The sequence below is a fragment of the Streptomyces sp. NPDC041796 genome, from assembly GCF_055590785.1.
This window is the reverse complement of record NZ_JBVJAH010000005.1, coordinates 1-226,979: the sequence shown is the minus strand read 5'-3', so window position 1 is coordinate 226,979 and position 226,979 is coordinate 1. Positions and strand designations below refer to the sequence as shown.

The following is a 226,979-nucleotide window of genomic DNA, read 5'->3' as shown; positions in this document are numbered from 1 at the left end:
CGCGGTCGAGCGGGCGAAGCCGTGCAGTTGGAGGGCGGGCAGGCCGCGCCGGGTGAGTTCGTCGCACACGGCGTGGAAGACGGTGTCGCGCCGGTGCGCCACGTCCGCCGCGTTGCCCTTGCCGGCCTCGCGGTGGGCACCGGCGACGACGAGCACTCCGCCCGGGGTGCCCCGCAGGACGGCGGCGCCCAGCCGTTCGGTGTCCTCGTCGGCCACGGGATGCGGGACCTGCACCGACCAGCCGGCCCGCTGTGCGAGGTCGACGTACACCCGGCCCCAGCCGCGCGGGGCGGGGCCGTCCTCGGCGCGGTCGGCGATCTCGGCGTACCGCCGTCCGGTGGCGCTGTCGGTCACGGTGCGCAGCTGGAGGTCGACCTCCGAGAGGCGCCGCGCGGCCGCGTCGCGGCGTCCGTCCAGGAGCAGCCCGACCCCTTCGGCGACGGTGCGCCGCTCGGCGCGGGTGGGCGGCCGGTAGCCGCCGTCCTCGTCGAGGCGGAGGGCGAAGTCGGCGATGCGGCGCTCCAGGTCGACCGCGCCCCCGGCGCGCTCCGTGGGCACGCCGTCGCGCGGGTCCGGTCCGTCGGCGGAGTCGTCCGGCGAGGTGGTGACGTTCAGCACAAGGATCACGAGTGAGGCGAGAAGTACCACGGCTGTTGCTGCAATTGTTACCAACTTCGTCCGGTTCGCCTTCATAGTTGTACGAAGATATCCAGGTGATGACGCGCCCCCACCATCGCCGGTCACTGTTGGCCGGTACTGCCCTCGCCCTTCTCCTGAGCACCGCCGGATGCGGGCTCCTCGGGTCGTCGGACGAGAAGCCGGCGGGGGACGGACCGTCGTTCACCGTCGCCGCGGCCGGTGACATCCTCATCCACCCGCAGCTCACCGAGCAGGCCCGCAAGGACGCCAAGGTGACGGGCAAGGGGGTCGCGGGGATCGATTTCGACCCGACGTTCGCCGGGATCGAGCCGGTCATCAGCAAGGCCGATCTGGGCATCTGCCACTTCGAGCCGGTGGTGGGCGAGCCCGAGGGACCCTTCCAGAGCTATCCGACCTTCCTCGTCCCGCCCCAGATCACCACGGCCATCAAGAACGCCGGGTACGACAGCTGCTCCTCGGCCTCCAACCACACCCTCGACCACGGGGCCGCCGGAGTCACCCGTACGCTCGACGCCCTCGACAAGGCGGGCCTGAAGCACACCGGCTCGGCGCGCAGCGCCGCGGAGGCCGCGAAGCCGCTCATCATGGACGTGAAGGGCGTCAAGGTGGCGCAGATCTCCTTCGCTTTCGGCTTCAACGGCTTCGAGCTGCCCAAGGACAAGCCCTGGCTCGCCAACCGGACCGAGTTCGCGGCGATCGCCGCGGCCGAGAAGGCGGCGCGGAAGGCCGGTGCCGACGTGGTGATCCTCAGCATCCACTGGGGGCGTGAGAACTGGCCGAATCCCAGCCGCTCCCAGATCCAGTTGGGCCGTAGGATCGCCGAGGAGACGGGGATCGACCTGGTCCTGGGCCACCACGCGCACGTCGTACAGCCGATGGAGAAGGTGGACGGCACGTGGATCGCGTACGGGCTCGGCAACCAGATCGCCCGTCATGACGTGCCGACCGGCCTGACGGAGGAGGGGGTCATCGGCTGGTTCGAGTTCAGCAAGCGCGGCGGGGCGTGGCACGTCGAGGCCCGGTACGTGCCGACCTTCGTGGACATCCCGCCGGACCCGGACGAGTCGGGCAAGCTCCCCGAAGGCGCGGTGAAGGACCACCGTCTGCTGGATGTGGCCGCCGCACTGCGCGACGGCTCCGGCGTCAGTGAGCAGCAGCGCGCCCGCTACCGGCTCGCGTTCGAACGCACCCAGGGCACGATGCTGAACCGCGGTGCGGCGAAGGACGGGCTGAGACCCCTGCACCCCCTGCCCGAGTAACGGATCACACTTTCTCCAGCCCGTACAACCATTTCCCACACATCCGGGTCTGGACCTTCCGGGGTCGCACTCCTGTGCGCTTCCCCCTGCCCGTACGCCCCGGCGGCGATCCCCCGCCCGGGTCCCCAGAGAGGAGCTCGACCCTTGGCCGCTTCGCGCCCACAGCGACGGCACAAGGCCCGCCGAAGAGCTGACATGTCGCTCTTGGGAGGCATACGCCCCCCTATAGCGGTTCTGTCGGTTCTGCTCCTCGCCCTGGCGGGCGTCACGGCCCTGGCTCTCGGCCGCGTGGACCAAGGCCGGGTGCCCGAGGCCGTGCTGACGTCCCAGCAGCACTTCGCCGAGGACGGCGCCATCGCGCTGCGGGCCGCGATCGACGAGAGCGTCACCGACCTGAACAGGTCCGCCACGCTCTTCAGCGCCGCTGCCCCGGTGCCCGCCGACGCCGTCCTGGACAAGCTCGGCAACGTGTACCAGAAGTGGCTGGGCACCTCCGTCATCGAGATCAAGTCGGGCCGGCTCCTCGCCGCCCGTGGCGAGCACCTGCCCCTCACCGCCATCGACCGCACCAAACTCGCCGACGAGAACGGTCTCGCGCCCCGCATGGTGCGGCTCCAGAACGGCGAGACGCGGCTGCTGTCCCTGGCCCTGCTCACCTGGAAGGGCGAGCCGCAGAAGCTGCTGGTCGCGTCGAGCGCTCTGAAGTTCCCGGGCATCAGCCTGGGCGGGTTCCGGGCGATCGCCGTGATCGACCAGGAGGGGCACCTCCTCAGCCAGGACGGCATTCCGGAGCCCGAGCAGGTCCTCACCGACCTCCAGCGCGCGGAGGTCGCCGAGTCCACCAAGCAGATGAAGGCGTTCGCGACGTCCGCGGCCGTGAAGTCCCGGCAGAACCCGCAGCAGAGCAAGGAGCCCGGTTCCGGCGGCTTCGGGGGGGTCAGCGGCAGCCTGGTCGGTGACCGCTACCTGGGTGACCGCTCCATCGCCGGATACGCCACCCTCGCAGGCCCCCAGCCGGGCGAGACGACCGTGGCCACCGGCCTCGGGCTCACCGTCGTCGCCATGGTCAAGGTCGCCGAACCCCCGGCCGTGACCGGAAGCCCCGTCTTCGGCCTGGCCGCCGCGGGTGCGCTGCTGGTCATCGGCGGGCTCGCCGTCGCCGTCCTCATCGGTACCGTGCAGCGCCCGCTGCTCCGGCTGTTCCTGGAGAGCCGCCGTCTCACCCGCGGCGACCTCACCCGGCCCGTGGCCGTGCCCCCGTACGGCGAGTCGGCACGGATCGGCCTCGCGCTGGAGCGGCTGCGCCGCCAGCTCCTGGGCGACGGTGAGGACGGCACCGGCGACGGCCTCGCCGGCGGGCCGGCCGGCCGGGCCGCCGGCCGCCTCCCGTCAGTGCCCCGCCGCCGCCGGGTCGGCGCCCGCGCCCTCCTCGCCGTCTGCGGCGTCCTGCTCCTCGTCTGGTGCGCGCCGCTCCTGCTGCTGCTCAACCGGGCGGGCGACGGCGTCGTCGTACCGCAGCAGATCGTCAACGACCAGCGCGAGCGCACCGACACCCTCAGCGACCGGGTGCGCCGTGCCCTCAACGAAGGCCACGCCGACCTGGTGTCCGTCGCCTCCCTCATCGGCGACCGCACCGCCGAGGACCAGATGACCACCGTCCTCGAACACACCATGGCCGAACACCGGCGGTACGCGTCGCTGTACGTGCTCGGCGCCGACGGCAAGGTCCTCGCCCGGGCCGGCGGCGACCCGCGGAACCCCGGCTCCAAGGGGCCCTCCGCCCCCCAGGTCCGGGTCCTGGACGGCGGCAAGGAGCCGGTGATCACCGGTACCGCCGAGATCCCCGGCCGGGACGGCGCGGCCGTGGTCGGGGAGTTCCGCATCGACTTCCTCAACTCGCTGCTCAAGCGCCCCGGCCTCGGTGAGGTCCGCGTGGTGGACGAGAAGCGCCGGGTCATCGGCGGCAACACCGGCTACCGCGCCTTCCAGGAGCTGCCGAACGACCGGCTCGACACCCTCGCCACAGGCACCAGCCAGAAGGTCGGCATGAGTCCGCGCGCCAGCGGTGTCCTCTACCGGGCCGGTGACGGCATCCAGATCGCGGCCGCCGCACCGTTCGTCGGCGGCGGCGCGGTCAAGGACCTCGGCTGGACCGTCGTGAGCTGGCAGCCCGCCTCCGGGCTCGCCATCCCCGAGTACAGCCTCCAGAACCGCACGGTCCTCGCGGGGCTCCTCGGCGCCACCGCGGCCGCCGCCTGCCTGGGCTGGCTGCACATCGTCGTCGTACGGCCGCTGCGCGCCCTGGCCGGCCAGGCCGAGGCGCTCGCGGACGGGGACCGCCGCACCGTCGTCTACCCGCGCCACCACGACGAGGTCGGGGCCGTCGCCCGCTCCCTGGAGCTGATCCGTCAGCAACTCCACGAGAAGCGCAGGCGTGACGGCACACCCAAGACCCTCGCCGGAAGGAACTGACCGAACCGTGCTCTTCCTCTACACGGTCCTGGTGGTGTGCGCCGCCGTCCTGCTGGTCGCCGGAATCGTCGAACAGCGGCGGCACTTCACCAACCTCGACCACATCCCCACCCGCGTGCTGGTCAACGGCATCCGCGGCAAGTCCTCCATCACCCGGCTGTGCGCGGGCGCGCTGCGCGGCGGCGGGCTGACGACCGTGGCCAAGACCACCGGTACGGCCGCGCGGTTCATCCACCCCGACGCCACGGAGGAGCCGGTCTACCGCAAGTTCGGCATCGCCAACGTCGTGGAACAGATCGGCATCGTGCGCCGTGCGGCGGCCTACCACCCGGACGCGCTCGTCATCGAGTGCATGGCCGTGATGCCGGCGCTCCAGGAGATCAACCAGTCCAAGCTGATCCGGTCCACGATCGGCGTGCTGTGCAACGTCCGCGAGGACCACCTCGCCGAGATGGGCCCCACCCTCGACGACGTGGCGCGCTCGCTGTGCCGCTCCATGCCGGAGGGCGGCATCTGCGTCACCGCCGAGAAGGACCGTTTCCACATCCTCCAGGAGGAGGCGGACGCGCGTGACTGCCGGCTCGTGTACGCCGATCCCGAGTCCGTCACCGACGAGGAGCTGCGCGGCTTCAGCTGGTTCACCTTCAAGGAGAACGTGGCCATCGCCCTGTGCGTCGCCGAGCTGCTGGGCGTGGACCGCGCCACCGCCCTCCAGGGCATGTACGACGCCCCACCGGACCCGGGTGTCCTCTCCGTCGAGCGGTACGTCACCGAGGACGGCAAGAAGCTCCGCTTCGCCAACGTCTTCGCGGCCAACGACCCCGAGTCGACGCTGATGAACATCAACCAGCTCCTCGACCTGGGTGCGATCCACCGGCCGCTGAACGTCGTCATCAACTGCCGGCCCGACCGTGTCGAGCGCAACGGGCAGATGGGCGAGATCATCCCGGAGCTCGACCCGGACCAGGTCTTCGTGATCGGTCACCCGGCCAAGAGCGCCATCGACGCGATCCCGGTGGAGTTCCGCTCACGCGCGGTCGACCTCGGCGGTGACCGGCGCGATCCGGAGGAGTTCATGGCGCAGCTCCTCGGCCGGCTGGGCCCGGACACGTCGCTGGTCGCCATCGGCAACATCCACGGCCAGGGGGAGGTCCTGCTGGAGCACCTCGCGGAGCTCCCGCCGGACGAGTCCGCCGACGACCCCGCCCCGGCGCAGCGTTCCACCGCCCCGGCGGACCCCGCCGAGACGATGCAGCTGTACGTCCCCCGTATCGACCCGTATCAGCAGTACCCGGAGGCGTACGAGGCCCGGTACGCCCCGCACGCCGTCCAGCGCCCCCTGCCGTCGCCGGCACCGCCCCACGCCGGTCACGCGGCGGCCGGACCCGCCGCGCCGCGCGGTCCGTTCGAGCCGCGCACGGCCCCCGCGGCCCCCGCCGACGACCTCCAGCAGTGGCACAACCCAGGAGAGCAGCACCGTTGATCCCCTCCGTCCTCACGCCCGAGATCGCCGCGGTCGGCATCGCGCTGGGCCTGCTCTTCTCTCTGGTCTGCTACCTCACGACGAACCTCTCACCGGGCGGCATGATCACCCCCGGCTGGCTGGCGCTGACCCTCGTGGAGGACCTCCAGCGCGCGGCGATGGTCGTCGGGGTCACCGTCCTCACGTACGTCTGCACCCTGCTGATGCAGCGCTTCGTGATCCTCTACGGCAAGCGGCTGTTCGCCGCCGTCGTCCTCACGGGTGTCATCCTCCAGGCCACGGTGATGATCGTGCTCTCGCTGGAGTTCCCGCTGATGTACAGCAACCAGACCCTGGGCTTCATCGTCCCCGGCCTGATCGCCTACCAGCTGGTCCGCCAGCCCAAGGGCCCCACGATCCTCGCCACCGGATCGGTGACCCTCATGGCCTATGTCGTCCTCACCGCCGGGATCCTTCTCGGCGTCATGCCGTCCGCCTGACGGTCCGCCTGACCAACGGAGCCCAGTGATGCCCCCGAAGAAGAAACGCCCCGTCCTGCACGCCGTGACCGTGCTCGCCCTGCTGGCCGGCAGCGCCTACCTGACCGTGGAGCTCCGCAAGGAGGAGCAGGCGAAGGCTCCCGCCGTGCAGGCCGTCACCGACACTCCCCTCCTGGAGTCCAGCAGCGGGCAGATGAGCGGGACGCAGAAGTGGGAGCGGCTCGGGAACCCGGATCGTTCGGTGCTGCGCGGCCAGGACGGACAGGTCCTCGCGACGTTCACCGACGGCGCCCGTACCGCCACGCTCAAGGGCCCCAGCCGTACCTTCACCGAGCCGGCCAGCACCAAGTCACGGGTGGTGACGGAGGACTGGGTACGGCTGATGCCGGAGCCGTGGCGCAAGGGCGCCGAGAAGGAGAAGTGGTTCAAGGACTGGTTCAAGCAGTACTACGGCAGCGAGGAGGACGACGTCTTCGCGTTCGCCTTCCAGTACGTCGAGGGCGCGCCGGTCAAGAAGGACGACGAGGGCATCCCGTACGCGGGCGACGCCCACTTCGGGCCGCTCAACCCGAACGGCAGCCAGGGCAACGACCTGCGCGAAGAGCTGTCCGACTTCTACGACTACCTCGGCATCCCGTACACCTTCCGCGACGGCACCACGATCCGTCCGGAGGACCGGCGGGCCCGTTCCGTGGACTGCTCCGGCTTCCTGCGGCTGGTGTGGGGCTACCGTGCCCGCTACCCGCTGAAGTCGTCCGACGCGAAGGGCGACGGCCTGCCGCGTACCGCGAACGGCATGGCCCGCTCCCGCCTCGGCACGGACGTCCTGCGGCTCAAGGGCGTCGGCGCGGCGGACCGTCCCACGTCGATCGACGTGCTCCAGCCGGGCGACCTGGTCTTCTTCAAGCTGGACCAGCGCACCGGCCAGCGCCTGGACCACGCGGGCATCTACCTGGGCGTCGACACGGACGGCCACCGGATCTTCATCTCCAGCCGGGAAGAGGTCAACGGCCCCACCATCGGCGACAAGGGCGGTACCTCCCGGCTCGACGGCAACGGCTACTACGCGAGCGCGCTGCGCAGCGCGAAGCGCCTGTAAGGGCGTCGACGGATACGCCGAAGGGCCGTACGGGACCGCTCCCGTACGGCCCTTCCCCGTCGGTGTCTCCGCTCAGCTCGCGCCCAGGTGCGTCGGCGCGAACATCCTCAGCAGGGCGGGCAGTACGACGACGGAGGGCCCGGGCCGGGCCAGGGAGTCGGCGAGGTCCTCCCGGAGGGTGTCCGGTGTCGTCAGGACGGCCGGGACGCCGAACGACCCGGCGAGCGCGACGAAGTCGGGGCGGACCAGCTCGGTGCCGGTGGCCTCGCCGAAGGCGTCGGTCATGTACTCGCGGAGGATGCCGTAGCCGCCGTCGTCGACGATCAGCCAGGTGACGTCCAGCCCGTACTGCTTAGCCGTGGCGAGCTCGGCGATCGAGTACATCGCGCCGCCGTCGCCGGAGACGGCGAGCACCGGCCGTGTGGGGTCGGCGGCGGCCGCGCCGAGCGCCGCCGGGAAGCCGTAGCCCAGGCCGCCGGCGCCCTGGGCGGAGTGCATGGTGTTGGGGCGGCGGGCGTCGAACGCGGACCAGGCCCAGTAGGCGAGGATCGTCATGTCCCAGAAGCTGGGCGCGTCGTCGGGGAGGGCGTCGCGTACGGCGTCGAGGACCCGCCGCTCCAGGGTGAGGTCCTGGGCGTCGATCCGTTCCCGGACCTTCGCCAGGACCGTGCGGACGCGGTCGGCGGCGGTGTCGTCCGTACGCGGCGGGACCGTCTCCAGCAGGGCGGAGAGGGCGAGCCGCGCGTCGGCGTGGATCCCGAGGGCGGGGTGGTTGGACTCCAGCTTGCCGAGGTCGGCCTCGATCTGGATCACCCGGCCGCGCGGGGCGAAGGTGTGGTAGTTCGAGGACAGTTCGCCGAGCCCGGAGCCGACGACGAGGAGGACGTCGGCGTCCTCCAGGAAGTCGGTGGTGTGGCGGTCCTCCAGCCACGACTGGAGGGACAGCGGGTGCTTCCAGGGGAAGGCGCCCTTGCCGCCGAAGGTGGTCACCACCGGCGCCTGGATCCGCTCGGCCAGGGCCCGGAGCTTGCCGGAGGCGTCGGAGCGTACGACTCCGCCGCCCGCGATGATCGCCGGCCGTTCGGCGTTCGCCAGCAGGTGCGCGGCGAGCGCGGTCAGCTCCGGGCGGGGCGGGAGGTCCTCCGGGGTGGCGTCCATGGCGGTGACCACGGGCAGGATCGTCCCGGCCGACAGGACGTCCGCGGGGATCTCCACCCACACCGGGCCGTGGGGCGCGGTCAGCGCGGACTCCCAGGCGGCGGCGATCGCGGACGGGATCTGCGACGGGGTGCGCACGGTGTGCACGGACTTGACGATGTCGCGGAACGAGGCCTGCTGGTCGCGCAGTTCGTGCAGGTGGCCGCGGCGCCCGCCGCCCAGCCCGGCGGCCGGGACCTGGCTGCCGATGGCGAGCACCGGCGCGCTGGCCGCGGCCGCCTCCTGGAGCGCGGCCAGCGACATCAGGGCGCCGGGGCCCGTGGACAGCAGGAGTGGGGCGGCCTCGCCGGTGACCCTGCCGTACGCGTCGGCGGCGAAACCCGCGTTGTTCTCGACGCGCAGGCCCACGTACCGGAGCTTGGAGCGGCGCAGCGCGTCGAACATGCCGAGCGCGTGCTGGCCGGGCAGCCCGAAGACCGTGGTGGCCCCCAGCCCGGCCAGCGTCTCGACGACGAGGTCCCCGCCGGTGCGGCCGGCCGGCGGATCGAGCGCCGCCTCGGTCTGCGCGGCGGTGGGCCGCAGCACGAGGTCGTGGTCGTGGGTCACTGTTCTCCTTGGGGCTCGGTTCTCCTCCGGGGCGCCTGTTGGCGATGCCGACGGTCGATCATGCTCGGTTCCTCGTTCCTCGGAACCTGCGCGTGCTCTCCGTTTCGGCATCACCGCGCCCCTTCGGCTCACTCGCCGTTCCGTTCCGGGAGCGGGCCCCGTGGTCCACGGCCCGGGGCCCGCCACCCGGCGGGAGAGCCTACTTCGCCTGGTGCTCCGCGCCCTTGGCGCGGCCCGCGGCGATCTGGCGGGACATGATCGTCGTCAGCTCGTACGCCGTGTGGGACGCGGCGACCGAGGTGATCTCGGCGTGGTCGTACGCCGGGGCGACCTCGACGACGTCGGCGGAGACCAGGTTGCAGGAGGCGAGGCCGCGCAGGATCTCCAGCAGTTCGCGGGAGGTCATGCCGCCCGCCTCGGGGGTGCCGGTGCCCGGGGCGTGGGCCGGGTCGAGGCAGTCGATGTCGATGGAGATGTACAGCGGGCGGTCGCCGATGCGCTGGCGCAGCTGGTCGGCCACCTCGTCGGCGCCGCGCCGGTAGACGTCGGCGGAGGTGACGATGCCGAAGCCCATCTTCTCGTCGTCGGTCAGGTCCTGCTTGCCGTACAGCGGGCCGCGCGTGCCGACGTGGGAGAGGGCCTCGGTGTCGAGGATGCCTTCCTCGACGGCGCGGCGGAACGGGGTGCCGTGGGTGTACTCGGCGCCGAAGTAGGTGTCCCAGGTGTCGAGGTGGGCGTCGAAGTGGAGCAGGGCGACCGGGCCGTGCTTCTTGGCGACGGAGCGCAGCAGAGGCAGGGCGATGGTGTGGTCGCCGCCCAGCGTCATCAGGCGGGCGCCGGTGCCGAGGAGGTCGTCGGCGGCGGCCTCGACCGTCTCCACGGCCTCATTGATGTTGAACGGGTTCACGGCGATGTCGCCGCCGTCCGCGACCTGGGCGAGCGCGAAGGGTGAGGCGTCCTGCGCCGGGTTGTAGGGGCGCAGGAGGCGGGACGCCTCGCGGATGGCGTTGCCGCCGAAACGGGCGCCGGGGCGGTAGGAGACGCCCGAGTCGAAGGGCACACCGACGACGGCGACGTCGGCGGTGCCGACCTCGTCGAGGCGCGGCAGGCGCGCGAACGTCGCGGGGCCGGCGTACCGCGGGACGCGGGACGAGTCGATGGGGCCGCGCGGCGTCTCGTGGGTGCTCATGATCGGTTGGCCTTCTTTCGGTCGTCACGTACTGCTGTGTGCCGGTGTGTACTGCTTCGAGTGTGCATGGCCGGCCGGGACGACAGTAGGTGGCCGGACGACGGCGCAGAAGTGTACGTTTCCTCCATTGTCCGGGCTTCGAATGGAGGAAGCGTCCATGACGGAAGCCGTCGCCGGGCCGGTGCCCGCCCCGCCGGCGCCGCCGGTCCCGCTGAGCGCGCTGCTCTCCCGGGAGGACCTCGGCCTGCGGCTGCTGGCCGGGCCGGGTGAGACCGACATCCACTGGGTGCACACCTCCGAGATGGCCGACCCGTTCCCGTACCTGCTGGGCGGCGAGCTGCTGATGACGGCGGGCGTGCAGCTTCCGGACCCCGAGCGGTACGTCGCACGGGTCGTCGCGGCGGGCGCGGCGGCGCTGGGCTTCGGGGTGACCCCGGTGTACGACACGGTGCCGGAGGGGCTGGTCGCGGCCTGCGCGCGGCACGGGCTGCCGCTGCTGGAGGTGCCGCCGAGGACCCCGTTCGCGGCGGTGGGGCGCGCGGTGTGGCGGCTCATGGCGGAGGCCCGCCACCGGGAGCTGCGCCGGGTGACGGAGGCCCAGCAGTCGCTGGCCACCGCCGCGGCACGCCCCGACCCGGTGCCGGCCGTGCTGCGCGCGCTGGCGTCCCGGCTGGCGGGGCGGGCCGCGCTGTACGCGCCGGACGGCTCCGAGTACGCGGCGGCCGGCCGGGCGCTGGAGCCCGGGACGGCGGCGGCCCTCGCGCGCCTGGCCCGGGTGCCGCACGCGGGCTCGCGCCCCGCCTCGGCGGCCGACACCGTGGCCGGCACGCACCTCGCCGCGTACGCCCTCGGGGGCGGCCCCGGTCTCACGCTGGGCCTCGCCTCGGAGCGCCGGGAGGCGGGCGACCACACGATCGCGGGCGTGGCGGTGGTCCTCCTGTCGCTGCTCACCGCCCCGCACCAGGGCGCCGACGAGGCCACGCGCTCCACCGCCCTGGTACGGCTCCTGCTGGGCGCCGCCCCCGCCGACGTCGCCCCGCTGCTCGGCGACGCGCCGTGGACGGTGGTGCACGCGCACGGCGAGGGCGTCCCGCCGCCGCTGGGCACGCCGCTGATGGAGGTGCGGGAGGGCACCGTACGGGCGCTGCTGCCCGCCGGCCGCGACGTCGCCCCGCACCCGGGCTGGACGCTCGGGGTCAGCGCCCCGGCGGACCCTTCGGAGCTGGGTGCCGCCGACCTCCAGGCGGCCCGCGCCCTCGGCCGCGCCCGGGCGGCGCACCTGCCGCTCGCCCGGCACCGCTCCGGCGGGATCGGCGCCCTGCTGGACCCGGAGGAGGCGGCCGTCTACGCCCGCACGCTCCTCGCCCCGCTGCCGGAGCCCCTGCGGGAGACCTTGCGCGCCTGGCTGTCCCTGCACGGGAACTGGGACCGTACGGCGACCGCGCTGGACGTGCACCGGAACACGGTCCGGCAGCGGATCGCGCGGTGCGCGGCGCTGCTCTCCATGGACCTGGACGAGGCCGAGGTCCGGATGGAGCTGTGGTTCGCGCTGCGGTGGTTGTGACGCGAACGACCCTGGACAGGCTCGGTGACTGCCCGGTAACTTATCCTGAGCAAGCGCTTAGCCATACCTTACCCAGCGACACCACGAGGAGGCGTCCGTGCGCCGTACCGTTTTCAACGAGGACCACGAGGCGTTCCGGGAGACCATCCGCGCCTTCATCGAGGCCGAGGTCGTCCCCGTCTACGACGAGTGGTTCGCGGCGGGCCAGGCGCCGCGCGACTTCTACTACAAGCTCGGTGAGCTGGGCGTCTTCGGCATCAACGTGCCCGAGGAGTTCGGCGGCGCGGGCCTGGACACCCACAAGTTCGAGGCCGTCCTGTACGAGGAGACCTCGCGCGCGGGCGTGAACTTCGGCGGCTCCGGCGTGCACGTGCTGCTCGCCCTGCCGTACATCAAGATGCTCGCCACCGACGAGCAGAAGAAGCGCTACCTGCCGAACTTCGTCTCCGGTGAGGAGATGTGGGCGCTGGCGATGACCGAGCCGGGCACCGGCTCCGACGTCGCGGGCATGAAGACCACCGCCAAGCTCTCCGAGGACGGCACGCACTACGTCCTCAACGGCGCCAAGACCTTCATCACCGGTGGTGTGCACGCCGACCGTGTGATCGTCTGCGCCCGCACCTCGGCCCCCTCCGCCGAGGACCGCCGCTTCGGCATCTCGCTGTTCGCGGTGGACACCAAGTCCGAGGGCTACTCCATCGGCCGCAAGCTGGACAAGCTCGGCCTGCGCACCTCCGACACCGCCGAGCTGGCGTTCGTCGACGTCAAGGTGCCGGTCGAGGACCTGCTCGGCGAGGAGGGCAAGGGCTTCTACTACCTCGGCCACAACCTGGCCTCCGAGCGCTGGGGCATCGCCTTCGGCGCCTACGCCCAGGCCAAGGCCGCCATCCGCTTCGCCCAGCAGTACGTCACGGACCGCACGGTCTTCGGCAAGCCGGTCGCGCACTTCCAGAACACCAAGTTCGAGCTGGCCGCCTGCCAGGCCGAGGTCGACGCCGCCGAGGCCGTCGCCGACCGCGCCCTGGAGGCCCTGGACGCGGGTGAGCTGACCCCGGCCGAGGCCGCCAGCGCCAAGCTCTTCTGCACCGAGGTCGCCCACCGCGTCATCGACCGCTGCCTCCAGCTGCACGGCGGCTACGGCTACATGAACGAGTACCCGATCGCCCGCCTGTACGCGGACAACCGCGTCAACCGCATCTACGGCGGCACCAGCGAGATCATGAAGACGATCATCGCCAAGTCGATGGGTCTGTAGTCCCTGTGGCCGAAAGCCCCCAGCCGCTCGATGAACTGCTCGATCTGCTCGACCTGGAGCGGATCGAGCAGGACATCTTCCGGGGCCGGTCCCGCTCGGCGATCGTCCCGCGCGTCTTCGGCGGGCAGGTCGCCGCGCAGGCCCTGGTGGCGGCCGGCCGGACCGTCCCGGAGGACCGGCTCGCGCACTCCCTGCACGCGTACTTCCTGCGCCCCGGGGACCCGGGCGCGCCGATCGTCTACACCGTGGACCGGATCCGCGACGGCTTCTCGTTCACCACGCGCCGGGTCGTCGCCGTCCAGCACGGCCTGCCGATCTTCCACCTGTCGGCTTCGTTCCAGACGTACGAGGAGGGCCTGGAGCACCAGGCCGGCATGCCGCCCGCCCCGGCGCCCGAGACGCTCCCCACGGCCGCCGAGCTGCTGCCCCGGTACGCGGACCGGTTCGTCCACCCCGACACGGTGGACCGCCTCCTGGAGGCCCGGGCGGCGGTCGACCTGCGGTACGTCGAGGAGCCCCCGTACGGCACGGCGGGCGTGCGCCGCGAGCCGCGCTCCCAGGTGTGGTTCCGCACCAACGGCAAGCTCGCCGACGATCCGCTGCTGCACGTGTGCCTGGCGACGTACGTCTCCGACATGACGCTGCTCGACTCGGTGCTCCTCGCCCACGGGCGCGGCGGCTGGGCGGTCGGCGACGTGGTCGGCGCGTCACTGGACCACGCCATGTGGTTCCACCGTCCCTTCCGGGCGGACGAGTGGCTCCTGTACGACCAGGAGTCCCCGTCGGCCTCGGGCGGCCGGGGGCTGGGCCAGGCGCGGATCTACACCCAGGACGGCCGGCTGGCGATCTCCGTCATCCAGGAGGGCGTGGTGCGGGTCCCCCGGGGGTGATTTCCTTGGCGCCATGGAAACGCTGACAGGGGGAACGGCCCTGGCCCTGGCGGGAGTTCTGCTGGGCACGCTGGGCACGCTCATAGGCCAGCACCTGTCGACCCGGGTCGAGAGCCGGCGCCACCAGTGGGAGCGGTCCGCCACCGAACGCGCGGAGCGCAAGACGGCCATCATGGATTTCCTGGGCTCGGCGCAGCGGATCGAGCTGGTGCTCGACAGCAGGAACCTCGGCCTGTCGGACGCGTGCAGCGGCGACGAGGAGGCGCTGCACGAGCTGTGGCTGGCGACGAAGGCCGTGGAGCTGGTCTGCTCGTACGAGACGGCCGGGGCCGCGCGGGACTACGCCAGGGCGCTGCACGCGCGCGTGCGGGGCGGCACGGCGGCCGCGGCGCTCCCGGCCAAGCGGGAGCGGCGGCACGCCTTCATGGACGCCGCCCGGGACGAGCTGAGCGGCCCCCCGCGCGGGGCGAAGGCCCGCTGAGCCGCTCACATCGCCACCCGGGTCAGAGCAGCCCGGCCGCGTCCAGCAGGTACTCCGTCATCGGCTCGTAGAAGCGCGGGTCGATGACGTGGTCGTCCAGCGGCACCGTGACCTGCATGGTGCCCTCCGCCTCGCCGATGAACAGGGCGGGGTCGTTGCAGTCGGCGTAACCGACGGAGTCGATGCCCCGCTGGCCGGCGCGGCCCGCCCAGCCGTGGTCCGCCACCACGAGGTCCGGCTGCACCTCCAGGTGGTCCAGGATGGCGTTCATCGGCTCCGGCGAGTGTGTGTGCCACAGGCTGGCGCCGCGCTCGAAGACCGCCACGTCCGCGAACTGGACGACGTACCCCTCGTCCGCGACGAGCCCGCCCGGGATCCGGACGATGTCGCACCCCGCGGCCCGAAGGGCGGCCGCGGTTCTGCTGTGCACGTCCAGCAGCGCGCCGGGGTGCCCGGTCGCGAACAGCACCCGCTGCCTCCCGGCCGCCGCCTTCCGCAGCCGGGCGGCCATCCGGTCCAGGGCGTCGACGGTCAGCTCCGGGTCGATGGTGTCCTGTCCGGCGCGGTGCGCCGGGTCGTCGATCACCCCGCACCGCTCGGCCATCACGGCGAGCACGTCCTGCTCGTCGGTCCACCGGTCCCCCAGCTCCAGGCCGAGCCAGTAGTGGCGGTCGCCGTTCGCCAGTTTGCGGTAGTGGGAGAGGTTGTTGTCGCGGGGCGTGGCGACGTCTCCGGCGATACGGGTACGGACGAGGTGCTCGACGAGGGCGGCACGGCTGGGTATCGGCATGGCCCCATTGTGCCGCCCCTGCACGGGGCGTGGCGGTGTCATTCCGCCCCGTGGACGTGTCGCGCCTCAGCCCGCCAGCGACCCGAACGCCCCGTGGGCCAGTCGGCGCAGCAGGGCCTCCATGGCCGTGCGGCCGAGCAGGCCGATGTGCGGGGTCGAGTTGAGCAGGCCGAACACGGCGTGGACGGTGGCCCGCGCCTCCGCCTCCGGGGGCGCCGGGTACAGCTCGCGCACCACCGAGACCCACAGCTCGAGGTACTGCCGCTGGAGCTGCCGCACCCTCTTTCGGTCGCTCTCCCGGAGGCGGTCCAGCTCGCGGTCGTGCAGGGTGATCAGGGGGCGGTCGTCGAGCGCGAAGTCGATGTGCCCGTCGATGAGCGAGCCGAGCAGCGCCTCGGGGTCGCCCGCCGCCTCCTGTACGCGTCGCCGGCCGCCGTCGAGGAGCCGCTCGCTGATGCCGACCAGCAGTTCGGCGAGCATGGCGTCCTTGCCGGGGAAGTGCCGGTAGAGGCCCGGGCCGCTGATGCCGACCGCGGCTCCTATCTCGTCGACGCCTACGCCGTGGAAGCCGCGCTCGGCGAAGAGGCGGGCGGCCTCCTTGAGGATCTGTTCGCGGCGCGTCGGGGCGTCGGTCCTGGTGCTCATGGGATTGATTCTAGACAAGGCGGTTAGCGGTCGTTAACCTGATGGACACACGTTAACGGTCATTAACTGGGGGCAAGATGCAGCAGGCGCCCGTGCTGACCAGCACGGCAGATCCGGCCTCCGCCGCCTGGCAGGCCAATGAGGCGGCGCACCACGAGCTGGCCGACGGGCTGCGCGCCCGGCTGGCCGCCGCCCGGCTGGGCGGCGGTGAGAAGGCCCGCGCCCGGCACACCGCGCGCGGCAAGCTGCTGCCGCGCGACCGTGTGGACACCCTTCTGGACCCCGGCTCCCCGTTCCTGGAGCTCGCCCCCCTGGCGGCCGAGGGCATGTACGAGGGGCAGGCCCCGGCCGCGGGAGTGATCGCCGGTATCGGCAGGGTCTCCGGCCGGGAGGTCGTCGTCGTGGCGAACGACGCGACGGTCAAGGGCGGCACGTACTACCCGATGACGGTCAAGAAGCACCTCCGCGCCCAGGAGGTGGCCCTGGAGAACCGCCTCCCCTGCGTCTACCTGGTGGACTCGGGCGGCGCCTTCCTGCCCAAGCAGGACGAGGTCTTCCCCGACCGGGAGCACTTCGGGCGGATCTTCTACAACCAGGCCCGTATGTCGGGCGCCGGCATCCCGCAGATCGCCGCGGTGCTGGGGTCCTGCACGGCGGGCGGCGCCTACGTGCCCGCGATGAGCGACGAGGCCGTGATCGTCCGGAACCAGGGCACGATCTTCCTGGGCGGCCCGCCGCTGGTGAAGGCCGCGACCGGGGAGGTCGTCACGGCCGAGGAGCTGGGCGGCGGCGAGGTCCACTCCCGTACGTCCGGGGTCACCGACCACCTCGCGGAGGACGACGCGCACGCGCTGCGGATCGTGCGGAACATCGTCTCGACGCTCCCCGCCCGGGGCCCGCTGCCCTGGTCCGTGGAGCCCTCCGAGGAGCCCAAGGTCGACCCGGCGGGACTGTACGGCGCGGTGCCGGTCGACTCGCGCACGCCGTACGACGCGCGGGAGATCATCGCGCGGATCGTGGACGGATCGCGGTTCCAGGAGTTCAAGTCCGAGTTCGGGCAGACGCTGGTCACCGGCTTCGCCCGGATCCACGGCCACCCGGTCGGGATCGTCGCCAACAACGGCATCCTGTTCGCCGAGTCCGCCCAGAAGGGCGCCCACTTCATCGAGCTGTGCGACCAGCGCGGCATCCCGCTGCTGTTCCTCCAGAACATCTCCGGCTTCATGGTCGGCCGGGACTACGAGGCGGGCGGCATCGCCAAGCACGGCGCCAAGATGGTCACCGCCGTCGCCTGCACGCGCGTGCCGAAACTGACGGTCGTCGTCGGCGGTTCGTACGGCGCGGGCAACTACTCGATGTGCGGCCGGGCCTACAGCCCCCGCTTCCTGTGGATGTGGCCCAACGCCAAGATTTCCGTCATGGGCGGCGAGCAGGCCGCCTCCGTCCTCGCCACCGTCAAGCGCGACCAGATCGAGGCGCGCGGCGAGTCCTGGTCCGCCGACGAGGAAGAGGCGTTCAAGGACCCGATCCGCGCGCAGTACGAGCAGCAGGGGAACGCGTACTACGCCACGGCCCGGCTCTGGGACGACGGCGTGATCGACCCGCTGGAGACCCGCCAGGTGCTGGGTCTGGCCCTGACCGCCTGCGCCAACGCCCCGCTGGGAGACCCCCAGTTCGGCGTCTTCCGGATGTGAGGGACTGATGTTCACGACTGTTCTTGTCGCCAACCGGGGCGAGATCGCGGTCCGCGTCATCCGTACGCTGCGGGCCCTCGGCATCCGCTCGGTCGCCGTCTTCAGCGACGCGGACGCCGACGCCCGGCACGTACGGGAGGCGGACACGGCGGTACGGATCGGGCCGCCGCCCGCCACCGAGAGCTATCTGCGGGTGGACCGGCTGCTGGAGGCGGCGGAGCGGACCGGCGCGCAGGCCGTCCACCCCGGGTACGGCTTCCTGGCGGAGAACGCCGCCTTCGCGCAGGCCTGCGAGGACGCCGGCCTGGTCTTCATCGGACCGCCGGCCTCCGCGATCGCCCTCATGGGCGACAAGATCCGCGCCAAGGAGACCGTGAAGGCCGCCGGTGTGCCGGTCGTGCCCGGCTCCTCGGGCAGCGGGCTGAGCGACGAGGAACTGGCCGCCGCCGCGCGGGAGATCGGCATGCCGGTGCTGCTCAAGCCCTCGGCGGGCGGCGGCGGCAAGGGCATGCGCCTCACCCGGGTCGAGTCGGCCCTGCTGGACGAGATCGCCGCGGCGCGGCGCGAGGCGCGGGCGTCGTTCGGTGACGACACGCTGCTGGTGGAGCGGTGGATCGACCGGCCCCGGCACATCGAGATCCAGGTCCTGGCGGACGGACACGGCAATGTCGTCCACCTCGGCGAGCGCGAGTGCTCCCTCCAGCGCCGCCACCAGAAGATCATCGAGGAGGCCCCTTCCGTCCTGCTGGACGAGAAGACCCGCGCGGCGATGGGCGAGGCGGCCGTGCAGGCGGCCCGCTCGTGCGGCTACCGGGGCGCGGGGACGGTGGAGTTCATCGTCCCGGGCGGCGACCCTTCCGCGTACTACTTCATGGAGATGAACACCCGGCTCCAGGTCGAGCACCCGGTGACCGAGCTGATCACGGGCGTGGACCTGGTGGAGTGGCAGCTGCGGGTGGCCGCCGGGGAGCCCCTCGGGTTCGCCCAGGACGACATCACGCTCACCGGCCATTCCATCGAGGCCCGCATCTGCGCCGAGGACCCCTCCCGGGGCTTCCTCCCCTCGGGCGGCACGGTGCTGGCGCTCAACGAGCCGCGGGGCGACGGGGTGCGCACCGACTCGGGCCTGAGCGAGGGCACCGAGGTCTCCAGCCTGTACGACCCGATGCTCGCCAAGGTCATCGTGCACGGCCCGGACCGCCCGACCGCGCTGCGCAAGCTCCGGGCGGCCCTGGCCGACACGGTCACGCTCGGCGTCCCGACGAACGCCGGGTTCCTGCGCCGCCTCCTCGCCCACCCGGACGTCGTCTCGGGCGACCTGGACACCGGCCTGGTGGAGCGGGACGTGGACGGGCTCGTTCCCGAGGGCGTCCCCGAGGAGGTGTACGAGGCCGCGGCGGCGGTACGGGAGGCCCGGCTCGGGCCCCGGCCGGACGCGACCGGCTGGACGGACCCGTTCTCGGTGCCCAGCGGGTGGCGGCTCGGCGGCGACAGCGTGCCGGTGACCCACTGGCTGCGCGTCCCGGGCCACGAACCGGTCACCCACCGGACCCGGGGCCACGCGCGTGTGACCGACGACCGGGTCACGGTCACCCTGGACGGCCTCACCCACACCTTCCACCGTGCCGGGACGTGGCTCGGCCGGGACGGGGACAGCTGGAGCGTGCTGGACCACGACCCCGTGGAGGCGTCGCTCGGCCGGAGCGCGCACGCCGGGGCCGATTCGCTCACCGCGCCCATGCCCGGGACGGTCACCGTCGTGAAGGTGGCCGTCGGGGACGAGGTGACGGCCGGGCAGGGGCTGGTCGTCGTCGAGGCCATGAAGATGGAGCACGTCATCTCCGCCCCGCACGACGGCACCGTCGCGGAGCTGGACGTCACGCCCGGCACCACCGTCGCCATGGACCAGGTGCTGGCCGTGGTGATTCCCAAGGAGGAGGTGGAGGCATGACCACAGGGCTTCCCATGACCGTCCCCGAGGACGGCCTGCCCGCGCGCGTGCGGATCCACGAGGTCGGGGCGCGTGACGGCCTGCAGAACGAGCAGGGCGTCGTCCCGACCGAGGTGAAGGCCGAGTTCGTCCGGCGCCTGGCGGGGGCGGGGCTGACCACGATCGAGGCGACCAGCTTCGTGCACCCCAAGTGGGTGCCCCAACTCGCCGACGCCGAAGCGCTCTTCCCGCTCGTCCGGGACCTGGAGGGCGTACGCCTGCCGGTCCTCGTGCCGAACGAGCGGGGGCTGGACCGGGCGCTCGCCCTCGGTGCGCGCGAGGTGGCCGTGTTCGCCAGTGCCACCGAGTCGTTCGCCAAGGCCAACCTCAACCGCACGGTCGACGAGGCGCTCGCCATGTTCGCCCCGGTCGTCACCCGCGCCATCGAGCACGGCCTGACCGTGCGCGGCTATCTGTCCATGTGCTTCGGCGACCCCTGGGAAGGACCAGTCCCGGTCGACCAGGTCGTCGCCGTCTGCCGGCGCCTGAGGGACATGGGCTGCGACGAGCTGAGCCTCGGCGACACCATCGGCGTGGCCACCCCCGGCCACGTACGGCACCTGCTCACCGCGCTGAACGAGGCGGGCGTCGAGACGGACACGCTGGCCGTGCACTTCCACGACACCTACGGCCAGGCACTCGCCAACACCCTCACCGCGCTCCGGCACGGCGTCACCACCGTCGACGCCTCCGCCGGAGGCCTCGGCGGCTGCCCGTACGCCAAGTCCGCCACCGGGAACCTCGCCACCGAAGACCTCGTGTGGATGCTCCACGGCCTCGGCATCGACACCGGGGTCGACCTCGGCCGGCTCACCGCCACGAGCGTGTGGCTGGCCGGACAACTGGGCCGTCCCAGCCCGTCCCGCACCGTCCGCGCCCTCGGCGGCGCGGCCTCCCACAAGGAGTCCTGAGTCATGTCCCTGGACCACCGGCTCTCCCCGGAGCACGAGGAACTGCGCCGCACCGTGGAGGAGTTCGCCCACGAGGTCGTCGCCCCGAAGATCGGCGACTTCTACGAGCGCCACGAGTTCCCGTACGAGATCGTCCGCGAGATGGGGCAGATGGGCCTGTTCGGGCTGCCCTTCCCGGAGGAGTACGGCGGTATGGGCGGCGACTACCTCGCGCTCGGCATCGCCCTGGAGGAGCTGGCCCGGGTGGACTCGTCCGTGGCCATCACCCTGGAGGCGGGCGTCTCGCTCGGCGCGATGCCGGTCTACCGCTTCGGCACCGAGGAGCAGAAGCGGCAGTGGCTGCCGCGCATGTGCAGCGGCGAGATCCTGGGCGCGTTCGGCCTGACGGAGCCGGGCGCGGGCTCGGACGCGGGCGGCACCCGCACCACCGCCGTACGCGACGGTGACGAGTGGGTCATCAACGGCTCCAAGTGCTTCATCACCAACTCGGGTACGGACATCACGGGCCTGGTCACGGTCACCGCCGTCACCGGCCGCACCCCCGAGGGCAAGCCGCTGATCTCCTCGATCATCGTCCCCTCCGGCACCCCCGGCTTCACGGTCGCGGCGCCCTACTCGAAGGTCGGCTGGAACGCGTCGGACACCCGGGAGCTGTCCTTCTCCGACGTCCGCGTCCCGGTGTCGAACCTGCTGGGCGAGGAGGGCCGCGGGTACGCCCAGTTCCTGCGCATCCTCGACGAGGGCCGTATCGCCATCTCGGCGCTCGCGACGGGCCTGGCGCAGGGGTGTGTGGACGAGTCGGTGAAGTACGCCAAGGAGCGGCACGCGTTCGGGCGGCCCATCGGTGACAACCAGGCCATCCAGTTCAAGATCGCCGACATGGAGATGCGGGCGCACATGGCCCGGATCGGCTGGCGTGACGCGGCGTCCCGGCTGGTGAGCGGGGAGCCGTTCAAGAAGGAGGCCGCGCTGGCGAAGCTGTACTCGTCGACGGTCGCCGTCGACAACGCCCGTGAGGCCACCCAGATCCACGGCGGCTACGGCTTCATGAACGAGTATCCGGTGGCCCGTATGTGGCGGGACTCCAAGATCCTGGAGATCGGCGAGGGCACCAGCGAGGTCCAGCGCATGCTGATCGCACGGGAGTTGGGTCTGTCGGCCTGACCGTCGGCTACGCGGCGGCCGCCACCCTCCCCCGGTGGCGGCCGCGGCGCGTCCGGCCCGGCGGCGCCCCCGTGTCGCATCGCACAGGGGGGCACCCCCTGGACAAGGCGTGAGGTTAGGCTAACCTACCTTCGAACTTGCCCAGTGGCCGAATGCGGCCGTACGAAAGCGACTCCGCCATGCCCAGCAACGCCCGAGCCACCCACCTCACCCGTCGCGGCCTGCTCGCCGCGGGCGGCGCCCTCGGGCTCGGCGCCGCGCTCGTCGCTTGTGGCGGAGGCAAAGACGACAAGGGCTCTTCCAAGGCCGCCGAGAAGTCCGGCCCGTGGAAGTTCACCGACGACCGCAACAAGGCCGTCGAGCTGAAGACCACGCCCAAGAACATCGTCGCCTTCATCGGGACCGCCGCCGCTCTGCACGACTACGGCATCGAGGTCAAGGGCGTTTTCGGCCCGACGACCGTCAAGGACCCGAAGACCGGCAAGGACAAGCCGGACATCCAGGCCGGTGACCTCGACGTCACCAAGGTGAAGAACCTCGGTAACGTCTGGGGCACCTTCAACATCGAGGAGTACCTGAAGCTCGAGCCCGAGCTGCTGGTCTCGGCGATGTGGGACAAGGACGTCCTGTGGTACCTGCCGCCGCAGTCGCACGACAAGATCGTCAAGCTGGCGCCGACCGTCGCCCTGTGGGCCGCCAACACCACGATGCCGAAGGCCCTGCAGCGCCACGCCGAGCTGGCCGAGTCGCTCGGCGCGGACCTGAAGGCCAAGAAGACCGTCGATGCCAAGGCCCGCTTCGAGAAGGCCGCCGCCACCCTGCGCGCCGCCGCGAAGGCCCGGCCCGAGATCCGCGTCATGATCGGCTCGGCCAGCGCGGAGCTGTTCTACGTCTCGCTCGCCAAGATGTCCGCGGACACCGCGTACTTCGAGGAGCTGGGCGTGAAGTTCGTGAAGCCGAAGGTGAACGCCCAGGGCTACTTCGAGGAGCTCAGCTGGGAGAACCTCGACAAGTACCCGGCCGACATCATCATGATGGACAACCGCAGCCAGGCCATCCAGCCCGCGGACCTGAAGTCCAAGCCGACCTGGGCCCAGCTTCCGGCCGTGAAGGCCGGTCAGGTCGTCCCGCGCTTCACCGAGCCGATCTACTCGTACGACAAGTGCGCCGTCCTCCTGGAGGACCTCGCCAAGGCGATCGAGAACGCCAAGAAGGTGGCCTGAGCCGCATGTTCGGATTCTTCTCCCTCAAGGTGGCGCGGACGCGCCGGCTCGGCCCGTCGCTGGTCCGCGTCACCTTCACCGGGGTGTCCGACGAGGAACTGAAGGGTTTCGCCGCCGGGGGCCGCGACCAGAGCCTGTCGCTCTTCCTGCCGCACCCCGGCCAGCCCGAGCCGGTCATGCCGCCGGTGGTCGACGGGGACCTGTACGGCGCGCTCGGCGCGTGGCGGGCCATGCCCGACGACGTGCGGGCGGTGATGCGCTCGTACACCGTGCGCGAGCAGCGCCGCACCGACGACGGGACGACCGAGGTCGACATCGACTTCGCCCTCCACGAGGACGGCGGTCCGGCGTGCCGCTGGGCCGCACAGGCCTCGGAGGGGGACCGGGTGGTCGTCCTCGGCCCGACGGTCGCCGACAACACCGGTGTGCGCTTCCGGTTGCCGGAGGACGCGGACGAGGTGCTGATCTGGGGCGACGAGACGGCGCTGCCCGCCGCCTCGTCGATCCTGGAGTGGCTGCCGGCCGGGACCCGGGCGCAGGTGTGGCTGGAAGTGCCGTACGCGGCCGACCGGCTGGAGCTGGAGACCGAGGCCGACGCCACCATCACCTGGCTGGTCCGGGAGGAGGGCGCGCCCGCCGCCGTCGACGCCGTACGCGCCGCCGAGCTGTCCGGCACCGCTCCCTACGCCTGGATCGCGGGCGAGTCCGGCTCGGTCAAGGCGCTGCGCCGCCACCTCGTCAACGAGCGCGGGATCGACCGCCGGCGCGTGACGTTCGTCGGCTACTGGCGCAAGGGCCTGAGCGAGGACGCCCTGCGCGAGGTGCCGGACGCCACCGAGGACGAGTCCTAGCCCGGCTCACCGACCGCACGCCGACGCCCCGGGGCCTCCGCCCCGGGGCGCACCCACGTCCCGCCCGGCGCCACCGCTCCCCTCGGCCCGGAAAGCACCCGGATTCCGCACCCCCGCACCCCCACACCCCGCGCTCCGGGGCACCCGGGCCCTGCCCCCCCTCCGCGCCGGGGCGCCCGGGCCCCGCCCCCACCCCCGCGCCGGGGCGCCCATGCCCCGCCCCGCGCCCCCATCCCCCGGCCCTCCGGGGAGGCCCGCCGTTCCGCCCGTAACGGGCGGGATTCCAGGGCTCGGTGAGACCTCCGATTCGGTTTCACGTTCAAATTAGGTTAGGCTAACCTTACTTCCACGCGGCTCCTCAGCCCCTCCTGTCCCTGAGGGCCGATCAAGTCCCGTACCCGGGAGGACCTTGCATGCGCTCGCACCTGCTCAATGACGCAACCGCCGAGCAGTACCGGCGTTCCGTCACCGAAGGAGTCGAGCGGGTGGCGAACCGGCTCGCCTCCACCCGGCAGCCGTTCACCGGCGTCACCCCCGACGAACTGGCTCCCGTCATCGCCGGCGTCGACCTCGACAAGCCGCTCGGCGACTCCTCGGCCGCCCTCGACGAGCTGGAGCAGGTCTACCTCCGCGACGCCGTCTACTTCCACCACCCGCGCTACCTGGGCCACCTCAACTGCCCGGTCGTCATCCCGGCGGTGCTCGGCGAAGCGGTCCTCTCGGCCGTCAACTCCTCCCTCGACACCTGGGACCAGAGCGTCGGCGGCACGCTCATCGAGCGCAAACTGATCGACTGGACCACCGGCCGCTGCGGCCTCGGCCCCGCCGCCGACGGTGTCTTCACCAGCGGCGGTACGCAGTCCAACCTCCAGGCGCTGCTGCTGGCCCGCGAGGAGTCCAAGACGGACGACCTGGCGAAACTGCGCATCTTCACCTCCGAGTGCAGCCACTTCAGCGTCCAGAAGTCGGCCAAACTCCTCGGCCTCTCCCCCAAGGCCGTCATCGCGATCCCCACCGACCGCGACAAGCGCATGCAGTCCGTCGCCCTCGCCGCCGAGCTGGAGCTGTGCGCCGCCCAGGGCCTGACGCCCATGGCGATCGTCGCGACCGCCGGCACCACCGACTTCGGCTCCATCGACCCGCTGCCCGAGATCGCCGAGCTGGCCGGCCAGTACGGCGCCTGGATGCACGTCGACGCGGCCTACGGCTGCGGGCTGCTCGCCTCGCCCACCCGCCGCCACCTCCTCGACGGCATCGAGCGCGCCGACTCGGTCACGGTCGACTACCACAAGTCGTTCTTCCAGCCGGTCAGCTCCTCCGCCGTCCTGGTCAGGGACGGGGCGACGCTGCGCCACGCCACGTACCACGCGGAGTACCTCAACCCGCGCCGCACCGTGGAGGAGCGCATCCCCAACCAGGTCGACAAGTCGCTCCAGACCACCCGCCGCTTCGACGCCCTCAAGCTGTGGATGACCCTGCGCGTCATGGGCGCCGACGGTGTCGGACAGCTCTTCGACGAGGTGTGCGACCTGGCCGCCGCCGGCTGGGACGTGCTCGCCGCCGACCCGCGCTACGACGTGGTCGTCGAGCCGTCGCTGTCCACCCTCGTCTTCCGTTACATCCCGGCCGCCGTCACCTCGCCCGCCGAGATCGACCGCGCCAACCTCTACGCCCGCAAGGCGCTGTTCGCGTCGGGCGAGGCCGTCGTCGCCGGTACGAAGGTCGACGGCCGCCAGTACCTCAAGTTCACCCTGCTCAATCCCGAGACGACCGTGCACGACATCACCGCCGTCCTCGACCTGATCGCCGGCCACGCCGAGCAGTACCTTGGAGAAAACCTTGTCCACGCCTCGTGACATCCACGATTTCGTCGGTATCGGACTGGGTCCGTTCAACCTCGGCCTCGCCTGCCTGACCGAGCCGATCGACGAGCTCAACGGCGTCTTCCTCGAATCGAAGCCGGGCTTCGAGTGGCACTCCGGCATGTTCCTCGAAGGCGCCCACCTCCAGACGCCGTTCATGTCGGACCTCGTCACCCTGGCCGACCCGACCTCGCCGTACTCCTTCCTCCAGTACCTCAAGGAGAACGGCCGGCTGTACTCCTTCTACATCCGCGAGAACTTCTATCCGCTGCGGACGGAGTACAACGACTACTGCCGCTGGGCCGCGTCCAAGCTGAGCAGCATCCGCTTCTCGACCACGGTCGAGAAGGTCGAGTACGACGCCGGGGAAGAGCTGTACACGGTCCTCACCACCGCCGGCGAAACGTTCCGCGCCCGTCACCTCGTCCTGGGCACCGGCACCCCGCCGTACATCCCGGACGCCTGCCAGGGCCTGGACGGCGACTTCATCCACAACTCGCGCTACCTGCCGAACAAGGAAGCGCTCCAGAAGAAGAAGTCCATCACCCTCGTGGGCAGCGGCCAGAGCGCCGCCGAGATCTACTACGACCTGCTGAACGAGATCGACGTCCACGGCTACCGCCTGAACTGGGTCACCCGCTCCCCGCGCTTCTTCCCGCTGGAGTACACCAAGCTCACGCTGGAGATGACCTCCCCCGAGTACGTGGACTACTTCCACGCCCTCCCCGAGGCCACCCGCTACCGCCTGGAGTCCCAGCAGAAGGGTCTGTTCAAGGGCATCGACGGCGAGCTGATCGACGCCATCTTCGACCTGCTGTACCAGAAGAACCTCGGCGGCCCGGTCCCCACCCGTCTGCTCACCAACTCCTCGCTCAACAGCGCGACCTACGAGAACGGCACGTACACGCTCGGCCTCCGCCAGGAGGAGCAGGGCAAGGACTTCGAGATCCAGACCGACGGCCTGATCCTCGCCACCGGCTACAAGTACGTCACTCCCGCCTTCCTGGAGCCGGTCAGGGACCGCATCCGCTGGGACGGCCAGGGCCGCTACGACGTCGCCCGGAACTACTCCATCGACACCACCGGCCGTGGCATCTTCCTGCAGAACGCCGGCGTGCACACCCACTCGATCACCAGCCCCGATCTGGGCATGGGCGCCTACCGCAACGCGTACATCATCGGTGAACTGCTCGGCTCCCCGTACTACACCGTCGAGAAGTCCATCGCGTTCCAGGAGTTCGCCGTATGAGCACCACCCTGTCCCTCGGGACGTTCACCTTCCGCCCCCTCGACCCCCTCACGGACGGCGAGCTGATCCACGGCTGGGTCACCCATCCGAAGGCCGCCTTCTGGATGATGCAGAACCACACCGTCGCGGACGTCGAGCGCGAGTACATGGCCATCGCGGCCCACGAGCACCACGACGCCTTCATCGGCCTCCGTGACGGCGAGCCCGCCTTCCTCATGGAGCGGTACGACCCGTCCAAGGTCGAGCTGGTGGGGCTGTACGAGGCCCGCCCGGGCGACGTCGGCATGCACTTCCTGGTCGCACCCACCGACACGCCCGTCCACGGCTTCACCCGCGCGGTCATCACCGCCGTGATGGAGGAGCTGTTCCGCGACCCGGCGACCGAGCGGGTCGTCGTCGAACCCGACGTGCGCAACGAGGCCGTCCACGCGCTGAACGAGGCCGTCGGCTTCGAGATAGCCGAGCGGATAGCCAAGCCGGAGAAGGACGCGTACCTGAGCTTCTGCACCCGGGAGCGCTTCGTGAAGAGTCGCGGCCACGCGGCGGTCGGGGCCGCCCGATGAACCCCGTCGCGCACCTCACCCCCGAGCGCTGGGCGCACGCCAACCGCCTGCTGATCCGCAAGGGCCTCGCCGAGTTCGCCCATGAGCGGCTGCTCGACCCCGAGTCCCTGGGCGGCAACGGCTACCGCGTCCTCAGCGACGACGGCACCACCGAGTACCGCTTCACCGCCCGCCGGTTCGCCCTCGACCACTGGCAGGTGGACGCCGACTCCATCAGCCGCCACCAGGGCGGCGAGGAGCTCCCGCTGGACGCGCTGCGGTTCGTCATCGACCTGCGCGGCTCCCTCGGCCTGAGCGACGAGATCCTGCCGGTGTACCTGGAGGAGATCTCCTCCACCCTCTCCGGCACGGCCTACAAGTCCACCAAGCCGCAGGTGCCCGCCGCCGAGCTGGCGAAGGCCGACTTCCAGGCCGTCGAGACCGGCATGACCGAGGGCCACCCCTGCTTCGTCGCCAACAACGGGCGCCTGGGCTTCGGCATCGACGAGTACCACGCCTACGCGCCGGAGGCCGCGAACCCCGTCCGGCTGATCTGGCTGGCCGCCCACCGCGACCGCACCACCTTCACGGCGGGCGAGGGCATCGACTACGAGAGCTTCGTCCGCGCCGAGCTGGGTGACGCGGCCGTCGACGGCTTCGCCCGGACGCTCGCCGACCGGGGCCTGGACTTCGCCGACTACCTGCTCGTGCCCGTCCACCCCTGGCAGTGGTGGAACAAGCTGTCCGTCACCTTCGCCGCCGAGATCGCCCAGCAGCGCCTGGTGTTCCTCGGCGAGGGCGACGACCAGTACCTGGCCCAGCAGTCGATCCGTACGTTCTTCAACACGAACGACCCGGCCAAGCACTACGTCAAGACGGCCATCTCGGTCCTCAACATGGGCTTCATGCGCGGCCTGTCCGCCGCCTATATGGAGGCGACCCCGGCCATCAACGACTGGCTGGCGCACCTCGTCGAGAGCGACGACGTCCTGAAGGCGGCCCGCTTCTCGATCATCCGCGAGCGCGCGGCGGTCGGCTACCGGCACCTGGAGTACGAGGCCGCGACGGACCGGTACTCCCCGTACCGCAAGATGCTCGCCGCGCTGTGGCGCGAGAGCCCGGTGCCGACCGTCGAGGACGGGCAGCGCCTGGCCACCATGGCGTCGCTGCTGCACACCGACCACGAGGGCGCGTCGTTCGCGGGCGCGCTGATCGCCGAGTCGGGCCTGGCGCCGACGGAGTGGCTGCGCCGCTACCTGGACGCGTACCTGCTGCCGATCCTGCACACCTTCTACGCCTACGACCTGGTGTGGATGCCGCACGGCGAGAACGTGATCCTGGTGATCGAGGACGGCGTCGTCGAGCGTGCGATCTTCAAGGACATCGCCGAGGAGATCGCGGTCATGGACCCCGACGCGGTGCTGCCGCCGGCGGTGGAGCGGATCCGGGTCGACGTGCCCGAGGACACCAAACTGCTGTCCGTCTTCACCGACGTCTTCGACTGCTTCTTCCGCTTCCTGGGTGCGACGCTCGCCGCCGAGGGCGTGGTGGACGAGGACGGCTTCTGGCGGACGGTCGCGGAGTGCGTGAAGGCGTACCAGGACTCGAAGCCGGAGCTGGCGGACAAGTTCACGCAGTACGACATGTTCGCCGACGAGTTCACGCTCTCGTGCCTCAACCGCCTCCAGCTGCGCAACAACAAGCAGATGGTGGACCTGGCCGACCCGTCCGGCGCGCTGCAGTTCGTCGGCACGCTGCCGAACCCGATCGCGCGGTTCGCGTAACCCGGACCGGCCGGGGCGCTGAACGGAGTACGGTCCTCCGTTCAGCGCCCCGGCTTTCTCACTGCGTCCGCCACGGCACCTGCGGCGACCGGTAGTAGTCGACGCCCAGCGCCTCCAGGCGCGGCCCCTGCCCCGCGAGCCGCTGCCTGTACGTCTCCCAGTCGTGGGTGGCTGCGGGGGACCATCCGAGTTCCGCCGCGCCGATCAGCCTCGGGAACGCCATCCGGTCGATGTGCGCGCTCGACGAGACGGTCTCGCTCCACAGCGGTGCCTCGACGCCCGCGACGGCGCCCGCGGGCACGCCCGGCAGGTAGGCCCCCGGGTCCCAGTCGTAGGACCGCCGGACCTCGACGTACCCCGCCCAGGACAGCCCGAGCGGGGTGTCCTTGGTGTACTTCATGTCGAGGTAGAGCCGGTCGCCGGGTGACAGGATCAGCCGGGTGCCGTTGCGTGCGGCGTTCGCCACCCGCGCCTTCTCGGCGTCGCTGGTGCGGTCCAGGCCCCAGTACTGGGCGAGGGCTCCCTTCGCCGGGTTCGCGCCGACGAGCTGGTGCCACCCGACGACCGTCTTGCCGTACTTCGCCACGGTGGCCTGCGCCCGGTCCATGAAGGCGACGTAGTCCTGGTGGCTGGTGGAGTGCGCCTCGTCGCCGCCGATGTGGAGGTACCGGCCGGGGGTGAGCGCGGCGAGCTCGCGGACGACGTCGTCGACGAAGTCGTACGTGACGTCCTTCGCCACGCACAGGGAGCTGAAGCCGACCTCGGTGCCCGTGTAGAGGGGCGGGGCGACGCCGTCGCAGTTCAGCTCGGCGTACGAGGCGAGGGCGGCGTTGGTGTGGCCGGGCATGTCGATCTCGGGCACGACCTCCAGGTGGCGGGAGGCGGCGTACGCGACGATGTCCTTGTACTGGGCCTTGGTGTAGTACCCGCCGGGCCCGCCGCCGACCTGGGTGGAGCCGCCGCGGGTGGCCAGGCGGGGCCAGGAGTCGATGGCGATGCGCCAGCCCTGGTCGTCGCTGAGGTGCAGGTGCAGCTTGTTGATCTTGTAGAGGGCCATCTGGTCGATGTAGCGCTTGACCTGTTCGACGGTGAAGAAGTGCCGGGACACGTCGAGCATCGCGCCCCGGTAGCCGTAGCGGGGCGTGTCGGTGATCGTGCCGCCGGCGACCTTCCAGGGGCCCGGCTGCCGCGTGCCCTCCTCCACGGAGGCCGGGAGCTGCTGGCGGAGCGTCTGGACGCCGTGGAAGAGCCCGGCCGGCCCCCGGGCGGTGATGGTGACCCCTCTCGGGCCGGACTCCATCCGGTAGCCCTCGTCGCCGAGCGCCGTCTCCCGGCCGCTGAGCCGCAGCCGGATGCCGCCGCGCCCTTCGTCGTCGTCCACGACGGGCAGCGCGTACCCGGTGGACGGCCGCAGCACGTCCGCGAGGTACGCCCCGACGCGGCGGGCCTCGCGCGAGTCGTCGTCCACATGGATCCGGGTGCGGGCGGTCAGCGTGTAGGGGCCGCCGCCGGGGCGTACGGAGGAGGGCGCGGGCACGATGTCGCCGAGCGGCCGCGCGCTGGGCGCCGCTGCGGCGCCGCCGGGCGCGGCTCCGGTCCCGGCGACCCCGGCGGCCACCACGAGCAGCAGCGAACCGAGGAGGCGGAGGCGGGGGAACGTTCTGCGCTGTCTCACAAGCTGGTCCCTTCGAGGGGCGTCGCAACTGTGGGCTGTGCAACCGAACGGTCACCATGCGTACCGTGCGTCCCGGAGCGGGTCAAGGTATAGACCATCTCCGGTCGAGGCGATCATGGGGCGGGCGCCCCTCGATGCCAGAATCGTCGGCATGACGGAAATCATCCAGAAGGACGGGACCTGGAGTTTCGACGGGGACGTCATACGCATCGTGCCGGGCGGTGACAAGAGCGTGGGGCTGCTGCGCCGGACGCTCGGGGAGATCGCCGTACCTCTGAGGGCGTTGGCCGGGATCTCGTTCGAGGCGGGCAAGAAGTCGGGACGGCTGCGGCTGCGCCTGCGTGACGGTGCCGATCCGCTCCTCCAGGTCACCGGGGGCAAGCCGGCGGACGGCTCGGACCCGTACCGGCTGGCGGTGGCGAACGACCGCAGCGGGGTGGCGGAGTACTTCGTGGACGAGGTGCGTCACGCGATGCTGCTGGAGCAGGTGGAGACGGGTCCCGTGGACGCGTACCTGCTGCCCGGCCCCGCACTGCCGATCACCGCGGGGGCGGGGGACGCCACGGTGACGTTCGACGGGGAGCGCATCCGCCTGGAGTGGAACTGGAAGACCGAGGAGTCCAAGGCGTCCGGGGGCGACCGCACCCTGGCGCTGGCGGACGTGCGCGCGGTGGAGTGGCTGCCGGCCGCGGGGCTGGAGAACGGCTACCTGCGGTTCCGGGTGGGCACCGGCACGGCGGCCGCTCCCCCGGCGCCCAAGTACGATCCGCACGCGGTGGAGCTGTGGGGCTTCCGCAAGGACCCGCTGATGGCGCTGGTCGGCGCGGCCGTGGTGGCCCGGCTGCCGCACCCGAACGCCACGCAGGCCACCGTGCCGCCCGCGCCGGAGCCGGCGCCCGCCGCCGACCATGACGTCCTGCTGCGGCGGCTGAGGGAACTGGGCGAGCTGCACCGGACGGGGATTCTCACGGACGACGAGTTCAGCACCGCGAAACAAGCGATTCTCCGGCAACTCTAAGCAAAACGGACGCACGCCTGCCCGATATCGGGCAGGATTGTTGCCATCCATATGCCCTTCCTTCAATATCTACGAGTGCTCGAACACCGCCCGTCGCACGACGACCTCATCGACCACCTGGTCCGCAGCACCGCGCTCCAGCGTGGTGAGGCCGCCCGGGTGGTGCTCGACGTGCTGGCGTACTTCGACGAGACGACGGAGGAGTTCGTCCGCCGCCGCCACCGTGAACTGCAGTCCGGCGGCGAGGTGAACGCCACGATCTTCGAGCGCATCGCGGCCGAACTGCCGCACCGCGCCGTGGCGCCACCGGAGCTCTCGCTCCGGCAGCTGCGCCGCATCGTCTACGGCTGAGCGTCGAAGCCGAGCACACACCCGCAATCATTCGGAGGGGCAACACTTTATGTGCGGAATCGTCGGTTACATCGGTAAGCGTGACGTGGCTCCGCTGCTGCTGGAGGGTCTGGCGCGGCTGGAGTACCGGGGGTACGACTCGGCGGGCATGGTGATCACCAGCCCCAAGGCCACCGGCCTGAAGATGGTCAAGGCCAAGGGTCGCGTCCGTGACCTGGAGGCCCGCGTCCCCAAGCGCTTCACCGGCACCACCGGCATCGCCCACACCCGCTGGGCCACCCACGGCGCCCCCAGCGACGTGAACTCCCACCCGCACATGGACCCCGAGAACAAGGTCGCGGTCGTCCACAACGGCATCGTCGACAACGCCCTCGAGCTGCGCGCCAAGCTGGAGGCGGAGGGCGTGGTCTTCGCCTCGGAGACCGACACCGAGGTCCTCACCCACCTGATCGCCCGCTCCCAGGCCGAGACCCTGGAGGAGAAGGTCCGCGAGGCGCTCAAGGTCGTCGAGGGCACGTACGGCATCGCCGTCATGCACGCCGACTTCAACGACCGCATCGTCGTCGCCCGCAACGGCTCCCCGGTCGTCCTCGGCATCGGCGAGAAGGAGATGCTCGTCGCCTCCGACATCGCCGCGCTGATCGCCCACACCCGCCAGATCGTCACCCTCGACGACGGCGAGATGGCCACCCTCAAGGCCGACGAGTTCCGCACCTACACCACGTCGGGCACGCTGACCACCGCCACGCCCGAGACCGTGGAGTGGGAGGCCGCCTCCTTCGACATGGGCGGCCACGACACGTACATGCACAAGGAGATCTCGGAGCAGCCCGACGCCGTCGACCGCGTCCTGCGCGGCCGCATCGACGAGAAGTTCTCCACCGTGCACCTCGGCGGCCTGAACCTGGACGCCCGCGAGGCCCGTGGCATCCGCCGCGTGAAGATCCTCGGTTGCGGCACCTCGTACCACGCCGGTCTGATCGGCGCCTCGCTGATCGAGGGCCTGGCCCGCATCCCGGCCGACTCCGAGCCGGCCTCCGAGTTCCGCTACCGCAACCCGGTCGTGGACCCCGACACCCTGTACATCGCCGTCTCGCAGTCCGGTGAGACCTACGACGTGCTGGCCGCCGTGCAGGAGCTGAAGCGCAAGGGCGCCCGCGTGCTCGGCGTCGTGAACGTGGTGGGCTCGGCGATCGCCCGCGAGGCGGACGGCGGCGTGTACGTCCACGCCGGCCCGGAGGTCTGCGTCGTCTCCACCAAGTGCTTCACCAACACGGTCGTCGCCTTCGCGCTGCTCGCCCTGCACCTGGGCCGCATCCGCGACCTGTCGGTCGCCGACGGCAAGCGGATCATCGAGGGCCTGCGCAAGCTGCCCGCCCAGATCCAGGAGATCCTCGAGGGCGAGGAGGACATCAAGAAGCTCGCCGCCGAGTACGCGGACGCCAAGTCGATGATGTTCATCGGCCGTGTCCGGGGCTACCCGGTCGCGCTGGAGGCCTCCCTGAAGCTCAAGGAGATCTCCTACATCCACGCCGAGGCGTACCCGGCCTCCGAGCTCAAGCACGGCCCGCTGGCGCTCATCGAGCCCGCCATGCCGACCGTCGCCATCGTCCCGAACGACTCCCTGCTGGAGAAGAACCGGGCCGCGATGGAGGAGATCAAGGCCCGCAGCGGCAAGATCCTCGCGGTCGCCCACCAGGAGCAGGAGAAGGCCGACCACACGATCATCGTCCCGAAGAACGAGGACGAGCTGGACCCGATCCTCATGGGCATCCCGCTCCAGCTCCTCGCCTACCACACGGCCCTGGCCCTGGGCCGGGACATCGACAAGCCGCGGAACCTCGCCAAGTCGGTCACGGTGGAGTAGTCCCGGGTGCGGGCGACCCCCGGCGCGTGCCACCAACGCGCCGGGGGTCGCCCCTTTCGTACGGCCGGTGCCGCCCCGCACCGGCCTCGTGGCCGCTCAGCCGGTGGCCGTCACACCCCGGCCCGCGGCGCGCCCTTCGAACGTGGGCCACTTGGCCAGCGACGCGGTCGCGCCGTACCAGGCGCCGAGGCCCGCGAGTGCGGCGGCCCAGCCGCCGATCCGGGCGAGCACGGAGGCGTCCGCGAAGGCGCCGATGCCGGAGAGCAGCAGGGAGAGGGTCAGCAGCCCGTACACGCCCTGCCCGAGCCGCCCGGTGCCGGAGGCGGCAGCCGTCAGGCTGAGCGACAGCATCGCCCACAGGAGCATGAACAGCCCGCCGGCCTCCGCCGAGACCCCGCCGCCCGCGCCCGTGCCCCAGGCGAACCAGAAGGCGCCGAGGCCGGCGAACGCGGTGCCGGTGCGGCCGTTGCCCGCGTGCAGTTCGAACAGACCGGCGACGAAGAGGGCGACCCCGCCGACCCAGGTCGCGAGGTTCGCGGCGTCGGAGGCCGCGACGTTGTCGATCACACCGGTACCGCCGATACCGAACGCCAGCAGCGTCAGACCGAGTGCGAGGTGGCCGAGAGTAGAGGTGGTGCTCCCCGCAGAGACGTCGTTGTCCACGGCGGGCTCCCTTCATGCTCATGTGCAGTTTTGTGCTGCTTCCCAGCCACCTGGATATACCCTTCACAAGCGCACAACCCACCTCGTGGGGCGGCCGAATTTCGCCTAAAGGGAAGGAAATTGACGCCGCATCACCGGGAGATGACGGCGGGGCTACGGGATGACGACGACGGGCCGCTGCGCGCGCCGCGCCAGCCGTCCGGCGACCGAACCGAAGATCCGGCCGACGATGCCGTGCGTGGAGCCGACGACGATGGCGTCGGCCGAGTACTCGCGGCCGACCTCCTCCAGCTCGTGGCAGATGTCGCCGCCGCGCTCGACGAGGATCCACGGCACCTCGGACAGGTAGTCCGCGCAGGCCAGTTCCAGTCCGAGCACCTCGGTGCGGTGGTCGGGTACGTCGACGAAGACGGGCGGCTCACAGCCGGCCCAGACGGTGGTGGGCAGCCGGTTCGCCACGTGCACGATGATCAGGCCGGAGCCGGACCGCCGGGCCATGCCGATGGCGTAGGCGAGGGCTCGCTCGCTGGACGTCGAGCCGTCGAAGCCGACGACCACCCCGTGCTGGAAGGCGGGATCGCAGGAGTGGCGTGTCTCGTCCGCCGCGAGGGGGTCGACCGGGGAGTCGGCGACCTGCCTGCGGTCCGCGGGTTCAGGGATTTCGTGACCGGCCATCGGTGTCTCGGCGAAGAACGTCCTCGTGGGAAGGAGCAGGGGTCCAACGGTTGGCGACGGAGCTGTGTCCGGGAATCATCTTCCCGACCCCATACCCCCAAGGGTACGGCGGCACTCCCTTGCTGCCCAGTGCCCGCCACCCTGCCGCGGCGGTCACACGGCGTTCCAGGGAGCATGCACGAGCCCGTCCCGTATGGCAATGCCGGGTGGCCCCTACAGCCGTCCGCCGACCCACCGCCCCCAGCGCCCTTCCCTCCCCGGACCCGGCGCCACCTGCGGAAACACCGCCCTCGCACACCGCCCTGCCGTACCGCGCCCGGCTCCACCCGGACCGGCCCGCCCTGCCCGGCCACCGTCCCCCGGCGCGTCGGCGGCCCGGGTCCGGCACCCGCGAGCCCCCGACTGTCCGGACCCGTGGCGGCGGGCACCGGGCCGGCGCGCGCAGGGCACCCCGGGACCGCCGGAGACGCACGCCCCGGGTCCCGCCCCGCCCCCGACCCCGTGGTGACTCTCCGTGACGGACACTTCGGGGCGCGGCGGCGGCCATGCCGACCGGTCGGTCCCCTTCCCGCCCTCCCGACCCTCGCCCACAACCATGCCGACTGGGCGGTTTCTCGCCAGCCTCCGAACCCCCTCCACCGCGCCCATCCGGGGACGGGGAGCAGTGACCGGGGCGGCCGGTTGTCGTTGGCCACTCGGCCCGACCGGTCATACCGCAGTCCGTACTCCGCAGTCCGCGGCCCGCAGCCATCAGGGAGCCTCCGTGCCCGCACCCCCGTCCGCCTCCGCCCCGTCGTCCGCGTCCGAGTCGGCGAGCGACGTGGTCCGCTGGGCAGCCTTCAGCTGCGCCCTGGTCCCCGTGGTCCTCCTGGTGTACGGCACGTCCTTCGGCGGTGCGGCCGGAACCGCTCTCGGGCTGGCCGCCGTGACCGCCGCCTGCCGGGTGCTCCTGCGCCGCTCCGAGCGGGTCGCCGAGGAGGCCCGGCGGCGGACCGTCCCGCACCGCGGCAGGCACTCGAGGTCCGGCACCGGAGCGCACCGCGGAGGCCGGCACGGGGTGGGGTGTGCGCCCGGAGACTGACGGGTTCGCACACGCGCGCCCGTATGTTTTCGGCCAACTTCGGCCACATGGCCATTCCTTGCCAGAATGGCCTGCCAACCCCCTTGTCACCAGGCGAGAAAGGACCGCGGCGGCCGCTCGCACCCTACGCGGATGGGCCATGCGCGTGAGGCGGCCTTCCCTGCGCGGCCCCCGAGGTGGAACGCTTCGTGATCGAATGCTTCGCGCCAAGTTGCCTTGTCGACATAGTGCCGGATGCGGAACTTGTCACTCCGGCGCCACGGGACCCAGTAGATTCGATCATGACTATCGAAGACTGGGGACTCGTGCAAAACCGAGGGGAAACGTGCAGGAGCGACAGGACCTAGGAGACGCGAACACCGAGGGGGGCTTAGCGTCATGAGCCAGGACTCCGCCGCACCGGAGACCGGACGCAAACTGTCCGGACGGCGCCGCCGCGAGGTCGTCGCAGTGCTGCTCTTCAGCGGCGGCCCCATCTTCGAGAGTTCCATCCCACTCTCGGTGTTCGGGATTGACCGCCAGGACGCCGGAGTACCGCGCTACAGGCTGCTCGTCTGCGCGGGCGAGGACGGACCGCTGCGGACCACCGGCGGACTCGAACTGACCGCGCCGTACGGGCTGGAGGCCATCAGCCGGGCCGGCACCGTCGTCGTACCGGCCTGGCGGTCGATCACCTCGCCGCCACCGGCCGAGGCGCTCGACGCGCTGCGCCGTGCGCACGAGGAGGGCGCCCGCATCGTCGGACTGTGCACCGGCGCGTTCGTACTCGCCGCCGCCGGTTTACTGGACGGGCGGCCCGCCACCACGCACTGGATGTACGCGCCGACGCTCGCCAAGCGGTACCCGTCGGTCCATGTGGACCCACGGGAGCTGTTCGTCGACGACGGCGACGTGCTGACCTCCGCCGGAACGGCGGCGGGGATCGATCTCTGTCTGCACATCGTGCGCACGGACCACGGCACCGAAGCGGCCGGGGCGCTCGCCCGCCGGCTCGTGGTGCCGCCGCGGCGCAGTGGCGGACAGGAGCGGTACCTCGACCGGTCGCTTCCGGAGGAGATCGGCGCCGACCCGCTCGCCGAAGTGGTGGCGTGGGCGCTGGAGCACCTCCACGAGCAGTTCGACGTGGAGACCCTCGCGGCCCGCGCGTACATGAGCAGGCGGACGTTCGACCGGCGCTTCCGCTCGCTCACGGGCTCGGCCCCGCTCCAGTGGCTGATCACGCAGCGGGTGCTCCAGGCCCAGCGGCTGCTGGAGACGTCCGACTACTCGGTCGACGAGGTGGCGGGACGCTGCGGCTTCCGCTCGCCCGTCGCGCTGCGCGGCCACTTCCGCCGCCAGCTGGGCTCCTCGCCCGCCGCGTACCGGGCCGCCTACCGGGCCAGGCGCCCGCAGGGTGACCCGGCGGGGCCGTCGGGTCCCTCGTCGGCCGCCATGGAGCCCATGGTGCCCTCACAGGTGCCGTCGGCCGCGCGGCGGGCGGCCGCGGCGGCCGGCGACGGACGCCCGACGGCGACGGCCTCGGCCCCGCCGGAGCACGGCAGGCCGCACGCGGACGCCTTCAGCGGCGGCCGGGCGGCCCTCCCGGGCCAGCGCAGCGCGCCGTAGGGCCGCCGGAGAGACCCGCGTACCGCGATGGAGGGGCGGTCGCTGAGGGGGTGCGGAAGAGCACCCCCTCAGCGACCGCCCCTCTAAGGTAGGACGCATGAACGATCGCATGGTGTGGATCGACTGCGAGATGACCGGGCTCTCGCTGACGGATGACGCACTTATCGAGGTGGCCGCACTGGTCACCGACTCGGAACTGAACGTACTCGGTCAAGGTGTGGACATCGTGATCCGCCCGCCGGACGCGGCACTGGAAACCATGCCGGACGTGGTGCGCCAGATGCACACCGCCTCCGGCCTGCTGGACGAGCTCGCGCACGGCACCACCCTCGCCGACGCCGAGGAGCAGGTCCTCGCCTACGTACGCGAACACGTCAAGGAACCCGGCAAGGCTCCCCTGTGCGGAAACTCGGTCTCCACCGACCGCGGATTCCTGCTGCGCGACATGCCGACGCTGGAGGACTACCTCCACTACCGGATCGTCGATGTCTCCTCGGTCAAGGAGCTGGCTCGCCGCTGGTACCCGAGGGCGTACTTCAACAGTCCGGAGAAGGCCGGCAACCACAGGGCGCTCGCCGACATCCGCGAGTCCATCGCCGAGCTGCGCTACTACCGCGAGGCGATCTTCGTCCCGCAGCCCGGCCCGGACTCGGACACGGCCAAGGAGATCGCCGCGCGCCACGTCCTGCCCGAGTAACCCGCCCGGTGACCCGCCCGCGCGAAAGGCGGGAGCGAGCACCCTCTCGGACCCTGTACACTTTTTCTCGGCCGGTCGGGAAAAAGACCGGTCGTGGTGGGTATAGCTCAGCTGGTAGAGCACCTGGTTGTGGTCCAGGATGTCGCGGGTTCGAGTCCCGTTACTCACCCTGATCGACGAAGGGCCGGTCCGCGAATGCGGACCGGCCCTTCGTCATGTCGCCCCAGGCCCAGGGGCTGAAGAGCGCGGCAACTTCTTCCCGCGCGGGGACGACTGTGAGGTGCGTGACTCTCGTGTGGTGCGCACGGGCTTCCTCTCGAAGTGGGGGGTCCTTCGGCGCGCCGGGGGCAGCGCGGTCCGCCCGGGGATGACAGGACGTGCACAAGCCTTGAACCAGTGGGAGCGCTCCCACTATGGGGAGGAGAGGCCGCCGGGTCAAGGTGCTTGAAGAGTCGAAGAAGAACCAAAACCAAATGTGACGGACCCTCTGTTCCTTGACGGAACTTGTCGCTACGGTCTGCTCCACCAGTGGGAGCGCTTCCATTCAGTCGGCGCGGGGTCGGGTACGCGCCCGGACTGCAAGGAGTCGCTCATGCGACACCCCCCGCACGCCCCTCCCACCGCCCCACGCACCGCTCACCGCCGGTGACTTCGGCGAACCCGCACCTCCTCCGCACCCCCGCACCTATCCGTACGCATCCGTCACCGGGCCGCGTCGATCGGCGGCGCGCGCCCACGACCGAGAGGTAGCACCGGACATGAGCCGCACCAGAACCGCCGCACCCCCCTCCCGCCGCACCGCCTTACTGGCCGCCTGCACCCTGCTCGCGGCGACCGGCGCCACCGCCACGGCGCTGAGCACCCAGGCCGGCGCCGCCGCCCCCGGGTGCCGGGTCGACTACCAGGTCACCAACCAGTGGAGCACCGGTTTCGGCGCGAACGTCACCGTCACCAACACCGGTGACCCGGTGACTTCCTGGACCCTGGAGTGGACCTACGCAGGCGACCAGCGCGTCACCCAGTCCTGGAACGCCACCACCTCGCAGACCGGCGCCGCGGTCACCGCCAGGAACGTGTCGTACAACGGCGCCCTGGCCACCGGCGGTTCGGCCTCCTTCGGCTTCAACGCCTCGTACAGCGGCACCAACGCCGTCCCCACGACGTTCAAGCTGAACGGCGTGGCCTGCAACGGCGGTCCGACGGACCCGCCGACCGACCCGCCGCCGTCCGGCAGCCGGGTCGACAACCCGTACGCGGGCGCCAAGGTGTACGTGAACCCCGAGTGGTCCGCGAAGGCCGCCGCCGAGCCGGGCGGCAGCCGGGTCTCCAGTCAGCCGACCGGTGTCTGGCTGGACCGCATCGCCGCCATCAACGGCGTGAACGGCGGCATGGGTCTGCGCGACCACCTCGACGAGGCACTGCGCCAGAAGGGCACCGGCGAACTCGTCGTCCAGCTGGTCGTCTACAACCTGCCGGGCCGCGACTGCGCCGCGCTCGCCTCCAACGGCGAACTGGGCCCGACGGAGATCGACAGGTACAAGACCCGGTACATCGACCCGATCGCCGCGATCCTCGCCGACCCCGCGTACGCGGGCCTGCGCATCGTCACGACCGTCGAGATCGACTCCCTGCCCAACCTGGTCACCAATGTGACCCCCCGCCCCACCGCCACGCCCACCTGCGACGTGATGAAGGCGAACGGCAACTACATCAAGGGGGTCGGATACGCGCTGAACAAGCTCGGCGCGGTCGGCAACGTCTACAACTACGTGGACGCCGGTCATCACGGCTGGCTCGGCTGGGACGACAACTTCGGCGCCTCCGCCGAACTGTTCAAGCAGGCCGCGACCGCCGAGGGCTCGACGGTCTCCACGGTGCACGGCTTCATCGTCAACACGGCCAACTACAGCGCCCTGAAGGAGGACCACTTCAGGATCGAGGACTCGGTGGGCGGCGTCTCCGTGCGGCAGTCCAAGTGGGTCGACTGGAACCGGTACACCGACGAGCTGTCGTACGCCCAGGCCATGCGCGCCACACTGGTCTCGCTCGGCTTCGACCAGAACATCGGCATGCTGATCGACACCTCCCGCAACGGCTGGGGCGGCACGGCCCGCCCGACCGGTCCCGGCGCGACGACCAATGTCGACACGTACGTCAACGGCGGCCGTTACGACCGGCGCATCCATCTCGGCAACTGGTGCAACCAGGCCGGGGCCGGCCTCGGCGAGCGCCCGAAGGCCGCCCCGGCGGCGGGCGTCGACGCGTACGTGTGGATGAAGCCGCCGGGTGAGTCGGACGGGGCGAGCAGCGAGGTCCCCAACGACGAGGGCAAGGGCTTCGACCGGATGTGCGACCCGACGTACACGGGCAACCCCCGTAACGGCAACAGCATGTCGGGCTCCCTGCCCAACGCCCCGCTGTCGGGTCACTGGTTCTCCGCCCAGTTCCAGGAGCTGATGAAGAACGCCCACCCGGCGCTCTGACGGGCTTCGCACAGCAGGTCCTGTCCTGTGCCTCGGGTACGGAACGAGGCACAGGACTCATGTCGAGTCGCGGACCACCAGTTCCGTCGGCAGGACGACCCGGCAGGGCTGGGACCCGGGGCCGGTGATCTCCTGGAGCAGGGCGCGCGCCATGCGGCGGCCCATCTCCTCGATCGGCTGACGCACGCTGGTGAGCGGCGGGTCCATGAGGCGGGCCACCGCCGAGTCGTCGACGCCGATGAGCGCCACGTCGTCGGGAACCCGCCGGCCCGCCTCGCGCAGGACGCCGCAGGCACCCGCCGCCATGACGTCCGAGGCGGCGAAGACGCCGTCCACGTCGGGACAGCGGTCCAGCAGTTCGCGCATGGCGCGGCGGCCGCCCTCCTCGGTGAAGTCGGCGGCGGCGACCAGCCGGTCGTCGGCGGGGAGGCCGGCCGCCTCGATGCCCTGGCGGTAGCCGTCGAGGCGGCAGCGCGCCACGTACATGTCGAGGGGACCCGTGATGGTCGCGATACGGCGGCGCCCCCGGCCGGTGAGGTGGTCGACGGCCGAACGGCCGGCACCCACGTTGTCGGAATCGACGTACGCCACGGGCTCGTCGGCCGAGCGGCGGCCGTTGAGTACGGCGGGCAGGCCCAGCTCCCGCACCAGGTCGGGCAGCGGGTCGTCCCCGTGGATGGAGACGAGCAGCACGCCGTCCACCCGCTGGGCGGAGAGGTACTGCTCGAACCGCTGCCGTTCCTTGCTGGACCGGATCAGGGTCAGCAGCAGTTGCATGTCCGCTTCCGCGAGCTCGGCGCTGACGCCCCGGATGATGTCGAGGAAGTACGGCTCGGCGAACAGGCGGGCCTCGGTCTCCGGAATGGCCAGGGCGATGGCGTCCGTACGGGCGCCGGCGAGCGCGCGGGCGGCGCGGTTGGGGACGTACCCCAGCTCGGCGATGGCCTGACCGACCGCCTCCTTCGCCCGGTCACTGACCCGGGGCGAGCCGTTGATCACCCGGGACACGGTGCCACGCCCGACACCCGCCCGGGCCGCGACCTCCTCCAGCGTCGGTCTGCCGGTCTGCCGTCCGCTCACCGCCATCGGTCTCCCATCGAACGCCGAGCCCCGCCATGAACAGCGGGGCAGTGACTGTCGTCAACCTAGAGGGTGCCCCTGCAACGGGGCCAGCGGGAGTACCGGTTCGGCGAACCACCCATGGGAGCGCTCCCACATCAGAGGAGTCCGCGCCGCGCCGCCACCGCCGACGATTTCGCGTCGACGTCTTGACGCCGCCCCCGCCAGGCGGCAACCTTCCGGGCATGGCGGTGTGGGAGCGCTCCCACCGCCCGGCACCGCTGTCCGACCCGGCCGCCGCCGTGAGGACCTTCCTTCTTGCGCGCACACCAGCACCACCTGGACGAGGAGAGTGGAATGCGCACATCCAGCAGTACGCGCGGACGCCGCCCGAGATTCGCGGCCTTCGCGGCGCTCACGGCCGGCGCGCTCCTGATGACCGGCTGCAGCACCGACGGCGGGTCGGGCGGGTCCACCGGGGACGGGAAGATCACCCTGCGCATCGGGACCTTCGGCTCCTTCGGCTACGACAACAAGAACGGCGCCAAGCTCTACGCCGAGTACCAGAAGCTCAACCCGCACATCACGATCGTCGAGTCGAACGTCGCCGACGGCCAGAAGTACTGGGACACGCTGAAACTGCGCCTCTCCCGCAACAGCGGCCTCGCCGACATCCAGGCCATCGAGGTCGGTTACATCGCCGAGGCCATCGGCCCCACCATGGCCGGCAAGTGGGTGGACCTGTCCACGACGGGCGGCGCCGACACCTCCGCCTTCCTCGACTGGAAGGTCAAGCAGGCCACCACCGCCGACGGCAAGGTCATAGGCCTCGGCACCGACATCGGCCCCATGGCCATCTGCTACAACAAGGACCTCTTCGCCAAGGCGAAACTGCCCACCGACCGCACACAGGTCGCCAAGCTCTGGGCGGGCGACTGGGCCGAGTTCGTCGCCACCGGCAAGGCGTACCAGAAGAACGCACCCGCCGGGACCGCCTTCCACGACTCCGCCAGCGGCCTGTTCAACGCCGTACTCTCCAGCCAGCCCCAGCAGTACGCCAACGACAAGGGCGAGCTGGACTACGAGAACAGCCCCGGGGTGCGCAAGGCCTGGGACCTCGCCGTCGAGGCGGCGGGGAGTGGCATCACCGCCAAACTGCGGCAGTTCGACGAGAAGGGCACCTGGAACGCCGGGTTCAAGAACTCCAGGTTCGCCACCGTCGCCTGCCCGAGTTGGATGACCGGCATCATCAAGGATCAGGCGGGCCCGAACAACCAGGGCAAGTGGGACATCGCGAGCCCACCGGTCGCGGGCAACTGGGGCGGCTCGTTCCTCGCCGTACCGAAGGCCGGCAAGCACGCGGAGGAGGCCGCCAAGCTGGCCGCGTGGCTGACGGCTCCGGCGCAGCACGCCAAGGTCTTCGGGGTCAACGGCAACATCCCCTCCACCAAGGACACGCTCGCCTCGGCGACGGTGCAGAACGCCAGGATCCCGTACTTCGGGGACACACCGGTCGGCAAGATCTACTCGCAGGCCGCGGCCGGCATCACGCCCGCGCCGGTCAGCCGCTACGACGGCCAGGTGAAGACCTTCATCACCGACAACGGCATCCTCGACATCGAGCAACGCGGCACATCACCGGACGCGGCCTGGGAGAACGTCAGGAAGCTGATCGACGACAAGATCGACCAGTGACGCCCCGGCCGCCCGGTACTCCCCGGGCGGCCACGGCCGCGCTGCCCCTCCCGCGGCGACGAGGGCCGGCCGCGGAGGGGCGCCCCCGCGGCAGCTCGACGGCGGGACACGGCCACGAGGCCGCGCGGGTACCCCGCCGACCGCGAGGCGGTGAGCCCGGAGAGGCCCCGACCCCGGCCCCGGCCCGCACGACCTGGCCCGCACGACCCGGTCAGGCCCACACCCGGTAGGCACCCACACCCGACCTCCGCCCCGCGCATGGGTAACCGCTCCCGCAACCAACCGACCGCCCGCACCCGCGCACGGGTAACCGCACACGCACCCGACCGCCCGCACCCGCACCCGTCCCCCGTACTCACCCACCCCACCCACCCACCGGCAACCGCGCCCACTCCCCGCACCCTGCCAACCGCCAGGCACCCGCATCCACCCCTGGAAGGACCGCCCTCGTGGCCACCTCCGTCCGGGCGGCGACCGACGGCACCTCGCCGCCCGATGAACCGTCGCCGCCCTCTCCCCCGCCGCCCCGCACGCCCTCCGGCCTGCGCAGCCGGCTGTACCGCTGGGACCTGAAGGCGGCCCCGTACGCCTTCGTCGCACCGTTCTTCCTCGGCTTCGCCGCCTTCGGGCTGTTCCCGCTCGTCTACACGGGCTGGCTCTCGCTGCACCGCGTGGAGCTCGGCGGGGAGGCGGAGTGGCGGGGCCTGGACAACTACTCGGGGCTGTGGGACAGCGACTTCTTCTGGAACGCGCTGGCGAACACGTTCACCATCGGTGTCATCTCCACCGTCCCGCAGCTGTTGATGGCGCTGGGCCTGGCCCACCTCCTCAACCACAAGCTGCGCGGCCGGGGTTTCTTCCGGGTCGCGGTGCTGGCTCCGTACGCCACGTCGATCGCCGCCGCGACGCTCGTCTTCGCCCAGCTGTTCAACAGTGACTACGGGCTGATCAACACCGTTCTCGGCCTGGTCGGTTTCGACCCGGTCGACTGGGAGTCCTCCAAGTGGCCCGCGCAGATCGCGATCTCGGTGATCGTCATCTGGCGCTGGACCGGCTACAACGCGCTGATCTACCTCGCCGCGATGCAGGCCGTCCCCCAGGACCTGTACGAGGCCGCCGCGCTCGACGGGGCGTCCCGCCGGCGGCAGTTCATCAGCGTGACCATCCCCTCCATCCGCCCCACCATCCTCTTCACCATCGTGGTCTCCACGATCGGCGCCACCCAGCTCTTCGGTGAGCCGATGCTGTACGGCGGAAGCCTCGGGGTGAGCGGCGGCAGCGGCAACCAGTTCCAGACGCTGAGCCTGTTGATGTACGAGAAGGGCTGGATCACCGGGGCGCTCGGGCAGGCGTCCGCCATCGCCTGGGTGATGCTGCTGATCCTGCTGCTGATCGGCGCCGGCCGGCTGCTCGTCGCCCGTACGACGAGGGGGAGGACCCGATGAGAACGAGCCGGACGGCGGGGCGCCCGCACCACGCGGGCCCGCTGACGTACGTCCTGCTGGGCCTGGCCGCGCTGGTCTCGCTCTTCCCGCTGTACTGGAACCTCGTCGCCGCGTCGCACACCGGCGAGCGGGTGGTGGAGGCTCCGGCGCCGCTCCTGCCGGGCCCGCACCTCCTCGACAACCTCACCTTCGCCTGGAACCAGGTGGACATGGGCGAGGCGCTCGTCAACACGACGGTCGTGGCGGGCCTGGTGGCGGCCTCCACCGTGGTCTTCTCGACCCTCGCCGGCTTCGCCTTCGCCAAGCTGCCGTTCCGCGGCCGCAACGCCCTACTGGCCCTCGTCGTGGCGACGATGACCATCCCTCCACAGCTCAGCGTGATCCCGCTGTACCGGATCATCACCGACCTGGGATGGGTGGACCAGCTCCAGTCGGTCGTGCTGCCGTCCCTGGTGGCCGCCTTCGGGGTGTTCTTCATGCGGCAGTACCTGCTGGAGGCGCTGCCCGTCGAGCTGGTGGAGGCGGCGCGGGTGGACGGCGCCCACAGCCTGCGGATCATCTGGCACGTCGTCTTCCCGGTCGCCCGGCCCGCGATGGCCGTGCTGGGCATGCTGGTGTTCGTCCAGGCCTGGAACGACTTCTTCTGGCCGTTCATCGCGCTCACCCCGGACGGCAATCCGACCCTCCAGGTCGCCCTCGCCGGCCTCGGCTCGGGCAACCACACCATCAACCAGGCGATCGTGCTGACCGGAGCGCTGATCTCCACGCTGCCGCTGCTGCTGGTCTTCGCCGTGCTCGGCAAGCACATCGTGGGCGGCATCACCTCGGGTGCGGTCAAGAACTGACCCGCACACCCGTGCGCGGTCAAGAGCCGGCCGCGCACGGCCGATTCCGTAACGTCACGACCGACCCTCCTCCGCGTTGGGAGCGCTCCCGTATGACCGCGTCCGAATCCCTGCCGCTCACCGCGACCCGCCGGTTTCCACCCGGCTTCCTGTGGGGCGCGGCCACCGCCGCGTACCAGATCGAGGGGGCGGTGTCCGAGGACGGCCGAACCCCGTCCATCTGGGACACCTTCTCCCGTACACCCGGAAAGGTCTTCGAAGGTCACACGGGTGACGTGGCGGTCGACCACTACCACCGGTTCCGCGACGACGTGTCGCTGATGGCGGAGCTGGGGCTGACCGCGTACCGCTTCTCGGTGTCCTGGTCCCGGGTGCAGCCCACCGGGCGCGGCCCCGCCGTCCAGAAGGGCCTCGACTTCTACCGCCGGCTCGTGGACGAGCTGCTCGCCCACGGCATCTCCCCCACGCTGACGCTCTACCACTGGGACCTGCCGCAGGAGCTGGAGGACGCGGGCGGCTGGCCGCACCGCGCCACCGCCGAGCGGTTCGCCGAGTACGCCGGGATCGTCGCCGGTGCGCTCGGTGACCGTGTCGGGCGCTGGACGACGCTCAACGAGCCGTGGTGCAGCGCCTTCCTCGGGTACGGCTCCGGCGTCCACGCCCCGGGGCGCACCGACGCGGTCGCCGCGCTGCGTGCCGCGCACCACCTGAACCTGGGCCACGGGCTGGCGGTCCAGGCGCTGCGCGCCGCGCTGCCGCCGCGCGCGGAGATGTCCGTGTCGCTCAACCTGCACGAACTGCGACCCCTCACCTCGGCGGCCGAGGACCTGGACGCGGTGCGCCGGATCGACGCGGTGGGCAACCGGATCTGGCTCGGCCCGATGCTGAAGGGGGCGTATCCGGAGGACCTGCTGCGGGACACGGCGCACCTCACCGACTGGGGGTTCGTCCGTCCCGGCGACCTCATGGACATCGAGCAGCCCCTGGACACCTTGGGCATCAACTACTACACGCCCACCGTGGTGGCCGCCGCGCGCGAGGGCGACGACGCCCCGCGCGACGACGGCCACGGTGCCAGCGCGTACTCGCCCTGGCCCGGGTCGGAGGACGTCGCCTTCCACCAGCCGCCCGGTGAGCGCACCGCGATGGGCTGGGCGGTCGACCCGACGGGCCTGTACGACCTGCTGCTGCGGGTGACCGGCGAGCACCCGGGCCTGCCGCTGCTGATCACCGAGAACGGCGCGGCGTTCGAGGACGAGGTCGCCGCCGACGGGGCGGTCCACGACCCGCGGCGCCTCGCGTACGTGCACGCCCACCTGGAGGCGGTGCACCGGGCCATCGCCGACGGCGCGGACGTGCGGGGCTACTTCCTCTGGTCGTTGCTGGACAACTTCGAGTGGGCGTACGGGTACGCCAAGCGGTTCGGCGCGGTGCACGTGGACTACGGGACGCAGCGGCGTACACCGAAGTCGACGGCCCACTGGTACGCGCGCGTGGCACGCTCCGGCGAACTGCCCGCGGCCGACGGGCTCTGACGCTCGCCGTCCCCGACGCCCCGGCCGAAACCGCCGGGGCCTCGGCGCGCCGGGCCCCGTTTGCGTACAGAATCGGCTCATGCGCGCACATGACCGGCGGTTCCGCGGACGGGCCCGGGCCCTGCTGCTCGTGGCCGTCGTGGCTCTCGTCGCCGCCCCGGCCGCCGGCTGCGCCCGGGGCGGCGACGACGGCCGGACCAGGCTCACCGTGGGCCTCTTCGGGACGTTCGGTTACGCGGAGACCGGGCTCTACGACGAGTACATGAGGCTCCACGAGGACGTCGTCATCGAGCAGACGTCCATCCAGCGCAATGAGAACTACTATCCCCAGCTCCTCACCCACCTCGTCAGTGACAGCGGTCTCGCCGACATCCAGGCGGTCGAGGCCATCAACATCGCGGAGGTGACCGCCACCCAGGCGGACAAGCTGGAGGACCTGGGCAGGGCCCCGGGTGTGCGCCGGGAGGACTTCCTGCCGTGGAAATGGGCGCAGGCCACCACCGGGGACGGGCGCACGGTGGGCCTCGGCACCGACATCGGCCCGCAGGCCATCTGCTACCGCAAGGACCTCTTCGCCAAGGCGGGGCTCCCCACCGACCGGGAGGCGGTCGGGCGGCTGTGGGCGGGTGACTGGCGCGCGTACCTGGAAACGGGCCGGCGGTACCGGGAGCGGGCCCCGGCGGGCACGGCGTTCACGGACTCCGCGTCCGGTGTCCTGTCGGCCGTCACCGGCGGCAGTGCCGAACGGTTCTACGACGAGGACGGCACCGTCGTCTACAAGACCAACCCGGCCGTCCGCGAGGCGTGGGACATCGCCGCCTCGTTCGCGACCGAGGGCCTGACGGCCAGGCTCCAGCAGTTCACGCCCGCCTGGGACCAGGCGTACGCGAACGGCACCTTCGCCACCGTCTCCTGTCCCGCCTGGATGCTGGGCTACATCGAGGACAAGGCGGGCCCGGCGGGTGAGGACCTGTGGGACGTGGCGGCCGCGCCCCGGCCCGCCAACTGGGGCGGCTCCTTCCTCGTCGTACCGAAGTCCGGCAGGCATCCGGCGGAGGCCGCGAAGCTGGCGGCCTGGCTGACGGCACCCGCGCAGCAGGCGAAGCTGTTCCAGCGGCGCGGCAGCTTCCCGAGCGCGTCCGCCGCCCACGCCCTCCCGGCGGTCGCGGAAGCCCGGCACCCGTATTTCGGTGACGCCCCGATCGGCCGGATCTACACCCGCGCGGCGCGGGGGGTCCCGGTGACGATCCTCGGACCGAAGGACCTGGTCATCGCACAGAACCTGGCCGACGTCGGCATGCTCCAGGTCGACCAGAAGGGCCGCCGCCCCGAGGACGGCTGGGACGCGGCGGTCAGGACCATCGACAACGCGCTGGACCTGTGACCGCCATGGCGAGCGACACGACGGCCACCCCGACCCCCCTGTCGGAGCCCCGTGCGGCGCGCGCCACCCAGCGGAGCGCGTGGCGCGGGCGGCGGCACCGCTGGGCGACGCGGTGGAGCCCGTACGCCTACATCGCCCCGTTCTTCGCCCTCTTCGCCGCGTTCGGGCTGTTCCCTCTGCTCTACACCGGCTGGGCGTCCCTGCACCGGGTGGAGCTGACCGCGCCCACCGACATGGAGTGGGTGGGGCTGCGGAACTACTCCCGCCTCCTCACGGACGAGTTCTTCTGGAACGCCCTGGAGAACACGGTCGTCATCGGTCTCCTGTCGACCGTCCCCCAGCTGCTGATGGCACTGGGCATCGCGCACCTGCTGCACCACCGGCTGCGCGGCTCGATGTTCTTCCGGGTCGTCGCCCTCACCCCGTACGCCACTTCCGTCGCCGCCGCGACCCTGGTGTTCGTGTTGTTGTTCGGCAGGGACTTCGGCATGGTCAACTGGGCGCTCGGCCTCGCCGGCATCGATCCGGTCGACTGGCAGAACGGCACCTGGACGTCACGGATCGCGGTGTCCACGATCGTGATCTGGCGGTGGACCGGCTACAACGCGCTGATCTACCTCGCCGCGATGCAGGCCGTCCCCGACGAGCTGTACGAGTCGGCGGCGCTGGACGGCGCCTCGCGGTGGCGGCAGTTCGTGCATGTGACGGTGCCGTCGATGCGGCCGACCATCCTGTTCACCTGCGTGGTCTCCACGATCGGTGCCACGCAGTTGTTCGGCGAGCCGCTGCTGTTCAACGGCAGCGCGGGCGCGACGGGCGGCTCGGACCACCAGTTCCAGACGCTGGGGCTGTACCTGTACGAGCAGGGCTGGGTGAACCTGCACCTGGGCCGTGCGTCGGCGATCGCGTGGGCGATGTTCCTGATCCTCGTCCTCCTCGGGGCGGCCGTCGCGCTGGTCACCGCGTACCGAAGGAGAGCCGAGTGAGCACCCGTGCAGGCCGGATGACGTACGCGGCTCTCGTCGTCCTCACCGTGCTGTCGCTGTTCCCGCTCGTCTGGACGGCCGTCGCGGCGTCCGGCACCAACGGCAGGCTGGCCCGGACACCACCGCCCTTCTGGTTCGGCGACAGGCTGCTGGAGAACCTGGGCGTAGCCTGGACCGACGCCAACCTGGGTCTCGCGCTGGTCAATACGACGATCGTGGCGGGTTCGGTCGCGGTGGGCACGGTCCTGTTCTCCACACTCGCCGGTTTCGCCTTCGCCAAACTGCGCTTCCGGTTCAAGAACCTGCTTCTGCTGCTGGTGATCGGCACGATGATGGTGCCGCCGCAGCTCAGCGTCGTCCCGCTGTTCATGCTGGTGGCCGAGCTGTCGTGGACGGACCGGCTGCAGTCCGTCGTCCTGCCGGCCCTGGTGAGTGGCTTCGGGGTGTTCTTCATGCGCCAGTACCTGGTGCGGGCGCTGCCCACGGAGCTGATCGAGGCGGCCCGCGTGGACGGCGCGAGCGGCCCGCGGGTGGTGTGGCACGTCGTCTTCCCGGCCGCCCGGCCCGCGATGGCGGTCCTGGCGATGCTGACGTTCGTCATGTCCTGGAACGACTTCTTCTGGCCGATCATCGCCCTCACCCAGAGCAACCCGACCGTGCAGGTGGCCCTGACGGGCCTGGGCCGGGGCTACGTCCCCGACCAGTCGGTGATCATGGCGGGCGCCCTGCTGGGTACCCTGCCGCTGCTGCTGGTCTTCGTGGTCTTCGGCCGGCAGATCGTCGGCGGCATCATGCAGGGCGCGGTCAAGGGGTGAGAACGGACCGGGAAAGGGGCGCGCTCCGGCCAGGTGGGGGGCGAGCCCGGCCGGAGCGCTGGAGGAGTGGCTACTTGTAGGCGGCGAACGCCTTGGTGAAGGCCAGCGGCTGCTGGAGGATCGAGCTGCAGGTGGCGTCCGCGTGGTTCACGGCCCCCGCGGCGCACTGCTTGTCGCGGGTCGAGGACCACATCGACAGCCAGCCCAGTCCCTTGGACTTCGCGAAGTCGACGAGCTGGGTGGCGTCGTCGACCTTGAATATCTCGGTGGTGACGTCGTTGACGCCGATCATCGGGGTGACGGCGACGGTCTTCCAGGCGGCGGCGTCCGACAGTCCGAGTACGCCCTTGATCTGTGCCTGGGTGGCGGTCGCGGCCTGGACGGCGTACTGGCCCATGTCACCGCTGTACGCCGGGCCGTAGTCCATCGCCATGATGTTGACGGCGTCGATCTTCACGCCGTTCTTCCGGGCGTCGGCGAGCAGGTCCACGCCCGGCTGGGTCAGGCCCTCCGGCATCACGGGCAGGGTGAAGGAGACGTCCAGGCCCGGGTGGGACTTCTGGAGCTGGGCGATGGCCTGGGCGCGGCGGGTGTTGGCGGCGGTGTCGGGAAGGGCCGCGCCCTCGACGTCGAAGTCCACCTTGGTGAGCTTGTACTGGTCGACGACCTTGCCGTACGCCTTGGCGAGGTCACCGGGCGTGGCGCAGTTGAGGGCCAGTTCGTGGCCCGCGGCGCCGCCGAACGACACGCGGACGTCGCCGCCCTTGGCGCGGAGGGCGCCGATCTGCGCGGCCACCTTGTCGTCGGCGAGGTCGGTGACGCCGCCCCACAAGGGGGCGCAGGAGCCACCGGAGGTGATGAAGGCGAGGTTGAATTCCTTCACTCCGGTCTTGGCGGCGGTGTCGAGCAGGTCGTACGCGGGGTACAGCGAGGTGTCGACGTACGGGGCGAAGCGCGCGCCCGAGCCCTGCGCGGGCGGCGGGGTCGGGGTGGGCGTGGAGGCCGTGGGGGCGGGCGTGGAGGCCGTGGGCGTGGGCGTCGGCGTGGGCGGCTTGGCGGTCGCCGTCGGGGTGGGTGTGGGCTTGGGCTGGTCGGTGGGCCGGCCGCTGGGCTGTGGTGTGGCGCCGCCGCCGGGCGAGCACGTGACCTCGTTGATCAGGCACCCGGCCGGGTCTCCCGCCTTCCCCGTCGCGCTGGTGACGAAGCCGACCGTCACGGAGGCGCCGGGCGCGAGCTGCTTGTTCCAGCTCGCGGGCTTCACGGTGACGTGCTGTCCCTTGACGGTGTGGTCGCCGTTCCAGAGGGAGCCGATCTTCGTCCCGGCGGGCAGGTCGAATTCGAGGGTCCAGTCGGTCTGGGCCTTGTCCGTCTCGTTGGTGATGACGTACTGGCCGGTGTAACCGCCGTCCCACGAGCTGGTCTTGGTGTAGACGGCGCCGACGGCGGCCGCCTGCGCGGTGCCGGTGAACGCGAACGCCGCGCCGCCGATCACCGCGGCGGCCACGACCGCGCCGATCGCCTTGCTCCTGCCGCTCGCCCTGCGTCGGTGCGTGGCCCTGCCGCCGGTGCCGTCCGTGCTGCGCGTGCTGCCCATCGCGTGCCTGCCTCTGTGTTACTGGGGGGTTTGGTGGTGCGGCAGCACGCTAGCGGGCCCGAAACGGACAAATGTCCACTACGGGGCGGTGGTTGAGGATCTTAGGCTCCGCTTAAGGAAGCCATGGGAGCCGATTAATGCTGGGTGCGCCGCCGGCGCCGCATCCGGTGACCCCGTCCCCGTCCGCGCCCCTCCGACGGGCCGCGCCGCCCGTCGAGCCCGATCCAGACGCGGACCTCCGTACCGCCGAGGACCGAGCGCCCGATACGGACGTCGCCGCCGGTCGACTCGGCGACCCGTCGCACGATGTCCAGCCCGAGCCCCGTGGACCCGTCCCGCGCCCCGCTGTTGCCGCGCGCCAGGGCCGCCTCCGGGTCGGCGATGCCGGGTCCGGCGTCCGAGACGAGGACGATGACGGCGTCCTCGCCGTTGTGGACGTCCACCGAGAAGGCGGTGCCTTCCGGGGTGTGGCGGAAGACGTTGCCGAGCAGCGCGTCGAGGGCGGCGACCAGTTCCGGGCGGGCGACGGGGATGCGTACGGGCCGGTCGACGCCCGCGAGTCGCACCTTGCGGCCCTCGTCCTCGGCGAGCGCGGACCAGAAGTCCATCCGTTCCCGTACGACTTCGGAGGCGTCGCACCCGGCGCCCGGGCCGGCCGCCTGGGTCTGCGGCTTGGCCTCCCTGGCCGTACGGATGATGGTGTCGACCTCCCGCTCCAGCTGCTCCACCGCCGCCCGCGTCTGCTCGGCGGCCGGACCGTCACCGAGCGAGGCGGCGTTGAGGCGCAGGACCGTCAGGGGTGTACGCAGCCGGTGGGAGAGGTCGGCGGCAAGCTCACGCTCATTGGCCAGGAGCCGCACGACCTGGTCGGCCATCGAGTTGAACGCGACGGCGGCGGACTTGAGTTCGGTGGGACCGTCCTCGGGCACGCGGGCGCCGAGCTTGCCCTCGCCGAGGTCGTGGGCGGCGTGGGCGAGCCGCTGGGCGGGCTGCACCATGCGGACGCCGAGCCGGTCGGCGACGGCGACCGAGCCGACGACCAGGGCGATGCCCACACCGGCGAGGATCAGCCAGGCCGTGGCGAGGCCGTTGGTGACCTCGCCCTCGGGGACGTACACCTCGACGATCGCGATCTGGCCGGTGCTGATGGCGGTCGGCTGGAGCAGGGCGTAGCCGCCGGGGACCTCGGTGGTCGAGGCGCGCGGTACGCGCTGCACGGTGGCCAGGTCCTCCTCGGTGGCCCGGCCGGTGCCGATCTCCATGGGCCCGGCTTCCGTGGAGGCAGGGATGTGGACCGCCAGGTGCCCGGCGGCGCCCGCCTGGGTGGAGGCGACGGCCCGGTCGAGCTGGGCGCGGTCGGTGGTGATGGACAGGGAGGTGCCGATGGCGGCGGCCTGCCGTTCGGCGTTGGTGAACGCCCGGTCGCGGGCCATCTCCTTGATGACGAGTCCGAGCGGCACGGCGAACGCGACCACGACCATCACCGTGACGGCCAGCGCCACCTTGACGAGCGCCCACCTCACTGCGGCGGCTCCAGCTTCACGCCCACACCCCGCAGGGTGTGCAGGTAGCGGGGCTTGGCGGCTGTTTCGCCCAGTTTGCGGCGCAGCCACGACAGATGGACGTCGATGGTCTGGTCGTCCCCGTACGACTGCTGCCACACCTCGGCGAGGAGCTCCTTGCGCGGGACGACCACACCCGGCCGGCCGGCGAGGAACGCCAGGAGGTCGAACTCCCGCCGCGTCAGGTCCAGCCTCACGCCGTCGAGTTCGGCCTGGCGCCGCAGCGGGTCGACGGTGAGCCCGCCGACCTGGAGGACGCTGCTGGGCGGCGCCTCACCGGCGGCCGCGCGGGAACGGCGCAGCACGGCGGCCATCCGCGCGGACAGGTGTTCCACCGAGAACGGCTTGGTGAGGTAGTCGTCGGCGCCGTCGTTGAGGAGCCGTACGATCTCGGCCTCGTCGTCCCGGGCGGTGGCGATGATCACCGGTACGTCGGTGATGCCGCGCAGCATCTTCAGGGCCTCGGAGCCGTCGAGATCGGGCAGTCCGAGGTCCAGGATGACGACGTCGAAGCGGAAATGGGCGACCTCGCGCAGCGCCTCCAGTGCCGTGCCGACGCTCCGTACGGTGTGGGAGGCCTCGGTCAGGTGCCGGATGAGGGCGGAGCGCACGAACTGGTCGTCCTCGACCACGAGCACACTTGCCATGGGCGGCACCGTACGCCATACGGCGGAATGAGGGGGACCGGTGTTGACCTCTGGGGCGTGTGGTGCAGGATGGCCCGGATGCGTAGAGGACTCGTACATGCCATGGCGTGGTCGCTCGCCACGGGCGCGGCGGTCACTCTGTCGTGGTGGGGCGTGCACACGGTGATGGCCGGGACGGCGTACGACCCGCCGCGCGCCCTGCCGATCACGGCCGACCGCCCGGCGACGACCCCGCCGAGTGTGGCGCCGCAGGCCTCCTCCACACGCCGCCCGAAGGCGTCCCCGGCTCCGAGCCGCACACCGGCCCCGGCGTCCTCCGCCTCCCCGAGCCGTACGCCGCCGGTCTCGTCCTCGCCCCCGCGCCCGTCGTCACCGGCACCGAGCACCCCGCCCGCGAGCACGGGTGACGTGAAGAGCTACACGGTGGACGGCGGCCGGGTGGCCTTCGACATCGGCGCCTCGTCGGCGGAACTGGTCTCCGCGACCCCGGCGTCCGGCTGGCAGATGCAGGTGTGGAAGCAGCCGACGTACATCCGGGTGACGTTCAGCCGCGAGGGCAAGGAGATCGACGTCTTCTGCACCTGGCACGATCACGCGCCGATGGTCCAGATCGACGAGCGCTGAGCGCTCAGTCCCCGTCGACCCGGTACGACTTCGTCCAAGTGGCGCCGCAGCGACACCGGTAGTGCTCGATGAGCTCGCCGCCGTCGGAGACGCCCATCCCCTGGTGCACCCGGACATGGACATGCGTACCCATGAGTGTCCTCTTTCCGCCATGGGGGACAATTGGCCGATTTTGGCTTCCGCGTCTCTTTTCCGGCAAGGCCGCGCCCACCATGCGGACGGCTCCGGTCACTGGAACACGGCGGGGGGCGGTGCCGGTGAGTCCTTGGCGCTCGCGTCGGTGACGGCGACCGCCCCGCCCGTGAAATCGGCCAGCCCCCGCCCGTGCTCCACCCGCCCCGGGTGCGGATCCGTCGCGACCCGGCGGGTCAGTTCGGCGACGGGCAGCGGGGTGGCGGAGGCCAGGAGCACGGCGTTGCCGAAGCGGCGTCCGCGCAGTACGGCCGGGTCGGCGGCGAGCGCCAGCTCGGGGAAGACGGCGGCGGCGGTGGCGACCTGACCGCGCAGGTGCGCCAGCGGCGGCCCGTCGGCGAGGTTGGCGGCGTAGTGCCCGCCGGGCGTCAGGACGCGCCGCACCTCGCTGAGGAATTCCGTGCTGGTGAGGTGCGCGGGGGTGCGGGCGCCGCTGAACACGTCGGCGATCACCAGGTCCGCCCAGCCGTCCGGCACCTTGCCCAGCCCGGCGCGGGCGTCGGCGTTGCGTACCCGGACGCGGGCGCCCGGGTCGAGCGGCAGCGCGCGGCGGACGAGCTGCACGAGGGGCGCGTCGCACTCGACGATCTGCTGGGTGGAGCGGGGCCGGGTGGCGGCGACGTACCGGGCGAGGGTGAAGGCCCCTCCGCCGAGGTGCACCACCTGAAGGGGTCGGCCGGGCGGTGCGACGAGGTCGGCGACATGACCGAGGCGCCGCTGGTAGGCGAAGCTCAGCCGGGCCGGGTCGTCGAGGTCCACGTGCGACTGGGGCGCCCCGTCGATGAGCAGCGTCCACGCCCGCGCGTGCTCCGGGTCGGGTACGAGCTCGGCGACGCCACCGGCCACGGTCTCGACGACGGCATCGGCCGCCGCACCGCGTCCCCGCCGCTTGTTCCTTGCCATCCGCCCATTATCGGCGCTCCCCTCCCGGCCCCGATCCGGAGCGGGGGCTAACGGCAGTTGTCGGCGGCTTCGATGAGGCGGGCGGCTTCGCCGAGGGCTTCACGGAGCACGACGGGGTCGGTGACCGGACCGGTGTCGGTCGGGGGGAGCAGCCAGCCGGTACCGGAGACGGGGGGCTCCGGCGGGGCTCCGGGAACGGGAGGGATCCGCAGGCCGCGCCCGGAGGTCCGGGTGCAGGCGCTGCCCGGCATGTCCCAGCCCGCGGCGGTGCCCGGCGGGACCAGGAAGCCGAGGGTGTCGCACGAGCCGTCGTGCAGCACCGGCCCGACGAGCGGGGCGCCGCCGCGCCGCAGGATGTCGACGGCTTCGAGGCCCTGCCGGGCGGGGACTGTCACCAGATCACACGCCTCGCCCTCTCCGGGCCGGGCGCCGGCGTCCGGTGCCGGCCAGTGCTGTGCGGTGGTCCCTGACGCACCGCCGGACTGCGGATTCACCTGCATGCCGACCTCCAACAAGGGATCCCTCCTCGCTCGAGTCCCCGTGTGGAGACACATCGCGTCTCTCCACATGGTTCAACGCCCTTGCGCGTCAACAGCTACGGCGGCACGCCGCCGCAAAGGATGGCAGTTCATGGCGGATCGCCGACGAGATATCCGATTTGTAGCCAAACACTGTGTGTACGGGTCGTCACAGCAGGTACGTTCTTGCCCGCCGGAACAACGGCGGCGCAGTACGCGGGAGAGGGCTCGGCCATGGCGACGTCACGGGCAGTTCCCAATCTCGCCTTCCGCCGCCTGCGCGGGCAGCGCTCCCCGGGGGAGTTCGCGGCCGCGGTCCGCCGGGCCGCCCGGGAGATCGGCGAACAGGTCGCGTGTGACGCCCGCTACATCGGGCGCGTGGAGTCGGGCGAGATCCGCTGCCCCAACTACGCGTACGAGCGGGTGTTCCTCCACATGTTCCCCGGACGGTCCCTGACGGACCTGGGTTTCGCCACCCGGGAGCAGGTACGCGGCCGGGGGGCGCGGGCCGCGGCCGCCGATGTGCCGGCGCCACAGATCACCATCCGGAACGATGAGGAGAGCGACGTGCTGCGTCGCGCATTCATGACGAGCGGTACCGCCACCGTGGCGGCCGCCTCGCTCGGCCTCGGCGGCGCCGTCCCCGCGCCGCGCGCCGGCGGCAGGTTCGGCGAGACCGAGGTGCACGCCGTCGAGGAGGCGGTGCGACGGATCCGGCTGCTCGACGACCGGCACGGCGCCGACCGGCTGTACCGGCTGGCCGCCGAACCGCTCCGTACGGCGTACGCCCTGCTCGACGCCGGGACGGCGGTCCGCCGGTCGACGGCCGACCGGATGCACGCGGGCGCCGGTGAGCTGGCGCTCTCGGTGGGGTGGCTGGCGCACGACTCGGGCCGCCTGGACGACGCCCGCTCGCACTACGCCGAAGCCCTGGCCACCGCGCGGGTCGCCGGCGATCCCGCCCTGGAGGCGCACGCCTTCTCCAACACGGCGTTCCTGGCGAGGGACGCGGGCCGGTACCGGGAGGCGGTACGGGCTGCGCAGGCCGGGCAGCGGGCGGGCCGGCACCTGTCCTCGCCGCGCCTGCTGGCCCTGCTGACCCTGCGGGAGGCGGGTGGCTGGGCGGGGCTGGGCGACCGTGCGGCGTGCGAGGAGGCCCTGGGGCGGGCGCACACGCTGTTCGGGCGCGGGCCGGCCGACGCGGACCCGGAGTGGATGTCGTTCTTCGGCGAACCGGAGGTGGAGGCGCTGGAGGCCCAGTGCTGGTCGGCCCTCGGCGACTGGCCGCGGGCCGCCCGGCACGCGCACCGCGCGGCGGCCCTGCAGAACCCGCGCTTCACCCGCAACCTGGCGCTGTACCGGGCCCAGTTGGCGGCCGACCTGGCGCGCGGCGGCTCCCCGGAGGAGGCCGCGGTGGCCGGTGAACGGGTCCTGGACCTGCTGGGCGAGGTCCAGTCGACCCGTATCCGCGCGATGCTGGCCGAGACGGTCCGCCTGCTCACCCCGTACGGCGGCAGCGCGACGGTGACGGACTTCCTCACCCGCCGCGCGGCGCTGGGCGTCTCCTAGCCTTCCGGGCCCGCCGCGCGGCTCCGGGCGTCTCCCGACCTTCCTCGCCCGCCGCGCCCCTCGGCGGCCTGCTAGCCCTCCAGGTGCCCGGTGTCGTTCCAGCGTTCGAGGGCGGGCGCGCCATAGGCCCAGCCCAGGACGGACAGGCTCGTCGGGTCGAGGCGGACACGGGCCGCGAACGCCACGTCCTCGCCCAGCCAGCGCGCGGCGATGGAGCGCAGGATGTGGCCGTGCGCGAAGACCAGGACGTCACGGTCGGCCGAGCGCGCCCAGGAGACGACCTCGTCCGCGCGGGCCGAAAGCTGCGCCAGGGTCTCCCCCTCCGGTACGCCGTCGCGCCAGATGAACCAGTCCGGCCGGCCCGCCTTGATCTCGGCCGGCGTCATGCCCTCGTAGGCGCCGTAGTCCCACTCCATCAGCGTGTCCCAGCGCTCCGCGCGGTCGCCGAAGCCGGCCAGTTCGCAGGTCTCACGCGCGCGTGCCAGCGGACTCGTACGGATCTCGAAGCCGTCCAGGCCGTCCCAGGGCCCTCGGTGGAGCCGTTCGCCGAGCAGCTTCGCGCCCCGGCGGCCCTCCTCGAGCAGCGGTATGTCCGTCCTGCCGGTGTGCTTGCCCAGCAGCGACCATTCGGTCTGACCATGCCGGGCGAGCAGGATCCGCGGTGCCATGGGGGCTCTCCTGAAGTTCTCGCATGGGGTGTCCGTCCATCATCGCGCACGGTCCCCCCGCCGTGGATGGTGGGGATCCGGGCCCGATTGTCAGTGGCGGATGCGAGACTTCCGCGGGTGAGCGAATCCCTGGGCAGCGGACCGGTTCGGCGTCCGCAGACGACACTCCGGCACCAGCTCGCCGAGCTGCGCGGTCCGGCCGTCGCGCCGCATCCGCTGGATGCCCGCGCGCTGGCGGCGCTGGCCGCCAATCCCGGCTGCCGGCGCCGGGCACTGCTGGACGGTGCCGGTGTCGACAAGGCCGCGCTGGCGTCGGCGCTCGGGGCGCCGTCGGGCTTCGGGCAGTCGCAGTTCGCCTTCATGCGGGGCAATGCCTTCGAGGCCAAGGTGAAGGCCGACGGCGGTACGGAGCTGATGCGGCTGCTGGGTGTGGCCGAGCCCGAGGGCGTCCGGGTCCCCGACCTGGCGGCGGCGGGGCCGGAGGGCCGTGCGGCGCGTACGGCGCTGGCGCTGCGCGAGGCGACGGCGGCCGGGGAGTGGTGGCTGCTGGACCACCCGATGCTGGCCCTGGAGGTGGCCGGTTCACCGGCGTACCTGGAGCCGGACGCGGTGGTGGTGCGTCCGGACGGGCGGTGGACGGTCGTCGAGATCAAGTCGTTCCCGATGATCGACGGCTCGGCGGACGCGGCGAAAGTGGGCGCGGCGGCCCGGCAGGCGGCGGTGTACGTGCTGGCGCTGGAGCGGGTGGCGGCGCTGACCGAGGGCGCCTCGGTGGCGCACTCGGTGCTGCTGGTGTGTCCCAAGGACTTCTCCAACCAGCCGACCGGCTCGGTCGTCGACGTGCGCAAGCAGTTGTCGGTGACCCGGCGGCAGCTGGCCCGGCTGACCCGGATCGAGGACATCGCGGCGGCCCTTCCGGACGGCGTCACCTTCGACGTCGAGACGTGCTCGGCGGAGCAACTGGCCGCCGCCGTGGAGGCGGTTCCGCACGCGTACGCGCCGGAGTGCCTGGCCGCATGCGAGCTGGCGTTCCACTGCCGCGACCGGGCCCGTGCGGCGGGCGGCGTGGAGACGCTGGGCCGTTCGGTGCGCGGCGAGCTGGGCGGGCTGACGACGGTCGGCGCGGTGCTGGCGGCGGCGCGCGGTGAGTCGGGCGACCCGGACGATCCGGCGGTGTCCGCGCTGCGGCGGGCGGCGGCGCTGCGGGCGGAGACCCTTCAGGAGGTGGGCGCATGTCGCTGATCTCCACGCTCGCGCGGCTGGAGGCCGTGGAGTCCGGGCGGGCGCAGCCGCTGGCCACGGTGCGGCACCGGCACGTGGCGGAGCGGCCGCTGGTCCTTGTACCGCTGACGACCGCCGGTGAGGCGGGTGCGCCGCTCGGTGCGCTGGTCGGGACGGACCCGGAGGAGCCCCGTCTGCTGGTCGTGCCGCAGCCGCGCGACCGGGACCTGCGGTTCGCGTTCCTGGCGGACCTGGCCGAGGCGGTCCTGCCGTACGTCGACGGGTACGCGGACGACGTCGAGGCCGCCGAGCGGAGCGAGACGGATCCGGAGACCGGCAAGAAGGTCAAGGTCGAGGTGGAGCTGTGCGCGGACGCGCCGCAGCTGATCGTGCCGAGCCGCGCGGGCATCGAGTACGTACGGCTGCTGGGCCGGTCGATGCGGTTCAGGCGCACGGCCGAGCAGGATCCGGAGACGCCGTTCCCGGCGCCGCCGCGGGTGCCGCTGCTGGGCCGGTGGCTGACGCACTACGGGGAGCGCGCGCGGGTGCCGGGCTCGTCGCTGCTGCTCGCGGCGACCGATCTGCTGAACCGGCACTGGGCGACCGGCCAGTCGTCGCTGGAGGACCAGCACCTGGGGGCGCTGCTCGCGTGGGTCGACACGCCGGAAGGGGAGTCGGGCGCCGAGGCGGCGCTGCGGGCGGAGCTGGCGCGGGACCGGGACGGGCAGCTCGTGTGCCCGCCGGCCGGTCCGGCGACCGACCCGGCGTTCGACAACCGGCTCCTGGCGCCCGCGATCGAGCGGTACGACCGGGCGCGGCAGGCCCTGGCGTCGGCGGAGGACGGGGAGGCGGCCGACGAGCGGCTGGGCGACCTGCACCGGGCCGAGCGGGAGATCCGGCGGCTGATCCTCGCGCAGCTGCGGCCGACGTGGCACGCCGTGTGGCGGGCGGTCGAGCTGGTGCGGGAGCTGCCGCCGGGCGCGCGGGTCGCCGACCGCTGGACGCGCGACCGCTGGTCGTTCACCGGCCACCGGGACCGGGTGCGGGCGGGCGAGCCGCCGCAGCCGCGCCGGGACGACGCCGTGACCGCGGCGAACAAGCTGGCCGCGCGGGAGAGCGCCCAGACCCAGCTCGAGGCGCAGGAGGCGCTGGACGACCCGCTGGTGATGGCGGGGCGGCGGCTCGCGGGGGAAGCGTTCGCGGCCGAGGTGGTCGACGTGACCATGGCGTGGTCGGAGTCCAGGCGTCCGGCACCGCGGCCGTTGCTGACCGTGCGGACGGACGACCGGCCGCACGTCGGTGACGGGGTGAAGGTGTACCGGTCGCTGGACGGCAAGCCGCAGAGCGCCCGGTTCGTGCGGTACGAGGAGGACGGTTCGCTGGTCCTGCGCGTGCTGGACCGGATGGGGCGGGGCAAGGAGCCGGCGGAGGGCTCGGTGCCGGAGAAGGGCGACCGTCTGGTGTGGACGCTGTTCGAGCACGACCAGCGGGTGGGCCCGAAGCTGCCGGACCCGGAGGAGACGCCGTGGACGCACGGCGGTCCCCCGCGCGCCGACGTCGCCGAGAGCCCCGACCCCGTGACCCCGGAGGACCTGCTGTGACATCCGTTGCCTTCGATCCTTCCGCCGAGGCGGCCAGGGCGACCCGCGGGATCCTCGACGACACGCTGCACGGCGAGGCCAGGGGCGTCGTGGTGGACTCGCCGCCGGGCGCGGGGAAGTCCACGCTCGTCGTACGGGCGGCACTGGAGCTCGCGGCGGCCGGCCGGCCCCTGATGGTGGTCGCCCAGACGAACGCGCAGGTGGACGACCTGGTGCTGCGGCTCGCCGAGAAGGAGCCCGAGCTGCCGGTGGGGCGTCTGCACAGCAGCGACTCGGACCCGTACGACAAGGCGCTCGACGACCTCGGCAACGTCCGCAAGTCGGCGAAGGCGGCGGACCTCGCCGGGCTGGACGTGGTGATCTCGACGGCCGCGAAGTGGGCGCACGTGAAGGGTGTCGAGCCGTGGGGGCACGCCATCGTCGACGAGGCGTACCAGATGCGGTCGGACGCACTGCTGGCGGTGGCGGGTCTGTTCGAGCGGGCGCTGTTCGTGGGCGATCCGGGGCAGCTCGACCCGTTCAGCGTGGTCGGCGCGGACCAGTGGGCGGGGCTGTCGTACGACCCGTCCGCGAGCGCGGTGTCCACGCTGCTGGCGCACAACCCGGACCTGCCGCAGCACCGGCTGCCGGTGTCGTGGCGGCTTCCGGCGTCGGCCGCGCCGCTGGTGTCGGACGCGTTCTACCCGTACACGCCGTTCCGCAGCGGCACGGGGCCCGGTGACCGGCGGCTGTCCTTCGGGGTGCCGTCGGACGGTTCGGGACCGGACCGGGTGCTGGACGAGGCGGCCGAGTCCGGCTGGGGCCTGCTGGAGCTGCCGGCCCGGCACACCCCGCGTACGGACCCGGAGGCGGTACGGGCGGTGGCGCTGGTGGTGCGGCGGCTGCTGGACCGGGGCGGCGCGGCCGTGTCGGAGCGGTCGGCGGACCCCGTGCCCCTCACCCCCGACCGGGTCGCCGTCGGCACGGCCCACCGCGACCAGGCGGCGGCGGTGCGGGCGGCGCTCGCCGAGCTGGGCGTCGCGGGGGTCACGGTCGACACGGCGAACCGTCTCCAGGGGCGGGAGTACGACGTGACGGTCGTCCTCCACCCCCTGTCGGGCCGCCCGGACGCGACGGCGTTCCACCTGGAGACCGGCCGCCTGTGCGTCCTGGCCTCCCGCCACCGGCACGCGTGCGTCGTGGTCTGCCGCGCGGGCGTGGCGGACCTGTTGGACGAACACCCCTCGACGGAGCCGGTCCAGCTGGGTGTGACGGTGAAGTTCCCCGACGGCTGGGAGGCCAACCACGCGGTCCTGTCGCACTTGTCGGAGCACCGCGTCACCTGGCAGCCATGACCAGCCGCCCGCGCACCACCACCCGCGCCCCCGTCCCCGCACGCCGGACGGAGTCCGGCACGCCGCCGGAGGCGGCCGGAACACACAGCCCCGACGGCTGGGAGGCCGACCACGCGGTCCTGTCGCACCTGTCCGAACACCGTGTGAGGTGGTCGCCGTAGGGCGTACTTGCGCCGGGCGGGAGAATGGAGGGTGGTCCATCACGACGGGGGCGTCCCCGCGGGTGGGGGAAGCGCGTCGTGCGAAGAGGAGACGTTCATGGCGGAAACCGAACGGAGCGAGCAGCGGCGGCTCAGGCCGGCGCCCCTGCTCTTCGAGCCTGCGGAGGCCGCCTCCGACCCGGAGCACTTCTTCGACCTGGAGTCGATGGAGGACCCCCGGGAGCTGCTGGCCCGGTCCACCGAGCTGGCGCTGGCGTTCCGGGCGGCGACCGACCGGGCGGTGGAGTTCCAGGCGCTCGCGGCCGCGCAGCTCGCCGATCCGCAGCGGTTCGACCGGCTGACGGCCGGGGACATCGCCGAGCGCGCCGAGTGGACCGAGGACTACACCAAGAAGATGATCGAGTTCGGGCGTGACCTGATGCGCAGCGGAGGCCGCCCGGGCGAGGAGTAGCCGGGTGGCATATGACGGGGGCGCACGATACTCCTCCCCGACCCACCCTGTCCCGATTTTCCGGAACTCACCGAAGTCACGCCGTCACCGCCGGTAGACCTGGTTGTCATGAGCGCATGGCTGCGAAACGAATCGCCTCACGATCACGCCACCGAGGTCACGGCGGCCGGAGCCGGCTGGCTGACGTCGGCGGCGGCGTACCCGCGTTCCACGCTCGCCCTCTGGGAGTCCCGGCCGACCGCGCCGACGGTGCTGCCGTGCGGTTCCGTCTTCGACGTGGTGAGCGTGGAGTCCGTCTTCGGGCGCCGCATGCTCGACCGGCTGTGGGGCGAGGGCCCGGGCTCCGGCCCGGTCGCCGTCCACCGGGGGCGGATGCTGCTGTTCACCGCGCCCGGCACGGCGCACCGGCTGCCGTCCCTGCTCCGCTGGGAGGAGTGGGGGGACTCCGTGCCGCCCCCGCTCTGCCACGGCACCGGCGACGCGATCACCGTCCCGCCGCTGACGCCCGGCGCCGCGGACGGCGGTGGCGCACCGCGCTGGCTGGTGGCGCCGGACACCCGCCACCCCTGGCTGCCGGGACCGGAGGTGATCCTCTGGGCCTGCGTCCGGGCGGTCCGGGCGGGCGCCGCCGCGGGCGTGCGGGTTTCGATTTTTCCTCCCGCCGATCAGGGTGCTAAGGTCTACGACGTCAGCAGGCGCCGCTAGCTCAGTTGGTTAGAGCAGCTGACTCTTAATCAGCGGGTCCGGGGTTCGAGTCCCTGGCGGCGCACAGACGGGAGAAGCCCCTCGCGGAAGCGAGGGGCTTTTTCGTACCCCCAAGCCCTGCGAAGCACCCCGAAGCCCCCGGCAGCACCCCGACGCACCCCGGCGTACGTCAGCGCACCGTGACCCGCACCGTCCACGTCCCCGTCCGCGTCCGGTCGGCGACCTCGACCCGGGTGTTCTCCCCCGGCACCGTGAAGGTCTCCCCCACGCGCAGCGGCGCGTCGGCCAGCGGTGGGTAGACCGACCGGTCGAAGCAGGCGTCGGTCGACGGGTGGGTGTCGATCACTTCGACGGGCCCGGCGCCGGACACCGCGTCCGTACGGATCCGGTAGATCAGTACGCCCTCGGTGCAGGAACCGTGATCGTTCCCGGTCGCCCCGCGTGCCTCGATCGCCAGCGCGCTGGTGCTGCCGGTCTTGACGACCGCCAGGCGGGTGCCGACCGACGCGCCGCTCTGAGGTGCGGCCGCGAGTGGTTCCAGACTGAAACGGCTGCTGCCCGACTCGCCCACGCAGTGCACCTGGCGCCGGTCGAGCCAGCCGAGCTTCCACTTGTGCCAGCCGAAGAGTTCCGGGGCGAGGGCGAACTGGCTGCCCATCACGTCCCAGTCACCCACATGGGTGTCCCAGTCACCCTTGCCGTCCATCGGCCGGTGGTAGAGGTCCGGCAGGTCGAAAACGTGTCCGGTCTCGTGGGCGAGGACGTTGCGGTCCGGCGGGTGCCGCTCGAAGACGGTGACCACCCGCTTGATCGCCGCGCCGTCCGCGCGCAACGGGGTGCTGAAGTTGACGACCTTCGTGGCGTCGGAGTCCACGCCGGGCGCGTCCGGGTCGGCGACCAGGTAGACGATGTCGTACCGCGAGAAGTCGACCACCGGGTCGGCCGCGGCGAGCGCGTCGCGCAGGTAGGCGGCGCGGCGCTCCGGCGCCCAGTCCCGGCGTATGGCGTACGCGGTGGAGGCGTGCGGCATCCGGACCCACTCGCGGCGCGGGTGCGGGTGCAGGGTGAACTTCCCGTAGGACGCCCGCTGGAAGAAGTGGCTGGTGGCGGGGAAGTAGTCGGCGGCGAGGGTGTCGGGGGCGATCAGCGGCCGGGAGTCGGGGAACGACAGGAAGACCATGAGGGCGTCGAGCCGGCGGACGGGCCGCGGGTAGGCGGTGTTCCAGGTGTCCAGGCCGAGCGAGTGGTGGGCGTCGGTGCGCGGCAGGGCGCAGGGGCCCGCCGTGGGGGCGGCGCTCGCGGGGCCGGCGACGAGGCCGGTGGCGGCGAGCGCGAGGAGAGCGAAGAGGCCCGCGGCGGTGGACCGCAGACGGCTGCGTTCCACTCCGTCGGGTGGCTGCTGACCCTCCACGTCGACCTCCGGTGCGGCATACGGGACGTCTCACCACCCTGTGACGATTTGGGGCGTTACGCCCTGTTCCGCTGCCCCACTCGGGTGAGCGACCGACGCGCCGCACCGGTCCTGGAAGTTCACCGACAGTCACAATCGGTCACGGCAGAACGGGGCCGCGCCACACCCGTGCAGAAACGATCGGCCACCCTCGGACGGTCGAATCCTCACACCAATCACACCCGTCTCACGCGGTGGCGGCGCTGGAACGACCGCCGCGAGAGCCTCTATGATCGGCACACTTTCCTGGCCGACCCATCCCGACCACATCTGTGCGTCACAACTGCCTTGCGGGAGCGAGCCGTGAACGGAACCTCCGAAGGACCGGGAGCTGCGGCAGTCTCACCGACCGGAACCGCCCCGCGGCCGGTCACAGAGAGTAATGAAACTGTCGGTGAACCGCGCCACTCGGCTGCCGTCGCCCGCGTTCCGGCAGAGACGCCCGACGCGCACCACGCGCACGTCCCGGACGACTACCGAGCCGCCTTCAACGCCGCCCACATCGCCATGGCGGTCGTGGACCCCGAGGGGCTCGTCGTGACCGCGAACGAGGCCCTCGCCACGCTGCTGGGCACCGACACCGCGTCCCTCCGCGAGCAGGCCGCCGCCGACCTCGTGGACCTCGCCTCCGACAGCCGCACCTGGCACGCGTACCGCGAAGTGCTGCGCGGCCGCCGCTCCCGGTTCCGCTGTACGCGCCGCCTGAAACATCCGGACGGGCGGTCCCTGTGGGCCGAGGTGACCGTCGCGCCGGTCACGCCCAACCGGGGCGTCCTGCTGTCGATCGCGGACATCAGCGACCGGCGCCAACTCCAGGCCCGGCTGCGGCACCTGCAGATGCACGACCCGGTGACCCGGCTCCCCAACCGCACCCTGTTCTTCGAGCGCCTGACCTCCGCGCTGGAGAACTCCTCGTACGACGACGGCGGCACCGGCCGCATCGGTCTGTGCTACCTGGACCTCGACGGGTTCAAAGCCGTCAACGACACCCTCGGGCATCGTGTCGGCGACCGGCTGCTGGCCGCCGTCGCCGAACGGCTCACCGAGTGCGCCGACAGCGACGGGTACACCCGCAGCGGCGGTCACCTGGTGGCCCGGCTCGGCGGGGACGAGTTCGCGATCCTGGTGGAGGACTCCACCGGTACGGAACAGCTCGCCGACCTCGCCCGCTCCGTACTGGCCACCGTGCAGCGGCCGTTCGACCTGGCCGGGCAGCGGCTGTCGGTCTCGGCGTCGATCGGCGTGGTCGAGCGGGCGGCCGCCGGCACCACCGTCAACGGTCTGATGCAGGCCGCCGACACCACGCTGTACTGGGCCAAGGCCGACGGCAAGGCCCGCTGGACGCTCTTCGACCCCGAGCGCAACGCCCACCGCATGACACGGCAATCGCTCTCCTCCACGCTCCGGCCGGCCGTCGAGCGGGGCGAGTTCGCGCTGGAGTACCAGCCGCTGGTGGGTATGGCGGACGGGACCGTACGGGGTGTGGAGGCGCTGGTCCGCTGGAACCACCCGCAGTTCGGCACATTGGCGCCGAATCGGTTCATCGGAATTGCTGAAGAGGACGGATCGATCGTCCAGCTCGGCCGCTGGGTGCTGCGGACGGCCTGCCGTCAGGCGCGGCAGTGGCAACTGGACCACCCCGGTGAACGCCCGCTGTTCGTCAGCGTCAACGTCGCCGTGCGCCAGGTGTGGGACTCCGACCTGGTGGCGGATGTCGCCGAGATCCTCGCCGAGACCGGTCTCGCCCCGCACCTGCTGCAACTGGAGCTGACCGAGTCGGCGGTGATGGGCTCGGCCGGACGGCCGCTGCAAGCCCTCCAGGCCCTCAGCGACATGGGCGTACGGATCGCCATCGACGACTTCGGGACCGGCTACTCCAACCTCGCCTACCTCAGCCGCCTCCCCGTCAAGGTGCTGAAGCTGGACGGCTCCTTCGTGCGCGGGTTCCAGGACGAGGAGCACCCGAACCCCGCCGACGAGGTGATCGTCGAGGCACTGGTGCAACTGGCGCACCGGCTCGGGCTCACCGTCACCGCCGAGTGCGTGGAGACCTCCGGCCAGGCCGCCCGGCTGCGCCGCATCGGGTGCGACACCGGCCAGGGCTGGCTCTACTCCCGGGCGGTCACGGCGGAACGCATCGACCAACTGCTCGGCGTCGCATCGGACTAGGCCCGGCGGGACAACACCGCCGCCCCCAGCCCGAGGAGCTTCGCGGGCAGGGGGCGGCGGCGTTACGGCGCGGGTGACGATCAGCAGGAACCGAGGTCCTGCCAGACGCCCCACTCACCGGTGGTCCCGGGCTCCTCGCCCTTCGTCCACCACTTGGCCTTCCAGGTGTGCCCCTTGTGGGACACCTGGGCGCCGCCGGCGTACTCGGCCGTGGACGACCAGGCGGCGGCCGTACAGCCGGCCGACGGGTCGGTCGGCGTGGGCGTCGGGGGCGGCGTGGGCGTCGGGGTCGGAGTCGGGGTGGGCGTCGGGTCCGGGGTCGACGGGGACGAACCGACGGCCGCCACGATGTCGTTCAGCAGCGTGGTCTTCTCGTCCAGCCCGAGCAGCGAGTACATCATCGCGCCCGCCAGGCCCCGGCTGTGGGCGTAGTCCGCGCGGGCCTGGACGGCACGCTTGTCCAGCCCCGTGAAGAACTCCCCGTCCTTGTAGAAGTACGCGGCCTTCGCCTCGTCGTCCCAGAAGGTGGTGGCCGCGTTGTCGACGATGCCGCCGAGCTCCTTGTAGTGCGCGATACCGGCCTGCTGGCTGACCGGCCGGGCGGCCGAGGCCCCGGTCGCGGGCTGCGCGAGACCGTTCTTCGGGCCGGCCGGGACGCCCTTCCAGCCCCGGTAGTAGAACTCGTAGCCCAGCGTCAGCTTGTTCGCCGGGAAGCCGCCCGCGATGCCGTAGGCCGGCTTGCCGTCGATCCACGCGTCGATGGCGTTGTCGATCGAGTACTTCTCGGTGCCCGGCTTGATCGGGTCGGTCGGGTCCGAGGCCGGTGAGTACAGCGGGGACTGGTGGTACGCGGGCCCGTCGCCGTCCCAGGCGCCGTGCATGTCGTACGTCATGATGTTCGCGTAGTCGAGGTACGCGCCGATCTTGTCGGTCTCGATGTGCTTGATCTTGTCCTGCCCGGCCGGCAGGGCGGCGGTCAGCAGGTACTTCTTCCCTCCGTGCGCGGCCCCGTACGCGTCGAGCTGCTTGCGGAACTCGGCGAGGAGCAGCGTGAAGTTCTGCTTGTCCTCCGGCCCGTAGTGGTTGCCGAGGTGCCCGTCGGGGGAACCGGGGTACTCCCAGTCGATGTCGATGCCGTCGAAGATCCCGGCGGCGGTGCCGGGACCGCCGTACCCGCCCTCGACCGGCAGGTCACCGGCGATGTACTGCTTGACGCAGGAGGCCACGAACTTCTTGCGGCTCGCGTCCGTCTTGGCGGCGTCGTGGAAGTACTTGGAGTACGTCCACCCCCCGAGCGAAATGTTGATCTTCAGCTTGGGGTACTTCGCCTTCAGTTCCTTGAACTGGTTGAAGACGCCCACGATCGGCTGGTCCCACTTGTCGGCGACGCCGTCGACGCTGTCGGCGGCGCTGAAGCTGCGCTGGTAGTCGGCGTACGAATCGCCCGCCCCGTCACCGGCGTTGGGGTTGTTGTCGTCACCGGCCGCCTTGTTGGCCTCGAAGCAGGTCAACTCCGTGGGGTGGATGTTCCCGAACGAGTAGTTGATGATGTCCAGCTTGCCGGCGATCCCGCGCGTGTCGAGGTGCTTGGGGTAGAAGGCGTTCCCGTACACGCTCCACTGGTCGTAGTACGCGATCTTCACACCCCCGGAGGAAGGGGCGGCGGGCTGCGCGGTGGCCGTGCCGCCGACGGCGGCCAGCGCGCCGGCGGCGAGCGCCACGCTCGTGAGCGCGGCGATGAGGGGTCTGCGGTGGTGCACGTGCGGCCTCCGAGGGGGGTGTGCGGTACGGGAGTTGAAGAAGTGATAGCCGCCGCGCGAACACCGCGTCAATGGTCCGGACCAAATGAGGACTAGACCAATCCCTCGGCAAAACCCCTCGTCACAGCGTTGCCGCACCCACCAAGAACCGCCCGCCACCACCGGTGACGAGCGGTTTAAGGTTCACTTAGGAAGCTTGTGCGGCCGTTCCCGAGTCCGAACCACCACTGGGCAGCCCGTAGGCGTCCGCGATCAGCCCGTACGAGCGCAGCCGCGCCTCCGCCCCGTGTACGTTGGCCGTGATCATCAACTCGTCGGCGCCCGTCCGCTTCTGGAGGCCGTCCAGGCCGTCGCGAACCTCGTCCGGCGCCCCGTGCACCACGTTGGCCAGCCAGCCGTCGACGAAGTCCCGCTCGACCGCGCTGAACGCGTACGCCTCCGCCTCCTCCGGCGTCGGTATCAGCCCGGGGCGCCCTGTGCGCAGCCGGACCATCGACAGCGCACCCGTCAGCACCTGGCGCCGCGCCTCCCGCTCGTCGTCCGCGGCCAGCGCCGAGACGCCGATCAGCGTGTAGGGCTCGTCCAGCACCGCGGAGGGCCGGAAGGAGTCCCGGTACAGCTCCAGCGCCGGCAGGGTGTTGCGCGCGGAGAAGTGGTGGGCGAACGCGAACGGCAGCCCCAGCATCCCCGCCAGCCGGGCGCTGAACCCGGAGGACCCGAGGAGCCACACCGGAGGCCGCGCCGCCGGCCCCTGCACCGGTCCGGGCACGGCGTGGATCCGGGCGTACGGATGGCCGTCCGGGAAGTCGTCGTCCAGGAAGCGCACCAGCTCAGCGAGCTGCTCCGGGAACTCGTCGGCGCCCTCGCTCAGCCGCTCGGTGCGGCGCAGCGCGGCGGCCGTGGCGCCGTCCGTGCCGGGGGCGCGGCCGAGGCCCAGGTCGATGCGCCCCGGCGCCATCGCCTCCAGGGTGCCGAACTGCTCGGCGATGACGAGCGGCGCATGGTTGGGCAGCATGACGCCGCCCGAGCCGAGCCGGATGCGCGAGGTGTGGGCGGCGAGGTGCGCGAGGATCACGGCCGGGGACGACGAGGCGACGCCGGGCATGGAGTGGTGCTCGGCGACCCAGTGGCGGTGGTAGCCGCGCCGCTCGGCGAGCTTGGCGAGCGCGACGCTGGTGGCCACGGCCTGGGTCGCGGTGCGGCCACTGCCGACGGTGACCAGATCCAGCACGGACAGGGGTACCGGCGCGGTTCCGCTCGCCGTACCTCGCATCACGTCATCGCTCACCGGTGGGCTTTCCTGCGTGGGAAACACATACGGCCACCCACAACAGGAGGACCTCTCCGTTTATTCCTTCCGCGCGAACAACGCCCCCAGCTCCGTCGACCACGCCCCGCGCCGCTCCGCCAGCCGCAGCCCTTCCCACACCGTCACCTGGTTGGCCGTGAGCACCGGCTTGCCCACCGCCGCCTCCAGCTCCGGCAGGCACCCGACCGTGTGCAGCGCCGTGTCCGGTACGAGGACGGCCTGCGCGTCGGGATGGTCGGCCGCCCGCACCAGCTCCAGCACCCGCTCCGGCCCCCACGTCGCGACCTCGGCCCCGGTGACGACGCCGCCCGCCCGGGCCGCGACCACCTCGACGCCGGCCGCCTTCAGGAACCGGACGAACAGTTCCGTGACGTCCTCCGGGTACGTGGCCGCCACCGCCACCCGCCCGGCGCCCACCTCCCGTACCGCGTGGACGAAGCCGAACGAGGTGCTCGACGCCGGGAGCCCGGCCGACACGGCGAGGGTACGGATCTGCTCATGGGCTCCCTCCCACCCGTACACGAACGACCCGCTCGTGCACGCCCACACCACCGACTCGGCGCCGGACAGGCGCAGCTCCTCCACCCCGGCCGCGAGCCGCTGAGCCGAGCCCATCTCCAGCAGCGCGTCGACCCGGTGCGCGTCCTCACCGATGTCGGTGTGGACGATCGGCACGTTGACACCGGTCAGCAGCGCCTCGATCCGGGGGTAGTCGTCCTCGGCGGCGTGGCTGGGGTAGAGCAGTCCGACAGTCGTCATGTCACGCCCTCCTGGGGGTCGCGGGCCGGCTGGGCCCCGTTCATGAGCAGCGCCTGGTACGGGCCGACGGCGCGGGCGCCGATCCGGCGCAGCGCCGCCCACATGGTGACCTGGTTCGCGGACAGCACCGGCATCCTCAGTTCCGCCTCCAGCTGCGGGATCACGTCGTACGTGGACAGGTTCGTGCACGAGATGAACAGCGCGTCCGCCGCACCGGTCACCGCCTGCCGCGCCATGTCCACCACCGCGCGGTACGGCACCTTCCATATGTGCCTGGTCAGTCCGAGGAAGGCCCGCCCCGTCACGGCTGCCCCCGCTTCGCGGAGATAGTCCTCCAGGGCCCGGGTCACCGACCCGGTGTACGGCGTGACGAGCGCGACCCGGCGAACGTCCAGCTCCGCCAGGGCCTCCAGCAGCGCCCCGGACGTCGTCACGGAGGTGACGTCACCCGCCCGGGTCATCGCCGCGCACATGGCCCGCTCCCCCGCGACGCCCCCGACGAAACTGCCCGAGGCACAGGCGTACGCGACCACCTCCGGTTCGGACGCCGACAGGGCCCGGACGGCGTCGGTCAGCGTCTCGTGCTCGCTGACCAGCCGGGCGAGGCCCAGCGAGACCTCGACGGGGACGTACGGCGTACGGGTGAGACGCAGCGACACCTCCTCGGGCACCCAGCGCCACAGTTCCCGGTCGAGCGCGAAGTCGAACGGGGCGACGACACCGACACCGCGCTGCGGAGCCGGCCCGCCGAGGAAGGAGACGTCCATCGCAGGCCTCCCAGCGTCTTGTTGACGACGGTAGGTTCGGGTGCCAACGTGGTCAATCGATGCCGCTGCCGACTCTTCTCGTCCTCGAGGCCGACCCGCCGCCCCGCCTGGGCCGGCTGACCGGGCGGGTCCACGTCCGGTACGCCGACGAGAGCACCCTCGCCGCCGCGCTGCCGTCGGCCGACGTCCTGCTGGTGTGGGACTTCACCTCCGACGCGGTGCGCGCGGCCTGGCCCGGCGAGGGGCCGAGACCGGCCTGGGTCCACACGGCGAGCGCGGGGGTGGACCGGCTGCTGTGCCCGGAGCTGGCCGCGTCGGACACCGTGGTGACGAACGCGCGGGGTGTCTTCGAGGAGCCGATCGCCGAGTACGTGGCCGGTCTGGTGCTGGCCATGGCGAAGGACCTGCCGGGCACGCTGGAGCTGCAGCGGCAGCGGCGCTGGCACCACCGCGAGAGCCTGCCGGTCGCCGGGAGCCGGGCGGTGGTGGTCGGGGCGGGGCCGATCGGCCGGGCGATCGCCACGACGCTGCGGGCGCTGGGCGTGCGGACGGCGGTGGTGGGGCGGACCGCGCGGCCGCGGATCCACGGCGCCGACGAGCTGGACCTGCTGCTGACGCGGGCGGACTGGGTGGTGTGCGCGGCGCCGCTGACGGAGGCGACGCACGGCATGTTCGACGCGCGGCGCTTCGGGCTGATGCAGCCGTCGGCCCGGTTCATCAATGTGGGACGCGGGCGGCTTGTGGTGGAGGACGACCTGGTCACGGCGGTCTCCAAGCGGTGGATCGCGGGGGCGGCGCTGGACGTGTTCACCGAGGAACCGCTCGGTGAGGACAGTGCGCTGTGGGAGGTTCCGGGGCTGATCGTCTCGCCGCACATGAGCGGGGACACCGTGGGCTGGCGGGACCGGCTGGGCGCGCAGTTCGTGGAGATGTACGAGCTGTGGGCGGCCGGGCGGCCGCTGCCGAACGTGGTCGACAAGAAACGTGGGTACGTACCCGGGCATGACTGAGCCGACGACGTTCCTCACGGATCTGACCGCCCGCCAGCTCCTCGACGGTTACGCACGGGACGACTTCTCCCCGGTGGACGCGGTGCGCGCGGCACTGGCTCGGATCGAGGCGGTGGAACCGCTGGTGAACGCGTTCGTCCGGGTCGACGCGGAGGAGGCCCTGGCGAGCGCGGCGGCGTCGGCGGAGCGGTGGCGGCGCGGGGAGCCGCGCGGGCGGCTCGACGGGGTGCCGGTGACGGTCAAGGACGTGCTGCTCCAAGCAGGTGGCCCGACGCTGCGCGGCTCGAAGACCGTGCGGAGGGACGGCCCGTGGGACGAGGACGCGCCGCCGGTGGCCCGGATGCGGGCGGAGGGGGCGGTGTTCCTCGGCAAGACCACGACACCGGAGTTCGGCTGGAAGGGCGTGACCGATTCGCCGTTGTCGGGCATCACCCGCAACCCGCACGACCCGTCGCGGACGGCGGGCGGTTCCAGCGGCGGCAGTGCGGCGGCGGTGGCACTGGGGGCGGGGGCTCTGTCGCTGGGGACGGACGGGGGCGGGTCGATCCGTATCCCGGCGTCGTTCTGCGGGGTCTTCGGGCTGAAGCCGACGTACGGGCGGGTGCCGGTCTATCCGGCGAGCCCGTTCGGCACGTTGTCGCACACGGGTCCGATGACCAGGGACGCGGCGGACGCGGCCCTGCTGCTGGACGTGATCAGCGGTGACGACTGGCGGGACTGGTCGCACCTGGGCCCGGCTCGGCCCGTGGGCGCCACGCTCCAGGAGGGCGTGAAGGGGCTGCGGATCGCCTACTCCGCGTCCCTGGGCGGGCAGGTGGCGGTCCACCCGGAGGTGGCGTCGGCGGTGCGGACGGCGGTGGAGCGGCTGGCGGGTCTGGGCGCGTACGTGGAGGAGGCGGATCCGGACGTCGCGGATCCGGTGGACGCCTTCCACACGCTGTGGTTCAGCGGGGCGGCGCGGCTGGTCCAGCACCTGGGCCGGGAGCAGCGGGAGTTGCTGGACCCGGGGCTGCGGGAGGTCGCCGAGCGGGGGGCGCGGTACAGCGCGCTGGAGTACCTGGCGGCGGTGGACGTGCGGACGGCGCTGGGCCGCCGGATGGGCAGGTTCCACTCGTCGTACGACGTGCTGGTGACGCCCACGCTGCCGCTGACCGCCTTCGACGCGGGTGTCGAGGCGCCGAGCGGGTCCCGTAGGTGGACGGCGTGGACTCCGTTCACGTACCCCTTCAACCTGACGCAGCAGCCGGCCGCGTCCGTGCCCGTGGGCATCGACGGCGACGGACTGCCGGTGGGGCTCCAGCTCGTCGCCGCCCGCCACCGGGACGATCTGGTCCTCCGGGCGGCGCACGCGCTGTACGAGTGCGGCGCGGCGGGTGCCCCCGCCCCCTAGCTACGCGCGGCGGAAGCTGAGCGTTTCGCCGAGCGCGCCCGCGCGCCACAGGTCCTGGCAGGCGTCGGCCATCCGGTCGAGGCCGTCGACGACGGTGCCCCACACGATTCCGGGGACCCAGCCGGTGTCGCCGTTGAGGAGCAGGTTGTTGCGCTCGTAGAAGAGGGCGAGGTCGACGGTGACGGGACGGCGCGCGACCTCGCGCCCGTACCCGTACGCCGCTGTCCCCAGCTCCGTACCCTCGAAGGTGAAGTAGCACAGATCGCCTGGGATCGGAGTCACCGTCGGGTTCTCCAGGGGCGGCTCCCGCTCGGCGAACGCCGGGAACAAGGCGTAGATTTCGTTCCGGGCATACTTCGCGTGGTAGACATCGCCTCCCAGCGGCAGCGCCTCCCACACGGCCGCACAGGTCAGGGGCGCCCGGTCGTCCAGCAGTTTCGCGGTGCACCGCACCCCGCGCTTGTCCAGGGACACGGTCAGGTATCGGTCGGCCATCCCCTAGGCATACCCCGTCCGGAGTCGGGTAGCGGCGCGCCCATGGCTCGAACAGCTCGTCGACACAGAACAGGTCCCCTACGGCGGCGCACCCTGCTGCTCGGCTCGGCCGCGGCCGCTGTGGGCGCCGCAACGGCCGCCGGTTGCAGCCGGGTCGCCTCCGGCAACGCGCTCGACCGGCTCAGATCGCAAGGCACCGTGCGCCTCGGCATCGCCGGTGAAGTGCCCTACGGGTACGTCGACGAGCAGGGCGAATTCACCGGTGAGGCACCGGAACTGGCCAAGGTGGTCTTCCAGCGGCTCGGCATCGGCCGCGTCCAGCCCGTCGCCACCGACTTCGCCTCCCTCATACCCGGCCTGAACTCCCAGCAGTTCGACGTCGTCTCGGCCGGGATGTACATCAACAAGGAGCGCTGCGAGCAGGTCATCTTCTCCGACCCCGAGTACCAGATGCTGGACTCCTTCATCGTCCGCAAGGGCAACCCCAAGAACCTCCGGTCGTACGAGGACGTGGTGCGCGCCAAGGCCAGGTTCGCCACCGGAACCGGGTACGCCGAGATCGACTACGCCGTGGCGGCCGGGTACCCCGAGAAGGACATCGTCATTCTCCAGGACCAGGTGGCCGGGCTGAACGCCGTCGAGTCCGGCCGCGTCGACGTCTTCGCCGGAACGGCCCTGACGGTCCGTGAGGTGGTCAGGAAGAGCACCAGGGCGGAGGCGACCGCGCCCTTCGCGGCGGTCGTCGACGGCAAGAAGAAGGTCGACGGCGGTGGATTCGCCTTCCGCCCGACCGACACGGATCTGCGCGACGCCTTCAACACCGAGATCCACAAGATGAAGAAGAGCGGTGAGCTCTTCCGCGTCCTGCGGCCCTTCGGCTTCACGGAGGCCGAGATGACCACCCTCACCGCCGAGGAGCTGTGCCGATGACCGCCGGACTCTGGCAGAACTGGGTACTCCCCGGCATCTGGATCACCATCCAGCTCCTCGTCTACAGCGCGGCGCTCGGCGCACTGGTCGCCTTCACCGTCGGGATGGCCCGCACCCACCGCTCCCTGTTCGTCCGGTTCCTGGCGGGCACGTACACGGAGGTCTTCCGGGGCACGTCGGCCCTGATCCTGATGTTCTGGCTGTTCTTCGTAGTGCCGCCGCTCCTGGGCTGGCAACTGGTGCCGATGTGGGCGGCGGTGCTCGCCCTGGGCCTGTCGTACGGGGCGTACGGCGCCGAGATCGTGCGCGGCGCCCTCAACTCCGTCCCCCGGGCGCAGCGGGAGGCGGGCATCGCGCTCAGCTTCACGCCCTGGCAGCGGATGCGGCTGGTGGTGCTGCCGCAGGCGGTGCCCGAGATGATCCCCAGCTTCTGCAACCTGCTCGTCGAGCTGCTCAAGGGCACGGCGCTGGTGTCGCTCCTCGGGGTCGGTGACGTGTCCTTCGCCGCGTACCTGGTGCGCCTGGCCACCCAGGAGAGCGCGCAGATCTACTCCGTCATCCTGGTGATCTACTTCGTGATCGCGTTCGTCATCACCCGCTCCATGAAGGCCCTCGAACGGAAGACCAAGGCCAACCTGGGGGTGGTGGTCAAGTGACCTGGGACTGGTCCGCGGTCGCGGACTTCATGCCGCGCTTCTGGGACGGGCTGCTGGTCACCCTTCAGGTGCTGGTGCTCGGCTCGCTGATCTCGTTCACCCTGGGGCTGGTGTGGGCGGCCGGCTTCCGGGCGCCGAGCCGTCTCGTGCGGTGGCCGGTCCACGTGGTGACCGAGTTCATCCGCAACACGCCGCTGCTGGTGCAGCTGTTCTTCCTCTTCTTCGTCCTGCCGGAATGGGGCGTGCAGTTCTCGGCGCTGACCACCGGCACCCTCGCCATCGGGCTGCACTACTCGACGTACACCGCGCAGGTGTACCGGGCCGGAATCGACGCCGTGCCGGCCGGGCAGTGGGAGGCGGCCACCGCGCTGAGCCTGCCCACGCACCGGACCTGGTTCGCGGTCGTCCTGCCGCAGGCGCTGCGCCGGATCGCGCCGGCGCTCGGGAACTACGTCATCGCGATGCTGAAGGACACCCCGCTGCTGGCCGGGATCAGCGTGCTGGAACTCCTGCAGCAGTCCCGCCTGGAGAGCGCGTCCACCTTCCAGTACACCGAGCCGCTCACGGTCGTCGGTGTCGCCTTCGTCCTCGTCGCCTACCCGGCTTCCCTCTTCGTACGGTCCCTGGAGCGCCGCCTTGTCAAGTGAACTCATCCGTTTCGAGAACGTCAGCAAGCGCTTCGGCGAGAACACCGTCCTGGACGACCTCTGCTTCTCGGTCGAGGAGGGCAAGCACGTCACCCTCATCGGGCCGTCCGGCTCCGGCAAGACCACGATCCTGCGGATGCTGATGACCCTGGAACGCCCGGACTCGGGAACCATCCAGGTGAACGGCGGCCGGCTCTTCCCGGCCGACGAGAAGCAGCGGCGCGAGGTGCGCAAGGGGATCGGCATGGTCTTCCAGCAGTTCAACCTCTTCCCCAACATGTCCGTGCTCCGCAACATCACCGAAGCGCCCGTGCGGGTCCTCGGCCTGGACAAGGACGAGGCCGAGCAGCGTGCCCGGGAGCTGCTGGATCTGGTGGGGCTGGCCGAGAAGTGCGACGCCAGACCCGCCCAGCTCTCCGGCGGCCAGCAGCAACGCGTGGCGATCGCCCGCGCGCTGGCGATGCGGCCGAAGGTGCTGCTGCTGGACGAGGTGACCTCGGCGCTCGACCCGGAGCTGGTGGCCGGTGTGCTGGACCTGCTGCGCGACATCGCCAGGAGCAGGGACATCACCATGCTCTGCGTCACCCATGAGATGAACTTCGCCCGGGACATCTCCGACGAGGTCTTCATGTTCGATTCGGGGAAGGTGATCGAGTCCGGCTCGCCGGAGAAAATCTTCTCCGCCCCGGAGCACGAACGTACGCGCGACTTCCTCGGTGCGGTGCTCTGACCTTTCATTACCGGCCAGAAGTTTGCCGGGGGCATATGCCCCAGTGTCCCGCCCCAGCGTATGCGCATGGGGCGGGACAGTTTCTTGTCAACGGGAGCCCACGAAACGGCTCTTGGCCGCTATCGTGGTACGGAAGCTTGCGGTCACAACCTGGTAGGGGGAAACCGTGGCGCTGAAGCCCGAGCCGACCGCGCCGTTCCATTCGGTGCAGTACGCCCTGCGTGTTCTTGAAACGATCTCCAGGCACGGTGGCGGGGTGACCGACGTCCAGATCGCACGCGAGACGGGGCTACCGGCCGGCCATCTGACCCCGCTCCTGCTGATGCTGCGCCGCGAGGGGTACGTGGAGCAGGTCAGCGACGGCGCCTATGTCGTGGGCGACTCCCTGGTCCTGCTGGGCTCCGGCGCCACACGCCGCGAGGCCCTGGAGAACAAGCTCCAGGAGACCCTCACCGAGCTGCGCGACTCGGTCGGTGCGGCCGTCTACATCAGCCGGTACATCGACGGCGAGGTCAAGATCACCCAGATGGCCGACGGCCCGCACACGCCCAAGGTCAATGAGTGGGTCGACTTCCGCTCGGCGGCCCACGCCAGCGCGGTCGGCAAGTGCCTGCTGACGCAGCTCGACCAGAACGGCCGCCGGGACCACCTCTCCCGCCACAAGATCGCGCGGCTCACCTCGCGGACGATCACCAGCGAGAAGGTGCTGTTCTCCAAGCTGGACAGCCAGCCGCCGACCGTCCCGGTACTCGACCTCCAGGAGTACGCCGTGGGCACGGTCTGCGCGGCGGTACCGCTGACGGCCGGATCGGCGGTCGGCTGCCTGGCTCTCTCGCTGCCGATCGAGCACGCGCACCGGCTGCGCTCTGCGGCGGACGCACTGAACCGCAGGGCGGCCCCGGTGGTGCTCTCGCTGGCACTCTAAACCTGCTGAGCCCGGATGTGACTCAGCTCACGGCCCTGTGGTCAGGAGCACCCCTCGGACCAGGTAGTATTAACTCTGTCAGCAGGCGCCGCTAGCTCAGTTGGTTAGAGCAGCTGACTCTTAATCAGCGGGTCCGGGGTTCGAGTCCCTGGCGGCGCACAGACGGAGAAAGCCCCTCGCGGAAGCGAGGGGCTTTCTTGCGTTCGCGCCTCCGTGGTCACGACGCCGTGGTCACGACGCCGTGGTCAGGCGCGGAGGAACGCCAGGACCGCGAGGACCCTGCGGTGGGTGTCGTCGGCCGGGGGGAGGTTCAGCTTCCCCAGGATGTTGCCGATGTGCTTGCCGACCGCCGCCTCGGTCACCGTCAGCCGCCGGGCGATCGCCCCGTTCGAGTGACCCTCCGCCACCAGGGCGAGAACCTCGCGCTCACGCGGGGTCAGCGCCGCCAGCGGATCGCGGTGGCGGCGCAGCAGCTGGCGTACGACCTCCGGGTCGACGACCGTGCCGCCCGCGGCGACCCGGGTCAGGGCGTCCAGGAACTCCTCGACCTGGCCGATCCGGTCCTTGAGCAGGTAGCCGACGCCGGTGCCGTCGCCCGACTCCAGCAGCTCGGCGGCGTACGCGCGCTGGACGTACTGGCTGAGGACCAGCACCGGCAGCGCGGGGCGCTCGGCGCGCAGCGCCACGGCGGCACGGAGCCCCTCGTCACGGAACCCGGGGGGCATCCGGACGTCGGTGACCACGATGTCCGGATCGTGTTCGGCGACCGCGCCCTGCATGGCGGCGGCGTCGCCGACCGCCGCGACGACCTCGTGGCCGAAGCGGGCGAGGAGCCCGGTCAGCCCCTCGCGCAGCAGCACACTGTCCTCGGCCAGGACTATCCGCAGAGGGCTCGGCACGGGATCTCCACTCGCAGCACGGTCGGCCCGCCCTTCGGGCTGATGATCGCCAGTCTGCCATCGAGTACGGCGATACGGTCGGCCAAGCCGGTCAGACCGGTGCCATCGGTGGGATCCGCGCCGCCGGTGCCGTCGTCCTCCACCTCTATACGGAGCAGCGCGCCGGTGTGCCGGGCGGTGAGCCGGGCGTGGGCGGCGCCGCTGTGCTTGCCGATGTTGGCCAGCGCCTCGCAGACCGCGAAGTACCCGGCGCTCTCGACCGGCGGCGGAAGGCGCGGCAGGTCCACGTCGGTGTCCACGGGGACGGCCGACCGGTCGGCGGCGTCGGTCAGGGCGGCGCCCAGGCCGTAGTCGACGAGGACCTGCGGGTGGATGCCGTGGATCAGCTCGCGCAGTTCGGTGAGGACCCGGCCGGCCTCCTCGTGCGCCTGCGCGAGCTGGTCGGCGAGGGGGCCCGGCGGGGCGTCCAGCCGGGCGAGGCCGAGGGTCATGGTGAGGGCGACCAGCCGCTGCTGGGCGCCGTCGTGCAGGTCCCGCTCGATGCGGCGGCGCTCGGCCTCGAAGGCGGCGACCAGCCGGGCACGGGAGCGGGTGACCTCGCCGATGCGGTGCCGGAGCTCGGAGTCGCGCGGGGTGAGCAGCCCACGTGCCAGCGCGGCGCGGGCTCCGGCCAGGGCGCCGAGCGGATACAGCAGGGCGGGCAGCAGGAGCAGCCCGCACAGGGCGGCCGCGAAGGCGACCGGATAGGTGGTGACCAGCGGGCCCTTCAGCACCCGCACCTCGTGCCCGTCCAGGGCCAGCAGCACGGGCGTGGCCATGAGGGCGAGCGGTGTGCCCAGGGTCACGACGAGGGTGAGCAGCTCCAGGGGCCAGAGCACACAGCCGTGCAGCAGCGCGTACGCCAGCTCCCGCCAGGTGGCCCGCTCGCCCATCCGGACCCTCAGCCAGGCCAGGAGCCCCGGCTCGTCGGGGGTCCGGTGGGGGTCGGCGGCCGGGTCGGGGTCGACGAGCCGCAGCCGCCACCGCTCGACGCCCCCGAGGGCGACCCCGGCGAGCAGCAGGAGCGGGACGCCGACGAGCAGCAGGGAGGAGACGGCCAGCACCAGCAGGACGGCCAGCACGGCCACGCCGACGAGCACGCCGCTCGCCAGATAGCCGGCCGACCGCCAGGGCCGGCCGCCGCGCGGATGGTCACCCCTGGTCAGGGCCTGCCAGGGCGTACGGGGATCCATGGAGATCACGGTAGGCGCCGGGCTCACGGCGCCACCATGGCCCCAGCGGGGGTACGCGGGGTATGGCAGGCCCTACCAGCCGAACGGCGGTCGGCCCTGTCCGGTCGTCAGAACTGCACGTCGGAGCAGGCGTAGAAGGCGTTCGCCGTGTCCGCGATCGTCCAGACGGCCAGGATCAGGTGCTTGCCGGTCTTCCCGCTCGGGATGGTGCCCTGGTGCGTGAGCGTGGACGGCGGCTGCTGGGCGTTGTACGGGACGGTCAGGAACGGCTGGGGGTCCAGGGCCGCGCGGGTGAGCGGCGCGGTGCGGTTCCAGCCGTTCTTGGTGATGTAGTACTTGAAGTCGGTGGTGCGGTGCCGGGCGGTGAACTGCCAGCGGAAGGTGTAGCTCTGACCACCGGTCACCCTGGTGGCGGGCCAGTTGCCGCCGCGCGGGTCGTCGAGCTGGGCGAACTGCCCGTTGCCGCCCGCGCAGATCCTGCCGTCGGCGGGACCGCCGGCCGGGAAGCCCTTGGGGCCCTCGACGGACTGCGGCTCCCACTGGATGTTGCCGCAGTTGGTCACGGTGCCGTTGGCGCAGAGCTTCTGGCGGCTGATGGGCGAGTCGGTGTAGCCGTGGCTGCTGGCGCTGCTGGTGGCCAGGAGGGAGGCCCCGGCCACGCCGAGGGCCACCACGGCCGTGCCTATCTTGTGTCGCATGCTGTTGCTCCAGGTGGACGTGGGGGAAGTGCCATGAGCGTGCTGCACGCGTAAGGGGATCCGGTCTAGACCAAGTTCCAATGTATGGACGTCAGTTGAACATGTCCATACCAATCACGGACCTTCGACCGGACCACTCCTGCCCGTGTAGAAGGCCACCGTCAGGTCCTTGACCAGCGCCTTGCGGTCGTAGTCGTCCAGCTCGACCAGACCACGCGTGGTCAGCCGGTGGACCATGTCGTCCACCGCGTCCACCACCGACGTGAGCACCGTGTCCCGGTGCTTGGCGTCGATCGCCGCCACCCGGCGCCGCTGCATCGCGGCCGCGATCTCCGGCGCGTACTCGATCCGGGTCGGCTGGGCCGAGAAGACGTCGATCCCGACCGGGGCGCACTCCGCCGACAGCATCCGCGTCAGCGCCTCCCCCACCACCTCGGCGTCGCGCAGTGTCGGGGCGTCCTCGTGGAACGCGTCGGCCGGTAGCTGCGACAACACCCGAGCCATCGCCGACTCGACCTGCTCGCGCAGGTACTGCTCGTGGTCCGCCACCCCGAGCGCCGCCCGCACCGTGTCCCGGATCCGCCACACCACCAGCACCACGACCCGCAGCGCGGTGCCGTTCGCGTCCACCGCCGGCAGCGGCTCGCTGCGCCAGTGCCGCAGCCGTACGTCGACGCGGCGGCGCAGCAGCAACGGGCTCACCCACATGAGCCCCGTGCGCCGCACACTGCCCCGGTAGTCGCCGAAGAGCGTGAGGACCCACGCGTACCCGACCCTCCCCCGGGCCAGACCGCCGAAGGAGAAGAGCACCACCAGCACACCCAGCGCCAGCACCGCCCAGACGCCGAGCGGGATGCCGTTGTACGGGCGGGGCGGCAGCCCCAGCATGCCGGTCACCGACCTGGGCACCGCCCCGACCCACCACAGCAGCGCCGCGCACCCGGCCAGCGCGACCGCCCCGGTCACCACCCCGGCCCACCCGGGCAGCACCGGCCCGGGCCGCTCCACCAGCTCGGGGTCGGCCGCCGGCCCGGGCCGCCGCGCCGGTGCGGGCACCCTCACCGCGCGCGAGGCGCCCGGGGCCGCCGGTGCGCCCATGCCCGCCGGGGCGGCCGGTCCGGCAGGGCGCGGGTCGCCGGGCGTCCGGTCCCGCACGACGGCGACCGGTCCGGTGGCCACCGCCCCCGGGTCCGCCTTCTCGTCGTCGCGGAACAGCAGGTGCACCGGGATCTGCCCGGTGGTCTCGTTCCCGATGACCGGCACACGCCGACCGGTCGTCGTCCCGCCACCCTCCGGCGTCGCCGTACTCAACCCTGCCTCCTCGTGGTCGGTCATCGGAAAAGCCGCCGCCAGGTCTCGGGACCCGGGTAGCCGTTGGCGGCGGCGCCGCGCCAGCCCTGGGCGCGCTGGAACGCCTCGACGTTGCGCCGGTCCGCCTCGGTCCAGCGCGGACCGGGCCCGGCCCGGTAGTGGGCGCCGAAGCCGCGCTTCACCAACTGGCGCCCGAGCAGCTCGACGTGCCGGCCGGATTGGCCGGGCCGGAAGTACGCACGGCCGGGGAACACGGGCGCCGAGGCGGTCGCGCCGGGGCCTGGGGGGATGTCACGGCCCTGCCCGCTCACCAGCAGCCTCCAGGTGTCCGGCCCCGGCAGCCCGTCCGCCTCCCGCCCGGTCCAGCCCTGCGCCCGCTGGAAGGCCTGCGTCGCCCTCCGGTCCGCCTCGGTCCAGCGCGGACCGGGCCCCGAGCGGTAGAACCGCTTGCCGCCCCGCTCGACGAGCATCCGCCCGAGCCGTGTGACGTGCCGGTTGTTCGCTCCCGGCCCGAAGGACGCCGAGCCGGGGTACGCGACGGAGACTCCCGGGCCGCCGGGGTTGCCGAGGGTCCCGCCGCTCAGTCCCTTGTAGCGGTAGGCGACGTAACGGCTGGAGTTGTCCCAGTACGCCATCGGCGTGGCCAGCCTGCGGGCGTGCGGCCGGGTCTGCTCGTAGGCGGTGTAGGAGGTGTGCGTGTAGTCGGTCCAGCCGCCGAAGATGGTGACGTGCGAGCCCCGGTTGGGGTCGGCCGGGTTGTGGAAGAGCAGGATGTCGCCGGGCTGGAGCTCGGAGCGGTCCAGCCGGGTGCCGAACCGGTCGAGGGATCCGGTCCATTCGTTGCCGGCGAGGTTCCAGGCCATCGAGACGAAGCCCGAGCAGTCCTGGCGGTACCCGTCCGTCCAGTACTTCTCCATGGAGTAGGGGACCTTCGCGGCGACCCAGCGCTTGGCGCGGTTGATGATCTCGGCGCGGGTGGACCGGCGCAGCGAGGGGGCGGAGGCGTGACCGCCCGTCGGCCCGGCGTGCGGCCGCCCGTGCAGCGGCCCGGTGCCGCCCTGGGGGGTGGAGGCGTCCGGGTCGTCCCGGTCACGGCCGGGAGCGGAGGACGCCATGGGCCCGGCGGAGCCCGTGGGTCCGACGGGCCCCATCGGCCCCGTGGGGCCCGCCGGGTGGGTGACGGCGGTCGCGCCGGTTCCGGCTCCGCCGCCGAGGGCCACCCCGGCGGCGGTGAACAGGACCAGCGCGCGGCGCGCGCCGTGGGCGGCGGGGTGGCCGCCGGCCCTCAGGGCGAGGCGGAGGGCCGTCTCGCGCCGCTGCCGGGCGCAGCCGGCACAGGGACAGTCGGTGGCGGGCTCGTACTCCTCGAAGACCGGTACGGCGGCCATGCGGATCCCCTCCAGGTTCTTCCGGTGCTGCGGTACGGGCGCCAGTGTCTCAACTGTCCCGACATGTCGCATTTTGACGGTTGGAAGGGAAAAATCGGCGAGCCGACAGGCCGGGGGCGGCCCCAATGATCGACGGGAGAGGCCCCCGACGGTCCGGACCACCCCCGGACATCGGGTAAAGTCATGCAGGTCAGCAGGCGCCGCTAGCTCAGTTGGTTAGAGCAGCTGACTCTTAATCAGCGGGTCCGGGGTTCGAGTCCCTGGCGGCGCACGCGAGACTGAGGCCCCCTCACCACGGGTGAGGGGGCCTCAGTCGTGCCACCACTCCCGAGAGTCACCCAAAGCACGCGTATGCCCGGTAAACAGTCCGTTTCACCCTTGCGATCAAGCGAGGCGGCCGTAGACCCTATCCTGGAACCCATGCCCTCAATGGGGCAGGGGGTTCGTGCAGTTGGCAGCAGTTTCGGGGGATGCTCCGGTTGCGGGAACCGCGGGGTGGGGGCCCCGTTCACACACGGGATGCCGTGACAGGCATCATGCAACCGGAAGGTCGTCTTTCCCTGTCTACGGGGATGGTGGCCTGCCACTGATGCGTCGGGACACGCCGGCCCAGGGGGACCGCGCGCTCCGGACGGAAACGACACGACCAATCACGCAGCCAGTACATGCGTGCGGGGGGAAGACTCATGACGTCGACGCCGACCGGCGCCCGGCAGGACAACGACCCGTCCCAAACCACACAGCTCCGGGTTCCCCCGCAGCTCCGGACCGGTGGGGCGCGGCAGCGCGCCGCCGCCAAGCCGCTGCCGCGCTACGACTACGAGCACTACAGCCGACTCGCCGGGCCCCTCACCCAGCCCGACCCGAACAAGCCGTACAAGGTGCAGTACCGCTCCTTGATCTCGCAGGAGCCGCACCGCATACGGGTCGCGCTGATGCTCGCCGCCGCCCCGGTGCTGTCGCTGGTGCTGCTGGTCTGGCTGCTCCAGCCGTCGCACTGGACCGAGCGCGACTACCCCGCGTTCGACTGGCTGCCGGCCCTCGACATCGTGATGCTCGTCTCGATCGGTCTGATCGAGTTCTTCCGCTGCATGAACGTCCTGTCGAACGCGCACGCGACGCTGGTCGCCCGCGACCCCGTCCCGGTCGTGCCGGAGTCCGGCACCCGGGTCGCCTTCCTCACCTCCTTCGTCCCGGGCAAGGAGCCCCTGGAGATGGTGACGAAGACGCTGGAGGCCGCCGTCAAGATCCGGCACCGCGGCCTGATGCACGTCTGGCTGCTCGACGAGGGCAACGACCCCGAGGTCAAGGCCGTCTGTGAGCGCCTGGGCGTGCACCACTTCTCCCGCAAGGGCATCGCGAAGTGGAACCAGCCGTCCGGACCGCACCGCGCCAAGACCAAGCACGGCAACTACAACGCCTGGCTGGACGCGCACGGTGACAACTACGACTTCTTCGCCTCGGTCGACACCGACCACGTGCCGCTGCCCAACTACCTGGAGCGCATGCTCGGCTTCTTCCGGGACCCGGACATCGGCTTCGTCATCGGCCCGCAGGTCTACGGCAACTACGACAACTTCGTCACCAAGGCGGCCGAGTCGCAGCAGTTCCTGTTCCACGCGCTGATCCAGCGCGCCGGCAACCGCTACGGCGCGCCGATGTTCGTCGGCACGTCGAACGCCGTGCGCATCAAGGCCCTCAAGCAGATCGGCGGTCTGTACGACTCGATCACCGAGGACATGGCCACGGGCTTCGAGATCCACCGCCACAAGAACCCGGCGACGGGCAACAAGTGGCGCTCGGTCTACACCCCGGACGTGCTCGCGGTCGGTGAGGGGCCCAGCGCCTGGACGGACTTCTTCACCCAGCAGATGCGCTGGTCGCGAGGAACGTACGAGACGATCCTCAAGCAGTACTGGAAGGGCTGGTACTCGCTGCCGCCGAGCAAGCTCTTCAACTACACGATGATGATCATCTTCTACCCGATGTCCGCCCTGAACTGGATCCTCGCGGCCCTGAGTTGCGCGCTGTTCCTGGGCCTGGGCGCCTCGGGTGTGAACATCGACCCGACCGTCTGGCTGATGCTCTACGGCAACGCCTCCGCGCTGCAGATCGGCCTCTACGTCTGGAACCGCCGGCACAACGTCTCCCCGCACGAGCCGGAGGGCTCGGGCGGTGTGGCCGGCATGGTGATGTCCGCGCTGTCCGCGCCGCTCTACGCCAAGGCGCTGATCGACTCCGCCCTGCGCCGCAAGAGCAAGTTCGTGGTCACGCCCAAGGGCGACTCGGCGAGCCCGGACAGGTGGTTCGCCACCTTCCGGTACCACTGGTACTTCATCGCCATCTTCGGCGGGTCCATGGCCGCCGGTTTCGTCTTCGGGAACTCCCACCCCGCGATGATCATCTGGGCGTCGTTCGCCACACTGATCACCGCGACGCCGATCTTCGTCTGGCGGCACATGCTGCGCCAGGAGAAGAAGAAGCGCCACGGCCGGCACAGCACGCCGCCGCAGCCGCCCGCGCCGGTGGTGGACCACGCGCCGCAGGCCAAGCCGAGCTGGGCCGAGCAGAACGACACCATGCAGATCGCCCTTGGGGGACGTAACAAATGAGCAGCCTGCCCGTCCGGCCGAACCACCGGAGGAACCGCGCCCGTCGCATACTGATAGGCACGGCGGTGGTTGCGGTGGTCGCCGGGTTCAACGGGCCGGCCCTGTACCGGTACGGCTCGGAGAAGTACCACGACTACACGATCAACAAGCCGGAGTACAAGGCCGCCAACGGCCACTGGGACTTCCTCGACGTCCCCTCCGAGTTCCGGATCAACACCATCCACGCGGCGCTGCTGCACACCGGCAAGGTGCTGCTGGTCGCGGGCTCCGGCAACAACCAGAAGAACTTCGACGCGAACAAGTTCGAGTCGGTCCTGTGGGACCCGAAGACGAACAAGTTCAAGATGATCCCCACGCCGAAGGACATGTTCTGCGCCGGGCACACACAGCTCCCCGACGGCAAGCTGCTCATCGCCGGCGGCACCAAGCGGTACGAGAAGCTCAAGGGGGACGTCACCAAGGCCGGCGGCCTGATGATCGTCCACAACGAGGACCCGGACAAGCCGATCACCCTGCCCGCCGGGACGAAGTTCACCGGCAAGGCGAACGGGAAGACGTTCGTCTCCAAGGACCCCGTCCTGGTGGAGAAGGCCGAGAAGGTCTTCGACAAGACCACCGGCCGCTTCCTGCGCACCCAGCCGGGCCTCGGCCGGATCTACGTCGAGGCCGAGGAGTCCGGCAAGGAGTTCGAGACCGGCACCGAGGACAATTACAAGGTCGAGGGCCTGAAGGGCAAGGACGCCCGCAACGTCTACGGCATGGCGCAGAAGCTCGCCCTCGACAAGAAGGACTTCCAGGGCATCAGGGACGCCTTCGAGTTCGACCCGGTCGCCGAGAAGTACATCAAGGTCGACCCGATGAACGAGGCGCGCTGGTACCCGACGCTCACCACGCTCAAGGACGGCAAGGTCCTCGCCCTGTCCGGCCTCGACGAGATCGGGCAGATCGTCCCCGGCAAGGACGAGATCTACGACCCGAAGACCAAGAAGTGGGAGTACACCGGGATCGAGCGCCGCTTCCCGACGTACCCGGCGATCTTCCTGATGGACAACGGCAAGCTGTTCTACTCCGGTTCCAACGCCGGGTACGGACCGGCCGACGTCGGCCGTGAGCCGGGCGTCTGGGACCTGGAGACCAACAAGTTCGACAAGATCCCGGGCCTGAGCGACGCGGACCGGATGGAGACGTCCGCGACGGTCATGCTGCCGCCCGCCCAGGACCAGCGGTTCATGGTCATCGGCGGTGGTGGTGTCGGCGAGTCGCAGGAGTCCAGCGAGAAGTCCCGGCTGGTCGACCTCAAGGAGCCCAACCCGCGCTTCAAGGACGGCGCCTCCCTGGACAAGGGCACCCGCTACCCGAGCGCCTCGCTGATGCCCGACGACACGGTCCTGGTCACCGGCGGCTCGGAGGACTACCGGGGCCGCAGCGACTCCAACGTGCTGGAGGCGCGGACGTACGACCCGAAGACGGGGACGTACACGCGCGTCGCCGACCCGCAGGTGGGCCGCAACTACCACTCCGGCTCGGTGCTGCTGCCCGACGGCCGGGTAATGATCTTCGGCTCGGACTCGCTCTTCGCCGACAAGGCCAACACCAAGCCGGGCGTCTTCGAGCAGCGCATCGAGATCTACACCCCGCCCTACCTCTTCCGTGACTCCAAGCCCGAGGTCACCGGAGGCCCGGCGAAGATCAAGCGCGGGCAGAGCGGCGTCTTCAAGACCCCGGACGCCGCGAAGATCAAGACGGCGAAGCTGATGCGGCCGAGCGCCGTCACACACGTCACCGACGTCGACCAGCGCTCCATCGCGCTGGACATGAAGAAGACGGCCGACGGCATCGAGGTCACCGTGCCGAAGAACCGCGCCCTGGTCCCCTCCGGCTGGTACATGCTCTTCGTCACCGACGACAAGGGCACGCCGTCCGAGGCGGTATGGGTCGAGGTGCCGTAGCACCCGGTCACGACGCGAAGGGGCGCCCCCGGCGGGGGCGCCCCTTCGTCGTACGTGTGCTGCCGTGGTGCCGCTACTTCGTGTTGCGGGCCAGTTCGAGGGCATACTCCGGGAACCAGTCTCCCGCCTTCGGGCCACCCTTGCAGTCGCCGTCCGACTCGCCCGGGCGCTTGATCCACAGATACGCGTCGACCAGCGGGTCACCCGTCTTGGTGGTGGGCGTCTCGCCGAGGGCGCGGCCCGGCGGGTTGCACCAGTTCTCGGCCGGGTCGCCCTTGGTGTAGGGGCCGTTGCCGTTGCGGCTGGTGTCGATGACGAACGGCTTGCCGCCGACCTTCTTCGAGACCTTCTTGCCGTACTCCTTGCTGGCCTCGGTGGTCTGGAAGTTGGCCACGTTCACCGCGAAGCCGTCGGCCTCCTCGACGCCCGCCCACTTCAGCGGCTCGAAGATCTGGTCCGGCTTGCCCCAGCCGGCGTTGCCCGCGTCCAGGTACACCTTGGTGTTCGGGAGCTGCTTCAGCCGCTTGACGGCGCCCTTGAGCAGGTCGTACCGCTCCTCGTGGTACTGGTCCTCGGTACAGCCGTCCACCATGTGCATCACGGCGTCCGGTTCCACGATCACCGTGGCCCGCCGGTCGCCGATGCCCTTGGCGACCTTGTCCAGCCAGGCGCGGTACGCGTCGCCGTCGGCGGCACCGCCCGCGGAGTGCTGGCCGCAGTCGCGGTGCGGGATGTTGTAGAGGACCAGCACGGCGTCCCGGTCGGCCTTCGCGGCGGCTTCGGTGAAGCCGCGGGCGTCCTCCTCCGGCTGCTCCGTGCCGACCCATTCGCCCACCGGCTGGGAGGCGATCTTCTTGATGAGTTCGGCGTCCTCGGTCCTGCCGTCGCGCAGGTAGCCGGCGACCTGCTGGGCCGCCTTGCTGCCGGGATTGACCCAGAACGGATCGGTCGCCTTCGGCTGCTGGCTCACGCCCGGCACGGCCTCCGGCTTCCCGCCGCCGCCGGCGTCGGGGGAGGTGCAGCCCGCCAGCAGCAATGCCGCCACGGCGCCCACCGCCCCCACCGTGGCCGCCCTCACGCGGGCACGCCCGGTGCAACTGCCGTACATCCACTCCCCCTTGGGTGCACTCTGTGCGGGGCCACCCCCCAGGCGCCCCCTCCCGGACAACCCGGTCGAATCCATCCTGACACACGTGTCCGGAAAGCCACGAGGGCGGTCTGGATCGGGCCCGGGCGGCGTTCTGCGTGAGCGCGGGCTGCCGGACCGGCCCCGGCCTCCCGCGTGACGCCGGGTTCCTCCCGCGGCCCGGGCTCCCGTGGTCGAGGGCCGGCCCGGTCGACGGTCGGGGGATGGGGGGACCCCGGTACGGCCGGGGGGGAGGGCCGTCGGCCGGTCCAGGTGGTCCGTCACCTGCCGCCGGTCAGGTACGCGGAGACGACGACGTTCGCCGTGTAGGTGCCCGCCTCGCGGTCGAAGGTGCCGCCGCAGGTGATCAGGCGCAGTTCGGGGCGGCCCGGTTGCCGCTGCCCGTACGCCTTCTTCGGGTCGAACTCGTGCCGGGCGAAGACCTGCACGTCGTCGATGGTGAACTCGGCGACCGAGCCGTCCGTCCGGGTCACCACGATCCGCTCGCCGGGGCGGGCGGAGCTCAGGCCGTAGAAGACGGCGGGTTTCGTCTCGGTGTCGACGTGGCCGACGAACAGCGCGGCGCCGTCCGTGCCCGGCTTCGCCCCGTCGCCGAACCAGCCGACGGTGTGCGCCGTCCCGTACGGGGGCGGGTCTATCGCGCCGGTCCTGTCCAGGCCCCGCGGCGTGACCGGGGCGGTGATCCCGAGCGACGGGACCTCCAGGCGCTCGGGCGTGGCGGGCCCCATCGGCGGGCGGGCCGGCGGCAGCGGAACACCCAGGGGACGGCCGACGGCGGCGACGTCTCCGGTGGTGGGAGCGGACAGGCCACCGGGGCCGGACGTGATGTCCTTGCCCCACAGCCACAGGCCCAGCAGCAACAGGGCCCAGGCCACGCCGGTGAGCAGCCGGCCGTGTCCGGCGGGGTGCGATGCGGAGGACATGGTCAGTCCGCGCGGGTACGGCGCCGGCGGCGCGTGCTGCGGAACGCGACGGCGACCGCCGCGACGCCCGCCAGCACGAGGCCGATCACGGTGTGCGAGGTGCTGGGCCCCTGTTCCTCCGCCCCGCCGCGGGACGCGTCGGCGGCCAGCTCCGCCGCGCCTCCGCCGCCGGCGCTGACCGGGGCGACGGGGCTGGGCGGCGTGTGGTGGGTGACGTGGACGGTGCCGGCGTCGTGGTGGTTCCGCCCGCCGCAGTGGACGGTGAGCGGGTAGGAGCCGGAGTCGAGGTGGGACTTGACGGTGGTGTCCCCGTACAGCGGCCCGCCCCTGCCCTCGCGGCCGGACAGCTCGGCGTCCGCGACGAACGCCTTCGACCTGACCGAGCCGTGTCTTCCGTGGCAGCCGTGGACCTGGATGTCCACGTCCCCGCCGGGCTTGATGGTGGCCGGGACCACCAGGGCCGTGACCTTCTGCCGGTGCTTCTCGCCGTCCCGGTGCTCCTCACCGTCACCGGCGTACGCGGCTGCCCCGGCCGACAGGACGAGGGCGGTGGCCGTCCCCGCGGCACGGAGAGCAAACAGAGCTGAACGCATCGTGAACCTCCTGCTCTGAAGATTCACCCCGTTCGGCGGTTCCCGCATCCGCACAGGGACGGCATCCACCCCGTCTTTCACCCGGTCGGGCGGTCCTGACCTGGGCCGATGGGCCCGGGAAGGGACCGGAGAAGGTTCAGACGCGATCCACCAGATCGGCGATCGAGTCGACGACCGTGGAGGGGCGGAAGGGGTAGCGGTCCACATCGGCGGGGGTGGTGAGGCCGGTGAGGACCAGGAACGTCTCCATACCCGCTTCCAGGCCGGCCAGCACGTCGGTGTCCATCCGGTCGCCGATCATGGCGCTGGTCTCGGAGTGGGCGCCGATGGCGTTCAGCCCCGTGCGCATCATCAGCGGGTTGGGCTTGCCCGCGAAGTACGGGTCCTTGCCGGTGGCCTTGGTGATCAGCGCGGCGACCGACCCGGTGGCGGGCAGCGGGCCCTCGGCGGACGGGCCGGTCTCGTCGGGGTTGGTGCAGATGAACCTGGCTCCGCCGTTGATCAGCCGGATCGCCTTGGTGAGGGACTCGAAGCTGTAGGTGCGGGTCTCGCCCAGGACCACGTAGTCGGGGTCGTGGTCGGTGAGGATGTAGCCGATGTCGTGGAGCGCGGTGGTGAGCCCCGCCTCACCGATGACGTACGCCGTGCCGCCGGGCCGCTGGTCGTCCAGGAACTGGGCGGTGGCCAGGGCGGAGGTCCAGATGTTCTCCACCGGCACGTCCAGGCCCATCCGGGCCAGGCGGGCGTGCAGGTCGCGGGCGGTGTAGATGGAGTTGTTGGTGAGGACCAGGAAGGGCCTCTCCGCATCCCGCAGCTTCTTGATGAAGGCGTCGGCGCCGGGAATGGGGACGCCCTCGTGGATGAGGACACCGTCCATGTCGGTGAGCCAGGATTCGATCGGCTTGCGCTCTGCCACGGGCGGGACTCCTGCCGTACGGATACGTGCATGCGTGCTGGGGGCGCCGCGACAACGCTGTGGCGACGCCCCCAGGGTAGGCCCTGCCCGGCCGGGCAGACCGGGTCAGGGAGCGGGGTCCGGTGCGTGCAGATGCAGGGCGGAGGAGGGAGCCACTGCGGTGGGGGCACCTCCCGTGCCCGAAGGGCTACGGGGGACATTGGCGACCGACGACAACGCAGCAGATGTGCGTGCCAGGGCACGCGAGCCCGGCATGGCCGGCCGGGCAGGGCCTGATCACGATGCGGTGATCTTCACCCCGTCGATCGTCCAGTACCAGTTGTTCGCGCGGCACTCGGGCCTCGGTGACGTACGTGCTCTCCGGGCCGACCCGCCGTCGTCGGCGAGCAGCACACGCTCCATGTGCCGGACGGGCTCACCGGGTTCGGCGGCGAGCGCGGCGGGGCAGGGGAAGCGGTCGAGACCGAGGAGGTTGCGGCCGGGGCGGCGGCCCTGGCGGCGTACGCCCTCGGTGCGGCCGGCGAGCGACAGCGGCTGCTCCAGTTCGGGCCCGGCGACGACCGTGCCGCGTCCCTGCCGGCGCAGCCGGCCCTCCGGCAACAGCTCGCGGAGGGCCTGGGGCGTACGGCCTCGCGCGAGACTTCGTAACGCACCACAGGTCGCGCTCAGTGGGCAGCGCCTGCCCCTCAGCCCTTGCGGCCGCGCAGCCGCCCCGCGAGGGACAGCGTCCCGGCGCCCAGGAGGAAGGCGAGGACGGAGGCACCGGCGATGATCAGGACGTTCCGGCCGGTCCTGGGCAGTTCCTCGGCGAACTCGCTGGCGGGCTCCTCGTTCACGAGGGTGAACCGGTAGTCGGCGGACTCGCCCACCCAGTCGCCGTCGTCGCCGCGCCGCTGGACGACGGCGGCGTTGGCGGTGATCGTGTCGGGCCGGGCGTCGGAGGTGAAGGCGAGCCGGACCGGCACGGTGACGGTCCGGCCGGGCGGGACGGCGAAGCCGCGGAAACGGTCACCGCCGTCCTCGGCCGCGTCGTCGTCCAGGACGCCGACGAGTTCGTGCTCCTCGCTCGACTCGACGGTGACGGGGTGCTGGCGGCCCTTCCCGGCGCTGTCGTAGAACTCGAGCTGGATCTGGCCGGGGCGGAGGGCGCGGGCGCGGTCGGTGAAGACGATGACGGGGTGGATGTTGGCGCAGGGCTCGGTGGTGGTGTTGGTCAGCTCCACGTTCCAGGTGTGGAAGCCGCCGCCGGGACGGTAGGCCGTGGGGCCGCCGGAGATGCGCGTGCGGATCGGGAAGGCGGCGGCGGAGGCGTTCCCGCAGGAGGGCTGGCGGTCGGGGGCAGCCGCCTCGAAGGCCGCGGTGCCGTCCTCGGGAGCGGGCGGCGCGTGGGGCGGCTCCGCCGCGGCGGGGGCGTGGGGTGCGGCGGCGGGGGCGTGGGGTGCGGTCAGCGAGTGGGGTGCCGTCACGGCTGCCCCTGGTGCCGCGGGTGCGGCGACCGGCACGTGAGGTGCCGCGGCAGGGCCCTGCGGTGCGGTCGGCGCGTGGGGTGCCGTCACGGCTGCCCCCGGTGCCGCGGCGGGCACGGGAGGTGCCGCGGCGGTGAGTGCGAGGACGGCGACGGCGACGGTGGCGCCGAGGGCGGTGGCGTTGCGCAATCGCATGGGGAACCTTTGGCGGCGGGTGGACGGTCGTGCCCCGAGAACGTCCCACGCCCGCACCCCGACACACCGGCGCGGCGGCCACGTCCCGCCGAACGGCACCGCCGATGCGCCCGATCGGCCCAATGCGGGGCCCGGCGCGCGGCCGAACGCGGGGGGCGAACGCGCGCGGCCGAACGCGGGGGGCCGAACCCGGAGGCCAGAGGCGAGGCCGCACGTGGGGCCGAACCCGGGGGCCCGCCACCCGCTGCCTCCGTCGCCGCCTAGCGGCCGAACACCGGGGCCAGGACCAGTTGCGCGGCGCCCTCCGCGACCGGGTGGGGCGTGCCGTCCGCGAGAGTCACGGGCACCGCGGGGTCGCCCGCGCGCTGGGCGCGCTCCTCCAGGACGGCGCGCACGCCCCGGACGAAGGGCTCCACCGCGCCGGTCACCACCCGGCCGCCCAGCAGCACGTGGTCGATGTCGAGGAGTTTGACGAGGTTGGCCGCCCCGGCGCCCAGCACCCGGGCCGCCTCGGCGAGGTCGCCCCGCGCGACGGCGGCCAGGCACAACGCTTCCAGGCAGCCACGCCCGCCGCACCCGCAGACCGGGCCGTCGAGCTGGACGGTCTGGTGCCCGAACTCCCCCGCGCCCGTCCGCGCGCCCCGGTACACGGCGCCGCCGAGGACGAGCCCCGCGCCCAGCCCCGTACCGAGATGGAGGTACGCGAACGAGTCACCGCCCGCCCCGCTGAGGGCGAGGCTCAGCGCCGCCGCGTTCGTGTCCTTGTCGAGCACCACGGGCAACCCGAGCCGCCGGGCGAGCGCGTCGCGCAGGGGGAAGCCGTCCCACTCGGGGAAGCCGGTCACCCGGTGCGGCACGCCCGCCGCGTGGTCGAGCGGCCCGGGCATGGCGACGCCCACCCCGAGGACCGGCCGGCTGGTGAGCGCGGCGACCTCGCCGGCGGCCACCTCCATGACCACCTCGGCTCCCGCCCCCAGGTCCAGCGGGACGACGCTCGACGCCACGACGACCCCCGACAGGTCGACGAGCACGGCGGTGAGCTCGTCCCGGTCCAGGTGCAGGCCCACGGCGTGGACGGCTCCGGGGACGAGCCGCAGGACGGTGCGCGGCTTGCCGCCGGTGGAGGCGCGCCGCCCCGCTTCGGCCGCGAGTCCCTCCTCCCGCAGCCGGGCGGTGATCTTGCTCACGGCCTGCGGGGTGAGCCCGGTCCGCTCGGCCAGTTCCAGCCGGCTGGCCCCGTCCTCGCCCGCCTCGCGCAGCAGGCCGAGCAGGAGGGCGGCGTTGTGGCTGCGGAGGGCCGGCAGGTTCACACCCGTATCGCTGTTCACCGTCCCATTGTCGCGCCCGCTTGCACTTTGGCAACAGCGTTGCTTAAGTGGCGGTCATGACTGGACCGAGTGGAACGCTGCGCGTCGGACTCGTGGGCTACGGCCTGGCGGGCTCCGTCTTCCACGCCCCGCTGATCGCCGCGACCGAGGGCCTGACCCTCGACACGGTCGTCACGTCCGCCCCGGAGCGCCAGCAGCAGGCCCGTGACGCGTTCCCGGGCGTCCGCGTCGCCGCGTCCGTGGACGAGCTGTGGTCCCGCCCCGGCGAGCTCGACCTGATCGTGATCGCCTCGCCCAACAAGACGCACGTCCCGCTCGCGACCGCCGCCCTCGAGGCCGGTCTGCCGGTCGTCGTCGACAAGCCGGTCGCCGGTACGGCCGCCGAGGCGCGCGGGCTCGCCGCCCTCGCCGAGGCGCGCGGCCTGCTCCTCTCCGTCTTCCAGAACCGCCGCTGGGACAACGACTTCCTCACCCTCCGCTCGCTGATCGAGCGCGGCGACCTCGGCGACGTACAGCGCTTCGAGTCCCGCTTCGAGCGGTGGCGGCCCCAGCTCAAGGGCGGCTGGCGCGAGTCGGGCTCGCCGGAGGAGTTCGGCGGGCTGCTGTACGACCTGGGCAGCCACGTCGTCGACCAGGCGCTGGTGCTGTTCGGACCCGCGGTGCGGGTGTACGCCGAGGCCGACGTACGCCGCGAGGGCGCCGAGGCGGACGACGACACGTTCATCGCGCTCACGCACGCCAACGGGGTCCGCTCCCACCTGTACGTGAGCGCCACCGCCGCCCAGTTGGGCCCGCGCTTCCGGGTGCTCGGCTCGCGGGCGGGGTACGTCAAGTACGGCCTGGACCCGCAGGAGGCGTCGCTGCGCGAGGGCGGGCGCCCCGGCCCCGGGTGGGGCGACGAGCCCGAGTCGATGTGGGGCGCTCTGGGTGCCGGGGAGTCCCCGCGGACCGGAGGCGGCACCCCGGTCCCGTCGCTGCCGGGCGACTACCCGGCCTACTACGCCTCGGTCGCCGCCGCCCTGCGCGACGGTACGCCCCCGCCGGTCACCGCCCATGAGGCGGCGGCGGCGCTGGACGTGCTGGAGGCGGCGCGCCGCTCGGCCCGCGACGGTGTGGCGGTGACCCTGTGACCTCCACGACCACCACTTCCACCGTGTCCACGGCGTCCACCGCGTCCCCCGCGTCCACCGCGGCGACGACCGCCCCGACCGTCGCCGAGCTGGAGGAGGAGGAGGCCCGCCTGGCCCTCCCCCACTTCACGTACGACGACGCCTGGACGCTCGGCACACTCCTGGTCGGCCTGGCCCGCGAGCGGAACGCCCCGGTGGCCATCGACATCCGGCGCGGCGGCCAGCAGCTCTTCCACGCCGCCCTGCCCGGGTCGAGCGCGGACAACGACGCCTGGATCGACCGTAAGCGCCGCGTCGTCGAGCGGTACGCCGAGAGCTCCCTCCTGGTCGGCACCCGCTTCCGAGCCAAGGGCAAGTCCTTCGACACGGACTCCCGGCTGGACCCGGACCGCTACGCGGCCCACGGCGGCTCGTTCCCCGTCACGGTCACGGGCGCGGGCGTCATCGGCACGGTCACCGTCTCGGGCCTGCCGCAGCTGGAGGACCACGCGCTGGTGGTCGAGGCGCTGGAGCGCCTGATCAGCGCCCGATGAGCCGGCGGGCCACCCCCCTCCCCCGAGGGGTGGCCCGCCCTTCCTCCACGCCCGCGGTCAGGCGTCCTTCAGCTCCTGACGCTGCCGGCCGAGCCCCTCGACCTCCAGCTCCACGACGTCCCCGGCCCGCAGGAACGGCTTCGGCTCCGCCTGCCCCATGGCCACCCCCGCCGGGGTACCGGTGTTGATGACGTCACCGGGGTACAGGGTCATGAACTGGCTGACGTACCGCACCACTTCCCCCACGGGGAAGATCTGGTCGGACGTGGAGCCGTCCTGCTTCAGCTCACCGTTCACCCACAGCTTCAGCGACAGCGCCTGCGGGTCCGGCACCTCGTCGGCCGTCACCAGCCAGGGCCCGAGCGGGTTGAACGTCTCGCAGTTCTTGCCCTTGTCCCAGGTGCCGCCCCGCTCGATCTGGAACTCGCGCTCCGAGACGTCATGGGCGACCGCGTACCCGGCGACATGCGTGAGCGCCGCCTCCGCCGAGTCCACATAGCGGGCTGTACGTCCGATGACTACCGCGAGTTCGACCTCCCAGTCCGTCTTGCGGCTGCCGCGCGGCACGAGCACCGTGTCGTCCGGCCCGACGACCGTGTCGGGGGCCTTGAGGAAGACGACCGGCTCGGCGGGGGTCGCCTGGCCCGTCTCGGCGGCGTGGTCGTGGTAGTTCAGCCCGATGCACACGACCTTGCCGATCCGCGCCACCGGCGGCCCGATCCGCAGCCCGGCCGGGTCGAGCGCGGGCAGCACACCGGCGCCGGCGGCGGCCCTGACCCGGTCGAGCGCGGAGGCGTCGGAGAGCAGGCTCCCGTCGATGTCCGGAACCACCGCCGACAGGTCCCGCAGGACCCCGTCCTGGTCGAGCAGCGCGGGGCGTTCGGCGCCCGCCGTCCCGACGCGCAGCAGCTTCATGGTCTTCTCCTTGTGGTCGAGGGATGCCCCGGCCGATGGAGTGCGGCCATCGGAGGATTGGTCGATCCTCCAAGACATCGGATCACCCCGCAAGACCCCGTTCACAGCGTGGACGGCTCGCGGTAGAGGTAGGCCCGCTCGGCGGCGGTCCACGCCGTGCTCGTGACGACGTAGAGCGCGGCCGCGAGCGGCACCACGGCGACGGTGATGAGCGTGGCGAAGGACAGCAGCGGCATCACCTTCCCCACCCCGGCTCCCAGGCCACCGGCCATGCCTTCGCCCAGCTCCGTCATCTGCCCCTTCGTACGCCGGTACGTGTACGTGGCCAGGGCGGCGACGATCACGAACAGCGTCACGTACACCAGCCCGGCGGCCCCGAAGACGCCTCCGGCACCCAGGGCGTCCGTCCAGCGCCCGCCGAGCGGCGCGGTGAACAAGGAGTGCCCGGCCATCGTCCCGCCCGAGAACAGGTGGTACATCAGGAGGAAAGCGGGCGCCTGGAGGAGGCTCGGCAGGCACCCGGCCAGCGGCGACACCTTCTCCTCGGCGTGCAGCTCCAGCACCGCCCGCTGCAACCGCTCGGGGTCCTTGGCGTGCTTCTTGCGCAGCTCGGCGACCCGCGGCGCCAGCCGCGTACGCGCCTTCTGCCCGCGTGCGGCGGCCCGGGACAGCGGGTGCACGGCGAGGCGCACGAGCAGGGTGAACACGACGATGGCGGCGGCGGTGGCGGAGCCGTGGAACAGGGGCTGGAGCAGCGCGGCGAGCTGCTCGACCAGCGAGGCGAAAACGGACATGGGAAGGAGCCCTCCGGGGGTCTCGTCGTACCGGAAATCGGGGATTTCGGCAGGACGGAACCGCGTGGGGCCAAGCCTTGAAGAAGAACCCCTACGCGGCCGTCGCGACGAGACGGCCGGGCGCCCGGGGTCGCCGGCGCCCGGAGGCGTCGGGATCGCGCTGGGGCAGGAACGCGGTGCGCCGCTCACGGTCGCGGATGGCCGTGCGCACCCGTGTCGGCGGCACGGCGGGCACGCGGCGCGCGGCGATGACGGCGCACGCGAGGAGCTCGGAGCCGACGGCGGCGAGCGCCACGGCGGCGGAAAGGGCGCCGCCCTCGGCGTACAGGCCCTCGGAGAAGAGGAACAGCAGGAAGCCGAGCAGGCCGCAGCGCGCCAGCCGCGCGACAAGACCGCTCATGATCGCCCCCCTTCCTCTCCCCGACTCAACGTGGCCGCATCGAAAGAAGTTTCCCCCACACGACGAGCCGGTACGCCGAACTGTACTCGGGGGTGCATGTAGTGAGGGTCACGTAGTAGCCGGGCTCGTCGTACCCCTTGGGTACGGGGGCGATGACGGCGGTGTCGCGGGGCGAGGTCCGCGGCAGCGTGCGGTCGACCGCGTACGTGTAGACCGCGCTGCGCGTCTCCACGACGATCTCGTCCCCCTTCCGGAGCCGGTTGACGTACCGGAAGGGCTCGCCGTGGGTGTTGCGGTGCCCGGCGAGGGCGAAGTTCCCGGCCCGGCCGGGCTGGGCGGTGCCGGGGTAGTGGCCCACGTACCCCTGGTCGAGGACGCCGCGCTTGGCGATGCCGCGGGCGACGGGCACGGTCAGGCGGAGGGCGGGGACGCGGAGGATGGCGTACGCGGGGCCGCCCTGCCGGACCGCGGGGCTCGGCGGCCCGGGCGCGGTGGGCGGCGGGGTGACGTGCGGCGGTGCGGCCCCTGGCTCGGCCCCGCCCGACTCGGCCCGGCCGGTGGGCGACGGAGCGACGGTGTCCCCCGGCTCGTGCGGCTCCCTGGTCACCGCCCACTCCCGCTCCAGGGCGTGCACCTGGCGCCGCGCACCGGCGCGGGCCTGCTCGTTGGTCCACCAGAACTGATGGACCACGAGGAGCAGGAGCACCACCCCGGCCGTGACCGCGAGCTCACCCGCCGCCCACACCCCACGGGCGAACGCCCCGCGCCACCCGCGCCGCCGCTGCCGTACCACCACCGGTATCCGCTCGCGCACGGCGGCACCATAGGTGCTCGCCCGCCAACCCACCAGAGCCGCCGCACAGCAGTACGGTGTCACCCATGCGCCCCGACACGCCTGCCGATCACATCACCGAAGCCGAGCGTCTGCTGCGCACCGCGGCGCGGTACCCCGAGGACCGCGAACCGCTGCTGCTGCGGGCGGCCGCCCACCTGGAGCTGGCCGGCGCCCGCACTCGGGCGACGACGCTGTACGACGACCTCCTGGCCGCGACACCGGCCCCTCAGAACCCGCACCTGATCAAGGCCCTGAAGGCGGCCAACCTGTGGGAGTACGGCCACGAGGCCGAGGCCCGCGCCATCATCGACGGCATCCGCGCCACCCCGCCCTCCGGCCCGGCGGCGTGGGAGATCGTCGCGGAGACGCTGGAGGCCCACGACGAGCTGGAAGCCTCCGAGGCGACCTTCACCACCGCGGTCACCACCCTGCTCCCCTCGCCCGACGACGAGGTCCCTTACCCGAGCCAGTCGCTCCTCCTGGGCCGGCACCGGGTGCGCCGCCTGCTCGCGCTGCGCCACGACGACTGGGACGTCCTGGCCGACCGCCTCCACCGGGGCACCGTCCCGCTGGACGAGCTGCACGACCCCAAGCGCCTGTGGTCCCTCGGCTCCTCCGACCCGGCCGAGCTCCAGGCGGAGATCACACGCCTGCGCAGCGAACTCGGCTCGTACCGCACGGCCCTGTCCCGCCCGTTCCCGGTCGCGGTTCTGCTCTGGCCGGCCGACGAGCTGACCGAGCTCCTCGCCGCCTACCCGGAGCTGGAGTCCGAGTACCCGACCCACGAGGCCCACCTCACCGACCTCGAGGCGTCCCTCCGCGAACTCGCCGCAGCGGGCACCCCGAACCTGGGCATCGTCCAGGGCACGGTCCCCTCGTACGAGGCCTTCGCGGCCTCGGAGTCCACGTCCCCCTCCAACGCGGCGCTCCTCCCCCAGTACGCCACCACGCTCGCCGCCCGCGGCCGCGCCACCCCCTGGCCCCCCGCCCGCACGTCCCCCTGCTGGTGCGGCTCGGGCACGAAGTACGGCGACTGCCACGGCACGGCCCAGATCTGACCGTTCGGGAATTGGACTGTTCCCCTCCTCTTCACCTTGTGCATGCAGTAGTTTCACAATTGACTACTGCCGCCGACTGGCTCCCTGTTCCCCCACGCAGCTCCAGTCCCTGTGTGAGAGGGAGACGTGTGCCATGAGCAACCCCTACCAGCAGCCATCCGCCGCCCGCCCCCTGTACCGCATGAAGCGCGTCTGGGCGGGCGGCCTGCTGCTCGTACTGATCGGCACGGGCTGCGGAGCCGTGAGCGCCGAGGACACCCCCGAGCCGGCCACCAAGGCCGCCCCGGCCGCCACCATCACCACCACGGCCACCGCCACGATCACCGCGACCCCCACATCCGCCCCGGCCCCCGCCCCCACGGTCACGGTCAAGGTCACCGAGACCGCCACGGCGACGGCGACGGTCACGGTCACCGCCGACACGTACGGCGGCGGAAGCGACGACACCGGCAGCGACGTCTACTACAGCAACTGCGCCGACGCCCGCGCCGCCGGCGCCACCCCGGTCCGCCGCGGAGACCCCGGCTACGGCCGCCACCTCGACCGCGACAACGACGGCGTGGGCTGCGACAACGGCTAAGCGCCGATGCCCTGGTGAGGGGCTTCATTCAATTCTTCACCCCATGAGGGGACTCTCTGTGCCCCTACACTCACCTGCAGTATTTTCACACTTGACCTAGTTACCCGACTGGCCACTTCCCGCCCCGCGCCCCGGCCCAGTCATGTTCCCTGTGTGCGAGGAAGCCTTATGCCCTACGAGCCCGGCGCCGACTGGCAGTACGACGTCCCCACCAGCGGCAGCAAGCGGCTCCCGCCAGCGGCCCGTTATGTCGAATCCCTGACGCATCAGGGCTACGGCTTCGAGGCCGCGATCGCGGACCTCATCGACAACTCCATAGACGCTGGCGCACGCAATGTCGTCGTCAGTTTCCTGCGGGACGCGGACCGTCTTGTTTCCCTCCTCGTCATCGACGATGGCCGGGGCATGAACGAGCAGCAGCTCGACGTAGCGATGACCGTAGGTGGCCAGCAGGAGTACGCGGACCGCTCGCTGGGCCACTTCGGTGCTGGCCTGAAGGCGGCTTCGCTCTCACACGCAAACGCCCTCACCGTCATCAGCCGTACGAAGCGCAGCCCCTCGGCCGGCCGCCGCTGGCTCACGGCGCGAGCCCAGGCGGACTTCAGCTGTGACATCGTTGACGCCAAGTACTGCCAGGATCTGGTCGACCGTTACGACGGAGTCATCGGCTGGCACGGCACCATCGTGCGCTGGGACGGTGTGCGGTCTTTCGAGACCATCACCGCCGGACAGACTGATCGCTTCCTCAACGAGACCATTGAGCGTCTCGAAACACACCTGGGGCTCTACCTTCACCGGTTTCTGAACCGCGGCGGCTTCCACATCGACATCGTCGTAGAGGACGTGCAGACCAGGGACGAGCTCGACCACCGGGGTGTGGAGGCGATCGACCCGTTCGGGTATCGCGTCCCTGGACGCCCGGGCTTCCCGCGGCAGTTCACAGCGCCGGTCGAGGGAGTGGGCGAACTCCAGCTGACGGCCCACATCTGGCCCCCCAAGTCCCCGCTCGTCTCGTACCGGGGCATCGGGCCGCTCGCCGAGCGCCAGGGTTTCTACATTTACCGCAACGACCGGCTGGTTCAGGCAGGAGGCTGGAACGGCACCCGGAGCGGCGAGACTCACCACAATCTGGCCCGTGTGGCCATCGACCTGCCGCCGCAGCGGAACGGCGTCTTCTCCCTAACGGTCAAGAAGGATGGCGTGAACGTGACGCCGGCCTTCGCCCGGGGACTGGAGAAGGCCGCCGACGCCGATGGCAACACCTTCACCGAGTACCTGGCCGCAGCCGAATCGACCTACCGCGACGCCGCCCGCCGTTCCACGGAGGTGCACCGCAAGGAGGTCGTTCCTCCGGGCAAGGGCATCGACCCCAAGCTGAAGCGCACGCTACGGGACGAGCTGCCCCAGCTGGAGGGTGAGGATCCGATCACTTTCCGGTGGGAAACCCTGCCGGCACACGTCTTCTTCGACATTGACCGCGAGGAGCACGTGGTACGGCTCAACAGCGAGTACCGGCAGGCCTTCAACGGCGACCGGCGCGCAGGGTCCAACGATGCTCCCGTACTCAAGGGCTTGCTGTACCTGATGCTCGAGAAGAATTTCCGCATGGGCCGCTCCAGCGCGCAGCGCGACGATGAGATGGCCCTGTGGAACAGCGTCTTGCTCTCAGCTGTGAGCTGCGAAATCACACGTCACGAGAACGGCCGTTGAGGAGCTCTGCCATGTCTGACGAAGTACTCAACCTGCATGGTGACGTGCTGGCAGCGATGCGCCGCGGTCCCAGGCCGTTCGCGAAGCTGGCGCTCGCGCTGTCCGAGTCCGAAGAGCCGGAGGACTCCATCCTCCTTCCCTTCCGGGACCGTCTGGTGACCGCCACAACCGCTGACGAACTGACGGCGCTCTGGCACCGGAGCCTTACGGCCTGGGACTTCGAAGAGCACGCCGCCTGGGCCGAGGCGCCCGCGCGTACACCCGAGCGGCGGGCCGAGGTCTACGACCGGCTTGGCTTCGGCATCGACCTGCGGAAGGCGCTGGACAGTGTCGCCCCTGTAACCGCGGAACAGGGCGCTGTGGTCATCAGCCGAGATTTCGCTCCCTGGTATTCACGGGAATCTGCTGCGAACCGTTCCTTCTACTGGACGGCGTATGAGGACGTTCTGCGCCGTAAAGGATGGAGCGATGCGGCTGTCTCTTCCCTGGACGAAGCCTCACACGCGGTGGTGGAACGCCTGTCGGACCCCACCCGGGCTGAGGCTTACGGCGCCCGGGGCCTAGTCGTCGGGTACGTACAATCGGGCAAGACAGCCAACTTCACGGGCGTTACCGCCAAGGCCATCGACGCCGGCTATCGCCTCGTCATCATTCTCGGCGGGACCCTGAACCTGCTGCGCAGCCAGACCCAGCGCCGCCTCGACATGGAGCTTATCGGCCAGGAGAACATCCTGCGCGGAGCCGACCCGCATGATGTGAACGCCCTGGTCGATATCGACTACCAGGACGACGAGGACTGGCCCGGCAAGTTCCTCGCACATGGCGCGCGCCCGTCCGCACTGGGTGCCTTCGACATCGAGCGGCTCACTACCCGAGATGACGACTACAAGTCACTGCTCAATGGAATTCGCGCCCTTGAGTTCGAAAAGCAGCACCGCACACTTCCCTTGCATCACCCGGAGAATCTGCACCATGCCGCGGCCCGGGTCATGGTCGTCAAGAAGAACAAATCCGTCTTGACGAAGCTGGTTAAAGACCTGAAGAAGATCGGGTCGATCCTGCACGAAATTCCGGCGCTGATCATCGATGACGAGTCGGACCAGGCTTCGGTCAACACGGTCGACCCCAAGAAGTGGGAGGCCGGTAAGGTCTCCCGCACGGCCATCAACGGGCTCATCTCCGAGCTGCTGCAGCTCCTGCCGCGCGCCCAGTACGTTGGCTACACCGCGACGCCGTTCGCTAACGTCTTCGTCGACCCCGGCGACGGCGAGGACATCTTCCCGCGCGACTTCCTCATCTCCCTTCCCCGGCCGTCCGGCTACATGGGTGTACAAGATTTCCATGACCTGGACGACCCTGCCGGCCAGGCCGAGGAAACGCATGTGCGCGGCATCTATGAAGACACGGGAGACCGCCTGCAGGAGGCGATCGACGCCTTCCTCCTCACCGGGGCGCTCAAGCTGTTCCGGGTGGACCACGGCGTGCCAGAGGGGCCATTCCGCCACCACACCATGCTCGTGCACGAATCCGTCCGTATCGACGACCAAGCGGACCTTGCGCTGCGCATCAACTCCTTGTGGCACCAGGCGGGTTACACCGGCCCCGAAGGCCACCGCCGCCTCGAGGAACTTTTCATCTCCGACTTCCAGCGCTACGCCGACGAGGAACTGCCCCTGCCTGACTCATACGCCGCCCTGAAACCGTACGTATCGAGAGCACGCCAGCTCATCAATTCGGGCGGTAATCCGGTCATCGTGGTGAACGGTGACACAGACCGCTACTTCCAGCAGATCGACCTGGACTTCGACCGGACCCCCCACGTGTGGAAGATCCTCGTGGGCGGCACCAAGCTGTCTCGTGGGTTCACCGTCGAGGGCCTGACTATCACGTACTACCTCCGCACCACCGCTCAAGCGGACACGCTGATGCAAATGGGCCGCTGGTTCGGCTTCCGCCCCGGCTACCGGGACTTGGTGCGGCTCTTCATCGGCCGCGAAGTGCCTCTGACCGGTAAGAAGACCGTGGATCTGTATGAGGCCTTCGAGGCGATCTGCCGCGACGAAGAGGCATTCCGCTCGCAACTCGCGACGTACAGCCAGCTTGTACACGGTGTTCCTCAGGTGACACCGAGAGAAGTGCCTCCGCTCGTCTCCCAGCATCTGCCCTGGATCAGGCCTGCAGCCCGGAACAAGATGTTCAATGCGCAGCTGGTGGAAATCCGCACGCCGGGTGAGTGGGTGGAGCCGACGGCATACCCGGAGAGCAGCTCTGACCTGCGGCACAACACTGAGCTATGGCTGCCCGTTCTCACCAGTCTCAGCCAGGCGCAGATGCCCTTCGTCCACCTGCCCGCCAATGACCGGGGCAGCTACACGGCGTACCCGGTCAAGACATGCGTCATTCCGCATTCTCAGCTGCTGCGGATCTTGGGAGACCTCGTCTGGGGCAGGCCCGACCTCTTCGCGCCTCACCTGCAGTACCTCCGGGACCCTTCACCGTCGGGATGCGGGACGGATGACTGGGTTGTCATCGCTCCTCAGACGACTGCGGCCACGTCCTTGACCGGCAGCGTTCTCGGTTGCGATCCGCTCAGCCTCGTACGGCGCAGCAGGATCCGCGGCGTGTTCAACCGCATCTCCGGCGTGGCTCACCGCCAGTCCGCTGAGCGGATCGCAGGTGCCCTGCCTCTTGTCGATGACGACCCTCTCGCCACCCAGCTGCACCAGCCCCGGCGGGGAGCGGTCCTGCTTTACCCGGTGCTCGAAGGGGACCAGGGGAAGGCGGCACCCGGTGGTTCGGCCGGACGCGTCGACCCCGGCAAGCTTGTGATCGCAGCCTCTTTCATTTCCGCTGTCGACCCTCAGGCCGCGGATGCTCCGCTGGTCCGCTTCCGCACCATTGACTCGTCCGTTGCCGACGAGGCGATCGTCAACACACGCTAGGGGGCGACATGTCAGAGCAGCACGATCGACGCCCATTGCCGCCGCCCGGGAGCAAGGAGCTGGCAGACCTGGTCCCGGACGTGGAGACACGAGCCGTGTACCAGGTGCTGTACCAAGCCCGTGACGCCCCACTTGAGATGGGCGAGATCAGGAAGCGCGTCGCTCTCCTGACGGGCACGGTGAACTTGCAGACCGACAGGAGGCTGCGTTCCCTGCGGACGTACTTTGACGTACCCGCGACCCCAGTGCCGGGGAGGAGAAACAGGTTCGCCTACCCGCTCCTCGGCTGGAGGCCGGACGCGGATGAGCGGACCGCCCGGAAGACCATCAAGGCTGCGGACCGGGCCCTCACCCTTCACGCGTACGGCTACCGCTGTGCGGCTTGTGGCCGGTCACCCGCGGAGGACGGAATCAAACTTGTCATTGATCACAAGGTGCCACTAGACCTCGGTGGTTCGAATGACACGGACAACCTCCAGCCCCTGTGTGTCGAGGACAACCACGCCAAGCAGGCTCTGTTCGCAGATCATGACGAGCACGCCGGGGCCTTGCGGGCGTCCATGAGTTTGCCCGAGGTCCACCTCCGCATCGGCGAGCTGCTCAAAGCCATGGCGGGACAACCGGTCCCCATAGAGCTGATAGTGCTGGTCGCCAGGGAGGAGAACCTTGGCGATCCGACGAGGCGCCTGCGTGAGCTGCGATCACTAGGCTGGAAGATCCCACCGCCTTTCAGGCGGAAGGAGGGGCGCAGGGTCCGGTCTTTCTACACCCTGCAACACTGGGAGCCCTGGCCGGAAGAAGGGCCTCAGGCCGCTATAGCCAGACTGGAGAGAGCACGCAGGAGGGCTCAGCGCCAGCGGGACGTCTGAGGCCGTCACCAAGCACGCACGAACAGCGCGGGAGTACGCAGGTGAATGACCCCGAGCCCTGGGTTCCCCCAGAAGGGTCCTGGGCGTCGTCTGCCGGCAGGCGCCGGAACATGCAGGCGATCCGGAGCCGGGACACCACACCCGAGCGAGTGCTCCGCCGTCTCCTGCACGCCCAGGGGCTTCGCTACAGGGTGGCGGCGAAGCCGCTGCCCAACTTGCGCAGGACAGCGGACATCGTTTTCCGTCCCACCAAGGTCGCCGTCTTCATCGACGGTTGCTACTGGCACGGCTGCCCGGAGCACTACGTCCCGCCGAAGACGAACCCCGGCTACTGGTCGGGCAAGGTCGCGGGCAACATGGCCCGCGACCGCGACACCGACCGCCGTCTAGCCGAAGCAGGCTGGACGGTTCTGCGTTTCTGGGAGCACGAGTCAGCTGAGGAGTGCGCGAGCACTGTTCTCCGCGTCGTCCTCGATCGTCGGAAGCGCCTGCTGGAGGGGAAGCTCGGGGGCAACGAGTGACGGGTCGTCCTCGGGCTCGAATTCCGGGCTGGGGTCCTCGTGCAGCGGTCCGGTACGGGACAGGGCTTCCTTGATGCATTCGCCCACTGCCGCTGCCACAGGCGGCGGGAAGGCGTTGCCAACCTGCCGGTAACGGGCTGTTTTGCCACCCCCGGCGAATTCCCACTCCTCCGGGAACCCCTGAATGAGTGCTGCCTGCTCAACGGTGAGCTTGGGCCCCCGCCCGGCCTTCGGGTTGCCAAGATCACGGTCGGGATCGGTCATCTTGTCCTCGTCGTTGGCCACGCCCATGGCGTCGACCCCGAGTGCCGCCCAGGCCTTCTTTGCGCGCGTGGGGCCGAGATCCGCGCCACCGTGCTTCTTCGATCCGCCCACGAGGGTGGGAGCGACGGTTCCAAGCTCTGCCCTTTCGAGCCACCTGGTGAAACGGTCGGAGTCCTTCCCCAGCCTGCGCTCCATGGAGGGCCTCAGCTTCTCCGCCACTGTCACGATTTTTCCCTGCGGCTCCGGCCAGTCGAAGCCGCGGTACTCGTCCTCACGGATAGCAACCAGGATGGCTCGCGGCCGGAGCTGAGGGACGCCGAAGTCCCGGGCTTCCAGGACCCGCCAGCCGCAGATCACGTAGCCAGCCTTCCGGAGGCGGTTCTTGATGTGGTTGCGGTAGTAGCGGAACTTTCGCTCGGGTTCGACCAGCCCGCGCACGTTCTCGATCATGACCGCACGCGGCTGGAGCTGCTCCACAAGATCAAGCATCGTCGGGAACAGATCACGATCGTCTTCCCGGCCGAGCTGCTTTCCGGCCGCGGAGAACGGCGGACACGGCACTCCGCCAGCAAGGAGATCGAGCTGCCCCGGCTTGATCCGTTCCACCGGGTCCGAGGCGGCTGGCATCGCCTTCGTGTGGGCGTCAGGAGCCGACACCTCATCGAGCGGCCGGAAGTCCTTCACGTCTGCCTCTCGGATGAGGCAGTGCTCCTTCTCCCAGGCCCACTCCGGCCGGTTCTGGATGTTGTGCCTCAGCGTCGCAGCAGCATGCTTGTCGATCTCCACCAGCGCGAGGTGGCGGAATCCGGCCTGGTGGAGCCCTACCGCTTGCCCACCGGCTCCCGCACAGATCTCAATCGAGGTCAGGCGGCGGTCGGCGGTTGCCATGGGCTCCTCCAGGGGCGGGGTTATCAGACACGCAAGTGTCGCATCTCGCACCGACAACAGGCACACGGCAAGCAGCGCATCACTCCCCGCAACCGGTTCCCCATGGTGCCCGGCGCTCTGCCACTTCCTCACACCTCGCCTGCCGTGATCATCCGGGTGGACACCGCTCCGGTTCGGCGGCGGCGAGGACGGAGGCGCTCACCTGCACGGATCCCTTGAACGGGTGCCCGGTGCACGCCTCGCTGGATGCGCTGGTACCCCTCACTCTGATCATCCGGGACTGGTCATCGACGCGACCGCCGCGACGGCGCTCCGTCACGCCAGCCGCGTCACCTCCGCAGCCGACCATCCCCAGACGGGGAGGTGGGGGGCCGCGTGTGCGGGTACCAGCCAGCAGTCCTGGCGTCCCTCGATGCCCCGTGCCAGTGTGTGAGCCGGCACCAGAAACCGGGCAGACTCCCAGCTGACATTGCCGTCCCTGTCCTGAGGGGCCGCACGCCGCAGCCATTCACGGCTGACCGTGGCGAGGTTCAGGGCGCTGCCGTCCGTTCCCAGCAGCACCGCTGCCATGAGCCATTGGGGGTCGTCGCACATCACCTCGTACTCATGCCGACTGAGGTGGATAACGAGACGAGTCGGGTCGGTAGTCGTCTTGACCTCTATGTGAGCTGTGTCTCCGCCGCAGGCCGGCACCGCTTCTATGTCGTAACCGTAGGCGTCCGAAAGCGCTGCTACGTGGCGTACGTCCACCGCCCCGCAGTCCCGCAGCAACTGGAGCACTGCGAACTCACCCGCGGTGCCGGTCTCCCGGTTCACGGCCTGTGCGGCCGGATCCCAGAGAACCTGGGCTACCCGCGTCTTTCCATCCCCGTCCAGAAGCTCGCGGTCCCTGACGCACACGACAGGCTGATCCGCACTGGTAAGCAGACCGGACCGGCGAAGCCAGACCAGGCCTTCGGCGTACTGGACGGGTGTCAGGTCAGCGTAGTCCGGGTGATGAGTGAACAGAGCCCGAACCCGGCTGACCTCCGACACCTGCAGGTGCTCCAGCCACCGGAGCGCCGCCCTGCGTGTCCCCTCACCCGGCGACACGTGCATCCAGGTGGTTCAGCAGCGCCCGCACGTCGGCCATGTCCATCCCCGCCGCCAAGGACGGCTCCTCCTCCAGATCAGCGAGCTGCTGTACGGACGGGTCGTCCAGAATCCGTCCCATGAATTCGAGCTTCTCCTCCAAGCGCAGGGCCACAACCTCGTCAATGGTTCCTTCTGCTGCGAGGACGGTGACCCGCGTCTCCGTATCCGGAGCAAGTCCCAGGCGGTGAATGCGGTCGAGGCTCTGGAGGAAGCGTCCCGCCATGAAGTCACGGTCAACATAGACAGCGTCGTGACACACGTGATGCAGACTGATCCCTTCACCAAGGGTAGCGGGATTGGACAGGAGTACGTGGCAGTCCGGGTCCTCCCGAAACCTTCTTATCTGCTCTTCCCGGTCAGGGGATCCACCATGGACGACGGCCGGCTGGTAAGCGCTGAACAGTCTTTCCATGGTGGTGAGACTGCGTACGAACGTCGTCCACACGAGCGTCTTGCGTCCCGCAGCCGCGTTCTCGGCGACAATGCTGAGCGCTTCCTTGTACTTGGGCGAGAGCTCGTAGTCCGGCAAGTCCCGCAGCAGTGAGTACAGCGAGTCTGTCTGGGGGACCTCAAGCGGCGGGACCCGGTACACCAGCGGCGCGTACCGGCTCTCGCCTTCCACTAGCAGGGCAGGGCTGGTCGCAGCCATAAGCAGCCGCAGCATCGCCTTCCCAAGGGCATCGAAGTCCGATCGCGACGCCTCCGCCCGGGCGGTGTAGCGGCCGACGAGCGCGTCATACACCTCACGGTGCAGCGGATCCATCTCCACACGGCGGATCCGCGTTTCGAAGGGCGGCAGCCCGAGCTCCCGCTTCGTTGTCCGGGTGAACAAGGGGCGCAGGACACTGCTGGCGTGAGCGAGGTCTCCCCCAGCCACGGCCTGAGTCACGACACGACGCCCGTGCCCCGGCCAGACGAAGGAGAGCAGGTTTTCCAGATCCCGCGCGCCGTTCGGGGCCGGTGTTCCGGTGAGGATGAGACGGCGACGGGAGAGCGGACCGAGGGCCATGCACGCGCTGCCGTAGATGCCCTGTGCTCCGAGCTTCATCCGGTGCGCCTCGTCCAGGATGAGCATGGACGGCGCGGCCCGGAGCCAGGCGGCCAGCGCTCCCAGTGATCGGTCCAACCGCTCGTAGTTGATGATCAGGAGTTCGGCGGCGGGATGCGGAGTCTTTTCCATGACGGTGGCAGCGAGGGGCTCACTGAAGCAGACCTGGTTCTCATAGAGCCATGACTCGTATGCCGACTTGGGGCTTACGACGAGTGCGCGGCGCACCTCACCCCGAGCCCGCATCGCGGCGAACAGGGCAAGCCCTACCCGCGTCTTGCCGGCACCCGGAACGGAGAAATTGGCTCCGTGCCGCATAGACAGCAGATGGGCGATGTCCCGCCGCTGGAAATCGGTGAGGTCGGCCCTCCACGCCTCTCCAAGAAGTCCAGGGACGCCGTCCGGATCGACAGGAGCCGGCACGTCCGGATCGAGGAGGCGGCTCTGAGCCGCCTCGGCGTCATCCAGGACTCCGCCCACGAGTGCGGCGAGTTCCTCCTCCCAGCTGACCGTCTCCGCGTGCGGCCAGCTGCCCAGTGCTTCCAGCCCGGTCAGGAAGTCATCAAGGTCGACCTCCAGGGACAGGAGCGTCCGCTGCCCCGCTGCCGGGTAGTACCCGGCAAGCTTGGCGAAGTCCCCCTCCAGTCCAGGTGCGGCCCGGATCACGGCTCTCGTACGCGTGACATCGAACGAGATACGCAAAGACGGTTCTCCCGTGACGGTCACGCGTCCCCCTGGCGGACTGCTTCCAGAAGCCACGACACACCGTCGCCCGGAGCGTTGATGCTGCGAGCCGACTCATGCGCGAGCTTGCCCAGTGTGGTCCGGAGTTTTATGACCGCCTCGTCGAAGGCCTCCTCGTCGAGGCTGCGGGACGCCCTGGCGAGGACGAGGTCAGTAACGCACTGCTCAATGTCCTGGCAAGCATCGGCCAGCCGGTCCGGCGCAGCCTGCTTACGCTTACGGATGCGCGCGTCCTTGCCTGCCGGTTCCAGAGCGGACTCCATCGCTTCGTGAGCTGCGGAAAAGATTTTCGAGGCGGTAGTGCCGCGCTCGGAAAGGTTCTCGCTCTCCGCCGATTCAACCGCCTTGGCCCGCAGAACCAAGTCGGTAAGCGCCTTCGCCTCCGCCACCTGCGGCGCAGCCGATGCGACGGAGCGGTTGAGGCCCGGGATCACCACAGCTGACGTGGCGCCAGGCGTTGTCTTCAGTTCCTGCGGAAGACGCTGTTCCAGGTACCGGGCCCTGAAGTCGGGCTCGATGAGCCGGACGTCAGTCTTCGAGAAGTTGAGCACGATAGCCACTAGCCGCGATTCCTTGAGGAGCTCCGCGCTATCACGGCTGACGCCGGCTTCCTTGACGTACCGGCGGTGCAGCTCGCGCAGCTTTTCCTGCTGCTTCTCGAAGTCCAGCAGCCGGAGTTCCGCCCCACCATCCCGTGACCTTTCGATGAGGTCCCGGAGGCAGGACAGGATCCACAGGTCCTGCTCACAGGTGCTTACCCGGATATGGAAGTCCCGTGCGATGTCAGCAAGCTGCTTGCCCAGAAGGTGCTGCTCCTCAATGGCGAGGAGCCGGTTGATGTACGAGTAGTCACGCCGGCGGTCGGGCCGGAGCTGCAAGGAGAGCTCGACGGCGTTGATGTCATCCCACGTGCAGGATTCAGGCAGGACACCGACCCGCATGTTGGTGACGCCAAGCTCCTTGAGCGCAGCCCGCCGGGTGTTGCCATTAACGAGGATGCCGTCACGGGTGATGAGACCCGGCTCGTTCTGCTTGAACTCGCGCAGGCTGTCCTTCAGGGCATCGAAGTCAGGGTCGCGCTTCGACGGGTCCGCCGGCTGCGCCTGCAGCAGGTAGTGCAGGTAGTCCTGGCTGTCGGGACGCCACGCGTCCTCGTCCAGCAGCAGGTCCCGCTGAGGGTCGTGGCTGCGCTGCGCCCTGATCCGGTGGGTGCCCGGATTGTAGTAGAGCGAGTCCACCGGCATATCGATGACCTCAACACTCAGGGGTTGTGTACGCCACTCGATAGTCAGGGTTTCGGCGACTCCCTTGCCGCTCGTGGCCTCCTTGAGCCGCTGCTCAACGAGCGTGCGATTCTCCGCAGCCAGCGGAGGCCGGCCGAAGTCCTTGGTCACAGGCTTGCTCCTACATACGACGTGGTGGTGGGTGTTCGCCACGGAGGCCGACGACGGGTCGGCCTCCGTACAAGCACGAGGACTGAGGTGATCAGCCGGCCGGCGGTGCGAGAACCTTACGCACCTGCGCGCGCGACTCCTCCGGGAGCGTCCGGTAGTCCGCCCAGAGCCGCTCCACGGTGCTGAATTCGCGCCGGTCGTCGGCGACCCACTCGGCGAGCACCTTGCGCTCGAGGCTGCCAAGGCCGGCGATTGCCGACAGGACGGCGGCCAAGTCCGCGGGCTTGCCACGGCCGCCCACCCTGCAGCGGTTGCACTCCGCCACCAGTTCAGTCCGCTCACTGCCGTCCGGGTGCTGCACCACACGCCGGGCGATGTCCAGCTGCGCCGACTCGTAGGTGCCGGCGTAGGTTTCGCCCGGCGTGATACCGCACGAGCGGCAGAAGTGACCGTCCTTGGCGAGTACGTCACGCCTCTGCGTCTGCGTGATCGACGTACTGGGCCGGGACCCCTTGCCCGGTTCCCAGACGGGCTCGCCCCGCCGGACGAAGCGCTGCTCGTGCTGCCCGAGGGACGCGTCCTCGCGGTTGGTGTCGATCTGCCAGCCGTGGTCCCGCAGGTCACGCACACGACGGTCGGCCTGGCTGACACCCGGGAAGGCCGCCTTGACGTCTTCCTTGGTGAAGACGTTCCCCTCCCCCACCACGGTGACGAGCCACAGGGCGGCACGCTTCATCGTGCCGAGCTTGCCATCCGTCCACGCGGGCAGATCCATCGCGTTCCCCTAACGTCAGATTCCGGAAAGGCGTCGCCTCGGAGCCAGATGGCTGGCCGGGCGGCGTCCTTCAACGATTGCCTGTCGCAGACCCCGAAATCCAGTCCCGACAGGGCATTTGTGGCACCGCGTAGTACGCGGCACCGCGTAGATCACACCGCTCCTTGCCCCTACCCCTTGCCAGTGCCCGGCGCGAGAATTGACCCTCTGTCAGTGAGTCAGTACGGGGGTCCATGCCAGTGACCGGGAAAACGACACGGCGACGAGCCGCTCGACCTGAGTTGCTCCCCGCGCACGCCGAATTCGCGTCTGCACTGAGCAAGACTGTGGAGAGCGTCAGCCTGGCCCAGAACCGGATAGCGGCTAAGTCCCGCGTGCCCGCGACGACACTCTCCAGCTACCTGTGCGGCCACCGGCTTCCCAAGGACAGGGAGGCTCTGGACCGCGTATACACCACCGTGGAGCGGCAGGCTCAGGCAGCACAGCGCTCGTTGCCCTATTCGCGGGCCGATGTACACAGCATGTTCGAGCTGGCGCTCCGTGAGCGGTGCGCGGTCCGTGTCGGCGCGGGCATCGCAAGCGCCGAACCGTCCGCGGAAGCAGAGGAGCAGCCGGCTTCCAGGCTCACGAGCCCGCGCCGCCGCCTCCAGCGACGCGTCCGTCTGTACGGGGGACGGCGCAAAGTTCTCGTTGCGGCGGCACGCGCTGCGGTGCCGGTCCCCCCTCGGGTGGGGGACCGGCACCCCGCAAGGGATTCCAGCACCATGCCGTGGGCTGTGGAGGCCGAGGAAATTCGTCGGCACTTCGCCGCGGGACGCGATTGGGACGCGTACATGATGTTGAGGAATACGGCGAGCACTGTGCCGGCGCACGAGTTCCCGGGCGTCATCGCCTCTTGTCGGGCGGCAGGCCTGGAGCAGGCAGTGGAGACCCTTCTGAGGACGGCCGCCGAGCGGGAAGTCCGAGCCGTTCTTACCATCACGGCCGCCTTGCACGAGCAGCGTCAGTATGAGGACGCCGGGGTGGTGCTGGCCGCAGCCCGCCGCTCGTTCTGAGTACGAGAACTCCGCCCGCAAGGAGTCAGTGCCGTTCACTCCGGGGCCCGGTGGTGAGGGCCGGCGCCGCCGCGACCACGGACCGCCCCGCTGCACCGGCCGCTTGCGCTGGCCACCGCCCTGTGCCCAGGGATCAGTGTTCCTCCGCATGTCGCATCATCACCATCGCCTCCTGAATGCCCGGCAGTTGAGCCGACCTGGCCTCGGCCATGAGGTCGTCGCGGTGGCAGAGCCCTCGTTCGGTGACCTCCGTCAGCAGTGTGGTGACCGCGGCCTCGGTGGCGAGGGACGGGATGGTGTCCATGACCGCCCGGGGCAGAGGTGCGCAGGCGAGTCCGGCGACCGGGACGCGGGGGGCGGGGCGGATGGTGAGGCGTACGCGGACGTAGGAGTGGCCTCGTGGGGCGGCGCGGTGGGTGACCAGGACGTCGACCTCGGGGGCGGGTACGGAGGTCACGCCGTACAGGGCGAGGGCGGCCGGGCCGGTGAGGAGGGCGCCGGGACCCGCGTACAGGAGAGCGCCGCGCAGGCGCTGTCGTGGGGTGGGGGCGGTGGTCTGGAGGGCGATCACCCGGGGCAGGAGGCGGCGCCATGGGCCGGGTGGGCGGCAATGGGCGGCGATCACGGAGGAGGCGCAGCCCAGGTCCATGAGCTGGTGGACCGTGGCGACTCCGTCCTGGGCGACGACCAGCGGGTCGGTGGCGAAGAGCTGCGGCGGGATGGGGGTCGGCATGCGCGGTTCGTGCCCGGGAGGAAGGCGGGCCTATCCGTGGGCGGTCACGCCGTTACGGGATGGTGGCAGTAAGGCTCCTGCAGCACGCCGGTCGGTTACATATTGTCGTCGGATCATCACGATGCGGTGGAGCGGGTGGAGGCCGGTGGCGCCTCGACCGGCGGTACGCGGTACATGCACACCAACGGCCGGGAGTACCAGGTCAGCCGTGGTGGGGCGCCGCACGCACGCGACGGTTGGGACTCCGCCGGCCGTGTCGACACGAGGAAGCGCACGTTGAAGCACTACGGCAAGGCGTGCGCGGACTTCTCCGGACGGTTCGCAGCGTGCCTCCCAGTGCCACTACATGACCAAGTGACAGGTGGTTCAGATCATGGCTCAACGCCTCCTCACCTCTCCCCAGGCTCGGCTTCTGCGCTGGTTGCTGATCGGCACGCTGTGCTCCATGGGCGCGGCACTCCTGGTGACGGGAGGAACGCTCCTTCTCCCGGACGATGTGGCGCGCTCCATGTCGGACCGCACCTATGGCGCCCTGGTGCTGGGCACCGCACTGGCCCTGAGCGCAGGGGTGTTCGTCCGAACCCGCCGCAACCGTCCCCGTCCCCCGCGTTAGCCTCGGGGCAAGGCAGGAACACGCGTGCGGAAGGCAGGACAGCGAAAGATGGCCAGGATTCCGGCAACAGCCGTGGCGGCGAGTGGGCTCGTCGGGGGGTACGCCGTGGCACGGTGGACGAAGAAGCGGCCGCTCGGTGGGGTGGCGTTGGCGGCCGCGGGGGCCGTGGCGGCGCGGGAGTGGAAGCAGCGCAGTGGGGGGATGGCGGCCGCGGGGCTGACGGCGGCGTACGTCGCGGCGTTCGCCGGGTCGCATCCGCTGGCGAAGAAGGTGGGGGCGTGGCCGGCGGTGTTCTCGGTGGCCGGGGGCATGGCGGCGGCGTCGTGGGCGGTCAGTCGTAGGAGCCGGTGAGCGAGGGGTCGTCGCCCGGCTGGACGAGGCCGCTTTCGTAGGCGGTGATGACCAGCTGGGCGCGGTCGCGGGCGCCGAGTTTGGTGAGGATGCGACTGACGTGGGTCTTGGCCGTCAGCGGGGAGAGCACCAGCTCGGTGGCATGTCCGGGCGGGTCGGGGCTCGGACGGACGCCTCGATGAGGTGGCGGGTGGTGTACGGGAGCAGCAGGCTGTCGCCCGACGAGGCGGTGCGGAGGGCGGCCAGGAACTCGGCCGGGGCGGTGTCCTTCATCAGGAACCCGCTCGCCCCGGCCCGCAGCGCGCCGAGGACGTAGTCGTCGTGGCCGAAGGTCGTGAGGACGACGACCTTGGCGTCGGCGAGCTCGGGGTCCGCGCAGATCGCTTCCGTCGCGGCGATGCCGTCCTGCTCCGGCATCCGGATGTCCATCAGGACCAGGTCGGGCTGGAGGGAGCGGGTGAGGGCGACGGCGGGCCGTCCGTCGGCCGCCTCGCCGACCACCTCCAGGTCGGGCTCGGAGTCGATCAGCGCCCGGAAGCCCGCGCGGACGAGCAGCTGGTCGTCCGCCAGGAGTACGCGAATCGTCATGACGCCTCCGTCGGCACCGATGCCGTCACACGGAAGCCCGGCGATCCCGCCGGCAGCGGCCCGGCTTCCAGTGTGCCGCCCGCCGCCTCCACGCGCTCCTTCATGCCCCGAAGCCCCAGGCCGGTGCCCCCGCCCGGGCCGCCCGGCCCGGCGCCCGGCGGCCGTGTTCGTACTCCCCGAGATGTATCCGGAATGTACGGGAATGACTGCTGCGGCAGGATGTCGTGCGGTCCGCGACGCCGGATCGTGGAACGCGTGTCCCACACCAGCATCAGCCTCGCCATCCACACGCCCGCCGGCGGTCCCGTCACGCTCGCCGTCACCGGAGACGTCGACTTCGGCACGTCCGGACATCTGCGCGACTGCCTGCTGAGGCTGCTGACCGACCATCCCACCGACGTGCGCCTGGACATGGCGGGCGTGACCTTCTTCAGCGCTTCCGGCGTCGGCGCCCTGATCGCGGCGCACAAGCAGGCCTCCCGGGTGGACCGGCGGGTGACCCTGCGGGAGACGTCCAAGCATGTCGACAAGGTCCTGCGGATCACCCGTGTCCGGTCGCTGTTCCACGACTGAGACGGGATTGAACACACGCGCGATGGCGTACGTATAAGACAGCACCTCCCCACAGTGGCTGGGCGGGTGACCGGTCGGGCAGGGGCCGGTCCCTCGCCCGGCACGCCCCAGGCGGAGGAACGCCGCGAGGACGGGCGTGGACCGGGCGCCCCGGGCCGAGACGAGCCCGGACCCAGGCAGGAGACCGGCCCGCGACGGGCGGGCCCCGGCCGCGACAGCCGGGACCCCAGGCCGAGACCGGGCCGCGACAGGCCGACACACGGGCAGGACCGGGCCGCGAGAGCCGGGCCGGACCCAAACCGCTACCGCCGGCCCCGGCCGAGACCGGACCACGCAGGGACCCGGCGGTCAGCCGCCCACCGCGTGGGAGATCGTGTAGATCAGCAGGCCCGCCAAGGCGCCGACCACCGTGCCGTTGATGCGGATGAACTGCAGGTCACGCCCGATGTGGGCCTCGATCTTCCTGGACGTCTGGTCGGCGTCCCAGCTCGCGACCGTCTCGCTGATCAGCGAGGTGATCTCGGCGCGGTACGTGGTGACGACGTACACCGCCGCGTCCTCGACCCAGCCGTCCACCTTGGCCTGGAGGCGGCTGTCGGTGGCCAGCCGGGTGCCGAGCGAGATGAGGGAGGCGCGGGCACGCAGGCGGAGCTCGCTCTGCTCGTCCTCCGCCGCAGAGATGATCATGGCGCGTACGGAGGCCCAGGCCGAGGCGATGATGTCCTGCACCTCCGGGCGGGCCACCAGGTCGGACTTCAGGCGCTCCACCCGCGCCCGGGTGTCCGTGTCGCCCTGGAGGTCGGCCGCGAAGTCGGTGAGGAACCGGTCCAGCGCGCCGCGCGCCGGGTGGGCGGGCATGTCACGCATCTCGGTGACGAACCGGAGCAGCTCCTTGTAGACGCGCTCACCGACCTTCCGGTCCACGAAGCGGGGCGTCCAGCCGGGAGCCCCGCCCTGCACCGCGTCCATGATCGAGTCGGAGTGCAGGATCAGCCAGTCGTGGGCGCGGTTGCAGATGAGGTCGACCGCCCCGTGGTGCGCCCCGTCGGCGACGACCCTCTCCAGGGTCTTGCCGACCCCGGGCGCGATCTCCACCGCCTCGGCGCGCCGCGTGATCGCCTCGCCCACCACCGCCTGGACGTCGGCGTCCCGCAGCACGGTGAGCGCGCCGCGCAGCGCCGTGGCCAGCTCGGCCGTCACCCGGTCGGCGTGCGCGGGTTCGGCCAGCCAGGTGCCGAGGCGGCCGCCGATGCCGAGGGCGTGGAGCCGGGCGCGCAGGACGCCCTCGGAGAGGAAGTTCTCGCCGACGAACGCACCGAGCGAAACGCCCAGCTGGTCCTTCTTGGTCGGGATGATCGCCGTGTGCGGAATGGGCAGCCCCATCGGCCGGCGGAACAGCGCCGTCACCGCGAACCAGTCCGCCAGCGCGCCGACCATGCCCGCCTCGGCGGCCGCGGCGACGTAGCCGGGCCAGCCGGTCGCGCCGGCATTGCGGGCCCAGGTGGCGAGCACGTAGATGACGGCCACCAGGAGCAGCAGGGCGGTCGCCGTGAGTTTCATCCGGCGTACGCCCCGCCGCTTCTCCTCGTCCGCGGCCGTGTACGAGAAGGCGACCAGTGACGTCTTCGTTTGGTTCATCCGGCTCCACCCGTCCACGCGCATGCGTACCTAAGTCCCTATCTCAGGTACTCCTCAGCCGCATGGCGAGTTCCCGGCGCCGTCCCCGCGCAAAAGCGCCACCCCGCGCGAAAACCCCGATGCACCCGGAATGCCGGGAACCCGCAAGCCCGCCGGCCCCCGCCCGGCCCCGCCGTCCCCGCGCAAAAGCGCCACCCCGCGCGAAACCCCGGTGCACCCGGAATGCCGGGAACCCGCAAGCCCGCCGCCCCCCGCCCGGCCCCGCCGTCCCCGCTCCCCCCGCCGGTCACTTCCGCAGCTGCTTGCGGGCCGCCTTCCGCTCCTTGCGCTTCACGTCCACGCCGCCCATCAGCGCGAACCCGGTGATCCGCACGCGGGGCGAGCCGGGCGTGCCCTCGCCCGCGCCGCGGTCGTCGAAGCCGCCCATGAAGCCGAAGCCGGTGACCTCGACGTGCAGCTCGGGCGGGACGACCACCTGGATGCCGCCCATGACGGCGAAGCAGCGGATGACGACCTCGCGGTCCTCGAAGTCCGCCTCCCGCAGGTCGATGTCACCGCCGCCCTGGAGCACGGCGGCCGTGAAGTTGCGGGCGACGCTCCACTTGCCGCGCCGCCCGAAGCCGCTCCAGAAGGCGAAGGCGCCCTTGGACGTGGCCGGCCTGCCGATCCGGGCGGGCCAGGCCGGGTCACCGGTCTCCACGGACGCCGGGGCCGTGGTCGCCGGGAGGTCGCGCAGCAGGGGGGTCAACTCGCCGTGGGTACGCGCCTTGTACGCGCGGTCGAGACGCTCCTCGAACTCGGCCATGTCGAGGCGGCCCTCCGCGACCGCGTCCCGCAGCCGCTCCGCCACGCGCTCACGCTCGGCGTCCGAGGCCCGCATCTCCGGCAGTTCGTTCGTCATACGAACAGAGTAGTGCGGGGGGCTGTCAGTGGCCCGTGGATCGTTCCGCGTACATCTTGGCGATCACCGTCTCGATGTCCGGTTCCCGCACCGACAGGTCTACCAGCGGGTACTCGGCCGCGATCCGCGCCACGAGCGGCGCCGCCGACCGGGCCGCCGGGAAGGCCAGCCACTGCCGGGGCCCGTCCACCTTCACCACCCGGGCTCCGTCCGCGGCGATCGGCGGCAGTTCCCGCTCCAGGTCCACCACGAGCGTCCGCTCGCTCTCGCCCACCTCGTGCAGACCGCCCAGGGGCCCGTCGTACATCAGTCGCCCGTGGTCGATGACCATCACGCGCTTGCAGAGCTGCTCGATGTCGGTCAGGTCGTGGGTGGTGAGGAGCACCGTCGTCCCGCGCTCGGCGTTCAGGTCCCGGAGGAAGTCCCGCACCTTGGCCTTGGAGATGACGTCCAGGCCGATCGTCGGCTCGTCCAGGTAGAGGACCTCGGGGTCGTGCAGCAGCGCCGCCGCGATGTCGCCGCGCATCCGCTGCCCCAGCGAGAGCTGACGGACCGGCACCTCCAGCAGTTCGGCCAGGTCGAGCAGTTCGACGCACCGCTCCAGGTTCTCGCGGAAGCGGGCGTCCGGGATCCGGTACATGCGGTGGACCAGGCGGTACGAGTCCCGCAGCGGCAGGTCCCACCACAGCGTCGTACGCTGCCCGAACACCACGCCGATGCGGCGAGCCAGCCGGGTGCGGTCCCGGGAGGGGTCGATGCCCACGACCCGGAGCCGGCCGCCGCTGGGGGTGAGGATGCCGGTCAGCATCTTGATGGTGGTCGACTTGCCCGCCCCGTTGGGCCCGATGTAGCCGACCATCTCGCCGCGCGGGACGCGGAAGCTGATCCCGTCGACCGCCCGGACCTGGTGCCTCTCGCGCCGGAAGCGGCCGGTCTTGCGGCGTACGTCGAAGACCTTCTCGACGCCGTCCAGTGCGATGAAATCGGTGTCCAAGAGAAACTCAGCTCCCCGTGCTCCGGTACGAACGAATCCCCACCCGCCATGCCAGCCCCGCCACCATCCAGAACACCGCCGCCACCACCGGTGACGCGAACACCGCCCATCCCGGGAGCCCCGCCGGTGCCTCGCGCCCCAGGACGTACAGCGCCGGGACCCAGTTCACGAAGGCCAGCGGCACCACGTAGACCACTCCGCGCACCAGGTCCTGCGCGAAGATCACGGGCGGGTACTGCAGGAGGGTGTTCCCGCCGTAGGTGAACGCGTTGGCGACCTCCGAGCCGTCCTGCGCCCAGAACTGGAACGCCGCGCCCACCACCATCACCGCCGAGAAGATCAGCCATCCGCTCACCACCATCACGGGCACCAGCGCCACCTTCAGCGGCGTCCACGCCACGTCGAGGAGCACCAGCGACCAGACCAGCACGATCAGCCCCTGCACCACCCGTCCCATCCGGCGCAGCGCGAACCGGTCGGCCGCCACCTGCGCCAGCACCGGCACCGGCCGTACCAGCAGCGTGTCCAGCGTCCCGTCCCGCACCCGCCGCCCCAGCCGCTGCACCTGACCGAGCACCAGGTCCGCCAGCCCGAAGGCGGTGCCGGTCGTCCCGTACAGGAAGGCGACCTCGGCGAAGGAGAAGCCGCCGAGCCCCTCCACCTGGCTGAACATCAGCAGGATGACCACGAAGTCGAACGCGGTCGCGGTGAAGTTGGACAGCAGCGTCATCGCGAAGGAGAAGCGGTACGTCATCGTCGACCGCACCCACATCGCGGCGATCAGCCCGTACGCGCGCAGCCCCGCACCCAGCTCACCCACCCTGGACCACCACCCGCCGGGTCGCCGCCGCCTGGAGCGCCCGGCCCGCCGCCAGCAGCGCCACCGCCCAGCCCGCCTGGAACGCGTACGTCCCCATCAGCTCCCACCCCGTCCGCTTCTCCAGGAACACATCCGCCGGGAGCTGGAGCAGCGACGCCCACGGCAGCGCGCGCGCCACCTCGCCCAGCGCGCCGGGGAAGACGGTCAGGGGCAGCAGCATCCCGGAGAAGAACGTCCCCGACAGCCAGGCCACCTGCACCACCCCGGCCCCGTCCATCAGCCAGAACGCGCTCAGCGCCACCAGGAACCAGACCGCGAAGCTGACCACCACGCCCAGCGCCACCGACACCAGGAAGGCGAGCCAGGTCAGCGGATGTTCGGGCAGGGCGAGGTCGAAGGCGAGCGCCCCGACGGCCATGGGCGCCACCCCGCGGCCCAGTAGCTGGAAGGCCGACCGGCCGAGGGCGACCGACAGCCACCAGAGCTGAAGGTCGGCCGGGCGGTAGAGGTCGACGGCGATGTCCCCCGTCTTGATGCGCTCGATCAGCTCGTCCTCGAACCCGCCGCCCATGAGCCCGCAGGTCGCCAGCAGTGCCTGGCCGATCCACACATAGGTGAGCGCCTCGGCCATGTCGTAGCCGCCGAGACCGGGCCGCTCGCCCCAGAGGGCCATGTAGGTGTACGCCAGGATGAAACCGAAGACGGTGTTGGTGAACACCCCGGCGGCGGTCGCCACCCGGTACGTCGCATAGCGCCGGAACCCACCCGCCGCCACGGCCGCGTACAGCCGCATGTCCGCACCCCTCCCCCGTCGGCACACACCAAAGCCGAGGAGCCTAGTCCGCCGCCATCCGTGCCCGCGAGCGGTTTTCGGCTGCCGTTGCCGGGGTTGGGCGGGTGTGCCGTGCACTATGAAGGGGCTACACAAAACGCCCCATATCGGACGAAACAGGCCGGAGAACATGAGCGACGAGCCACCGCAGCCAGGCTGGGAGCCCCGCGACCCGACCGTCGCCGGGCCGCCACCCGAAGCCCCCGCCACCCCCGACCGCAGCCCCAGGCGCAAGAAGCGCACCGGCTGGCGGCGGCTCCTGCCCACCTGGCGGATGGTCCTCGGCGGATTCCTCTTCCTCGCCCTGCTGCTGATCGGCGGCTTCTTCGCCGGTTACCACCTCGTCGACATCCCGCGCGCCAACGCCGCCGCCACGGCCCAGTCCAACGTGTTCCTGTACCGCGACGGCACCCCGCTCGCCCAGAAGGGTGACGTCAACCGCGAGAACGTCCGCCTCTCCCAGGTCCCCGCCGGCGTTCAGCACGCCGTACTCGCCGCCGAGGACCGGGACTTCTACTCCCAGCCCGGCGTCGACCCGGAGGCGATGCTGCGTGCCACCTGGAACACCCTCACCGGCAAGGGCACCCAGGGCGGCTCCACCATCACCCAGCAGTACGTCAAGAACTACTACCTCGGCCAGGAACGGACCCTCGTCCGAAAGGTGAAGGAGTTCTTCATCTCGATCAAACTCGACCGGGAGAAGACCAAGGACGACATCTTCCAGGGGTACCTCAACACCAGCTTCTACGGCCGCAACGCCTACGGGATCCAGGCCGCCGCCCGCGCCTACTACGGCCGGGACGCCCAGGACCTGACGACCGCTCAGGGCGCCTACCTCGCCGTCCTCCTCAACGCCCCCAGCGCCTATGACGTCACCGGCCGCCCCGAGAACCGCGCCAAGGCGATCGGGCGCTGGAACTACGTACTGGACGCCATGGTCAAGGAGAAGTGGCTCAGCCCCGCCGCCCGCGCCGCCACCGCCTTCCCCGACCCCGAGGAGGCCACGGCCACCACCGGCCTCTCCGGCCAGCGCGGCTACATCGTCCAGGCCGTCGAGGACTACCTCACCGACCACCACGTCATCGACAGGAAGTCCCTCGCGCAGGGCGGCTTCCGCATCACCACCACCCTGGAGCAGCACAAGCAGGAGTCCCTCGCCCAAGCCGTCCACGAGCAGGTCACGGCCCGCCTCGACAACGGCAATGAGACGGACCGGTACGTACGGGTCGGCGGCGTGTCCATCGACCCGGCCACCAGCAAGGTCGTCGCCATGTACGGCGGCGTCGACTACACCCGGCAGTTCGTCAACAACGCGACCCGCCGCGACTACCAGGTCGGCTCCACCTTCAAGCCGTTCGTGTTCGCCGCCGCCGTCCACCACGCCTCCGTCACCCAGAACGGCGACCGCATCTCGCCCCACACCCGCTACGACGGCACCAACAAACGCCAGGTGCAGGGCTGGACCGGCAGCCCGTACGCCCCGGCCAACGAGGACGACGTGAACTACGGCCCCATCACCGTCCGCACCGCCACCGACAAGTCCGTCAACGCCGTGTACGCCCAGCTGGCCGTCGACGTCGGCCCGGCCAAGGTGGAGCAGACCGCCATCGACCTGGGCCTGCCCGCCGACACGCCCGACCTGAACCCCTCCCCCTCCATCGCGCTCGGTCCCGCGACCGCGAGCGTGCTGGACATGGCGGAGGCGTATGCCACCCTCGCCAACCACGGCAAACACGGCACCTACGCCCTGGTGGAGAAGATCGAGAAGGACGGCAAAGCGCTGCCCCTGCCCGCCGGCGAGAGCAAGCAAGTGATCAGCCGGGAGGCCGCCGACACGACGACGGCCATGCTGCGCAGCGTCATCGAGGGCGGCACCGGCACCGCCGCGCAGGCGGCCGGGCGCCCGGCCGCGGGCAAGACCGGCACGGCGGAGGACGACAAGGCGGCCTGGTTCGCCGGCTACACGCCGGACCTGGCGACCGTGATCACGGTGATGGGCCAGGACCCGGACACCGGAGCGCAGAAACCGCTGTACGGGGCGCTGGGACTGGAGCGCATGAACGGCGGCGGGGCGCCCGCGGAGATCTGGGGCCAGTACACCCGGGCGGCGCTGGAGGACAGCGAGGTGCGGGAGTTCGACCTGGTGCTGGCCGACGGCGTCGAGGAGGAGCTGGAGAAACCGGATCCCTCCGGCTCGATGGACCCCGAGGACCCGGGCGGCTGGGAGCACGAGGGCACGGAGGCGGGCCGCGGCCGGGAGGGGTACGACGGGTACGACGGGTTCCGGGGCCCGCGCGGATCCGGCGGGGCGCACGGCACCGGCGGTACGCAGGAGGCCGCCCGCCCGGGCCGGGCGACCGGCGGTGCCCCGGCGCCCGGCCCGGACGGCGTTACGGCCACCGGGCAGGTGCCCGGCATGCCCGCCGGCCCGCCCGGCGGCCCCGCCCGGGTCCGGTAGACGGCACGCAGGGCCTGGCGGCACGGACGGATCGGCGCGGCCCGGGCACGCACAGGCCGCGCCGGTCGGCGGTACCCCGCTAGTGGCCGGAGGTGGCCTTCAGGCCCACCACCGCGACCAGCAGCAGGCAGACGAAGAAGATCCGCGCGGCCGTCGCCGGTTCGCCCAGCACCACCATGCCGACGACTGCCGCACCGGCGGCGCCGATGCCGACCCACACGCCGTACGCGGTACCGATCGGGAGGGTCTTCGCGGCCTGGGAGAGCAGGGCCATGCTGGCCACGATCCCGATACCGGTGAGGAGGCTCGGCCACAGCCGGGTGAAACCGTCCGTGTACTTCATCCCGATCGACCAGCCCACTTCGAGCAGACCGGCGACGATCAGCAGGACCCAGGCCATGACGGCACCTCCGAGACGCGAGAACGTACGAACAAGGGGTGCGTCGTCTTTGCGGAAACCCGGTACGGCGCGTCTCGTCGGGGTCCTTCCACGCTAGCAAAGAGACGCACAAAGGCCTGGTGACGTCCGCCACCAGGCCTTTTCCGCACGCGCTTCGGACCGAAGCCGCCCTACAGGTACAGACCGGTCGAGTCCTCCGACCCGCCGAACCTGTCCGCCGCGACCGCGTGCAGGTCGCGTTCCCTCATCAGTACGTACGCCACGCCCCGCACCTCGACCTCGGCGCGGTCCTCGGGGTCGTACAGCACCCGGTCCCCGGTCTCCACGGTCCGTACGTTCTGACCGACCGCGACCACCTCGGCCCAGGCGAGCCGGCGGCCGACGGCGGCGGTCGCCGGGATGAGGATGCCGCCGCCCGAACGCCTCTCACCCTCGGGCGTGTCGGTGCGGACCAGCACCCGGTCGTGCAGCATCCGGATGGGCAGCTTGTCGTGGGTGTTCTCGCTCACGCCACGAACCTACCTGCCCCGGCGCGTCCCGCACGCCAGAGGGGCACGACTCGTGTCAGTCCTTGCGCCTCCGGGCGCCCAGGGCGAGCAGCCCGACCACGCCGACGGCGAGGAGGGCCACCGGCACCACCCGCTCCAGGCGCGGTGCGCCGTCCTCCGAGACGAACCGTCCCTTCACATCGGTCACCACGCGGTTCACGGTGACGAAGGCGCGTCCGGCGGTCTGGTCGACCGTCGACGCCACCTTGGCCTTCGCGTCCCCGATGATCGTCTTCGGGTGCATACGCACGCCGATCTCGTCGAGAGTGACGGCGAGCTGCTCGCGTCGGCGGACGATGTCCGCCTCGATCTGCGCAGGGGTCCTGGCTTCCGACACCGCGCTGCCTCCGTAGGTCCGTCCAAATCCGTGGTGGACAGTCTGTCAGCTCGGGGGCCCGGTGACTGTCCCAGACCCCCATTAGGCTCTGAACGCATACGTCCGAGTCAGGAGAGAGATCATGAGCGAGCGACTGCAGCCCGGCGACACCGCCCCCGCCTTCACCCTGCCCGACGCGGACGGCAAGGACGTGTCCCTGGCCGACTACCGGGGCCGCAAGGTCATCGTGTACTTCTACCCGGCCGCGCTGACGCCCGGCTGCACCAAGCAGGCGTGCGACTTCACCGACAACCTGGACGTGCTCGCCGACGCGGGCTACGACGTGATCGGGATCTCGCCGGACAAGCCGGAGAAGCTGGCGAAGTTCCGTGAGAAGGAGGACCTGAAGGTCACGCTGGTCGGCGACCCCTCCAAGGAGACCCTGGAGGCCTACGGTGCCTTCGGCGAGAAGAAGCTCTACGGCAAGACGGTGACGGGTGTGATCCGCTCGACGGTCGTCGTGGACGGGGAGGGCAAGGTCGAGCGGGCGCTGTACAACGTGAAGGCGACCGGCCACGTAGCCAAGATCATCAAGGACCTCGGCATCTGACGGCCGTGTGAGCGAAGTCCCAGCGCCTGGGGCTTCGGTTCCCCACCAGGCCCAGCGGCCCCGCCACGGAACCGGACCCGCCGGCCCCAGGCCTCCATGGACGCCCCCCAGCACGGCGGTCAGTGCCGTCACCAGCCCCGCCCCGCCGACGTACCCGGCGTCGTCGCGGTCGCCTGCACGAAGGAGACGGCCCGTCAGCCCCTCGCGGGCTCACCGCCGTCGGTCGGTACGGAGGAGGAGGCGGCGGAACCGGTTCGGGCCCGGGCCCCGGGGCCCAGGTTCTGACGGCGGCGCCCGGCGGCCACGGGCCGCCCACTACGATGGGGGCGCGCACGCGGCCGTGGTGGAATTGGCAGTCACGCTGGGTTTAGGTCCCAGTGGGGTAACACCCGTGAGGGTTCGAGTCCCTCCGGCCGCACATCACCGCGAAGGGCCGCCCCCTGTACCCCGGGGGCGCCCTTCGGCGTGAGCGGGCCCGTCAGCCGACCAGTTCACGGATGACCGGCACCAGGGCACGGAAGGCCTGGCCGCGGTGACTGATGGCGTTCTTCTCCGCCGCCGTCAGCTCCGCGCATGTCCGGGTGTCGCCGTCCGGCTGGAGGATCGGGTCGTAGCCGAAGCCTCCGGTGCCGGCCGGGGTGTGGCGGAGGGTGCCGCGGAGACGGCCTTCCACGACGCGTTCGGTGCCGTCGGGGAGGGCGAGCGCGGCCGCACAGGCGAAGTGGGCGCCCCGGTGCTCGGGGGCGATGTCGGAGAGCTGGGCCAGCAGGAGCCCGAGGTTCGCCCGGTCGTCTCCGTGTCGGCCAGCCCAGCGCGCCGAGAAGATGCCGGGCGCTCCGCCGAGGACGTCGACACAGAGGCCGGAGTCGTCGGCGATGGCGGGCAGTCCGGTGGCACGGGCGAGGGCGTGGGCCTTGAGGAGGGCGTTCTCGGCGAAGGTGACGCCGGTCTCCTTGACGTCGGGGATGTCCGGGTAGGCGTCCGCGCCGACGAGCTCGTGGTCGAGCCCTGCGTCGGCGAGGATGGCGTGCAGTTCGGTGATCTTCCCGGCGTTGCGGGTGGCGAGGATCAGGCGGGTCATGGGCCCAGTATCTACGGGGTACAGACCTTGCCGATCTCGGTGGCCGCGTCCGTGACCGGCTTGATGTCGGGGGTCGTGTCGCCGTTCTGGACGGCGGTGCGGACACTGTCGACGCCCTTGCCGAGGTCGTCGACGGCCTTGGACAGGTCGGCGTTGTCCGTCTTGTCCTTGAGGCTGTCGAGTTCCTTGTCGATCTCGTCGAGGGACTCGTTCATCCGGGTCGGGTCGTTCGTCGCGCTGGAGACGGCCTGGCTCAGCTTGTCGACGCTGGTGGCGATGGAGTCGGCGGCCTGGACGCAGTCCATGGCCTTGTCGAGCGCGCCGCAGCCGACCGCTCCGGTGAGGGCGAGCACTGCGGTGGCGGCGGCGAGAGCGGCGGTACGGCGACGGCGCATGGAACGGGTCCTCCCGAGGGCTGCGGACGGGCGTACGGTTCGGCCCGTACGCCCGTACTGGTGGACGCCCCGGGGGCGTCCACGGTTGCTAGGGGTTGTCCTGGAGCGTGATGCCGAGGGCGTCGCGCTGGAGGGCGGCGAGGTCGGCGCAGCCTCCGGTGGCGAGGTCGAGGAGGGCGTTGAGCTCCTTGCGGTCGAAGGGCTCGGCCTCGGCGGTGCCCTGGACCTCGACGAAGCGGCCGTCGCCGGTGCACACCACGTTCATGTCGGTCTCGGCGCGCACGTCCTCCTCGTAGCAGAGGTCGAGCAGCGGTGTGCCGTCGACGATGCCGACGGACACGGCGGCGACGGTGCCCGTGAGCGGCTTGCGGCCGGCCTTCACGAGCTTCTTGCCCTGCGCCCAGGCGACGGCGTCGGCGAGGGCGACGTACGCGCCGGTGATGGCGGCGGTGCGGGTGCCGCCGTCGGCCTGGAGGACGTCGCAGTCGAGGACGATGGTGTTCTCGCCGAGGGCCTTGTAGTCGATGACGGCGCGCAGTGAGCGGCCGATGAGCCGGGAGATCTCATGCGTGCGGCCGCCGATCTTGCCGCGTACGGACTCGCGGTCGCCGCGGGTGTTGGTGGAGCGCGGCAGCATCGAGTACTCGGCGGTGACCCACCCTTCGCCGCTGCCCTTGCGCCAGCGGGGGACGCCCTCGGTGACGGAGGCGGTGCAGAAGACCTTGGTGTCGCCGAAGGAGATGAGGACGGAGCCCTCGGCGTGCTTGCTCCATCCGCGTTCGATGGTGACCGGGCGGAGCTGTTCGGGGGTGCGGCCGTCGATTCGAGACATGGCACGAGCCTAGTCGCCCATGTGCGAGGGGCCCGTTCCGGTACCGGAACGGGCCCCTCACGGGTGAGCGGTGCGCTGTGGGCGTCCGCTCACATCATGTCTTCAATCTCCGCGGCGATCGGGTCGGCGTCGGTGCCGATAACGACCTGGATCGCGCTGCCCATCTTGACGACGCCGTGGGCGCCGGCGGCCTTCAGCGCGGCCTCGTCGACCAGGGCGGGATCGGCGACCTCGGTGCGCAGGCGGGTGATGCAGCCCTCGACCTCTTCGATGTTGTCGATGCCACCGAGCCCGGCGACGATCTTCTCAGCCTTGCTGGCCATGTCTTTCTCCCTGCGTCCAAGAGCCGTTTCGGAGCACTGAGCGCTGCTCGGCCCACCTAGGTCTTTCGTCACGGTAACGCACGGTTGGCCCATCTTCGCGGGCGCATTACCCGGTTGTACCGAAGGATGACGATCACCAGCGCCTACGATATCGCAACTGGTCTACACCAGTCTTCCGGGAGGACGCCGATGAGCTCCGAGAGCGCGGCCGCGCCCAAGCCCGCACCGAAGCCCCGGCGGTGGACCGGCGTCTTCCAGGGCTTGCAGAAGATGGGCCGCAGCCTCCAGCTCCCCATCGCCGTGCTGCCCGCCGCGGGCATCCTCAACCGCCTGGGCCAGCCCGACGTCTTCGGCGCCGACGGGCTGGGCTGGAACGACGTGGCCAAGGTGATCGCGGGCGCGGGCGGCGCCCTGCTGGACGCGGACCTCGGCCTGCCGCTCCTGTTCTGCGTCGGCGTCGCGATCGGCATGGCCAAGAAGGCGGACGGCTCCACCGCGCTCGCCGCGGTGACGGGCTTCCTGGTCTACCGGGGCGTGCTGCGCGCCTTCCCCAAGGACTGCCCGCCGGGCACCACGGACGTTAACGGCGGCTGCCTGGGCGCGGACGACACCTTCGTGGCGTACACGTACCAGAATCCCGGCGTCTTCGGCGGCATCGTCATGGGCCTGCTGACCGCCTACTTCTGGCAGCGGTTCCACCGCACCAGGCTGGTCGACTGGCTGGGCTTCTTCAACGGCCGCCGGCTCGTCCCGATCATCATGTCGTTCGTCGCGATCGCCTTCGCCGTGGTGTGCCTGTTCATCTGGCCCCCCGTCGGCGACGCCCTGGAGGACTTCAGCGACTGGCTCGTGGGCCTGGGATCCTGGGGCGCCGGCCTCTTCGGCGTCGCCAACCGCGCGCTGCTGGTGATCGGGCTGCACCAGTTCCTGAACGTGCCCGTCTGGTTCCAGTTCGGCACGTACACCAAACCGGACGGCACCGTCGTGCACGGCGACATCAGCATGTTCCTCGCGGGCGACCCCGACGCGGGGCAGTTCACCACCGGCTTCTTCCCCATCATGATGTTCGCGCTCCCCGCCGCCGCGCTGGCCATCACCCACTGCGCCAAGCCGCACCGCCGCAAGGAGGTCGGCGGCCTGATGCTCTCGGTGGCCCTCACGTCCTTCGTCACGGGGATCACCGAGCCGATCGAGTACTCGTTCCTCTTCATCGCACCCGTGCTGTACGTCGTCCACGCCCTGCTGACCGGTGTCTCGATGGCGGTGACCTGGGCCTTCGGCGTCAAGGACGGCTTCAGCTTCTCGGCGGGCCTGATCGACTACGTGATCAACTGGGGCCTGGCGACGAAGCCGTGGCTGATCATTCCGATCGGTCTCGTCTTCGCGGTGGTCTATTACGCGATCTTCCGCTTCGCGATCACGAAATTCGACCTCAAGACACCGGGGCGCGAGCCCGAAGAGGCGGAGACGGACGTCACCAAGCCGTAGCCGCCCGATCACGCCGAAGGGGCCCCGCGATAGGGGCCCCTTCGGCGTTATCAAATCGCAAGTTCCTTATCTAACCCTCACCGTGCTACAACAGGTCTACACCACTTAATGGTGTAGACCACGCGGTGTTGCGCCGCGTTTCCCGAGACGCCGCCGTCCCCCATTAGACATCAATGTCCCCGGGCGGCGCCTTGCCCACCTGGAGGAACCTGATGTCCACCGCCACCGCCCCCGAGGCGGAGAAGAAGAAGGGCGCCGGCGCGATGGCCGTCCTGCAGCGCATCGGCCGCAGCCTCATGCTGCCGGTCGCCGTGCTGCCGGCCGCGGCGCTCCTGGTGCGTTTCGGCCAGCCGGACATGCTCGGCCGTGAGTCGTTCCCGACGTTCATCACCAAGATCGCGGGCTATATGGCCGCGGGCGGTGGCGCCCTGCTGGACAACATGGCGCTGCTCTTCGCCGTCGGTATCGCGATCGGCTTCGCCAAGAAGTCCGACGGCTCCACCGCGCTGGCCGCGGTCGTCGGCTACCTCGTCTTCAAGAGCGTGCTGGGCACCTTCACCGACAGCAGCCTGCCGAAGAAGGAAGCCATCGTCGACGGCAAGATCGTCATGGTCGAGCAGGCGGTCGACGCCAAGGTGCTCGGCGGCGTGGTCATGGGCATCATCGTGGCGCTGCTCTACCAGCGCTTCTACCGCACCAAGCTGCCCGACTGGCTGGGCTTCTTCGGCGGCCGCCGCCTGGTCCCGATCCTCTCCGCCTTCGCCGGCCTGATCGCGGGCATCCTCTTCGGCCTGATCTGGCCCTGGCTCGGTGCGGGCCTGCACAACTTCGGTGAGTGGCTCGTCGGCTCCGGCGCCGTGGGCGCGGGCATCTTCGGTGTCGCCAACCGCGCGCTGATCCCGGTCGGCATGCACCACCTGCTGAACTCCTTCCCCTGGCTCCAGGCCGGCGAGTACGAGGGCAAGAGCGGCGACATCGCCCGCTTCCTGGCCGGCGACCCGACCGCCGGACAGTTCATGACCGGCTTCTTCCCGATCATGATGTTCGCCCTCCCCGCCGCGTGCCTCGCGATCGTCCACTGCGCCCGCCCCGAGCGCCGCAAGGTCGTCGGCGGCATGATGTTCTCCCTCGCGCTGACCTCCTTCGTCACCGGTGTCACCGAGCCGATCGAGTTCACGTTCATGTTCATCGCGCCGGTGCTGTACGCGGTCCACGCGGTGCTGACCGGTGTCTCCATGGCGCTGACCTGGGCGCTCGGCATGAAGGACGGCTTCGGTTTCTCCGCCGGCGCCATCGACTTCCTGCTGAACCTGGGCATCGCGTCCAACCCGTGGGGTCTGGCCCTGGTGGGCCTGTGCTTCGCGGCGGTCTACTACGTGGTCTTCCGCTTCGCGATCACCAAGTTCAACCTCCCGACGCCGGGCCGCGAGTCCGACGAGGAGCTGGCCGAGCTCCAGAAGGCCGAAGCCAAGTAAGCACCTCCACGAGAAAGGCCCCCGGTCACCCGGGGGCCTTTGTCACACCTCGTAGACCGCGCCCGCGTGCGCCAGTTCCGACGGCCCGTCGTAGACCGCCCGCGCGTCCGCCAGGTTCCGCTCGCCGTCCGTCCACGGCGGGATGTGCGTGAGCACCAGCCGCCCCGCGCCCGCCCGGGCGGCGTGCGCGCCCGCCTCACGGCCGTTCAGGTGCAGCCCGGGGATGTCCTCCTTGCCGTACGTGAACGACGCCTCGCACAGGAACAGGTCGGCCCCCGCCGCCAGCGTGTCCAGTTCGGCACAGACACCCGTGTCACCCGAGTACACGAGGGCCTTCCCCCCGTGCTCCACCCGGATCCCGTAGGCCTCGACGGGGTGGCAGACCTTCTCCGTGCGCACCCGGAACGGGCCGATGTCGAAAGAGCCGGACTTGAGCGTGTGGAAGTCGAACACCTCGCTCATCGACTTGTCGGACGGCGTGTCCGCGTACGCCGTCGTCAGCCGCTGCTCGGCGCCGTCCGGCGCGTAGACGGGGATGGCGGGGCAGCGGCCGCCCTCGTGGCGGTAGTAGCGCGCGACGAAGTACCCGCACATGTCGATGCAGTGATCGGCGTGCAGGTGACTGAGGAAGATCGCGTCCAGGTCGTACAGACCGATGTGGCGCTGCAACTCGCCCAGGGCGCCATTGCCCATGTCGAGGAGCAGCCGGAAGCCGTCGGCCTCTACGAGGTAGCTCGAACAGGCCGATTCCGCGGACGGGAACGACCCCGAGCAGCCGACGACGGTGAGCTTCATGGAGCGTGAACCTCCGAGGACGGGAGCCGGGCAGGCGCTGACAGGGGAGGTCGTGCGGTTTACCGAGCGTAAGGCGCGGCGCGCCGGGTCGCTCCTCCGCAGTGGCCCCTTGTGGTCGAACTCACCCGCGCTGTCACCGGTTCGGGCGGGTAGCGTCCGTTCCATGGACACGTCCTGGTGGCTGGCGCTCGGCGCCGTCGTGGTGATCGCGCTGGTCGCGGCGGTGTCCGACGCGACGGGCCGCGCCCGCCGTCCGGGTGGCCGGACGCGCCCGCCGGCCCGGCCGGGCGGGACGCCGAAGGCCCGCCCCCGGCCGGGGGAGATCTGGTGGGCGGACGTCCCCTACGAGGACGGCCCCGGCTCCAAGGACCGCCCGTGCCTGGTCCTGGCGGTACGCGGCGACACGGCGCTCGTCGTCAAGATCACCAGCCGGTACCGGGACGAACGCCCGGGCGTGATCGCCCTGCGCCCCGGCGCCGTGGGCGACGCGCGGGGCCGCCCGAGCTTCCTGGAGACCGACGAGCTCAGGGACGTACCGCTCTGGCACTTCCGCCGCCGCGCGAGCCGGGTGGACCCGTTGGTCTGGGACCGGGTCCGGCACCTCTCCGCCTGACCGGGGGCCGCGCCCGCCCCGCCCCTTCCGCGCGGCGGCTTCGCGCCGCGAGGCATGACAAGCCGCACCGAACCGACGGCCGGGGTGGGGCCGTGCAGGGTCGCCCCCGCTGGGGGTCCCCCCACTTGTGGGGGAGGTTGGCGGCGCCGAGACGGCTCCCTGCCGGACGAACCCAGGGCCGCCGACCGCGAGGAGGTGAGCCCGGAGGGGCCACACCCCCACCCACCGGCACCGGCCGCCGGACGGGCACCGCCCACGTCGGCACCGTTAACAGGCCCCGTCCCGGGGCACCGCGAAAGGGCGCCGCCCCACTCCAACCGGAAGCCCACCGAGCCGCAAGGGCGGCGCTACGCCCAGAGCTGGCCCTGGAGCGTTTCGATGGCCGCTTCGGTCGTCGGGGCCGTGTAGACGCCCGTCGACAGGTACTTCCAGCCGCCGTCGGCCACGACGAACACGATGTCCGCGCTCTCGCCCGCCTTGACCGCCTTCTTCCCGACCCCGATCGCCGCGTGCAGCGCCGCGCCCGTCGAGACGCCCGCGAAGATGCCCTCCTGCTGGAGCAGCTCCCTCGTGCGGGTCACCGCGTCGGCCGAGCCGACGGAGAAGCGGGTCGTGAGGACGGAGGCGTCGTACAGCTCGGGGACGAACCCCTCGTCGAGGTTCCGCAGCCCGTACACCAGGTCGTCGTACCGCGGTTCGGCGGCGACGATCTTCACGTCCGGCTTGTGCTCGCGCAGGAAGCGGCCGACGCCCATCAGCGTGCCCGTCGTCCCGAGCCCGGCCACGAAGTGGGTCACGGACGGGAGGTCGGCCAGGATCTCCGGCCCCGTCGTGGCGTAGTGCGCGCCCGCGTTGCCGGGGTTGCCGTACTGGTAGAGCATCACCCAGTCGGGGTGCTCCGCGGCGAGCTCCTTGGCGACCCGCACGGCCGTGTTGGAGCCGCCGGCCGCGGGGGAGGGGATGATCTCGGCGCCCCACATCGTGAGCAGCTCGCGCCGCTCCTGGGAGGTGTTCTCGGGCATGACGCACACGATGCGGTAGCCCTTGAGCCGGGCCGCCATCGCGAGCGAGATGCCCGTGTTGCCGCTGGTGGGTTCGAGGATGGTGCAGCCGGGCGTGAGCCGGCCGTCCTTCTCGGCCTGCTCGATCATGTGCAGGGCCGGACGGTCCTTGATCGATCCGGTCGGATTACGGTCCTCCAGCTTGGCCCAGATGCGGACGTCCGCCGAGGGGGACAGACGCGGCAGCCGGACCAGCGGGGTGTTGCCGACGGCGGCGAGCGGCGAGTCGTAACGCATCAGCGCATTCCGCCGGCCACGGCCGGGAGGATCGTGACGTTGTCGCCGTCCGACAGCTTGGTGTTGATGCCTTCGAGGAAGCGGACGTCCTCGTCGTTCAGGTAGACGTTCACGAAGCGGCGCAGCTCTCCGCCGTCGACGATGCGTTCCTGGATGCCGGCGTACCGGGTCTCGAGGTCGGCGAAGAGGTCGGCGAGGGTGTCCCCGCTGCCCTCGACGGCCTTGGCGCCGCCGGTGTGGGTGCGGAGGATGGTCGGGATGCGGACCTCGATGGCCATGGCGTGGGCTCCTGTCGGAAGGGCTGTGTCAGCAGGGAGGCGGGAAGGGGGCGGGCGGTGCTGCGTGCGCACGCGGACGGCTGCGCGCACAAGTGCGGAGGCGGCGCGACTGGTACCGGGTCGGTACCGGGCGGTGCCGGGGCGTACCAGGACGTGCCGGTGGTGGCGCTCAAGCGGCGGCACAGCGCGGACAGATCGCGCTGGCGAGGCGGCAGAGGTCGACGTGCAGCCGCGCCACGAGCAGCACGGTGCCCGGCGTCTGTTCGCTCACGTCGATGGAAACCATGCGGTCATCGTATCGATTCCCGGTCCGCCCTTCGGAGTGTGATCCCGCATTCTGGACGTTTTCCATCCGTCATGCGGGACCAGCACTCAGTACGCCTCGACGACCTGCACCTCTTCCTCGGTGATCTCGCCGTCCACGATCCGGTACGAGCGGAACTGGAACGGTCCGGCGTCGTCCGTGTCCGCCGTGGAGACGAGGACGTAGTGCGCTCCGGGCTCGTTGGCGTACGAGACGTCCGTACGGGACGGGTAGGCCTCGGTCGCGGTGTGCGAGTGGTAGATGACGACGGGTTCCTCGTCGCGGTCGTCCATCTCGCGGTAGAGCTTCAGCAGGTCGCCCGAGTCGAACTCGTAGAACGTGGGCGAGCGGGCGGCGTTGAGCATCGGGATGAAGCGCTCCGGGCGCCCGGAGCCGGCCGGTCCCGCGACCACGCCGCAGGCCTCGTCCGGGTGGTCCTCGCGCGCGTGCGCGACGATCTGGTCGTACAGAGCCCGTGTGATGGTCAGCATGGGCATCAGGATAAGCAGATGGGCCCGCCCGTACCGAGTGCTGGTACGGGCGGGCCCACATGGTGGACAAGCCACCGGGAGACTACCGCTTGAAGGAGGCGCTCTCCGGGTTCCGGGACTTCAGGACCAGGTAGGAGACGCCGAGCAGCAGGGCCCACAGCGGGGCGCAGTACAGGGAGACCCGCGCACCCTCGTCGATGCCCATCATCACGATGACCATGCCGATGAACAGCAGGGCGAACCAGCTCGTGTACGGCGCGCCGGGGGCCTTGAACTCCGACTCCGGGGCCTCACCGCGCTTGACGGCGGCCCGGTAGCGGATCTGCGAGACCAGGATCATGATCCAGGCCCACATGCCGGAGATGGTGGCGAAGGAGACGACGTACTCGAAGGCCTTGCCGGGGGCGACGTAGTTGATCCACACGCCCACGAGCATCAGCGCCGCCGAGAAGGTGAGGCCGATCAGCGGGGTGCCGGACCTCGTCAGCTTGGTGAAGACCTTGGGGCCCTGGCCGTTGAGCGCGAGGTCGCGCAGCATGCGGCCGGTGGAGTACATGCCCGAGTTGCAGGAGGACAGGGCGGCCGTCAGTACCACGAAGTTCACGATCGCGGCGCCGATGCCGAGGCCCATCTGCTCGAAGGCGGCGACGAACGGCGAGACGCCCGGCTTGAAGTGCGTCCACGGCACGACCGACAGGATCATGATCAGCGCGCCGACGTAGAAGACGGCGATGCGCCACGGGACGGTGTTGATGGCCTTCGGCAGGGTGACCTTCGGGTCCTTCGACTCGCCGGCGGTGACGCCGACCAGCTCGACCGCGAGGAAGGCGAACATCACGATCTGGAGCGTCATCAGCGTGCCGCCGATGCCCTTGGGGAAGAAGCCGCCCTCGGACCACAGCATGGTCATGGACGCGGTGTCGCCGGCGTCGGAGAAGCCGATGGTGAGGATGCCGGCGCAGATCAGGATCATGCCGATGATGGCGGTGACCTTGATCATCGAGAACCAGAACTCCAGCTCACCGAAGAGCTTCACGGAGATGAGGTTCGCGCCGTACAGGATGATCGTGAAGATGAGGGCGGAGACCCACTGGGGGATGTCCCACCAGTACGTCATGTACGTGGCGGCCGCGGTGACCTCGGTGATGCCGGTGACGACCCAGAAGAGCCAGTACGTCCAGCCGGTGACGAAGCCGGCGAAGGGGCCGACGAACTCACGGGCGTACTCCGCGAAGGAGCCCGAGACGGGGCGGTACATGAGCAGCTCGCCCAGCGCCCGCATGATGAAGAAGATGACGAGGCCGGCGATGGCGTACGCCAGGATGAGGCTCGGTCCGGCCTTGGAGATGGCCTTGCCCGCGCCGAGGAACAGCCCGGTGCCGATGGCTCCGCCGATCGCGATCATCTGGATCTGACGGGCTCCGAGGCCCCGCTGATAGCCCTCGCCGGACGCGGACTCCGCGGCCTCACTGCCGTCGTGCTGCTTGTCGACCTGCACTGAGGTCATGGTTGGTGCGCCTTTCTCCACGCTGATCCGCGTCGATCGCGCACTGGACTGCGCGTGACTGCGGATCAGGTCCTGATCCCCCCGGATATGGATGGAGTGCCGCCGGCGGTCCGCCGGCCTGAGCGCCCCCGGGAACAGGGGTGGCGTCCCCGGGCGGTCGTGAAGATTTATCACGGTCGCAACCGTGATCGACGAGCGGGATTGTGGCGCACCGCACAGTAAGAAGCGGACAAATGACACAGACACCCATAACTCAGGGTGTGCTGGTGATCCGATCGTTATACGGATTTGAGCGTCCGCTGAGCGAACGAAGGTCACATGAGGGTCTCGACGAGCGTCTCCTGGAGGGCGCCCAGCCAGAGGTACGCCATGACCATCGGCTTGCGCGGGTCGGAGTCCGGCAGCCGGTACAGCACCTCGTTCTCGTCGTCGTCCCTGACCTCCAGCCGGGTGCCGATGGTCAGCCGCAGATCGTTGAGCGCGCCGAGCCAGTGGCGGGCCTCGTCGGCCGTGAGCTTCAGGACCGCGCCACCCCCGCCCGCGACGTCGAGCGTGTCCAGGCTCCGTACGACGGCGAGGGCGTCCGCGCGCTTGCGGTCGCGCAGGTCGTTCTCGGTGTAGCGGCGGAATTCGGCGGACGCCTCGCGCAGCTTCTCGTCGCCGTCCTCGTACGCGTTGGGGAAGAGGCGGGCCAGCGCGGGGTCGGCCGGCGGCTCGCTGGGGCCCTCGCGGAACAGCTCGGCCAGCGGGTCCTCCCCCTTGGGGGACGTCTCGCCGGGGCCGATCAGCTCCAGGAGCTGGACGGCCAGGGAGCGGAGGATGGAGATCTCGACCTCGTCGAGCGGGACGGCCGCGCCACCGCCCGGCAGCGCCTCGAAGTGCCCGCTCATCAGCCGCGGTCCTGGGAGAGGGTCGCCCACAGCCCGTAGCCGTGCATCGCCTGCACGTCCCGTTCCATCTCCTCACGGGTGCCGCTGGAGACGACGGCCCTGCCCTTGTGGTGCACGTCCAGCATCAGCTTGTGCGCCTTGTCCTTGGAGTAGCCGAAGTACGCCTGGAAGACGTAGGTGACATAGCTCATGAGGTTGACCGGATCGTTGTGGACGATCGTCACCCAGGGCACGTCGGGTTCGGTGACGGCGAAACCCTCTTCGGCCGCTTCGGTGCGTTCGATCTCTGCGGGAGCAACACTCACTTAGCCAATGCTGCCACTGAGGGTGGGGGGTCGCACAAACGGGGCTCGTACGGAGCCGAGGGGAAATCGTCACTCTGACGAGTATTCGGGGTAGCATCGTCGTATGAATGCTGCGGATCTTGGGCTGCCGGTGGACGTGCCGTCTACCGCGCTCTTCACCGACCAGTACGAGCTGACCATGCTCCAGGCGGCGCTGCGGGGCGGCACGGCCGACCGGCGGTCGGTCTTCGAGGTGTTCACCCGGCGGCTGCCCGAGGGGCGGCGCTACGGCGTCGTGGCCGGCACCGGCCGTGTGCTGGACGCCGTGGAGAACTTCCGCTTCGACGCGGGCGTCCTCGGTTTCCTGCGCGAGCGGGGCATCGTCGACGAGCCGACGCTCGCCTGGCTCGCGGACTACCGCTTCAGCGGCGACATCTGGGGCTACCCCGAGGGCGAGGTGTACTTCCCCGGCTCGCCGATTCTCCGGGTCGAGGGCACCTTCGCCGAGTGCGTCCTGCTGGAGACCGTGATCCTGTCGATCCTCAACCACGACTCGGCGATCGCGGCCGCCGCCTCCCGGATGTCGGCCGCCGCCGGTGACCGGCTGCTGATCGAGATGGGGGCCCGGCGCACCCACGAGCTGTCCGCGGTCGCCGCCGCCCGCGCCGCGTACGTGGGCGGTTTCTCCTCCACCTCGGACCTGGCCGCGGGCTTCCGCTACGGCATCCCCACGGTCGGCACGTCCGCGCACGCCTTCACCCTCCTGCACGACACCGAGCGCGACGCCTTCCGCGCGCAGGTCGAGTCGCTGGGCCGCGGTACGACGCTGCTCGTCGACACCTACGACGTGGCCGAGGCGGTGCGCACCGCCGTGGAGGTCGCCGGTCCGGAACTGGGCGCGGTGCGCATCGACTCCGGTGACCTGCTGCTGGTCGCCCACCGGGTGCGCCAGCAGCTCGACGAGCTGGGGGCGCGCGACACCAGGATCGTCGTCACCTCGGACCTGGACGAGTACGCGATCGCGTCGCTCGCGGCGGCGCCGGTCGACGCGTACGGCGTCGGTACGCAGCTCGTGACCGGCAGCGGTCACCCGACCTGCTCGATGGTCTACAAGCTGGTCGCCCGTGCCGAGTCCGGAGACCCGAAGGCGCCGCTGCGCTCGGTGGCCAAGAAGTCGCTGGGCGGCAAGATGTCCGTCGGTGGCCGCAAGTGGGCGGCGCGGCGGGTCGACGCGGACGGGGTGGCCGAGGCGGAGGTCGTGGGCACCGGCCCGGTCCCGTCGGAGCTCGCGGACCGGCAACTGCTGACGCAGCTGGTCAAGGGCGGCGACGTGGTGGCCCGTGAGCCGCTGGACGCGGCGCGGGAGCGGCACATGGCGGCACTGGCGGGGTTGCCGATGTCGGCGATCCAGCTGTCACGGGGTGAGGCCGTCATCCCCACGGAGTACGTCTGAGACCGGCCCGGGCGGGAAGGGAGGCCCCCTCCCGCCGGACCGCGTAAGTCTCTAGGCTCGAACCCATCCCCGGAACCACGCGCGTACACCCGACCGACCGCTCCCCCACGAAGGACAACCGCCATGCACCGCGCACTGATCGTCGTCGACGTACAGAACGACTTCTGCGAGGGCGGCAGCCTCGCCGTGACGGGGGGCGCGGACGTCGCCGCCGCCATCACGGACCTGGTGGGCGAGGCGGCCGGTGCCGTCTACCAGCACGTGGTGGCCACCCGCGACCACCACGTCGACCCGGGCGACCACTTCTCCGACCGGCCGGACTACGTGAACTCCTGGCCGAGGCACTGCGTGGCCGGTACGGAGGGAGTGGGCTTCCACCCGAACTTCGCACCGGCGGTCGCCTCGGGCGCGATCGACGCGGTGTTCGACAAGGGCGCCTACGCGGCGGCGTACAGCGGCTTCGAAGGCACCGACGAGAACGACGTCCGGCTGGCCGACTGGCTGCGGGAGCGGGAGGTCACGGAGGTGGACGTGGTGGGCATCGCCACCGACCACTGTGTCCGCGCCACCGCCCTGGACGCGGCCCGTGAGGGCTTCCGCACCCAGGTGCTGCTCGACCTGACGGCCGGGGTCGCGGAGGAGACCACCGAGCGGGCCCTGGAGGACCTCCGCGCCGCGGGCGTCGAGCTCACCGGCAAGCCCGTCGTCTGAGGCCCCGGGCGGCTAGGACGCGCTGGGGGCGCCCCAGGCGCGGGCCTGGGGCAGCAGGGCGCGGATGGGGTGCCAGAGCTCGGTGTGGGACTCAGGGACCGTGCGCCAGAGCAGGCCGTCGGGGTGGTGGAGCACCGCGGTGATCTCGTCCGGTGTGGGCGGGTGGGTGTTGCCTCGCAGGTAGACCGCGCGGAGGCCGAGGTTCCGCAGCCGGGTCAGGGCGCGGGCGCGGTTGGCGGCGTGGACCAGGACGCGGACCGTGGAGCCGTCGCCCACCGGGCTCGGCAGGCTGAGGGCGACCACGACCTTGCCGCCGGGCAACTTGGTGAAACCTCCACCGGGCATGCTGAACCACTCCCCCGTGAGATGGTGTGTCAATAAGAATGGGTCACCACGCACCTAAACAGAATCGGCCGCCGCCCGCTAGGGGGCGACGGCCGATCATGCTCTGACCTGCTGAAACAGCGACTACTTCGTGGACGGACCCACCTGGACGGTGATCGTCTGGCCGTTCTTCGGCTGCTTGACGATCGCGATCTTGGTGTTGGTGTCAGTTACCTTGACGCCCGCACGCGGGTTCGACTCGTACCAGTAGACGCCCTTGCGGTCGTCGAAGACCGGGACGCCGGCCTGCGACGCGACCTTGGCCTCGACACCGGCCTTGTGCAGCGTCAGGCCGTTCGTCCGGTAGAGGCTGAACGGCGAGTCGTAGGCTTGGATGCGGTTGCGCATCAGCGTGCCGTCGGCCCACTTCGTGGGCGTGGCGTGCGCGTCGACCGGCAGGATCAGGCCCTGGCCCGGGTGGACGGCGGTGTTGTTGTCCTTCTGGGAGGTGTCCCACTGCCAGACCAGCAGACCGGTCTGGTACGGGTAGTGCTCCACCCAGCTGTCCATCGGCGCCGCGAAGCCGAAGTTGTACGGGCCGACCTTCAGGGTCTTGTCGTACGAGACGTACTGGCGGTTCTCGGCGATGTAGTACTGGTCGTACTCGTTGGTGAAGGACTCACCGATCCGGGAGAAGCCCTTCGGGGTCCAGCCGTTGTCGTCACCCTCGGCGTTGTCCGTCAGGACCGCCGCGCCGTCGGCCGTCAGGGTGATGGCGTCGGCGGTGAAGCCCTTGCCGCCCGCGCCGCCGTCGGTCTGGTAGCGGAAGCGGAGGTCGAACTTCTTCCCGGCGTACGCGTCGAGCGGGAAGGCCAGTTTCTGCCAGGCGCCGGAGACACCGGTCAGCGACGGGGCGCCGCTGGCGTCGGCCGGGATGGCCTTGCCGTTCGCGGTGCCGGCCAGCGCCGTCCAGCTCTTGCCGCCGTCGGTCGACACCTCGGTGTAGAGGTAGTCGTAGTCCTGCTCGATGTCCCACCAGCCGTCGAGCGTCAGCTCGGCCTTGGTCTTGCCGGTGAGGTCGACGGAGCGGGTGAGGGTGTTCTTGAGGTCGTCACCCATGTCGCTCCACCACTGCTTGGAGCCCTCGGCCGGCTTGACGACCGGGGTGGTGACCTTCTTCTTCGGCAGCTCGACGACCAGCGCCTGCGGGTTCTTGGTGTTGTACTCCGCGACGCCCAGCGTGTGCTTGGACTTCGTGGCGGCCTTGGCCTTCTCGTAGTTGAGCCAGCCCAGCCTCAGCTTGTCCCAGGCGGTCATGTCACCGGGCAGGTCGCCGATCTCGTTCTTGCCGGTGCCGAGCCAGGAGCCGGACGACATCAGGGACCAGAAGCCGGTCGAGTTCTCGGCGCCCGCCTTGCCGGAGGTGTCGTAGAGGTCCGGCAGGCCCAGGTCGTGGCCGTACTCGTGGGCGAAGACACCGAGGCCGCCGTTCTCCGGCTGCATCGTGTAGTCGCCGACCCAGATGCCGGTGTCGCCGATCTGCGTACCGCCGGCCTTGTTGTGGGCCGGACCGGTCTTGCCGGCGTCGGTGCCGTACGCGTACCAGCGGTGGGCCCACAGCGCGTCGCCGCCCTGGGCGCCGCCGCCCGCGGACTCGTCCTCACCGGCGTGGACGATCTGGAAGTGGTCGATGTAGCCGTCGGCCTCGTTGAAGTTGCCGTCGGCGTCGAAGTCGTAGCGGTCCCACTGGTCGTACTGGGCGAGCTGCGCCTTGATCTCGGCGTCGGTCTTGCCCGCCGCCTTCTGCTGCGCGGTCCAGGCGGTCACACCGTCGCGGACGGCGTCCCACACGTTGGAGCAGTTGCTGTTGCCGCAGTAGTTCGAGCCGTAACGGGCCTCGTTGTACTCGACCTTGACCCAGTCGGAGACCGCGCCGTCGACCGAGTAGCGGCCGGAGGAGGTCTTCTCGTAGTAGGTCTTCAGGGACTGCTTCTGCTGACCGGTCTTCTTGTCCTTGCCGGTGCCGAAGTACAGGTCCTGGAAGTGCTGCTGGTTGTAGTCCTTCTGCCAGGCCGTCGAGTTGTCCTTCGAACGGTCCGGCTCGGCTATCCGGTTGTGCAGCGGGCCGGGCGTGCCGCCGAACTTCGGCTTCAGCGTGTGGTCGTCGCCGTCGTCCGCGCGGTCGATGAGCGTGGTGTCGTCGACCTTGTCGCCGAACTCGACCAGGATCGTGAAGATCTTGTCGGTCTTCTCGCGGCCCAGCTCGACGTACTTCTTGTCGTCGAGCTTGACGACCTTGGAGGCACCCCTGCGCTCCACCGTGAGGTCGCCTGCCAGCACCTGCTCCAGCGCCGCCTCGCGCGCCTGGGCCTGCTGCTTGCTGAACGGGCCGTCGAGGTCGTGGTCGACCTTGGCGGCGTGGTCGTGCCCGGGGGCACCGTGCCCCGCGTCGTGCGCGCCCGGGGCCGGGTCATGGCGCTCGATGCCGTTGGTGGGGCGGTTGTCGGCCTGGGCCGTCGTGAAGGCCGAGGCCGTCGCGGCGGTGGCGGCCAGCGCCACGATCACCGCTGAGGCTCTGAAAGCCCGTCGTCTGCTGGTCACTTGATCTTGTCCTCCCCGCGCCCGCGAACCGCGGATGGGGGGTCGATGTGTTATCCGCGTGCGGTGTCGCGCCACAAGTGACGACATTCGACCGGAGAATGACGCGAAAAGACAGACCTTGACTTGCACAGGCCAAGTGCTCTATGTGAACAGCCCGATCCGGATTGCGAACAGCGGAAGCGGTCCGGTCACCCCGCCGACGGGCCCACGTTCACGGTGACCGACGAGCCGTTCGACGGCTGGCCGGCCACGGTGATCCGGGTGTTGGTGTCCGTGGTCCGCACACCGCCGAACTGATTGACGGCGTACCAGTACACACCCTTGTGGTCGTCGAAGACCGGATTGCCCGCATGTGGCTTGACCTCGTGCGGTACCCCCCGCTTGTGCAGGGTGAAGCCCGGCGCCGGATAGCGGCTGAACGCCGCGTCGTAGGGGGTGATCTTGTTGGACATCAGCGTGCCGTCGGGCCAGGCCATCGGCTCCGGGTGGGCGTCCACCGGCAGCAGAAGGCCCTCCCCCGGGTGGTCCGTGACATTGTTGTCCCGCTGTGAGGTGTCCCACTGCCAGATCATCACGCCCGGCCGGTAGGCGTAGTGCTCCACCCAGTTGTCCCGGGGCCGGGGAAAGCCGAAGTGGTACGGGCCCGTCTGCAGCGTCCTGTCGTACGACACGTACTGCCGGTTCTCCGCGATGTAGTACTGCGGGTAGTCGCCGGTGACCGACTCCCCCACGCGCGTGAACCCCCGCGCCGTCCACCCGCCGCCGTCACCCTCGGCGTCGTCTGTGAACAGCGTGGCGCCGTCCGCCCGCACGGTGATGTTGTCCGCCGCGAACCCCTTGCCGGCCACACCGCCGTCCGTCTTGTAGCGGAAGCGGACGACGATCCGCCGCCCGGCGTACGCGTCCAACGGGTAGACCAGCTTCCGGTACGTCTCCGAGACACCCGTCAGGGCCGGCTTGTCGCCGCCGTCGCGGGTGATCGCCTCACCGTCGGCCGTGCCGTCGACCGCCTTCCAGCTCTCCCCGCCGTCCGTGGAGACCTGCGTGTACAGGTAGTCGTAGTCCTTCTCGATGTCCCACCAGCCGTCGAGCCGCAGCGACGCGGAGGACCGGTCGGTCAGGTCGACCGTCCGGGTCAGTGTGTGCGACAGACCGTCACCGTGGTCGCTCCACCACTGCCCCACCCCGCCGGCCGGCTTCACCACCGGCGTGGTCACCGTCTTCTCCGGCAGTTCCACGACCAGCGCCTGCGGCAGATCGGTGTTGTACGCGGAGACACCCAGCCGGTGCGTCGACGCCGTCGCCGCCTCTCCCCGCTCGTAGTTGAGCCAGCCGAGCTGGAGCTTGTCCCAGGCCGTCATGTCCCCCGGCAGATCGCCGATCACGTCCTTGCCGGTACCGAGCCACGAACCGGACGACATCAGCGACCAGAAGCCCACCGAGTTCTCCACCCCCGCCACGTTGTTGGTGTCGTACAGGTCGGGCAGCCCCAGGTCATGGGCGTATTCGTGGGCGAAGACGCCCAGCCCGCCGTTCTCCGGCTGCATCGTGTAGTCGCCCACCCAGACGCCGGTGTCGCCGATGGCCACACCCCCCGCCCTGAACCCCGCCGGACCGGTGTCGCCGTCGTCCCTGCTGTACGCGTACCCCCGGTGCGCCCACAGCGCGTCGGGCCCCTGCGCGCCGCCGCCGGCCGAACCGTCCTCGCCCGCGTGCACGATCTGGAAGTGGTCGATGTAACCGTCGGGCTCCTCGAAATCGCCGTCGTTGTCGTGGTCCGTACGGTCCCACTCGTCGAACCGCGCCACCTGCGCCCTGATCTGGGCGTCCGTCCGGCCCCGGGCCCTCTGGTCGGCCACCCAGGCGGCCACCCCGTCGAAGACCAGGTCCTCCACGCTGGGGCAGTTGTTGCCCCCGCAGTAGTTCGAGCCGTACCGCGCCTCGTTGTACTCGACCCTCACCCAGTCCGAGACCTCCCCCTCCACCGAATACCGCCCGGAGGAGGTCTTCTCGTAGTACGTCTTCAGCGACTCCACCCCGTCGCCCTCGCCGAAGTACAGCCGCCGGTAGTGCTCACGGTCGTAGTCGGCGCGCCAGGCGGTGGAGTTGTCCGTCGTACGGTCCGGCTCGGGGATCCGGTTGTGCAGCGGACCCGGCGTACCGCCGTACTTGACGACCGGCGGCTTCGGACCGCCCGGCCCGTCCGGGTCGTACATCGTGGTGTCGTCGACCTTGTCCCCGAACTCGACCAGGATCGTGAAGATCTTGTCCGTACGCTCCCGGCCCAGCTCGACGTACTTGCGGTCCCCGAGCTTCACGACCTTCGAGCCGCCGCGCCGCTCCACCTTCGCCCGCCCGCTCAGCACCTGCTCCAGCGCCACCTGCCGCTGCTGCCGCTGCCGCGCGCTGAAGGGCCCGTCGATGACGTGCCCGTCGTGCTTCCCCTCGGCGGTGCCGTGCGCGGCGTCGTCGTCCACGGGGGCGGTGGTGGCGGAAGCGACGGCCGGTGTCCCCGCCAGAACGGCCAGCACGGCGACGGCGCTCAGCACACCTCTGAAGTACGTCACGTGGAACGGTCCTCCCCTGCGGATCGCGTCAACGGGCGCCGACTTCAGGCCATACGGCATAGGCCGTGATTCCGTGCGCCCCCGGTGCACCGGTACCGTGGGTTAGGTCACGCTTACTGCCGGTTCCTTCCGGGCATCCACCGTCGTAGAGTCAAAAGTCAGTGCGACCGAGTTGCGTGAACCCCATCCGGTGCTCCACTGCTTCGAGGACGGAACCCGCCATGCCGCGTCCGACCGCCGCACAGCTCGCCTACGGTTCGGCCACCGTCGTCTTCGCGACCGTCGCCATGCTGCTGCTGTCCCGCACCACCACCGGACTGGGTGTCGCACTGATCGGGGTCGCCGCGCTCGCGCTCGGCCTGCTGGTCGCGATGACCCTGCCGGCACCGGCCGCACGCCGTGCGGCGTACGAGGACGCACGCCCGCCCGCCCCGGCGGAGCGCAGGGAGCACTCACTGCGTCGTTGACACCACGACCGTCTTGCCCGCCTTGTCGTGCAGGCCCTGCTTGTACGGCTTGTCGACCAGGATGAGGATCAGCAGGAGCAGCGGCCACAGACACGGGCAGCACACCAGTTGGGGCAGCCACAGCACGACGGCCCGGGTGAGCGCGGCGGGCACGCTCGGCACACTGCCGTCGTTGAGCATCGCCACCCGCATGCCCATCAGCCGTTTACCGACCGTCTGACCGCGGTTCTTCGCCGTCATCAGCGTGTCGTAGCCGATGTACGCGGCGATCGCGATGAGCTGGAAGATCCACCGGTTGCCGTAGTCCGCCCGCCATACGTCCTCGAAGTCCGACTGGTCGGCCACCCTGTCGTAGATGTCGAACGGCAACGCGATGAGCGCGAGCGGCACGGCGACGATGAGCCAGTCGATGATCCGGGCCAGGACGCGCCTGCCGGAGTCGGCGAGCGGCGGCATCCCGGCGAGCGGATCGCTGCCGCCGTAGCCGTAGGGTCCACCGCCGTACGGCCCGCCCCCGCCGTAAGGGCCGCCGGGATCGCCCGGCCCACCGCCGTAGGGACCTCCGGGACCACCGCCGTACGGGCCGCCGGGACCACCGGGACCACCGTCGTACGGGCCGCCGCCGCTGTACGGTCCCTGTCCCCCGTACGGGCCGCCGCCGCCCGAGGGCGGAGGCGGCGGCGCGGGCGGCGGCTGGGAGCCCTCGTCCTGCGGCTTCTTGCGGAACGGGTCGTCCCCGGGGGGCTGCTGACCGGGCGCCGGCGGTTCATTGCTCATGGGGGCAGTGCATCCCGCCCGGCGGGGCCCCGCAAACGATCACCGGCCGTTCGGGCTACCCGCTGCGGCCCGCCACAAAGGTGTGGGCGGCCTTGTCGTGCCAGCACTGACGCCACGGGCGGTCGATCAGGGCCCACAGGACGTTGACCACGCCGATCACCAGGATGCCCAGCACGCCGTAGACCAGCCAGCGGCGCAGCGCCGCACCGAACGCCGGGGGCTCGTGGGACTCGATGTCCCGCACTTCGAGGCCCGTCAGCTTCTTGCCGAGCGTACGGCCCCACTTGGCGGTCGGCACCGCCTCGTACAGCACGCCCAGCACCAGCAGGGCGGCCAGGGCGATGCCGAAGTACGTCGACGTGGTCCCGTCCACCAGCCAGACCGTGACCGTCTCACCGGACCGCTTGGCCTGCTGGATCTTGCCGTCGATGTGGTCGAGCGCCTTGGAGACGAACGGCACGGCGACGGCGGCGACGGCCGCCCCGAGGACCAGGGTGTCGATCAGCCGGGCCGCGAACCGCTTGCCGAGGGCGGCCGGGCGTGCGGCGGCCTGGGCCTGGGCGGCGGCCAGGAACGGGTCGTTGACCGGCGGCTTCCACGGCAGGACGGGCTGGGGGCCCGCGTCCTGCGCCTGGGCCGGGGCGTGGGCCTCCGGCTGGGCGGGCCGGGCGAGCTGGTGCACCTGCTGGGCCCAGGACGCGGCACCGCCGCCGGGGCCGTGGGTGACGGGGGTGCCGGGAGCGGCGGTCGCGTCGGGCGGGGCGGCGGCGGCCGGGGCCGGGGCGGGCTGCGACTGCGCGGCGGCGGGCGCCGGGGTGACCGGCTGGGGCTGCTGCGGCTGGGCCGGGACCTGTGGGGTGTGCGGGGCGTCCGGCTTCAGGGCCCGGATGGTCATCGTGCCGTCGGCGGGCTGCTCGGGCTGCGGCTGCTTCGGCTTGACCGCCCGGATGGTGACGGTGCCCTCCGGGGCGGCCGCCTTCGCGGGTTCCGGTTCCACGCTCCGTACGCCGGGCAGCGCGCCGCCCGTCGGGTCGGGGGCGGCGGTCGCCGGGCTGCGCGGGTCCTGGCCCGCCTCGGCTCCCCAGGAGACCCGGCGGTCGCGGTCGCCGCCGAACCCGGTCTGGCGCGAGGCGTCCGCCTGCCACACGGATGCGGGTTCCGGTTCCGGACGGCTCTCGGCGAACGGCCCCTCCTCGTCGAAGAAGACCGGCCCGGTCTCCTCCACCGAAGGTGTGGGCGCGGGGGCGGCGGGGGCCGCCGCGGCCTGGCCCGGTGGCGTCGGCATCGCCTCACCGTCCTTGGGCGCGGGGCGGCTCGTCCCCGGCACCCAGGCGGCACCGTTCCAGAACCGGATATATCCGGGGATGGACGGATCGGGGTAGTAGCCAGGCGTGGGGCTGCCGTCGCCGGTTGCCGGGGTTGGGGCGCTCATCACCGTGGTCCCGTATCTCCTCGAGGCCTCAATTCAAGGCACCACATCTACCAGACCGCCGAGCACCCCCGAACCGGTCCGTCCACAACGACCACGAAGCGGTCACATGTGTGTTACGGAAAGTAAGAGAAACCCATTTCCGAAAGTCGCGTCATGAGAGCCGGGAAGGCGCCTCTCATCCGGTACGGGCCCGCTCCGGGGTCCGTACCGGAGAGAAGGGAACCGACCCATGCAGCTCACCGTCGTCGAACGCGAACTGGAGCTCGTCCTGGTGCTGTCGCCCGAGCGCAGCGTCCCCGTCCCGGCCCGGCTGACCTACCGCACGGACGACCCGTACGCCGTGCACATCACCTTCCACGTCGGCTCGGACCACCCCGTGCACTGGACCTTCGCCCGCGAGTTGCTGGTCGAGGGCGTCTTCCGGCCGTGCGGCCACGGTGACGTGCGGATCTGGCCCACCACGCTCGACGGGAAGGCCGTCGTGCTGATGGCGCTGTCGTCCCCCGACGGCGACGCGCTGCTGGAGGCCCCCGCCGCGCAGGTGTCCGCGTGGCTGGAGCGGACACTGCGCGCGGTGCCGCCCGGCTCGGAGTCGCAGACGCTCGGCCTGGACGACGGGCTGGCCGAGCTGCTCGCGTGACGGGCCGGTCAGTCGGTCACGTACGTGTGCGTGATGAATTCGATCGAGTGGCCGTCGGGGTCGTCGATGTACACACCGCGGCCCCCGTGATGGTGGTTGATCCGCTGCGGCTCGTGGTGGTACGGGTCGGCCCAGTACGGCAGTTCGCGCTCCCGGATCCGGCCGAAGATCTCGTCGAACTCGTCCTCCGCGACGAGGAACGCGAGGTGCTGCGGGACGATCCGGGGCGCGTCGTCGTCGATGTAGTCGAGGGTGACGCCGCCCTCCAGCGGAACGCTCGCGAAGGGGCCGAAGGGCTTCGGCTCGGGCGCGTCGATGAGTTCCGTGAGGAAGCGGGCGGCGGCGAAGCGCTCGCGGCTGCGGACGATGGTGTGGTCAAGGCGTGCGGACACGGCTCCTCCTTCGTCGGTCCCTTCACGCTATGCGGAGCGCCGCGTCCGGACCATCGGGCATGGGTCCTAGGGCGGAAGCCTCAGAAGAGCTTGCCGGGGTTGAGGATGCCGAGCGGATCGAAGGTTCGCTTGATCCCTCGCTGCAACTCCAGCCCCACCGGGCCCAGTTCCCGGGCCAGCCACTCCTTCTTCAGTACGCCGACGCCGTGTTCGCCCGTGATGGTGCCGCCGAGCGCCAGGCCGAGCGCCATGATCTCGTCGAACGACTCACGGGCGCGCCGCGACTCGTCGGGGTCGGTGTGGTCGAAGCAGACGACGGGGTGGGTGTTGCCGTCGCCCGCGTGCGCGCAGACGCCGATGGTGAGGTCGTACTCGGCCGCGATGGCGGCCGTGCCGTCGATCATCGCGCCCAGCCGCGAGCGCGGTACGCACACGTCGTCGATCATCGTCGCGGACTTGACGGCCTCCAGGGCGGTCAGTGACATCCGGCGGGCCTTCAGCAGCATCTCCGACTCGGCCGCGTCCTCGGCCGGTACGACCTGCGTGGCTCCGGCGGCCGTGCACAGCTCTCCCACGGCTGCCAGGTCGGCGGCGGGATCGGGGGTGTCGAAGGCGGCGAGCAGCAGGGCCTCGGTGGACTCGGGCAGGCCCATCCGGCCGAGCCGGTTGACCGCCCGCACGGTCGTACGGTCCATGAGTTCGAGGAGGGACGGGGTGTGGCCCCTTTCCATGACCGCGCACACGGCCTCGCACGCGGCCGCCGCCGACGGGAACTCCGCCGCCAGTACCAGTTGTTGCGGCGGCCGCGGGCGCAGCGCCAGGACGGCCCGTACGACGATGCCGAGGGTGCCCTCGGAGCCGACGAACAGCCGCGTCAGGTCGTACCCGGCGACGCCCTTGGCCGTGCGGCGGCCGGTGGACAGCAGACGCCCGTCGGCGAGGACGACGTCCAGGCCCAGGACGTACTCGGCGGTCACGCCGTACTTGACGCAGCACAGTCCGCCGGAGGCGGTGCCGATGTTGCCGCCGATGGTGCACATCTCCCAGCTGGAGGGGTCCGGCGGGTAGTACAGGCCGTGTTCGCCGACCGCGCGGGACAGGACGGCGTTCACGACCCCCGGCTCGACGACCGCGATCCGGTCGACCGGGCTGATCTCCAGGATCCGGTCCATCCTGGTCAGGGACAGCACGATGCAGCCGTCGGACGCGTTCGCCGCACCCGACAGGCCCGTGCGGGCGCCCTGCGGGACGACCGGGACGCGCAGGTCCGTCGCCGTGCGCATGATGTGCTGGACCTGCTCGACGGTGCTCGGCAGGACGACCACGGCGGGCGATCCGGCGTCGCAGAAGCTCGCCATGTCGTGGGCGTAGGAGGCGGTGACGTCCGGGTCCGTCAGGAGGGCCTCCGCCGGGAGGCCGGCCCGGAGGCGGGTCAGCAGGTCGTCCATGATCCCAGCCTGGCATCCGGGGCCATCGGTGTGAACCCGCCGGGGGATCGGCTCGGGGTGTGCCGGGTGGCTCGTCGTATTGACGCACCGTGTGTCGCACAGTGACGGCATGAAGACGGAACGGGTCCCACGGATCGTCCTAGGTGTGGGCGCGGGTGCGGTGCTGGCCGGTGCGGCCGTGCTGTTCGTGTCCGGCGGCCTCGGGGGCGGCGACGGTGCTCCGGCGCCCGCTCCCGGTGCCGTGGCGCGGGCCGTGTCGGCGGCGCACGCGGGCGCGCAGGCGTCGCTGCCCGAGCTGGCCGCGCTGATCGGCGACCGCGAGCGGTGGCTGCGCGCCCACCCGCGCGACGACGCGTCCTGGGCGGAGCTGGGCGGCGCGTACGTGGAGCGGGGGGTGCGCAGCGGCGACACCGCCTCGTACGTACGGGCCGAGAAGGCGCTGAAGCGGTCCCTGGCCGTGCTGCCCGCCGGCAGGGGGAATGTCGACGCCCAGCTCGGCATGGGCGCGCTGGCCAACGCCCGGGGCGACTTCCGGGCGGCCCGGAAGTGGGGCGAGGCGGTGCGCGACCGCGCGCCGCGCCGCTGGCAGGCCTACCCCGTGCTGATCGACGCCTACAGCGGGCTCGGCGACTACGTGTCCGCCGGGCGGGCCGTGGAGCGGCTGCGGGCGCTGCGGGTGGGGGCCCCGGCGCTGTCCCGCGCCTCGCTGGTGTACCGGGACAAGGGCTGGCGCGAGGACGCCTCCGCGCTCGCGTACGACGCGGTGGCGCTGGCCGCCACCCCGGCGGAGAAGGCGGCGTGCCTGGCGCGGCTCGGCGACCTCGCGTGGGAGCGCGGCGAGCCCGCCGAGGCCCTCACCTCCTACGAACCGGCCCTGCGGCTCGTGCCCGGCCACGCCCCGTCGCTGGCCGGGCGGGCGCGTGCCCTGGCGGCGCTCGGGCGGACGGACGAGGCGCTGCGGGACTACGGGGCCGCCCTGGAGGCGCTGCCGTCGCCCCAGTACGCCCTGGAGGCGGGCGAGTTGTACGAGTCGCTGGGCCGGGACGGGGACGCGCACACGCAGTACGAGGTGCTGCGGGTTCGGGCCACGGAGGCCGGCACGCACGGGGTGAACGCGGCGCTCGTGCTCGCCCGGTACGAGGCCGACCACGGCAGCCCGGACGCCGCTTCGAGGAGGCTGCGCGCCGAGTGGGCGAAGGGGCACCGGTCGGTGCACGTCGCCGACGCGCTCGGCTGGGCGCTGTACCGGGCGGGGAAGCCGGAGGAGGCGCTTCCGTACGCCCGGCGGGCCACCGAACAGGGGCTGCGCAGCGCGCTGTTCGCGTACCACCGGGGCCAGATCGAGCGGGAGCTGGGGAAGTGGGGTCCGGCGCGGCGGCACCTCGCCGAGGCGCTGCGCGTCAACCCGCACTTCTCGCCCCTGCTGGCGCCGAGGGCCCGCCGGGCGCTGGCCGCGCTGGGGGAGCCTCCGGCGGGCGGGCCGAGGAACGTGTACGGCGAGGAGCCGGAGCCCCGGAAGCGGTCGGGGTCGTCGCGCGTCTGGTCGCCGCCGCCCCGGGACTCGGAGCGTCAGCAGCCGCAGTCGCGCAAGCCGCGGCGGCCGGAGGGTGCGGCGTCGCCGAGCGTGTCCTCCTCCGGGGCGGCGCCGGCATCGGCTTCACCGCCGCCGTCTCCGGGGCGGTGAGGCGCGGAACGCCGCCGTGCCGATGGGCGCCGCACCGCAGTCCCCCGCGGGGCGTCCGGCCCCTGTCCGGCTCGGGCGCCCCACGGAGGTCACCGGCCCCTGTCCGGCGCTCGGCCGCCCGGCCCCCCGTACCGGGCGGCCGGGCGCCAAGTCCTGCCCCGCAGCGGCGCGACGGCCGTGCGGGGCCTCGCGGGGTCGTCCCCGCGGAAGGGCGGAGCGCTACAGGTTGCCGCGCTTGGCCTGCTCGCGCTCGATCGCCTCGAAGAGCGCCTTGAAGTTGCCCTTGCCGAAGCCCATCGACCCGTGCCGCTCGATCAGTTCGAAGAACACCGTCGGCCGGTCCTGGACCGGCTTGGTGAAGATCTGCAGCAGGTAGCCGTCCTCGTCGCGGTCGGCGAGGATCTTCAGCTCGCGCAGCTCGTCGATCGGGACGCGCGTGTCACCGACCCACTCGCCGAGCGTGTCGTAGTACGAGTCCGGGACGTCGAGGAACTGGACGCCGCCCGCCCGCATCGTGCGGACCGTCGCGACGATGTCGTTGGTGGCGAGGGCGATGTGCTGGACGCCGGGGCCGCCGTAGAACTCCAGGTACTCGTCGATCTGCGACTTCTTCTTCGCGATCGCCGGCTCGTTGATCGGGAACTTGACCTTCTTGGTGCCGTCCGCGACGACCTTGGACATGAGCGCGGAGTACTCGGTGGCGATGTCGTCGCCCACGAACTCCTTCATGTTGGTGAAGCCCATGACCTTGTTGTAGAAGGCCACCCACTCGTTCATCCTGCCGAGCTCGACGTTGCCCACGCAGTGGTCGATGGCCTGGAAGGTGCGCTTGGCGGGCGGCTCGACGATCGGCTTGGCGGCGACGAAGCCGGGGAGGTACGGGCCGTCGTAGCCGGAGCGGTCGACGAGGGTGTGGCGGGTCTTGCCGTACGTGGCGATGGCGGCGAGCACGACGGTGCCGTGCTCGTCCTTGAGCTCGTACGGCTCGGTGAGGCCGGTCGCGCCCTGCTCGACGGCGTAGGCGTACGCCTTGCGGGCGTCGGGCACCTCGATGGCGAGGTCGACGACGCCGTCGCCGTGCTCGGCGACGTGCTCCGCGAGGAAGTGGCCCCAGTCGGTGGACGCCTTGATGACGGAGGTGAGCACGAAGCGCGCGGCGCCGTTGGTCAGGACGTAACTGGCGGTCTCGCGGTTGCCGTTCTCCGGTCCGGAGTAGGCGACCAGCTTCATGCCGAAGGCCGTGGAGTAGTAGTGCGCGGCCTGCTTGGCATTGCCGACGGCGAAGACGACCGCGTCCATTCCCTTCACCGGGAAGGGGTCGGCCTGCCGGGCGGTGTCGGGGGTGTGGGAGATGGTCTCAGTCATGGCGGCAGGCTCTCTCCGTTCTGCAAGGTGCGCAATAGTTACGACGGCAGCTGGGCAATCTGTACAGCCAGCAGGCACGATGGTCGGGCGTTGTGTACAGGATGACCATCCGGGAGGCGTCGTGGCGATCGATCATCTGGACGGCAGGCTCATCGCCCTGTTGGCGCGTGAGCCGCGCATAGGCGTCCTGGAGGCCTCGCGCCGGCTGGGCGTGGCGCGCGGCACGGTGCAGGCCCGGCTCGACCGGCTCCAGTCGAACGGGGTCATCCGGGGCTTCGGGCCGGAGGTGGACCCGGCGGCGCTGGGGTATCCGGTGACCGCGTTCGCGACGCTGGAGATCAAGCAGGGGCAGGGCGCCGACGTACGGGAGCACCTGGCGGGCGTACCGGAGGTCCTGGAGCTGCACACGACGACCGGTCACGGCGACATGCTGTGCCGGCTGGTGGCCCGTTCGAACGCGGATCTCCAGCGGGTGATCGACCGGGTCGTCGGCTTCGAGGGCATCGTGCGGGCCTCCACGGCGATCGTCATGGAGAACCCGGTGCCGCTGCGGATCATCCCGCTGGTGGAGCAGGCCGCGGAGGAGTAGCCCGCGGAGGAGTGGCTCGCGGTATACAAAGAACCAGTTGCAAAGGAATGCTTGCAAGGACTCCTTTGCACGCTTAGGCTGCAGGCATGCCGGAGCCCGAGAAGATGCCGACCCACCGCCTCGACCCCCGCTCGCTGCGCGGGCTGGCCCACCCCCTGCGGATGCGCCTGCTGTCCGCCCTGCGCCAGAACGGCCCGGCCACCGCCTCGCAACTGGCCGACCGGCTCGGCGAGTCCAGCGGCGCCACCAGCTACCACCTGCGCCAGCTCGCCGCGTACGGCTTCGTCGAGGACGACCCCGACCGCGGCAAGGGGCGCGAGCGCTGGTGGCGGTCCGTCGCCCGGGGCGTGTCCGTGGACGAGGCGCTGTACGACGACGAGAACCCCGAGGTCCGGGGCGCCATGAGCACCTTCCTCCACGAGGTCGCCACCATGCACGCCCACGAGGTGTCCACCTGGCTCGGCACCATGCGCGACTGGCAGGCCGACTGGGCCAAGAGCGCGGACCTGAGCGACTTCCGCCTGCGCCTCGACCCCCGGCAGCTGGGCGAGCTGACCAGGGAGCTGCACGCGGTCGTCGACAGCTACCTCCATGAGGAGCCGGGCGAGGGCGCCGAGGACGTACGTCTCCACCTGCACGCCTTCCCGCAGAAGAGCGACCGAAAGGACCGATGACCGCCATGCACCCGTACCTCCACCTGCGTCTCCACGAGCTGCGTGCCGCCGAGTTAAGGGACCTCGCTCCCCGGCGGCCGGCCCCCCGGCGCCCCCTGCGCGCACGCGTCGGCTGGACGCTCGTCGAGGTGGGCCTCCGCCTCGTCTCCGCTCCCCCACGCACCGCCCGTCTCGCATGACCGGGCACCGGCGGGGGCCGCTCGCCACCGTGCTGGCGGCCAACGCGATATCCATCAGCGGCAATTCACTGACCCTCATCGGCGTCCCGTGGTTCGCGCTGCAGACCACGGGCAGTCCCGGCAAGGCGGGGCTCGTCGCCTTCTGCGCCACTCTGCCCGTCGTCGTGTCGGCGATCGTCGGCGGGCCGGTCATCGACCGGATCGGCCGCCGGCGCGTCAGCATCACCTCGGACCTGGTCTGCGCGCTCGCGCTGGCCGCGATCCCCCTCCTGCACTACGCGGGGCGGCTCGACTTCTGGGTGCTGTGCACGCTGATGGGCGTCACCGGACTGTTCCACGCCCCCGGCGAAACGGCTCGGCACGTCCTCGTACCGGACCTCGCCGAACGGGCAGGGACCACTCTCACGCGGGCGGCCAGCCTGTTCGACGCGGTGTCGCGAGGGGCACGGATGACGGGGGCCGCCATCGCGGGCGTACTGATCGCACTGGTGGGTGCCGAAACGGTCCTGCTGCTGGACGCGGCGACCTTCGGGCTCTCCGCGCTGCTGGTCTTCGGTGGCGTACGCGGGGTGAAGGCCGCCGAGCCGCGGCGGGACGCCGCGCCCGTCTCGATGGCGCGCTACCGGACGGAGCTGCGCGAGGGGTACGCCTTCGTACTGGGCTCCCGGCTGCTGCTGGGCATCACGCTGATGGTGATGGTCACCAATGGCCTGAGCCAGGGCTGGAGCGCGGTGCTCCTGCCCGTGCACGCCCAGCGAAACCTGGGCGGCGCGGCCGCGATCGGCCTGGTCTCGGCGGTGTGGGGCGGCTGCGCGCTGCTGGGTGCCCTGCTGTACGCGGCGGTGGGGCACCGATGGCGGCGGCGGACGGTGTTCACGATCGCCTTCCTGGTCAGCGGGGCGCCGCCGTTCGTCATGGCGGCGATGACGGACAGCGTGTGGCCGCTGGTGATGACCGCGGCGATCGGCGGGCTGGGCTCGGGGACGCTCAACCCGATCCTGACGACCGTGCTGTACGAGCGCGTCCCGGACGCGCTGCGCAGCCGGGTCGCGGGGGTGACGACGGCCGGGGCGCTGATGACCATGCCGCTGGGCGGGGTGGGCGCGGGCTACCTGGTGGAGCAGGCGGGTCTCGTACAGACGCTGCTGGCGGTCGGCGGCCTGTACTTCGTGGCGACGCTGACCCCGGTGGTCTTCCCCTCGTGGCGGGAGATGGACCGCCCGGCGGCGGTCAGCAGCTCGGGACCTTCTTCCCCTGCTCCAGAGCCCGCAGCGACGACACCGCGTCCTTGAGCGTGGTGACGGGGACGAGCCGCAGCCCTTCCGGCTTCTCGGCCTGGGCGTCGGCGCACTCGGCCTTCGGTACGAGGAAGACGGACGCGCCGTCGCGGTGGGCGGCCTGCGTCTTGAGGGACACCCCGCCCACGGCTCCGACCGTGCCGTCGGCGGTGACCGTTCCGGTACCGGCGATGGTGCGCCCGCCGGTCAGGTCGCCGCCCCGGCCGTCGCCCTCGATCTTGTCGACGATCCCGAGCGCGAAGAACAGCCCGGCGCTGGGGCCGCCGACGTCGGCCAGCTGCAGGTCGACCTTCACCTGCTCGGGGCTCTTGCCGAGGTAGTCGAGGGCGGCCTGGACGGCGCTGTTCTGGGACTCCCGCATCTGGCCGATGTTGCGCTTCTCGATCTCGGCGTCGGACTTGCCGGCCGGGTACACGGAGTCGTGCGGCAGTACGGCGCGGTCGCCGCGGAACCAGGCGTCGACGACGTCACCGAGGTCGACGTCGGTGCGCGGGCCGGTGGCCACGATGGTCGTCATGCGCAGCTCACCCTCGGTCGGGCGCACGGGTACGCCGGAGATGGTGATCACCTGACGGCCCTTGTGCTCCCCGAGCACGTCGCTGGTCGACCCCGGCTGGGCGAGGGTGAACGGCAGGGGCGCGAACCCGGCGACGACGAGCAGCGCGACGACGGGAAGGGCGCACAGGGCGAGAGCACGGGGACGCGTGAGACTGGAGAGCACGCCGCCAATCTATCGGCCACCCACACCCGCCTCCGCCGGGCCGCCCCGGGGCGGCCCGGCACGGGGCGCCACCCCGGCGCGGACACCCACCCCGCCCATGGGGCGCCCGCGTCAGCGCAGAGCGTCCGCGACCTCGCGGGCGGCGTCGACGACACGGGGGCCGACTCGTTCCGGTACCGCGTCCGCGAGCATGACGACGCCGACGCTGCCCTCGACGCCGGTCACCCCGAGCAGCGGGGCCGCCGCGCCGCTCGCACCCGCCTCCAGTTCGCCGTGCGTGAGCGTGTAGCCCGGCTCGCTCAGCGCGCCCTGCCGGGCGGCGAGTATCGCGCGGCCGGCCGCGCCCCGGTCGAGCGGGTGGCGGAATCCTGCCCGGTAGGCCACGTGGTAGTCCGTCCAGGTCGGTTCGACGACCGCGACGGCGAGCGCCTCCGCCCCGTCGACCAGGGTCAGGTGGGCGGTGGCCCCGATGTCCTCGGCCAGCGCCCGCAGCGCGGGCAGCGCGGCCTCACGCACCAGGGGGTGCACCTGGCGGCCCAGCCGCAGCACGCCGAGGCCTACACGGGCGCGACCGCCCAGGTCACGGCGTACCAGGGCGTGCTGTTCGAGCGTGGCGAGCAGACGGTAGACGACGGTCCTGTTGACGCCGAGTTTGTTGGACAACTCGGTGACGGTCAGCCCGTGATCGGTGTCGGCGAGCAGCTTGAGGACGCGCAGTCCTCGGTCGAGCGTCTGGGAAGTTTCCGCGGTCACGACGCCCTCTCCTTCGGAGTGAGTGACGGCGGACACTCTCAAGGGCGGACGCGCCACCGGTCCCATCGGCGACGCACGGAGAGGCCGCCGGCAGGCCATGGCACACCGGCTGCGCTCCGCGGCGGCGTTGCCACGGGGCGTTGCATTGCGATTGCCGGGACAGTAGCGAGCCACTCCGCTCAGCGGAAGCCCTCGTCCAGAATCCGGGCGTAAGCGATTGCTGTACGGAAATTTCGTCCCGGTATGGACGTATCGCGCACTCCGCCTGACCGAGCGGTGTTCAACGCATGCGTGTGGCCCACTCCTGGACCTTCTTGATCCGCTCCCGGATCTGCCCGGCCGTGGCCTCCGCGCTCGGCGGCCCGCCGCACACCCGGCGCAGCTCGGTGTGGATGACACCGTGCGGCTTGCCGCTCTGGTGGACGTACGCACCGACCATCGTGTTGAGCTGTTTGCGCAGCTCCAGCAGCTCCTTGTGCGAAACGACGGGCCGCCGCTCGGCCGGAAGCTCCAGGAGGTCGGCCTCCTCGGCGGGCTTCTGCCGGCTGTGCGCGATCTGGCGCGCCTGCCGCTTGCGCAGCAGAAGCTGCACCTGGTCGGGCTCCAGCAGTCCGGGGATGCCGAGGTAGTCCTGCTCCTCCGCGCTTCCCGGGTGGGCCTGCATGCCGAACTCGGCGCCGTCGTAGAGCACCCGGTCGAAGACGGCGTCGGACTCCAGCGCCTCGAAGGGCAGCATGTCCTGCTCGCCGGTGTCCTCGTCCTGCTGCTTGTTGGCCTCGTCCATCTCCTTCTCGGACTCGGCGTACGGATCCTCGTCGGCTCCGTCCTTCTTCGGCTTGTCGAGGGCGTGGTCGCGCTCGACCTCCATCTCGTTCGCGAACGTCAGCAGGTTCGGGATCGTGGGAAGGAACACGGACGCGGTCTCGCCGCGCCTGCGGGAACGTACGAAACGGCCCACGGCCTGCGCGAAGAACAGCGGTGTCGAGATCGTCGTCGCGTACACGCCGACCGCGAGGCGCGGGACGTCGACGCCCTCGGACACCATCCGGACGGCGACCATCCAGCGGTCGTCGCCCTCGCTGAACTCGTCGATCCGCTTCGACGCGCCCGCGTCGTCGGAGAGGACGACCGTCGCCTTCGTCCCGGTGATCTCGCGGATCAGCTTGGCGTACGCGCGCGCCGAGTCCTGGTCGGAGGCGATGACCAGGCCGCCCGCGTCGGGGATGCCCTTCCTGACCTCGGTGAGCCGCTGGTCGGCGGCGCGCAGCACGTTCGGCATCCAGTCGCCGCGCGGGTCGAGGGCGGTGCGCCAGGCCTGCGAGATCGCGTCCTTGGTCATCGGCTCGCCGAGCTTGGCCGCGACCTCGTCACCGGCCTTGGTGCGCCAGCGCATGTTGCCGCTGTAGCTGAGGAAGATGACCGGCCGGACGACGCCGTCGCCGAGCGCGTTGCCGTATCCGTACGTGTAGTCGGCGGATGACCGCCGGATGCCGTCGTTGCCCTCCTCGTACGTGACGAAAGGGATGGGATTGGTGTCGGACCGGAACGGCGTACCGGTGAGCGCGAGGCGCCGCGTCGCCGGTTCGAACGCCTCCAGGCAGGCCTCGCCCCAGGACTTGGAGTCACCGGCGTGGTGGATCTCGTCGAGGATGACGAGCGTCTTGCGCTGTTCGCTGCGGTTGCGGTGCAGCATGGGCCGTACGCCGACACCGGCGTAGGTGACCGCGACGCCGTGGTACTCCTTGCTCAGCGGCCCCGCGCTGTAGTCCGGGTCCAGCTTGATGCCTATCCGCGCGGCGGCGGCCGCCCACTGCTTCTTCAGGTGCTCGGTCGGCGCGACCACGGTGACCTGCTGCACGACATGGTGGTGCAGCAGCCAGGAAGCGAGCGTGAGCGCGAAGGTGGTCTTACCGGCGCCGGGAGTCGCGACCGCGAGGAAGTCACGCGGCTGCTCCTGGATGTACTTCTCCATCGCTGCCTGCTGCCAGGCACGCAGCTTGTTGGCGGTGCCCCACGGGGCGCGTCCGGGGAAGGCGGGTGAGAGGTGATGGGAGGCGGTAGTGGTCACGGTCTCCGACTCGGTCTCTCGGCGGTACGTACGACAACCGGGCCACCCTACCGGTGGGCCGGCGCCGTCCCCGCCGGGACGGCGCCGGACCAGGGACGGTTGAGACACGGGTCACATGACCGGGTCGCGCGGGCCCCGAGCGATGAACCCCACCTCGTCCGCCTCACCTGGGGCGTCCATGGGGCACCGCCCGCTCGGTCCCACGCAGCCTCGCCGCCACCCACGCCCCCACGAGCCCGACCGCCGCCATCGGCAGGAACACCGCCGCGAAGGCCATCGGGTGCGAGCCGCCGCCTGCCGCCGCGTGCCCGGCCGCCGATCCCCCGCCCAGCGCGGCGAAGGCGGCGCCGCCGACGGTGAGGAGCACCACGTTGGAGAGCCCGTCGGAGATCTGGAGGGCCGCCGAGTTCGATCCCGCCTCCTCCGGCGCCGAGAGCTTCAGCAGCAGCACGCTCGTCGAGGCGATGACCATGCCCATGCCGAAGCAGCCGAAGCCCCAGGCGACACCGACGGTCCACACCGGCACGGAGTGGAGCAGCACGCTCGGCGCGGTCGCGATGGCCGCGGCGACCAGCAGCATCCCGAGCACCATCAGCCGCTCGCGGTACGGCTCCACGCGCGGCCTCGACTGGACGTACGAGCCCAGTGCCCAGGTCGCGCCGCCCACCGCCAGCGACAGCCCGGCCGCCGTGGGGCTCAGGCCCCGTTCCGTGACCAGCATCAGCGGCACGAACGACTCGGCCGAGATGAACGCCCCCGCCGCCAGCCCCCGCAGCAGCACCACCGACGGCAGCCCGCGCGCCGCCCGGTAGGTGCCGGGGGGCAGCAGCCCCAGCGCGGCGGGCACGAGCAGCGCCGCTCCGGCCACCGCCGGGACCAGCGACGCCCACCGCAGGTCCTGCCCCGCGTACTGCAACAGGCCCGCGCCCAGGGAGATCCCCAGCGCCAGCCGGATGCGCCGCCCGTCGAACGGCACCCTCGGCGCCCCGGGGCCGGCCGGCCCGGACGCCGTCCGCCGTATCGCCGGCAGGGCGAGCGCCAGCGGCAGGACGACCAGCACGGGGATGCCGATGAACACCCACCGCCACCCCAGCCCCTCGGTCACCGTCCCCGCGGCGAGGGGCCCGACGACCGACGGGATCACCCACCCGGCGGCGAACGCCGCCATGATCGCGGGCCGCAGCCGCTCCGCGTACGCCCGGCTGACGACCACGTACAGCCCCACGATCACCAGTCCGCCGCCCAGCCCCTGCACGGCCCGCCCGAGGATGAACAGCCACATCGCCCCGGCCGTCCCCGACATCAGCAGACCCGCCCCGAACGCGGCGATCCCGGCGGTGACCGGCGCGAGCGGCCCCGCGCGGTCGGACCACTGCCCGGACAGCACCATCGCGAAGAGGCTGGTGGTGAAGTACGCGGAGAAGGCGAAGGCGTACAGCGGAACGCCGTGCAGCTCCCGCGCGGCGACCGGCATCGCCGTTCCGACGGCGGTCGCCTCGAAGGCGATCAGCATCACGACGGAGACGATGCCGACGCTGAGCGCGCGGTGCTCCCGGTCCAGCACACCGCCGGGCTTCCTCGGCCCGGCGGTGGGTATTCCTGTGCGGCTGCTCCCCGAAGCGGTCATGGACTCACCGTAAGAGGCATTCCCGCACTTCGCCCCTGTCCGGAGGCGGGTCGGTCCTCGGCCCTTGGTCGTACGTCCATGAACACCGTGTGGCAGTCGTGTTGCGTCCCTTCCGACGCCGTGAGCGGGCACCCTACGGTCGTACCGGAGCACCACCACCCCGACCGTGTGCCCGAGAGGCTCAGGGGCCAGACTGCAACTCTGGTGACGCGGGTTCGAATCCCGCCACGGTCTCTCCTCGCGCAGCCCCGGCCCAGCGGCCCGGGCGGCCGGCCGCCGCCGTACCCCTCCCCCGCCTCGCCCCGCGCGCGGCGAGGCGCGGACGGCCGTCGCCCGAGGACCACGACGTACCGGGGCCGCGTCCGTACGAGCCCGGTGCGCGCGGTGAGTTCGGGCCCAACCGCACCACGTCCGGGACACGCCCTAGGGCGCGGCGACCGCCGCTTGGGGGCGGATGGGGAGGCGGTTGACGGGACGGCCGGTGGCGGAGCGGACCGCGGAGGCCACCGCGGCCGGGGAGGTGACCACCGGGACCGCGCTGGCGGCCTTGGCCCCGAACGGGGCGACCACGTCGCGTTCCTCGACGAGTTTGACGATGCGGATGTCGGGGGCGTCCAGGGAGGTGGGGAGCGCGTAGCCGGTGAGGTCCGGGTGGCGGACCAGGCCGCGGGCGGTGCGGAGGTTCTCGGTGAGGGCCGCCCCGACGCCCTGGGTGACGCCCGCCTCGATGCGGGTGGCGAGCTGGGCGGGGTTGAGGACCCGGCCGACGTCCTGGGCGACGGCCATCTCGACCACGCGGATGGAGCCGAGCTCGATGTCCACGTCCACCACCGCGCGGATGGCACAGAAGGCGAGGCCCACGAAGGCATCGCCCTGGCCGGCGTCGTCGAGGGGTTCGGTGGGGTGGGGGCGGCACTGGGCGGTGGCCCACAGCTCCTTGCCGTCCATGGCCTCCATGACGGTGGTGGACAGCACGCCGTCGTAGGAGGTGATCTTGCCGTCGGTGATCTGCAGCAGCTCGGTCGACATGCCGAACTTGTGGGCCAGCGGCTGGAGGAGCTGGGTGCGCACCATCTTGGCGGCCCGCTCGACGGCGCCGCCCGAGACCCAGGTGTGGCGGCCGTGGGTCGCCGGGCCCGCGGGGGGCTGGTCGGTATCGACGGAGGCGACGTGGACCTCGTCGATGCCGAGGGTGTCCTGGACGATCTGGCGGGCGAGGGTGGAGAAGCCCTGGCCGGTCTCGACGGCCGCGCAGATGACGGTCGCGACACCGTCGTGGACCTTGACCGTGGCGGTGGAGACCTCGTCGGTGCCCTCGGCCCCCAGCATGTGGACCATGCCGAGCGCGTAGCCGACGCCCCGGCGCACCGCGCCGGGCTCGCCCGCGCCCTCCGGGCCGCCGGGGAGCAGCCAGCCGTCCTCCGGCGAGTCCTTGGGCAGGGCGGGGAGGGGGAAGTCGCGCACGGCCTGGAGGAGTTCGGCGACCGGAGCGGGGCAGGTGACCGTCTGGCCGGTCGGCAGGATGTCACCGGTGGCCAGGGCGTTGCGCAGGCGCAGTTCCGCGGGGTCCAGGCCGAGGCGGGCGGCGAGCTTGTCCATCTGCGCCTCGTAGGCGGCGCAGACCTGCATCGCGCCCTCGCCGCGGACGTGGCCGGAGGGCGGGTTGTTGGTGCGCACGGCCCAGCCCTCGACGAAAGCGTGCGGGACGACGTACGGGCCGCAGGCGAAGGCGACGGCGGCGGCGAGCGACTCGGAGGACGCCTCGGCGTAGGCGCCCGCGTCCAGGAGGATCTGCGCCTCGACCTTGACCAGGCGGCCCTCCGCGTCCGCGTGGTGGCGGTAGCGCAGCAGGGTGGGGTGGCGGTGGGCGTGCCCGAGGAAGGACTCCTCGCGGGTGGCGGCCAGTTTGACGGGGCAGCCGGTGCGGAGGGCGAGCAGGCCGAGCGGGATCTGGAAGCCGGGGTCCTCCCGGTCGCCGGTGGCGCCGGGGACGCCGGTGACGACGACCTTGACCTGTTCGGGGGCGAGGCCGAAGCAGGCGGCGGCCAGGTCGCGGTCGGTGTGCGGGTCGGTGGAGGCGGTGTAGATGTCGACGCCGCCGTCGGGGCGGGGCACGGCGAGCCCGGCCTCGGCACCGATGGGCGCCGGGTCCTGGCGGCCGATGCGGTAGAGGCCCTCCACGATGACCTCGCCGGTGGCGTCGGGGTCGCCGTAGCGCAGCGGGATGTGGCGGATGAGGTTGCCGTCCGGGTGGAGGGGCGGGGCGGCGAAGGCCTTCTCCGGGTCGGTGACCGGGTCGAGGACCTCGTACTCGACGGCGATGGCCGCGGCGGCCAGGCGGGCCGTGTCGGGGTGGTCGGCCGCGACCGCGGCGATGGCCTCGCCGTGGTGGCGTACGAGGTCGGAGGCGAAGACCGGGCGGTCGGCGACCGTGCGGCCGTACGTCGCCTCGCCGGGCACGTCCGCGTGGGTCACCACGACCCGGACGCCGGGCATGTCGGCTGCGGCCGTGGTGTCGATCGAGACCACGCGCGCGTGCGCGTGCGGGGAGCGGAGGACGGCCGCCCACAGCAGTCCCTCGGCCCACAGGTCGGAGGCGTAGGGGAAGGTGCCCTCCGTCTTTGCGCGGGCGTCGGCGGGCGGCAGGGACGCGCCGAGCCCGTGGGTCGGCGTCTCCTGCTGGGGCCCCTGGGGGCCTTCGACCGCCGGGATGGCGGTGGCCGCGTCGTTGCTCACGCCATGCCTCCGTCGTGCGGGTGGGGGATCTGGTGCGGGATGCGGGCCTGGGGGCCGCCTTCCTCGGCGGGCCCGGCCGATCCGGCCGCCTCCGCGGCGGCGGCCGCTCCGGCGGCGCGCTCGGCGACGACCTCCCGTACGGCGTCGAGGACGCCGCGGTAGCCGGTGCACCGGCAGAGGTTGCCGCAGAGCGCCTGGCGGGTCTCCAGCTCGCTGGGGGCGTGGTTGCCCTCGAGGAGGTCGTGCACCGTCATCGCCATGCCGGGGATGCAGAAGCCGCACTGGACGGCTCCGCACGCGGCGAGGGCGCGCTGGACGTCCGACGGCTCGCCGTCCGTGGCCAGCCCCTCGACCGTCCGCACCTCGCTGCCGGCCGCGGTCGCCGCGGGCACCAGGCAGGAGGCGACGAGGCGGCCGTCGACCTGGACGTTGCAGGCGCCGCACTCGCCCTGCGAGCAGCCGTCCTTGGCGCCGGCGAGGCCGAGCCGTTCGCGCAGCACGTACAGCAGGGACTCGCCGATCCACGCGTCGGTGACGGGGCGGTCGGTGCCGTTGACGCGCAGCACGTACGAGACGTGCGGGTGCTCGTCGCTGTCCGTGGCGTGTCCGGGGGGCGTCGCCTCGTGGGCCGGTTCCTGGACCGGCTGGTCCTGGTGCGGCTCCGGGTGCGGCTCCTGGGCCGTCGGCGGCTCCGGACGCGTCTCGGGTTCCGCTTCCGGCTGCGGTTCCTGTTCCGGTTCGGGGGCCTCGTGGGCCGGTTCCTGGGCGGGCTGCGGCTCCGGCGTGGCCCAGGGCGCGGGGGCGCCGCCCGGCAGGGTGGCCGGGGGGTTGCCGCTCGTCCACTGCGAGGCCAGCGCCGACGTGGTGAACTCGCCCGATTCGTCTGGAAGATCCCCCTGGGCGACCGGAATCGTCCACTGCCCGGTCAGCTCCGAGGGCGCGGGCGCCGCCGCCTGGAAGTTCCACTGCGCCGTCGCGTTCGGGTCGTGCGCCGCCCAGGCCTCCGGCGGCACGTAGCCGTGCCCGGGGGCCTCCAGCGGGGCGCCGTGGGACGCCATGTCCGGCGGCAACTGGACGAAGGCGGTCGCGTCGCCGTCGTACTCGCCCTGGGGCGTCGGCTGCCAGCCGCCCTGCCCCTGCCGGTCGTCGTTCTCGTCGGTGGTCACGACAGCGCCCTCCCCAGTGCCCGTCGGGCCAGCGCGGCGACCGTGCGCCGCAGGTGCAGTACGGCGGGCGGCAGCTGTTCCTCGCCCGGCGGGTCCGGGATGCAGGCGGCGGCGACGTACTCGCCGAACGCCGTGAGCGCCTCCGGAGCCAGCCCGCGGTCGCCGTCCCAGTCGATCAGCGACGCGATCCAGCGCTCCGCCTCCAGCGGCCGCAGCGGCATCGGGGCGATCGCCCCGATCGCGCAGCGCACGCCGCGCCGCGCCGGGTCCAGGACGACCGCGACCGAGGCGGTGGCCCGCCCGGGGCCGGTCCGGCCGGTGGCCTTCAGGAACACCTGCGGGGCGTGCAGGAGTGGTACGCGGACGAAGCCGATCAGCTCGGCCGGGCCGAGCAGCTCCCGGCCCGCCAGCAGGTGCGTCACCGGCACCTCGCGGGTACCGCCCGGGCCCGCCACGACCAGGTCCGCCTCCAGGGCGGCCAGCACGGGCAGGGAGTCGCCGGTGGGCGCGGCGCTGACGATGTTGCCGCCCAGGGTGCCCGCGTTGCGGATCTGGGGCGGGCCGGCCGCGCGGGCGGCCGCGGCGAGCGCGGGGATGAGCGCCGCGAAGTCGGGGCGGCCCATGCGCGCGTGGGTGAGGCCGGCGCCCAGCAGGGCGTGGCCGTCCTGGTACTGCCAGCCCCGGATCTCGTTGATGCGGCCGAGGCCGACGAGGCCGGCGGGGCGCAACTGGCCCTTGTTGACGGCCGCCATCAAGTCCGTACCGCCCGCCACGGGCACGGCGGCGGGCATGGCGCTGAGCGCCGCCACGGCCTCGCCGAGCGTGGCCGGCAGCGTCACGGACTGCGCCGCCTGCGGTGCGTGCGTGGTCAACCCAGCTGCCCCTTCCCGGTCTCCCGGCTGTCCCGGCTGTCCCGCCTGTGTTGCCGTACCGTACGTGCTCACAGCCCCGACGTGGCAACTCTGGCACATCTTCCGGGCCGGTCGACGCGAGGGTCCGCGAAGCACGCATCCGCCCCGGACCTCCCGTGACCTGCGAGATGGACCGTTTTGCCATGCCATTGGCGGCACGCGCGGATTGCCACTTCTCGGCGACATCGGCGTCCTTGTACGACTTATTCCGGGCGGCCCTCCACGGTCCCAGGCGCGGGGCGCGGGGGCGTGCGCCTTCCGCCGGGCTCACACGTTCGGGGGCGCCCCCTCGATCGGGCGTCCGACCACTCCCGGGCGCTTCTGCCACGGCAGCGGTCCGCCGGGCGGGCGGTAGCCGACACCCAGCGCGTCAAGGCGCCGGTAGTGGGCGCCCATTCGGCGCTCGAAGTCCGCGTAGTCGCGCTCGGCGGGGGCCGCGGGGAGCCGGGTGGACCAGGCGACCTCGGCGAAGGCGGCGAGGCGGGGGAAGACCTGGTAGTCGACGCGCGCGGGGGTCTCCATGGCCTCGGTCCAGACATTCGCCTGGGTGCCGATGATGTGCGCGGCGGCCTTTGGGGGCAGTCCCGGCGGTACGGGTTCGAAGCGGTAGACGTCCTCCAGGGTGCGTACGTATCCGATGGGCACCGGCTCGTCGGGGCCGCCGTCCTGCCGGTGGTCCAGGTACACGTGCTGTTCGGGGCACATGACGACGTCGTGGCCCGCCTCGGCGGCGGCGACACCGCCGGCGTACCCGCGCCAGGAGGACACGGCCGCGCCGGGCGCGAGGCCGCCCTCCAGGATCTCGTCCCACCCGATCAGGCGGCGGCCCCGCTCCGCCAGCCAGTGGTCGAAGTGCCGGACGAACCACGCCTGGAGCCCGTCCTCGTCGCCGAGCCCGAGTTCCGCCATGCGCGCCCGGGCGGCCGGGGAGGCCCTCCACTGGTCCTTGGGGCACTCGTCGCCGCCCAGGTGGACGAACGGTGACGTCTCCACCGGGAAGAGATCGAGGACCTCCTCCAGGACGCCCTCGTAGAAGCGGAGGGTGTTGTCAGTGGGGGCGAGTACGTTCGGGTTGACGCCCCAGGTGTCCCAGACGGTGAGGGAGGTCGTGTCGATGACGTCGGTGTTGCCGAGTTCCGGGTACGCGGCGATGGCCGCCTGCGAGTGGCCGGGCACGTCGATCTCCGGGACGACACGGATATGCCGCTCGGCGGCGTAGGCGACGATCTCGCGAATGTCGTCCTGGGTGTAGTAGCCGCCGTGCGGCCTGTCGTCCCAGAGCTCCGAAGCCCGGTGCCCCCACTTGGTCCGCGCGCGCCAGGCGCCGACCTCGGTGAGCCGGGGGTGGCGCTTGATCTCGACGCGCCAGCCCTGGTCGTCGGTGAGGTGCAGGTGCAGGACGTTGAGCTTGTGGGCGGCGAGCAGGTCCAGGTAGCGGAGGACGTCGCCCTTGGGGAGGAAGTGGCGGGCGACGTCGAGCATGACACCGCGCCAGGGGAAGCGGGGTGCGTCCTCGACGACGACCGCCGGGACGTTCCACTCCCGCCCCCGGTCGATGGGCGCGCGCCGGAAGGCTTCCGGGCCGAGCAGTTGACGGAAGGTCTGGGCTCCCCAGAAGACGCCCGCGGCGGTGCCGCCGTGGATGCGGCTGGCGTAGCCGTCGACGACGACGCGGTAACCCTCGGCCGGCAGCGCGGGGTCGATGCTCAGCACGACACGGTTGTCGTCGGCGTTCCCGTCCGGGAACGGAAGGCCGGTGGCGGCTCCGACGGTGGAGCGCAGCCATCTCGCGACGCCCTCCGTGCCCGGGTGGGCTTCCAGTCGCGTCTCCGTGCCGAGGCGGTGGTGTCCGGGGGGCGGCACCCACCGGAATGCGGAAGGGGCGGGGATCAGGTCCGGGGAGTCCATGGGGGTCAGTCCTTCACCGCGCCGCCGAGCCCGGACACCAGGCGGCGTTGCACGAGTACGAAGAAGACCAGCACCGGGATGGTCATCACCGTCGACGCGGCCATGATGCCGCCCCAGTCGTTCTCGTCGGGCTTGAAGAAGACGAGCAGCGCCATGGGGAGGGTCGACTGGGAGGTGTCGCTGATGAGGAAGGACTTCGCGAACAGGAAGTCGTTCCAGGTCGAGATGAAGGAGAAGACGCTGGTCGCCACGAGCCCGGGGAGGACCAGCGGGAAGAGGATCTGCCACAGGAACCGTGCGCGGCTCGCGCCGTCGATGTACGCGGCCTCCTCCAGCGCCTCCGGGACGGCCTTGACGAAGCCCCGCAGCATCCAGATCGCGAAGGGGAGGGAGAACGCGATGTGCGGCAGGATCAGCGAGCCGAGGGTGTTCAGCAGGCCGAAGTCCCGCATGAGGAAGAACAGCGGGATGGTCAGGGCCTCGATCGGCACCATTTGCGCGATCAGGAACATCACGAGCAGCGTCGTACGGAACCGGAAGCGGAACCGGGTGACGGCCGTCGCCGCGAGGAAGGCGATGAGGGCGGAGGCGACGACGACGGTGCCGGCCACCAGCAGGCTGTTGAGGAAGTAGCGCCCGAAGTCCTGCTGTTCGAAGACACGGCGGAAGGAGTCCAGGGACGGGGAGAGGGTCCAGGGGCGGGGGTTCACGGACTGGATCTCCCCCGCCGGCTTCAGGGCGGAGAGGACCATCCAGTAGAGGGGGAAGGCGACGACGGCCGCGACGAGGAGGGCGGTGGCCTCGGCGGCGAGGCGCCACGGGCGGTGGGATCGGATCACAGTTCTTCTCCCTGGCGACGCAGCAGGCGCAGGTACACCAGCGTGACCGCGAGCAGGATCAGCAGCATGACGACGCCGATCGCCGAGCCCAGGCTGTACTGGGAGGACGCGAAGGCCTTCTGGTACGCGTAGACGTTCAGGACGAGGTTCTGGCCGGCGATGCCGCCGCCGTTCGTCATCACATAGATCTGTGTGAAGACCTTGAAGTCCCAGATGATCGACTGAATGGTGACGACGACGAGGACGGGCCGCAGCATCGGCGCGGTGACGGAGCGCCAGGTGCGCCACTGGGAGGCACCGTCGAGGGCGGCGGCCTCCAGGACCTCGGCGGGCACGGCCTTGATGCCCGCGTAGACGGTGACCATCACGAAGGGAAACGAGCACCAGACGACTTCGAACAGGACGAGGGCGAAGGCGCTGAGGCGCCCGTACGTCCAGGAGAAGTCGCCGAGGCCGAGCAGCTTGTTGACGGGGCCGAAGTCCGGGTCGAAGAGGAACACCCAGACGGTTGACCCCGTGATGGCGGGTGTCGCCCAGGCCCCGAGCGCGGCGAGCATGAGTACCAGGCGCGGCACGGCACGGATCCGGGTGAGCAGGACGGCGAGGGCGCACCCGACGGCCAGGGTGGCGGCGACGCACGCGGCGGCGAAGAGCACGGTGGCCAGGAGGACCTGCCGGAACTGCGGGTCGCGGAAGAGCGCGGCGTAGTTGCCCAGGCCCTGGAAGGAGGTGGGTTCGCCGCCGCTGACCTGGGCCTGGGTGTACTCCAGGAACGAGATGAGGCCCAACTGGTAGACGGGATGGACCAGGAGACCGCCGAGCACGACGAGAGCGGGCGCGAGGTACATCCACGGGATCCAGCCCCCGTACCGCCCCGGCACCGCCCGGCGTTCCGCGGACCGCCCGCCCCAACCGCCACGCTTCCCGGGCGCGCCGCGCCCGGAACCGGCCGCACCGGAGGCGTGACCCCCGGCTCCCGAAGCCCCCGGCGCCGCACCACCCGACGGCTCGCGCGCCGGAAGCCCGGGCGCGGCCGGTCCGGGGGCGGCCGGTTCGGGCGCGTCCGGCTCGGGCGCCGGAAGTCCGGGCGCGTCCGGTCCGGGGGTCGGCGCGCTCGGCGCACCCGTTCCGGCGGGGGCCGGCCCGGGGCCGGGCCGCCCGGGGTTCGTGGTGTCGTGCGTCATCGCGTCAGCCCGCCGCAGAGGCGAAGGCCGCGTTCATCTTCCGGGCCGCGTCGGCCGACGCGGTCGCCACGTCTTTGCGACCGCTCACGATCTCCTGGAACATCGTCGGCAGGACCAGCGAGGCGTCCACCTGCCCCCAGGCCGGGGAGGCGGGGACGAACTTGGTGCCGGCCGACAGGGTGGCGATGAACGGTTTCACGAAGGGCTGCTTCTTCGCCGCCTCCGCCCGTACGTCCGTGTAGGTCGGCAGGAAGCCCATCGCGTCGAACAGCTTGCGCTGGGCGTCCTTGCCCGCCAGGGACTTCATCAGGTCCACCGCCAGCGTGCGGTGCGAACTGCTCTTCAGTACGCCGACGTTGTTGCCGCCCGCGAACGCCGGAGCGATCGATCCCGCCGTCACGCCGGGCAGCGGGACGACCGCGTACCTGCCCTTCGCCTCACCCGCCTCCACCGCCGCGTGGCTGAAGTCGCCGCCGATCGCCATCGCGGCCTTGCCCGAGGCGAAGGCGGTGACCGTCGCGTTGCCGCCCATGGAGGCGCACTTGGCGGCCGGGCAGTTGTCGGACCCGAAGAGGGAGGTGTACGCGGCGATGCCCTTGCGTGCGGCGGCGCTGTCGACGGCCGAGGTGTACGAACCGCCGTTCCGGGTGGCGAGTTCGCCGCCGTGCGCCCACAGGAAGGGCAGCGCGCCGTAGGTGTACGCGCCGCCGACGGCGATGCCGTACAGCTCCGGCTTCGCCCTGCGGATCTTCTTCGCGGTCGCGATCAGTTCGGCCTGGGTCCGGGGCGGGGTGAGGCCCAACTCCCGGAACACGTCGGTGCGGTAGTACAGGGCCCGTACGCCGACGAACAGCGGCGCGCCGTACACCTTCCCGTCCACGGTGACCGAGGCCCGCGCGGTCGGGTCGGTGTCCTCGGCCTCCGCCCACGCACCGAACTCGGCGCTGATGTCGGCGAGTCCGCCGTCCTTGACGTACCCGGCGGTGTCGGTGTTGCCGTACTCGATGACGTCCGGCGCGCTCGCCGGGTCGTTGAAGGCTGCCTTGATGCGCTGTGCCCGGGTGTCGACGGGGATGTACTCGACCCGCACGTCGGTGCCGTGGTGGCGCTTCTCGAAGGCGGCGACGGCGGCGTCGACGACCTGTTCCTTGGGCTTGTTGTTGACCTCCTGGAAGAGCCAGACGCGCAGCGTGCCGGTCTTCTCGTCCTCCTTGTCACCGGTGCCGGAGGTCTGCGGGGCGCATGCCGCCATCGCGAGGACGACGATCGGAGCGACGAGTCGGGCAGGAAGCTTCACGGCGGATCCCCTCCGATGACGTTGCAGCATGCGCAACGGTCGTTTCGTGCTGCACAACACTCAGGAGGGTAGAACGGGCTCGGGACCCTCACAAGAGGTCTCGACCACTCCGTGATCGCACGACAAAGGCCCCCGGGGCGCGCACCGCGTGCGCACCCCGGGGGCCATCGCCCGTCAGGCCCGGCGGGCCGGGCCGGGCGTTACTTCTTGTCCTTGCCGCCCTTGTCCTTGTCGCCGCCGGCGCCCATGGACTCGTAGATCTCCTTGCACATCGGGCAGACCGGGTACTTCTTGGGGTCGCGCCCCGGTACCCAGACCTTCCCGCACAGCGCCACCACGGGAGTGCCGTCGAGGGCGCTCGCCATGATCTTGTCCTTCTGGACATAGTGGGCGTAGCGCTCGTGGTCGCCGTCGCCGTGCGACACCTGTGGCGTCGGCTCTACGAGGGTCCCCGTACCTGCCCCGCGCTCGGGCTCAAGAGTGCTCATGAGCTCCAAGGGTACTCACGTCACCGCCGTCCCGGGAGCGAGGCCCCACGGGCTCTCACGCACCCGTGTGAAGCGCGTCACGCGCGTGGCCGGTGGGCGGGCGGCCCCGGCACATGGCCGAAAGCCGCCGTAAAGGCCGACACGCTCAGTTCAGCGAGGGATCGTCCGGGTACGTGGCGATCATGGCGAGCTCACTGCGCTGGCGCCTCAGCACGTCCCGCCACAGGCTCTCGGGGCGCGGCGACGAGACGTCCCCCGGCTCGGAGTCCACGACGAACCAGGCGCCCTCGGCGAGCTCGTCCTCCAGTTGCCCCGGCCCCCACCCCGCGTACCCGGCGAAGATCCGCAGGCTGCCCAGCGCGGCGGCCAGCAGCTCCGGCGGGGTCTCCAGGTCGACGAGCCCGATGGCGCCGTACACCCGCCGCCAGCCCAGCGGACCCTCGTCACCAGGGATGACGGCGAGTCCGAGCGCCGCGTCGAGGGAGACCGGCCCGCCCTGGAACACCACGCCCGGCTCACCGGCCAGCGGGGCCCAGCCTTCGAGGATGTCGCCGACACCGACAGGTGTCGGGCGGTTGAGGACGACGCCGAGGGAGCCCTCGTCGTCGTGATCGAGCAGCAGCACCACCGCGCGGTCGAAATTCGGGTCCGTCAGCGCGGGAGTCGCCACAAGAAGCCGTCCTGTGAGCGAGGACACCTCGGTCATGCCAGACATGATCCCGCATCTCGGCCCTTCGCGGGGGGTGAGCGGCCGAGTGGCGGCCCCCGGGACCGGTCCGCTGCTCACACGGCGTCCGAACTCGGTCCTGGCCGAAAGCGGACCGTAACCGTCCGCAAGGAGTGGAGGACAGAGGGTGTTGTGCCGAATTCATTACATCTGACTGGCGTCCTTGGGCTACCAAGAAGGCCACTCCGCCCCCTTACCCTTTTCCCTGGCCCCCTGCCCGACCTCTCCGGAACGCGAGATTCATGACCGGCACAGACGATGTACTGCTTGTCCACGGCGGAACCCCGCTGGAGGGCGAGATCCGCGTCCGCGGCGCGAAGAACCTCGTGCCCAAGGCGATGGTCGCCGCCCTGCTCGGCAGCGAGCCGAGCCGACTGCGCAATGTGCCCGACATCCGTGACGTCCGCGTCGTCCGCGGACTGCTCCAGCTCCACGGCGTGACCGTGCGCCCCGGCGAGGAGCCGGGCGAGCTGGTCCTGGACCCGACGCACGTCGAGTCCGCCAACGTCGCCGACATCGACGCCCACGCGGGCTCGTCGCGCATCCCGATCCTGTTCTGCGGCCCGCTGCTGCACCGCCTCGGCCACGCCTTCATCCCGGGCCTGGGCGGCTGCGACATCGGCGGACGGCCCATCGACTTCCACTTCGACGTCCTGCGTCAGTTCGGCGCGACGATCGAGAAGCGGGCCGACGGCCAGTACCTGGAGGCCCCGCAGCGGCTGCGCGGCACGAAGATCCGGCTGCCGTACCCCTCGGTCGGCTCGACTGAGCAGGTGCTGCTGACGGCCGTGCTGGCGGAGGGCGTCACGGAGCTGTCGAACGCGGCGGTGGAGCCGGAGATCGAGGACCTCATCTGCGTACTGCAGAAGATGGGCGCGATCATCTCCATGGACACCGACCGGACCATCCGGATCACCGGTGTCGACAAGCTGGGCGGCTACACCCACCGGGCCCTCCCCGACCGCCTGGAGGCGGCCTCCTGGGCGAGCGCGGCGCTGGCGACCGAGGGCAACATCTATGTGCGCGGCGCGCAGCAGCGCTCGATGATGACGTTCCTCAACACCTTCCGGAAGGTGGGCGGCGCCTTCGAGATCGACGACGAGGGCATCCGCTTCTGGCACCCGGGCGGCGCGCTCAACGCGATCGCCCTGGAGACGGACGTGCACCCCGGCTTCCAGACCGACTGGCAGCAGCCGCTGGTGGTCGCCCTGACGCAGGCGGCGGGCCTGTCCATCGTCCACGAGACGGTGTACGAGTCGCGGCTCGGGTTCACCTCCGCGCTGAACCAGATGGGCGCGCACATCCAGCTGTACCGGGAGTGCCTGGGCGGCTCGGACTGCCGCTTCGGGCAGCGCAACTTCCTGCACTCGGCGGTCGTGTCGGGCCCGACGAAACTCCAGGGCGCGGACCTGGTCATCCCGGACCTGCGCGGCGGCTTCTCGTACCTGATCGCGGCCCTGGCGGCGCAGGGCACGTCGCGGGTGCACGGCATCGACCTGATCAACCGTGGCTACGAGAACTTCATGGAGAAGCTCGTGGAGCTCGGCGCGAAGGTCGAACTCCCGGGCAGCGCGATCGTCTGACGCCCCGTAAGCCGTTCCGACGGCCCCTCGCCCCTGGCGAGGGGCCGTCGGCCGTTCCCGGGCCCGTACGGGCGCGTACGGGGCTTGTACGGGGCTTGTACGGGGCCTGTCCCGGCCGTGTACGGACCGTGTACGCCGCCCGCACGGCTCTCCGGACGTCCACGGGCGCCTCCCCACGCCGTCCCGCGCTCGCGGAGCTCGTGGGGGGCTGCGAGGGGCTCGTGGGAGGGCGTGCGAGGGGCTCGTGGGAGGGCGTGCGAAAGGGCGGTCACCCCCCGAGGGGTGACCGCCCTTCTCAACGCGCCCTGGGGACTTACTTGCCCTTGGCGGCTTCCTTGAGCTTGGAGCCCGCGGAGACCTTCACGCTGTAGCCGGCCGGGATGTTGATCGGGTCGCCGGTCTGCGGGTTACGAGCGGTGCGAGCGGCACGGTGGGTGCGCTCGAAGGTCAGGAAGCCGGGGATGGTGACCTTCTCGTCGCCCTTGGCGACGACCTCACCGACGGTCTCGGCGAGCGCGGCCAGCACGGCGTCGGCGTCCTTGCGGGTCACCTCGGCGCGGTCGGCCAGGGCGGCCACCAGCTCACTGCGGTTCATGTTGTACTCCCGTGTTCTTCTTGCTGTTGAGGCGTGCCACGCGGCGAAGCCGCATATTGGGCACAGCGAAGCCGATGCTGCCAGGGCCCTTGGACAGTCCCCGGACCCGGGTCTGCTGTCAGACCCTCGCGCCCGAATACGCATCCTGCCCCCACCAGCGGCGGGAAAGCCAATCCGGCACCCTCCGGAGTCACACGAAAAGCGCCACAGCCCCGCCGTGGTGACGTTGAGTCGACTGTGCCGGGACTCCCCGGAGCCGAACCGCCACCCTAAAGGCGGCTTTACGGCCCCGGGACTCGCGACGCGCCGGAGGTCAGGCGGACGTGGGCGCCGTCACACCGGCGCCGGCGGCCTTGGCGGCGTCGCGCACCGCGCCCGCGACGGCGCCCGCGACCTTGTCGTTGAACACCGACGGGATGATGTAGTTCGGGTTCAGCTCGTCCTCGGTGACGACGTTCGCGAGGGCGGCCGCCGCCGCCAGCATCATCTCCGTGTTGACCGTACGCGACTGGGCGTCGAGCAGGCCGCGGAAGACGCCCGGGAAGACCAGTACGTTGTTGATCTGGTTGGGGAAGTCGGACCGTCCGGTGGCCACAACTGCCGCCGTCTGACGGGCGATTGCGGGCTCCACCTCGGGGTCCGGGTTCGCGAGCGCGAACACGATCGCGCCGTCCGCCATGGCCGCCACGTCGTCGCCGGACAGGACGTTCGGGGCGGAGACGCCGATGAAGACGTCGGCGCCGCGCACGGCCTCCTTGAGGGTGCCGGTGACGCCCTCGGGGTTGGTGTTGTCGGCGATCCAGCGCAGCGGCGACTCGGGGTCGGCGGAGACGAGGTCCTCGCGGCCCGCGTGGACGACACCGTGGATGTCGGCGACGACGGCGTGCTTGACGCCCGCCGCGATGAGCAGCTTGAGGATGGCCGTACCGGCCGCTCCGGCGCCGGACATGACGACCCGTACGTCACCGATGGCCTTGCTCACCACGCGGAGCGCGTTGGTCAGGGCGGCGAGGACGACGATCGCGGTGCCGTGCTGGTCGTCATGGAAGACCGGGATGTCGAGGGCCTCGCGCAGCCTGGCCTCGATCTCGAAGCAGCGGGGCGCGGAGATGTCCTCGAGGTTGATGCCGGCGAAGCCGGGGGCGATCGCCTTGACGATCTCGACGATGGCGTCGGAGTCCTGGGTGTCGAGGCAGATGGGCCAGGCGTCGATGCCGGCGAACCGCTTGAAGAGGGCCGCCTTGCCCTCCATGACCGGCAGCGCGGCCTTGGGGCCGATGTTGCCGAGACCCAGCACGGCGGAGCCGTCCGTCACAACTGCGACGGAATTGCGCTTGATGGTGAGGCGGCGGGCGTCCTCGGGGTTCTCGGCGATCGCCATGCAGACGCGGGCCACACCGGGCGTGTAGACCATGGAGAGGTCGTCACGGTTGCGGATGGGGTGCTTGGACGCCATCTCGATCTTGCCGCCGAGGTGCATCAGGAACGTACGGTCGGAGACCTTGCCCAGGACGACGCCCTCGATGCCGCGCAGCTTCTCGACGATCTCGTCGGCGTGTGCGGTGGAGCTGGCGGCGATGGTGACGTCGATCCGGAGCTTCTCGTGACCGGACGCGGTCACGTCGAGGCCGGTGACCGAGCCGCCGGAGGATTCCACAGCCGTGGTGAGCTGGGAGACCGCTGTTCCGCTCGCGGGCACCTCCAGCCGGACCGTCATCGAGTACGAGACGCTGGGCGCCGTTGCCATGGCCGTGTTCCTCTGCTTTCCCTGGTTCGTTGCCGCGCCGCCCCGGCGGGTGGCCGGGCGGAGCCCTCCGATGGTCGCACCTACCTGCGAGTAGCAGGTAATAGCGGTCGTTTCGGTCGTGACAGTTTCGGAAACTGTTTTCCACCATACGAGAGAACCTGGTACTGGCGAAAGCCCCAACGGACAAACGACAGCAGGTCCGCGCCATCGGAGGATGACACGGACCTGCTGTGTACGACTTGAGTGGCACCGACCCGCCATGCTCGCCTCGCGGCAAGTGGTCGCTCGTAGCGACGAAGGTTGGGCCCGGGGGCTTGGATCGAGCCGGTGCCACACCCAGGCTAACAAACCGTCCCGGTAAGTGATTCCCCCCGCGCCCGCCGACTCGGAATTCAGTCCCGGAGCAGGTCCGGCACACCCTCCGCGTCCGGGTCGTCGCGGCGGCCCGAGACCACCGTCAGCTGCTGGGTCGCACGGGTGAGCGCCACGTACAGCACCCGCAGGCCGGCCGGTGACTCGTCGGCGATCTCGGCGGGCGAGACGACGACCGTGGCGTCGTACTCCAGACCCTTCGCCTCCAGGCTGCCCAGCGCCACCACCCGGTCGCCCAGGCCGGCCAGCCGGCGCGCCGCCTGCTCCCGCCGGTTCATCGCGACCACGACGCCCACCGTGCCGTCCACCCGGTCCAGCAGCCGCCGCGCCTCCTCCCGTACGACCTCGAACAGGTCCCCGTCCTCGACGGGGACGAAGCGGGGCTCCACGCCCGTGGAACGGACCGCCCGGGGTGCCTCCATGCCCGGCATGGCGAGGGCCAGCACCTTCGAGGCGAGCTCCGCGATCTCGGCCGGGTTCCGGTAGTTCACGGTCAGCTCGAAGCGCCGGCGCGGCCGGGTGCCCAGCGCCTCGTCGCGCGCCTCGGCCGCCTCGTCCGGCACCGACCACGACGACTGGGCCGGGTCGCCCACCACCGTCCAGGTGGCGTGCCGCCCGCGCCGGCCGACCATCCGCCACTGCATGGGCGTGAGGTCCTGCGCCTCGTCGACGATGACGTGGGCGTACTCGGTGCGCTCCTGGGCCAGCCGCTCCGCCCGCTCCCGCTGGGTCTCCTCCCGTACCGGCATCAGCTCCTCCAGCCCGGTGAGCTGGTCCAGCGGGTCCAGCTCCCGCTTCTTGCGCGGGCGCGCCGGGGCACCGAGCAGGGTCTGGAGCTCGTCCAGCAGGGCCACGTCGTGGACGGAGAGCTCGTCGCGCCTCAGCGAGCGGGCCAGGCGCCGCACCTCGCCCGGGTTCAGCACCCGGCGGCCCCAGCGGCTCAGCCGCTTCTCGTCGGCCATCGCCGCGAGGACGCGTCGGGGCGTGAGCTCGGGCCACCAGGCGTCGAGGAACGCGATGAAGCTGTCCTCGGTGGTCACGTCCTCGTCGAACGAGGAGCGCAGTTCGGCGGCCAGCTCCGGGTCGCCCGGGTGCCGCGACGCCGCGCCCGACTTGGCGTACAGGGCGTCCAGCAGCAGCTTGCGCGCCCTCGGGCGCAGCAGGTTGACCGGCGCCGTGCCGCCGAGGGCGGCGTGCCGGACGCGGGTCAGCTCCTCGCCCTCCAGCTCCAGGCGCCGCCCGAAGGCCACCACCCGCAGCCGCTCGGGCGCGTCGCCCAGTTCGAGGGCGCCCCGCACGGCCTTGCGCAGCACCGCCCGCATCCGGGAGGAGCCCTTGACGCGGGCGACGGCCGGCTCGTCGTACGCCGTGGCCTCCGCCCCGTCGACCAGGCTGCCGACCGCGCGGATCGCCACCTGGCCCTCCTCGCCCAGGGACGGCAGGACGCCCTCGGTGTAGGCGACCAGCAGGGGGGTCGGCGAGACGATCAGGATGCCGCCCGCGTATCTGCGCCGGTCCTGGTAGAGCAGGTAGGCCGCGCGGTGCAGCGCGACAGCGGTCTTGCCGGTGCCGGGGCCGCCCTCGACGTACGTGACGGAGGCGGCGGGCGCGCGGATGACCAGGTCCTGCTCCGCCTGGATGGAGGAGACGATGTCACGCATGGTGTGGCTGCGGGCCTGCCCGAGGGCGGCCATCAGGGCACCGTCGCCGATCACCGCCAGGTCCTCGCTGTCCAGGCGGGCCTTCAGCTCGGGGCGCATCAGGTCGTCCTCGACGCCGAGGACCTTGCGGCCCCGCGAGCGGATGACCCGGCGGCGCACCACCCGGCCGGGCTCGACCGGGGTGGAGCGGTAGAACGGCGCGGCGGCCGGGGCACGCCAGTCGATGACGAGCGGCGCGTAGTCGGAGTCGAGGACGCCGATGCGGCCGATGTGGAGGGTCTCCCCGATGTCGGCGGTGCCGTCCGGGCGTACGGCGTCGTCGGCGGGCTCGACGGAGGTGTACGCGCCGTCGGGGCCCTTCTTGCCGTCCTTGCCGTACAGCAGGTCGATCCGGCCGAAGAGGAAGTCCTCGTACTCGTTGTTGAGCCGGTTGAGGTGGATACCGGCCCGGAACACCTGGGCGTCCCGCTCGGCGAGCGCGCCGGGCGTACCGACCTGGCCGCGCTTGGCGGCGTCGTTCATCAGGAACTCCGCCTCGTGGATCTTCTCCTCGAGGCGGCGGTACACCTGGTCCAGGTGGTCCTGTTCGACACCGATCTCCCGATCGCGGATCGAATCGACACCACGGTCGGCTTCCTGCGCGGCCACCGAGGCCCCCTTCTGACGTGCTGGGCAGCCGTCGAGCGTACGCCACGGAAGGGGGATGTGTCAGGCGGTGGCCGCGGGGACCTCCACCAGGCGCTCTCCGTCGAACGTGCGGACCTCGAAGTGATCGATGTCGTTCCGGTCCATGGCGGCGCCTCCGTGGACGTACAAGGGGTTCTTGCCCGTCTCATGGGTGCTGCCCGGGATGCCGTAACCCCACTTCGGGACCGCCCAGGACGTGACGACCTCCTCCTGGCCGGTCTTGGAGACGGCGATCAGGTTGCACTTCAGCGGGCCCTTGACGTTCTTCAGCTCCAGGACCGTGTGCGTGCCCCAGGCCTTCTTCTCCATGCCGACGGTGGCGCTGACCTTGGTCGACGCGTCCGTGTGCTGGACCTTCTCGGCCATGTGGTTGAAGAAGGCGTCCTCGGCGGGACTGGTGGGGTGCGGGTCGAGCGCCTGGTTGGTCCGGTTGGTCGGGTCGTCGCCGGAGGTGGCGACGAACGCGGTCGCCGGACCGGCGATGATCAGTGCGGCGGCCGCCGCGACCAGGAATCGGCTGCGGCGGCGGCGCTGGGCGCGCTTGAGCGCGACTTCGTCGACCAGGCGGTCGAGCATCGGTGCCGGTGGGGCGCCCGGCGCCCCGGGCCGTTCGGGCATCGGGAGCACGACGGGCCGCGACGCCGGGCCCGGGGCCTCGGCGAGCATGGCCAGCATCGGCTCCATCCCGGAGAACTCCTCCAGGTGGTGGGCGCACAGGTCGCAGCCCGCCAGATGCGCTTCGAAGGCGGTGGCTTCGGCGCCGTCCAGAATGCCGAGCACATACGCGCCGACTGCGTCGTGCACCGACTCGTTCCCCTGTGGAGCGTGGTGCGACGTCATGCCGAGATCCCCCTCTCCTCCAGCGCGAGCTTCATGGAACGCAGTGCGTAGAACACGCGGGACCGCACGGTCCCGCTGGGTATGCCGAGGATTTCGGCAGCCTCGTTGACCGTACGCCCCTTGAAATACGTCTCGACCAAGACTTCCCGGTGAGCCGGGGTCAAATCGTCGAGCGCATCAGAGAGCGTCATCAGCCACAACGCCTTGTCGATCTCGTCCTCCGCGGGCATGACCTCGAGCGGCGACGGATCGACCTCCTGCGGCCGGGCTTGCCGGCTGCGGTGGCCGTCGATGACGATGCGCCGGGCGACCGTCACCAGCCAGGGTCGGACAGAGCCGGTCGCCCGATTGAGCTGACCGGCGTTCTTCCAGGCACGGATGAGCGTCTCCTGTACGACGTCCTCGGCGCGCTGGCGGTCGCCGGCGACGAGGCGCAGTACATAGGCGAGCAGGGGCCCGGCGTGTTCACGGTAGAGAGCACGCATCAACTCTTCGTCCGGGGCGTCCGGTTGGGTGCGTGCGGGCACCGCTCTGTGCCGGGCGCGATGCGTCCCCCGACGGTCATCGGCCACGGCGGCATCCTTGCGCACCTGGAACCTCCCGGTCGAGACCTTGATCTGACTCGCTGTCCCCCATCACTACGTGGGGGGCGGGAAGGTTTACTCAACGCGGGGAGATTTTTTTCTCAGGAAGTTTCGTAACTACCCGTGCGTACGCGCCCGGTGGCGTGCAACACGCTCCCTGTTGCCGCACATCTCGCTGGAGCACCAGCGGCGTCGGTGCCCCCGGGATGTGTCGAGATACACACGGCGGCAGCCGTCCCCCTCGCACTGGCGCAGCCGGGCGCGGGTGCCGGGGTCGGTGAGCAGGTCGACCGCGTCACGGGCGACGGCCGCCAGGAGGGCGCCGCAGTCGGGCGGTGCGGCAAGGGCCCGTACGAGGCCGCCCGCTTCACCGCGTACGGCGCGAGGTGCGGGGGGCGGGGCGGCGGCGAGGGCGTTGAGGTGGTCGAGGCGGGGACCGGCGTACCCGCCGTGGCCGGCGAGTTCGTCCCGTACCAATTGGTCGATGTCGGCCGCCAGTTCGGCGAAGCGTTCCGCCCACCGTGCGTCGACCCCGTCGAGCGGTGTCCCCGCCGGCACGAGTCCGGCGGCGTGGAGCCACTGTGCGAGCCGCCCGGCGTCGGACGGCGGCTGGGCCATCAGGTCCAGGCAGAGCCGCCCGGAGTGGAACCGCCATGCCACCATGCGCCCCAGGGTGCCCCTCCGTAGCCGTGTCGGGAACCCCGCCTACCCGAGCGGGGGCGGATCGTCGTGCAGGATCCGCTGGTACAGGCGGTGATCGCGCCAGGAGCCGTCGATGTGCAGATAGCGCGGGGCGGTGCCGATCGCCTCGAAGCCGCTCTTGAGCAATACGCGTTGGGAGGCGGCGTTCTCGACGACGGTGCCGGCCTCGACGCGGTGCAGGCCCAGCTCCTCGCGCGCGGCCCGGCACACCTCCCCGACGAGCCGGGTGGCCAGCCCGCGGCCGGTGTACCCGCCGTCGACCCAGTAGCCGAGGTGGGCGCTGCGGAACGGCCCGAGGGCGATTCCGGAGAGGGTGGCGAGCCCGATGATCCGCTCGCCGTCGACGACGGCCCAGGAACGGCTCCCGGCGGCGGACAGCCGGGCGGCCTGGGCGTCGGCGGTGTAGTACGTCTCGGGGCGGTGCGGCTCCCAGGGCCGCATGTGGGCCCGGTTGCGCACGAGGGCTTCGGCCAGGGCGGGCGCGTCGGCGGGGCCGGCGGGGCGGACGGAGAGGGTCATCCCCGTACCGTAGAACGCCCCGCCGGGGCCTACGCGTCGGCGTACTTGGCGTCGGCGCCCGGGTCCAGGGCCAGGCGGTAGCCCCGCTTGACGACCGTCTGGATCAGCTTGGGGGCGCCCAGGGCCGAACGGAGGCGGGCCATCGCGGTCTCCACGGCGTGCTCGTCGCGGCCCGCGCCCGGCAGGGCGCGCAGCAGGTCGGCGCGGGAGACGACCCAGCCGGGGCGGCGGGCCAGCGAGTGGAGCAGCGACATGCCCGCCGGCGGCACGGGACGCAGATCGCCGTCGACCAGGACGGCGTGGCCCCGGATCTCGATGCGGCGCCCGGCGACCGGGAGGGTCCGCGCCCGCCCGGGCAGCTCCTGGCACAGCAACTGGACCAGGGGGCCGAGCCGGAAACGGGCCGGCTGGACGGTGTCGATGCCGTGTGCCTGGAGCGGCAGGGCGGTGACCGGCCCGACGCAGGCGGCCAGCACGTTGTGGCGCAGCGCGTCGAGCAGTTCGGGCAGCAGGCCCCGGTCCTGGGCGCGGGCCAGCAGCGAGGCGCCCGCCGGGGCGCTGGTGAAGGTGACCGCGTCCAGCGACCGGGAGACCGTGGCGTCGATGAGCCGGTCCAGGGGCGCCAGGTCCTCGGGCGGCATCCACCGGTAGACGGGGACGACCACGACCTCGGCGCCCGCGTCCCGCAGCGCCTCGACGAAGCCGGGCAGCGGCTCGCCGTGCAGTTGGAGCGCGATGCGCCGGCCGGTGACGTCCTGGCCGAGGAGCCGCTCCAGGACCTCGGCCATGGAGTCGGAGGCGGGCGACCACTCCTCCGTCAGCCCGGCCGCCCGGACCGCTCCCTTGACCTTGGGGCCGCGGGCGAGGACCTGCGCACCCCGCAGCCGGTCGAGGAGTTCCTCGCCGTGCCCCCAGCCGTCGGCCGCCTCCAGCCAGCCCCGGAAGCCGATCGCCGTCGTGGCGACCACGATGTCCGGGGCGTGGCTGACGAGGCTCTTGGTGGCGTCGAGGAGCTCCGCGTCGTCGGCGAGGGGCACGATCCGCAGCGCCGGGGCGTGCTGGACGGCCGCGCCGCGCCGTTCCAGCAGCGCGCCCAGCTCGTCCGCGCGGCGGGCCGCGGTGACGCCGACGGTGAACCCGGCCAGTGGGCCGTGGGAACCATGCTCTTGCTCGTGCATGACACCAGAGACTGGCAAGGATCCGTGTCGGTCTCGGTTCACCGGGGTTTCTCCCCCGTTACGTACGGCGTCTCGGAGTGCCACGCTCGTCACACCTCGGAGTAGCTGAGCTGCCGCTTGGCGGGGATCTCGACCGGGCGGCGAAGGTATACCGCCCAGGTGACGGTGAGGCACGCCGCGTAGAAGAGGAGGAAGGCGACGAAGGCGGCGGTGCCGGTGCCGGCGGTCAGGAAGGACTGCCGGAAGGCGAGGTTGATGGCGAGCCCGCCGATCGCGCCGACCGCGCCGATCAGTCCGATCGCCGCCCCGGAGAGCCGGCGTCCGTACGCGTCGGCCGCCTCGCCCTCCAGTCCGGAGGCGTGTGCCTTGGCCTGGAAGATGGCGGGGATCATCTTGAAGGTGGAGCCGTTGCCGAGCCCGCTGAGTACGAACAGGGCGATGAAGCCGACGAGGAAGACGGCGAGCGACTCGATGACGGAGGCGTAGACGACCACCCCGGTCGCGGCGGCCATGGCGACGAAGGTCCACAGCGTGATGCGGGCGCCGCCGTGCTTGTCGGCGAGGGAGCCGCCGAGCGGGCGGATCAGGGAGCCGAGCAGCGGGCCGATGAAGGTGAGGGACGCGGCCTGGAGCGGCGTACGCCCGAACTGGGTCTGGAGGACGAGGCCGAAGGCGAAGCTGTAGCCGATGAACGAGCCGAAGGTGCCGATGTAGAGGAACGCCATGATCCAGGTGTGGGCGTCCTTGACGGCCTCCTTGACGGCGCCGGTGTCGTTCTTCACGGGCACCAGGTTGTCCATGTAGAGCGCGGCGCACACGGCGGCGATCACGATCAGCGGGATGTAGATCCCGAGCACGACCCGCGGCTGGGCCGCGCCCGCCGTACCGATGACGAGCAGGCCGACGAGCTGGACGACGGGGACGCCGATGTTGCCGCCGCCCGCGTTCAGTCCGAGGGCCCAGCCCTTCTTGTGGAGCGGGAAGAAGGCGTTGATGTTCGTCATCGACGAGGCGAAGTTGCCGCCGCCGACGCCGGTGAGCGCGGCGACGAGCAGGAAGGTGGTGTACGACGTGCCGGGCTCCATCACGGCGTACGCGGCGCCCGTGGGCAGCAGGAGCAGCAGCGCGCTGAAGATGGTCCAGTTGCGTCCGCCGAAGCGGGCGACGGCGAAGGTGTAGGGCACCCGGATCAGGGCTCCCACGAGCGTCGCCACCGCGATGAGGGAGAACTTGCCGGCCGGGTCGATGCCGTACTCCGGTCCCATGAACAGGACCATCACGGACCACAGCGTCCAGATGGAGAACCCGATGTGCTCGGAAAGGACGGAGAAGAGGAGGTTGCGCTTGGCGATGCGCTCACCCTTCTCCCGCCAGAAGGTCTCGTCCTCAGGGTCCCACTGCTCGATCCACCGGCCGCTCATCGCGTACCTCCACTGCTGTCAGCCTGAATCCCGTCAGGACCGACGCTAGGGAGGATGCGTTTCAGCCCGGTCATATGACGTGACCGGGCTGAAACCTTGCTCTCACCCGAGGCTCGGGCTCACTGTGAGCGGCGCGCCTTCTTCGGGGCGCCGTTGGGCCAGAGCCTGGGCTTCCGCTTGGCGGCGACGTCCTCCAGCCATCCCACGGCCATGATCATCAGGCCGATGAGCGGGAAGACGACGATCAGCATGAGCACGGTGTACGCGCTCTCCAGATAGCCGGAATACGTCGGCCAGACACCCGGGATCTTCCACAACAGGTCGATGATCGGGATCGTGGCCATGATCAGCAGGTTGTGCCAGAGGTAGATCGTCACGGCCCGGTTGTTGGCGAGGGTCACCAGGGTGTCCCACCCGGCCAGCTTGCCCGGCAGTTCCTTCCAGGACGGCGAGTACTGGAGCAGGATCACGCAGAAGCCGAACGACCAGGTGGCCTGGGCGAGCGGGATGTCGTTGAGGTCCCAGCCGTCGGGGCCGAGGTGACCGGACGCCCACCACAGTCCGAAGGACATGATCAGCGCGGACACGGAGACCGAGATGTACCGGGGGACCTTCTGGAACAGGCCCTCGTTGTGCGCGAAGCCCAGCACCCAGCAGGAGCCGTAGCAGGCGAAGTCGGTGATCGCGTTGCCGGTCTCGCCGGGGATCTTGATCAGGCCGGAGCCGACGATCGCGGTGAGCCCGAGCGGCGCGAGCAGCGTCGCCCACGGCGCCTTGCGGAACGCCCACAGCAGCAGCGGCGAGGCGATCACGAACCACAGGTAGGCACGGATGTACCAGAGGGGACCGGCGGCCTGAACGGCCCAGGTGTCCTCCAGCAGACCGGACTGGCTCCCGCTGTGCCAGGGGAACGGCGGGGCGCCGATCGGGAAGATGTAGGTGGCCAGCTTGGCGAACCACCACAGGCCCTCTTCCTTCAGCGGCTTCCAGCCGAAGTAGAGCATGATCGGTACGACGGTGAGGGAGAACGCCCACATGGGCGGCAGCAGCCGTCGGATACGCCCCCGGATCACGCCCCACGCGGGCCGCGACAGCGAGCGCGCCATCAGCGAACCGGCGAGCGCGAACATCACGCCCATGGACGGGAAGAGGACGGTCAGCCAGGCCCAGCCGAAGATGTGGTAGACGATCACACGGACCAGCGCGATGGCGCGCAGCAGGTCCAGGTAGCGGTCACGTCCGGGCCTCGCGGCCGCCGGAGCGGGGCCGCCCGCCACGGGCGCCTTGTGCCGCGCGCGCGGCACGCCGCCGGTCGTCTCGAGCGCGGTCGTCGTGCCGGTGTCCCCCGGCTCGTCAGGCCGCGCGTCCGGGCCGCCGGAGGGCGGGGCGAGCGGCTCGGCGAACGGGTCGTCGACCAGGCCCGGTCCGGCCCCTCCTGAACGGGCGCCGACGGCGACGCCGTGCGTCACCGGGGCGGCGCCCATGGAGCCGGTGCCGAAGGCATCGGTGCCTGTGCCTGTGCCGTAGGGGTCCGCGCCGTACGGGGCGGGCGCGGTGCCGGTGCCGTACCCGTCAGCGCCGTGGCCCGTCTGCGCGGTGCCGGTGCCGTACGCGTCGGAACCGTGGCCCGCCGGCGCGGTGGCGCCTGTGCCGTACCCGTCCGTGCCGTACGGGCCGGGACCCTGGGCGTGGGCGTCGGGGCGGACTCGGCCCGGACCGCCGAACGCGTCGGCGCCGGAACCGAGCGGGCCCACACCCGGGAAGGGCGCGTCGCCCGGCGTACCGCGGCCGTCGCTGTGAGCGGACGGGGCCGGGGTGCCGAACCAGTCGGAACCGTCGCCCGGCGGGCGGTTCGTAGGGGTCGTCATGCGACAGGACTCCGATCGTCACCGCTGCGCCGCTGGCTCGGTATGGAGCCGGGCGCCTCCACCACACCGGTCCGGCGCAGCTTCTGCCAGCGCAGCCGGCCGCCGGTGAGAGCGGTGATCCAGGACTGGAGCAGCACCACGTACATGAGCTGCCGGTACAGGAGCTGCTGGAGAGGCAGCGATATGAGGTGGACCATGCGCTCGCGGTCGAGCCGGAAGGCGTACGCGGCGCATACGGCCTGGATGGCGAGGACGCCGAGCCAGGCGACGACGGTCTGGCCGGTGGGCCCGAAGATCAGGCCGTACAGCAGGAACACGTCGATGAGCGGGGCCAGCAGCGGGAAGAGCACCATGAACAGCGACACCAGCGGCAGGCCGACCCGGCCGAAGCGACCGGACGGGCCGCGCTCGATGATCGCGCGGCGGTGCTTCCAGATGGCCTGCATCGTGCCGTACGACCAGCGGTAGCGCTGGGACCAGAGCTGCTGAACGGACTCCGGCGCCTCGGTCCAGGCGCGGGCCTTCTCCGCGTAGACCACGCGCCAGCCGTCGCGGTGCATGGCCATGGTGATGTCGGTGTCCTCGGCGAGGGTGTCCTCGCTCATGCCGCCGACCCGGTCCAGGGCGTCGCGGCGGAACGCGCCGACCGCGCCCGGGATGGTGGGCATGCAGCCCAGCAGGTCGTACATACGGCGGTCGAGATTGAAGCCCATCACGTACTCGATGTGCTGCCAGGCCCCGATGAGCGAGTCGCGGTTGCCGACCTTGGCGTTGCCCGCGACCGCGCCGACGCGCGGGTCGCCGAAGGGCTGCACCAGCTCGCGGACGGTGGACGGTTCGAAGACCGTGTCGCCGTCCATCATCACGATGATGTCGTACCGCGCGTGCCGGATGCCGTTGTTGAGCGCCTCGGGCTTGCCGGAGTTGACCTGCCGCACCACGCGGACGTTGGGCAGCCACATGTTCTCGACGATGTCGGCGGTGCCGTCCGTCGAGCCGTCGTCGATGACGATGACCTCGATGGGATGGTCGCTGGCCATCAGCGAGCGCACCGTGTTCTCGATGCACTCCTTCTCGTTGTACGCGGGGACCAGCACCGTCACCGGTTCGGTGACGGGCGCGCCCCAGGTGAACCCGCGCCGGCGCACCTTGCGGGCGTGCGCGAAGGACAGCACGAGCATCAGGCCGAAGCGGGCGATGACGAGGACGCCGATGATGGCGAGACCGCCGACGAGCACGGTGGTGGTGTTCTCGGAGACGGCGACGGCGGTGACCCAGGCCCGGCCCTTCCACAGCTCGAAACCGGTGACCGGGGTGTGGGCGCTGGGCGCGCCGAGGGCCTCGGTGAGGACGGTGAACTCGTACCCGCGCTTCTGCATCTGCGGCAGGAAGCGGTCGAGGGCCTCGACGGTCTGGGAGCGGTCACCACCGGAGTCGTGCATCAGCACGATCGCGCCCTGGGTGCCCTTGGGCGTGGAGCGCTTGATGATCGCGTCGGCGCCTGGGCGCTTCCAGTCCTCGGAGTCGGTGTTGTTGAAGGCGGTGATGTAGCCGCGCTCGCCGATGTACTGGGTGACGGGCCAGGCCTCGTTGTCGAGGGCGCTGGAGAAGGACGAGTACGGCGGGCGGAAGAGCGAGGTGCGCACTCCGGCGGCACCGGCGATCGCCAGCTGGTTCTGGGACAGCTCCCAGTCGATGCGGTTCTTGGTCTGGAAGGACAGGTCGGGGTGGTTGAAGGTGTGCAGGCCGACCTCGTGGCCCTCCTTCACCATCCGCTCGACCAGGTCCGGGTGGCGCGAGGCCATGGTGCCGGTGACGAAGAAGACGCCGTGGGCGTCGTACTCCTTCAGCTTGTCCAGGACGCGCGGCGTCCAGACCGGGTCCGGGCCGTCGTCGAAGGTCAGGACGAGCTTGCGGTCGGGCACGCTCAGCGCCTTGGGGGCGCTCTTGTCGCGCGCGTCGATCACCGGGCCGCCCTTGAGGATGTGCTCGGGCACCTGGTCGTAGGAGACCGGGGGGCGTACGCGGTGGTCGGCGAGGATCTCGCTGTGGACGTAGCCGCGCAGCATCAGCATCGCGAGGAGCGCGACCAGGAAGAGGGACGGCAGCAGATAGCGCATGGGCAGCCTGCGCCGGCGGACACGCTTCTGCTTCTGCGCGCGCCGCCTGCCGGGGGAAGTCATTTACTGTGCGCCTTCCGCGGCCATCTGCTGGCCGCCGCTCTCTCCGACCGGCGGGTCGGTGGGTTCTTCTTCCGTCGGGGGCGTCTCGGGGTCCGTCGGGTCCGGATCCGGCGTCTCGGGCGGAGTGACGGGCGGCGGCTGCTGGGTGGTGCCACCGTCGGTGGGACGGACGGGAGTGGGCCGGTCGACGGGCTTCTCGTCGACGCCGGTGCCTCCGACGGCCCCCTGGCTGGGGGTGGTGTCCGGCGCGGACGACGCGCCCGGGCGGGGGGTGGTGGGCACGCCTTGCGTGCCGCCGTCGACGGGCTGCGGAATGACCGCGCCCGTGGAGTCGGTGGGAGCCGGGGCGCCGGGTACGGCGCCGGGGGTGTCGTCCTTGGGCGCGTCGGTGGTGCTGGGCGCGGGCTCGACCTGGGTGGTCTCGGTCTTCTTCTCGTCGGCGGGGCCGGGTATGAGCAGCCAGGGGGCGGCGGAATTGCCGCCCATCACGGAGACGACGAGGGTGATGGCGTACACCGCGCAGGCGGTGGCGAGCACCCAGCCCAGGCGGCGGAACTTCTTGCTGCGGCGGCCGCTCTCGTCGACGAACACCGGCCCGTCGGAGGGCTCGTGGTCCGCCGGGGCCGACGGCGACGCGGAGGGGCCGGACGGTCCGGGCACGGACGCGCCCGCCGGTATGGCCGTGGTGACGGCGGGGAGCTCGGCGGTCTGGAACTCCGGACCGGCGCCTGCCGCCGGAGTCGGAATGACCGCGGTCGCGCCGCCGGCGTACGGGCCTGCGGTGTCCAGGCCGAGGCTGTCGGCCCGGTAGGCGATGGTCTCGTCCTCGGCGGAGGGGAGAGCACCGTTCTTGTAGCCGTGGCCGTCGCGCTGCTGGGGAAAGCGAGCGGCCACGTCGGCCGCGTACCCGGAGCCGTCGGCGAGGTGTCCGGGAGCGTCGGGCTGGTAGCCGTGATCATCGGCGTGGGGTCCGATGCCGTCCGGCTGGTAGCCGTGACCGTCGGCCTGGTGGCCGGGGGCGGCGGCCTGGCGGGCCTGGCCGTCGGGCTGAAGCCCCGCACCGTCGCCCCGCCGGCCGAACGCGTCGAATTCGCTCAGACTGTCGAGCTGAACGGTGCTGTCGAATGGCTCATTCTGGCGCCCATCCCAGGCACTTTCTCGCCAATTGTCCATTTTTGTACGCACATCCCCCACTGAACGGACCAAGGGTGCGCACACGGACCATCTGGGTACTCGCACCGGACCGGGCCCCCACCCTGTCGGAGCGCCCCCACACACTGCACCCGGACCATGAATGTAGCGCACGCCTGTGACAACAGAGCTTATGGTTCATTCATTCGGGCACATGTGCGTCAAATCACCCTCCGGAAGCCAGGCTCCGGCGGGCTTCTTGAGCCACCCCTCCTCCCCCGCCAACGCGGTCGCCGCCGTACGCAGTGCCTCGACACCCGGGTGTTTCAGTCCCTTGCGCCACACCAGTGACACCGGTGACAGCGGTACCGGGTCGACCAGTGGCCGAAGCACGCTCCCGGGCATGGCCGGAAACTCCACGGTGACCAGGACGGGCGTACGGGTTTTGGACATGACCCGGCGGAACTCCTCGAACCCGATCGCCACCGGCGCCGGCGGGGCCACATGGATGCCGCGCCCCGCGAAGAGCCGCTCCGCCAGGTCCGTCCACTCCCTGGTGCCGGGGTTGCCGGCGCCCGCGTACACCGACTCCCCGGCGAGCGCGCCCAGCTCCACCACGGGCCGGGCGGTCAGCGGGTGGTCCTCCGGCAGCAGCACGCCCAACGGCTCGTACCGCACGGGCTGGGCCGACAGCCGGGCGCGCAGGGAGGGCGCAAGCCCGGCGAACCGCCCGAAGGACACGTCGAGCCGTCCGGCGACGATCTCGGCGGCCGCCCCGGTCAGCCCGCTCTCGTAGCGGGCCATCAGCTCGCACTCGGGGGCCAGTTCACGGGCGCGCGCCAGCACCCGGCCACTGATCAAGCCGTCGGTGTTGAGATCCACCAGCAGGGGCCGCGCCCCGTCGGCGAAGGCGGCGCCCAGCTCGTCGTACGCCGCCAGCACCGCCTGCGCGTACGGCAGCAGCCGCTCCCCGTCCACCGTGAGCGCCACCTGCCGGGTGGTCCGGGTGAACAGCTCGGCGCCCAACTCCCGCTCCAGACGCCGGATGTCCCGGCTGAGTGCCTGCTGGGCGACGTACAGCCGGGCGGCGGCACGGGTGAAGTGCAGCTCGTCGGCCACGGCCACGAAGGCGCGCAGGAGCCGGGGTTCGATGTCATGGGCCACGCGCAGAATTTACAACGAGGATGCGTCAATGGGCCCTCACGAGGTGTTGGACCGGCGGCGCACCCCGAGGCGAGGCTGAACGCATGCCGCAGACCAGGAGCACCCCGCTGCTCGCCCTCACCTCCGAGTCCCTCGTCCTCACCCCCCGCTACCAGGAGCCCCGCGCCCCGCGGCCCGGCCGTGAGCCGCGTGGGGCGCTCGCGTCCTACCGCCGCCTGTTCGCGACGCCGGGCGCCCGGGCCTTCACCGCCGGGAACCTCGTCGCGCGCCTTCCCATGGGGATGTTCAGCGTCAGCGCGGTCATCATGATCGCCGGCGCGTACGGCTCCTACGCCCTGGCCGGCGCCGTCACCGCCACCGGGCTCGCCGCGACCGCGCTGGTGGCACCGTTCACGGCGCGGCTGGTCGACCGGTACGGGCAGGCGCGGGTCGCCGTACCCGCCACGGTGGTGGCCGTGCTCGGGTCGCTGGCCCTGCTGCTGTGCGTGCACCACCACGCGCCCGCCTGGACGCTGTTCGCCGCGTACGCCGCGACCGCGACCACGCCCAACACCGGCGGCATGTCCCGCGCCCGCTGGGCGCACCTCCACCGGGGCGACCCGGCCGCCGTCCACACCGCGAACGCCTTCGAGCAGGCCGTCGACGAACTGTGCTTCATGCTCGGCCCGGTTCTCGCCGCGTTCCTGTGCGCGGCCCTGTTCCCGGAGGCCGGCACCCTGGTCGGGGCGGTCCTGCTGTTCACCGGCGTGCTGGTCTTCGCGGCACAGCGCGCCACCGAGCCGCCCGTCTCGCCGCGCACCGGCCGGGCGCGCACACCCCTCCGTACGCCCGGCATGCCCGCTCTGCTGGTGGTGTTCCTGGCGACGGGCGCCGTCTTCGGGTCGATGGAGGTCGTCACCCTCGCGTACGTGGACGGCCCGGCGGCCGGCGCGCTGCTGGCGCTCCAGGCGGCCGGATCGGGCGCGGCGGGTCTGGTGTACGGGTCGGTGGCGGCCCCCAAGGGCGGCGTGCGGCGCCGGCTGATCGGCTGCCTCGCCGCGATGACCGCCCTGATGTCGCTGCCGCTGCTCGCGGCGACCGGCTCGGGCTCGCTGCTGACGCTGGCGGGTGCCCTGCTGCTCGCGGGCATGGCGACCGCCCCGACCATGGTGACGGGCATGACGCTGGTCCAGCGCCTGACGCCCGCGGCGCAGCTCAACGAGGGCATGACGCTCGCCGTCACCGCCCTGCTCGGCGGCATCGCGGCGGGCTCGGCGACCGGCGGCTGGGCGGTGGAGCACGCGGGCGCCGGCTTCGGCTACACCGTGCCCGTCACGGCGGCGGCCCTCGCCCTCGTCCTGGCGGCGGGTGCGGGTACGACGAAGGCCCGGCTGCCGTGACGGCTGCCGGGCCTTCGCCCACATGGGGTGACGGGTCCGGGGGCATGCCCCCGGAGGTACCGCTCGTGGAGATGGCGGGAATCGAACCCGCGTCCAACGGTGCAGAATCAGGGCTTCTCCGTGTGCAGTCCGCTGCGATTTTCTCGGCCCCGGAGATCACGCGGACAAGTCTCCGACGGGCTCAGTCACTGTTTGATTTCCCTCTACACCCCGTGACCGGGCCTAGAGGTTTAGTTCCCTAGCTGATGCCAGGATCCGGGTCGGGAACAGCCCCGGGCTGACACTTCGCAAGCTCGCTACTTAGGCAGCGAGGGCGAAGGAATCGCGCTTGGTGTTGGCGATTATTTTTTGCGACATATGGTTTACGAGATCATTGCCGCTTCCTCGACACGCTTCCCCTGCTTCGACATCCGCTGTCGAAACCGATCATCCCCATGTTGACTTTTCAAACCCTGCCCCCGAGGGGGCGTGCCCCTTCCGTGAGGGGCAGGTGCCATCGTACGTGACCAACGCCCGACGGTGCCAGCCTATTCCGGGCGGGCCGGGCGCGGGGTGACCCGTCAGGCCCGGTCGGTCCCGGCCGTCAGGCCCGCTCGCGGCGCTTCACCGCCGAGATCACCCGCTCCGCCTCGCGGCGGTCCTGCTTCTCCCGCAGCGTCTGGCGCTTGTCGTACTCCTTCTTGCCCTTCGCCAGCGCGATCTCGACCTTCGCCCGGCCGTCCTTGAAGTACAGCGACAGGGGCACGATGGTGTGACCCGTCTCCTGGGACTTGGACTCCAGCTTGTCGATCTCGTACCGGTGCATCAGCAGCTTCCGCTTGCGGCGGGCGCTGTGGTTGGTCCACGTCCCCTGTGCGTACTCCGGTACGTGGACGTTGTGCAGCCAGGCTTCGTTGCCGTCGATCTGGACGAACCCGTCCACCAGCGAGGCCCGCCCCTGGCGCAGCGACTTCACCTCGGTACCGGTCAGCACCAGCCCGCACTCGTAGGTGTCGATGATGGTGTAGTCGTGCCGCGCCTTCTTGTTCTGCGCGATCAGTTTGCGCCCTGTGTTCTTTTCCTTGGCCATAGTGCCGCCATTTTCGCACTAAGAGGCGCCCCCGAGGCCACTCAATACCGTCCGCGCCCGCTCCTCGGCACGGTCCGCGGCCACCAGGTCGGGGGTGATGCCCCGGCCGTCGACGCTGTGCCCCGCCGGGGTGCGGTAGTGGCCGACGGTCAGCTCGGCGACCGACCCGCCGGGCAGCCGGCTCGGCATCTGCACCGAGCCCTTGCCGAACGTCCTGCTACCGACGGTCACCGCGCGGCCACGGTCCTTCAGGGCCCCGGCGAGCAGCTCGGCCGCGCTCATGGTGCCGCCGTCGACCAGTGCCACCAGGGGCCTGCCGGTGTCGCCGCCGGACTGCGCGTACAGCGCCCGTTCCCTGCCGTGCACGTCGTACGTGGCGACCAGGCCGCCGTCGAGGAACGCGGAGGCCGCCGTGACCGCCTCGGTGACCAGGCCGCCGCCGTTGCCCCGCAGGTCGAGCAGGACCCCGGCCTCCTTGGGCGCGCCCAGGACCGCGTCCCGTACGCGCTTGCCGGTGCCCTTGGTGAACGCCGCGACGCGGATCCTCAACGCGCCGTCGTCCAGCCGCTGCACGGTCACGTCCTCGGTGGCGAGGCTGGCGCGCCGCAGCGTCTCGCTCCACGCGCGCGTGCCGCGCTGCACCCCGACGGCGACCGTCGAGCCGGGCGGGGCACCCTCGCCGCGGAGCAGTGCGACGACCTCGGCGGCGGAGCGGCCGTCCACGGGGCGGCCGTCGACGGTGCGGATCAGGTCGCCGGCCCTCACGCCCGCCCGGTCCGCCGGTCCGCCGCCCTGGACACGGGCGACCTCGATCCGGCCGTCGGCGGTGCGGCGGGCGGACAGGCCGACCCCGGTGTACCGCCCGTCGAGGGCCTGCTCGAACTCCTCGTACTCGCGCCGGTCGTAGACGGCGCCCCAGCGGTCGCCGCTGCGGCTGACGACCTCCTGGGCCGCCTTGGCGCCGGACTTGCCGTCCGCCATGGCCTCGGCCGCCGCGCGGGCCAGTTCCCGCCGGTCGACCTCGCCACGTCCGGCACCGGCGACGGGGGCGGCCCGGGAGACGGACCGCTCGGGCGGGCTCTGCCCGTCCTGGGGGAGGCAGTTGGTCACCGCGGCGGTGACGAGGACGGAGGCGAAGACGAAAGTCAGGGCCGCCCCGCGGCTGCGAAGCCCGCGGGGCCGGGTACAGAACTCGGGGCCCAGCATGGCGCCCACTCTAGGACAAGGAAATGGCGCCGTACGGTTGTTGACCGTACGGCGCCAGGGGCAATCGTCACACCTTCAGGTACTTGCGCAGCGCGATGGCGGCCGCAAGGGAGGGCATCAACAGACCGATGACCACGACGAGCGGCAGCACCGTTATCACCGCGTCCCAGCCGATGAAGTTGACCAGCGGCATGCTCTCGGCGAGGTTGAGCCCCGCGTCGATCATGAAGTACCGGCCGACCAGCAGCATCCCGCAGGCGACGACACCGCCCAGCAGACCCGCGACCGCGGCCTCCATGATGAACGGCATCTGGATGTAGAAGCTGGACGCGCCGACCAGCCGCATGATGCCCGTCTCACGGCGCCGGCTGAAGGCCGAGACGCGCACCGTGTTGACGATCAGCATCAGCGCGATCACCAGCATCAGCGCCATGACGCACAGGGCGGCGACGTTCATGCCCCGCATCATCTGGAACAGGTTCTCCAGCGTCTGGCGCTGGTCCTGCACGGAGTGCACACCGGCCCGCCCCGCGAACGCGGTCGCCACGACCTTGTACTTCTCCGGGTCCTTCAGCTTGACCCGGTACGACTCCTGCATCTGGTCGGGCGTGATGATGCTGGCGATGGCCGTGTCGCCGTACTGCTCCTTGTAGTGCTTGTACGCCTCGTCCGCCGTCTCGTGGTGGACCTTCTCCACGATGTTGTCCAGCTTCTTGAGGTCGGCCTCGATCTCCTTCTTCTGCTGGGCGGTGACCGCGCCCTTGTTGCACGTTCCGCCGGCGGCGGCGTCGTTCTTGTTGCAGAGGTAGATCGTGACGTTGACCTTGTCGTACCAGAAGTCCTTCATCACGCTGACCTGCTCGCGCATGAGCAGCGCACCGCCGAAGAGGGCGAGTGACAGAGCCACGGAGACGATGACGGCGAAGGTCATCGTGAGATTGCGACGGAGGCCGACACCGATCTCCGACAGTACGAACTGGGCGCGCATCGCGTGCGTTCAGCCTTTCCTTGCTGCGGGGTGCTGCGGGTGCTGCTGCTCAGTGCTGGTAGCCGTAGACGCCGCGCGCCTGGTCGCGTACGAGACGGCCCTTCTCCAGCTCGATGACCCGCTTGCGCATCTGGTCGACGATGTTCTGGTCGTGCGTCGCCATGATGACGGTGGTGCCGGTGCGGTTGATCCGGTCCAGCAGCTTCATGATGCCGACGGAGGTCTGCGGGTCCAGGTTGCCGGTCGGCTCGTCGGCGATCAGCAGCATGGGGCGGTTGACGAACGCGCGGGCGATGGCGACCCGCTGCTGCTCACCACCGGACAGCTCGCCGGGCATCCGGTCCTCCTTGCCGCCGAGGCCGACGAGGTCGAGGACCTGCGGGACGGCCTTGCGGATCTCACCGCGCGGCTTGCCGATGACCTCCTGCGCGAACGCCACGTTCTGCGCGACGGTCTTGTTGGGCAGCAGGCGGAAGTCCTGGAAGACGGTGCCGAGCTGGCGGCGCATGTGCGGCACCTTCCAGTTGGACAGCCGGGCCAGGTCCTTGCCCAGAACGTGCACCGTGCCGTGGCTGGCGCGCTCCTCGCGCAGGACCAGCCGCAGGAAGGTGGACTTTCCGGAGCCGGAGGATCCCACCAGGAAGACGAACTCGCCCTTCTCGATCTCGAGGGAGACGTCCCTGAGCGCGGGGCGGTTCTGCTTCGGGTAGGTCTTGGAGACGTTGTCGAATCGGATCACGGGTGCACCACGGTCGGCAGGGAGTATAGGTGTGCGTGACCATACGCGACTGGGGATGCCGCGTGCAGTCACCGTCCTGCCTTGCACCTTTTGTCCGGGTGAGGTAGAAGCCCGAACCGGGGGGAATCCGACGGGGCGCGCCTAAACTCTGCGGAGCTGGCACAGTGGTAGGGGGGAACGGATGCGTTTCCCCGAGCGTTGTGCGGAGAGAACTGTGTGCACGGTCCGCGTCAGTGCACGGTCCGCGTCTGCGGCTCCGCCGCGCGGGAGGAGGAGAGCGCATGACCTATGACCGATTGGTGTGCGCCAACTGCGCGGCGCCCGTCAGCGAGGGCCGGTGCCCCGTCTGCCGGGCGAACCGGGAGCGCCTCCAGCAGGAGGGCCCCTTCGGTGGACTGAGCCCGGTCGCTCTGCTGACGCTTCTGGTGATCCTGGTTGCGGCGGTGGCCCTGCTGGCGGCTCACCAGACCGCGTAGAGGCTTCGCCGTACGCACCCCGTACGCGCGGAAGGGCCCGGGCGGCCGATCATGGCCCGCCCGGGCCCTTCCGTCGCTCCACGGCCCTTACGCGGCCGTACGGCCACCGCCCACGAGGCGCGGCAGCATACGGAAGCCGATGCCGCCGGCGATCATCGTCGCGGCACCGATGAGCAGGAACGAGGTCTCGGCGGCGCCCGTCTCGGCGAGCTCCTCCTTGGCCTCACCCTGCTCGACCGGCTTCGAGCCGGCGGAGTCGGTGTCGGTGTTGTCGGCGCACTCGGCACCGTCGAGGTCGACGGTGCAGGTGCCGGCGTCGTCGCCGCCGGTCGCGGAGCCGGACGTGCCGGTGCCACCGGTCGAGCCGCCCTGGTCGCCGCCGCCGGTCGTGCCACCGTTGCCGCCGGTGGTGCCGCCGTTGCCGCCCGTGGCGCCGTTGTTGCCGCCCGTGGCGCCGTTGTTGCCACCGTTACCGCCGGTGGTGCCGCCGTTGCCGCCGGTGGCGCCGTTGTTGCCACCGTTACCGCCGCCCGTGGTGCCCGGGTCGCCGGTCGTCGCACCGGTGGTGCCCGGGTTGCCCGTCGTGGCACCGGTGGTGCCCGGGTCGCCCGTGGTCGCACCGGTGGTGCCGGGGTCACCCGTGGTGGCACCGGTGGTGCCCGGGTCGCCGGTCGTCGCACCGGTGGTGCCGGGGTCGCCCGTGGTGGCACCGGTGGTGCCCGGGTCACCCGTCGTGGCACCGGTGGTGCCCGGGTCGCCGGTCGTCGCACCGGTGGTGCCGGGGTCACCCGTGGTGGCACCGGTGGTGCCCGGGTCACCCGTGGTCGCACCGGTCGTGCCCGGGTCGCCGGTCGTCGCACCGGTGGTCTGGCCGACGGTGTCGTTGCCGCCCACGGCGCCGACCTCCAGGCCGGACTCGTCGGCCTCGGCCTGGACGCCGATACCGGCGACGTTGACGTCGATGCCGACCGCCGAGGCGGCGCCCGCCGCGGTCAGGGACGCTCCGGCCGCGATCACCGCGCCGGCTGCGATCCGCGCCACGCGGACCCGCGTCTTCTTGGTCATCTGCCTGCTACCCCCAGTAGCTGATTCGTCGGTGGAGCAGCGCTCGGGGCAGCGGACGCTAGGGGTCGTACTCAGTTGCCCCCGATCACACGCGCCCCAGTCATGCGCATGCCGCGCGTCAGCTTTCCCACTTTTCGTATAAGCGTCAAGGCGGTTGCGCGTGCGATGCCCGAAATGATCACACTTGCCTGGGCTGCAACGATGCAACTGTGACGCAAAAGGCGAACACCGGCCAGCCATAGGCCAGTTTCCTTGTCGACAAAGCGAGGTGAAGCCCAACGGCCTGCTTGCGCCAGCGAATTGCGCCCGCACACAGGAACGGCGCCGGACCACCCGCTCGACGGGCCGCCCGGCGCCGAAAGGCCCGGTGAATTCGGGGGGTTACTTCTCCTGCTGCTTCCGCCAGCGGATGCCCGCCTCGAGGAAGCCGTCGATCTCGCCGTCCAGGACGGACTGCGGGTTGCCGACCTCGAACTCCGTACGGAGGTCCTTCACCATCTGGTACGGGTGCAGGACGTACGAACGCATCTGGTTGCCCCAGGAGTTGCCGCCGTCGCCCTTGAGGGCGTCCATCTTGGCCTGCTCCTCCTGGCGGCGGCGCTCCAGCAGCTTCGCCTGGAGGACGTTCATCGCGCTCGCCTTGTTCTGGATCTGGGAGCGCTCGTTCTGGCAGGAGACCACGATGCCGGTCGGGATGTGCGTGATGCGCACGGCCGAGTCGGTGGTGTTGACGCCCTGCCCGCCCGGGCCTGAGGCACGGTAGACGTCGATGCGCAGCTCCGACTCGTCGATCTCGACGTGGTCGGACGACTCGACGACCGGCAGCACCTCGACGCCCGCGAAGGACGTCTGGCGGCGGCCCTGGTTGTCGAACGGGGAGATACGCACCAGGCGGTGCGTGCCCTGCTCGACCGAGAGCGTGCCGTAGGCGTACGGGGCCTTGACGACGAAGGTGGTCGACTTGATGCCGGCCTCCTCCGCGTACGACGTCTCGTAGACCTCCGTCGAGTACCCGTGCCGCTCGGCCCAGCGCAGGTACATGCGCTGGAGGCGCTCGGCGAAGTCGGAGGCGTCCACGCCGCCGGCCTCCGCGCGGATGTTGACCAGCGCCTCGCGCTCGTCGTACTCGCCGGAGAGGAGGGTGCGGACCTCCATCTCGTCGAGCGCCTTGCGGACGGAGACGAGCTCCGCCTCGGCCTCGGCGAGGGTGTCCGCGTCGTCCATCTCCTCGGCCAGCTCGAAGAGGACGGCGAGGTCGTCGATCCGGCTGCGCAGCGCCTCGGTCTTGCGGACCTCGGCCTGGAGGTGCGAAAGCTTGCTCGTGATCTTCTGCGCCGCATCCGGGTCGTCCCACAGGGACGGGGCCGCGGCCTGCTCCTCGAGCACGGCGATGTCTGCCCTCAGCCTGTCGAGGTCCAGGACGGCCTCGATCGACCCCATGGTCGAGGAGAGGGACTTCAGCTCTTCGGATACATCGACGACTGCCACGACACCAGCGTAACGGCTGCGCGCGACACCCCGGGCCCCAGGCGGGGCGAGGGCCTCTCTCCAGGATCGGGCCGGACCGGGGAGCGTGCCCGCCGAGGCGGTGTCCTAGGGCTGGGACGGGGCCGACTGCTTGGAGTCCTGGGGCGGGGCTCCCGGGTCGTCCTCGCTGGTCGCCACGTAGCCGCCCACCCCGGCCGCGGTCACCAGGGCGAGGGCGGCGATACCCAGGGTGAGGCGGCGCTTGCGGACGGCTTCGGACTTGTGGCGGGCGGAGCCGGGACGGCGGCCGCCGGCCGGGCGGGGGGCGCGGGCGGTGCCGTGGGGGCCGCCGGAGAGCTCGTCGGGGGCCGGGACGCGCATCGAGGTGTGGGTGTCCCGGTTGGAGTCGGTGGAGGAGCCCGGCACCAGCGGGACGGCGCCCCGGCGCGGGGCGTTCGGGATCGTCGGGTACGGGTCCTCCTCGTACGGCTCCGAGGCGGGCTCGGCGTCCGGCTCGTCCACGTCGAGCGGCGGCATGCCCGCGACGAGCGGCAGGAGGTCGTGGAGGCGGGCGGCGAGCTCGGAGGCACGCAGCCGGGACGCGGGGGCCTTCGCCAGGCACTGGACGATCAGCTGCCACAGCTCGTCCGGGATGCCGGGGAGCGGGACGACGGTCTCGGTGACGTGGCGGCGCAGTACGGCGCCGGGGTGGCCGCCGCCGAAGGGCGTGAAGCCCGCCAGCAGCTCGTACAGCACGGTCGCCAGGGCGTAGATGTCGACGGACGCCCGGGGCGGGAGGCCCTCGACGATCTCGGGGGCCACGTAGTCCGGCGTGCCGATGACGCGGGTGGACTTGGTGCGGCCGGGGGTGTCGATCAGCTTGGCGACGCCGAAGTCGGTGAGGAGGGCGGGGTGGGCGCCGCCGGGACCGAGCGGGCCCTCCATGTCGAGGAGGATGTTCTCCGGCTTGACGTCGCGGTGGACGACCCCGGCGGCATGGGCGGCGGCCAGGGCCTCGGCGACGTCCGCGACGATCGAGACGGCCGCCGCGGGGGCGAGCCTGCGCTCGCGGTCCAGCCGGGTGCGCAGGTCGGTGCCGCGGACCAGGTCCATGACGAGGGCGAGGTCGTTGCCGTCGACGACGAGGTCGCGGACGGCCACCACGCGCGCGTGGTCCAGCCCGAGCAGGGCGGTGCGCTCCTGGACGAAGCGTCCGACGAGTTCCTGGTCGGAGGCCAGGTCCTCGCGCAACAGCTTGATGGCGACGGGGCCCTCCGGGCCCTCGCCGAGCCACACCGTTCCGGCACTGCCCCGCCCCAGGATCTGGTGGGCCGTGTACCGGCTGCCGATCTTCCGTGCCAAGACTGCTCCCTCAGCGGCTGGCGTTCCCGACAAAGTTACGCGGGCTCGGCCGCCGGTATTCACCTCCGGGGGGAAATCACCCCCCGGAAGTCGACAAATCGACAGGGTTACTGCCCGGAGGGTGTGTTGCCGGTGGAGGAACCGGAGCTGTCGCCGATCCGCGAGACCCAGTCGGAGACCGCCGACACACCGTCGCTGATGGCCTGCCAGTAGCTCTTGCCCTCGGCGATCCAGCTCTGGAGCGGGGTGAGCTCCCAGATGAGCCAGCCCGCCACGATGAACAGCACGATCGTGAACAGGCAGCCCTTCAGGCAGCCGAGGCCCGGGATGCGCATCGGGTTGGCGCTGCGCTGCCGGGGCGGCCGGGGCTCACGCGGCGGACGCGGGGCCGGCTGCTGCGGCTGCTGCGGCTGGTGGTGCTGCGGAGCGTGGTGCTGGGGCTGGTGGTGCTGGGGCGCGTACTGCTGCGGCGGGGGCGGCGGCGGCGCGTACTGCTGACGCTGCGGCGGTCGCTGCTGCTGGCGCTGGTGCTGCGGGGGGTACGGCTGCTGCGGCGGGCGCTGCTGGTGCTGGGGCGGCTGCTGGTGCTGGGGCGGCTGCTGGGGCGCCTGGCGCTGCGGGCGGCGGCGCAGGGGGTCCTGGCTCGGGTCGAGGTACTGGACCTGCGTCTGCTCGTTGCGGTCCCGGGCGGCGCGCAGCTGGCTCTGCCACGGGTGCGGCTCCTCGGGCTGCGGCTGCCCGTCGGGCCTCGGGGGCACCGGCGGCATGACCGCGGTCGGGTCGGCGGCTCCCTGACCGTGGCCCCCGGCGCCGCTGGTGGGCATCACGCTGGTGGGGGCGGCCGGGTCGTACTGGCCCGCGTTGCTCGGCAGGACCTGGGTCGGGTCGGCGGCGCCCGGCGTTTCCGGGACCGGCGCCGGCGCCGGGTCGGGGGCGAGCAGGGCGCCCACGCCCTCGGCCGCCTCGATCTGGGCGGGCGTGGCGTGCACGCCGATGCCCGAGGCGACGACACGCAGGCCGCGGGCCAGGTTCTCGGCGCTGGGACGGCGCTCGGGGTCCTTGCTGAGGCAGCGCTCTATGACGGTCCACAGCGGGCCCGGCACGGTCGAGGGGCGGCGGGGCTCCTCGCTCAGGTGGCGGTGCAGGACCTCCAGCGCGGTGCCGCCGGCGAACGGCGGGCGGCCGGTGACCAGCTCGTACAGCAGGATGCCCGCGCCGTAGATGTCCACGGCGGAGGTCTGCGGGCGGCCCTCGGCGGACTCGGGCGCCACGTAGGCGGGCGTGCCGACGAATTCGTGCGTACGGGTGAGGCTCGGGCTGTCCGCGAGACGCGCGATGCCGAAGTCGGTGAGCATCGGGTGCATCTGGCCGTCGCGCTCCGCGAGGAGCACATTGGCGGGCTTCAGGTCGCGGTGGACGACGCCGTCGGCGTGGCTCGCGGCGAGCGCGTCGGCGATCTGCGCGGTCAGGAGGGCGGCCGCGACCGGGCTGAGCGGGCCGTTCTCCCGGATGTAACGGTGCAGGTCCGGGCCGTCGACCAGGTCCATGACCAGGGCGAGGAGGTCCCCCTCGACGACGAGGTCGCGGGTGCGGACGATGTTCGGGTGAGTCAGGCGGAGGAGGACGGAGCGCTCCCGGAGGAAGCGCATCACCACATCCGCGTCGTTCGCGAGCTCCTCCTTGAGGACCTTGATCGCGACGGTCTCGCCGGGCTGACCGGGTACGGCCGCCTCGGCGCCCGCGGTCTCTCGCTGGCGGGCTCGCCAGACGGTGCCCGTGGCGCCGCGCCCGAGCGGCTCCTCGAGCAGGTACTTGCTGCCTACCGGCCGCACGTCATGCGCTCCCTGCGATCGTGGTCCTTGCCTGTCCGAGCCCCCCTCTCGGGTCCGCCCGGGTGTCCGACCCACTGTAGTGCCGGACGGTGCCGGACCGGCGGGTCGTCTTCCGGTCCCGTTCGACCCTGCAAGACGCGTGCGAACCGGACACGGTTGCCAGGGTGACACGACTCGCACCGCGGCACACGGTTCCAAGGTGGGCGCAAGCTGGCGTTTTCGCGAGCGGGAATGATCAATCAAGATCATTTATGTCTGGGTCGGCGACGCGTTGTCAGTCCCAGGTGGGAGGATGCCTCCCAGCACGGCGCATCGCGGGGTCGGGAGCCTCGTGGTCCGTGCCGACCTGACCGGACGACGCGTCCGTGGCGGGTGGGGGGAGATCGAGACGGGCCATTCCTCCGCTGCCGGGCGCGCCGCGCAGAAGGGACCGCTGACGGCGATGCAGATCCGGCTGACCGTCCTCGCGGCGCCGACCGGCGGCCAGGCCGCGGGACGCGCCTGTGACGTGCTTGTCACCGCCCCGGCCGGGACCGTGCTGGCCGCCGTCGCCTCCGGGCTGGCGGCCGCCGTGTCGGGCGCCGACTCCTCGGGTGCCGTCGTGCTGTACGCGGGCGGGGAGCGGCTGGACGTACAGCGCCGTGTCCTGGGCGAGCCCCCGCTGGTGGACGGCGCCGTGCTCTCGCTCCAGGTGCCGGGCGAGGACCACGCGGCCCCGGACGGCCTCCCGGCGCGGCTGCACGTGGTGGCCGGGCCGGACGCGGGAGGGGTCCATCTGCTGCACCCCGGCCAGATCCGCATCGGCCGCTCCGCCGACGCCGACGTACCGCTCGACGACCCCGACGTGTCCCGCCTGCACTGCGCGGTGACCGTCACCGACGGCGGCCGGGTCACGGTCGCCGACCTGGGCTCCACCAACGGCACCACCCTGGACGGCGCCGAGGTCGGCACCCGTCCGGTCCGCCTGCCCCCGGGCGCGCTGCTGCGGCTGGGCGAGTCGTCGCTGCGGCTGACGGCGGGCCCGCCCGCGGTGGACGGCGCCCCGCTGCCGACCGTGCCCGACGGCGAGGGTCACCTGCGGGTGTCCCGTGCGGGCGGGGCGCCGGGGGCCCGGCCCGGCTCGGCCGGCCGCGTCCCGGTGCCGGGACCCCTCGCCTCCGGCGACGCCGCGCCGTCCCACCAGGGCCCCGGTGCGGCCGCCTCCGGCACGGTCGCCGACGGGCCGGGCGGCTCGGGAGCCGGAGCGGAGACGGGGGCCGGGCCCGGCGGTGCCGGTGCGGCAGCCGCAGTAGGCGGTTCCGGCGCGGTGACGGGGCCCGGCGGTTCGGGGGCCGGGCGCGGGGAGCCGGGCACGGAAGTCGCGCGCGGCGGTGCCGGTGCGGGGGCCGGGGGCGGTGCCGGGGGCGCCGAACGCCGGATCGCGCGCGGCGGTGCCGGGGGCGGGGGCGCCGAACGGGGCCGGGGCCACGACGTGCCGGTGACCCCCGCGCGGGGCACCCCCACGGGCGGACCGGAAGCCACCCCCGCGGGCCCCGCGCGCAAGCGGGGCATAGGGGCCTGGGCGCGGCGGCTCGCGGGCGGGCGGGGCGACGAGACGGCGCACGCGCCGGAGGGGACCGCCCCCGGGGCCCTCGCGGGCGGAACCATCCATGAGACCTGGCCCGACCCCGCCGCCGTGCTGCTCACCGCGCTCGGCCCGGGACCGCGCCTGTGGGAGCGGGGACCCGGACACCCGGAGGCGCTGGCCGTCCGGCTCGGCACCACCGACCGGGCCGACCTGGCCGCCGTGCCCGTCACGGTGGGGCTCCGCGAGGCCGGGTCGCTCGCCCTCGCCGGGCCGCGCGCACGGCTCCTCGGCCTGACCCGCTCCGTCGTGGCCCAGCTGGCCGCTCTCCACGCGCCCACCGACCTGGAGATCGTGCTGATCAGCGGCGCGAACCGGAAGCGCGACTGGAGCTGGCTCGGCTGGCTCCCGCACGTGCGCCCCGCGCATGGCCAGGACTGCCGCCTCCTCCTCGCGTACGACCGGGAGCAGGCCGCCGCCCGGACCGCCGAGCTCACCCGGCGGCTGGACGACGGGCCGCTCGGGCCCGGCTGGGCGAGCGCCGACCGCAAGGCCGTGGCGGAGGCCGCCGAGCGGCACGGCGCGGCGTACGGGACGTACACCGTCGTGATCGTCGACGGAGACCCCGGCTCCGCCGCACTGCGTGAGACGACCGCGCGGCTCGCCGGGGCGGGCGCGGCGGCCGGCATCCACCTCATCTGTCTGGCCGAGACCCCGGCCGCCTCACCGCTGTCCCCGGTCATGGAGACGTACGAGACGGCGTGCGCCGCGTCGCTGGCGTTCCGCGAGTGCGGAGCCGCCGCGCTGCTGTCCGGCGACGTGGCGACCGCGCTGCGCCTGATGCGTACGGCCGGCGGGCAGCCGGCCGGTCACGGCACCGTGGGCACGGTCGACGCGGTGTCGGCCGCTTGGGCCGAGCGGTTCGCGCGGGCACTCGCCCCGCTGCGCGCCGACCGCGACGAGGCCGGTGAAGCGCCGGGGGGTGTCCCGGGCGCCGCGCCCCGCGCCACCGCCGTGCCGCTGCCACCGTCCTCCCGGCTGCTGGACGAGCTGGGGCTGGCCCGGGCGACACCCGCGTCCCTGATGGCCCGCTGGGCCTCGGCCCCGGACGGCACCGCCGTGCTGGGCACCGGCCCTCGCGGGCCCCTGGCCGTGGACCTCACCACGGAGGGCCCCCACCTGCTGATCGAGGGCCCGGCCGGCAGCGGCCGCACCGAGCTGCTGCGCTCCGTCGCCGCGTCCCTGGCGGCCGCGTCCCGCCCCGACCGGCTGGGCCTGCTGCTCGTGGACGGCGCGGGCGGCGGACGCGGCGAGGGTCTCGCGCCCTGCACCGAACTGCCGCACGCCACCGAGCACCTGGTGGCCTCCGACCCGGTGCGGATGCGGGAGTTCGCCCAGGCGCTCGGGGCGGAACTGAAGCGCCGCGCCGAGCTGCTGGGCCGCCAGGAGTTCACCGAGTGGCACACCCAGCGGGAAGTCGCGAACCGCATGATCGCCCCGCGCCGCCCCACCGACCAGACGCGCCCCGCCGACCAGACCCGCCCCGCCGACCAGACGCGCTCCACGGACCGGAGCAACCCCGCCGACCCCCGCCGAACCACGGACCGGACCCGCCCCGCGGAACCTGCCGGCCCACCCACCGATCCCGACACGCCGCCCACCGGGACGCTGCGGCTGCGTCCCGCCGCCCGGACCGCCAAGGACGAGGTGCCACCTCCGCTGCCGCGCCTGGTCGTCCTGGTCGACGACTACGACGCGCTGGTCGCCCCCGCGCTCGGCAGCCCCGGCCGTCCCGCCGCCGGGTCGGTCGTGCGGGCTTTGGAGGCCGTGGCCCGGGACGGCCACCGCCTGGGCGTGCACCTGGTGGTGACGTCCGCCCGCCCGGACCGCACGGCCGACACGGAGCTGGCCCACCAGGCCCGGCTGCGGGTGGTGCTGGACGCCCCGCCGGTCTCCCCCGGGCCGGACGTCCCGTCGCCGGGGCGTGGCCGGCTGGGGCACCCGGACGGCCGGGTGACGCCGTTCCAGGGCGGCCGGGTCACCGGGCGCATCCCCCGTACGGCGACGCAGCGGCCCACGGTGGTGCCACTGGAGTGGGAGCGGATGGGCGATCCGCCGGCCCGCCGCCCGGTGCGGGAGCTGGGCAACGGGCCGACGGACCTGGCGCTGCTGGCGAGCGCCCTGGAGCGGGCGGCCCGCTCGGTCGACGCGGCGCCGCTGCCTCCGCTCGTGCCGACACCGCACGGGTGACAGCGGCCTGACGGCACGTCACGACCCCATCACGATCCCCGACTTGACACGGAAGGCGGTATTGCGGCCCCCGTACCGCGGGCGTAGACCTGACGGACGGGACGCGTACGCGCACGGAAGAGACGGGGCAGTGATGCGCACAACTCTTCGGACACGCAGGACACCAGGGATACGCCGGATACCCCGGACGCACCGGACACGCGGGGCCGCCATGGCGCTGGCGGCCGTCTGCGCCCTCACCCTCGCCGGCTGCGGTGACGGCGACGGCGGCAAGGGCGGCTCGGAGCCGGACAAGGCCACCGCGTCCGACGCGGCGACCGTGCGGCTGCCGAAGCTGGACGGCCAGAAGGTCCAGGTCGTCGCGGTGTGGACGGGCCCGGAACAGCAGGCGTTCACCAAGGTCCTCGACGAGTTCGAGAAGCGCACCGGGGCGGAGGTCGCCTACGTACCGACGCAGGACGCGATGCTGAACTACATCGGTACGAAGATCGCGGGCGGTGCCCCGCCGGACGTCGCCATGCTCCAGCAGGTCGGCGCGCTCCAGCAGGCCGTGGAGCGGGGGTGGGCCAAGCCGGCCGGTGCCGAGGCCAAGGCACAGCTCGCCAAGAACTACTCCCAGGGCTGGCAGGACCTCGGGGCGGTGAAGGGCACCCAGTACGGCGTGTACTTCAAGGCCGCCAACAAGTCGCTGATCTGGTACAACACCGCGGCCTTCGAGAACGCGGGGGTGTCCGAGCCGAAGACCTGGAAGGAACTGCTCACCACCGCCGAGACGATCTCCGCCTCCGGCGTGACGCCCTTCTCGGTCGGCGGCGCGGACGGCTGGACGCTGACGGACTGGTTCGAGAACATCTACCTCTCCCAGGCCGGGCCGGAGAAGTATGACCGGCTGGCCAAGCACGAGATCCCGTGGACCGACCCGTCCGTGAAGCAGGCCCTCACCACCCTCGCCGAACTCTTCGGCAAGCCGAACCTGATCGCGGGCGGCGCGGCGGGGGCGCTGCAGACGGAGTTCCCGGCGTCCGTGACGCAGACGTTCACCGGCGGTGACGCGCCCAAGGCCGCGATGGTGTTCGAGGGCGACTTCGTCTCCATCAACATCGCCCAGACCGAGGCGAAGATCGGTACGGACGCGAAGGCGTTCCCGTTCCCGGCGGTGGGTTCCGAGCCGCCCGTGGTGACCGGCGGCGACGTGGCGGTCGCGCTGACCGGCAAGCCCGCCACCCAGGCGCTGCTGACGTTCCTCGCCTCGCCCGACGCGGCACGGATCTGGGCGGCCGAGGGCGGCTTCATCTCCCCCAACAAGTCGATGGACCCGGCGGCGTACCCGAACGACGTCCAGCGCGACATCGGCAAGGCCCTCATCGCGGCGGGGGACGACTTCCGCTTCGACATGTCGGACCAGATGCCGCAGTCGTTCGGCGGGACGCCCGGCAAGGGCGAGTGGAAGGCACTCCAGGACTTCCTGAAGAACCCGAAGGACATCGCGGGGACGCAGGCGAGGCTGGAGGCCGACGCGGCCAAGGCGTACCAGGGCAAGAGCTGACGCCGTGGCGGCGCCGTCAGCGGGGGGCGCGGCGGCCACGTCGCCGGCGCCCCCGGGTTCGCGCAAGAGCGTCACCGGCACCCGCAGGCTCGTCGCGGCCGGCTTCCTGCTGCCCGCGCTGGTGCTGCTGGGCGCGCTCGTGGTCTACCCGATCGGGTACTCGGTCCACCGGTCCTTCTTCGACCAGGCGGGCAGCGGTTTCGCCGGCCTGGACAACTACGTCGAGATCTTCACCGACGACACGATCCTCACCGCCGTCAAGAACAACGCCGTCTGGGTCGTGGTCGCGCCGACCGTCGCCACCGCCCTCGGTCTGATCTTCGCGGTTCTGACGGAGCGCGTGCGGTGGGGGACGGCGTTCAAGCTGATCGTCTTCATGCCGATGGCGATCTCGATGCTGGCCGCCGGGATCATCTTCCGGCTGGTGTACGAGCAGGACCCGGACCGCGGGGTCGCCAACGCGGTCTGGGTGGGTGTGCACGACACGTTCGCCGAGTCGGCGAGCTACCCGAAGGCGCGGCCGCTGCCGGTGCACCCGCTGCGGGCGGCGGGCGGCGGGGCGTTCCTCACCAAGGAGCCGGTACGGGCGGGCGCGCCCGCCCGGTTGCCCCTGATCGGCGTGGCGGCGCCGGACATGCCGGAGGACGCGAAGCCCGCGAAGGCCCCGGAGCCGGCCGGTGACAAGGTCACGGGGACGGCGTGGCTGGACTTCACCCGGGGCGGCGGCGGCACGTCCAACACCATCGACACCGAGGAACTGGGCCTGAAGGGCCTGAAGGTGGAGGCGGTCAAGAACGGCCGGGTCGTCGCCACGGCGACGGCGGGTGCCGACGGCACCTTCACCCTGCCCGGTGAGGCGGACGGGGCCCTCCTGCGGCTGCCCGGGAGCAACTTCCGCGAGCAGTACAACGGTGTGGACTGGCTCGGCCCGTCCCTGGTCACCCCGGCCGTCATCGGCAGTTACGTCTGGATGTGGGCGGGCTTCGCCATGGTGCTGATCGCGGCCGGCCTGGCGGCCCTTCCGCGTGAGCTGCTGGAGGCCGCCCGGGTCGACGGCGCCAGTGAGTGGCAGGTCTTCCGCCGGGTGACGGTCCCCCTGCTGGCGCCGGTCCTCGCGGTCGTCCTGGTCACCCTCATGATCAACGTTCTGAAGATCTTCGACCTCGTGTACATCATCGCGCCCGGCTCGGTCCAGGACGACGCGAACGTGCTCGCGCTGCAGCTCTACCGCTCCTCCTTCGGCACGGACGCGCACCTCGGCGTGGGCAGCGCCATCTCGGTCCTGCTCCTGCTGCTGGTGATCCCGGTGATGTTCTTCAACATCCGCCGCATCCGGAAGGAGGCCCGGCGATGAGCGGTCGGCCGAAGAAGCCCTCCGTGGCGGCTCGGGTCGCCGCCCGGACCGGTGGTGGGGTCATGCGGGTCTTCCTCGTCCTCGTCGCGCTGTTCTGGCTGATGCCGACGGTCGGGCTGCTGCTGTCCTCGCTGCGCGATCCCGCCGACATGAGCGCGAGCGGCTGGTGGACGGTGTTCACGGCGCCCGCCCAGCTCACCACCGCCAACTACGCGAGCATTCTGGAGAACGAGACCATCACCGGCTCGCTCCTCTCCACCGTGCTGATCACCGTGCCCGCGACGGTCCTCGTCGTGGTGATCGGGTCGCTCGCCGGGTACGCCTTCGCGTGGATGGAGTTCCCCGGCCGGGACTGGTGGTTCCTGGTCGTGGTCGGGCTGCTGGTGGTGCCCGTGCAGGTCGCGCTCGTGCCGGTCTCCAAGCTGTTCGGCGAGGTCGGGATCTTCGAGACGACGCTCGGTGTCGTGCTGTTCCACGTCGCGTTCGGCCTGCCGTTCGCGATCTTCCTGCTGCGCAACTTCTTCGCGGAGATCCCGCGTGAGCTGCTGGAGGCCGCCCGGCTCGACGGGGCGGGCGAGATCCGGCTGTTCACCCGGGTGGTCATGCCGCTCGGTGGCCCGGCCATCGCCTCGCTCGGCATCTTCCAGTTCCTGTGGGTGTGGAACGACATGCTGGTGGCGCTGATCTTCGCCGATTCCGAGTCGCCGCCCATCACGGTCGCGCTCCAGCAGCAGGTGCGGCAGTTCGGCAACAACGTCGACATCCTGGCGCCCGGGGCGTTCGTCTCGATGGTGATCCCGCTCGCCGTCTTCTTCGCCTTCCAGCGGCAGTTCGTCTCCGGTGTGATGGCGGGTGCGGTCAAGTGAGCTACCGGGTCCCCCGTATGCCACGGCGGGCGTAACCCGGTCGGTTCATCCGACGTTCCCGGGCCATGCCCCGGTTCAGCGTCATCGTCCCCGCGTACAAGGTCCAGGCCTATCTGCACGAGTGCCTGGAGTCGGTGCTCTCCCAGTCCTTCGAGGATCTGGAACTGATCGCCGTGGACGACTGTTCGCCCGACGGTTGCGGGGCGGTGATCGACGAGTTCGCCGCCCGCGACCGCCGGGTCGTCGCCGTCCACCTGCCCGAGAACACCGGGCTGGGGCCCGCCCGCAACGCGGGGCTCGCCCGTGCGAGCGGCGACTACGTCCTCTTCCTGGACGGTGACGACACCTTCGTACCGGGCGCCCTGCAGGCCATCGCCGACCGCCTGAAGGAGACCGGTTCGCCCGAGCTCCTGGTGTACGACTACGCCCGCGTCTACTGGTCCGGGGAGACCGTGCGCCACGAGTTCCGCAGTCACCTCACCCAGGCCGGGCCGGCGCCGTTCCCGCTGACCGAGCGGCCGGGGCTGCTGAAGGTCCTGATGGTGGTGTGGAACAAGGCGTACAAGCGGGAGTTCCTGGAGCGTGAGGGGTTCGCCTTCCCGCCCGGCTTCTACGAGGACACCCCCTGGACTTACCCGGCGTTGATGGCCGCCGAGTCGATCGCCACGCTCGACCGGGTCTGCGTCCACTACCGCCAGCGCCGCACCGGGTCCATCCTGCGCACCACCAGCCCCCGGCACTTCGACCTGTTCGAGCAGTACGAGCGGGTCTTCGCGTTCATCGACGCCCGCCCCGAGCTGGCGCGCTGGCGGCCGGTGCTGTTCCGGCGCATGGCCGACCACTTCACGTCCGTGTTCTCCGCCCAGGGCCGTCTCCCGCGCGGCACCCGCGCCGATTTCTTCCGCCGCGCCCGCCGCCACTACAGCCGCTTCCGCACGCGGGGCGCCACGCCCAAGTTCACCACCCGGCTGCGGCACGCCCTGGTGCGGCTGGGCAGCCACCGGACGTACCGGGCGGTCATGACCGCCCGGGCGCTCAAGAAGCGGGCCGGGCGGTACGCGTCGACGGCCGCGCGGGCCCTGCGCGGCGCGCTGCTCCAGCTCCACTACCGGATCCAGCTCTGCCTGCCGGTGCGCGAGGACCGTGCCGTGTTCGCCGCCTACTGGAACCGGGGTTACGCGTGCAGCCCGGCCGCCGTCGAGGAGCGGGTGCGCGAACTGGCCCCGCACGTGCGCACCGCCTGGGTCTGCGGGCCCGAGCACTTCCACACCGTGCCGACCGGGACACGCAGGATCCGCCCGGGGTCGGCCGCGTACTGGACGGCGCTGGCCCGCTCCAAGTACCTGGTCAACAACGTCAACTTCGACCGGCGGCTGGTCAAGCGGCGCGGCCAGCTGCTGATCCAGACCCAGCACGGCACGCCGCTCAAGCACATGGGCCTGGACCTCCAGTACCGGCCGGCGGCCGGGCGGGGCATGGATTTCCCGCAGCTCCTGCGCAACATCGACAAGTGGGACGCCGTGGTGTCCGCCAACCGTCACTCCAGCCTGGTGTGGGAGCGGGTCTACCCGGCCGCCTACCGCACCCTGGAGTTCGGCTCACCGCGCAATGACGTCTTCCAGCGGGCGACCGCCTCCGACGTCGCCCTGCTGCGCGAGTCGCTGCGCATCCCCGAGGGCCACACGGCGATCCTGTACGCCCCCACGCACCGCGACTACGTGCGCCCGCAGCCGCACCTGCTCGACCTGGAGCGGCTGGTGCTGGCGCTCGGTCCCCGGTTCGTGGTCCTGGCCCGTCCCCACCCCACCTACGGCTCGCCCTTCGCCGCGGCGGACAACCCCAGGATCATCGACGTGTCGGGGCACCCCTCGGTCGAGGCGCTGTGCCTGGCGTCGGACGTGCTGGTGACGGACTACTCGTCGCTGATGTTCGACTACGCGGGCCTCGACCGGCCCATCGTGGTGCACACCGAGGACTGGGAGGCGTACGACGCCGCCCGCGGCACCTACTTCGACCTGCGGGCCTTCCCGCCGGGCGCGGTCGCCCGCACCGAGGACGAGCTGATCGACATCTTCGTCACCGGTCACTGGCGCGGATCGCGCTCGGCGCAGCTGCGGGCCGCGTTCCATGCGCGCTTCTGCCCGTACGACGACGGGTACGCGGCCGAGCGCGTGGTGCGGCACCTGTTCCTGGGCGAGGACCCGGCCGCTCTGCCGCCCGTGATCCCGCTGGAGGACCGCCGCCCGGCCCCGTCGATGGGCGGGGCCGGGGCGGTGCTGTTCCCGGCACCCCGCTAGCGGCCGCGGCGGCCGGGGCCGCGGTCCCGTTCTCCCGCCGCGCTAGCGGGTGCCGAGCAGCGCCTTGGCGGCCCGCCTCACCGGCCCGCGCTGCACCACGGGCCCGAACAGCCGGCCCACCACTCCCCCGGGCCGCCAGCGCAGTTGCAGCCGCCCCGCGTCCCGCCCCTCCGGTTCGACCGTGACGCGGTGCCGGCCCGCGCCGGCCACCTCGAACGGCGTGAGGTCCAGGGGCGCGAGCAGGATCCCGGTGTTGCCCGTGCGCCCGTCGGTGACCTCCAGTACCGGGTGCCGCACGCCCCGGAAGCCGTGCACGGGCAGCGGCGCGGCGGCCACGTCGAGCCGTACGGCGCCCTCGAAGACGCCCCGCCCCGCCGGGTCCATCCGCAGCGGCACGGTCAGCCGCCGCCCCGCGGGCGAGACGTGCAGGCGCGCCGGCAGCGGGGCGAGCGGAAGGCGCCGCCCCGGGTCGTAGGTGCGCAGGCGCAGCTCCACGGCGCCGTCGTCGCCGCGCCCCACCCGGGTGATCTCGTGCCGGAACCGGGCGGAGCCGAAGGGGCACCCGGCCAGGTCCAGCTCCGTCAGGTCGAGGTCGGCCCGCCCGGCCTCCGTCCGGGGCAGCTCCCTCCCCCAGTACGTACGCCCCCGCCCGTCGCGCACCGTCCGGCGCGGTCCGACGCCGTGTGCCAGGCCCCGCGCGGCCAGCCGGGCCTCCTCGTGGCGTCCCTCCCGCAGCAGCCCCACCACGACCCGGTCGTCACGCCGCATCCGCCGGAAGGCGGCGGGGGACAGCCCGTCCAGGTACGGCAGGACCTCCGCCGCGAACTCCTCGACCCACGCCGGTTCCCGGTGCGGCAGGTCACCGGCGTACAGGCGCAGGTCATGGGAGAGGAACTTGTGGTCCTTCTCCTCCCGTACCGCGTCCGGCACTCCCTGTGCGGCCAGGAAGTCGTCGATCAGCCGTGCGATGGCGACCCGGTCGCGGACGTTGGAGATCAGGTGGCGCCGGTTGGAGATGGTCGCCGTCTCCGCGGAGGCGTACGGGGCGATGTACCAGCGGTAGACCGGTTCGGTGAGGACGGTGAAGGCGCGGGCGAGGGTGTAGGCCTGGGCGGAGAAGAGCTGGTCCTCGTAGTGGAGGCCCTCGGGGAAGCGCAGGGCGTGCCGGTCCAGGAACTCCTTGCGGTACATCTTGTTGGTCGACAGCGGTTCGAACAGCAGCCGTGGTTCGTCCGCGATGCCCCGGACCGTCCGGCGCCGGGCGAACAGGTGCGCCATCCAGGGTGAGACGTCCCCGGTGTCGGTGCGCACCCGCTCGACCGCCCCCATCGTGAAGTCGACGTCGGCCTCCGCGTGGGCGGCGAGCAGCAGTTCACAGGCGCGCGGCGGGAGTTCGTCGTCGCTGTCGAGGAACATCAGGAACGGCGCGCGGGCGGTTTCCAGCGCCCGGTTGCGGGGCGCGCCGCAGCCGCCGCTGTTGCGCTCCAGCCTGATCACCCGGATGCGCGCGTCCTGGGCTGCCAGGTCGGAGGCGACCTGCGGGGTGGCGTCGGTGGAGTGGTCGTCGCTGATGACGATCTCGATGTCGCGGTGGGTCTGGGCGCGTACGGAGGCGATGGCGCGCGGCAGCCGTTCGGCGTCGTTGTGGACGATGACGGTGACGGTCACGTCGGGGAGGTCGGTCATCGGCGGGTGGCCTCCTCGGGTGTGGGGGCGGGGGTGCGCCGCTCCAGCGGCAGGACGGGCGGCAGGCTCTCCTCGCCCTCGCCGAGGAAGACCCGGCGTACGACCCGCTCGGCGGCGCGTCCGTCGTCGTACTCGCAGAACCGCAGCCGGAAGTCGTGGCGCTGTTTCGCCGCCGCCTCGTCGCACCAGGTGCCGTCCCGAAGGACCTCGGTGAGTTCGGCCTGGCTGCGGGTGACGTGTCCGGGGGGTTCGGCGGTGATATCGAAGTAGACGCCGCGGGTGGCGGTGTAGGTCTCCCAGTCGTCGGTGTGCAGGACGATGGGGCGGTCGAGGTTGGCGTAGTCGAACATGATCGACGAGTAGTCGGTGATGAGCGCGTCGGCGGCCAGGGCGAGTTCCTCGACGGGGTCGTAGCCGGTGACGTCGAGGACGCGGTCGTGGCGCGGGCCGGGCAGCCGGTCGTGGAAGTAGTGGCCGCGTACGAGCAGGACGGTGTCGTCCCCGAGGTCGTCGGCGAGCCGGGGCAGGTCGAGGCGGGGTGTCCAGCGGGCCCTGGGCTGGTGGTCGCGGTGGGTGGGGGCGTACAGCAGGGCGCGGCGGCCGGGTTCGATCCCGAGCTTGGCGCGGGCGGTGCGGACGTCGGCGGCGGTGGCGCGGTAGTGGATGTCGTTGCGGGGATAGCCGTAGTCGAGGGACCGGTAGCCGGCGGGGTAGGCGCGCTCCCAGGTCTCGGTGGAGTGGCTGTTGGAGGACAGGCTGTAGTCCCAGCGGTCGACGCGTTCCAGCAGGGCTTCGAGGTTGAGGCCCTGGGCTGCGGCCGGGTGGTCGCGCTGGTCGACGCCCATGCGTTTGAGGGGGGTGCCGTGGTGCGTCTGGAGGTGGACGGTTCCGGGGCGTTTGACGACCCCGTTGGGGAAGTTGACGTTGTTGACGAGGTACTTGGCGCGGGCGAGGACGTCCCAGTAGCGGGGCGTGCCGGGGGCGACGTGGTCGGTGCCGGGGGGCAGCAGCGGGACGCGGTCGGGGTCGACGATCCACACCTGGTGGATGTCGGGGGCCAGTTCGGCGAGCTCGGCGGCGATGGCGGCCGGGTTGCAGTGGACGCCGCGCCCCCAGTACGCGGAGAAGACGGCCAGATCTTGGTCGATGCCGCGGCGCAGCCTGCTGCGGTAGCGGTGGCGGGTGCGGGCGGCTGTGATCCGCTCGGCGCGCGTGGCGGCGACGGCCTGGGCGGCGCGCCGCTTGTCGTTGGCGATGCGCAGCAGCCGGTAGCCGAGGTGGGCGCCCCGGCCGAGGAGGGCGTGGCGCACTCCGTCGAGGCCGCCGGGCCGGTGGTGACCCTCGGGGCGGAAGCGGGCGGTGTGACGGGCGGCGCGCCGGAAGTACTCGGTGAGCAGCGCGGGCGGCAGTTCGTCGCGGCGGGCGAGGGTGGCCAGGTAGTCGCCGACCATCCGGTCGTAGAGCCTGGTGCGCAGGGCGGTGGGCGCGGCGGCGGCGTGGGCGAGCTGGTGGAGGCGTTCGTACTGGCCGAAGGCGGCGAAGTGCTGTTCGGGTCCGGCCGCCCGCCGCTGGCTGGGGCGGTCCTTGTGGCGGACGAGGCCGACGGCGGTCGTGGTGGTGATCCGCCGGGCGAGGAGGAGGACGGCGTACGAGAGGTAGAGCTCGTCGTGTCCTTCGGTGCCGATCAGTTCGGGGTGCTCGGCCAGGAGCCGGGCGTTGATGAGGCGGTTGCCGAGGAGGGGCGCGATGTCGAGGAGGGCGGGGCGGTCGGCGAGGGTGAGGGGGTCGGGGTTGCCGGTCCCGTCGAGGAGGTCGGTGGAGCCGCTGGGGACGGCGTCGTCCCACCAGTGGGCGTGGTGGTGGTCCAGGAGCAGGACGTCCGGTGCTTCGCGGACGTCGTGGTGGGCGTCGAGGCGGGCGGTGAGCGCGGCCGCGGCGCCGTCGGGCAGCCGGTCGGTGGCGGGGTGGAGGAACTGCAGGTACGTCCCGGTCGCGGCGCGGGCGGCGGCGGCCCGGGCGGTGGCGGCCGGGGCGCCCGGGGCGACGGGCACGACGGTGACGCGCGGGTCGCGCACCTCGTGGAACGCGGCGAGCGCCCGTGCGGGGCCGTCGGTGTGGGGGACGGTGACGACGATGTCGAGGTCGGGCGGCGTCTGGGTGGTGACGCTGTCCAGGCAGGTGCGGAGCCGGCCGTGGGGCGCGTGGCCGGACACGATGACGCTGAGTGCGGGCATGGGCGTTCGGTCCTTCTGAAGCTTCCGAGGTGGATCAGTTCCGTTGTCCGAGGAAGACCGTCACCAGGCCGATCACCACCAGCAGCGAGCCGGCCCAGGTCCACACCGAGGTCCGCTCGTGCAGGAGCGTGGAGCCGGCCAGCACGATCAGCAGATAGCCGAGGGCGTTGAAGGGGTACGCGATGGACAGCGGTACCCGGGCGAGGGTGGTCATCCAGGCGACGGCGGAGAGGGCGAAGACGGCGAGGCCCAGCACCACCCAGGGGGTGGTCGCGGCGCGTACGGCCAGGGAGCCGCCGGCCTTCTCGGCGGCGGTGGCGGCGGCCGCCATGCCGTGCTTGAGCATGATCTGGCCGGCCGCGGAGGAGAACACCGCGAACAGCAGCAGCGTCAGGCTGGGCAGGGTCAACGTCCGCCTCTCACACGCCGACGCGGTGGGTGGAGGAGTCCACCGGGACGAACTGACGGTTGAGGATGTCCTGGACATCGATGTGCTCCCCAGCGATGATCGTCCGCGCCGCATGCGGGGTGAGCAGTGCGACGTACTGGTAGCCGAAGAGGGTGGGCCGGAGACGGGTCAGCAGTTTCGACACCCTGCCGAGCGCCCTGGACACCGGTCCGCCGCCGAGCACGGACCAGAAGGGCGCCCCGGTGGCACCGATGGACAGCACGTCGTACCCGGCGGCGCGCACGGTGCGGCGGAGGCTGGCGCGGCTGAAGAACCGCAGGTGCGTCTCGTCGAGGATGCCGCGCCGGTCGTAGTCGAAGATGCCGAGCACGACGCGCAGCCGCGAGTACCAGTGGCCGAAGTTCGGTACGGACAGAAGGACGTGGCCGTCGGGGCGCAGCACGCGGCGCAGTTCGGAGAGGAGGCGTTCGGGGCGGGAGAGGTGCTCGATGACGTCACCCGCGACGACGTAGTCGTACCCCTCGCCGATGCCCTCGGGCAGTCCTTCCTCCAGGTCGGCGAGGAAGAAGCCGCCGGAGCATTTCTGCGTCACGCCCTCCACCTCGACGCAGTCGACGCCGGTGACGGTGTGGCCGAGGGCCTCCAGGCGTTCGGCGAACGCGCCGCCGGAGCAGCCGACGTCGAGGACCCGGCCGGGCGGCAGGTCGCGCATCCGGTCGAGGATGACGGCGTGCGAGGAGCCGTCACCCTCCTTGAAGGGGTACTCGACGGGCTTGGGGATCCACCCGCACGTCCCGAACCCCTTCTTGGCCAGCCGGTATTCGAGGACGTCCTTGACGACGTCCTTGGCGTAGCGCATGCCGTTGACGTAGCAGATCTCGTCGCCGTAGTAGGTGGGGATGGGGATCTCGCGGATGCGCATGCCGGCGTCGGCCATCTGCACGATGATCTGGGTGTCGAAGTCGAAGGCGTCGGTGTTGCGCTCGATGGGCAGGCGGCGCAGGGCATCCACCGTGTAGGCCCGGTAGCCGGAGTGGAACTCGGTCAGCTCCGAGCCGAGCAGCGCGTTCTCCAGGCGGGTCAGGACGCGGTTGCCGAGCCACTTGTACAGCGGCATGCCGCCGCGGAGGGCGTCGCGGGGCCGCATCATCCGTGATCCGAACACGGCTTCGCACTCGCCGCGTTCGAGGGGCTCGACCATCTGGGGCAGCAGTTCGGGGGCGTACTGCCCGTCGCCGTGCAGGAGGACGACGATGTCCAGCCCCCGCTCGGCGGCGAGGGCGTACCCGGCCTTCTGGTTTCCGCCGTAGCCGAGGTTCTTGGTGTGCCGCATGACGACGGTCGGCGGCATCCCGTCGAGCTGGGACCAGCGGCAGCCGGCGGTGAACGTCGCGTCGTGGCTGGCGTCGTCGAGGATCAGGATCTCGGCGATCCTCGGCCGGAAGTCGGCGGGGATCCGGTCGAGGGTCTTCTCCAGCGTCGCTTCCGCGTTGTACGCCACCACCAGGATCCCGATCCTGGGGCTGCTGCTTCGGCTGCTCTGGCCTTCCGTCACGGGCTTCTCCACTCTCGCGGGGGTTCGGGGCGGGTCAGTCGGCGGGGGAAGCGGGAACGCCCGCGTCACCGGGCGCCGCCCCCGTGGTGCCCTCGGCGGGGGCGCCCGCGACCGGGGCGGCCGGCCCGGTGGGCGCGGGGGCGGGCCGTGTGGCGGGGGCGGGGCCGACCGGTCCGGGGTCGGGTGTGCGGGCACCGGGCGAGCCGGTGGACGCGCCGGGCACCCGGCCGGGGGCTGCGGGGGCTCGGCGTGCCGGGGGGAGCGGCGTCGGCGGGGCGGGGCGGCGGCGGGTGGCCAGGGCCCCGTGGAGGGCGGAGGCGACGCACAGGGCGAGCACCGCCCAGCCCAGGGCGCCGAAGGCCATCTCCGTGTCCGTCCAGTGCACCGGGCGCTGCCCGGAGTAGACCGAGGCGGCGACGGAGCCGACGACGATCCCGTACGCCGTCCCCTGCCACAGGCCGACGACGAACAGCCCGGCCGCCGGCCACGCCAGGTACTGGACGCCCGAGGCGGTGCTCAGCAACAGCAGCAGTCCGAGCGTGGTGGCCACGGCCAGTGGCGTGTCGGCCGGACGCCGCCACGCCAGCCGGACGCCCACAGCCATGATCGCGGCGACGATCAGGAAGTGGCCGTCACCGCGCAGGAGCTGGACGTACGGCTCGGGGACGTCCGCCCAGCGGGCGAAGCGGACGATGCCCCAGAAGCTGAAGTTGCCGCCCGCGTACTCCAGGACGTTCGCCTTCAGCCCGCCGGGCACGGTGGCGACGACCGGCCCCCACACGGTGAGGAACAGCGCGGTGAACCCGGCCGTGAACCGCAGCAGGGCGGGGCGGCCCCCGGTGCGCCAGGCGGCTGCGAAGAGCAGCGGTACGGCGACGACCGGGATGAGTTTGACGCTGACGCACAGCACCGCCGCGACCCCGGCCGCCACCGGCCTGCCCCGGTCGACGAGCAGGTACGCGGCGGCGAACGCGAACATCACGGCGACCGAGTCGGTGTTGCCGTGGTAGCCGGAGGTGGCGACGAGCACCGGGCACAGCGCCGCGCCCGTCGCACAGAGCACCGCCGTACGCAGCCGGGCCGCCCGCCGGCGCACGATCGCGAAGACCAGCAGCACGGTGAGGAAGTCGGCGAGACACGCGGGGAAGCGGATCAGGGGCCGCCAGGGCACGCCCTGCTGGGCGAGCCACTCCAGCCCCAGCAGCATCCAGCTCGCCAGCGGCGGGTGGTTGTAGACCGGCAGCCACGGCATCTGCTCCGCGTAGATGCGTACCGGGTCCGTCCGGGCGATGGCCCGTGCGAAACCCCAGAAGAACCGCACATCGGCGGGCCCGCGCGTGTTCGCCGCGAGTGCCATTTTCGACACGAACGCGACCCCCGCGACGGCGATGACGACGATCCGGGCTTTCCGTACGTCCCGGGACAGAGACGACATTCGGACGTTCATGGTTGTCGAACGTAGCAATACCGACCACACCTAGCGAAGCACCGATTAACACACTTAAGCCACAGCGAAGTTCACTGGGTGGGCGTTATAGCGCCGGAACGGATTTACGGAATCACACGTATGGCCCACGAAGGCACGTAATTCGTGGCGCTCAACTCTCGTTCACAACCTGCACCTTGTCCCCGTCAGCCGAGGCAGACAGGCAGGCAGTGAAGTGAAAGCACTCGTACTCTCCGGGGGCGCCGGCACCCGGCTGCGCCCCATTACGCACACCTCCGCCAAACAGCTCGTCCCGGTGGCCAACAAACCGGTGCTCTTCTACGGACTCGAATCGATCGCCGCCGCCGGAATCCGCGAGGTCGGCCTCATCGTCGCCCCCGACACCGCCGAGGAGATCCGGGCGGCCGTGGGCGACGGGACGCGCTTCGGCCTCGTCGTCACGTACATCCCCCAGCACGCCCCGCTCGGACTCGCCCACGCCGTGCTGATCGCCCGGGAGTTCCTCGGCGACGACGACTTCGTGATGTACCTCGGGGACAATTTCATCGTCGGCGGGATCACCGACCTGGTCGAGGAATTCCGCGCCGCCCGCCCCGCCGCCAGCATCCTGCTCACCAAGGTGCCCGACCCGCGCGCCTTCGGGGTCGCCGAGCTCGACGTCGACGGGCGGGTGGCCCGCCTGGAGGAGAAGCCCGGGAACCCCCGCAGCGACCTGGCGCTCGTCGGGGTCTACCTGTTCACGCCCGCCGTGCACGAGGCGGTGCGCTCCATCGAGCCGTCCGCGCGCGGCGAACTGGAGATCACCGACGCCATCCAGTGGCTCATCGACGAGCGGCGCACCGTCACCTCGACCGTGGTCTCCGGCTACTGGAAGGACACCGGCAACGTGGCGGACATGCTGGAGGTGAACCGTTCCGTCCTGGAGCTCCTCACCCCGCGCAACGAGGGAACCGTCGACACCGCCACCGAGATCATCGGCCGCGTCCGCATCGGCGGGGGCGCGACCGTGCGCGGCTCGCGGATCGTCGGCCCGGTCATCATCGGCGCGGGCACGGTCGTGGAGAACTCCTACATCGGCCCGTCCACCTCCATCGCGGAGAACTGCCGCGTCACGGACAGCGAGATCGAGTACTCCATCGTGCTCAGCGGCTCGTCCCTGCACGGCGTGGGGCGTGTCGAGGCGTCCCTCATCGGCCGTAACGTCGAAATCACCCCCGCCCCGCCCATCCCGGCCGCCCACCGCCTGGTGCTCGGCGATCACAGCAAGGTGCAGATCTCGGCATGAACAGCGCCCCTCGTGTCCTGGTGACCGGCGGAGCCGGCTTCATCGGCTCGACCTACGTCCGTACGCTGCTGGGGCCCTCGGGGCCCGGCGGCACGGAAGTCACCGTCCTGGACAAGCTCACCTACGCGGGCAGCCCCGCGAACCTGGACCCGGTGCGGAGCCACCCCGGCTTCGCGTTCGTCCACGGTGACGTCTGCGACCGGGAACTGGTCGACAAACTGGTCTCCGAGCACGACCAGATCGTCCACTTCGCCGCCGAGTCGCACGTCGACCGCTCGATCGCCGGCGCCGACGCCTTCGTGCGCACCAATGTGCTGGGCACGCAGACCCTGCTGGACGCGGCCGTGCGGAACCGTATCTCCACCGTCGTCCAGATCTCCACGGACGAGGTGTACGGGTCGATCGACGCGGGCTCCTGGACCGAGGAGCAGCCGCTGCGGCCCAACTCCCCCTACGCCGCGACCAAGGCGTCCGCCGACCTGATCGCCCTGTCCTACCACCGCACGCACGGCCTGGACGTGCGTGTGACGCGCTGCTCCAACAACTACGGCCCCCACCAGTTCCCCGAGAAGGTCGTCCCCCTGTTCATCACCCGGCTGCTGGACGGCGGCCGGGTGCCGCTGTACGGGGACGGCTCCCACGTCCGGGACTGGCTGCACGTCGACGACCACGTACGGGCCGTCGAACTCGTCCGCACCCGGGGCCGGGCGGGCGAGGTCTACCACATCGGCGGCGGTACGGAGCTGTCCAACCGTGAGCTCACCGGCGCGCTGCTCGACGCCTGCGGTGCCGACTGGTCGCGGGTGGACCACGTCGAGGACCGCAAGGGCCACGACCGGCGCTACTCGGTGGACTGGACGAAGATCCGCGACGAGCTGGGCTACCGGCCGGGCCGGGACTTCACGACGGGGCTGGCGGAGACGGTCGCCTGGTACGAGGCCAACCGGTCCTGGTGGCATCCCCTGCTGGACCGGGCGGCGCTGTGACCTGGGTCGTGACGGGCGCCGGGGGGATGCTGGGGCGGGACGTGCTGCGGTGCGCGGGGAACGGCACGATCGGCCTGACCCGGCGGGAGCTGGACGTGACGGACCGGGAGGCCGTCCGGGCCGCGCTGCGGGCACTGCGCCCCCGCGTGGTCGTCAACTGCGCCGCCTGGACGGCGGTGGACGACGCCGAGACCCGCGAGGACGACGCCCTGGCGGTCAACGGAACGGCCGTGCGGCACCTCGCGGAGGCGTGCGCCGAGGCGGGCTGCGCCCTGGTGCACGTCTCGACCGACTACGTTTTCGACGGCCACGCGCGCGTGCCGTACGCCGAGGGCGCGGTGCCCGGCCCGCGCACCGCGTACGGGCGCACCAAACTGGCGGGCGAGCGGGCGGTCCTGGAAGTCCTCCCCGAGCGGGGGTACGTGGTGCGGACGGCGTGGCTGTACGGGACGGGCGGCGGCAACTTCGTACGGACGATGATGCGGCTGGAGGCTTCCCGCGACACGGTGGACGTCGTCGACGACCAGCGCGGCCAGCCCACCTGGAGCGCCGACGTGGCCGGCCGGCTGGTCCGGCTCGTGGGCGCGCCCCCGGGCGTCTACCACGCCACGAACAGCGGGGACGGCACCTGGTACGACCTCGCCCGGGAGACCTTCCGCCTCCTGGGGGCCGACCCCGCGCGCGTCCGCCCGGCCACGAGCGCCTCCTTTCCCCGCCCGGCGCCGCGCCCGGCGTACAGCGTGCTCGGCCACGCCCGCTGGCGCGAGGCGGACCTGCCGCCGCTGCGCGACTGGCGCGAGGCACTGCCGGAGGCGCTCCCCGGGCTGCGGGCGGCCGCGTCCGGCTGAGGCCCGCGCGGCCCGGTCATCGGCGGCCCGGCGGCGGACCGTTGCCTTCCCGCTCCGGGGGTACACGGGGGTGGCAGGTGCCGGACGGAAAGGAGACACGATGGCCGACTCGTCGATGAGGGCCGTGGGCTGGGCACGGTGCTTCCCCGTGTCGGGTGGCGTACGGGCAGGGCGCCTCTGGGCACGTGAGCACCTGGAGTCGCTGGGGTGGACCGAGGAGTCCCCCGAAACGGTGGACGACGTCCTGCTCACGGTGTCGGAGCTGATCACCAACGCCCACGTGCACGCCCACAGTTCCGCGCAACTGGTCCTGACCTGGGACAGCCGCTGTCTGCACGTCAGCGTTCACGACGAGGACGGCAGCGGGGTGCCGGCCCCGCGCACCCCCGACACCACGTCACCGGGCGGCCGGGGCCTCGCACTCGTGGACGCGGTGTCGGACCACTGGCACGCGCACGCCCAGGAGCACGGCAAGACCATCACCGCCTGTTTCACCCCGGCCGGGGCCACCTGAAGCAGGAAAATGGCCCGCCCCCGGAAGGGGCGGGCCATTTCTCCATGGCCTTCGATCGGCGACGGATCGGCTGAAATCAGCGGCGGAAGGCGTCCTTCGCGTTCTCCTTCGCCTGCCGCAGATCGCCCTTGGACTGCTCCGCGCGACCTTCGGCTTCCATGCGCTCGTTACCCGTGGCGCGCCCGAGCGTCTCCTTGACCTTGCCCTTCGCCTTTTCGGTCCGGGCCTGCGCCTTCTCGTCGGCTGCCATCGGAATCACACTCCCACACTGTCGACTACGGGATCGGATTGTCGTCTTGCCGAAATCCCGCAGAACAAACCCGGGAAGAAAATCGATTCCTGTCGTGTGATCTTCTTTATGCCGGGCACAAGCTGCCTCGGAGGTTGATAATCATGGTCCCGCTTCTTCTCGTTCTTCTTCTCGCCCTGATTCTCTTCGGCGCGGGTTTCGCCCTGAAGGTGCTCTGGTGGGTGGCCGCCATCGTGCTGGTCGTCTGGCTGGTCGGCTTCCTGGTCCGCCCGGCCGGTCACGGTGGCGCACGGGGCCGCTGGTATCGCTGGTAGCCCGCACGGACACTGACGTCCCGTCACCGCCGAGGGGGGGGGGGGGGGGGGGGGGGGGGGGGGGGGGGGGGGGGGGGGGGGGGGGGGGGGGGGGGGGGGGGGGGGGGGGGGGGGGGGGGGGGGGGGGGG

202 protein-coding genes, 6 tRNA genes, 1 other RNA gene, 2 pseudogenes and 1 riboswitch (1 of these 212 running past the window's edge) are annotated in these 226,979 nt (G+C 71.6%); of the genes and pseudogenes, 97 read left to right on the top strand and 114 right to left on the bottom strand.

What is annotated here, in order from left to right; genetic code table 11:
• Nucleotides 1-627 carry the 5' portion of a hypothetical protein gene (locus ACZ6C1_RS11915; protein ID WP_469240130.1) on the bottom strand. 300 nt of this gene lie to the left of the window's left edge, so 627 of the gene's 927 nt are visible here — the first part of the coding sequence; its start codon is at nt 625-627; the stop codon falls past the left edge of the window.
• Nucleotides 628-746: 119 nt separating this feature from the next.
• Between ACZ6C1_RS11915 and ACZ6C1_RS11910 the strand changes: the two genes are divergently transcribed.
• The 5 genes from ACZ6C1_RS11910 to ACZ6C1_RS11890 all read left to right on the top strand — a co-directional run bounded on the left by ACZ6C1_RS11910 (nt 747) and on the right by ACZ6C1_RS11890 (nt 7,452).
• Nucleotides 747-1,919: a CapA family protein gene (locus tag ACZ6C1_RS11910; protein ID WP_469240129.1), complete on the top strand. Its 1,173-nt coding sequence runs from the start codon at nt 747-749 to the stop codon at nt 1,917-1,919.
• A gap of 195 nt (nt 1,920-2,114) precedes the next feature.
• Nucleotides 2,115-4,391 (top strand): HAMP domain-containing protein, encoded by a 2,277-nt coding sequence (locus ACZ6C1_RS11905; RefSeq protein WP_469240128.1) that lies wholly within the window; start codon nt 2,115-2,117, stop codon nt 4,389-4,391.
• A gap of 7 nt (nt 4,392-4,398) precedes the next feature.
• Complete coding sequence (pgsB, locus tag ACZ6C1_RS11900; RefSeq protein WP_469240127.1) at nt 4,399-5,874, top strand: poly-gamma-glutamate synthase PgsB; 1,476 nt, start codon at nt 4,399-4,401, stop codon at nt 5,872-5,874.
• On the top strand, nt 5,871-6,353 hold the full coding sequence (locus tag ACZ6C1_RS11895) for a poly-gamma-glutamate biosynthesis protein PgsC/CapC (protein ID WP_469240126.1): 483 nt from the start codon (nt 5,871-5,873) through the stop codon (nt 6,351-6,353). Before pgsB ends, ACZ6C1_RS11895 begins: the two co-directional genes overlap by 4 nt.
• 28 nt (nt 6,354-6,381) lie before the next feature.
• Nucleotides 6,382-7,452, top strand: coding sequence for a C40 family peptidase (locus tag ACZ6C1_RS11890; RefSeq protein WP_469240125.1), 1,071 nt, complete (start codon nt 6,382-6,384; stop codon nt 7,450-7,452).
• A gap of 72 nt (nt 7,453-7,524) precedes the next feature.
• On the opposite strand, the gene ACZ6C1_RS11885 is transcribed toward ACZ6C1_RS11890, so the two are convergent.
• Entirely contained in the window at nt 7,525-9,216 is a 1,692-nt protein-coding gene (locus ACZ6C1_RS11885) for a thiamine pyrophosphate-binding protein (protein WP_469240124.1), read from the bottom strand.
• A gap of 199 nt (nt 9,217-9,415) precedes the next feature.
• Nucleotides 9,416-10,405, bottom strand: a complete 990-nt coding sequence (gene speB, locus ACZ6C1_RS11880) for an agmatinase (RefSeq protein WP_469240123.1) — start codon at nt 10,403-10,405, stop codon at nt 9,416-9,418.
• Nucleotides 10,406-10,562: 157 nt separating this feature from the next.
• On the opposite strand from speB, the gene ACZ6C1_RS11875 reads away from it, so the two are divergent.
• From ACZ6C1_RS11875 to ACZ6C1_RS11860, 4 genes are all read left to right on the top strand, one after another.
• Nucleotides 10,563-11,969 carry a helix-turn-helix domain-containing protein gene (locus ACZ6C1_RS11875; RefSeq protein ID WP_469240122.1) on the top strand — a complete coding sequence of 469 codons (1,407 nt, stop codon included), beginning with the start codon at nt 10,563-10,565 and terminating at the stop codon, nt 11,967-11,969.
• 97 nt (nt 11,970-12,066) lie between these two features.
• Nucleotides 12,067-13,224: an acyl-CoA dehydrogenase family protein gene (locus ACZ6C1_RS11870; protein ID WP_469240121.1), complete on the top strand. Its 1,158-nt coding sequence runs from the start codon at nt 12,067-12,069 to the stop codon at nt 13,222-13,224.
• Between the two features lie 5 nt (nt 13,225-13,229).
• Nucleotides 13,230-14,114: an acyl-CoA thioesterase gene (locus ACZ6C1_RS11865; protein WP_469240120.1), complete on the top strand. Its 885-nt coding sequence runs from the start codon at nt 13,230-13,232 to the stop codon at nt 14,112-14,114.
• A 13-nt stretch (nt 14,115-14,127) separates the two neighbouring features.
• Nucleotides 14,128-14,595 carry a hypothetical protein gene (locus tag ACZ6C1_RS11860; RefSeq protein ID WP_469240119.1) on the top strand — a complete coding sequence of 156 codons (468 nt, stop codon included), beginning with the start codon at nt 14,128-14,130 and terminating at the stop codon, nt 14,593-14,595.
• Nucleotides 14,596-14,617: 22 nt separating this feature from the next.
• On the opposite strand, the gene ACZ6C1_RS11855 is transcribed toward ACZ6C1_RS11860, so the two are convergent.
• Both ACZ6C1_RS11855 and ACZ6C1_RS11850 read right to left on the bottom strand, forming a co-directional pair.
• Nucleotides 14,618-15,385, bottom strand: a complete 768-nt coding sequence (locus tag ACZ6C1_RS11855; RefSeq protein ID WP_469240118.1) for a phosphatase — start codon at nt 15,383-15,385, stop codon at nt 14,618-14,620.
• A gap of 66 nt (nt 15,386-15,451) precedes the next feature.
• Nucleotides 15,452-16,030: an SACE_7040 family transcriptional regulator gene (locus ACZ6C1_RS11850; protein WP_469240117.1), complete on the bottom strand. Its 579-nt coding sequence runs from the start codon at nt 16,028-16,030 to the stop codon at nt 15,452-15,454.
• Between the two features lie 77 nt (nt 16,031-16,107).
• Here ACZ6C1_RS11850 and ACZ6C1_RS11845 point away from each other — a divergent pair, with 77 nt between their 5' ends.
• The 10 genes from ACZ6C1_RS11845 (at nt 16,108) to ACZ6C1_RS11800 (ending at nt 29,300) form a co-directional block, all read left to right on the top strand.
• Complete coding sequence (locus tag ACZ6C1_RS11845; RefSeq protein ID WP_469240116.1) at nt 16,108-17,724, top strand: carboxyl transferase domain-containing protein; 1,617 nt, start codon at nt 16,108-16,110, stop codon at nt 17,722-17,724.
• A gap of 7 nt (nt 17,725-17,731) precedes the next feature.
• Entirely contained in the window at nt 17,732-19,675 is a 1,944-nt protein-coding gene (locus tag ACZ6C1_RS11840) for an acetyl/propionyl/methylcrotonyl-CoA carboxylase subunit alpha (RefSeq protein ID WP_469240115.1), read from the top strand.
• On the top strand, nt 19,672-20,625 hold the full coding sequence (locus tag ACZ6C1_RS11835) for a hydroxymethylglutaryl-CoA lyase (protein WP_469240114.1): 954 nt from the start codon (nt 19,672-19,674) through the stop codon (nt 20,623-20,625). Before ACZ6C1_RS11840 ends, ACZ6C1_RS11835 begins: the two co-directional genes overlap by 4 nt.
• A gap of 3 nt (nt 20,626-20,628) precedes the next feature.
• Nucleotides 20,629-21,789 carry an acyl-CoA dehydrogenase family protein gene (locus ACZ6C1_RS11830; RefSeq protein WP_351808570.1) on the top strand — a complete coding sequence of 387 codons (1,161 nt, stop codon included), beginning with the start codon at nt 20,629-20,631 and terminating at the stop codon, nt 21,787-21,789.
• A 179-nt stretch (nt 21,790-21,968) separates the two neighbouring features.
• Nucleotides 21,969-23,012, top strand: a complete 1,044-nt coding sequence (locus ACZ6C1_RS11825) for an ABC transporter substrate-binding protein (RefSeq protein WP_469240359.1) — start codon at nt 21,969-21,971, stop codon at nt 23,010-23,012.
• Nucleotides 23,013-23,017: 5 nt separating this feature from the next.
• The gene (locus ACZ6C1_RS11820) at nt 23,018-23,863 is read left to right on the top strand and encodes a siderophore-interacting protein (protein ID WP_469240113.1); all 846 of its coding nucleotides are present in this window, start codon (nt 23,018-23,020) and stop codon (nt 23,861-23,863) included.
• A 413-nt stretch (nt 23,864-24,276) separates the two neighbouring features.
• Complete coding sequence (locus tag ACZ6C1_RS11815) at nt 24,277-25,719, top strand: pyridoxal phosphate-dependent decarboxylase family protein (RefSeq protein WP_469240112.1); 1,443 nt, start codon at nt 24,277-24,279, stop codon at nt 25,717-25,719.
• Nucleotides 25,703-26,974, top strand: a complete 1,272-nt coding sequence (locus ACZ6C1_RS11810) for a lysine N(6)-hydroxylase/L-ornithine N(5)-oxygenase family protein (protein WP_469240111.1) — start codon at nt 25,703-25,705, stop codon at nt 26,972-26,974. Before ACZ6C1_RS11815 ends, ACZ6C1_RS11810 begins: the two co-directional genes overlap by 17 nt.
• Complete coding sequence (locus ACZ6C1_RS11805; RefSeq protein ID WP_469240110.1) at nt 26,971-27,537, top strand: GNAT family N-acetyltransferase; 567 nt, start codon at nt 26,971-26,973, stop codon at nt 27,535-27,537. Before ACZ6C1_RS11810 ends, ACZ6C1_RS11805 begins: the two co-directional genes overlap by 4 nt.
• Nucleotides 27,534-29,300, top strand: coding sequence for an IucA/IucC family protein (locus tag ACZ6C1_RS11800; RefSeq protein WP_469240109.1), 1,767 nt, complete (start codon nt 27,534-27,536; stop codon nt 29,298-29,300). The genes ACZ6C1_RS11805 and ACZ6C1_RS11800 overlap by 4 nt, the downstream gene beginning before the upstream one ends.
• A gap of 58 nt (nt 29,301-29,358) precedes the next feature.
• Here ACZ6C1_RS11800 and ACZ6C1_RS11795 read toward each other — a convergent pair whose 3' ends face one another.
• On the bottom strand, nt 29,359-30,975 hold the full coding sequence (locus ACZ6C1_RS11795; protein ID WP_469240108.1) for a beta-N-acetylhexosaminidase: 1,617 nt from the start codon (nt 30,973-30,975) through the stop codon (nt 29,359-29,361).
• A 151-nt stretch (nt 30,976-31,126) separates the two neighbouring features.
• Between ACZ6C1_RS11795 and ACZ6C1_RS11790 the strand changes: the two genes are divergently transcribed.
• The 3 genes from ACZ6C1_RS11790 (at nt 31,127) to glmS (ending at nt 34,211) form a co-directional block, all read left to right on the top strand.
• Complete coding sequence (locus tag ACZ6C1_RS11790) at nt 31,127-31,993, top strand: DUF4429 domain-containing protein (protein ID WP_469240107.1); 867 nt, start codon at nt 31,127-31,129, stop codon at nt 31,991-31,993.
• A 75-nt stretch (nt 31,994-32,068) separates the two neighbouring features.
• Nucleotides 32,069-32,344 carry a hypothetical protein gene (locus tag ACZ6C1_RS11785; RefSeq protein ID WP_064069380.1) on the top strand — a complete coding sequence of 92 codons (276 nt, stop codon included), beginning with the start codon at nt 32,069-32,071 and terminating at the stop codon, nt 32,342-32,344.
• Between the two features lie 49 nt (nt 32,345-32,393).
• Nucleotides 32,394-34,211 carry a glutamine--fructose-6-phosphate transaminase (isomerizing) gene (gene glmS, locus ACZ6C1_RS11780; protein ID WP_469240106.1) on the top strand — a complete coding sequence of 606 codons (1,818 nt, stop codon included), beginning with the start codon at nt 32,394-32,396 and terminating at the stop codon, nt 34,209-34,211.
• Between the two features lie 96 nt (nt 34,212-34,307).
• Here glmS and ACZ6C1_RS11775 read toward each other — a convergent pair whose 3' ends face one another.
• Both ACZ6C1_RS11775 and ACZ6C1_RS11770 read right to left on the bottom strand, forming a co-directional pair.
• On the bottom strand, nt 34,308-34,874 hold the full coding sequence (locus tag ACZ6C1_RS11775) for a GPR1/FUN34/YaaH family transporter (protein ID WP_469240105.1): 567 nt from the start codon (nt 34,872-34,874) through the stop codon (nt 34,308-34,310).
• A gap of 153 nt (nt 34,875-35,027) precedes the next feature.
• On the bottom strand, nt 35,028-35,549 hold the full coding sequence (locus ACZ6C1_RS11770) for a universal stress protein (protein ID WP_073750871.1): 522 nt from the start codon (nt 35,547-35,549) through the stop codon (nt 35,028-35,030).
• 763 nt (nt 35,550-36,312) lie between these two features.
• Here ACZ6C1_RS11770 and ACZ6C1_RS11765 point away from each other — a divergent pair.
• The 5 genes from ACZ6C1_RS11765 (at nt 36,313) to ACZ6C1_RS11745 (ending at nt 41,415) form a co-directional block, all read left to right on the top strand.
• On the top strand, nt 36,313-36,630 hold the full coding sequence (locus tag ACZ6C1_RS11765) for a hypothetical protein (RefSeq protein ID WP_469240104.1): 318 nt from the start codon (nt 36,313-36,315) through the stop codon (nt 36,628-36,630).
• Between the two features lie 378 nt (nt 36,631-37,008).
• On the top strand, nt 37,009-38,235 hold the full coding sequence (locus tag ACZ6C1_RS11760) for a helix-turn-helix domain-containing protein (protein WP_469240103.1): 1,227 nt from the start codon (nt 37,009-37,011) through the stop codon (nt 38,233-38,235).
• Nucleotides 38,236-38,332: 97 nt separating this feature from the next.
• A complete protein-coding gene (gene orn / locus ACZ6C1_RS11755) occupies nt 38,333-38,932 on the top strand; it encodes an oligoribonuclease (protein WP_469240102.1) in 600 nt (199 codons plus the stop codon).
• 96 nt (nt 38,933-39,028) lie between these two features.
• Nucleotides 39,029-39,101, top strand: a tRNA-His gene (locus tag ACZ6C1_RS11750).
• Nucleotides 39,102-39,690: 589 nt separating this feature from the next.
• Entirely contained in the window at nt 39,691-41,415 is a 1,725-nt protein-coding gene (locus tag ACZ6C1_RS11745; protein WP_469240101.1) for a glycoside hydrolase family 6 protein, read from the top strand.
• Nucleotides 41,416-41,472: 57 nt separating this feature from the next.
• On the opposite strand, the gene ACZ6C1_RS11740 is transcribed toward ACZ6C1_RS11745, so the two are convergent.
• Complete coding sequence (locus ACZ6C1_RS11740) at nt 41,473-42,501, bottom strand: LacI family DNA-binding transcriptional regulator (RefSeq protein ID WP_469240100.1); 1,029 nt, start codon at nt 42,499-42,501, stop codon at nt 41,473-41,475.
• Nucleotides 42,502-42,831: 330 nt separating this feature from the next.
• On the opposite strand from ACZ6C1_RS11740, the gene ACZ6C1_RS11735 reads away from it, so the two are divergent.
• The 7 genes from ACZ6C1_RS11735 (at nt 42,832) to ACZ6C1_RS11705 (ending at nt 51,179) form a co-directional block, all read left to right on the top strand.
• Entirely contained in the window at nt 42,832-44,169 is a 1,338-nt protein-coding gene (locus ACZ6C1_RS11735; protein WP_469240099.1) for an ABC transporter substrate-binding protein, read from the top strand.
• 449 nt (nt 44,170-44,618) lie between these two features.
• Nucleotides 44,619-45,614: a carbohydrate ABC transporter permease gene (locus ACZ6C1_RS11730; RefSeq protein WP_469240098.1), complete on the top strand. Its 996-nt coding sequence runs from the start codon at nt 44,619-44,621 to the stop codon at nt 45,612-45,614.
• A complete protein-coding gene (locus ACZ6C1_RS11725) occupies nt 45,611-46,459 on the top strand; it encodes a carbohydrate ABC transporter permease (protein ID WP_469240097.1) in 849 nt (282 codons plus the stop codon). The genes ACZ6C1_RS11730 and ACZ6C1_RS11725 overlap by 4 nt, the downstream gene beginning before the upstream one ends.
• Nucleotides 46,460-46,551: 92 nt before the next feature.
• Nucleotides 46,552-47,994 carry a GH1 family beta-glucosidase gene (locus ACZ6C1_RS11720; RefSeq protein WP_469240096.1) on the top strand — a complete coding sequence of 481 codons (1,443 nt, stop codon included), beginning with the start codon at nt 46,552-46,554 and terminating at the stop codon, nt 47,992-47,994.
• Nucleotides 47,995-48,073: 79 nt separating this feature from the next.
• Nucleotides 48,074-49,378: an ABC transporter substrate-binding protein gene (locus ACZ6C1_RS11715; RefSeq protein WP_469240095.1), complete on the top strand. Its 1,305-nt coding sequence runs from the start codon at nt 48,074-48,076 to the stop codon at nt 49,376-49,378.
• A 5-nt stretch (nt 49,379-49,383) separates the two neighbouring features.
• Nucleotides 49,384-50,364 (top strand): carbohydrate ABC transporter permease, encoded by a 981-nt coding sequence (locus tag ACZ6C1_RS11710; protein ID WP_469240094.1) that lies wholly within the window; start codon nt 49,384-49,386, stop codon nt 50,362-50,364.
• A 17-nt stretch (nt 50,365-50,381) separates the two neighbouring features.
• Nucleotides 50,382-51,179 carry a carbohydrate ABC transporter permease gene (locus ACZ6C1_RS11705; protein WP_469240358.1) on the top strand — a complete coding sequence of 266 codons (798 nt, stop codon included), beginning with the start codon at nt 50,382-50,384 and terminating at the stop codon, nt 51,177-51,179.
• Nucleotides 51,180-51,249: 70 nt separating this feature from the next.
• Here the strand turns inward: ACZ6C1_RS11705 and ACZ6C1_RS11700 are convergent, their stop codons facing one another.
• The 3 genes from ACZ6C1_RS11700 to ACZ6C1_RS11690 all read right to left on the bottom strand — a co-directional run bounded on the left by ACZ6C1_RS11700 (nt 51,250) and on the right by ACZ6C1_RS11690 (nt 54,982).
• A complete protein-coding gene (locus ACZ6C1_RS11700) occupies nt 51,250-52,773 on the bottom strand; it encodes a cellulose binding domain-containing protein (RefSeq protein WP_469240093.1) in 1,524 nt (507 codons plus the stop codon).
• Nucleotides 52,774-52,907: 134 nt separating this feature from the next.
• On the bottom strand, nt 52,908-54,296 hold the full coding sequence (locus ACZ6C1_RS11695; protein WP_469240092.1) for a sensor histidine kinase: 1,389 nt from the start codon (nt 54,294-54,296) through the stop codon (nt 52,908-52,910).
• The gene (locus tag ACZ6C1_RS11690; protein WP_084894673.1) at nt 54,293-54,982 is read right to left on the bottom strand and encodes a response regulator transcription factor; all 690 of its coding nucleotides are present in this window, start codon (nt 54,980-54,982) and stop codon (nt 54,293-54,295) included. Before ACZ6C1_RS11690 ends, ACZ6C1_RS11695 begins: the two co-directional genes overlap by 4 nt.
• 69 nt (nt 54,983-55,051) lie before the next feature.
• Between ACZ6C1_RS11690 and ACZ6C1_RS11685 the strand changes: the two genes are divergently transcribed.
• Entirely contained in the window at nt 55,052-55,606 is a 555-nt protein-coding gene (locus tag ACZ6C1_RS11685; RefSeq protein ID WP_469240091.1) for a hypothetical protein, read from the top strand.
• 4 nt (nt 55,607-55,610) lie between these two features.
• Here ACZ6C1_RS11685 and ACZ6C1_RS11680 read toward each other — a convergent pair whose 3' ends face one another.
• The 3 genes from ACZ6C1_RS11680 to ACZ6C1_RS11670 form a co-directional block, all read right to left on the bottom strand.
• Nucleotides 55,611-55,739, bottom strand: a complete 129-nt coding sequence (locus ACZ6C1_RS11680) for a hypothetical protein (RefSeq protein WP_469240090.1) — start codon at nt 55,737-55,739, stop codon at nt 55,611-55,613.
• 95 nt (nt 55,740-55,834) lie between these two features.
• Nucleotides 55,835-56,701: a spermidine synthase gene (locus ACZ6C1_RS11675; protein ID WP_469240089.1), complete on the bottom strand. Its 867-nt coding sequence runs from the start codon at nt 56,699-56,701 to the stop codon at nt 55,835-55,837.
• 47 nt (nt 56,702-56,748) lie between these two features.
• Nucleotides 56,749-57,201, bottom strand: a complete 453-nt coding sequence (locus tag ACZ6C1_RS11670; protein ID WP_469240088.1) for a hypothetical protein — start codon at nt 57,199-57,201, stop codon at nt 56,749-56,751.
• Between the two features lie 252 nt (nt 57,202-57,453).
• On the opposite strand from ACZ6C1_RS11670, the gene ACZ6C1_RS11665 reads away from it, so the two are divergent.
• On the top strand, nt 57,454-58,788 hold the full coding sequence (locus ACZ6C1_RS11665; protein ID WP_469240087.1) for a tetratricopeptide repeat protein: 1,335 nt from the start codon (nt 57,454-57,456) through the stop codon (nt 58,786-58,788).
• A gap of 71 nt (nt 58,789-58,859) precedes the next feature.
• Here the strand turns inward: ACZ6C1_RS11665 and ACZ6C1_RS11660 are convergent, their stop codons facing one another.
• Entirely contained in the window at nt 58,860-59,456 is a 597-nt protein-coding gene (locus tag ACZ6C1_RS11660) for a histidine phosphatase family protein (RefSeq protein WP_469240086.1), read from the bottom strand.
• Between the two features lie 117 nt (nt 59,457-59,573).
• Between ACZ6C1_RS11660 and ACZ6C1_RS11655 the strand changes: the two genes are divergently transcribed.
• The 7 genes from ACZ6C1_RS11655 to ACZ6C1_RS11625 all read left to right on the top strand — a co-directional run bounded on the left by ACZ6C1_RS11655 (nt 59,574) and on the right by ACZ6C1_RS11625 (nt 64,993).
• Entirely contained in the window at nt 59,574-60,698 is a 1,125-nt protein-coding gene (locus ACZ6C1_RS11655) for a hypothetical protein (protein WP_469240085.1), read from the top strand.
• Nucleotides 60,689-62,278 carry a hypothetical protein gene (locus ACZ6C1_RS11650; protein WP_469240084.1) on the top strand — a complete coding sequence of 530 codons (1,590 nt, stop codon included), beginning with the start codon at nt 60,689-60,691 and terminating at the stop codon, nt 62,276-62,278. Before ACZ6C1_RS11655 ends, ACZ6C1_RS11650 begins: the two co-directional genes overlap by 10 nt.
• Nucleotides 62,275-63,612 carry an AAA family ATPase gene (locus ACZ6C1_RS11645; RefSeq protein ID WP_469240083.1) on the top strand — a complete coding sequence of 446 codons (1,338 nt, stop codon included), beginning with the start codon at nt 62,275-62,277 and terminating at the stop codon, nt 63,610-63,612. Before ACZ6C1_RS11650 ends, ACZ6C1_RS11645 begins: the two co-directional genes overlap by 4 nt.
• Nucleotides 63,609-63,773: a hypothetical protein gene (locus ACZ6C1_RS11640; protein WP_469240082.1), complete on the top strand. Its 165-nt coding sequence runs from the start codon at nt 63,609-63,611 to the stop codon at nt 63,771-63,773. Before ACZ6C1_RS11645 ends, ACZ6C1_RS11640 begins: the two co-directional genes overlap by 4 nt.
• A gap of 97 nt (nt 63,774-63,870) precedes the next feature.
• Nucleotides 63,871-64,224, top strand: coding sequence for a hypothetical protein (locus tag ACZ6C1_RS11635; RefSeq protein ID WP_469240081.1), 354 nt, complete (start codon nt 63,871-63,873; stop codon nt 64,222-64,224).
• A gap of 108 nt (nt 64,225-64,332) precedes the next feature.
• On the top strand, nt 64,333-64,929 hold the full coding sequence (locus ACZ6C1_RS11630; protein WP_469240080.1) for a bifunctional DNA primase/polymerase: 597 nt from the start codon (nt 64,333-64,335) through the stop codon (nt 64,927-64,929).
• Nucleotides 64,920-64,993: transfer RNA gene (locus ACZ6C1_RS11625), tRNA-Lys, on the top strand. The genes ACZ6C1_RS11630 and ACZ6C1_RS11625 overlap by 10 nt, the downstream gene beginning before the upstream one ends.
• Before the next feature lie 105 nt (nt 64,994-65,098).
• Here ACZ6C1_RS11625 and ACZ6C1_RS11620 read toward each other — a convergent pair.
• The gene (locus ACZ6C1_RS11620) at nt 65,099-66,340 is read right to left on the bottom strand and encodes a M6 family metalloprotease domain-containing protein (protein WP_469240079.1); all 1,242 of its coding nucleotides are present in this window, start codon (nt 66,338-66,340) and stop codon (nt 65,099-65,101) included.
• A 342-nt stretch (nt 66,341-66,682) separates the two neighbouring features.
• Between ACZ6C1_RS11620 and ACZ6C1_RS11615 the strand changes: the two genes are divergently transcribed.
• The gene (locus ACZ6C1_RS11615) at nt 66,683-68,548 is read left to right on the top strand and encodes a putative bifunctional diguanylate cyclase/phosphodiesterase (protein ID WP_469240078.1); all 1,866 of its coding nucleotides are present in this window, start codon (nt 66,683-66,685) and stop codon (nt 68,546-68,548) included.
• 80 nt (nt 68,549-68,628) lie between these two features.
• Here the strand turns inward: ACZ6C1_RS11615 and ACZ6C1_RS11610 are convergent, their stop codons facing one another.
• The 4 genes from ACZ6C1_RS11610 to ACZ6C1_RS11595 all read right to left on the bottom strand — a co-directional run bounded on the left by ACZ6C1_RS11610 (nt 68,629) and on the right by ACZ6C1_RS11595 (nt 73,143).
• Nucleotides 68,629-70,308 (bottom strand): glycosyl hydrolase family 18 protein, encoded by a 1,680-nt coding sequence (locus ACZ6C1_RS11610; RefSeq protein WP_469240077.1) that lies wholly within the window; start codon nt 70,306-70,308, stop codon nt 68,629-68,631.
• Between the two features lie 187 nt (nt 70,309-70,495).
• Complete coding sequence (locus tag ACZ6C1_RS11605; protein WP_469240357.1) at nt 70,496-71,581, bottom strand: LLM class flavin-dependent oxidoreductase; 1,086 nt, start codon at nt 71,579-71,581, stop codon at nt 70,496-70,498.
• 75 nt (nt 71,582-71,656) lie between these two features.
• Complete coding sequence (locus tag ACZ6C1_RS11600; RefSeq protein WP_469240076.1) at nt 71,657-72,376, bottom strand: maleate cis-trans isomerase family protein; 720 nt, start codon at nt 72,374-72,376, stop codon at nt 71,657-71,659.
• Entirely contained in the window at nt 72,373-73,143 is a 771-nt protein-coding gene (locus ACZ6C1_RS11595; protein ID WP_469240075.1) for a maleate cis-trans isomerase family protein, read from the bottom strand. The genes ACZ6C1_RS11600 and ACZ6C1_RS11595 overlap by 4 nt, the downstream gene beginning before the upstream one ends.
• Nucleotides 73,144-73,202: 59 nt before the next feature.
• On the opposite strand from ACZ6C1_RS11595, the gene ACZ6C1_RS11590 reads away from it, so the two are divergent.
• Entirely contained in the window at nt 73,203-74,153 is a 951-nt protein-coding gene (locus tag ACZ6C1_RS11590) for a D-2-hydroxyacid dehydrogenase (RefSeq protein WP_469240074.1), read from the top strand.
• Nucleotides 74,146-75,543, top strand: a complete 1,398-nt coding sequence (locus ACZ6C1_RS11585) for an amidase (protein WP_469240073.1) — start codon at nt 74,146-74,148, stop codon at nt 75,541-75,543. The genes ACZ6C1_RS11590 and ACZ6C1_RS11585 overlap by 8 nt, the downstream gene beginning before the upstream one ends.
• On the opposite strand, the gene ACZ6C1_RS11580 is transcribed toward ACZ6C1_RS11585, so the two are convergent.
• A complete protein-coding gene (locus ACZ6C1_RS11580) occupies nt 75,544-76,038 on the bottom strand; it encodes a DUF3830 family protein (protein WP_469240072.1) in 495 nt (164 codons plus the stop codon).
• A gap of 42 nt (nt 76,039-76,080) precedes the next feature.
• Here ACZ6C1_RS11580 and ehuB point away from each other — a divergent pair, with 42 nt between their 5' ends.
• From ehuB to ACZ6C1_RS11550, 6 genes are all read left to right on the top strand, one after another.
• Nucleotides 76,081-76,968 carry an ectoine/hydroxyectoine ABC transporter substrate-binding protein EhuB gene (gene ehuB, locus ACZ6C1_RS11575; protein ID WP_469240071.1) on the top strand — a complete coding sequence of 296 codons (888 nt, stop codon included), beginning with the start codon at nt 76,081-76,083 and terminating at the stop codon, nt 76,966-76,968.
• Nucleotides 76,965-77,624, top strand: a complete 660-nt coding sequence (gene ehuC / locus ACZ6C1_RS11570; RefSeq protein ID WP_469240070.1) for an ectoine/hydroxyectoine ABC transporter permease subunit EhuC — start codon at nt 76,965-76,967, stop codon at nt 77,622-77,624. The genes ehuB and ehuC overlap by 4 nt, the downstream gene beginning before the upstream one ends.
• Nucleotides 77,621-78,271, top strand: coding sequence for an ectoine/hydroxyectoine ABC transporter permease subunit EhuD (gene ehuD / locus ACZ6C1_RS11565; protein WP_469240069.1), 651 nt, complete (start codon nt 77,621-77,623; stop codon nt 78,269-78,271). The genes ehuC and ehuD overlap by 4 nt, the downstream gene beginning before the upstream one ends.
• Complete coding sequence (gene ehuA, locus ACZ6C1_RS11560; RefSeq protein ID WP_469240068.1) at nt 78,261-79,001, top strand: ectoine/hydroxyectoine ABC transporter ATP-binding protein EhuA; 741 nt, start codon at nt 78,261-78,263, stop codon at nt 78,999-79,001. The genes ehuD and ehuA overlap by 11 nt, the downstream gene beginning before the upstream one ends.
• A 166-nt stretch (nt 79,002-79,167) precedes the next feature.
• A complete protein-coding gene (locus ACZ6C1_RS11555) occupies nt 79,168-79,926 on the top strand; it encodes an IclR family transcriptional regulator (RefSeq protein WP_469240067.1) in 759 nt (252 codons plus the stop codon).
• Nucleotides 79,927-80,011: 85 nt separating this feature from the next.
• A tRNA-Lys gene (locus ACZ6C1_RS11550) sits at nt 80,012-80,085 on the top strand.
• Between the two features lie 86 nt (nt 80,086-80,171).
• Here ACZ6C1_RS11550 and ACZ6C1_RS11545 read toward each other — a convergent pair.
• From ACZ6C1_RS11545 to ACZ6C1_RS11525, 5 genes are all read right to left on the bottom strand, one after another.
• Nucleotides 80,172-80,825 (bottom strand): response regulator, encoded by a 654-nt coding sequence (locus ACZ6C1_RS11545; protein WP_469240066.1) that lies wholly within the window; start codon nt 80,823-80,825, stop codon nt 80,172-80,174.
• Nucleotides 80,804-82,057 (bottom strand): sensor histidine kinase, encoded by a 1,254-nt coding sequence (locus ACZ6C1_RS11540; protein ID WP_469240065.1) that lies wholly within the window; start codon nt 82,055-82,057, stop codon nt 80,804-80,806. Before ACZ6C1_RS11540 ends, ACZ6C1_RS11545 begins: the two co-directional genes overlap by 22 nt.
• A gap of 107 nt (nt 82,058-82,164) precedes the next feature.
• Nucleotides 82,165-82,755: a lytic polysaccharide monooxygenase auxiliary activity family 9 protein gene (locus ACZ6C1_RS11535; protein WP_469240064.1), complete on the bottom strand. Its 591-nt coding sequence runs from the start codon at nt 82,753-82,755 to the stop codon at nt 82,165-82,167.
• Nucleotides 82,756-82,869: 114 nt separating this feature from the next.
• Nucleotides 82,870-84,066 (bottom strand): SPFH domain-containing protein, encoded by a 1,197-nt coding sequence (locus tag ACZ6C1_RS11530; RefSeq protein WP_469240063.1) that lies wholly within the window; start codon nt 84,064-84,066, stop codon nt 82,870-82,872.
• Between the two features lie 20 nt (nt 84,067-84,086).
• Nucleotides 84,087-85,454: a peptidoglycan-binding protein gene (locus ACZ6C1_RS11525; protein WP_469240062.1), complete on the bottom strand. Its 1,368-nt coding sequence runs from the start codon at nt 85,452-85,454 to the stop codon at nt 84,087-84,089.
• 197 nt (nt 85,455-85,651) lie between these two features.
• On the opposite strand from ACZ6C1_RS11525, the gene ACZ6C1_RS11520 reads away from it, so the two are divergent.
• From ACZ6C1_RS11520 to glxA, 3 genes are all read left to right on the top strand, one after another.
• Nucleotides 85,652-85,725 (top strand) — tRNA-Lys (locus ACZ6C1_RS11520).
• Between the two features lie 415 nt (nt 85,726-86,140).
• On the top strand, nt 86,141-88,066 hold the full coding sequence (locus ACZ6C1_RS11515; protein WP_469240061.1) for a glycosyltransferase family 2 protein: 1,926 nt from the start codon (nt 86,141-86,143) through the stop codon (nt 88,064-88,066).
• Nucleotides 88,063-90,015 carry a radical copper oxidase GlxA gene (gene glxA, locus ACZ6C1_RS11510; RefSeq protein WP_469240060.1) on the top strand — a complete coding sequence of 651 codons (1,953 nt, stop codon included), beginning with the start codon at nt 88,063-88,065 and terminating at the stop codon, nt 90,013-90,015. The genes ACZ6C1_RS11515 and glxA overlap by 4 nt, the downstream gene beginning before the upstream one ends.
• 73 nt (nt 90,016-90,088) lie before the next feature.
• On the opposite strand, the gene ACZ6C1_RS11505 is transcribed toward glxA, so the two are convergent.
• From ACZ6C1_RS11505 to ACZ6C1_RS11475, 7 genes and pseudogenes are all read right to left on the bottom strand, one after another.
• Nucleotides 90,089-91,123 carry a glycoside hydrolase family 6 protein gene (locus tag ACZ6C1_RS11505; RefSeq protein ID WP_469240059.1) on the bottom strand — a complete coding sequence of 345 codons (1,035 nt, stop codon included), beginning with the start codon at nt 91,121-91,123 and terminating at the stop codon, nt 90,089-90,091.
• Between the two features lie 299 nt (nt 91,124-91,422).
• Nucleotides 91,423-92,085 (bottom strand): class F sortase, encoded by a 663-nt coding sequence (locus tag ACZ6C1_RS11500; protein WP_469240058.1) that lies wholly within the window; start codon nt 92,083-92,085, stop codon nt 91,423-91,425.
• 2 nt (nt 92,086-92,087) lie between these two features.
• The gene (locus ACZ6C1_RS11495) at nt 92,088-92,678 is read right to left on the bottom strand and encodes a hypothetical protein (RefSeq protein WP_469240057.1); all 591 of its coding nucleotides are present in this window, start codon (nt 92,676-92,678) and stop codon (nt 92,088-92,090) included.
• A gap of 136 nt (nt 92,679-92,814) precedes the next feature.
• Entirely contained in the window at nt 92,815-93,594 is a 780-nt protein-coding gene (locus ACZ6C1_RS11490) for an HAD-IIA family hydrolase (RefSeq protein ID WP_469240056.1), read from the bottom strand.
• A gap of 328 nt (nt 93,595-93,922) precedes the next feature.
• Nucleotides 93,923-94,357, bottom strand: a pseudogene (locus tag ACZ6C1_RS11485) (GntR family transcriptional regulator); the annotation flags it as partial.
• Nucleotides 94,281-95,255: a hypothetical protein gene (locus tag ACZ6C1_RS11480; protein WP_469240055.1), complete on the bottom strand. Its 975-nt coding sequence runs from the start codon at nt 95,253-95,255 to the stop codon at nt 94,281-94,283. The gene ACZ6C1_RS11480 and the pseudogene ACZ6C1_RS11485, both read right to left, overlap by 77 nt.
• Before the next feature lie 260 nt (nt 95,256-95,515).
• Entirely contained in the window at nt 95,516-96,583 is a 1,068-nt protein-coding gene (locus ACZ6C1_RS11475; protein WP_469240054.1) for an ROK family transcriptional regulator, read from the bottom strand.
• A gap of 56 nt (nt 96,584-96,639) precedes the next feature.
• On the opposite strand from ACZ6C1_RS11475, the gene ACZ6C1_RS11470 reads away from it, so the two are divergent.
• Both ACZ6C1_RS11470 and ACZ6C1_RS11465 read left to right on the top strand, forming a co-directional pair.
• Nucleotides 96,640-97,713, top strand: coding sequence for a Gfo/Idh/MocA family oxidoreductase (locus ACZ6C1_RS11470; protein ID WP_469240053.1), 1,074 nt, complete (start codon nt 96,640-96,642; stop codon nt 97,711-97,713).
• A gap of 23 nt (nt 97,714-97,736) precedes the next feature.
• Nucleotides 97,737-98,246: a heme-degrading domain-containing protein gene (locus tag ACZ6C1_RS11465; RefSeq protein ID WP_469240356.1), complete on the top strand. Its 510-nt coding sequence runs from the start codon at nt 97,737-97,739 to the stop codon at nt 98,244-98,246.
• A gap of 57 nt (nt 98,247-98,303) precedes the next feature.
• On the opposite strand, the gene ACZ6C1_RS11460 is transcribed toward ACZ6C1_RS11465, so the two are convergent.
• From ACZ6C1_RS11460 to ACZ6C1_RS11445, 4 genes are all read right to left on the bottom strand, one after another.
• Complete coding sequence (locus ACZ6C1_RS11460; RefSeq protein WP_469240052.1) at nt 98,304-99,161, bottom strand: fumarylacetoacetate hydrolase family protein; 858 nt, start codon at nt 99,159-99,161, stop codon at nt 98,304-98,306.
• Between the two features lie 101 nt (nt 99,162-99,262).
• Nucleotides 99,263-99,955: a YidC/Oxa1 family membrane protein insertase gene (locus tag ACZ6C1_RS11455; protein ID WP_469240051.1), complete on the bottom strand. Its 693-nt coding sequence runs from the start codon at nt 99,953-99,955 to the stop codon at nt 99,263-99,265.
• Between the two features lie 91 nt (nt 99,956-100,046).
• On the bottom strand, nt 100,047-100,355 hold the full coding sequence (locus ACZ6C1_RS11450) for a DUF6412 domain-containing protein (protein WP_469240050.1): 309 nt from the start codon (nt 100,353-100,355) through the stop codon (nt 100,047-100,049).
• 25 nt (nt 100,356-100,380) lie between these two features.
• Nucleotides 100,381-101,169, bottom strand: a complete 789-nt coding sequence (locus ACZ6C1_RS11445) for a class E sortase (protein WP_469240049.1) — start codon at nt 101,167-101,169, stop codon at nt 100,381-100,383.
• A 65-nt stretch (nt 101,170-101,234) separates the two neighbouring features.
• Between ACZ6C1_RS11445 and ACZ6C1_RS11440 the strand changes: the two genes are divergently transcribed.
• From ACZ6C1_RS11440 to ACZ6C1_RS11415, 6 genes are all read left to right on the top strand, one after another.
• Nucleotides 101,235-102,248: an SEC-C metal-binding domain-containing protein gene (locus ACZ6C1_RS11440; RefSeq protein ID WP_469240048.1), complete on the top strand. Its 1,014-nt coding sequence runs from the start codon at nt 101,235-101,237 to the stop codon at nt 102,246-102,248.
• 133 nt (nt 102,249-102,381) lie between these two features.
• The gene (locus ACZ6C1_RS11435; RefSeq protein WP_469240047.1) at nt 102,382-102,828 is read left to right on the top strand and encodes an excalibur calcium-binding domain-containing protein; all 447 of its coding nucleotides are present in this window, start codon (nt 102,382-102,384) and stop codon (nt 102,826-102,828) included.
• A gap of 168 nt (nt 102,829-102,996) precedes the next feature.
• Nucleotides 102,997-104,538, top strand: coding sequence for an ATP-binding protein (locus tag ACZ6C1_RS11430; protein ID WP_469240046.1), 1,542 nt, complete (start codon nt 102,997-102,999; stop codon nt 104,536-104,538).
• An 11-nt stretch (nt 104,539-104,549) separates the two neighbouring features.
• Nucleotides 104,550-107,480 carry a Z1 domain-containing protein gene (locus ACZ6C1_RS11425; protein WP_469240045.1) on the top strand — a complete coding sequence of 977 codons (2,931 nt, stop codon included), beginning with the start codon at nt 104,550-104,552 and terminating at the stop codon, nt 107,478-107,480.
• An 8-nt stretch (nt 107,481-107,488) separates the two neighbouring features.
• Complete coding sequence (locus tag ACZ6C1_RS11420) at nt 107,489-108,349, top strand: HNH endonuclease (RefSeq protein WP_469240044.1); 861 nt, start codon at nt 107,489-107,491, stop codon at nt 108,347-108,349.
• Nucleotides 108,350-108,390: 41 nt separating this feature from the next.
• Entirely contained in the window at nt 108,391-108,870 is a 480-nt protein-coding gene (locus ACZ6C1_RS11415) for a very short patch repair endonuclease (RefSeq protein WP_469240043.1), read from the top strand.
• On the opposite strand, the gene ACZ6C1_RS11410 is transcribed toward ACZ6C1_RS11415, so the two are convergent.
• From ACZ6C1_RS11410 to ACZ6C1_RS11390, 5 genes are all read right to left on the bottom strand, one after another.
• Nucleotides 108,781-110,022 carry a DNA cytosine methyltransferase gene (locus ACZ6C1_RS11410; protein WP_469240042.1) on the bottom strand — a complete coding sequence of 414 codons (1,242 nt, stop codon included), beginning with the start codon at nt 110,020-110,022 and terminating at the stop codon, nt 108,781-108,783. The two genes, ACZ6C1_RS11415 and ACZ6C1_RS11410, sit on opposite strands and share 90 nt — an antisense overlap.
• Before the next feature lie 315 nt (nt 110,023-110,337).
• Nucleotides 110,338-111,057 carry a protein NO VEIN domain-containing protein gene (locus ACZ6C1_RS11405; RefSeq protein WP_469240041.1) on the bottom strand — a complete coding sequence of 240 codons (720 nt, stop codon included), beginning with the start codon at nt 111,055-111,057 and terminating at the stop codon, nt 110,338-110,340.
• A gap of 43 nt (nt 111,058-111,100) precedes the next feature.
• Complete coding sequence (locus tag ACZ6C1_RS11400; protein WP_469240040.1) at nt 111,101-112,930, bottom strand: DEAD/DEAH box helicase; 1,830 nt, start codon at nt 112,928-112,930, stop codon at nt 111,101-111,103.
• Entirely contained in the window at nt 112,927-114,342 is a 1,416-nt protein-coding gene (locus ACZ6C1_RS11395; protein WP_469240039.1) for a transcriptional regulator, read from the bottom strand. The genes ACZ6C1_RS11400 and ACZ6C1_RS11395 overlap by 4 nt, the downstream gene beginning before the upstream one ends.
• Nucleotides 114,343-114,433: 91 nt before the next feature.
• Entirely contained in the window at nt 114,434-115,117 is a 684-nt protein-coding gene (locus ACZ6C1_RS11390) for a hypothetical protein (protein ID WP_469240038.1), read from the bottom strand.
• Between the two features lie 326 nt (nt 115,118-115,443).
• Here ACZ6C1_RS11390 and ACZ6C1_RS11385 point away from each other — a divergent pair, with 326 nt between their 5' ends.
• Nucleotides 115,444-116,172 (top strand): hypothetical protein, encoded by a 729-nt coding sequence (locus tag ACZ6C1_RS11385; protein WP_469240037.1) that lies wholly within the window; start codon nt 115,444-115,446, stop codon nt 116,170-116,172.
• 133 nt (nt 116,173-116,305) lie between these two features.
• On the opposite strand, the gene ACZ6C1_RS11380 is transcribed toward ACZ6C1_RS11385, so the two are convergent.
• On the bottom strand, nt 116,306-116,905 hold the full coding sequence (locus ACZ6C1_RS11380) for a hypothetical protein (protein WP_469240036.1): 600 nt from the start codon (nt 116,903-116,905) through the stop codon (nt 116,306-116,308).
• A gap of 373 nt (nt 116,906-117,278) precedes the next feature.
• Here ACZ6C1_RS11380 and ACZ6C1_RS11375 point away from each other — a divergent pair, with 373 nt between their 5' ends.
• Nucleotides 117,279-117,518, top strand: a complete 240-nt coding sequence (locus tag ACZ6C1_RS11375; RefSeq protein WP_469240035.1) for a hypothetical protein — start codon at nt 117,279-117,281, stop codon at nt 117,516-117,518.
• 48 nt (nt 117,519-117,566) lie between these two features.
• On the top strand, nt 117,567-117,869 hold the full coding sequence (locus ACZ6C1_RS11370; protein WP_469240034.1) for a hypothetical protein: 303 nt from the start codon (nt 117,567-117,569) through the stop codon (nt 117,867-117,869).
• Here the strand turns inward: ACZ6C1_RS11370 and ACZ6C1_RS11365 are convergent.
• A pseudogene (locus ACZ6C1_RS11365) lies at nt 117,850-118,457 on the bottom strand (response regulator). The gene ACZ6C1_RS11370 and the pseudogene ACZ6C1_RS11365 sit on opposite strands and share 20 nt — an antisense overlap.
• Before the next feature lie 255 nt (nt 118,458-118,712).
• On the opposite strand from ACZ6C1_RS11365, the gene ACZ6C1_RS11360 reads away from it, so the two are divergent.
• Complete coding sequence (locus tag ACZ6C1_RS11360; protein WP_469240033.1) at nt 118,713-119,030, top strand: STAS domain-containing protein; 318 nt, start codon at nt 118,713-118,715, stop codon at nt 119,028-119,030.
• A 348-nt stretch (nt 119,031-119,378) separates the two neighbouring features.
• Here the strand turns inward: ACZ6C1_RS11360 and ACZ6C1_RS11355 are convergent, their stop codons facing one another.
• From ACZ6C1_RS11355 to ACZ6C1_RS11335, 5 genes are all read right to left on the bottom strand, one after another.
• Complete coding sequence (locus ACZ6C1_RS11355) at nt 119,379-120,668, bottom strand: DUF445 domain-containing protein (RefSeq protein WP_469240032.1); 1,290 nt, start codon at nt 120,666-120,668, stop codon at nt 119,379-119,381.
• A 286-nt stretch (nt 120,669-120,954) separates the two neighbouring features.
• Nucleotides 120,955-121,569 carry a DUF1707 SHOCT-like domain-containing protein gene (locus ACZ6C1_RS11350; RefSeq protein WP_469240031.1) on the bottom strand — a complete coding sequence of 205 codons (615 nt, stop codon included), beginning with the start codon at nt 121,567-121,569 and terminating at the stop codon, nt 120,955-120,957.
• Between the two features lie 25 nt (nt 121,570-121,594).
• Nucleotides 121,595-122,563, bottom strand: coding sequence for an ABC transporter ATP-binding protein (locus tag ACZ6C1_RS11345; protein WP_469240030.1), 969 nt, complete (start codon nt 122,561-122,563; stop codon nt 121,595-121,597).
• 7 nt (nt 122,564-122,570) lie between these two features.
• Nucleotides 122,571-123,335, bottom strand: coding sequence for an ABC transporter permease (locus ACZ6C1_RS11340; protein ID WP_469240355.1), 765 nt, complete (start codon nt 123,333-123,335; stop codon nt 122,571-122,573).
• Nucleotides 123,336-123,375: 40 nt separating this feature from the next.
• Nucleotides 123,376-124,176: an ABC transporter permease gene (locus ACZ6C1_RS11335; RefSeq protein ID WP_469240029.1), complete on the bottom strand. Its 801-nt coding sequence runs from the start codon at nt 124,174-124,176 to the stop codon at nt 123,376-123,378.
• Between the two features lie 169 nt (nt 124,177-124,345).
• Here ACZ6C1_RS11335 and ACZ6C1_RS11330 point away from each other — a divergent pair, with 169 nt between their 5' ends.
• The gene (locus ACZ6C1_RS11330; RefSeq protein ID WP_469240028.1) at nt 124,346-126,673 is read left to right on the top strand and encodes a transglycosylase domain-containing protein; all 2,328 of its coding nucleotides are present in this window, start codon (nt 124,346-124,348) and stop codon (nt 126,671-126,673) included.
• Nucleotides 126,674-126,752: 79 nt separating this feature from the next.
• Here the strand turns inward: ACZ6C1_RS11330 and ACZ6C1_RS11325 are convergent, their stop codons facing one another.
• The 3 genes from ACZ6C1_RS11325 to ACZ6C1_RS11315 form a co-directional block, all read right to left on the bottom strand.
• Nucleotides 126,753-127,073 (bottom strand): DMT family transporter, encoded by a 321-nt coding sequence (locus ACZ6C1_RS11325; protein WP_469240027.1) that lies wholly within the window; start codon nt 127,071-127,073, stop codon nt 126,753-126,755.
• Nucleotides 127,074-127,110: 37 nt separating this feature from the next.
• Nucleotides 127,111-127,181, bottom strand: a riboswitch (guanidine-III (ykkC-III) riboswitch).
• Nucleotides 127,182-127,243: 62 nt separating this feature from the next.
• Nucleotides 127,244-127,582 (bottom strand): GroES family chaperonin, encoded by a 339-nt coding sequence (locus ACZ6C1_RS11320; protein ID WP_073750705.1) that lies wholly within the window; start codon nt 127,580-127,582, stop codon nt 127,244-127,246.
• Between the two features lie 55 nt (nt 127,583-127,637).
• Nucleotides 127,638-127,958, bottom strand: a complete 321-nt coding sequence (locus tag ACZ6C1_RS11315) for a DUF3618 domain-containing protein (protein ID WP_469240026.1) — start codon at nt 127,956-127,958, stop codon at nt 127,638-127,640.
• 121 nt (nt 127,959-128,079) lie between these two features.
• Here ACZ6C1_RS11315 and bcp point away from each other — a divergent pair, with 121 nt between their 5' ends.
• The 3 genes from bcp to ACZ6C1_RS11300 all read left to right on the top strand — a co-directional run bounded on the left by bcp (nt 128,080) and on the right by ACZ6C1_RS11300 (nt 128,965).
• Nucleotides 128,080-128,547, top strand: a complete 468-nt coding sequence (gene bcp / locus ACZ6C1_RS11310) for a thioredoxin-dependent thiol peroxidase (protein WP_469240025.1) — start codon at nt 128,080-128,082, stop codon at nt 128,545-128,547.
• 96 nt (nt 128,548-128,643) lie between these two features.
• Nucleotides 128,644-128,832: a hypothetical protein gene (locus ACZ6C1_RS11305; RefSeq protein WP_469240395.1), complete on the top strand. Its 189-nt coding sequence runs from the start codon at nt 128,644-128,646 to the stop codon at nt 128,830-128,832.
• Nucleotides 128,833-128,881: 49 nt separating this feature from the next.
• Nucleotides 128,882-128,965, top strand: a tRNA-Leu gene (locus ACZ6C1_RS11300).
• A gap of 60 nt (nt 128,966-129,025) precedes the next feature.
• Here ACZ6C1_RS11300 and rdgB read toward each other — a convergent pair.
• The 4 genes from rdgB to ACZ6C1_RS11280 all read right to left on the bottom strand — a co-directional run bounded on the left by rdgB (nt 129,026) and on the right by ACZ6C1_RS11280 (nt 131,178).
• Entirely contained in the window at nt 129,026-129,628 is a 603-nt protein-coding gene (rdgB, locus tag ACZ6C1_RS11295; protein WP_469240024.1) for an RdgB/HAM1 family non-canonical purine NTP pyrophosphatase, read from the bottom strand.
• 11 nt (nt 129,629-129,639) lie between these two features.
• Nucleotides 129,640-130,023, bottom strand: coding sequence for a hypothetical protein (locus tag ACZ6C1_RS11290; RefSeq protein ID WP_469240023.1), 384 nt, complete (start codon nt 130,021-130,023; stop codon nt 129,640-129,642).
• 88 nt (nt 130,024-130,111) lie between these two features.
• A complete protein-coding gene (rph, locus tag ACZ6C1_RS11285; RefSeq protein ID WP_469240022.1) occupies nt 130,112-130,855 on the bottom strand; it encodes a ribonuclease PH in 744 nt (247 codons plus the stop codon).
• Between the two features lie 89 nt (nt 130,856-130,944).
• Entirely contained in the window at nt 130,945-131,178 is a 234-nt protein-coding gene (locus ACZ6C1_RS11280) for a PTS sugar transporter subunit IIB (RefSeq protein ID WP_031076305.1), read from the bottom strand.
• Between the two features lie 189 nt (nt 131,179-131,367).
• Between ACZ6C1_RS11280 and ACZ6C1_RS11275 the strand changes: the two genes are divergently transcribed.
• The gene (locus ACZ6C1_RS11275) at nt 131,368-132,666 is read left to right on the top strand and encodes a PTS transporter subunit EIIC (protein ID WP_469240021.1); all 1,299 of its coding nucleotides are present in this window, start codon (nt 131,368-131,370) and stop codon (nt 132,664-132,666) included.
• A 212-nt stretch (nt 132,667-132,878) separates the two neighbouring features.
• Nucleotides 132,879-134,141, top strand: coding sequence for a PTS transporter subunit EIIC (locus ACZ6C1_RS11270; RefSeq protein WP_469240020.1), 1,263 nt, complete (start codon nt 132,879-132,881; stop codon nt 134,139-134,141).
• Nucleotides 134,142-134,183: 42 nt separating this feature from the next.
• Here the strand turns inward: ACZ6C1_RS11270 and ACZ6C1_RS11265 are convergent, their stop codons facing one another.
• Complete coding sequence (locus tag ACZ6C1_RS11265; RefSeq protein WP_469240019.1) at nt 134,184-134,936, bottom strand: MBL fold metallo-hydrolase; 753 nt, start codon at nt 134,934-134,936, stop codon at nt 134,184-134,186.
• A 163-nt stretch (nt 134,937-135,099) separates the two neighbouring features.
• Here ACZ6C1_RS11265 and ACZ6C1_RS11260 point away from each other — a divergent pair, with 163 nt between their 5' ends.
• Entirely contained in the window at nt 135,100-135,549 is a 450-nt protein-coding gene (locus ACZ6C1_RS11260; RefSeq protein ID WP_469240018.1) for a type II toxin-antitoxin system PemK/MazF family toxin, read from the top strand.
• Between the two features lie 347 nt (nt 135,550-135,896).
• Here ACZ6C1_RS11260 and ACZ6C1_RS11255 read toward each other — a convergent pair whose 3' ends face one another.
• The 7 genes from ACZ6C1_RS11255 to clpS form a co-directional block, all read right to left on the bottom strand.
• Complete coding sequence (locus ACZ6C1_RS11255; RefSeq protein WP_469240017.1) at nt 135,897-136,847, bottom strand: PLP-dependent cysteine synthase family protein; 951 nt, start codon at nt 136,845-136,847, stop codon at nt 135,897-135,899.
• Nucleotides 136,847-137,125, bottom strand: coding sequence for a MoaD family protein (locus ACZ6C1_RS11250; protein WP_064072210.1), 279 nt, complete (start codon nt 137,123-137,125; stop codon nt 136,847-136,849). Before ACZ6C1_RS11250 ends, ACZ6C1_RS11255 begins: the two co-directional genes overlap by 1 nt.
• Nucleotides 137,126-137,294: 169 nt before the next feature.
• Nucleotides 137,295-137,411, bottom strand: a complete 117-nt coding sequence (locus ACZ6C1_RS11245; RefSeq protein ID WP_469240016.1) for a putative leader peptide — start codon at nt 137,409-137,411, stop codon at nt 137,295-137,297.
• Nucleotides 137,412-137,497: 86 nt separating this feature from the next.
• Nucleotides 137,498-137,920: a M67 family metallopeptidase gene (locus tag ACZ6C1_RS11240; RefSeq protein WP_469240015.1), complete on the bottom strand. Its 423-nt coding sequence runs from the start codon at nt 137,918-137,920 to the stop codon at nt 137,498-137,500.
• An 82-nt stretch (nt 137,921-138,002) separates the two neighbouring features.
• Nucleotides 138,003-139,427 (bottom strand): amino acid permease, encoded by a 1,425-nt coding sequence (locus tag ACZ6C1_RS11235; protein WP_469240014.1) that lies wholly within the window; start codon nt 139,425-139,427, stop codon nt 138,003-138,005.
• A gap of 314 nt (nt 139,428-139,741) precedes the next feature.
• Nucleotides 139,742-140,317 carry a DUF2017 domain-containing protein gene (locus ACZ6C1_RS11230; protein ID WP_469240013.1) on the bottom strand — a complete coding sequence of 192 codons (576 nt, stop codon included), beginning with the start codon at nt 140,315-140,317 and terminating at the stop codon, nt 139,742-139,744.
• Nucleotides 140,317-140,622 (bottom strand): ATP-dependent Clp protease adapter ClpS, encoded by a 306-nt coding sequence (gene clpS, locus ACZ6C1_RS11225; protein WP_064072206.1) that lies wholly within the window; start codon nt 140,620-140,622, stop codon nt 140,317-140,319. The genes ACZ6C1_RS11230 and clpS overlap by 1 nt, the downstream gene beginning before the upstream one ends.
• A gap of 103 nt (nt 140,623-140,725) precedes the next feature.
• Between clpS and ACZ6C1_RS11220 the strand changes: the two genes are divergently transcribed.
• Nucleotides 140,726-142,054: a nicotinate phosphoribosyltransferase gene (locus ACZ6C1_RS11220; RefSeq protein WP_469240012.1), complete on the top strand. Its 1,329-nt coding sequence runs from the start codon at nt 140,726-140,728 to the stop codon at nt 142,052-142,054.
• Nucleotides 142,055-142,177: 123 nt separating this feature from the next.
• Nucleotides 142,178-142,765 (top strand): isochorismatase family protein, encoded by a 588-nt coding sequence (locus tag ACZ6C1_RS11215; protein WP_469240011.1) that lies wholly within the window; start codon nt 142,178-142,180, stop codon nt 142,763-142,765.
• Between the two features lie 12 nt (nt 142,766-142,777).
• Here ACZ6C1_RS11215 and ACZ6C1_RS11210 read toward each other — a convergent pair whose 3' ends face one another.
• The 3 genes from ACZ6C1_RS11210 to ACZ6C1_RS11200 form a co-directional block, all read right to left on the bottom strand.
• On the bottom strand, nt 142,778-143,110 hold the full coding sequence (locus ACZ6C1_RS11210; RefSeq protein ID WP_469240009.1) for a hypothetical protein: 333 nt from the start codon (nt 143,108-143,110) through the stop codon (nt 142,778-142,780).
• 123 nt (nt 143,111-143,233) lie between these two features.
• Nucleotides 143,234-145,690 (bottom strand): immune inhibitor A domain-containing protein, encoded by a 2,457-nt coding sequence (locus ACZ6C1_RS11205; RefSeq protein ID WP_469240007.1) that lies wholly within the window; start codon nt 145,688-145,690, stop codon nt 143,234-143,236.
• 188 nt (nt 145,691-145,878) lie between these two features.
• A complete protein-coding gene (locus ACZ6C1_RS11200) occupies nt 145,879-148,257 on the bottom strand; it encodes an immune inhibitor A domain-containing protein (protein WP_469240005.1) in 2,379 nt (792 codons plus the stop codon).
• A gap of 221 nt (nt 148,258-148,478) precedes the next feature.
• Here ACZ6C1_RS11200 and ACZ6C1_RS11195 point away from each other — a divergent pair, with 221 nt between their 5' ends.
• Entirely contained in the window at nt 148,479-148,724 is a 246-nt protein-coding gene (locus tag ACZ6C1_RS11195; RefSeq protein WP_469240003.1) for a hypothetical protein, read from the top strand.
• Here the strand turns inward: ACZ6C1_RS11195 and ACZ6C1_RS11190 are convergent.
• Nucleotides 148,710-149,501, bottom strand: coding sequence for an RDD family protein (locus ACZ6C1_RS11190; protein WP_469240002.1), 792 nt, complete (start codon nt 149,499-149,501; stop codon nt 148,710-148,712). The two genes, ACZ6C1_RS11195 and ACZ6C1_RS11190, sit on opposite strands and share 15 nt — an antisense overlap.
• A 55-nt stretch (nt 149,502-149,556) precedes the next feature.
• Nucleotides 149,557-150,933 (bottom strand): RDD family protein, encoded by a 1,377-nt coding sequence (locus ACZ6C1_RS11185; RefSeq protein ID WP_469240000.1) that lies wholly within the window; start codon nt 150,931-150,933, stop codon nt 149,557-149,559.
• A gap of 229 nt (nt 150,934-151,162) precedes the next feature.
• Between ACZ6C1_RS11185 and ACZ6C1_RS11180 the strand changes: the two genes are divergently transcribed.
• The gene (locus ACZ6C1_RS11180) at nt 151,163-151,573 is read left to right on the top strand and encodes an SsgA family sporulation/cell division regulator (RefSeq protein ID WP_469239998.1); all 411 of its coding nucleotides are present in this window, start codon (nt 151,163-151,165) and stop codon (nt 151,571-151,573) included.
• Nucleotides 151,574-151,581: 8 nt separating this feature from the next.
• On the opposite strand, the gene ACZ6C1_RS11175 is transcribed toward ACZ6C1_RS11180, so the two are convergent.
• Together ACZ6C1_RS11175 and ACZ6C1_RS11170 are read right to left on the bottom strand one after the other, a co-directional pair.
• Nucleotides 151,582-151,965, bottom strand: coding sequence for a VOC family protein (locus tag ACZ6C1_RS11175; protein WP_469239996.1), 384 nt, complete (start codon nt 151,963-151,965; stop codon nt 151,582-151,584).
• 80 nt (nt 151,966-152,045) lie between these two features.
• Nucleotides 152,046-153,413 (bottom strand): FAD-binding oxidoreductase, encoded by a 1,368-nt coding sequence (locus ACZ6C1_RS11170; protein ID WP_469239994.1) that lies wholly within the window; start codon nt 153,411-153,413, stop codon nt 152,046-152,048.
• Between the two features lie 109 nt (nt 153,414-153,522).
• On the opposite strand from ACZ6C1_RS11170, the gene ACZ6C1_RS11165 reads away from it, so the two are divergent.
• On the top strand, nt 153,523-155,097 hold the full coding sequence (locus ACZ6C1_RS11165) for a tetratricopeptide repeat protein (protein ID WP_469239992.1): 1,575 nt from the start codon (nt 153,523-153,525) through the stop codon (nt 155,095-155,097).
• Nucleotides 155,098-155,316: 219 nt separating this feature from the next.
• Here the strand turns inward: ACZ6C1_RS11165 and hppD are convergent, their stop codons facing one another.
• Complete coding sequence (gene hppD / locus ACZ6C1_RS11160) at nt 155,317-156,462, bottom strand: 4-hydroxyphenylpyruvate dioxygenase (RefSeq protein ID WP_469239990.1); 1,146 nt, start codon at nt 156,460-156,462, stop codon at nt 155,317-155,319.
• A 121-nt stretch (nt 156,463-156,583) separates the two neighbouring features.
• On the opposite strand from hppD, the gene ACZ6C1_RS11155 reads away from it, so the two are divergent.
• The 4 genes from ACZ6C1_RS11155 (at nt 156,584) to ACZ6C1_RS11140 (ending at nt 159,196) form a co-directional block, all read left to right on the top strand.
• A complete protein-coding gene (locus ACZ6C1_RS11155) occupies nt 156,584-157,051 on the top strand; it encodes an Lrp/AsnC family transcriptional regulator (protein WP_469239988.1) in 468 nt (155 codons plus the stop codon).
• 86 nt (nt 157,052-157,137) lie between these two features.
• A complete protein-coding gene (locus ACZ6C1_RS11150) occupies nt 157,138-157,725 on the top strand; it encodes an ArsR/SmtB family transcription factor (RefSeq protein WP_469239986.1) in 588 nt (195 codons plus the stop codon).
• Complete coding sequence (locus ACZ6C1_RS11145) at nt 157,722-157,904, top strand: hypothetical protein (RefSeq protein ID WP_469240393.1); 183 nt, start codon at nt 157,722-157,724, stop codon at nt 157,902-157,904. Before ACZ6C1_RS11150 ends, ACZ6C1_RS11145 begins: the two co-directional genes overlap by 4 nt.
• Nucleotides 157,901-159,196, top strand: a complete 1,296-nt coding sequence (locus tag ACZ6C1_RS11140) for an MFS transporter (protein ID WP_469239984.1) — start codon at nt 157,901-157,903, stop codon at nt 159,194-159,196. The genes ACZ6C1_RS11145 and ACZ6C1_RS11140 overlap by 4 nt, the downstream gene beginning before the upstream one ends.
• On the opposite strand, the gene ACZ6C1_RS11135 is transcribed toward ACZ6C1_RS11140, so the two are convergent.
• The 4 genes from ACZ6C1_RS11135 to ACZ6C1_RS11120 all read right to left on the bottom strand — a co-directional run bounded on the left by ACZ6C1_RS11135 (nt 159,135) and on the right by ACZ6C1_RS11120 (nt 164,371).
• Nucleotides 159,135-159,923 carry a S16 family serine protease gene (locus tag ACZ6C1_RS11135; protein ID WP_469239982.1) on the bottom strand — a complete coding sequence of 263 codons (789 nt, stop codon included), beginning with the start codon at nt 159,921-159,923 and terminating at the stop codon, nt 159,135-159,137. The genes ACZ6C1_RS11140 and ACZ6C1_RS11135 overlap by 62 nt on opposite strands.
• A 111-nt stretch (nt 159,924-160,034) precedes the next feature.
• Nucleotides 160,035-160,676 (bottom strand): IclR family transcriptional regulator, encoded by a 642-nt coding sequence (locus tag ACZ6C1_RS11130; protein ID WP_469239980.1) that lies wholly within the window; start codon nt 160,674-160,676, stop codon nt 160,035-160,037.
• 280 nt (nt 160,677-160,956) lie between these two features.
• Nucleotides 160,957-162,744, bottom strand: a complete 1,788-nt coding sequence (locus tag ACZ6C1_RS11125; protein WP_469239978.1) for a DEAD/DEAH box helicase — start codon at nt 162,742-162,744, stop codon at nt 160,957-160,959.
• Nucleotides 162,745-162,907: 163 nt separating this feature from the next.
• On the bottom strand, nt 162,908-164,371 hold the full coding sequence (locus ACZ6C1_RS11120; protein ID WP_469239977.1) for an MFS transporter: 1,464 nt from the start codon (nt 164,369-164,371) through the stop codon (nt 162,908-162,910).
• Between the two features lie 162 nt (nt 164,372-164,533).
• Between ACZ6C1_RS11120 and ACZ6C1_RS11115 the strand changes: the two genes are divergently transcribed.
• A tRNA-Cys gene (locus ACZ6C1_RS11115) sits at nt 164,534-164,605 on the top strand.
• 189 nt (nt 164,606-164,794) lie between these two features.
• Here the strand turns inward: ACZ6C1_RS11115 and ACZ6C1_RS11110 are convergent.
• The 9 genes from ACZ6C1_RS11110 to ACZ6C1_RS11070 form a co-directional block, all read right to left on the bottom strand.
• On the bottom strand, nt 164,795-167,107 hold the full coding sequence (locus tag ACZ6C1_RS11110) for a xanthine dehydrogenase family protein molybdopterin-binding subunit (RefSeq protein WP_469239975.1): 2,313 nt from the start codon (nt 167,105-167,107) through the stop codon (nt 164,795-164,797).
• Entirely contained in the window at nt 167,104-168,273 is a 1,170-nt protein-coding gene (locus ACZ6C1_RS11105) for a (2Fe-2S)-binding protein (RefSeq protein WP_469239973.1), read from the bottom strand. The genes ACZ6C1_RS11110 and ACZ6C1_RS11105 overlap by 4 nt, the downstream gene beginning before the upstream one ends.
• Nucleotides 168,270-169,145, bottom strand: coding sequence for an FAD binding domain-containing protein (locus ACZ6C1_RS11100; RefSeq protein WP_469239971.1), 876 nt, complete (start codon nt 169,143-169,145; stop codon nt 168,270-168,272). Before ACZ6C1_RS11100 ends, ACZ6C1_RS11105 begins: the two co-directional genes overlap by 4 nt.
• 306 nt (nt 169,146-169,451) lie before the next feature.
• Entirely contained in the window at nt 169,452-171,092 is a 1,641-nt protein-coding gene (locus ACZ6C1_RS11095; RefSeq protein WP_469239969.1) for a beta-N-acetylhexosaminidase, read from the bottom strand.
• A 5-nt stretch (nt 171,093-171,097) separates the two neighbouring features.
• Complete coding sequence (locus ACZ6C1_RS11090; RefSeq protein ID WP_469239967.1) at nt 171,098-171,931, bottom strand: carbohydrate ABC transporter permease; 834 nt, start codon at nt 171,929-171,931, stop codon at nt 171,098-171,100.
• Entirely contained in the window at nt 171,928-172,779 is an 852-nt protein-coding gene (locus ACZ6C1_RS11085) for a carbohydrate ABC transporter permease (protein WP_469239965.1), read from the bottom strand. Before ACZ6C1_RS11085 ends, ACZ6C1_RS11090 begins: the two co-directional genes overlap by 4 nt.
• 340 nt (nt 172,780-173,119) lie before the next feature.
• On the bottom strand, nt 173,120-174,412 hold the full coding sequence (locus tag ACZ6C1_RS11080; RefSeq protein ID WP_469239963.1) for an extracellular solute-binding protein: 1,293 nt from the start codon (nt 174,410-174,412) through the stop codon (nt 173,120-173,122).
• Between the two features lie 200 nt (nt 174,413-174,612).
• On the bottom strand, nt 174,613-174,900 hold the full coding sequence (locus ACZ6C1_RS11075) for a DUF3039 domain-containing protein (protein WP_023588437.1): 288 nt from the start codon (nt 174,898-174,900) through the stop codon (nt 174,613-174,615).
• A gap of 145 nt (nt 174,901-175,045) precedes the next feature.
• A complete protein-coding gene (locus tag ACZ6C1_RS11070; protein ID WP_469239961.1) occupies nt 175,046-175,606 on the bottom strand; it encodes a YqgE/AlgH family protein in 561 nt (186 codons plus the stop codon).
• Between the two features lie 263 nt (nt 175,607-175,869).
• Here ACZ6C1_RS11070 and murA point away from each other — a divergent pair, with 263 nt between their 5' ends.
• Nucleotides 175,870-177,210: a UDP-N-acetylglucosamine 1-carboxyvinyltransferase gene (murA, locus tag ACZ6C1_RS11065; RefSeq protein WP_126886772.1), complete on the top strand. Its 1,341-nt coding sequence runs from the start codon at nt 175,870-175,872 to the stop codon at nt 177,208-177,210.
• Nucleotides 177,211-177,523: 313 nt separating this feature from the next.
• Here the strand turns inward: murA and ACZ6C1_RS11060 are convergent, their stop codons facing one another.
• The 13 genes from ACZ6C1_RS11060 to ACZ6C1_RS11000 form a co-directional block, all read right to left on the bottom strand.
• Entirely contained in the window at nt 177,524-177,805 is a 282-nt protein-coding gene (locus ACZ6C1_RS11060; RefSeq protein ID WP_017237029.1) for an HU family DNA-binding protein, read from the bottom strand.
• 313 nt (nt 177,806-178,118) lie between these two features.
• On the bottom strand, nt 178,119-179,552 hold the full coding sequence (locus tag ACZ6C1_RS11055; protein WP_469239958.1) for an NAD-dependent malic enzyme: 1,434 nt from the start codon (nt 179,550-179,552) through the stop codon (nt 178,119-178,121).
• Between the two features lie 392 nt (nt 179,553-179,944).
• Nucleotides 179,945-182,233 carry a HelD family protein gene (locus ACZ6C1_RS11050; RefSeq protein ID WP_469239956.1) on the bottom strand — a complete coding sequence of 763 codons (2,289 nt, stop codon included), beginning with the start codon at nt 182,231-182,233 and terminating at the stop codon, nt 179,945-179,947.
• A gap of 60 nt (nt 182,234-182,293) precedes the next feature.
• Nucleotides 182,294-183,112 carry an anti-sigma factor family protein gene (locus tag ACZ6C1_RS11045; protein WP_469239954.1) on the bottom strand — a complete coding sequence of 273 codons (819 nt, stop codon included), beginning with the start codon at nt 183,110-183,112 and terminating at the stop codon, nt 182,294-182,296.
• Entirely contained in the window at nt 183,109-183,702 is a 594-nt protein-coding gene (locus ACZ6C1_RS11040) for a sigma-70 family RNA polymerase sigma factor (protein WP_469239952.1), read from the bottom strand. Before ACZ6C1_RS11040 ends, ACZ6C1_RS11045 begins: the two co-directional genes overlap by 4 nt.
• A gap of 111 nt (nt 183,703-183,813) precedes the next feature.
• A complete protein-coding gene (locus ACZ6C1_RS11035) occupies nt 183,814-184,359 on the bottom strand; it encodes a CGNR zinc finger domain-containing protein (protein ID WP_469239950.1) in 546 nt (181 codons plus the stop codon).
• A gap of 42 nt (nt 184,360-184,401) precedes the next feature.
• Complete coding sequence (locus ACZ6C1_RS11030) at nt 184,402-184,917, bottom strand: GNAT family N-acetyltransferase (RefSeq protein WP_469239948.1); 516 nt, start codon at nt 184,915-184,917, stop codon at nt 184,402-184,404.
• A 29-nt stretch (nt 184,918-184,946) separates the two neighbouring features.
• Entirely contained in the window at nt 184,947-186,095 is a 1,149-nt protein-coding gene (locus ACZ6C1_RS11025) for a uroporphyrinogen-III synthase (protein ID WP_469239946.1), read from the bottom strand.
• An 89-nt stretch (nt 186,096-186,184) separates the two neighbouring features.
• Nucleotides 186,185-187,516: a nitrate/nitrite transporter gene (locus tag ACZ6C1_RS11020; RefSeq protein ID WP_469239944.1), complete on the bottom strand. Its 1,332-nt coding sequence runs from the start codon at nt 187,514-187,516 to the stop codon at nt 186,185-186,187.
• A gap of 119 nt (nt 187,517-187,635) precedes the next feature.
• Nucleotides 187,636-189,000, bottom strand: a complete 1,365-nt coding sequence (locus ACZ6C1_RS11015; RefSeq protein ID WP_469240354.1) for an acyltransferase family protein — start codon at nt 188,998-189,000, stop codon at nt 187,636-187,638.
• Nucleotides 189,001-189,380: 380 nt separating this feature from the next.
• Complete coding sequence (locus ACZ6C1_RS11010) at nt 189,381-191,504, bottom strand: bifunctional polysaccharide deacetylase/glycosyltransferase family 2 protein (protein ID WP_469240353.1); 2,124 nt, start codon at nt 191,502-191,504, stop codon at nt 189,381-189,383.
• Nucleotides 191,505-191,567: 63 nt separating this feature from the next.
• On the bottom strand, nt 191,568-192,740 hold the full coding sequence (locus ACZ6C1_RS11005) for a hypothetical protein (protein ID WP_469239942.1): 1,173 nt from the start codon (nt 192,738-192,740) through the stop codon (nt 191,568-191,570).
• Nucleotides 192,741-192,896: 156 nt separating this feature from the next.
• Nucleotides 192,897-193,862 (bottom strand): LysR family transcriptional regulator, encoded by a 966-nt coding sequence (locus ACZ6C1_RS11000; RefSeq protein ID WP_469239940.1) that lies wholly within the window; start codon nt 193,860-193,862, stop codon nt 192,897-192,899.
• 83 nt (nt 193,863-193,945) lie between these two features.
• Here ACZ6C1_RS11000 and ACZ6C1_RS10995 point away from each other — a divergent pair, with 83 nt between their 5' ends.
• Nucleotides 193,946-195,241 (top strand): MFS transporter, encoded by a 1,296-nt coding sequence (locus ACZ6C1_RS10995; protein ID WP_469239938.1) that lies wholly within the window; start codon nt 193,946-193,948, stop codon nt 195,239-195,241.
• A 63-nt stretch (nt 195,242-195,304) separates the two neighbouring features.
• On the opposite strand, the gene ssrA is transcribed toward ACZ6C1_RS10995, so the two are convergent.
• From ssrA to ftsE, 5 genes are all read right to left on the bottom strand, one after another.
• Nucleotides 195,305-195,675, bottom strand: a transfer-messenger RNA (tmRNA) gene (gene ssrA, locus ACZ6C1_RS10990).
• A 149-nt stretch (nt 195,676-195,824) separates the two neighbouring features.
• Nucleotides 195,825-196,310, bottom strand: a complete 486-nt coding sequence (gene smpB / locus ACZ6C1_RS10985) for an SsrA-binding protein SmpB (protein WP_073750546.1) — start codon at nt 196,308-196,310, stop codon at nt 195,825-195,827.
• Between the two features lie 18 nt (nt 196,311-196,328).
• Nucleotides 196,329-197,516 carry a S41 family peptidase gene (locus ACZ6C1_RS10980; RefSeq protein ID WP_469239935.1) on the bottom strand — a complete coding sequence of 396 codons (1,188 nt, stop codon included), beginning with the start codon at nt 197,514-197,516 and terminating at the stop codon, nt 196,329-196,331.
• 67 nt (nt 197,517-197,583) lie between these two features.
• A complete protein-coding gene (gene ftsX / locus ACZ6C1_RS10975; protein ID WP_469239933.1) occupies nt 197,584-198,504 on the bottom strand; it encodes a permease-like cell division protein FtsX in 921 nt (306 codons plus the stop codon).
• A gap of 49 nt (nt 198,505-198,553) precedes the next feature.
• Complete coding sequence (gene ftsE, locus ACZ6C1_RS10970; RefSeq protein ID WP_064072157.1) at nt 198,554-199,243, bottom strand: cell division ATP-binding protein FtsE; 690 nt, start codon at nt 199,241-199,243, stop codon at nt 198,554-198,556.
• A 281-nt stretch (nt 199,244-199,524) separates the two neighbouring features.
• On the opposite strand from ftsE, the gene ACZ6C1_RS10965 reads away from it, so the two are divergent.
• Entirely contained in the window at nt 199,525-199,719 is a 195-nt protein-coding gene (locus ACZ6C1_RS10965; protein WP_469239932.1) for a hypothetical protein, read from the top strand.
• Between the two features lie 87 nt (nt 199,720-199,806).
• On the opposite strand, the gene ACZ6C1_RS10960 is transcribed toward ACZ6C1_RS10965, so the two are convergent.
• The 4 genes from ACZ6C1_RS10960 to ACZ6C1_RS10945 all read right to left on the bottom strand — a co-directional run bounded on the left by ACZ6C1_RS10960 (nt 199,807) and on the right by ACZ6C1_RS10945 (nt 205,445).
• Nucleotides 199,807-200,784, bottom strand: a complete 978-nt coding sequence (locus tag ACZ6C1_RS10960; protein ID WP_469239931.1) for a hypothetical protein — start codon at nt 200,782-200,784, stop codon at nt 199,807-199,809.
• 381 nt (nt 200,785-201,165) lie between these two features.
• Entirely contained in the window at nt 201,166-202,272 is a 1,107-nt protein-coding gene (gene prfB, locus ACZ6C1_RS10955; RefSeq protein WP_469239929.1) for a peptide chain release factor 2, read from the bottom strand.
• 105 nt (nt 202,273-202,377) lie between these two features.
• Entirely contained in the window at nt 202,378-203,613 is a 1,236-nt protein-coding gene (locus tag ACZ6C1_RS10950) for a serine/threonine-protein kinase (RefSeq protein WP_469239927.1), read from the bottom strand.
• Between the two features lie 107 nt (nt 203,614-203,720).
• Nucleotides 203,721-205,445 carry a serine/threonine-protein kinase gene (locus ACZ6C1_RS10945; RefSeq protein ID WP_469239925.1) on the bottom strand — a complete coding sequence of 575 codons (1,725 nt, stop codon included), beginning with the start codon at nt 205,443-205,445 and terminating at the stop codon, nt 203,721-203,723.
• Between the two features lie 442 nt (nt 205,446-205,887).
• Between ACZ6C1_RS10945 and ACZ6C1_RS10940 the strand changes: the two genes are divergently transcribed.
• The 5 genes from ACZ6C1_RS10940 to ACZ6C1_RS10920 all read left to right on the top strand — a co-directional run bounded on the left by ACZ6C1_RS10940 (nt 205,888) and on the right by ACZ6C1_RS10920 (nt 215,322).
• Nucleotides 205,888-209,259, top strand: a complete 3,372-nt coding sequence (locus tag ACZ6C1_RS10940) for an FHA domain-containing protein (RefSeq protein WP_469240352.1) — start codon at nt 205,888-205,890, stop codon at nt 209,257-209,259.
• Nucleotides 209,260-209,470: 211 nt separating this feature from the next.
• Nucleotides 209,471-210,805: an ABC transporter substrate-binding protein gene (locus tag ACZ6C1_RS10935; RefSeq protein ID WP_469239923.1), complete on the top strand. Its 1,335-nt coding sequence runs from the start codon at nt 209,471-209,473 to the stop codon at nt 210,803-210,805.
• Nucleotides 210,806-210,809: 4 nt separating this feature from the next.
• Complete coding sequence (locus tag ACZ6C1_RS10930) at nt 210,810-212,159, top strand: carbohydrate ABC transporter permease (RefSeq protein WP_469239921.1); 1,350 nt, start codon at nt 210,810-210,812, stop codon at nt 212,157-212,159.
• Nucleotides 212,156-213,025 carry a carbohydrate ABC transporter permease gene (locus tag ACZ6C1_RS10925; protein WP_469239919.1) on the top strand — a complete coding sequence of 290 codons (870 nt, stop codon included), beginning with the start codon at nt 212,156-212,158 and terminating at the stop codon, nt 213,023-213,025. The genes ACZ6C1_RS10930 and ACZ6C1_RS10925 overlap by 4 nt, the downstream gene beginning before the upstream one ends.
• Nucleotides 213,026-213,090: 65 nt before the next feature.
• The gene (locus ACZ6C1_RS10920; protein ID WP_469239917.1) at nt 213,091-215,322 is read left to right on the top strand and encodes a bifunctional glycosyltransferase/CDP-glycerol:glycerophosphate glycerophosphotransferase; all 2,232 of its coding nucleotides are present in this window, start codon (nt 213,091-213,093) and stop codon (nt 215,320-215,322) included.
• Nucleotides 215,323-215,364: 42 nt separating this feature from the next.
• On the opposite strand, the gene ACZ6C1_RS10915 is transcribed toward ACZ6C1_RS10920, so the two are convergent.
• Genes ACZ6C1_RS10915 through ACZ6C1_RS10895 form a run of 5 tightly spaced genes read right to left on the bottom strand, consistent with a single transcriptional unit; the run spans nt 215,365 to nt 222,641 of the window.
• The gene (locus ACZ6C1_RS10915; protein WP_469239916.1) at nt 215,365-217,008 is read right to left on the bottom strand and encodes a glycosyltransferase family 2 protein; all 1,644 of its coding nucleotides are present in this window, start codon (nt 217,006-217,008) and stop codon (nt 215,365-215,367) included.
• Nucleotides 217,005-219,242: a CDP-glycerol glycerophosphotransferase family protein gene (locus ACZ6C1_RS10910; RefSeq protein WP_469239914.1), complete on the bottom strand. Its 2,238-nt coding sequence runs from the start codon at nt 219,240-219,242 to the stop codon at nt 217,005-217,007. Before ACZ6C1_RS10910 ends, ACZ6C1_RS10915 begins: the two co-directional genes overlap by 4 nt.
• Nucleotides 219,243-219,276: 34 nt before the next feature.
• Nucleotides 219,277-219,651 (bottom strand): DMT family transporter, encoded by a 375-nt coding sequence (locus tag ACZ6C1_RS10905; RefSeq protein WP_469239912.1) that lies wholly within the window; start codon nt 219,649-219,651, stop codon nt 219,277-219,279.
• A 10-nt stretch (nt 219,652-219,661) separates the two neighbouring features.
• Nucleotides 219,662-221,206, bottom strand: coding sequence for a methyltransferase domain-containing protein (locus ACZ6C1_RS10900; protein ID WP_469239910.1), 1,545 nt, complete (start codon nt 221,204-221,206; stop codon nt 219,662-219,664).
• Nucleotides 221,207-221,240: 34 nt separating this feature from the next.
• Nucleotides 221,241-222,641 carry a glycosyltransferase family 39 protein gene (locus ACZ6C1_RS10895; RefSeq protein WP_469239908.1) on the bottom strand — a complete coding sequence of 467 codons (1,401 nt, stop codon included), beginning with the start codon at nt 222,639-222,641 and terminating at the stop codon, nt 221,241-221,243.
• A gap of 226 nt (nt 222,642-222,867) precedes the next feature.
• Between ACZ6C1_RS10895 and ACZ6C1_RS10890 the strand changes: the two genes are divergently transcribed.
• The 4 genes from ACZ6C1_RS10890 to ACZ6C1_RS10875 all read left to right on the top strand — a co-directional run bounded on the left by ACZ6C1_RS10890 (nt 222,868) and on the right by ACZ6C1_RS10875 (nt 226,286).
• Nucleotides 222,868-223,938: a glucose-1-phosphate thymidylyltransferase gene (locus ACZ6C1_RS10890; RefSeq protein WP_469239906.1), complete on the top strand. Its 1,071-nt coding sequence runs from the start codon at nt 222,868-222,870 to the stop codon at nt 223,936-223,938.
• On the top strand, nt 223,935-224,924 hold the full coding sequence (gene rfbB / locus ACZ6C1_RS10885; protein WP_469239904.1) for a dTDP-glucose 4,6-dehydratase: 990 nt from the start codon (nt 223,935-223,937) through the stop codon (nt 224,922-224,924). The genes ACZ6C1_RS10890 and rfbB overlap by 4 nt, the downstream gene beginning before the upstream one ends.
• A complete protein-coding gene (gene rfbD / locus ACZ6C1_RS10880; RefSeq protein WP_469239902.1) occupies nt 224,921-225,772 on the top strand; it encodes a dTDP-4-dehydrorhamnose reductase in 852 nt (283 codons plus the stop codon). Before rfbB ends, rfbD begins: the two co-directional genes overlap by 4 nt.
• 100 nt (nt 225,773-225,872) lie before the next feature.
• Nucleotides 225,873-226,286 (top strand): ATP-binding protein, encoded by a 414-nt coding sequence (locus tag ACZ6C1_RS10875; protein ID WP_469239900.1) that lies wholly within the window; start codon nt 225,873-225,875, stop codon nt 226,284-226,286.
• 76 nt (nt 226,287-226,362) lie between these two features.
• Here the strand turns inward: ACZ6C1_RS10875 and ACZ6C1_RS10870 are convergent, their stop codons facing one another.
• Nucleotides 226,363-226,536 (bottom strand): CsbD family protein, encoded by a 174-nt coding sequence (locus tag ACZ6C1_RS10870; protein WP_469239898.1) that lies wholly within the window; start codon nt 226,534-226,536, stop codon nt 226,363-226,365.
• A gap of 143 nt (nt 226,537-226,679) precedes the next feature.
• Here ACZ6C1_RS10870 and ACZ6C1_RS10865 point away from each other — a divergent pair, with 143 nt between their 5' ends.
• A complete protein-coding gene (locus ACZ6C1_RS10865) occupies nt 226,680-226,850 on the top strand; it encodes a hypothetical protein (RefSeq protein WP_064072138.1) in 171 nt (56 codons plus the stop codon).
• Nucleotides 226,851-226,979 lie beyond the last annotated feature (129 nt).

Bases quoted from the DNA above. Each gene is read 5' to 3' on its own strand.
- ACZ6C1_RS11905 (WP_469240128.1), top strand. From the start codon at position 2,115: ATGTCGCTCTTGGGAGGCATACGCCCCCCTATAGCGGTTCTGTCGGTT.
- ACZ6C1_RS11890 (WP_469240125.1), top strand. From the start codon at position 6,382: ATGCCCCCGAAGAAGAAACGCCCCGTCCTGCACGCCGTGACCGTGCTC.
- speB (WP_469240123.1), bottom strand. From the start codon at position 10,405: ATGAGCACCCACGAGACGCCGCGCGGCCCCATCGACTCGTCCCGCGTC.
- ACZ6C1_RS11875 (WP_469240122.1), top strand. From the start codon at position 10,563: ATGACGGAAGCCGTCGCCGGGCCGGTGCCCGCCCCGCCGGCGCCGCCG.
- ACZ6C1_RS11860 (WP_469240119.1), top strand. From the start codon at position 14,128: ATGGAAACGCTGACAGGGGGAACGGCCCTGGCCCTGGCGGGAGTTCTG.
- ACZ6C1_RS11855 (WP_469240118.1), bottom strand. From the start codon at position 15,385: ATGCCGATACCCAGCCGTGCCGCCCTCGTCGAGCACCTCGTCCGTACC.
- ACZ6C1_RS11850 (WP_469240117.1), bottom strand. From the start codon at position 16,030: ATGAGCACCAGGACCGACGCCCCGACGCGCCGCGAACAGATCCTCAAG.
- ACZ6C1_RS11845 (WP_469240116.1), top strand. From the start codon at position 16,108: ATGCAGCAGGCGCCCGTGCTGACCAGCACGGCAGATCCGGCCTCCGCC.
- ACZ6C1_RS11840 (WP_469240115.1), top strand. From the start codon at position 17,732: ATGTTCACGACTGTTCTTGTCGCCAACCGGGGCGAGATCGCGGTCCGC.
- ACZ6C1_RS11835 (WP_469240114.1), top strand. From the start codon at position 19,672: ATGACCACAGGGCTTCCCATGACCGTCCCCGAGGACGGCCTGCCCGCG.
- ACZ6C1_RS11830 (WP_351808570.1), top strand. From the start codon at position 20,629: ATGTCCCTGGACCACCGGCTCTCCCCGGAGCACGAGGAACTGCGCCGC.
- ACZ6C1_RS11825 (WP_469240359.1), top strand. From the start codon at position 21,969: ATGCCCAGCAACGCCCGAGCCACCCACCTCACCCGTCGCGGCCTGCTC.
- ACZ6C1_RS11820 (WP_469240113.1), top strand. From the start codon at position 23,018: ATGTTCGGATTCTTCTCCCTCAAGGTGGCGCGGACGCGCCGGCTCGGC.
- ACZ6C1_RS11815 (WP_469240112.1), top strand. From the start codon at position 24,277: ATGCGCTCGCACCTGCTCAATGACGCAACCGCCGAGCAGTACCGGCGT.
- ACZ6C1_RS11805 (WP_469240110.1), top strand. From the start codon at position 26,971: ATGAGCACCACCCTGTCCCTCGGGACGTTCACCTTCCGCCCCCTCGAC.
- ACZ6C1_RS11800 (WP_469240109.1), top strand. From the start codon at position 27,534: ATGAACCCCGTCGCGCACCTCACCCCCGAGCGCTGGGCGCACGCCAAC.
- ACZ6C1_RS11790 (WP_469240107.1), top strand. From the start codon at position 31,127: ATGACGGAAATCATCCAGAAGGACGGGACCTGGAGTTTCGACGGGGAC.
- glmS (WP_469240106.1), top strand. From the start codon at position 32,394: ATGTGCGGAATCGTCGGTTACATCGGTAAGCGTGACGTGGCTCCGCTG.
- ACZ6C1_RS11770 (WP_073750871.1), bottom strand. From the start codon at position 35,549: ATGGCCGGTCACGAAATCCCTGAACCCGCGGACCGCAGGCAGGTCGCC.
- ACZ6C1_RS11760 (WP_469240103.1), top strand. From the start codon at position 37,009: ATGAGCCAGGACTCCGCCGCACCGGAGACCGGACGCAAACTGTCCGGA.
- orn (WP_469240102.1), top strand. From the start codon at position 38,333: ATGAACGATCGCATGGTGTGGATCGACTGCGAGATGACCGGGCTCTCG.
- ACZ6C1_RS11745 (WP_469240101.1), top strand. From the start codon at position 39,691: ATGAGCCGCACCAGAACCGCCGCACCCCCCTCCCGCCGCACCGCCTTA.
- ACZ6C1_RS11740 (WP_469240100.1), bottom strand. From the start codon at position 42,501: ATGGCGGTGAGCGGACGGCAGACCGGCAGACCGACGCTGGAGGAGGTC.
- ACZ6C1_RS11735 (WP_469240099.1), top strand. From the start codon at position 42,832: ATGCGCACATCCAGCAGTACGCGCGGACGCCGCCCGAGATTCGCGGCC.
- ACZ6C1_RS11725 (WP_469240097.1), top strand. From the start codon at position 45,611: ATGAGAACGAGCCGGACGGCGGGGCGCCCGCACCACGCGGGCCCGCTG.
- ACZ6C1_RS11720 (WP_469240096.1), top strand. From the start codon at position 46,552: ATGACCGCGTCCGAATCCCTGCCGCTCACCGCGACCCGCCGGTTTCCA.
- ACZ6C1_RS11715 (WP_469240095.1), top strand. From the start codon at position 48,074: ATGCGCGCACATGACCGGCGGTTCCGCGGACGGGCCCGGGCCCTGCTG.
- ACZ6C1_RS11710 (WP_469240094.1), top strand. From the start codon at position 49,384: ATGGCGAGCGACACGACGGCCACCCCGACCCCCCTGTCGGAGCCCCGT.
- ACZ6C1_RS11705 (WP_469240358.1), top strand. From the start codon at position 50,382: ATGACGTACGCGGCTCTCGTCGTCCTCACCGTGCTGTCGCTGTTCCCG.
- ACZ6C1_RS11700 (WP_469240093.1), bottom strand. From the start codon at position 52,773: ATGGGCAGCACGCGCAGCACGGACGGCACCGGCGGCAGGGCCACGCAC.
- ACZ6C1_RS11690 (WP_084894673.1), bottom strand. From the start codon at position 54,982: ATGGCAAGTGTGCTCGTGGTCGAGGACGACCAGTTCGTGCGCTCCGCC.
- ACZ6C1_RS11685 (WP_469240091.1), top strand. From the start codon at position 55,052: ATGGCCCGGATGCGTAGAGGACTCGTACATGCCATGGCGTGGTCGCTC.
- ACZ6C1_RS11680 (WP_469240090.1), bottom strand. From the start codon at position 55,739: ATGGGTACGCATGTCCATGTCCGGGTGCACCAGGGGATGGGCGTCTCC.
- ACZ6C1_RS11675 (WP_469240089.1), bottom strand. From the start codon at position 56,701: ATGGCAAGGAACAAGCGGCGGGGACGCGGTGCGGCGGCCGATGCCGTC.
- ACZ6C1_RS11670 (WP_469240088.1), bottom strand. From the start codon at position 57,201: ATGCAGGTGAATCCGCAGTCCGGCGGTGCGTCAGGGACCACCGCACAG.
- ACZ6C1_RS11665 (WP_469240087.1), top strand. From the start codon at position 57,454: ATGGCGACGTCACGGGCAGTTCCCAATCTCGCCTTCCGCCGCCTGCGC.
- ACZ6C1_RS11660 (WP_469240086.1), bottom strand. From the start codon at position 59,456: ATGGCACCGCGGATCCTGCTCGCCCGGCATGGTCAGACCGAATGGTCG.
- ACZ6C1_RS11650 (WP_469240084.1), top strand. From the start codon at position 60,689: ATGTCGCTGATCTCCACGCTCGCGCGGCTGGAGGCCGTGGAGTCCGGG.
- ACZ6C1_RS11640 (WP_469240082.1), top strand. From the start codon at position 63,609: ATGACCAGCCGCCCGCGCACCACCACCCGCGCCCCCGTCCCCGCACGC.
- ACZ6C1_RS11635 (WP_469240081.1), top strand. From the start codon at position 63,871: ATGGCGGAAACCGAACGGAGCGAGCAGCGGCGGCTCAGGCCGGCGCCC.
- ACZ6C1_RS11630 (WP_469240080.1), top strand. From the start codon at position 64,333: ATGAGCGCATGGCTGCGAAACGAATCGCCTCACGATCACGCCACCGAG.
- ACZ6C1_RS11605 (WP_469240357.1), bottom strand. From the start codon at position 71,581: ATGCGAGGTACGGCGAGCGGAACCGCGCCGGTACCCCTGTCCGTGCTG.
- ACZ6C1_RS11600 (WP_469240076.1), bottom strand. From the start codon at position 72,376: ATGACGACTGTCGGACTGCTCTACCCCAGCCACGCCGCCGAGGACGAC.
- ACZ6C1_RS11595 (WP_469240075.1), bottom strand. From the start codon at position 73,143: ATGGACGTCTCCTTCCTCGGCGGGCCGGCTCCGCAGCGCGGTGTCGGT.
- ACZ6C1_RS11590 (WP_469240074.1), top strand. From the start codon at position 73,203: ATGCCGCTGCCGACTCTTCTCGTCCTCGAGGCCGACCCGCCGCCCCGC.
- ACZ6C1_RS11585 (WP_469240073.1), top strand. From the start codon at position 74,146: ATGACTGAGCCGACGACGTTCCTCACGGATCTGACCGCCCGCCAGCTC.
- ACZ6C1_RS11580 (WP_469240072.1), bottom strand. From the start codon at position 76,038: ATGGCCGACCGATACCTGACCGTGTCCCTGGACAAGCGCGGGGTGCGG.
- ehuB (WP_469240071.1), top strand. From the start codon at position 76,081: ATGGCTCGAACAGCTCGTCGACACAGAACAGGTCCCCTACGGCGGCGC.
- ehuC (WP_469240070.1), top strand. From the start codon at position 76,965: ATGACCGCCGGACTCTGGCAGAACTGGGTACTCCCCGGCATCTGGATC.
- ACZ6C1_RS11540 (WP_469240065.1), bottom strand. From the start codon at position 82,057: ATGGATCCCCGTACGCCCTGGCAGGCCCTGACCAGGGGTGACCATCCG.
- ACZ6C1_RS11535 (WP_469240064.1), bottom strand. From the start codon at position 82,755: ATGCGACACAAGATAGGCACGGCCGTGGTGGCCCTCGGCGTGGCCGGG.
- ACZ6C1_RS11525 (WP_469240062.1), bottom strand. From the start codon at position 85,454: ATGGCCGCCGTACCGGTCTTCGAGGAGTACGAGCCCGCCACCGACTGT.
- ACZ6C1_RS11515 (WP_469240061.1), top strand. From the start codon at position 86,141: ATGACGTCGACGCCGACCGGCGCCCGGCAGGACAACGACCCGTCCCAA.
- glxA (WP_469240060.1), top strand. From the start codon at position 88,063: ATGAGCAGCCTGCCCGTCCGGCCGAACCACCGGAGGAACCGCGCCCGT.
- ACZ6C1_RS11505 (WP_469240059.1), bottom strand. From the start codon at position 91,123: ATGTACGGCAGTTGCACCGGGCGTGCCCGCGTGAGGGCGGCCACGGTG.
- ACZ6C1_RS11500 (WP_469240058.1), bottom strand. From the start codon at position 92,085: ATGTCCTCCGCATCGCACCCCGCCGGACACGGCCGGCTGCTCACCGGC.
- ACZ6C1_RS11495 (WP_469240057.1), bottom strand. From the start codon at position 92,678: ATGCGTTCAGCTCTGTTTGCTCTCCGTGCCGCGGGGACGGCCACCGCC.
- ACZ6C1_RS11480 (WP_469240055.1), bottom strand. From the start codon at position 95,255: ATGCGATTGCGCAACGCCACCGCCCTCGGCGCCACCGTCGCCGTCGCC.
- ACZ6C1_RS11470 (WP_469240053.1), top strand. From the start codon at position 96,640: ATGACTGGACCGAGTGGAACGCTGCGCGTCGGACTCGTGGGCTACGGC.
- ACZ6C1_RS11460 (WP_469240052.1), bottom strand. From the start codon at position 99,161: ATGAAGCTGCTGCGCGTCGGGACGGCGGGCGCCGAACGCCCCGCGCTG.
- ACZ6C1_RS11455 (WP_469240051.1), bottom strand. From the start codon at position 99,955: ATGTCCGTTTTCGCCTCGCTGGTCGAGCAGCTCGCCGCGCTGCTCCAG.
- ACZ6C1_RS11450 (WP_469240050.1), bottom strand. From the start codon at position 100,355: ATGAGCGGTCTTGTCGCGCGGCTGGCGCGCTGCGGCCTGCTCGGCTTC.
- ACZ6C1_RS11440 (WP_469240048.1), top strand. From the start codon at position 101,235: ATGCGCCCCGACACGCCTGCCGATCACATCACCGAAGCCGAGCGTCTG.
- ACZ6C1_RS11435 (WP_469240047.1), top strand. From the start codon at position 102,382: ATGAGCAACCCCTACCAGCAGCCATCCGCCGCCCGCCCCCTGTACCGC.
- ACZ6C1_RS11430 (WP_469240046.1), top strand. From the start codon at position 102,997: ATGCCCTACGAGCCCGGCGCCGACTGGCAGTACGACGTCCCCACCAGC.
- ACZ6C1_RS11425 (WP_469240045.1), top strand. From the start codon at position 104,550: ATGTCTGACGAAGTACTCAACCTGCATGGTGACGTGCTGGCAGCGATG.
- ACZ6C1_RS11420 (WP_469240044.1), top strand. From the start codon at position 107,489: ATGTCAGAGCAGCACGATCGACGCCCATTGCCGCCGCCCGGGAGCAAG.
- ACZ6C1_RS11410 (WP_469240042.1), bottom strand. From the start codon at position 110,022: ATGGCAACCGCCGACCGCCGCCTGACCTCGATTGAGATCTGTGCGGGA.
- ACZ6C1_RS11390 (WP_469240038.1), bottom strand. From the start codon at position 115,117: ATGGATCTGCCCGCGTGGACGGATGGCAAGCTCGGCACGATGAAGCGT.
- ACZ6C1_RS11380 (WP_469240036.1), bottom strand. From the start codon at position 116,905: ATGCCGACCCCCATCCCGCCGCAGCTCTTCGCCACCGACCCGCTGGTC.
- ACZ6C1_RS11375 (WP_469240035.1), top strand. From the start codon at position 117,279: ATGGCTCAACGCCTCCTCACCTCTCCCCAGGCTCGGCTTCTGCGCTGG.
- ACZ6C1_RS11370 (WP_469240034.1), top strand. From the start codon at position 117,567: ATGGCCAGGATTCCGGCAACAGCCGTGGCGGCGAGTGGGCTCGTCGGG.
- ACZ6C1_RS11355 (WP_469240032.1), bottom strand. From the start codon at position 120,668: ATGAACCAAACGAAGACGTCACTGGTCGCCTTCTCGTACACGGCCGCG.
- ACZ6C1_RS11350 (WP_469240031.1), bottom strand. From the start codon at position 121,569: ATGACGAACGAACTGCCGGAGATGCGGGCCTCGGACGCCGAGCGTGAG.
- ACZ6C1_RS11340 (WP_469240355.1), bottom strand. From the start codon at position 123,335: ATGTGGGTGCGGTCGACGATGACGTACCGCTTCTCCTTCGCGATGACG.
- ACZ6C1_RS11335 (WP_469240029.1), bottom strand. From the start codon at position 124,176: ATGCGGCTGTACGCGGCCGTGGCGGCGGGTGGGTTCCGGCGCTATGCG.
- ACZ6C1_RS11330 (WP_469240028.1), top strand. From the start codon at position 124,346: ATGAGCGACGAGCCACCGCAGCCAGGCTGGGAGCCCCGCGACCCGACC.
- ACZ6C1_RS11325 (WP_469240027.1), bottom strand. From the start codon at position 127,073: ATGGCCTGGGTCCTGCTGATCGTCGCCGGTCTGCTCGAAGTGGGCTGG.
- bcp (WP_469240025.1), top strand. From the start codon at position 128,080: ATGAGCGAGCGACTGCAGCCCGGCGACACCGCCCCCGCCTTCACCCTG.
- ACZ6C1_RS11305 (WP_469240395.1), top strand. From the start codon at position 128,644: ATGGACGCCCCCCAGCACGGCGGTCAGTGCCGTCACCAGCCCCGCCCC.
- rdgB (WP_469240024.1), bottom strand. From the start codon at position 129,628: ATGACCCGCCTGATCCTCGCCACCCGCAACGCCGGGAAGATCACCGAA.
- ACZ6C1_RS11290 (WP_469240023.1), bottom strand. From the start codon at position 130,023: ATGCGCCGTCGCCGTACCGCCGCTCTCGCCGCCGCCACCGCAGTGCTC.
- rph (WP_469240022.1), bottom strand. From the start codon at position 130,855: ATGTCTCGAATCGACGGCCGCACCCCCGAACAGCTCCGCCCGGTCACC.
- ACZ6C1_RS11280 (WP_031076305.1), bottom strand. From the start codon at position 131,178: ATGGCCAGCAAGGCTGAGAAGATCGTCGCCGGGCTCGGTGGCATCGAC.
- ACZ6C1_RS11275 (WP_469240021.1), top strand. From the start codon at position 131,368: ATGAGCTCCGAGAGCGCGGCCGCGCCCAAGCCCGCACCGAAGCCCCGG.
- ACZ6C1_RS11270 (WP_469240020.1), top strand. From the start codon at position 132,879: ATGTCCACCGCCACCGCCCCCGAGGCGGAGAAGAAGAAGGGCGCCGGC.
- ACZ6C1_RS11265 (WP_469240019.1), bottom strand. From the start codon at position 134,936: ATGAAGCTCACCGTCGTCGGCTGCTCGGGGTCGTTCCCGTCCGCGGAA.
- ACZ6C1_RS11260 (WP_469240018.1), top strand. From the start codon at position 135,100: ATGGACACGTCCTGGTGGCTGGCGCTCGGCGCCGTCGTGGTGATCGCG.
- ACZ6C1_RS11255 (WP_469240017.1), bottom strand. From the start codon at position 136,847: ATGCGTTACGACTCGCCGCTCGCCGCCGTCGGCAACACCCCGCTGGTC.
- ACZ6C1_RS11250 (WP_064072210.1), bottom strand. From the start codon at position 137,125: ATGGCCATCGAGGTCCGCATCCCGACCATCCTCCGCACCCACACCGGC.
- ACZ6C1_RS11245 (WP_469240016.1), bottom strand. From the start codon at position 137,411: ATGGTTTCCATCGACGTGAGCGAACAGACGCCGGGCACCGTGCTGCTC.
- ACZ6C1_RS11240 (WP_469240015.1), bottom strand. From the start codon at position 137,920: ATGCTGACCATCACACGGGCTCTGTACGACCAGATCGTCGCGCACGCG.
- ACZ6C1_RS11235 (WP_469240014.1), bottom strand. From the start codon at position 139,427: ATGACCTCAGTGCAGGTCGACAAGCAGCACGACGGCAGTGAGGCCGCG.
- ACZ6C1_RS11230 (WP_469240013.1), bottom strand. From the start codon at position 140,317: ATGAGCGGGCACTTCGAGGCGCTGCCGGGCGGTGGCGCGGCCGTCCCG.
- ACZ6C1_RS11220 (WP_469240012.1), top strand. From the start codon at position 140,726: ATGAATGCTGCGGATCTTGGGCTGCCGGTGGACGTGCCGTCTACCGCG.
- ACZ6C1_RS11215 (WP_469240011.1), top strand. From the start codon at position 142,178: ATGCACCGCGCACTGATCGTCGTCGACGTACAGAACGACTTCTGCGAG.
- ACZ6C1_RS11210 (WP_469240009.1), bottom strand. From the start codon at position 143,110: ATGCCCGGTGGAGGTTTCACCAAGTTGCCCGGCGGCAAGGTCGTGGTC.
- ACZ6C1_RS11195 (WP_469240003.1), top strand. From the start codon at position 148,479: ATGCCGCGTCCGACCGCCGCACAGCTCGCCTACGGTTCGGCCACCGTC.
- ACZ6C1_RS11190 (WP_469240002.1), bottom strand. From the start codon at position 149,501: ATGAGCAATGAACCGCCGGCGCCCGGTCAGCAGCCCCCCGGGGACGAC.
- ACZ6C1_RS11185 (WP_469240000.1), bottom strand. From the start codon at position 150,933: ATGAGCGCCCCAACCCCGGCAACCGGCGACGGCAGCCCCACGCCTGGC.
- ACZ6C1_RS11180 (WP_469239998.1), top strand. From the start codon at position 151,163: ATGCAGCTCACCGTCGTCGAACGCGAACTGGAGCTCGTCCTGGTGCTG.
- ACZ6C1_RS11170 (WP_469239994.1), bottom strand. From the start codon at position 153,413: ATGGACGACCTGCTGACCCGCCTCCGGGCCGGCCTCCCGGCGGAGGCC.
- ACZ6C1_RS11165 (WP_469239992.1), top strand. From the start codon at position 153,523: ATGAAGACGGAACGGGTCCCACGGATCGTCCTAGGTGTGGGCGCGGGT.
- hppD (WP_469239990.1), bottom strand. From the start codon at position 156,462: ATGACTGAGACCATCTCCCACACCCCCGACACCGCCCGGCAGGCCGAC.
- ACZ6C1_RS11150 (WP_469239986.1), top strand. From the start codon at position 157,138: ATGCCGGAGCCCGAGAAGATGCCGACCCACCGCCTCGACCCCCGCTCG.
- ACZ6C1_RS11145 (WP_469240393.1), top strand. From the start codon at position 157,722: ATGACCGCCATGCACCCGTACCTCCACCTGCGTCTCCACGAGCTGCGT.
- ACZ6C1_RS11140 (WP_469239984.1), top strand. From the start codon at position 157,901: ATGACCGGGCACCGGCGGGGGCCGCTCGCCACCGTGCTGGCGGCCAAC.
- ACZ6C1_RS11120 (WP_469239977.1), bottom strand. From the start codon at position 164,371: ATGACCGCTTCGGGGAGCAGCCGCACAGGAATACCCACCGCCGGGCCG.
- ACZ6C1_RS11095 (WP_469239969.1), bottom strand. From the start codon at position 171,092: ATGGACTCCCCGGACCTGATCCCCGCCCCTTCCGCATTCCGGTGGGTG.
- ACZ6C1_RS11085 (WP_469239965.1), bottom strand. From the start codon at position 172,779: ATGTACCTCGCGCCCGCTCTCGTCGTGCTCGGCGGTCTCCTGGTCCAT.
- ACZ6C1_RS11075 (WP_023588437.1), bottom strand. From the start codon at position 174,900: ATGAGCACTCTTGAGCCCGAGCGCGGGGCAGGTACGGGGACCCTCGTA.
- ACZ6C1_RS11070 (WP_469239961.1), bottom strand. From the start codon at position 175,606: ATGACCGAGGTGTCCTCGCTCACAGGACGGCTTCTTGTGGCGACTCCC.
- murA (WP_126886772.1), top strand. From the start codon at position 175,870: ATGACCGGCACAGACGATGTACTGCTTGTCCACGGCGGAACCCCGCTG.
- ACZ6C1_RS11060 (WP_017237029.1), bottom strand. From the start codon at position 177,805: ATGAACCGCAGTGAGCTGGTGGCCGCCCTGGCCGACCGCGCCGAGGTG.
- ACZ6C1_RS11055 (WP_469239958.1), bottom strand. From the start codon at position 179,552: ATGGCAACGGCGCCCAGCGTCTCGTACTCGATGACGGTCCGGCTGGAG.
- ACZ6C1_RS11045 (WP_469239954.1), bottom strand. From the start codon at position 183,112: ATGACGTCGCACCACGCTCCACAGGGGAACGAGTCGGTGCACGACGCA.
- ACZ6C1_RS11035 (WP_469239950.1), bottom strand. From the start codon at position 184,359: ATGGTGGCATGGCGGTTCCACTCCGGGCGGCTCTGCCTGGACCTGATG.
- ACZ6C1_RS11030 (WP_469239948.1), bottom strand. From the start codon at position 184,917: ATGACCCTCTCCGTCCGCCCCGCCGGCCCCGCCGACGCGCCCGCCCTG.
- ACZ6C1_RS11025 (WP_469239946.1), bottom strand. From the start codon at position 186,095: ATGCACGAGCAAGAGCATGGTTCCCACGGCCCACTGGCCGGGTTCACC.
- ACZ6C1_RS11020 (WP_469239944.1), bottom strand. From the start codon at position 187,516: ATGAGCGGCCGGTGGATCGAGCAGTGGGACCCTGAGGACGAGACCTTC.
- ACZ6C1_RS11015 (WP_469240354.1), bottom strand. From the start codon at position 189,000: ATGGGCGCCGCCCCGGTGACGCACGGCGTCGCCGTCGGCGCCCGTTCA.
- ACZ6C1_RS11010 (WP_469240353.1), bottom strand. From the start codon at position 191,504: ATGCGCTATCTGCTGCCGTCCCTCTTCCTGGTCGCGCTCCTCGCGATG.
- ACZ6C1_RS11005 (WP_469239942.1), bottom strand. From the start codon at position 192,740: ATGGACAATTGGCGAGAAAGTGCCTGGGATGGGCGCCAGAATGAGCCA.
- ACZ6C1_RS10995 (WP_469239938.1), top strand. From the start codon at position 193,946: ATGCCGCAGACCAGGAGCACCCCGCTGCTCGCCCTCACCTCCGAGTCC.
- smpB (WP_073750546.1), bottom strand. From the start codon at position 196,310: ATGGCCAAGGAAAAGAACACAGGGCGCAAACTGATCGCGCAGAACAAG.
- ACZ6C1_RS10980 (WP_469239935.1), bottom strand. From the start codon at position 197,516: ATGCTGGGCCCCGAGTTCTGTACCCGGCCCCGCGGGCTTCGCAGCCGC.
- ftsX (WP_469239933.1), bottom strand. From the start codon at position 198,504: ATGCGCGCCCAGTTCGTACTGTCGGAGATCGGTGTCGGCCTCCGTCGC.
- ACZ6C1_RS10965 (WP_469239932.1), top strand. From the start codon at position 199,525: ATGACCTATGACCGATTGGTGTGCGCCAACTGCGCGGCGCCCGTCAGC.
- ACZ6C1_RS10960 (WP_469239931.1), bottom strand. From the start codon at position 200,784: ATGACCAAGAAGACGCGGGTCCGCGTGGCGCGGATCGCAGCCGGCGCG.
- ACZ6C1_RS10940 (WP_469240352.1), top strand. From the start codon at position 205,888: ATGCAGATCCGGCTGACCGTCCTCGCGGCGCCGACCGGCGGCCAGGCC.
- ACZ6C1_RS10935 (WP_469239923.1), top strand. From the start codon at position 209,471: ATGGCGCTGGCGGCCGTCTGCGCCCTCACCCTCGCCGGCTGCGGTGAC.
- ACZ6C1_RS10925 (WP_469239919.1), top strand. From the start codon at position 212,156: ATGAGCGGTCGGCCGAAGAAGCCCTCCGTGGCGGCTCGGGTCGCCGCC.
- ACZ6C1_RS10920 (WP_469239917.1), top strand. From the start codon at position 213,091: ATGCCCCGGTTCAGCGTCATCGTCCCCGCGTACAAGGTCCAGGCCTAT.
- ACZ6C1_RS10915 (WP_469239916.1), bottom strand. From the start codon at position 217,008: ATGACCGACCTCCCCGACGTGACCGTCACCGTCATCGTCCACAACGAC.
- ACZ6C1_RS10910 (WP_469239914.1), bottom strand. From the start codon at position 219,242: ATGCCCGCACTCAGCGTCATCGTGTCCGGCCACGCGCCCCACGGCCGG.
- ACZ6C1_RS10895 (WP_469239908.1), bottom strand. From the start codon at position 222,641: ATGTCGTCTCTGTCCCGGGACGTACGGAAAGCCCGGATCGTCGTCATC.
- rfbB (WP_469239904.1), top strand. From the start codon at position 223,935: ATGAACAGCGCCCCTCGTGTCCTGGTGACCGGCGGAGCCGGCTTCATC.
- ACZ6C1_RS10875 (WP_469239900.1), top strand. From the start codon at position 225,873: ATGGCCGACTCGTCGATGAGGGCCGTGGGCTGGGCACGGTGCTTCCCC.
- ACZ6C1_RS10870 (WP_469239898.1), bottom strand. From the start codon at position 226,536: ATGGCAGCCGACGAGAAGGCGCAGGCCCGGACCGAAAAGGCGAAGGGC.
- ACZ6C1_RS10865 (WP_064072138.1), top strand. From the start codon at position 226,680: ATGGTCCCGCTTCTTCTCGTTCTTCTTCTCGCCCTGATTCTCTTCGGC.